Annotated in this window: 201 protein-coding genes, 14 pseudogenes, 1 riboswitch and 2 other annotated features; of the genes and pseudogenes, 83 read left to right on the top strand and 132 right to left on the bottom strand. The window is 38.7% G+C overall.

Annotated features, from left to right (window positions below):
• Nucleotides 1-249: pseudogene (locus F927_RS17310) on the top strand (IS4-like element ISAba33 family transposase); the annotation flags it as partial.
• A 15-nt stretch (nt 250-264) separates the two neighbouring features.
• On the opposite strand, the pseudogene F927_RS01090 reads toward F927_RS17310, so the two are convergent.
• The 3 genes and pseudogenes from F927_RS01090 to F927_RS01080 all read right to left on the bottom strand — a co-directional run.
• Nucleotides 265-438: pseudogene (locus F927_RS01090) on the bottom strand (TetR/AcrR family transcriptional regulator); the annotation flags it as partial.
• 208 nt (nt 439-646) lie between these two features.
• The gene (locus tag F927_RS01085) at nt 647-952 is read right to left on the bottom strand and encodes a helix-turn-helix domain-containing protein (protein WP_005080719.1); all 306 of its coding nucleotides are present in this window, start codon (nt 950-952) and stop codon (nt 647-649) included.
• Nucleotides 949-2280: a type II toxin-antitoxin system HipA family toxin gene (locus F927_RS01080; RefSeq protein ID WP_005080718.1), complete on the bottom strand. Its 1332-nt coding sequence runs from the start codon at nt 2278-2280 to the stop codon at nt 949-951. The genes F927_RS01085 and F927_RS01080 overlap by 4 nt, the downstream gene beginning before the upstream one ends.
• Before the next feature lie 236 nt (nt 2281-2516).
• Here F927_RS01080 and F927_RS01075 point away from each other — a divergent pair.
• A pseudogene (locus F927_RS01075) lies at nt 2517-2816 on the top strand (DUF1826 domain-containing protein); the annotation flags it as partial.
• A 54-nt stretch (nt 2817-2870) separates the two neighbouring features.
• Nucleotides 2871-3803 carry an IS5-like element IS17 family transposase gene (locus F927_RS01070; protein ID WP_020846310.1) on the top strand — a complete coding sequence of 311 codons (933 nt, stop codon included), beginning with the start codon at nt 2871-2873 and terminating at the stop codon, nt 3801-3803.
• 29 nt (nt 3804-3832) lie between these two features.
• Here F927_RS01070 and F927_RS17150 read toward each other — a convergent pair whose 3' ends face one another.
• Both F927_RS17150 and F927_RS01065 read right to left on the bottom strand, forming a co-directional pair.
• Nucleotides 3833-4000: a hypothetical protein gene (locus F927_RS17150; protein ID WP_005080713.1), complete on the bottom strand. Its 168-nt coding sequence runs from the start codon at nt 3998-4000 to the stop codon at nt 3833-3835.
• A gap of 46 nt (nt 4001-4046) precedes the next feature.
• Nucleotides 4047-6239 (bottom strand): TonB-dependent siderophore receptor, encoded by a 2193-nt coding sequence (locus F927_RS01065; protein WP_005080711.1) that lies wholly within the window; start codon nt 6237-6239, stop codon nt 4047-4049.
• A gap of 215 nt (nt 6240-6454) precedes the next feature.
• Between F927_RS01065 and F927_RS01060 the strand changes: the two genes are divergently transcribed.
• From F927_RS01060 to F927_RS01030, 6 genes are all read left to right on the top strand, one after another.
• On the top strand, nt 6455-6886 hold the full coding sequence (locus F927_RS01060) for an SRPBCC family protein (protein ID WP_005080709.1): 432 nt from the start codon (nt 6455-6457) through the stop codon (nt 6884-6886).
• Between the two features lie 158 nt (nt 6887-7044).
• Nucleotides 7045-7926, top strand: a complete 882-nt coding sequence (locus F927_RS01055; protein WP_004639155.1) for a LysR family transcriptional regulator — start codon at nt 7045-7047, stop codon at nt 7924-7926.
• A 230-nt stretch (nt 7927-8156) separates the two neighbouring features.
• Nucleotides 8157-8861 (top strand): CoA transferase subunit A, encoded by a 705-nt coding sequence (locus F927_RS01050; RefSeq protein ID WP_005080707.1) that lies wholly within the window; start codon nt 8157-8159, stop codon nt 8859-8861.
• A gap of 1 nt (nt 8862) precedes the next feature.
• Entirely contained in the window at nt 8863-9495 is a 633-nt protein-coding gene (locus tag F927_RS01045; RefSeq protein WP_005080705.1) for a CoA transferase subunit B, read from the top strand.
• A gap of 47 nt (nt 9496-9542) precedes the next feature.
• A protein-coding gene (locus F927_RS01035; protein ID WP_111841927.1) for an IS3 family transposase occupies nt 9543-10762 on the top strand; the annotation gives its coding sequence in 2 pieces (ribosomal slippage) (nt 9543-9819 and nt 9819-10762; 1221 coding nt in all).
• Nucleotides 9818-9934: a sequence feature (AL1L pseudoknot), on the top strand. (Overlaps the previous gene by 117 nt.)
• Nucleotides 10763-10898: 136 nt before the next feature.
• Nucleotides 10899-12071, top strand: a complete 1173-nt coding sequence (locus tag F927_RS01030) for a thiolase family protein (RefSeq protein ID WP_005080701.1) — start codon at nt 10899-10901, stop codon at nt 12069-12071.
• A 240-nt stretch (nt 12072-12311) separates the two neighbouring features.
• On the opposite strand, the gene F927_RS01025 is transcribed toward F927_RS01030, so the two are convergent.
• The 5 genes from F927_RS01025 to F927_RS01005 all read right to left on the bottom strand — a co-directional run bounded on the left by F927_RS01025 (nt 12312) and on the right by F927_RS01005 (nt 18539).
• Entirely contained in the window at nt 12312-13676 is a 1365-nt protein-coding gene (locus F927_RS01025; protein WP_005080698.1) for an MFS transporter, read from the bottom strand.
• A gap of 94 nt (nt 13677-13770) precedes the next feature.
• The gene (locus tag F927_RS01020) at nt 13771-15045 is read right to left on the bottom strand and encodes a DcaP family trimeric outer membrane transporter (RefSeq protein ID WP_005080697.1); all 1275 of its coding nucleotides are present in this window, start codon (nt 15043-15045) and stop codon (nt 13771-13773) included.
• A 301-nt stretch (nt 15046-15346) separates the two neighbouring features.
• Nucleotides 15347-16051, bottom strand: coding sequence for a class I SAM-dependent methyltransferase (locus F927_RS01015; RefSeq protein WP_005080694.1), 705 nt, complete (start codon nt 16049-16051; stop codon nt 15347-15349).
• A gap of 65 nt (nt 16052-16116) precedes the next feature.
• A complete protein-coding gene (locus tag F927_RS01010) occupies nt 16117-17811 on the bottom strand; it encodes an AMP-binding protein (RefSeq protein WP_005080691.1) in 1695 nt (564 codons plus the stop codon).
• Nucleotides 17812-17921: 110 nt separating this feature from the next.
• Nucleotides 17922-18539 (bottom strand): TetR/AcrR family transcriptional regulator, encoded by a 618-nt coding sequence (locus F927_RS01005; protein ID WP_005080687.1) that lies wholly within the window; start codon nt 18537-18539, stop codon nt 17922-17924.
• 145 nt (nt 18540-18684) lie between these two features.
• Here F927_RS01005 and F927_RS01000 point away from each other — a divergent pair, with 145 nt between their 5' ends.
• From F927_RS01000 to F927_RS00980, 5 genes are read left to right on the top strand one after another with little or no spacing between them, the layout of a single operon-like run.
• The gene (locus tag F927_RS01000) at nt 18685-19857 is read left to right on the top strand and encodes an isovaleryl-CoA dehydrogenase (RefSeq protein ID WP_005080685.1); all 1173 of its coding nucleotides are present in this window, start codon (nt 18685-18687) and stop codon (nt 19855-19857) included.
• Nucleotides 19858-19881: 24 nt separating this feature from the next.
• Nucleotides 19882-21483, top strand: coding sequence for a carboxyl transferase domain-containing protein (locus tag F927_RS00995; RefSeq protein ID WP_005080684.1), 1602 nt, complete (start codon nt 19882-19884; stop codon nt 21481-21483).
• A gap of 9 nt (nt 21484-21492) precedes the next feature.
• On the top strand, nt 21493-22296 hold the full coding sequence (locus F927_RS00990) for an enoyl-CoA hydratase/isomerase family protein (protein WP_005080683.1): 804 nt from the start codon (nt 21493-21495) through the stop codon (nt 22294-22296).
• 12 nt (nt 22297-22308) lie between these two features.
• Complete coding sequence (locus F927_RS00985) at nt 22309-24300, top strand: acetyl/propionyl/methylcrotonyl-CoA carboxylase subunit alpha (protein ID WP_005080681.1); 1992 nt, start codon at nt 22309-22311, stop codon at nt 24298-24300.
• On the top strand, nt 24297-25199 hold the full coding sequence (locus F927_RS00980; protein WP_005080679.1) for a hydroxymethylglutaryl-CoA lyase: 903 nt from the start codon (nt 24297-24299) through the stop codon (nt 25197-25199). The genes F927_RS00985 and F927_RS00980 overlap by 4 nt, the downstream gene beginning before the upstream one ends.
• A gap of 102 nt (nt 25200-25301) precedes the next feature.
• Here F927_RS00980 and F927_RS00975 read toward each other — a convergent pair whose 3' ends face one another.
• The gene (locus tag F927_RS00975; RefSeq protein WP_026057247.1) at nt 25302-26258 is read right to left on the bottom strand and encodes a LysR family transcriptional regulator; all 957 of its coding nucleotides are present in this window, start codon (nt 26256-26258) and stop codon (nt 25302-25304) included.
• Between the two features lie 203 nt (nt 26259-26461).
• On the opposite strand from F927_RS00975, the gene F927_RS00970 reads away from it, so the two are divergent.
• A complete protein-coding gene (locus tag F927_RS00970) occupies nt 26462-29932 on the top strand; it encodes an indolepyruvate ferredoxin oxidoreductase family protein (RefSeq protein WP_005080675.1) in 3471 nt (1156 codons plus the stop codon).
• Between the two features lie 101 nt (nt 29933-30033).
• Here F927_RS00970 and F927_RS00965 read toward each other — a convergent pair whose 3' ends face one another.
• From F927_RS00965 to F927_RS00955, 3 genes are read right to left on the bottom strand one after another with little or no spacing between them, the layout of a single operon-like run.
• On the bottom strand, nt 30034-30369 hold the full coding sequence (locus F927_RS00965) for a DUF3325 domain-containing protein (RefSeq protein ID WP_005080672.1): 336 nt from the start codon (nt 30367-30369) through the stop codon (nt 30034-30036).
• Nucleotides 30366-32060 (bottom strand): PepSY-associated TM helix domain-containing protein, encoded by a 1695-nt coding sequence (locus F927_RS00960; RefSeq protein ID WP_005080670.1) that lies wholly within the window; start codon nt 32058-32060, stop codon nt 30366-30368. Before F927_RS00960 ends, F927_RS00965 begins: the two co-directional genes overlap by 4 nt.
• A 4-nt stretch (nt 32061-32064) precedes the next feature.
• The gene (locus F927_RS00955) at nt 32065-32412 is read right to left on the bottom strand and encodes a hypothetical protein (protein ID WP_004639183.1); all 348 of its coding nucleotides are present in this window, start codon (nt 32410-32412) and stop codon (nt 32065-32067) included.
• 238 nt (nt 32413-32650) lie between these two features.
• Between F927_RS00955 and F927_RS00950 the strand changes: the two genes are divergently transcribed.
• The gene (locus F927_RS00950) at nt 32651-33595 is read left to right on the top strand and encodes an ABC transporter permease (protein ID WP_004639184.1); all 945 of its coding nucleotides are present in this window, start codon (nt 32651-32653) and stop codon (nt 33593-33595) included.
• Nucleotides 33596-33634: 39 nt separating this feature from the next.
• Here the strand turns inward: F927_RS00950 and F927_RS00945 are convergent.
• Nucleotides 33635-34800, bottom strand: a protein-coding gene (locus F927_RS00945) for an IS3 family transposase (protein WP_100223926.1) whose coding sequence is annotated in 2 segments (ribosomal slippage) — nt 33635-34542 and nt 34542-34800 — 1167 coding nt in all. Because the reading frame shifts where the segments join, the coding sequence is not laid out codon by codon here.
• A gap of 71 nt (nt 34801-34871) precedes the next feature.
• Between F927_RS00945 and F927_RS00935 the strand changes: the two genes are divergently transcribed.
• On the top strand, nt 34872-35750 hold the full coding sequence (locus tag F927_RS00935) for an ABC transporter ATP-binding protein (RefSeq protein ID WP_005080667.1): 879 nt from the start codon (nt 34872-34874) through the stop codon (nt 35748-35750).
• A 171-nt stretch (nt 35751-35921) separates the two neighbouring features.
• On the opposite strand, the gene F927_RS00930 is transcribed toward F927_RS00935, so the two are convergent.
• From F927_RS00930 to F927_RS00905, 7 genes and pseudogenes are all read right to left on the bottom strand, one after another.
• Complete coding sequence (locus tag F927_RS00930; RefSeq protein WP_005080664.1) at nt 35922-36944, bottom strand: ABC transporter substrate-binding protein; 1023 nt, start codon at nt 36942-36944, stop codon at nt 35922-35924.
• A gap of 64 nt (nt 36945-37008) precedes the next feature.
• Entirely contained in the window at nt 37009-37443 is a 435-nt protein-coding gene (locus F927_RS00925) for a CopG family ribbon-helix-helix protein (protein WP_005080661.1), read from the bottom strand.
• A gap of 4 nt (nt 37444-37447) precedes the next feature.
• On the bottom strand, nt 37448-37573 hold the full coding sequence (locus F927_RS17390; protein ID WP_004639188.1) for a hypothetical protein: 126 nt from the start codon (nt 37571-37573) through the stop codon (nt 37448-37450).
• A gap of 526 nt (nt 37574-38099) precedes the next feature.
• Nucleotides 38100-41705 (bottom strand): urea carboxylase, encoded by a 3606-nt coding sequence (gene uca / locus F927_RS00920; protein ID WP_005080660.1) that lies wholly within the window; start codon nt 41703-41705, stop codon nt 38100-38102.
• A gap of 3 nt (nt 41706-41708) precedes the next feature.
• Nucleotides 41709-42362 carry an urea amidolyase associated protein UAAP2 gene (locus F927_RS00915; RefSeq protein ID WP_005080657.1) on the bottom strand — a complete coding sequence of 218 codons (654 nt, stop codon included), beginning with the start codon at nt 42360-42362 and terminating at the stop codon, nt 41709-41711.
• A gap of 17 nt (nt 42363-42379) precedes the next feature.
• Nucleotides 42380-43122, bottom strand: a pseudogene (locus F927_RS00910) (urea amidolyase associated protein UAAP1).
• A gap of 24 nt (nt 43123-43146) precedes the next feature.
• Nucleotides 43147-43255: riboswitch (guanidine-I (ykkC/yxkD leader) on the bottom strand.
• Nucleotides 43256-43386: 131 nt separating this feature from the next.
• Nucleotides 43387-43866, bottom strand: coding sequence for an Lrp/AsnC family transcriptional regulator (locus F927_RS00905; RefSeq protein WP_005080650.1), 480 nt, complete (start codon nt 43864-43866; stop codon nt 43387-43389).
• A gap of 130 nt (nt 43867-43996) precedes the next feature.
• Between F927_RS00905 and F927_RS00900 the strand changes: the two genes are divergently transcribed.
• Nucleotides 43997-44635 (top strand): LysE family translocator, encoded by a 639-nt coding sequence (locus tag F927_RS00900; RefSeq protein WP_004639194.1) that lies wholly within the window; start codon nt 43997-43999, stop codon nt 44633-44635.
• Nucleotides 44636-44710: 75 nt separating this feature from the next.
• Here F927_RS00900 and F927_RS00895 read toward each other — a convergent pair whose 3' ends face one another.
• From F927_RS00895 to F927_RS00865, 7 genes and pseudogenes are all read right to left on the bottom strand, one after another.
• Nucleotides 44711-45541, bottom strand: coding sequence for an SDR family NAD(P)-dependent oxidoreductase (locus F927_RS00895; protein WP_005080649.1), 831 nt, complete (start codon nt 45539-45541; stop codon nt 44711-44713).
• 15 nt (nt 45542-45556) lie between these two features.
• The gene (locus tag F927_RS00890; RefSeq protein WP_005080647.1) at nt 45557-46630 is read right to left on the bottom strand and encodes an amidohydrolase family protein; all 1074 of its coding nucleotides are present in this window, start codon (nt 46628-46630) and stop codon (nt 45557-45559) included.
• Nucleotides 46631-46965: 335 nt separating this feature from the next.
• Nucleotides 46966-49170, bottom strand: a complete 2205-nt coding sequence (locus F927_RS00885; RefSeq protein WP_005080645.1) for an OsmC domain/YcaO domain-containing protein — start codon at nt 49168-49170, stop codon at nt 46966-46968.
• 303 nt (nt 49171-49473) lie between these two features.
• Nucleotides 49474-50643, bottom strand: a complete 1170-nt coding sequence (locus F927_RS00880) for a hypothetical protein (protein ID WP_005080643.1) — start codon at nt 50641-50643, stop codon at nt 49474-49476.
• A gap of 11 nt (nt 50644-50654) precedes the next feature.
• Entirely contained in the window at nt 50655-51962 is a 1308-nt protein-coding gene (locus F927_RS00875) for a TolC family protein (protein WP_005080641.1), read from the bottom strand.
• Nucleotides 51963-51979: 17 nt separating this feature from the next.
• Complete coding sequence (locus F927_RS00870; protein ID WP_005080638.1) at nt 51980-53566, bottom strand: GH3 family acyl-acid amido synthetase; 1587 nt, start codon at nt 53564-53566, stop codon at nt 51980-51982.
• Nucleotides 53563-54006: pseudogene (locus tag F927_RS00865) on the bottom strand (hypothetical protein); the annotation flags it as partial. The gene F927_RS00870 and the pseudogene F927_RS00865, both read right to left, overlap by 4 nt.
• A gap of 55 nt (nt 54007-54061) precedes the next feature.
• Between F927_RS00865 and F927_RS00860 the strand changes: the two are divergent.
• Nucleotides 54062-55087 (top strand): IS30-like element ISAba125 family transposase, encoded by a 1026-nt coding sequence (locus F927_RS00860; protein WP_080631714.1) that lies wholly within the window; start codon nt 54062-54064, stop codon nt 55085-55087.
• Here F927_RS00860 and F927_RS00855 read toward each other — a convergent pair.
• The 3 genes and pseudogenes from F927_RS00855 to F927_RS00845 all read right to left on the bottom strand — a co-directional run.
• Nucleotides 55088-55474: pseudogene (locus F927_RS00855) on the bottom strand (hypothetical protein); the annotation flags it as partial.
• Between the two features lie 125 nt (nt 55475-55599).
• Entirely contained in the window at nt 55600-57147 is a 1548-nt protein-coding gene (locus tag F927_RS00850) for a DHA2 family efflux MFS transporter permease subunit (protein ID WP_005080630.1), read from the bottom strand.
• A gap of 25 nt (nt 57148-57172) precedes the next feature.
• Entirely contained in the window at nt 57173-58240 is a 1068-nt protein-coding gene (locus F927_RS00845) for an HlyD family secretion protein (RefSeq protein WP_005080628.1), read from the bottom strand.
• Nucleotides 58241-58921: 681 nt separating this feature from the next.
• Between F927_RS00845 and F927_RS00840 the strand changes: the two genes are divergently transcribed.
• A complete protein-coding gene (locus F927_RS00840) occupies nt 58922-59797 on the top strand; it encodes a bile acid:sodium symporter family protein (RefSeq protein ID WP_005080626.1) in 876 nt (291 codons plus the stop codon).
• Between the two features lie 62 nt (nt 59798-59859).
• Here F927_RS00840 and F927_RS00835 read toward each other — a convergent pair whose 3' ends face one another.
• The 12 genes and pseudogenes from F927_RS00835 to F927_RS00775 all read right to left on the bottom strand — a co-directional run bounded on the left by F927_RS00835 (nt 59860) and on the right by F927_RS00775 (nt 73487).
• Nucleotides 59860-60861, bottom strand: coding sequence for a 2-dehydropantoate 2-reductase (locus F927_RS00835; RefSeq protein ID WP_005080623.1), 1002 nt, complete (start codon nt 60859-60861; stop codon nt 59860-59862).
• A gap of 147 nt (nt 60862-61008) precedes the next feature.
• Nucleotides 61009-61587 (bottom strand): annotated as a pseudogene (locus F927_RS00830) (DJ-1/PfpI family protein); the annotation flags it as partial.
• 41 nt (nt 61588-61628) lie between these two features.
• A protein-coding gene (locus tag F927_RS00825; protein WP_100223926.1) for an IS3 family transposase occupies nt 61629-62794 on the bottom strand; the annotation gives its coding sequence in 2 pieces (ribosomal slippage) (nt 61629-62536 and nt 62536-62794; 1167 coding nt in all).
• Between the two features lie 67 nt (nt 62795-62861).
• Nucleotides 62862-63164, bottom strand: a pseudogene (locus F927_RS00815) (glyoxalase III HchA); the annotation flags it as partial.
• 106 nt (nt 63165-63270) lie between these two features.
• Entirely contained in the window at nt 63271-64275 is a 1005-nt protein-coding gene (locus F927_RS00810; RefSeq protein ID WP_005080612.1) for an NAD(P)H-quinone oxidoreductase, read from the bottom strand.
• A 7-nt stretch (nt 64276-64282) separates the two neighbouring features.
• Nucleotides 64283-65158, bottom strand: coding sequence for an AraC family transcriptional regulator (locus F927_RS00805; RefSeq protein ID WP_005080609.1), 876 nt, complete (start codon nt 65156-65158; stop codon nt 64283-64285).
• Nucleotides 65159-65329: 171 nt separating this feature from the next.
• Nucleotides 65330-65634 (bottom strand): annotated as a pseudogene (locus F927_RS00800) (hypothetical protein).
• Nucleotides 65635-65666: 32 nt separating this feature from the next.
• Nucleotides 65667-66362 carry a GntR family transcriptional regulator gene (locus F927_RS00795; RefSeq protein WP_004639207.1) on the bottom strand — a complete coding sequence of 232 codons (696 nt, stop codon included), beginning with the start codon at nt 66360-66362 and terminating at the stop codon, nt 65667-65669.
• 11 nt (nt 66363-66373) lie between these two features.
• Complete coding sequence (gene uca, locus F927_RS00790; protein WP_005080605.1) at nt 66374-69979, bottom strand: urea carboxylase; 3606 nt, start codon at nt 69977-69979, stop codon at nt 66374-66376.
• 16 nt (nt 69980-69995) lie between these two features.
• The gene (gene atzF / locus F927_RS00785; RefSeq protein ID WP_005080602.1) at nt 69996-71822 is read right to left on the bottom strand and encodes an allophanate hydrolase; all 1827 of its coding nucleotides are present in this window, start codon (nt 71820-71822) and stop codon (nt 69996-69998) included.
• 259 nt (nt 71823-72081) lie between these two features.
• The gene (locus F927_RS00780; RefSeq protein WP_026057276.1) at nt 72082-73191 is read right to left on the bottom strand and encodes an S-(hydroxymethyl)glutathione dehydrogenase/class III alcohol dehydrogenase; all 1110 of its coding nucleotides are present in this window, start codon (nt 73189-73191) and stop codon (nt 72082-72084) included.
• A gap of 20 nt (nt 73192-73211) precedes the next feature.
• A complete protein-coding gene (locus F927_RS00775) occupies nt 73212-73487 on the bottom strand; it encodes a metal/formaldehyde-sensitive transcriptional repressor (protein WP_004639211.1) in 276 nt (91 codons plus the stop codon).
• Nucleotides 73488-73702: 215 nt separating this feature from the next.
• Between F927_RS00775 and F927_RS00770 the strand changes: the two genes are divergently transcribed.
• On the top strand, nt 73703-75229 hold the full coding sequence (locus tag F927_RS00770; RefSeq protein ID WP_026057275.1) for a phospholipase D family protein: 1527 nt from the start codon (nt 73703-73705) through the stop codon (nt 75227-75229).
• A 14-nt stretch (nt 75230-75243) separates the two neighbouring features.
• Here F927_RS00770 and F927_RS00765 read toward each other — a convergent pair whose 3' ends face one another.
• The 6 genes from F927_RS00765 to F927_RS00740 all read right to left on the bottom strand — a co-directional run bounded on the left by F927_RS00765 (nt 75244) and on the right by F927_RS00740 (nt 78940).
• A complete protein-coding gene (locus F927_RS00765; RefSeq protein WP_005080594.1) occupies nt 75244-75828 on the bottom strand; it encodes a uracil-DNA glycosylase family protein in 585 nt (194 codons plus the stop codon).
• A gap of 127 nt (nt 75829-75955) precedes the next feature.
• Nucleotides 75956-76216 carry a hypothetical protein gene (locus F927_RS00760; RefSeq protein ID WP_005080592.1) on the bottom strand — a complete coding sequence of 87 codons (261 nt, stop codon included), beginning with the start codon at nt 76214-76216 and terminating at the stop codon, nt 75956-75958.
• Nucleotides 76217-76357: 141 nt separating this feature from the next.
• Nucleotides 76358-77056, bottom strand: a complete 699-nt coding sequence (locus F927_RS00755) for a histidine phosphatase family protein (RefSeq protein WP_005080590.1) — start codon at nt 77054-77056, stop codon at nt 76358-76360.
• A gap of 168 nt (nt 77057-77224) precedes the next feature.
• On the bottom strand, nt 77225-78097 hold the full coding sequence (locus F927_RS00750; RefSeq protein WP_005080588.1) for an MBL fold metallo-hydrolase: 873 nt from the start codon (nt 78095-78097) through the stop codon (nt 77225-77227).
• 14 nt (nt 78098-78111) lie between these two features.
• The gene (locus F927_RS00745; protein ID WP_004639217.1) at nt 78112-78525 is read right to left on the bottom strand and encodes a DUF6691 family protein; all 414 of its coding nucleotides are present in this window, start codon (nt 78523-78525) and stop codon (nt 78112-78114) included.
• A gap of 1 nt (nt 78526) precedes the next feature.
• Nucleotides 78527-78940: a YeeE/YedE family protein gene (locus F927_RS00740; RefSeq protein ID WP_005080585.1), complete on the bottom strand. Its 414-nt coding sequence runs from the start codon at nt 78938-78940 to the stop codon at nt 78527-78529.
• A gap of 215 nt (nt 78941-79155) precedes the next feature.
• Here F927_RS00740 and F927_RS00735 point away from each other — a divergent pair, with 215 nt between their 5' ends.
• The 5 genes from F927_RS00735 (at nt 79156) to F927_RS00715 (ending at nt 82705) form a co-directional block, all read left to right on the top strand.
• Complete coding sequence (locus F927_RS00735; RefSeq protein ID WP_004639219.1) at nt 79156-79527, top strand: MbcA/ParS/Xre antitoxin family protein; 372 nt, start codon at nt 79156-79158, stop codon at nt 79525-79527.
• Nucleotides 79524-80249, top strand: a complete 726-nt coding sequence (locus F927_RS00730; RefSeq protein WP_005080582.1) for an RES family NAD+ phosphorylase — start codon at nt 79524-79526, stop codon at nt 80247-80249. The genes F927_RS00735 and F927_RS00730 overlap by 4 nt, the downstream gene beginning before the upstream one ends.
• 82 nt (nt 80250-80331) lie before the next feature.
• The gene (locus F927_RS00725; RefSeq protein WP_001055585.1) at nt 80332-80715 is read left to right on the top strand and encodes a transposase; all 384 of its coding nucleotides are present in this window, start codon (nt 80332-80334) and stop codon (nt 80713-80715) included.
• Complete coding sequence (gene tnpB / locus F927_RS00720) at nt 80712-81047, top strand: IS66 family insertion sequence element accessory protein TnpB (protein ID WP_000618091.1); 336 nt, start codon at nt 80712-80714, stop codon at nt 81045-81047. Before F927_RS00725 ends, tnpB begins: the two co-directional genes overlap by 4 nt.
• A 74-nt stretch (nt 81048-81121) precedes the next feature.
• Nucleotides 81122-82705, top strand: a complete 1584-nt coding sequence (locus F927_RS00715) for an IS66-like element ISAba25 family transposase (RefSeq protein WP_005080579.1) — start codon at nt 81122-81124, stop codon at nt 82703-82705.
• A gap of 140 nt (nt 82706-82845) precedes the next feature.
• Here F927_RS00715 and F927_RS00710 read toward each other — a convergent pair whose 3' ends face one another.
• The 6 genes from F927_RS00710 to F927_RS00685 form a co-directional block, all read right to left on the bottom strand.
• Nucleotides 82846-83322, bottom strand: a complete 477-nt coding sequence (locus F927_RS00710; protein WP_005080577.1) for a DUF6438 domain-containing protein — start codon at nt 83320-83322, stop codon at nt 82846-82848.
• A gap of 126 nt (nt 83323-83448) precedes the next feature.
• Nucleotides 83449-84156 (bottom strand): 2-C-methyl-D-erythritol 4-phosphate cytidylyltransferase, encoded by a 708-nt coding sequence (ispD, locus tag F927_RS00705; RefSeq protein WP_005080575.1) that lies wholly within the window; start codon nt 84154-84156, stop codon nt 83449-83451.
• The gene (gene ftsB / locus F927_RS00700; RefSeq protein WP_004639223.1) at nt 84146-84511 is read right to left on the bottom strand and encodes a cell division protein FtsB; all 366 of its coding nucleotides are present in this window, start codon (nt 84509-84511) and stop codon (nt 84146-84148) included. The genes ispD and ftsB overlap by 11 nt, the downstream gene beginning before the upstream one ends.
• Before the next feature lie 129 nt (nt 84512-84640).
• The gene (gene eno, locus F927_RS00695) at nt 84641-85930 is read right to left on the bottom strand and encodes a phosphopyruvate hydratase (RefSeq protein WP_004639224.1); all 1290 of its coding nucleotides are present in this window, start codon (nt 85928-85930) and stop codon (nt 84641-84643) included.
• 91 nt (nt 85931-86021) lie between these two features.
• Complete coding sequence (gene kdsA / locus F927_RS00690; RefSeq protein WP_004639225.1) at nt 86022-86879, bottom strand: 3-deoxy-8-phosphooctulonate synthase; 858 nt, start codon at nt 86877-86879, stop codon at nt 86022-86024.
• Nucleotides 86880-86909: 30 nt separating this feature from the next.
• On the bottom strand, nt 86910-88547 hold the full coding sequence (locus tag F927_RS00685) for a CTP synthase (RefSeq protein WP_004639226.1): 1638 nt from the start codon (nt 88545-88547) through the stop codon (nt 86910-86912).
• Nucleotides 88548-88915: 368 nt separating this feature from the next.
• On the opposite strand from F927_RS00685, the gene F927_RS00680 reads away from it, so the two are divergent.
• Entirely contained in the window at nt 88916-89380 is a 465-nt protein-coding gene (locus F927_RS00680; protein ID WP_005080572.1) for a hypothetical protein, read from the top strand.
• A gap of 71 nt (nt 89381-89451) precedes the next feature.
• Here the strand turns inward: F927_RS00680 and F927_RS00675 are convergent, their stop codons facing one another.
• From F927_RS00675 to F927_RS00660, 4 genes are all read right to left on the bottom strand, one after another.
• Nucleotides 89452-90540, bottom strand: coding sequence for a YheT family hydrolase (locus F927_RS00675; protein WP_005080570.1), 1089 nt, complete (start codon nt 90538-90540; stop codon nt 89452-89454).
• A 21-nt stretch (nt 90541-90561) separates the two neighbouring features.
• A complete protein-coding gene (locus tag F927_RS00670) occupies nt 90562-91278 on the bottom strand; it encodes an SGNH/GDSL hydrolase family protein (RefSeq protein WP_005080569.1) in 717 nt (238 codons plus the stop codon).
• A 30-nt stretch (nt 91279-91308) separates the two neighbouring features.
• The gene (locus F927_RS00665) at nt 91309-91725 is read right to left on the bottom strand and encodes a nuclear transport factor 2 family protein (protein ID WP_005080566.1); all 417 of its coding nucleotides are present in this window, start codon (nt 91723-91725) and stop codon (nt 91309-91311) included.
• A gap of 72 nt (nt 91726-91797) precedes the next feature.
• A complete protein-coding gene (locus tag F927_RS00660; RefSeq protein WP_005080564.1) occupies nt 91798-93822 on the bottom strand; it encodes an NADPH-dependent 2,4-dienoyl-CoA reductase in 2025 nt (674 codons plus the stop codon).
• Nucleotides 93823-93945: 123 nt separating this feature from the next.
• Here F927_RS00660 and F927_RS00655 point away from each other — a divergent pair, with 123 nt between their 5' ends.
• Nucleotides 93946-94506: a PadR family transcriptional regulator gene (locus tag F927_RS00655; protein ID WP_004639232.1), complete on the top strand. Its 561-nt coding sequence runs from the start codon at nt 93946-93948 to the stop codon at nt 94504-94506.
• Complete coding sequence (locus F927_RS00650) at nt 94506-95426, top strand: alpha/beta fold hydrolase (protein WP_005080562.1); 921 nt, start codon at nt 94506-94508, stop codon at nt 95424-95426. Before F927_RS00655 ends, F927_RS00650 begins: the two co-directional genes overlap by 1 nt.
• Nucleotides 95427-95484: 58 nt before the next feature.
• Here F927_RS00650 and F927_RS00645 read toward each other — a convergent pair whose 3' ends face one another.
• From F927_RS00645 to argC, 7 genes and pseudogenes are all read right to left on the bottom strand, one after another.
• Nucleotides 95485-96528 carry a 3-deoxy-7-phosphoheptulonate synthase gene (locus F927_RS00645; protein WP_005080559.1) on the bottom strand — a complete coding sequence of 348 codons (1044 nt, stop codon included), beginning with the start codon at nt 96526-96528 and terminating at the stop codon, nt 95485-95487.
• A 391-nt stretch (nt 96529-96919) separates the two neighbouring features.
• Nucleotides 96920-97282, bottom strand: a complete 363-nt coding sequence (locus F927_RS00640) for a YnfA family protein (protein WP_005080557.1) — start codon at nt 97280-97282, stop codon at nt 96920-96922.
• Complete coding sequence (gene clpA, locus F927_RS00635) at nt 97282-99567, bottom strand: ATP-dependent Clp protease ATP-binding subunit ClpA (RefSeq protein ID WP_005080555.1); 2286 nt, start codon at nt 99565-99567, stop codon at nt 97282-97284. The genes F927_RS00640 and clpA overlap by 1 nt, the downstream gene beginning before the upstream one ends.
• Before the next feature lie 99 nt (nt 99568-99666).
• A pseudogene (locus tag F927_RS17305) lies at nt 99667-99771 on the bottom strand (ATP-dependent Clp protease adapter ClpS); the annotation flags it as partial.
• A gap of 214 nt (nt 99772-99985) precedes the next feature.
• The gene (clpS, locus tag F927_RS00630; protein WP_005080553.1) at nt 99986-100399 is read right to left on the bottom strand and encodes an ATP-dependent Clp protease adapter ClpS; all 414 of its coding nucleotides are present in this window, start codon (nt 100397-100399) and stop codon (nt 99986-99988) included.
• A gap of 22 nt (nt 100400-100421) precedes the next feature.
• On the bottom strand, nt 100422-101171 hold the full coding sequence (locus F927_RS00625) for a DUF6776 family protein (protein WP_005080551.1): 750 nt from the start codon (nt 101169-101171) through the stop codon (nt 100422-100424).
• An 81-nt stretch (nt 101172-101252) separates the two neighbouring features.
• Nucleotides 101253-102302 (bottom strand): N-acetyl-gamma-glutamyl-phosphate reductase, encoded by a 1050-nt coding sequence (gene argC / locus F927_RS00620; protein WP_005080549.1) that lies wholly within the window; start codon nt 102300-102302, stop codon nt 101253-101255.
• Nucleotides 102303-102597: 295 nt separating this feature from the next.
• Here argC and F927_RS00615 point away from each other — a divergent pair.
• From F927_RS00615 to F927_RS00590, 5 genes and pseudogenes are all read left to right on the top strand, one after another.
• Nucleotides 102598-102984 (top strand): annotated as a pseudogene (locus F927_RS00615) (hypothetical protein); the annotation flags it as partial.
• Between the two features lie 39 nt (nt 102985-103023).
• Nucleotides 103024-104243, top strand: a protein-coding gene (locus tag F927_RS00605; protein WP_111841931.1) for an IS3 family transposase whose coding sequence is annotated in 2 segments (ribosomal slippage) — nt 103024-103300 and nt 103300-104243 — 1221 coding nt in all. Because the reading frame shifts where the segments join, the coding sequence is not laid out codon by codon here.
• Nucleotides 103299-103415 (top strand) — a sequence feature (AL1L pseudoknot). Its footprint overlaps the gene before it by 117 nt.
• A gap of 37 nt (nt 104244-104280) precedes the next feature.
• Nucleotides 104281-105438, top strand: a pseudogene (locus F927_RS00600) (hypothetical protein); the annotation flags it as partial.
• A 182-nt stretch (nt 105439-105620) separates the two neighbouring features.
• Complete coding sequence (phoA, locus tag F927_RS00595; RefSeq protein WP_005080543.1) at nt 105621-107111, top strand: alkaline phosphatase; 1491 nt, start codon at nt 105621-105623, stop codon at nt 107109-107111.
• Between the two features lie 86 nt (nt 107112-107197).
• Complete coding sequence (locus F927_RS00590; RefSeq protein WP_005080541.1) at nt 107198-107851, top strand: CDP-alcohol phosphatidyltransferase family protein; 654 nt, start codon at nt 107198-107200, stop codon at nt 107849-107851.
• A gap of 19 nt (nt 107852-107870) precedes the next feature.
• Here F927_RS00590 and F927_RS00585 read toward each other — a convergent pair whose 3' ends face one another.
• A complete protein-coding gene (locus tag F927_RS00585) occupies nt 107871-108563 on the bottom strand; it encodes a YgjP family zinc-dependent metalloprotease (protein ID WP_005080539.1) in 693 nt (230 codons plus the stop codon).
• On the bottom strand, nt 108563-109234 hold the full coding sequence (gene rpiA / locus F927_RS00580) for a ribose-5-phosphate isomerase RpiA (protein ID WP_005080537.1): 672 nt from the start codon (nt 109232-109234) through the stop codon (nt 108563-108565). The genes F927_RS00585 and rpiA overlap by 1 nt, the downstream gene beginning before the upstream one ends.
• A 98-nt stretch (nt 109235-109332) precedes the next feature.
• On the opposite strand from rpiA, the gene ilvA reads away from it, so the two are divergent.
• The 3 genes from ilvA (at nt 109333) to F927_RS00565 (ending at nt 113018) form a co-directional block, all read left to right on the top strand.
• On the top strand, nt 109333-110877 hold the full coding sequence (ilvA, locus tag F927_RS00575; protein ID WP_008942527.1) for a threonine ammonia-lyase, biosynthetic: 1545 nt from the start codon (nt 109333-109335) through the stop codon (nt 110875-110877).
• Between the two features lie 151 nt (nt 110878-111028).
• The gene (locus F927_RS00570; RefSeq protein WP_004639247.1) at nt 111029-111679 is read left to right on the top strand and encodes a potassium channel family protein; all 651 of its coding nucleotides are present in this window, start codon (nt 111029-111031) and stop codon (nt 111677-111679) included.
• Nucleotide 111680: 1 nt separating this feature from the next.
• Nucleotides 111681-113018 carry a TrkH family potassium uptake protein gene (locus tag F927_RS00565; protein WP_005080534.1) on the top strand — a complete coding sequence of 446 codons (1338 nt, stop codon included), beginning with the start codon at nt 111681-111683 and terminating at the stop codon, nt 113016-113018.
• A 13-nt stretch (nt 113019-113031) separates the two neighbouring features.
• Here the strand turns inward: F927_RS00565 and F927_RS00560 are convergent, their stop codons facing one another.
• From F927_RS00560 to F927_RS00550, 3 genes are read right to left on the bottom strand one after another with little or no spacing between them, the layout of a single operon-like run.
• Nucleotides 113032-113541, bottom strand: a complete 510-nt coding sequence (locus tag F927_RS00560) for a cysteine peptidase family C39 domain-containing protein (protein ID WP_005080533.1) — start codon at nt 113539-113541, stop codon at nt 113032-113034.
• On the bottom strand, nt 113542-114711 hold the full coding sequence (locus F927_RS00555) for a phospholipase A (RefSeq protein ID WP_005080530.1): 1170 nt from the start codon (nt 114709-114711) through the stop codon (nt 113542-113544). It lies immediately after the preceding gene.
• Between the two features lie 20 nt (nt 114712-114731).
• A complete protein-coding gene (locus tag F927_RS00550) occupies nt 114732-117671 on the bottom strand; it encodes an insulinase family protein (RefSeq protein ID WP_005080528.1) in 2940 nt (979 codons plus the stop codon).
• A gap of 226 nt (nt 117672-117897) precedes the next feature.
• Here F927_RS00550 and F927_RS00545 point away from each other — a divergent pair, with 226 nt between their 5' ends.
• The 8 genes from F927_RS00545 (at nt 117898) to F927_RS00510 (ending at nt 123720) form a co-directional block, all read left to right on the top strand.
• On the top strand, nt 117898-118911 hold the full coding sequence (locus F927_RS00545) for an adenosine kinase (protein ID WP_004639253.1): 1014 nt from the start codon (nt 117898-117900) through the stop codon (nt 118909-118911).
• Between the two features lie 16 nt (nt 118912-118927).
• Entirely contained in the window at nt 118928-119236 is a 309-nt protein-coding gene (locus F927_RS00540) for a Rieske (2Fe-2S) protein (protein WP_005080525.1), read from the top strand.
• A 21-nt stretch (nt 119237-119257) separates the two neighbouring features.
• Complete coding sequence (locus tag F927_RS00535) at nt 119258-119869, top strand: OB-fold-containig protein (RefSeq protein ID WP_005080523.1); 612 nt, start codon at nt 119258-119260, stop codon at nt 119867-119869.
• Between the two features lie 522 nt (nt 119870-120391).
• Complete coding sequence (gene cydP / locus F927_RS00530) at nt 120392-120583, top strand: cytochrome oxidase putative small subunit CydP (RefSeq protein ID WP_008942550.1); 192 nt, start codon at nt 120392-120394, stop codon at nt 120581-120583.
• A complete protein-coding gene (locus F927_RS00525; RefSeq protein WP_005080519.1) occupies nt 120583-122160 on the top strand; it encodes a cytochrome ubiquinol oxidase subunit I in 1578 nt (525 codons plus the stop codon). The genes cydP and F927_RS00525 overlap by 1 nt, the downstream gene beginning before the upstream one ends.
• Nucleotides 122157-123302: a cytochrome d ubiquinol oxidase subunit II gene (cydB, locus tag F927_RS00520; protein WP_005080517.1), complete on the top strand. Its 1146-nt coding sequence runs from the start codon at nt 122157-122159 to the stop codon at nt 123300-123302. The genes F927_RS00525 and cydB overlap by 4 nt, the downstream gene beginning before the upstream one ends.
• Before the next feature lie 15 nt (nt 123303-123317).
• Nucleotides 123318-123422, top strand: coding sequence for a cytochrome bd-I oxidase subunit CydX (gene cydX, locus F927_RS16715; protein ID WP_005080515.1), 105 nt, complete (start codon nt 123318-123320; stop codon nt 123420-123422).
• A 1-nt stretch (nt 123423) separates the two neighbouring features.
• Nucleotides 123424-123720: a cyd operon YbgE family protein gene (locus F927_RS00510; RefSeq protein WP_005080513.1), complete on the top strand. Its 297-nt coding sequence runs from the start codon at nt 123424-123426 to the stop codon at nt 123718-123720.
• Between the two features lie 94 nt (nt 123721-123814).
• Here the strand turns inward: F927_RS00510 and F927_RS00505 are convergent, their stop codons facing one another.
• The 6 genes from F927_RS00505 to F927_RS00480 all read right to left on the bottom strand — a co-directional run bounded on the left by F927_RS00505 (nt 123815) and on the right by F927_RS00480 (nt 128149).
• On the bottom strand, nt 123815-124390 hold the full coding sequence (locus F927_RS00505; protein WP_005080511.1) for a GNAT family N-acetyltransferase: 576 nt from the start codon (nt 124388-124390) through the stop codon (nt 123815-123817).
• Between the two features lie 24 nt (nt 124391-124414).
• Entirely contained in the window at nt 124415-125092 is a 678-nt protein-coding gene (locus F927_RS00500) for a YccT family protein (RefSeq protein ID WP_005080508.1), read from the bottom strand.
• Between the two features lie 224 nt (nt 125093-125316).
• Nucleotides 125317-125913, bottom strand: a complete 597-nt coding sequence (locus F927_RS00495; protein ID WP_004639262.1) for a nitroreductase family protein — start codon at nt 125911-125913, stop codon at nt 125317-125319.
• A gap of 174 nt (nt 125914-126087) precedes the next feature.
• A complete protein-coding gene (gene ftsY, locus F927_RS00490; RefSeq protein WP_005080505.1) occupies nt 126088-127203 on the bottom strand; it encodes a signal recognition particle-docking protein FtsY in 1116 nt (371 codons plus the stop codon).
• 117 nt (nt 127204-127320) lie between these two features.
• A complete protein-coding gene (locus tag F927_RS00485; RefSeq protein WP_005080502.1) occupies nt 127321-127650 on the bottom strand; it encodes a hypothetical protein in 330 nt (109 codons plus the stop codon).
• A gap of 139 nt (nt 127651-127789) precedes the next feature.
• On the bottom strand, nt 127790-128149 hold the full coding sequence (locus tag F927_RS00480; protein WP_005080500.1) for a hypothetical protein: 360 nt from the start codon (nt 128147-128149) through the stop codon (nt 127790-127792).
• A 241-nt stretch (nt 128150-128390) separates the two neighbouring features.
• Between F927_RS00480 and F927_RS00475 the strand changes: the two genes are divergently transcribed.
• From F927_RS00475 to F927_RS00455, 4 genes are all read left to right on the top strand, one after another.
• The gene (locus F927_RS00475; RefSeq protein ID WP_004639266.1) at nt 128391-128624 is read left to right on the top strand and encodes an SEL1-like repeat protein; all 234 of its coding nucleotides are present in this window, start codon (nt 128391-128393) and stop codon (nt 128622-128624) included.
• Between the two features lie 399 nt (nt 128625-129023).
• On the top strand, nt 129024-129401 hold the full coding sequence (locus F927_RS00470; protein WP_004639267.1) for a DUF2750 domain-containing protein: 378 nt from the start codon (nt 129024-129026) through the stop codon (nt 129399-129401).
• 141 nt (nt 129402-129542) lie between these two features.
• On the top strand, nt 129543-129974 hold the full coding sequence (locus tag F927_RS00465; RefSeq protein ID WP_004639268.1) for a CBS domain-containing protein: 432 nt from the start codon (nt 129543-129545) through the stop codon (nt 129972-129974).
• A 102-nt stretch (nt 129975-130076) separates the two neighbouring features.
• Nucleotides 130077-131299 (top strand): IS3 family transposase gene (locus F927_RS00455; protein ID WP_100222745.1). Its coding sequence is split into 2 segments (ribosomal slippage): nt 130077-130428 and nt 130428-131299, totalling 1224 coding nucleotides; the frame shifts between segments, so codons are not numbered across the junction.
• Between the two features lie 44 nt (nt 131300-131343).
• On the opposite strand, the gene F927_RS00450 is transcribed toward F927_RS00455, so the two are convergent.
• Nucleotides 131344-132558 (bottom strand): aspartate aminotransferase family protein, encoded by a 1215-nt coding sequence (locus F927_RS00450; RefSeq protein ID WP_005080494.1) that lies wholly within the window; start codon nt 132556-132558, stop codon nt 131344-131346.
• A 167-nt stretch (nt 132559-132725) separates the two neighbouring features.
• Here F927_RS00450 and grxD point away from each other — a divergent pair, with 167 nt between their 5' ends.
• On the top strand, nt 132726-133067 hold the full coding sequence (grxD, locus tag F927_RS00445; protein WP_004639270.1) for a Grx4 family monothiol glutaredoxin: 342 nt from the start codon (nt 132726-132728) through the stop codon (nt 133065-133067).
• Nucleotides 133068-133130: 63 nt separating this feature from the next.
• On the opposite strand, the gene F927_RS00440 is transcribed toward grxD, so the two are convergent.
• Entirely contained in the window at nt 133131-133454 is a 324-nt protein-coding gene (locus tag F927_RS00440; RefSeq protein WP_005080492.1) for a hypothetical protein, read from the bottom strand.
• A gap of 128 nt (nt 133455-133582) precedes the next feature.
• On the opposite strand from F927_RS00440, the gene F927_RS00435 reads away from it, so the two are divergent.
• On the top strand, nt 133583-134503 hold the full coding sequence (locus F927_RS00435; protein WP_004639272.1) for a LysR family transcriptional regulator: 921 nt from the start codon (nt 133583-133585) through the stop codon (nt 134501-134503).
• A 41-nt stretch (nt 134504-134544) separates the two neighbouring features.
• Here the strand turns inward: F927_RS00435 and map are convergent, their stop codons facing one another.
• Complete coding sequence (gene map / locus F927_RS00430) at nt 134545-135339, bottom strand: type I methionyl aminopeptidase (protein WP_005080490.1); 795 nt, start codon at nt 135337-135339, stop codon at nt 134545-134547.
• Nucleotides 135340-135694: 355 nt separating this feature from the next.
• On the opposite strand from map, the gene brnQ reads away from it, so the two are divergent.
• The gene (gene brnQ, locus F927_RS00425; RefSeq protein WP_005080489.1) at nt 135695-136996 is read left to right on the top strand and encodes a branched-chain amino acid transport system II carrier protein; all 1302 of its coding nucleotides are present in this window, start codon (nt 135695-135697) and stop codon (nt 136994-136996) included.
• Between the two features lie 396 nt (nt 136997-137392).
• Entirely contained in the window at nt 137393-137653 is a 261-nt protein-coding gene (locus F927_RS00420) for a hypothetical protein (protein ID WP_005080487.1), read from the top strand.
• A gap of 11 nt (nt 137654-137664) precedes the next feature.
• Here F927_RS00420 and F927_RS00415 read toward each other — a convergent pair whose 3' ends face one another.
• Nucleotides 137665-138120: a hypothetical protein gene (locus F927_RS00415; RefSeq protein ID WP_004639279.1), complete on the bottom strand. Its 456-nt coding sequence runs from the start codon at nt 138118-138120 to the stop codon at nt 137665-137667.
• Between the two features lie 140 nt (nt 138121-138260).
• Here F927_RS00415 and F927_RS00410 point away from each other — a divergent pair, with 140 nt between their 5' ends.
• Both F927_RS00410 and F927_RS00405 read left to right on the top strand, forming a co-directional pair.
• Nucleotides 138261-139121 (top strand): alpha/beta hydrolase family protein, encoded by an 861-nt coding sequence (locus F927_RS00410; protein WP_005080485.1) that lies wholly within the window; start codon nt 138261-138263, stop codon nt 139119-139121.
• Between the two features lie 684 nt (nt 139122-139805).
• Nucleotides 139806-140270, top strand: a complete 465-nt coding sequence (locus F927_RS00405) for a MarR family winged helix-turn-helix transcriptional regulator (protein ID WP_004639282.1) — start codon at nt 139806-139808, stop codon at nt 140268-140270.
• A 73-nt stretch (nt 140271-140343) separates the two neighbouring features.
• Here F927_RS00405 and F927_RS00400 read toward each other — a convergent pair whose 3' ends face one another.
• The 5 genes from F927_RS00400 to F927_RS00380 form a co-directional block, all read right to left on the bottom strand.
• Entirely contained in the window at nt 140344-141006 is a 663-nt protein-coding gene (locus tag F927_RS00400) for an SOS response-associated peptidase family protein (RefSeq protein WP_005080482.1), read from the bottom strand.
• A gap of 80 nt (nt 141007-141086) precedes the next feature.
• Nucleotides 141087-141707 carry a 2OG-Fe(II) oxygenase gene (locus F927_RS00395; protein WP_004639284.1) on the bottom strand — a complete coding sequence of 207 codons (621 nt, stop codon included), beginning with the start codon at nt 141705-141707 and terminating at the stop codon, nt 141087-141089.
• 135 nt (nt 141708-141842) lie between these two features.
• Nucleotides 141843-144005, bottom strand: a complete 2163-nt coding sequence (locus F927_RS00390; RefSeq protein ID WP_005080480.1) for a malate synthase G — start codon at nt 144003-144005, stop codon at nt 141843-141845.
• A gap of 294 nt (nt 144006-144299) precedes the next feature.
• The gene (gene zapE, locus F927_RS00385) at nt 144300-145445 is read right to left on the bottom strand and encodes a cell division protein ZapE (protein ID WP_004639286.1); all 1146 of its coding nucleotides are present in this window, start codon (nt 145443-145445) and stop codon (nt 144300-144302) included.
• Nucleotides 145446-145563: 118 nt separating this feature from the next.
• Nucleotides 145564-146583 carry an AraC family transcriptional regulator gene (locus F927_RS00380; protein ID WP_005080478.1) on the bottom strand — a complete coding sequence of 340 codons (1020 nt, stop codon included), beginning with the start codon at nt 146581-146583 and terminating at the stop codon, nt 145564-145566.
• 155 nt (nt 146584-146738) lie between these two features.
• Between F927_RS00380 and F927_RS00375 the strand changes: the two genes are divergently transcribed.
• Both F927_RS00375 and F927_RS00370 read left to right on the top strand, forming a co-directional pair.
• Entirely contained in the window at nt 146739-148253 is a 1515-nt protein-coding gene (locus F927_RS00375; RefSeq protein ID WP_005080477.1) for a flavin-containing monooxygenase, read from the top strand.
• Nucleotides 148254-148300: 47 nt separating this feature from the next.
• Nucleotides 148301-149218, top strand: coding sequence for a LysO family transporter (locus F927_RS00370; protein ID WP_004639289.1), 918 nt, complete (start codon nt 148301-148303; stop codon nt 149216-149218).
• On the opposite strand, the gene pyrF is transcribed toward F927_RS00370, so the two are convergent.
• The 29 genes from pyrF to F927_RS00225 all read right to left on the bottom strand — a co-directional run bounded on the left by pyrF (nt 149215) and on the right by F927_RS00225 (nt 172015).
• Entirely contained in the window at nt 149215-149895 is a 681-nt protein-coding gene (gene pyrF, locus F927_RS00365; protein WP_004639290.1) for an orotidine-5'-phosphate decarboxylase, read from the bottom strand. The two genes, F927_RS00370 and pyrF, sit on opposite strands and share 4 nt — an antisense overlap.
• 33 nt (nt 149896-149928) lie before the next feature.
• Nucleotides 149929-150288, bottom strand: coding sequence for a lipopolysaccharide assembly protein LapA domain-containing protein (locus tag F927_RS00360; protein WP_004639291.1), 360 nt, complete (start codon nt 150286-150288; stop codon nt 149929-149931).
• Between the two features lie 15 nt (nt 150289-150303).
• Nucleotides 150304-150606, bottom strand: a complete 303-nt coding sequence (locus F927_RS00355; protein WP_005080475.1) for an integration host factor subunit beta — start codon at nt 150604-150606, stop codon at nt 150304-150306.
• Between the two features lie 157 nt (nt 150607-150763).
• Nucleotides 150764-152446, bottom strand: coding sequence for a 30S ribosomal protein S1 (gene rpsA, locus F927_RS00350; RefSeq protein WP_004639293.1), 1683 nt, complete (start codon nt 152444-152446; stop codon nt 150764-150766).
• Nucleotides 152447-152561: 115 nt separating this feature from the next.
• On the bottom strand, nt 152562-153242 hold the full coding sequence (gene cmk, locus F927_RS00345; RefSeq protein ID WP_005080473.1) for a (d)CMP kinase: 681 nt from the start codon (nt 153240-153242) through the stop codon (nt 152562-152564).
• A 9-nt stretch (nt 153243-153251) separates the two neighbouring features.
• Nucleotides 153252-153692 (bottom strand): SRPBCC family protein, encoded by a 441-nt coding sequence (locus F927_RS00340; protein WP_004639295.1) that lies wholly within the window; start codon nt 153690-153692, stop codon nt 153252-153254.
• A 67-nt stretch (nt 153693-153759) separates the two neighbouring features.
• Complete coding sequence (gene tadA, locus F927_RS00335) at nt 153760-154272, bottom strand: tRNA adenosine(34) deaminase TadA (RefSeq protein WP_005080470.1); 513 nt, start codon at nt 154270-154272, stop codon at nt 153760-153762.
• Nucleotides 154273-154276: 4 nt separating this feature from the next.
• A complete protein-coding gene (locus tag F927_RS00330) occupies nt 154277-155401 on the bottom strand; it encodes an enoyl-CoA hydratase/isomerase family protein (protein ID WP_171055793.1) in 1125 nt (374 codons plus the stop codon).
• Nucleotides 155398-156111 (bottom strand): uracil-DNA glycosylase, encoded by a 714-nt coding sequence (ung, locus tag F927_RS00325; protein WP_005080468.1) that lies wholly within the window; start codon nt 156109-156111, stop codon nt 155398-155400. The genes F927_RS00330 and ung overlap by 4 nt, the downstream gene beginning before the upstream one ends.
• A 46-nt stretch (nt 156112-156157) precedes the next feature.
• Nucleotides 156158-156754, bottom strand: a complete 597-nt coding sequence (locus tag F927_RS00320; RefSeq protein ID WP_017394547.1) for a 6-pyruvoyl trahydropterin synthase family protein — start codon at nt 156752-156754, stop codon at nt 156158-156160.
• Nucleotides 156755-156839: 85 nt separating this feature from the next.
• The gene (gene gspK / locus F927_RS00315) at nt 156840-157817 is read right to left on the bottom strand and encodes a type II secretion system minor pseudopilin GspK (RefSeq protein WP_005080465.1); all 978 of its coding nucleotides are present in this window, start codon (nt 157815-157817) and stop codon (nt 156840-156842) included.
• A gap of 1 nt (nt 157818) precedes the next feature.
• Nucleotides 157819-158538 (bottom strand): type II secretion system minor pseudopilin GspJ, encoded by a 720-nt coding sequence (gene gspJ / locus F927_RS00310; protein WP_005080462.1) that lies wholly within the window; start codon nt 158536-158538, stop codon nt 157819-157821.
• A gap of 5 nt (nt 158539-158543) precedes the next feature.
• A complete protein-coding gene (gspI, locus tag F927_RS00305; protein WP_228127575.1) occupies nt 158544-158963 on the bottom strand; it encodes a type II secretion system minor pseudopilin GspI in 420 nt (139 codons plus the stop codon).
• Between the two features lie 67 nt (nt 158964-159030).
• On the bottom strand, nt 159031-159642 hold the full coding sequence (locus F927_RS00300; RefSeq protein ID WP_005080458.1) for a type II secretion system protein: 612 nt from the start codon (nt 159640-159642) through the stop codon (nt 159031-159033).
• 14 nt (nt 159643-159656) lie between these two features.
• Nucleotides 159657-160262, bottom strand: a complete 606-nt coding sequence (locus F927_RS00295; protein ID WP_017394545.1) for a TetR/AcrR family transcriptional regulator — start codon at nt 160260-160262, stop codon at nt 159657-159659.
• A gap of 41 nt (nt 160263-160303) precedes the next feature.
• Nucleotides 160304-161077: a TatD family hydrolase gene (locus tag F927_RS00290; protein ID WP_005080456.1), complete on the bottom strand. Its 774-nt coding sequence runs from the start codon at nt 161075-161077 to the stop codon at nt 160304-160306.
• A gap of 20 nt (nt 161078-161097) precedes the next feature.
• A complete protein-coding gene (locus F927_RS00285; RefSeq protein ID WP_004639306.1) occupies nt 161098-161442 on the bottom strand; it encodes a PilZ domain-containing protein in 345 nt (114 codons plus the stop codon).
• A gap of 322 nt (nt 161443-161764) precedes the next feature.
• Nucleotides 161765-162073: a hypothetical protein gene (locus tag F927_RS00280; protein WP_004639308.1), complete on the bottom strand. Its 309-nt coding sequence runs from the start codon at nt 162071-162073 to the stop codon at nt 161765-161767.
• Between the two features lie 143 nt (nt 162074-162216).
• Nucleotides 162217-163200, bottom strand: a complete 984-nt coding sequence (locus tag F927_RS00275; protein ID WP_005080455.1) for a DNA polymerase III, delta' subunit — start codon at nt 163198-163200, stop codon at nt 162217-162219.
• 1 nt (nt 163201) lies between these two features.
• On the bottom strand, nt 163202-163963 hold the full coding sequence (gene kdsB / locus F927_RS00270; RefSeq protein ID WP_005080453.1) for a 3-deoxy-manno-octulosonate cytidylyltransferase: 762 nt from the start codon (nt 163961-163963) through the stop codon (nt 163202-163204).
• A gap of 9 nt (nt 163964-163972) precedes the next feature.
• Complete coding sequence (gene lpxK / locus F927_RS00265; RefSeq protein ID WP_005080451.1) at nt 163973-164980, bottom strand: tetraacyldisaccharide 4'-kinase; 1008 nt, start codon at nt 164978-164980, stop codon at nt 163973-163975.
• Nucleotides 164981-164982: 2 nt separating this feature from the next.
• Entirely contained in the window at nt 164983-166710 is a 1728-nt protein-coding gene (msbA, locus tag F927_RS00260; protein ID WP_004639312.1) for a lipid A export permease/ATP-binding protein MsbA, read from the bottom strand.
• Nucleotides 166707-167135 (bottom strand): ExbD/TolR family protein, encoded by a 429-nt coding sequence (locus tag F927_RS00255; protein WP_005080448.1) that lies wholly within the window; start codon nt 167133-167135, stop codon nt 166707-166709. Before F927_RS00255 ends, msbA begins: the two co-directional genes overlap by 4 nt.
• A 14-nt stretch (nt 167136-167149) precedes the next feature.
• Complete coding sequence (locus F927_RS00250; RefSeq protein ID WP_005080446.1) at nt 167150-167779, bottom strand: MotA/TolQ/ExbB proton channel family protein; 630 nt, start codon at nt 167777-167779, stop codon at nt 167150-167152.
• Between the two features lie 58 nt (nt 167780-167837).
• The gene (locus tag F927_RS00245; protein ID WP_005080444.1) at nt 167838-168725 is read right to left on the bottom strand and encodes a ParB/RepB/Spo0J family partition protein; all 888 of its coding nucleotides are present in this window, start codon (nt 168723-168725) and stop codon (nt 167838-167840) included.
• Nucleotides 168722-169504 carry a ParA family protein gene (locus F927_RS00240; RefSeq protein WP_004639316.1) on the bottom strand — a complete coding sequence of 261 codons (783 nt, stop codon included), beginning with the start codon at nt 169502-169504 and terminating at the stop codon, nt 168722-168724. Before F927_RS00240 ends, F927_RS00245 begins: the two co-directional genes overlap by 4 nt.
• An 18-nt stretch (nt 169505-169522) precedes the next feature.
• Complete coding sequence (gene rsmG, locus F927_RS00235; RefSeq protein ID WP_005080442.1) at nt 169523-170158, bottom strand: 16S rRNA (guanine(527)-N(7))-methyltransferase RsmG; 636 nt, start codon at nt 170156-170158, stop codon at nt 169523-169525.
• Nucleotides 170159-170312: 154 nt separating this feature from the next.
• Complete coding sequence (murU, locus tag F927_RS00230) at nt 170313-171002, bottom strand: N-acetylmuramate alpha-1-phosphate uridylyltransferase MurU (protein WP_005080441.1); 690 nt, start codon at nt 171000-171002, stop codon at nt 170313-170315.
• Nucleotides 171002-172015, bottom strand: a complete 1014-nt coding sequence (locus F927_RS00225) for an aminoglycoside phosphotransferase family protein (protein WP_005080440.1) — start codon at nt 172013-172015, stop codon at nt 171002-171004. The genes murU and F927_RS00225 overlap by 1 nt, the downstream gene beginning before the upstream one ends.
• A gap of 118 nt (nt 172016-172133) precedes the next feature.
• Between F927_RS00225 and F927_RS00220 the strand changes: the two genes are divergently transcribed.
• Both F927_RS00220 and F927_RS00215 read left to right on the top strand, forming a co-directional pair.
• Nucleotides 172134-174605: an LPS-assembly protein LptD gene (locus tag F927_RS00220; RefSeq protein ID WP_005080437.1), complete on the top strand. Its 2472-nt coding sequence runs from the start codon at nt 172134-172136 to the stop codon at nt 174603-174605.
• Nucleotides 174605-175918, top strand: coding sequence for a peptidylprolyl isomerase (locus F927_RS00215; RefSeq protein WP_005080435.1), 1314 nt, complete (start codon nt 174605-174607; stop codon nt 175916-175918). Before F927_RS00220 ends, F927_RS00215 begins: the two co-directional genes overlap by 1 nt.
• A gap of 49 nt (nt 175919-175967) precedes the next feature.
• Here F927_RS00215 and fba read toward each other — a convergent pair whose 3' ends face one another.
• The 3 genes from fba to F927_RS00200 form a co-directional block, all read right to left on the bottom strand.
• A complete protein-coding gene (gene fba, locus F927_RS00210) occupies nt 175968-177005 on the bottom strand; it encodes a class II fructose-bisphosphate aldolase (RefSeq protein ID WP_005080433.1) in 1038 nt (345 codons plus the stop codon).
• 210 nt (nt 177006-177215) lie between these two features.
• Nucleotides 177216-178367: an ATP-dependent RNA helicase RhlB gene (gene rhlB, locus F927_RS00205; RefSeq protein ID WP_005080430.1), complete on the bottom strand. Its 1152-nt coding sequence runs from the start codon at nt 178365-178367 to the stop codon at nt 177216-177218.
• Between the two features lie 101 nt (nt 178368-178468).
• On the bottom strand, nt 178469-178681 hold the full coding sequence (locus F927_RS00200) for a cold-shock protein (protein WP_000126912.1): 213 nt from the start codon (nt 178679-178681) through the stop codon (nt 178469-178471).
• A 377-nt stretch (nt 178682-179058) separates the two neighbouring features.
• On the opposite strand from F927_RS00200, the gene F927_RS00195 reads away from it, so the two are divergent.
• The 5 genes from F927_RS00195 (at nt 179059) to F927_RS00175 (ending at nt 181806) form a co-directional block, all read left to right on the top strand.
• A complete protein-coding gene (locus F927_RS00195) occupies nt 179059-179301 on the top strand; it encodes a sulfurtransferase TusA family protein (RefSeq protein ID WP_004639324.1) in 243 nt (80 codons plus the stop codon).
• A gap of 146 nt (nt 179302-179447) precedes the next feature.
• Nucleotides 179448-180317, top strand: a complete 870-nt coding sequence (gene rpoH, locus F927_RS00190; protein WP_004639325.1) for an RNA polymerase sigma factor RpoH — start codon at nt 179448-179450, stop codon at nt 180315-180317.
• A 107-nt stretch (nt 180318-180424) separates the two neighbouring features.
• Entirely contained in the window at nt 180425-180790 is a 366-nt protein-coding gene (locus F927_RS00185) for a DUF423 domain-containing protein (protein WP_005080428.1), read from the top strand.
• 9 nt (nt 180791-180799) lie between these two features.
• The gene (gene thiS, locus F927_RS00180) at nt 180800-180997 is read left to right on the top strand and encodes a sulfur carrier protein ThiS (RefSeq protein ID WP_005080426.1); all 198 of its coding nucleotides are present in this window, start codon (nt 180800-180802) and stop codon (nt 180995-180997) included.
• Between the two features lie 23 nt (nt 180998-181020).
• Nucleotides 181021-181806, top strand: coding sequence for a thiazole synthase (locus tag F927_RS00175; protein WP_004639328.1), 786 nt, complete (start codon nt 181021-181023; stop codon nt 181804-181806).
• A 58-nt stretch (nt 181807-181864) separates the two neighbouring features.
• Here F927_RS00175 and F927_RS00170 read toward each other — a convergent pair whose 3' ends face one another.
• The 4 genes from F927_RS00170 to yaaA are packed head-to-tail and all read right to left on the bottom strand — an operon-like array spanning nt 181865 to nt 184268.
• The gene (locus F927_RS00170) at nt 181865-182557 is read right to left on the bottom strand and encodes a hypothetical protein (RefSeq protein WP_005080423.1); all 693 of its coding nucleotides are present in this window, start codon (nt 182555-182557) and stop codon (nt 181865-181867) included.
• A gap of 13 nt (nt 182558-182570) precedes the next feature.
• Complete coding sequence (locus tag F927_RS00165) at nt 182571-183191, bottom strand: HD domain-containing protein (RefSeq protein ID WP_005080419.1); 621 nt, start codon at nt 183189-183191, stop codon at nt 182571-182573.
• Nucleotides 183192-183200: 9 nt separating this feature from the next.
• The gene (locus F927_RS00160) at nt 183201-183464 is read right to left on the bottom strand and encodes a hypothetical protein (RefSeq protein WP_004639332.1); all 264 of its coding nucleotides are present in this window, start codon (nt 183462-183464) and stop codon (nt 183201-183203) included.
• 21 nt (nt 183465-183485) lie between these two features.
• Nucleotides 183486-184268 (bottom strand): peroxide stress protein YaaA, encoded by a 783-nt coding sequence (yaaA, locus tag F927_RS00155; RefSeq protein ID WP_005080417.1) that lies wholly within the window; start codon nt 184266-184268, stop codon nt 183486-183488.
• A gap of 125 nt (nt 184269-184393) precedes the next feature.
• On the opposite strand from yaaA, the gene F927_RS00150 reads away from it, so the two are divergent.
• Both F927_RS00150 and F927_RS00145 read left to right on the top strand, forming a co-directional pair.
• Entirely contained in the window at nt 184394-185023 is a 630-nt protein-coding gene (locus F927_RS00150; protein WP_005080415.1) for an alpha/beta hydrolase, read from the top strand.
• A gap of 93 nt (nt 185024-185116) precedes the next feature.
• Entirely contained in the window at nt 185117-186190 is a 1074-nt protein-coding gene (locus F927_RS00145; RefSeq protein ID WP_005080412.1) for a hypothetical protein, read from the top strand.
• A gap of 3 nt (nt 186191-186193) precedes the next feature.
• On the opposite strand, the gene F927_RS00140 is transcribed toward F927_RS00145, so the two are convergent.
• The 5 genes from F927_RS00140 to F927_RS00120 all read right to left on the bottom strand — a co-directional run bounded on the left by F927_RS00140 (nt 186194) and on the right by F927_RS00120 (nt 191147).
• The gene (locus tag F927_RS00140; RefSeq protein ID WP_005080411.1) at nt 186194-187423 is read right to left on the bottom strand and encodes a type II toxin-antitoxin system HipA family toxin; all 1230 of its coding nucleotides are present in this window, start codon (nt 187421-187423) and stop codon (nt 186194-186196) included.
• Entirely contained in the window at nt 187423-187743 is a 321-nt protein-coding gene (locus tag F927_RS00135; RefSeq protein ID WP_005080409.1) for a helix-turn-helix domain-containing protein, read from the bottom strand. The genes F927_RS00140 and F927_RS00135 overlap by 1 nt, the downstream gene beginning before the upstream one ends.
• 450 nt (nt 187744-188193) lie before the next feature.
• Nucleotides 188194-189654 (bottom strand): aminoacyl-histidine dipeptidase, encoded by a 1461-nt coding sequence (locus F927_RS00130; RefSeq protein WP_005080408.1) that lies wholly within the window; start codon nt 189652-189654, stop codon nt 188194-188196.
• A 103-nt stretch (nt 189655-189757) separates the two neighbouring features.
• Nucleotides 189758-190141 (bottom strand): hypothetical protein, encoded by a 384-nt coding sequence (locus F927_RS00125; RefSeq protein WP_005080406.1) that lies wholly within the window; start codon nt 190139-190141, stop codon nt 189758-189760.
• Nucleotides 190142-190376: 235 nt separating this feature from the next.
• Nucleotides 190377-191147, bottom strand: coding sequence for a glutathione S-transferase family protein (locus F927_RS00120; RefSeq protein WP_004639345.1), 771 nt, complete (start codon nt 191145-191147; stop codon nt 190377-190379).
• 358 nt (nt 191148-191505) lie between these two features.
• On the opposite strand from F927_RS00120, the gene F927_RS00115 reads away from it, so the two are divergent.
• The 7 genes from F927_RS00115 to ychF all read left to right on the top strand — a co-directional run bounded on the left by F927_RS00115 (nt 191506) and on the right by ychF (nt 199134).
• Nucleotides 191506-192717: an SfnB family sulfur acquisition oxidoreductase gene (locus F927_RS00115; RefSeq protein WP_005080405.1), complete on the top strand. Its 1212-nt coding sequence runs from the start codon at nt 191506-191508 to the stop codon at nt 192715-192717.
• A 13-nt stretch (nt 192718-192730) separates the two neighbouring features.
• The gene (locus tag F927_RS00110) at nt 192731-193954 is read left to right on the top strand and encodes an SfnB family sulfur acquisition oxidoreductase (RefSeq protein WP_005080403.1); all 1224 of its coding nucleotides are present in this window, start codon (nt 192731-192733) and stop codon (nt 193952-193954) included.
• Nucleotides 193954-195366 carry an LLM class flavin-dependent oxidoreductase gene (locus F927_RS00105; RefSeq protein WP_005080401.1) on the top strand — a complete coding sequence of 471 codons (1413 nt, stop codon included), beginning with the start codon at nt 193954-193956 and terminating at the stop codon, nt 195364-195366. Before F927_RS00110 ends, F927_RS00105 begins: the two co-directional genes overlap by 1 nt.
• A gap of 24 nt (nt 195367-195390) precedes the next feature.
• Complete coding sequence (locus F927_RS00100) at nt 195391-196221, top strand: MetQ/NlpA family ABC transporter substrate-binding protein (protein WP_005080399.1); 831 nt, start codon at nt 195391-195393, stop codon at nt 196219-196221.
• An 11-nt stretch (nt 196222-196232) separates the two neighbouring features.
• Nucleotides 196233-197303, top strand: coding sequence for a methionine ABC transporter ATP-binding protein (locus F927_RS00095; RefSeq protein ID WP_005080397.1), 1071 nt, complete (start codon nt 196233-196235; stop codon nt 197301-197303).
• Nucleotides 197284-197943 carry a methionine ABC transporter permease gene (locus F927_RS00090; protein ID WP_004639351.1) on the top strand — a complete coding sequence of 220 codons (660 nt, stop codon included), beginning with the start codon at nt 197284-197286 and terminating at the stop codon, nt 197941-197943. Before F927_RS00095 ends, F927_RS00090 begins: the two co-directional genes overlap by 20 nt.
• A gap of 99 nt (nt 197944-198042) precedes the next feature.
• Entirely contained in the window at nt 198043-199134 is a 1092-nt protein-coding gene (ychF, locus tag F927_RS00085) for a redox-regulated ATPase YchF (protein ID WP_004639352.1), read from the top strand.
• 69 nt (nt 199135-199203) lie between these two features.
• Here ychF and F927_RS00080 read toward each other — a convergent pair whose 3' ends face one another.
• Nucleotides 199204-199737, bottom strand: a complete 534-nt coding sequence (locus tag F927_RS00080; RefSeq protein ID WP_005080396.1) for an Mpo1 family 2-hydroxy fatty acid dioxygenase — start codon at nt 199735-199737, stop codon at nt 199204-199206.
• A 77-nt stretch (nt 199738-199814) separates the two neighbouring features.
• On the opposite strand from F927_RS00080, the pseudogene F927_RS00075 reads away from it, so the two are divergent.
• The 3 genes and pseudogenes from F927_RS00075 to F927_RS00065 form a co-directional block, all read left to right on the top strand.
• Nucleotides 199815-200330: pseudogene (locus F927_RS00075) on the top strand (Crp/Fnr family transcriptional regulator); the annotation flags it as partial.
• Nucleotides 200331-200385: 55 nt separating this feature from the next.
• Nucleotides 200386-201318, top strand: a complete 933-nt coding sequence (locus F927_RS00070; RefSeq protein ID WP_020846310.1) for an IS5-like element IS17 family transposase — start codon at nt 200386-200388, stop codon at nt 201316-201318.
• Between the two features lie 42 nt (nt 201319-201360).
• A pseudogene (locus F927_RS00065) lies at nt 201361-201597 on the top strand (helix-turn-helix domain-containing protein); the annotation flags it as partial.
• A 95-nt stretch (nt 201598-201692) separates the two neighbouring features.
• Here the strand turns inward: F927_RS00065 and F927_RS00060 are convergent.
• Together F927_RS00060 and F927_RS00055 are read right to left on the bottom strand one after the other, a co-directional pair.
• Nucleotides 201693-202823: a CNNM domain-containing protein gene (locus F927_RS00060; protein ID WP_005080387.1), complete on the bottom strand. Its 1131-nt coding sequence runs from the start codon at nt 202821-202823 to the stop codon at nt 201693-201695.
• Nucleotides 202824-202961: 138 nt separating this feature from the next.
• The gene (locus F927_RS00055; protein WP_004639355.1) at nt 202962-203426 is read right to left on the bottom strand and encodes a hypothetical protein; all 465 of its coding nucleotides are present in this window, start codon (nt 203424-203426) and stop codon (nt 202962-202964) included.
• Nucleotides 203427-203697: 271 nt separating this feature from the next.
• Between F927_RS00055 and F927_RS00050 the strand changes: the two genes are divergently transcribed.
• From F927_RS00050 to dapC, 4 genes are all read left to right on the top strand, one after another.
• Nucleotides 203698-204087: a tautomerase family protein gene (locus F927_RS00050; RefSeq protein ID WP_005080383.1), complete on the top strand. Its 390-nt coding sequence runs from the start codon at nt 203698-203700 to the stop codon at nt 204085-204087.
• A gap of 120 nt (nt 204088-204207) precedes the next feature.
• Nucleotides 204208-205425: a formate-dependent phosphoribosylglycinamide formyltransferase gene (purT, locus tag F927_RS00045; protein ID WP_171055795.1), complete on the top strand. Its 1218-nt coding sequence runs from the start codon at nt 204208-204210 to the stop codon at nt 205423-205425.
• 54 nt (nt 205426-205479) lie between these two features.
• Nucleotides 205480-208146, top strand: coding sequence for a [protein-PII] uridylyltransferase (glnD, locus tag F927_RS00040; protein ID WP_005080380.1), 2667 nt, complete (start codon nt 205480-205482; stop codon nt 208144-208146).
• Nucleotides 208147-208226: 80 nt separating this feature from the next.
• Nucleotides 208227-209396, top strand: coding sequence for a succinyldiaminopimelate transaminase (gene dapC, locus F927_RS00035; protein ID WP_004639359.1), 1170 nt, complete (start codon nt 208227-208229; stop codon nt 209394-209396).
• 54 nt (nt 209397-209450) lie between these two features.
• On the opposite strand, the gene F927_RS00030 is transcribed toward dapC, so the two are convergent.
• Nucleotides 209451-210068, bottom strand: coding sequence for a LysE family translocator (locus tag F927_RS00030; protein ID WP_004639360.1), 618 nt, complete (start codon nt 210066-210068; stop codon nt 209451-209453).
• 151 nt (nt 210069-210219) lie between these two features.
• On the opposite strand from F927_RS00030, the gene F927_RS00025 reads away from it, so the two are divergent.
• The 3 genes from F927_RS00025 (at nt 210220) to F927_RS16710 (ending at nt 211710) form a co-directional block, all read left to right on the top strand.
• The gene (locus tag F927_RS00025; RefSeq protein WP_005080377.1) at nt 210220-210672 is read left to right on the top strand and encodes an Lrp/AsnC family transcriptional regulator; all 453 of its coding nucleotides are present in this window, start codon (nt 210220-210222) and stop codon (nt 210670-210672) included.
• Between the two features lie 321 nt (nt 210673-210993).
• A complete protein-coding gene (locus tag F927_RS00020) occupies nt 210994-211317 on the top strand; it encodes a hypothetical protein (protein WP_004639362.1) in 324 nt (107 codons plus the stop codon).
• Nucleotides 211318-211389: 72 nt separating this feature from the next.
• A complete protein-coding gene (locus tag F927_RS16710) occupies nt 211390-211710 on the top strand; it encodes a DUF3011 domain-containing protein (RefSeq protein ID WP_005080375.1) in 321 nt (106 codons plus the stop codon).
• Nucleotides 211711-211762: the final 52 nt, after the last annotated feature.

Below are 211762 nucleotides of genomic sequence, written 5' to 3'. Positions count from 1 at the left end.
AAGAAATTGATAGCAGTGCTAGCTATCGGTTTCTGTTGGTGCTATTTAACAGGTGAATGGCAACATGATCGGAAAAAAGCGATAAAAATAAAGAAGCATGGACGACTTTCAGTAAGTTTATTTCGCTACGGTTTGGACTATGTTCAAATGGCTATTCTACGTTTGATTGGTTTTGGAAAAAAAGAAGAATTTAAGAAAGTGCTAGCAATTTTAAGAAAGAAAAAGCCTGATAGGACAAGGATCCTATGAAATTTGTCGTGTACAGAGAGAAAATTCATAAAGTCCATATTTGCTTCCAAAAGTGTTATAAAGACTGCCTCTACCAAGACCAGTCCCTTCAACTAGATCCTGAATACTCGTACCAGCATATCCTTTCTGCCAAAATACTTTCATAGCAGCTTCTGCTATTACATCTTGCTCAAACTCCTTTGGTCTCATTTGAAACTACCATTATGGAATGATCATTCAAGAATGATATCTTTTATTAGAATGGAAGGTCAATAAGAAATTTTTATTGATTTTCCATTCTTGAAAATTAGAAGCGTTAGTTCATGAACTTAATTAACTGTTTTTTGAAAAAATATCTGTATAAATTATTAAATTTAATAAATATATTTTTATTTATAATAATGATTCATCAAAATCTCTATCCTTCTTTAATAATCTTCCTCACAATATGCTCATGCGTCGGTACAAGACCTGCTTGTAATCCGAGTGGCTTAAATACTTTATCTAGGACAGATTGTGTGAGTTTTCCTTTGTCTTGTTCTATGTCCGTTAATGTCCGACGGCTTACACCGACCAAATTCGCATATTGTTCCTGAGACATGCCAAGTATATTTTTTCGCAAATACGCCAATAATTGCCCCAAGGTAATTTCATTCAATAAGTACTGCATATATAGATCAATAAGAACTTGCTGGCGATCTTGAGGCTGATTTTTTATATTCATAATAGTTCCCATCTTTCTAATTTAGCTTCAACATAATCGAATGAAAGTGCTGGCATCTCCATAATCTGTTTTGAGACACCTTTATCAATTAACCGTTGTTTTAGCCCAACAAGATTGTTTGCTAATGATTTTAATGTCTTCATAGACAAATTTGGATCGCATAAATGTGCAAGTTTTTGGGTAGTTTGCTCCCAACGATACTCTCCTCCTTCTTCATAAGGACTTCCCCATGTCGTTGATCTTGTCACGACTTCTGGATCAGCTTTCATTGGTGCAAAATCATAAATTGGAGCAAGCGAAATTTTTCCAGATTTTTTTAGAAATGAGGTATTTCGCCCGTGATTATCAGAATTGCCAAAAATAATATTGAGCAAGTCTCTTTGTAACCATTCACAAATGAATTGTGCGGAATCAAAATTGGAATCAATCACAGTCAGCAAATCACATAGGTTTTCTATTACTTCAAAATGATTAAGATGACTTCCTGAAGCCTTATTTAATACTGAATAAACAGATTCTAGACCATGACGTTGCCAACATTGATTGCGCCATTCCACATCAAATCTTGGCAACCATAATGATGGATATTTTTCACCTTCGATCAGCTTCATTTCTGTTGTTTCAATGGTATTGAAGCCTAACTCTTTTAGTTCTTGATAGTAATAGTATTCCGCTCTGAGAATATTGCAGTCGATCTCACTACGATTATTTCGAGGAAATTTAACTAAATAGTGTTGATCAGGTTGATCAAAGTTTTGTTGATAGGTGTCAATCCAAATATTTTGATCTTTTGTCGCGCGAATCAGTAACTTGGGAGCTTCACCACCCGCTCCTGTTGCGCCACCACTAATGGCGCCCATTTGTTGAGCATATTCAAGAAAATCAACATTTCGATCGGCAACATCATTTTGACTAAAATAGCGTAAATGTAAAGTAGAGTCAGGATTTATGGGCGGAACTGCTTCTTTAATTCTCAAGTTTCCTACGGGCGCAATTCCACCCTTTTCCAATAAAATACTATCTTGCTCAGCATAAGTGAGTCGTTGTAAGCCTAAAAAATTGACCCAATAACGGCGTGCTGCACCTGAAGGAACAATATCATCCAAAAAACCAAACCATGAGCTAGATTCATGGTTTATAAGTATTTGTACAGGAAGTGAGAGACTACATGCATGTTCATCTCGCTTGTCCAGATTTTGGATTGCGTATTCTAACTCGTAGACCAATTCACTGGCGCTTGCCGAGCCAAGTTTAGGTTCTAATAGTTTAAGTTCAGCGATATCTAACCAATTCTGGTCGAGTAAAGCCTGTATTGTTAATTTTTTCATTGATGTAAATGAGCAATTATTTTCTCAAAAATACTATAAAAATTGTTTTTTGTGAATATATTTGCTCAAAAATATTTGTTACATGATTTCATGAGCATAATTTTGCTCAATTCTATTTGTTAAATATGCATATATTTGATTCAAAATTACTTTATTCGATCTCATCTAAGAGCACTCAAGCAATTAAAGAAAAGTGTATGATTAGCCTCCTATTTACTTATGAATTTATCACTTAAATGAAGAATAGTTTTTCTGGTCACAAGCAAATTAGTGTGGTTTCTACTTTTTCTGAGCTTATTGATTCTAATTTTCAAGGAGAAAGTAATGCAATTTGTTGGTATAGAAACTTAGTTGGTGATTTTCAAGAGATCATAGGAAAACTTGAGATAAAAGAGAATATTACAGAGGTTTCTGTTGACGAGCTTTTAGCATTGCAACTTTCAGAAAATGGTAATTTAGCAAGAGAAATTATTATTGCGGATATTCAACAATTAACAGCTCTCGGTGCATCACCAGTGCTTAACTTGATCCAAAACGGCTTTGTTGCACAAACCTATCTGTAAAAGCTTTTTCAGCGATATAATTTTCAAATGAAGAAGCCTACACACAAAATCTACCGCACAACCAATTGGCCCGCATATAACCGAGCACTCATGAGTCGCGGAAATATTGCCATTTGGTTTGATCCTGCTACGCAATGGTATGCTCCATCAAAAGGCAAACAAGGGCGAAATCAAACCTACTCCGACGCAGCTATCCAATGCTGCTTAATGATTAAATCCTTATTCCGTCTATCTTTACGTATGGTCACTGGCTTTGTGCAAAGTCTGATTAAACTTTGTGGATTAAATTGGACCGCACCAGATTACAGTACGCTTTGTAGAAGACAAAAGCATATTGATATTGCAATCAGCTACCAAAAAAGTAGCGATGGGCTGCATCTACTCATAGACTCTACAGGCATGAAGTTTCTAGGTGAGGGCGAATGGAAACGCAAGAAACATGGACCTGAATATCGTCGCCAATGGCGTAAACTACATATTGGTATAGATGCTGAAACCCTTCAAATACGCGCTATTCAACTCACTACAAATAATGTCAGTGATTCACAAGTGCTTGGTGATTTACTCGATCAGATTCCACAAGATGAGCAGATTGACTCTGTTTATACCGATGGAGCTTATGACACCAAGCAATGCCGTCAGGTCATTGCAGATCGGCAAGCGCATGCGGTGATTCCACCTAGAAAAAATGCGAAACCATGGAAAGATACAAAGATCAGCTCGCTAGAACGAAATGAATTACTTCGAACAGTTAAACGTTTAGGCAGGAGACTATGGAAAAAATGGTCAGGCTATCATCGACGAAGTTTGGTGGAAACCAAGATGCATTGCATTAAATTATTAGGCGATAAATTAATGGCAAGAAGCTTTCCTAGTCAGGTGAATGAAATTCATGCACGTGTAGCAGTCCTCAACAGGTTTACGGAATTAGGTCGACCACTTACCCAAGTTACGCCTTAAATTTGGCTCAATTAGGGGCGCTTTGCATTTCAAATCTTTGTGCAACAAAACCGCTTAACGACAATATCACCTGTGTAATTTACAAAACCTAGTAAATTTTTCTTTTCAATTGGATAAATTGGTTCGTTAGATAATACGTCCATAGAAAATAATGCTGATATAAATAACATAGAAATTTTTTGTGGGGATTGTTTCATAAACGTCGATCCTAAGCATAAATGGGATATGCCAAGCCATTTTAAATTAAAAATTTACATTCCAAGACAACTGTGCGGTTCGTGGAGCGCCTAGGAACAAATAATCATCCCCAAAGAAGCTTCCTGCATCTCTCCAATATTTTTTATTGAATAGATTATCAACATTGAATCTCAACGTATTTTCATAGCCATTAGCTTTGAAATTGTAGGCAGTACCAGCATTAAAAACTGTGTAGCTTGGAACTTTTACGCTGCCTATTTTATTAGCATATTTACTTGAACTGTATTGCATACCAGCCAGTAGTCTTAAGCCTTCCACTTGTGGCAATTGATACGATAAATAACTTGCAAAACGTACTTCCGGAACATTTTGGGTTTGATGACCTTGATATTCAGAGACACTGATCTCTTTTAAGCGTGAACGCGTCAGTGCCAAAGTTGAGGTTATATCGAAATTTTCAGTTATCTTACCTTGCAGGCCTAGTTCTAAGCCTATGTTATGTTGTTTGCCATCAGTTAAGTAATAATTATCAGCATTGGTATATTGATGGTCTTGCTCTAGATTAAATATTGCTGCTGTAAGCAACATAGATGGTAATTGATGTTTGATGCCCACTTCATATTGGGTGGATTTGATTGGGGCAAGTGTTTCAAATGCATTCCCGACAATTCCTTTTTCTTCATTACCGAATGCATACCACGGCGCTTGTCCACCATCACTTAGACCTTTGCTAAATGATGTATAAACTTGCGTATTTTCCCAAGGTTGATACATCACTGCAAATTGTGGCAAGAATCGATTTAAATCTGTATCACGAATCTTATTCGCCGCTGCATCATAAGCCTTTTCATCTAAAGAAAGGATTTTTCCTCCCATGAGTACAGACCATGAGTCATTAAAACGGATTTGGTCTAGTAGATTTAATGCGGTTTGCTGACTATCTAGAGATTTATATCGATTGCCTAAGGCTACATCTGTAGGCGCATAGTTCACTGTATTGTTATAGATGTTGCCTGTGCCGACGAGTTCATTGATTGCATCATATTGTGCACGTCGTTTATAGGTATGAGATAACTCGATATTTAAGCTATGTTGCCATGTCCCTGTTGCGAACTTGCCGTTTAACCCTGTTTTAAACTGATTTGTTAAATAACTATCATCTGGGCTGCGGAAATCATAAATATCGTAGTTACCATTCTTATCAAAGGTATTGCCTAAACCTGTAAATTCACAAATCTCACTATAACAACCCCATGGAAATGCTGAATAGTCATCAACGGCCACACGGCTTTCCGAAGCAGATAAGTTTGCTGTCCAATCATCATTGAGACGATGCGTATATTTTAAACTCGTATTCAGGCTCTCATTAGTAACGGGTTTACTCCAGCTTTGATAACCCAGTAAACGATCCCATTCCACATTAGTCGGTACAGTTTTCCCATCTAATAATTGATAGCCTGGTACCGAGCGCTGACGTTGGCGTTGTGATTCAATATCGAACTCAAGCTTTGAATCATCAGAAATCTGCCAATCCAGAGCAACTGAACCAAATAAACGCTTTCCATTGGTATGTTCAACATATGGATGAATCTCTTCATGCGCTAAATTGATTCGATAGCCAAATTGTTGATTTTCACCCAGCATATCACCGATATCTGTTGCGACACGATAACCACCCTGACTATCTGTTTCTAGCGTAACTGAACGAATGTCTTTTGGTCGTTTAGTCACATAGTTAACAACTCCGCCGGGTGTAGACATACCACTTTGAATCGCGCTAATACCTTTTAAGATTTCTACTTGTTCTTTATTTTCTAGCGCTACGTTTTGTTCGCCTCTCAACACGTTACCATTGAGTAGATAACTTGATCCTAGATTGAGCGCAAAACCACGCATCACAAAGTTGGAATAATAGCCAATAGGTGCGTAGCCCTCGCCGACCGCTGCATCATTTTTTACAATATCTTTTAGCGTTTTTGCGTGTTGATCTGCAATAAGGTCGGCATTAATAATATTGATTGATGCAGGGATTTTGGCAATGGTTTGCTCAGCAAAACCAGATAAATTTACGCTGTTCTGGTGATTGGCATTTTGCTCAGCTGTAACTGTAATTGTTGGGAGACGTTGTATCTCATTTTCTTGTTCCGCATATGCTGTTGTTGAACTAAATCCGAGGTAAGAAAATGAACCTACGGCTAATAATGCGCTTTGTAAACGAGAAAATGGAAAAGTTTTCACAGTATTGCTTAACCCCAAAAAAGATAATTTTATAGCTTCAACTTTGTGGCATGAGTATTCACAATTTTATTGGATTGAACAAGCATATTCGCTTACATATCTCTGATTTTTTAATGTGCTCGATATTCCGACAAAGAAAATGCCAGATTGAATGAAAACATGCTAATATTTCGAAAATGACAATATGCTATGTCAAATAAAAAAAAGGAATTGATATGCTAAAAATGCAACAAGTCAATATCACTCAAGAGTTCAATGCACCTGTCGAGAAGGTATTTGCGATTCTCAGTGAACATGAAAATTTGAATAAACTTTTCGCTCCAGCAAAAGTGACTCGTTTGAGCGATGGTCAAGATACACGTAATGGGGTTGGCTCAGCACGTAAGCTATCTATTCCACTGACGCCTTCATTTGTCGAAACAAATTTGGTGTATAAAGAAAATGAACTCATTGAATACGCAATTACCAGTGGTATCGCGCCAATCAAAGCGCATCGCGGCGTGATGAAGTTTACTGATCTGGGCAATAATCGCAGTCGTTTGGACTATACGATTAGCTTTAAAGGGCGTGTGCCATTTATTGGTCTGATCGTTAAATTCGCATTACAAAATGGTGTGAGCCGTGGGCTTAAAAAACTAAAAGTATAATTCTCTAATCTTTGAACTAAACTCCCCTATTTTTTAATGGTGGGAGTTTTTATTTACTGTATAGATCAACTTTTCTTTGAAAAATAATGTCTAAAATAACATTTAGCTGATTTTTACGATAAATTAGAGCTATTCAACAACTTCACTCAGGGAAAGAGATGACACTTAAGCAGTTAAAGGCATTTTTGGCACTTGCACGTACTTTAAATTACGCCAATGCTTCACTAGAGCTTCATTTGAGCCAATCTGCTTTAAGTTTGAGTATCAAAAGTTTAGAGGAAGAACTCGGCGGTAAACTCTTTAATCGCAACACGCGCCGTGTTGAATTGACTCAAGAAGGTAAATCTCTTATTCCCTACGCAAAAAAACTACTGGCGAATTGGGATGAAATGGAAAATGACGTTAAACAGCGATTTAAGTTAAATCGCGGTACGCTGAGTATCGCCTCGATGCCCTTCTTTACCCATGCGATCTTGCCCGATGTGATTCATTCTTTTTTATCTGAGCATCCAAATCTTAATTTCTCGATCCACGATATTCCAAATGAAACCATTATCGAAAAAGTTCAAGATGGTATCTTTGAGTTAGGCATTTGTTTTGAACCAGAACTGACCGAAGGCTTAGAGTTTGTTCCTTTGTTTGATGAAGACTTTCTCGCCTTACTTCCTAAAAATCATCCCTTAGCAGACAAAGCGCGTATTACGTGGCAACAATTGTTTGCTAATCCTTTTATTACCTTACAAAAGCCATCAATTGTTCGTCACCTAGTTGAGCAAAATTGTTTACGCAACAATATGACTTTGGATTTGAAAATCGAATGCCATCAGATTTCTTCATTATCCAGTTTTGTTGCGCACGGTATTGGGGTAAGCGCGATTCCACGTCATTTTGCTAAACATATTGATTTAACCGAGAATGTATTGCTTGAACTGGAAGATGGGACAATCCACAAAACGGTTGGTATCGTCTATAAAAAGAATTTTGAAATATCACATATTTCGGCACAATTTATTCAGTCATTGAAAAGGTATAAATTTTAAATAACTCATTATTGAAATTGGTTTTATATTTCCCACTCTCAAATAAATATTTTTATTGCAAATATTTTCAAATGTTTAGCTTTATTAATTATTCTTTGTTTGCGAATAAAATTTATCCAAAAAAATCAATTTATTAATTTAACTCATTAATCCTTGAGAAAAATCAACTTCTATACGCTTAGTCCTAATGCTAAAACTAAATCACTAAGGGACAATAGGACAATAATAGAATGAATAAGGTATATGCCAGCGCTGAAGCTGCAATCAAAGATGTGGTTACTGATCACCAAACCCTTGCCGTGGGCGGTTTTGGGTTATGTGGAATTCCTGAACAGCTCATTGTGGCGGTTAAAGAAAGCGGTGTAACAGGTCTGACGTGTATTTCGAACAATGCAGGTGTGGATGATTTTGGTCTAGGTATTTTATTACAAACTAAACAGATCAAAAAAATGATCTCATCTTATGTGGGTGAAAATAAAGAATTTGAACGTCAATATCTAAATGGTGAACTTGAGGTAGAACTTACCCCACAAGGGACATTGGCTGAGAAGTTACGTGCTGGTGGTGCTGGCATTCCTGCATTTTATACTCAAACAGGTGTTGGTACTCTAATTGCTGAAGGCAAAGAACAGCGTAATTTCAAAGGAAAAAACTATATTTTAGAAGAATCGCTTACTGCTGATGTTTCTCTTATTAAAGCCTATAAAGCAGATAAAGCAGGAAATTTAATATTCCGTAAGACGGCGCAGAACTTTAATCCTGAATGTGCAATGGCTGGGAAAATTACCATCGCTGAGGTGGAGCAAATCGTTGAGATTGGTGAATTAGATCCAGATGAAATCCATTTACCAGGGATTTATGTGAATCGCATTATTTTGAATGCTTCACCTGAAAAACGTATCGAACAAAAAACTTTAAGCATGGAGGCAGTTTAAAATGGCTTGGTCACGTAATGAAATGGCACAACGTGCTGCACAAGAACTCGAAGATGGTTTCTATGTCAACTTAGGTATTGGTCTACCTACCCTTGTTGCCAATTACATTCCAGAAAATATGAATGTATGGTTGCAGTCTGAAAATGGTTTACTCGGTATTGATGCATTCCCAACTGAAGATACGCTTGATGCCGATCTGATCAATGCTGGAAAGCAAACCATTACTGCTCGTGCGGGGGCTGCTTTCTTCTCTAGTTCAGAATCTTTCGCCATGATCCGTGGCGGTCATGTCAATATTGCGATTTTAGGCGCTATGGAAGTTTCTGAACATGGTGACTTAGCCAATTGGATGATTCCAGGTAAGAAAGTCAAAGGCATGGGCGGTGCGATGGACTTGGTTGCAGGTGTTCAAAAAGTTGTGGTTCTGATGGAACACTGTGCGAAAGATGGTACGCCTAAAATTGTGAAAAACTGTAGCTTACCACTGACAGGTCAAGCCGTTGTTCATCGTGTAATAACGGATTTAGGTGTCATGGATATTACGTCTGGAGGTGTTGAGCTGATTGAACTCGCAAAAGATGTAACGCTCGAACAAATTCGTGCGGTAACAGGTGTGCCATTAATTTTTGATTGAACCGTACCGGGTTTGTCGGAGGGTCAATATTCTGAGAGACTATTCCGATGAAAAAACCAAACTATACCCCCGAAATTAGAGAAAGAGCGGTTCAATTACTAATTGAATCTGAAAAAGATTATCCTTCTACTTGGGCAGCAATCACAGCTATTGCACCTAAGATTGGTTGTACTCCTGAAACATTGCGTGTTTGGTATTTAAAGCATATGGATCAACTAAATCCTGCCAAAGTACAACAGATATCTGACCAAGAAAAAATGAAGCAAATGGAACGTGAAATTAAAGAATTAAAACGTGCCAATGAAATTCTACGTAAAGCAGCCGCTTTTTTCGCCCAGGCGGAGCTCGACCGCCCACACAAATAATGGTGGATTTTATCCATAACAATAAAGATCGATATGGTGTTGAAGCGATTTGTAGAATTTTACCGATTGCAGCTTCGACCTATTATCGGGCTTTAGATCTCGTTGATAACCCAGAACATCGAGCGAAACGTGCTCAGCATGATTTACATCATGCAGAACAAATCAAACGTATTTGGAAAGAAAGTTCAGGTCGATATGGTGTACGTAAAGTCTGGCAAAAATTGAAACGTGAAGGCTATGTTATTGCACGTTGTACAGTTGCTCGATTGATGCAGAAGCTAGATATACAAGGTGTTTGGCGTGGTAAGAACAAACAAACTACCCGCAGCCGAGATGATCAAAAACGAGCAGATGATTTAGTGAAACGGAATTTTAGTGCTGATCGACCTGACCAATTATGGGTCAGTGACTTTACGTATATTCAAACTCATTCAGGCTGGGTATATACCGCATTTGTTATTGATGTGTTCTCACGAGCAATTGTTGGATGGAAAGTATCTACACGGATGAATACAGATATGGTGCTCGATGCACTTGAGCAAGCATTGCACGATCGAGGCATGCCAAAGAATGTGATTCATCATTCCGATAGAGGTGTTCAATATCTTTCTATTCGCTATACCAATCGTTTAGAAGCTGCAAATTTACGAGCATCAGTCGGTACAACTGGTGATTCATACGATAATGCTCTGGCTGAAACGGTGAATGGCTTATACAAAACAGAGGTGATTGAATATTTAAAAGCAGATTGGCAAGGTTTAGCAGATGTACAACTTGCGACACTAAACTGGGTATATTGGTTCAATAAAAAGCGTGTACACAGTGCACTGGGTTATGTATCGCCTTTTGAGTTTGAAGCAATGTACTATGATAAGATTAACCCGTTAGGTCAGGTGGCCTAACTTAAATAAAAAAGTCTCCGACAAACCCGGTACGGTTCAGATAAATCTTTAGTGGCTTAAATGAGATGAGATATTCTGCTCTAGTCTATTGAACTGGAGCAGTTTTATAACGACATACATTTAAAGAGATATAAAAATGAGTTCAATTGTTATTGTGTCAGGTAGTCGCACTGTGATGGGCGGCTTTCAAGGTAGCCTTTCTAGTTTAACCGCTCCAGAATTAGGCGCTGCTGTAATCCGTGAATCTATCCAACGTGCTGGTATTGCACCAGAGCAAGTCAATGAAGTGATTTTTGGCTGTGTATTGAGTGCAGGCATTGGTCAAGGTCCTGCGCGTCAAGCAATGCGTAAAGCGGGTGTTCCAGATCATGTTGGCGCTGTGACCATCAATAAACTATGTGGTTCTGCGATGAAAGCAGTATTGATGGCATCAGATGCTTTGAAAGCTGGTAGTTCAAATATTGTGGTTGCGGGTGGTATGGAATCTATGACCAATGCACCATATATCTTACCTAAAGCACGTGGTGGCTACCGTATGGGACATGGTGAAATCAAAGATCATATGTTCTTGGATGGTTTAGAAGATGCTGAAACAGGGCGTTTAATGGGTTCATTTGCTCAGGATATGGCAAATACCAAAGGCTTCACCCGTGAACAAATGGATAACTTTGCGATTTCTTCATTGAAAAAAGCTCAAACAGCAATCACAGAAGGATATTTCAAAGACGAAATCGTCCCTGTTGAAATTAAAACACGTAAAGGTGTTGAAGTGATTGATCAAGATGAGCAACCACTCAAAGCAAATCTCGATAAAGTCCCAACGCTACGTCCTGCTTTTAGCAAAGACGGTACGATTACAGCAGCCAACTCGAGTTCGATCTCAGATGGTGCTGCTGCTTTAGTACTTTCTACGGAAGACTACGCTCAGGCAAATAATTTAAATGTTTTGGCTAAAATTGTTGCCACTTCAAGTCATTCGCAACATCCAAGTGAGTTTACGATTGCTCCAATTAGCGCGATTCAAAAAGTGCTTGATCGTGCTGGCTGGTCAGTTGATGAGGTCGATGCATGGGAAATTAACGAAGCTTTCGCGATGGTGGCTATGGCACCGATTGATGAGTTAGGTATCGATGAAGCTAAAGTCAATATCCACGGTGGTGCATGTGCTTTAGGTCATCCGATTGGTGCCACAGGTTCACGTATTATCCTTTCATTGATCTATGCATTAAAACGTTTAGGTAAGAAGAAAGGTGTTGCTGCATTATGTATTGGTGGCGGTGAAGCAACGGCTGTAGCGATTGAAATTTAAGTTTTAAAAAATCAAAAATGCATCTCAGATAAGAGGTGCATTTTTTTATCTGTTTAAAATTGAAATCTTTTAATATATTTATCTTTAAAACCTCTAAGATTTTTGATCGTCTCTGTGACAAATCAAATACTCAAGAATGAATTATGATTTAGTGGGAAATAATGTGCACTTAAAGAAAAAAGCACATCCAATTAATAGATGTGCCTTTAATGATTGAAAGATAATCAACAAGAAACTAAATTAAGCATTACCAGATTCAGTTAAATTGGTTTTAACCTCTTCCAATTGCTGTTCTTCATCAAATTTATGTCGTTTCAAACTTAAAATCGCGCAGATTGCAACGATAGCTGGAATAGAAATCATCACAAAATTCATGGTATGCGGTAAGTTTAAGGTCAATAACATACCTGTCAAAATCGGTCCCACAATGGCACCAATTCGTCCAACACCAGAAGCACAGCCGATCCCTGTAGAGCGCACGCTTAATGGATAGTATTGCGCAACATAGCTATAAAGAAGGATTGAAGTACCAATGGTCGCCGCGCCTGCAACAGTTACTAAACCATATAACACATAAGCTGGAGAGTTAAATCCTAAGCCGATCAGTGCCACTACACCAGCCATGAGCATTCCCATGATGACTGGTTTTAAATGGAATTTATCCGAGAGAATACCGCCACCGATTGAACCGATCATTGCACCAAAATTCAAAGCGAACAAGAATAAGATACTCTTACCAAGTGAATACCCTGCTGCAAGCATGAGTTTTGGTAACCAACTACTTAATGCGTAGACCATTAATAAACACATAAAGAACAATACCCAAAACATCAGTGTGTTGAATGCACGTCCTTGTTGGAATAATCCTTTCACTGAGCTACCAGTTGGAATATTTTCCTCATTTAGCGTTAAACGAGTATTGCTGCTGATGGCTTGTTGAGGTGAGATTTTTTGTACAATGCTTTGTGCTTGCTCAGTTTTACCCGTTTTGACCAAAAAGGTTAAAGATTCAGGCAAAAATTTCCACATTACAGGTAATAAAAGCAAAGGAATACCTGCAATCAAAAACATGATTTGCCATCCTTGACTTTCAACCAAATAGCTTCCTATTAATGCTGACAAGATTCCGCCGATCGCATAACCACTAAACATCGTGCCGACTAAGGTACTGCGAATACGTTTAGGGGCATATTCTGAGGTGAGTGCGACGAGGTTTGGCATTACCCCGCCGATCCCTAAGCCAGCTAAGAATCGTAAAATACCGAACTCAAAAGGATTAGATGCAAACGCACCTAAAAAAGTAAACCCACTAAAAAAAGTCACACAAATTAAAATTACATTTTTGCGTCCGATTTTATCTGCCAATGCACCGAATAGCATGGCGCCGAACATCATACCGCACAATGCGGTACTGGCAAGCATGCCTGCTTGCACAGAAGTAAGTGACCACTCCTGCATCAGTAAGGGTAAAACCACACCGTAAATGACCAGATCGTAACCATCAAAAATAATAATCAATAAACACCAAAGTAAAATACTCCAGTGAAAAGGCGTAAACTTTGCTTCGTCAATTACTGCATTTACATTAACTGTAGATGTTGTCATTCTGCATCTCCTCAATGAGATAAATTCCTAATCATTATTAAAACGACATAATGCACCTTAAAGAAAAAACATATAATTCAAGGTCTTATTTATATTAAAAATCATAACTCGCCATCATGTTGATACGGTTATCTGCACCTGTACTGCCATCAAAGGTTTCACGTTCACCGTAGACATATTCCATACCCAGCGTGATCGGTTTGTACGGGTTGTACATGCCATTAATCCAGCCTTGCCATAATTCTTTATTTTGATTTGAGCTGTCTCTATTTAGGCGAGCGAAGGTATTGTCACTTTTGGCTTTCATATAGCCGTAGCCCAAGGTTGAGCGGAACTGCGAGGTGAATTGATGTGTGATCCCTGTAGAGATGGAATCAAACTCATTGCTATGTATATTGTTTTGATCATCAATGGCATAACTGCTATTGCTCCACATCAGGAAGCGTCCATCGCCTTTGATATGGTTATAATCTGCTTTTAGAAAGGTGGTTGGCGTTAACTGATATTTTCCACCGATACCCACACCCCATGCCCATTCATCATCATTGCTAGTTTTTTTCTCTGCCACAAAACTACGCCCAGACAGCATCGAACCATTGTCGAATTTATGATTTACACGCCCAACAAAGGCAGGTAAACGCATTTTATTTTCAGGATCAGAGCTTGCTGTGTATTTAGGATCTTCAACGGATAATGCAAAGCTGGTATTGGCCGTAATATTGTCACTATAACGAACCAATGGTGAGCGTTGTAATGCTCCACCCACATAGGTCGCCGCATCAATCGTTTCTGGATAATATTCAGGTGCAATGAAAGTAGACCATGTTTGACCCAGTAGCCATTTGTCAAAGGTTAAATAGGCATGACGGATACGGAATTGATCGCGTGAAGCGCCACCAAAGAAATCCATTTCTAGTTTCCCACCTACATCGCCTGCTGCTGTTGGTGTGGTGAAATTGAGTCCTATGCGTGAGACATTGGCAGTTGAATGTAAACGATCTTTTTGTTGTGCTGCTTCCGCTGTATCCTTGAGTGGTACACCACTGATATTGTTGTACATCGTGGATGCGCCTTTCGCTTGATAAGACGCATCGGCACGGATATAACCATATAGACTCACTTCTGCACCAGATTTTAGTTTCAACTGTGATGCTTGTGGGCTTGATGAAATTGTTGCCTTGGCTTGTGTTGTGGATTGGGTTGATGCAGGTTGCTGAACATAATGTTGTAGCATTGCTCTTAATTCTTGTACTTCTTGCCGTAATTGTGCAACTTCATCACGTTCGGAAGCCGCATATACAGAAGGCATAGCGGCAACAACAGACAGCGCCAATATGCTTTTTTGTACCGTCAATTTTAACTTTTTCATTAAAATAAGTTTCCTTCTTTTTTGACCCTAAATATCCTTTAAGATCACTATTTGTTTGCGTTATATCCTTTGCAGTTAGTTGCACTGCATCGCATTTCTTGTTTTAAAGCTTTAACTGTTGGTTTTATTTAAATTCCACCTCCTATGGATATGCTGATATTTTGAAATTCCTACTTTTTAAAAGACAAAGGGAGCTCGCAGTGGTGAGATAAACCACTGTTAATTAACCATTTGGTAAAAATTAGATGCTAGGTTTAAGTTTGCGTACTCATCTTTATTCCTTCATAGATTTAGTCCATGCTTAGGATGCTTGTGCAGAAAACGCATGACGTTTCTTTTTCTGCGCGATCAATCCTTGATACATTAAAATTTGGCTATATGAAGACACATTCATAAAACCTGTGCGGTGAAGTAATTCCTGATATTCATCAAATGAAACAGTGAAAAAATCGCTTTCCATTCGTTCTAACATTTTCTGACATTGTGCTTCAGTCAAACCTTGTGCCAAGCAGACATAACGTAAAGCTTGAAATTGCTGAGGGTCTGTACAGGTCATCAAATCATAGGTCAGTAAGATTCCATTTTCTTTTAAATGATCATGGATCTCTGTAAAAAAAGTAGGCTTGTTTTCATCAGCAATAAAATGCGCCACTAAAATTGTCAGTGCTGCATCAAAACAAATTTGATCAGGTAAATGTGAAGTGTCACCATGCACAAATTCAACTTGTGCGCACTTATTCAATTGATTGACTCTCGCCTGTGCTTTCTCAAGCATGGCTAAGGAAGGATCAAGCGCTGTAAATTTCCAGCCTGGATGTCTGTTTAGTAGATATTCCAGCTCATAGCCCGTCCCACATCCCACAATCAGGATATGAGCATCTGGTTTTAAGGTAGACTGTAAAATCGCATCTACTTGTTGATGAATGATTTCATATCCTGGTATTAATTTACGGATATGCTGATCGTATTCTTCAACCACTTTTGGACTGCTGAAATCTTTTGCCATGCGTCCTGATCCTTTGCCTTTGCAACTTTAAAATGCTGCTTTTTCTACTTGATGTAAAACATCATTTAGTCGAATACAGTCCCCGTTAGATTCAGTTCAGCGCGCATAATTTCCTGTAACTTAAACTTCTGGGCCTTACCTGATGCGGTCATAGGAAATTCATTAAAGAATTTGACATAACGAGGCACTTTATTATGTGAGATATGCTCTTTACAGAAATTACGGATACTTTCTTCATTGGTCTGGTGGTGTTCATGCAAAATAATGCAGGCGCATAGCTCCTCACCATAACGTGTATCAGGTAGACCAATCACTTGTACATCACAGATCGCAGGATGGGTGTACAAGAAGTCTTCTATTTCTTTTGGAAATAGATTTTCACCACCGCGAATCACCACATCTTTGATACGACCTTTGATTTTGACGAAGCCCTCTGCATCCATCTCCGCAATATCACCAGTATGCATCCAGCCAGCGTTATCAATCACTTCACGAGTTTTTTCTTCTTCGCCCCAATATCCAGCCATCACAGAGTAACCTCGAACACATAGTTCACCTAATGTGCCTTGAGGAACAATTTGCCCTTCGAGATCAACAATTTTAATTTCTACATGAGGATGAACATGTCCAACCGTACTGACGCGTTTATCAATGGTGTCACTCACTGAGCTTTGTACACTTACAGGTGAAGTCTCAGTCATGCCATAACAAATCGTAATTTCTGACATATGCATGCGATCAATCACACGCTGCATAATTTCACGTGGGCATGGGCTTCCCGCCATGATCCCTGTGCGTAAACTGGAGAGATCAAACTCGTTAAACTGTTCATGCTCTAAGATGGCGATGAACATGGTTGGTACGCCGTATGCTGCTGTACAACGTTCGTTGTGAATTGTCTTTAGTGTTTCAAGTGGATTAAACACTGCTGATGGATACACCATCGTAGAACCATGTGTGATACAGGCTAGATTTCCCATGACCATACCGAAACAGTGGAATAAAGGTACTGATATACACACTTTATCTTGTGGCGTTAAACGAATACCCTCTCCTACAAAATAACCATTATTCAAAATGTTATGATGGGTGAGCATCGTGCCTTTAGGATTGCCTGTTGTACCTGATGTAAATTGGATATTAATGGTTTCATCAAACTGCAACTGTTGCGTTGCTAACTGTAATTGATCGAGTTGTTGTTGTGTTGGGGGGACGACCAGATCACTGAAACGATGAATACCTGTATGCTGTTTTTCATCAATTTTGATCACAAACTTTAAGAAAGGCAGACGTTCTGAATGGATTTGTTTATTGGTACAGAAATCAATTTCAGGTGCTATGCGTGTCAGAAGCTCTTGATAATCTGTGGTTTTAAACTGCGATGCGATAATCAATCCTTTGCAAGAAACTTTATTTAACACATATTCGAGTTCATGGCTTTTATAGGCGGGATTTAGATTGACTAAAATGATCCCTGCTTTAAATGCTGCAAACTGAGTGATTGTCCATTCGACACAGTTCGGTGACCAAATACCGAGTCGATCGCCTTTTTTCACCCCAAGCTGAAGCAAGCTACAAGCAAAAGCATTTACTTCATCTTGCAACTCTTTGTAGCTTAATCGTCTATTCTGATGTGAACTTACGATTGCTTCTCGCTCAGCGTATTGCTGGCATGCTTGGTCGAATTTTTCTCCAATCGTCATCCCAATTAAAGGCTGCGAACTTGGTCCAGAGGCGTAGCTTAACCGTACGTGTTGCATTGAATCATTCTCCTTGATTCTTTCTAATTCTCATCTTAACTGGTCTAATTGTTGTTACTGCAACTACTCTTCAAACCGCCTATTCCATGATGTTAATCGCCGTACACGTGCTATTTTTTCCGTACTGCATCCACACAAAAATCAGCTATCTGTTTTGAAAAATAGTCTTTGTGTTGCTGGTCGAACTTCGTATTTTGAGCAGGGTCTAAAGGCTCAACTACAACGTAAGTCATTGCACCAACTACACAGAGTGCTGTGGTATTTAGATCTTCCAGATCGAACTCACCACTTGCCTTTCCATCTGCGAGTATTTTAATCACACTCTGTTTAATCAATTGCTTCACACGAAAACGCTCATGTTCTACCAATGAATCAACTGGCTCAAACATGAGTGAATATGCAAGCTGAGGACTGTTTAACGCCCGTTTTACAAATGTTGCTACTGCTTTGTGCAACTTATGTTCTGCTGGCAAATCACTGTCTGTAATCGCATCAATCACCAAAAGCTCGGTATTGATTGCTTCTGATAAGACTTCGATCAGCACCTGACTCTTATTGTCAAAGTAGCGATAAACCAATCCACTCGAAACGCCTGCTTGCTCCGCAATCGTTTGAATTTGTGCGTCTTTAAACCCTCCTTCCGAGATTAACTTTCTGGCAGAACTTAAAATCGATTTACGATTTTGTTCCATCCGTTCTTGCATTAAAGATGATCGTTTGTAGCTCATAAATTTTATTCTCTAACAAATAAAGTGAATTGTAAATCATTTTATGAATCTCTATTCACTTTTTTAAAAAATCATTGTATGGTAATTCACAAGCACCTACAACAATGCTTATGGAACAACAAATATAACCAATGGGATGTATACAATGAACCTACGTAGCTTGAATTTTGGTCTGGATGAAACACTCGTTGCACTTCAAGACTCAGTTGCCGCATTTTGTGCAAAGGAAATTGCACCAATTGCTCAGCAAGTTGATCAAGACAATAAATTCCCTGCTCATCTTTGGAAAAAGTTTGGCGATATGGGCTTACTAGGCTTAACAGTCTCAGAAGAATACGGTGGCACTAGTCTCGGCTATCTTGCTCATATCATTGCGATGCAAGAAATTTCGCGTGCTTCAGCGGCGATCGCTCTTTCTTACGGCGCACATTCTAACTTATGTATCAACCAAATTAACCGTAATGGAAATGAGCAACAAAAGCAGAAATATCTGCCGAAATTAATCTCTGGTGAATACGTCGGTGCCCTTGCGATGTCTGAACCGAATGCGGGTTCTGATGTGGTCAGTATGAAATTACGTGCTGAGCAGAAAGGCGATCATTTTGTTTTAAATGGTTCAAAAATGTGGATTACCAATGGTGGTGATGCGGATGTCTTAGTGGTATACGCAAAAACTGATCCACAAGCAGGTGCAAAAGGCATGACTGCTTTTTTAATTGAAAAAGACATGAAAGGTTTTAGTCATGGTCATCACCTAGACAAACTTGGTATGCGCGGCTCAAATACTTATCCATTGTTTTTTGACAATGTAGAAGTACCTGTTGAAAACGTGTTGGGTGGTGTCGGTAATGGCGCTAAAGTCCTGATGAGTGGTTTGGACTATGAGCGTGCAGTTTTAAGCGCAGGTCCACTCGGGATTATGGATGCCTGTATGGACGTCGTGATTCCGTATTTACATCAACGTGAACAGTTTGGACAGGCTTTGGGTGAGTTTCAGCTAATGCAAGGCAAACTTGCAGACATGTACTCAACTTGGTTGGCATGTAAGGCGCTTGTATATGCTGTCGGTGCGGCGTGTGACAAAGCAGATCACGATCGTAGCTTACGTAAAGATGCTGCCAGTGCCATTTTATATGCAGCTGAAAAAGCGACATGGATGGCAGGTGAAGCGATTCAAACTTTAGGTGGCAATGGTTATATCAATGAGTTCCCTGCAGGTCGTTTATGGCGTGATGCAAAACTTTATGAAATTGGTGCAGGCACATCTGAAATTCGTCGTATGTTGATCGGACGTGAACTGTTTAATGAAACCAAATAATAACGATAAACCAGGATGCATCATATGAATCAATTACAAAGCAAAATTAATGTGCGAAGTGAAGACTTCAAAACAAACCAACAAGCTATGCAGACTTTGGTCAATGATTTAACACAAGTTGCCAAAAATATTGCATTAGGTGGCGGAGAAAACGCACGTCAAAAGCATTTAGCGCGTGGAAAATTGCTTCCACGTGAACGTATAGATCAACTGATTGACGTTGGCACAGCTTTTTTAGAAATCGGACAACTTGCTGCGTATAAAGTTTATGAAGATGATATTCCTGCTGCGGGTGTGATTGCGGGTATTGGACAGGTTAATGGTGTGACATGCATGATCGTTGCCAATGATGCAACGGTTAAAGGTGGTACTTATTATCCACTTACGGTTAAAAAGCATTTACGTGCTCAAGAAATTGCTGAACAAAATCACTTACCTTGTATTTATCTTGTAGATTCAGGTGGTGCGTATTTACCTATGCAGGATCAGGTCTTCCCTGATCGTGATCACTTCGGACGTATCTTCTACAATCAAGCACGTATGTCGAGCCAAGGTATTGCCCAAATTGCGGTCGTCATGGGTAGCTGTACCGCTGGTGGTGCTTATGTTCCTGCGATGTCAGATGAAACCATCATCGTGCGTAATCAAGGGACTATTTTCTTAGGTGGTCCTCCTTTGGTTAAAGCAGCAACAGGTGAAGTTGTGAGTAGTGAAGATTTGGGTGGTGGTGATGTGCATACCCGTCTTTCAGGTGTTGCGGATCATTTGGCAGAAAATGATGAACATGCGATTGCGATTGCACGCAATATTGTTGCCAATTTAAATAAAAAACCAAACGAACTCAATAAGCAGATTGATGAACCATTGTTTGATGCGAAAGAGTTGTATGGTGTAGTCCCAACCGATGCACGTAAGCCATTTGATGTGCGTGAAGTGATTGCACGTATCGTTGATGGTTCTCGTTTTGATGAGTTTAAAGCTCGTTTTGGCTCAACCTTGATCACAGGGTTTGCATCACTTTATGGGATGCCTGTCGGAATTATTGCCAATAATGGCATTCTATTTTCAGAGTCAGCTCAAAAAGGTGCACACTTTATTGAGCTATGTACCCAACGCAATATTCCCTTGTTATTTATTCAAAATATCACAGGCTTTATGGTGGGTCGCCAATACGAAAATGAAGGTATTGCCAAGCACGGTGCAAAACTGGTGATGGCGGTTGCAACAGCAAATGTTCCAAAACTTACACTCATCATTGGGGGGTCTTTTGGTGCAGGCAACTACGGTATGTGTGGACGTGCTTATTCTCCACGTTTCTTATGGACTTGGCCAAACTCACGTATTTCAGTCATGGGTGGTGAGCAAGCAGCCAGCGTACTTTCGACTTTGAAGCGTGATCAGATCGAGCAAAAAGGTGCAGAATGGTCAGCACAAGAAGAAGATGAATTTAAACAACCGATTCGTGATCAGTATGAACGTCAAGGTCATCCTTACTATGCTTCTGCCCGTTTGTGGGATGACGGTGTGATTGATCCAGCGCAAACGCGTCAAGTACTTGGTTTAAGTCTAGCCGCTGCAATGAATGCTCCAATTCAACCGACTAAATTTGGCGTGTTCCGCATGTAAGAGGTGTTTATGAGCTATCAATTTTTACAACTGGAACAGCATGATCAGGTGGCATATGTGTGGCTAAATCGCCCTGAGCTACACAATGCTTTCAATACAACGGTGATTGAGGAATTACATACTTGCTTTAAGCAACTTGCTACCCGTGACGATATTCGAGTGGTGGTTTTAGCAGGTCGCGGTAAAAGCTTTTCAGCAGGTGCAGATCTAAATTGGATGAAACAAGCGGGTCAAGCTTCCTCAGCAGAAAATGAAGCCGATGCTTTAAAACTCGCACAGATGCTTGAAGCACTCGCAACCCTAAAACAGCCAACCATTGCACGTGTTCATGGCATTGCTTTTGGTGGTGGTATGGGTTTGGCATCTGCATGTGATATTTGCATCGCCAGTACCGATGCAAAGTTTGCAACCTCTGAAGTTCGATTAGGTCTTGCTCCTTCTACGATTAGCCCATATGTAATTCGTGCGATTGGCGCTAGACAAGCTTCACGCTATTTTTTAACTGCTGAACGTATCTCTGCGCATGAAGCGAAACAAATCGGTTTGGCACATGAAATCGCGGATGCAGAAGATTTAGATAAAAAAGTTCAAGAGATTATTGATGCTTTACTGCTGGGTGGACCACATGCTCAAGCAGAATCTAAGCAGCTGATTCAAATGGTCAGTAATCAAAGTATGAACGATGAATTACTTCGACAAACTGCTCAACATATTGCACAAGTCCGCCAAGGCAGTGAGGCAAAAGAAGGCTTAACTGCTTTCTTAAGTAAGCAAGCCCCTGCGTGGACTTCAAATTCTAATAACAACAATTAAGGATGATCAAAAATGTTTGAAAAGATTTTAATTGCGAACCGTGGTGAGATTGCTTGCCGTGTGATTCGTACTGCCAAAAAATTAGGTATTGCAACGGTTGCCGTTTATTCAGATGCAGACGCTCATGCCCAACACGTTAAACTTGCTGATGAAGCGATTTATATTGGTCAATCTCCTGCAACACAAAGTTATTTACAAGCTGATCGTATTATTCAAGCGGCGATTGATACGGGAAGCCAAGCGATTCATCCTGGTTATGGTTTTCTTTCGGAAAACGATCAATTTGCCTTAGCTTGCCAGCAGCACAATATTTGCTTCATTGGCCCTCCAGTCGATGCCATCTTAGCCATGGGCTTAAAAGCAACCTCTAAAGCTTTGATGGAAAAAGCAGGTGTACCTCTAACACCGGGCTATCACGGAACAAATCAAGATGCTGAATTTTTAAAACAGCAAGCTGATCGTATTGGCTATCCAGTACTCATCAAAGCCAGTGCTGGCGGTGGTGGTAAAGGCATGAGTCTGGTGGAACGTAGTGAAGATTTCCTACATTCTCTTGCATCTTGTAAACGTGAAGCCAAATCGAGTTTTGGTAATGATGATGTACTGATTGAACGTTATGTGATTCAACCACGTCATATCGAAGTACAGGTATTTGGCGACACACATGGCAACTATGTACATTTATTTGAACGGGATTGTTCTGTTCAACGTCGTCATCAAAAAGTATTAGAGGAAGCCCCTGCTCCACAAATGCCTAGCGAAAAGCTCGATGCGATGCGTCAAGCTGCAATCGATGCTGCGCGTGCGGTAAATTATGTTGGTGCAGGTACGGTTGAGTTTATCGTTGAACAAGATGGTACAGCGTATTTCATGGAAATGAATACACGCTTACAAGTCGAACATCCTGTGACTGAAATGATTACTGGAGAGGACTTAGTAGAATGGCAATTGCGAGTTGCGTATGGTGAGCCATTACCAAAGCTCCAACATGAATTAAAGATTCACGGGCATGCACTCGAAGCACGTATTTATGCCGAAGAACCAGAAAAAGGCTTTTTACCTGCAATCGGTAAAATTGACTATCTACGCTACCCAACGCAAAACCAATATGTGCGTGTAGACAGTGGCATTGTTGAAGGTGATGAAATTACCACTTTCTATGACCCAATGATTGCCAAATTGATCGTATGGGGTAAAAACCGTGAAGCTGCTTTGATTCAAATGCAACACGCGCTGAGTCAATTCCATGTCGATGGTTTAGGCAATAACATTGCCTTTTTGGAAAAGATCGTACGTTGTGATTCGTTCAAACAAGCAAAATTGGATACGAATCTAATCCAACGTGAAGAACAATTTTTGTTTAGTCCAGCGAATATAAAACCTGAGTTTGTTGTTGCGACTGCATTTATTGAATTTCTAAGCCAAATGCAAAATAACCAATCAACTCAAAAGCAACTGTGGTTGGCACAACCCTTATGGCGTAGTAATGTCACATATCAACACAGCATTAAATTGAATTATTTAAACCAAAATATTCAGATTAAGTTTTCTGCTGCTGAACAAGGGTTTAACGCAGAATTTAATGGTCAGCAGTATCACATCATAGGTCAATTGACTGATCAGCATAGTGCTAATATTCAAATTGGTGGAATTCAGCAAAAACTCGCCTTTAACCGAGGTTTGCAAGGCATTACCCTGTTCAACGCTGGACAAAGTTATAAGTTTAGCTACTTACGTCAGGATTATAATCAAACTGATGGTCAATCTGAGCAAGGACATCTCAAAGCACCGATGCCAGGCGTGGTGACACAATTACTTGTGGGCGCAAATCACACCGTGAAGAAAGATGATGTGCTTTTGACGCTTGAAGCGATGAAAATGGAATATACCATTCGTGCTCCAAAAGATGGTGTGATTTTAGATGCTTATTTCCAAGTGGGTGATCAAGTTAAAGCGGGTGATGAGCTTGTCGACTTCCAAGCTGCTGAGGAGGAAGTTGCATGAGTGACTATGTAAAGATTGTAGAAGTTGGGCCTCGTGATGGTTTGCAAAATGAGAAACAAGCTTTAAGCATTGAACAACGATTGAGCTTCATCAATGATTTAATTGATGCAGGTTTGAAGTCAATTGAAGTGGGTTCATGTGTATCAGCCAAATGGGTACCACAAATGGCGCAGAGCGATGAGTTATTTAAATTGTTGCCACAACGCGATGAGTTAAATTTGAGCTTGCTCACGCCTAATCTTAAAGGCTTCGAAGCTGCCCTAGCAGTAGGATGTAAAGAGGTTGCGGTCTTTACCGCAGCTTCTGAGAGTTTTACTCGAAAGAATATCAACTGCTCGATCGATGAAAGCTTAGAACGATTCTCTGAAATTTTCCAAGCCGCGCAAGCAAATAATGTTCGCGTACGTGGTTATGTCTCTTGTATGGTGGACTGTCCTTACGAAGGTGCAATTGATCCCAAACAAGTCGTGAATGTCGTCAAACGGCTGCATGACATGGGATGTTATGAAATTTCATTGGGTGAAACCATTGGGACAGCAACACCAGATCGAGTGCAGAAAGTTTGGCAAGCATGCTTAGCAGAACTGGATAGCAAGATTTTGGCAGGACATTTTCATAATACCTATGGCATGGCAATCGCCAATATCTATCAATCCTTACAGCAAGGCATACGGGTTTTTGACTCTTCTCTTGCTGGACTAGGTGGTTGTCCTTATGCCAAAGGTTCATCAGGGAATGTTGCAACTGAGGACTTGTATTATTTACTGTCTCATATTGGATATGAAACAGGCATTCATCTCGAAAAATTGATGTTGGCTAGCCAAAATATCAATCAGACATTGAACCGAAAAAACTTATCAAATTATGCAAATACTTATCTTCAGCAGTCATGTGCATAAATAAATTCACTGATCCCAAATGCTCCGCAAATTTAGTTTGAAGGAGCATTTAAAATTATTATTGTGGATGATTTATTACAGTTATTTTGTTTTTTAAAAGTCCTATTCACGATGGGTTAATTGATAAAAATAAGAAGTATCCTGTTCTATTTTTGGTGCGATATATTGCTCTACCCAATTTAACCATGCACGTGTTTTCGCATCGATAAAGTGCCGTGAAGGCAATAAGGTATAAACACCAATATCTGGAGAGCGCCAAGCTGGCAAAATGTGACATAAGTGTCCAGCCCGAACCGCATCAATTACAGCAAACATAGGCAATAGTGCAATTCCCATATCTTGTTGCACCATATCTAACAAGAGTTCAGGTGTATCTGCGATTAACTGTCCTGAAATATCAATTTGATAGGAACAGCTATTTTCACCGACGAGGTGCCATTGTGGTGTGATAGATGGATTCACCAAACGTAAACACGCATGATCATGTAGCTCATCTGGTGACTGAGGAATACCATGTTTTTGTAAGTAAGTAGGTGAAGCGCATAAAACAGAAAAAATGCTACCGATTCGACGAGAAACAAATCTTGAATCAGTCAAAGACTCTGTTAAATACAAACTAACATCAATCCCTTTGGCTAAAAGATCTGGGGCATTTTGCGATGTGCGATATTCAACCGTGAGATCTGGATAAGTTTGGCAGAATTCCGCCATTACAGGTGCAACATAATAATGTCCAAAACTGGCCATACTCTGGATACGTAATCGACCTTTGGGTTTTGCAGCAGTCCCTGTTGCCTCTGCTTCTGCCTCTTCTATGATTGAAAGTACTTGACGACAGCGTTCCGCATAGGTTGCACCAATATCGGTCAATGCATGCTGTCGAGTTGAACGTTGCAACAACTTTACACCCAAACGCGTTTCTAATTCGCTAATCAGACGTGACACCTGTGCTGTGGTCAAATCCATTTGTTCTGCTGCTGCCGTAAAACTTCCACTGTCAATCACTTTCAGGAAAGCATGCATGGCATGTAACAGTCCACCCTCGTGATTTTTGCGCATAACGTAAATATCTTTTCCTAAATTACGCATTGTTGCACCAGTTTAGATCATCCACAATGGTAAATATGTACATACATTGAGCCAGCCCTCTGTTTTAGACGCTAAGCCCATTTTAATTTTTTGTATGTCAATTGCTCCAAACTTCAACTCGGATGTTGAGAAAAGAAAGTCGCACGAACGACCACAATACTAAGGAGACATAAATGAATATAGCGACAAAATTTACTCCAAGAATGATCGCTACAAAGGATGTATCACTTGACGATAAATATATAAGTGATGACGGTACTGCATATATGACGGGAATACAGGCATTGGTTCGTTTACCACTCGCCCAAACTCGTCGGGATACTTTACAAGGTTATCAAACTGCAGGTTTTATTTCAGGTTATCGCGGTTCACCTGTAGGTAATTACGATAGTTTCCTTTGGCAAATCGATGGATTGCTTAAAGACCATCATGTAGTCTTTCAACCCGGAGTAAATGAAGATCTAGCTGCAACCGCAATTTGGGGTACACAACAGGCTAACCTTGCTGGACAAGGTAAATATGATGGTGTGACCTCTTGGTGGTATGGCAAAGGTCCTGGTGTCGATCGTTCTGGTGATGTACTTCGCCATGCCAATCTTGCAGGTACAGCCGAGCATGGCGGTGTTGTTGCCTTATTTGGTGATGATCATTCATGTAAATCTTCGACAGTTCCACATCAATCAGAACATGTCATGATTGGCTGCGGGATTCCAATTTTCTATCCAACATCGGTGCAACATATTTTAGATCTTGGCGTACATGCCGTTGCCATGTCTCGTTTTGCAGGTGTTTGGACCTCAATGAAATTGGTCAGTGAAATTGTTGAAACATCTGCGTCAGTCAAGGTAGGTTTAGACCGCGTAACCCCCATTATCCCTGAAGATGTCGAATTTCCTGAGGGTGGTGTCAATATCCGTTGGCCAGATCATGGTATCCAACAAGAAGAACGACTGTATAAATATCGCCTACCTGCTGTTTTGGCCTATGCACGCGCCAATAAATTGAACCGTGTGACTTTGCCATGTGAAAATGCTCGGATTGGTATCGCTGCTAGTGGCAAAGCCTATTTAGATACCATTGAGGCATTACGTATATTAGGAATTGAAGGTGAAACAGCTGAACAACTCGGATTACGTGTTTATCAAGTTGAATTGATTTGGCCCTTAGAACCTCAAGGTATCCGCGAATTTGCACAAGGCTTACAAGAGCTGATCGTGGTCGAAGAAAAACGACCGATTCTTGAAGCACAGATCAAAGATGAACTCTATTCCCTCCCAGATGGTCAACGTCCTCGAGTCATTGGTAAAGCCTGTGATGGCAAAGGTGAATGGAGTACCTCAGTTGAAGAAGCGCCACTCATTGGACATTATGAATTCCAGCCTGAACCGATTGCTAAAATGCTTGCAACTCGATTCTTAGGCCTTGATTTACCAGAAGCGTTAAGAACACAAATTCAAAATAAAGCAGACTTATTACTTAAAGCAGAACACGAGTCTCGCGGTGTAACCGATCTCGCAGAGCGCAAACCTTATTTCTGTAGTGGTTGCCCACACAACACCTCAACTGTCCTTCCTGAAGGAAGTCGTGCGCTTGGTGGTATTGGTTGTCACTATATTGCGGTTTCACTTGATCGCGGCACAGAAACCTTCTCTCAGATGGGCGGTGAAGGTGTGAGTTGGGTTGGTGCATCCCCTTTCACCAATGAAAAACATATCTTTGCAAATCTTGGTGATGGGACCTATTTCCATTCAGGTTATCTTGCCATTCGCCAAGCGATCGCCGCTAAAGTGAATATTACTTACAAAATCCTTTATAACGATGCGGTTGCCATGACAGGTGGACAACATGTCGATGGTCACTTGAGTGTCGCTCAATTAACCCGCCAGTTAGCAGCGGAAGGGATAAAAAAACAAGTCATTGTGACAGATGAACCTGAACTGATTCATGCAGAAGAAGGAATTGCATCAAATGTAGAAATTCATCATCGAAATGAATTGGATGCGATTCAACGTCAATTGCGCGAAACGTCAGGTGTTACTGCTTTAATTTACGTACAAACTTGTGCCAGCGAAAAACGCCGTCGTCGTAAACGTGATGCCTATCCTGATCCAGCAGAACGTATCTATATCAATACCGATATATGTGAAAGCTGTGGTGATTGTTCTAAAAAATCGAATTGTTTATCCATTGAAACTGTAGAAACTGCATTAGGACCAAAACGCCAAATCAATCAAAGCACGTGTAATAAAGATTTTTCTTGCGTGGAAGGATTCTGTCCAAGTTTTGTCACGGTACATACCCGCGACATGAAACGTCCTGAAAAATTTGAAGGTATTGCTGCAGGTTGGCCTGAAACACCAATCATTCCCGTACTTGATGATGTGCCAAATCGTATTATGGTAGGTGGTGTTGGTGGTACAGGTGTAGTGACGATTGGTGCCCTACTCGGTATGGCAGCACATCTTGAAGGTAAAGCAACTCGTGTGATGGATATGGCTGGACTGGCTCAAAAAGGCGGTACGGTTTATTCCTATATCCAAGTCGCAAATTCAGATGAGCATATTTCTTCAACCAAGATTCCAGCGGGTCAATGTGATCTTTTAATCGGTGCAGATGCCGTGGTGGCTGGTAGTGGTGCTGCACTTTCTCGCTTAAAAGAAAATGCGGTGGTGATTGTGAATGAAGATGCTTCACCGACATCAGACTTTATTGACTCTCGTGACTGGTATGCGCCTATCAGTGACTTAGTTGATCGTCTACGTGGTCGTACCCGCAAAGGCACCCTAGTATCACTATCTGCGACACGTATCGCAACTTTAGTACTGGGCGATGCAATCTTTACCAATCAACTATTACTTGGTATGGCATGGCAATCAGGTCGTATACCGCTATTACGTCAAAGCATTGAAAAAGCGATTCAACTCAATGGCACTGCCGTAGAAAAGAATCTCGAAGCTTTCCGAATTGGGTGCCATCTTGCGAGTGATCCAAGTTTAGCGCCACGATTGCTTGCAGCCATGCAAAAAACTAAAAAACCTGAAACATTGGCTGAATTAATCGAGGATCGTTCAGCACGTTTGGTTGACTATTGGAATGAAGCCTATGCGATGAAGTATCGTCGTTTAATTGAACAAGCATCGAAAACATTACCAGAGGAATTGACCGCGACGATTGCGACACAACTGTATCGTGTGATGGCTTATAAAGATGAATATGAAGTCGCTCGTCTTTTAACCGGTAAAAAATTCAAAGAGTCGATTGAAACCCATTTTGGTAAAGGCTTACGCTTAACTTACCATCTTGCTCCACCGACTTTAGGTGCTGATCAAAATATTCGTAAGCGTGCTTTCGGATATTGGATTCGTTTTCCAATGATGTTTCTAGCTCGTTTGCAGTTGCTTCGGGAAACCTTCCTCGATCCATTTGCACGTCATGAAGAACGCAGACGTGAACAAGCTTGGCGTGATCGTTATATCGCATTTGTTGAAGCACTGATTGCTTCACCTGAACAGTATGACTTAACTATTGCTGAGGAGATTGCTCAGTTACCTGTAGAAGTACGTGGCTTTGGTCATATCAAAGCACAAGCCATGCAAACAGCGATGCAACGTTGGGATGAGTTGTCTTTAGTACTCAAAAAATAAGGAAATAGCAATAAAGTTGATATGACGACTTTATAAAAGAAAATTCAAAGCGTTAAAAGCTAAGCTCTTAACGCTTTGTTTATGACATACATATATCAATGCTATAGCAAGTGTATAACCAATAAAATCAGAAATAGCACTGCGACTACAGCATTCACTTTCAATATCTTTTTAGGCGAATAGGTCAATAACAATCCGACCGCTAAAGCTGCAAAGCTAATGCACCCTAACCATTCTGAAAGTCCAATTGAAATGCCTTTAAAGTATGCAGTGAATCCCGCAGATACAATCAGCAAGCCCCAACCTACAATTTGAAATAAACGACAATTTTGTTGACTGACTGGACTTGAGAAAATCTCACGTTGGTGCTTCGCCATCGTACAGGCCAGACTCGACAATCCAACCACACAAACACACCACAATAACAAAGCAGTCATTCTATAGACTCCTGTGCATTCTTGTTTTTAGGCTGCGCTTTTTTCTTGATCGGTAAGCCTTGATAACGTTTTAGCTTGTAGTAAGCGTAAATAAAGATCAGTCCTAAAGTGATCGATACCAGATCAAAACTTGCAATCATCCATTGACCAAGATAGATACTTTTCCAGAGTGGCATACCTCCAGTTAAGACATTGAGTATTGGAATCAATAAAAACATGACCGCAGCCAAAGCGAGTTGATCCAACCATGCAGGACGATGTTGACGAATTGCAGCATGGACTAAACACAACAACCAAGTGATAAAAAATACCTTAATTTCAATGGGTGAACGTTCAATAATTTGAGCTGGAATCAGTCGATTGGCAAAGAAATATGAAGCACAAGCAATTGGTAATCCTGTAATCGCTGCAATATTTAATACTTCAACTACACGATGCCCGACAGGTTTGTAGCCCAACTTTTGGACATCTGGTGCGCGTTTAACCACCCATAGAATAAGTCTAGATGCGATCATCATCGTACCTAACACACCTGATAAAAATAACAACCAACGTAAAACTGAATCTACGCCATGTGCCATATGAAGCCATGTCACTAAGGTATAAATCGCTTTTGGAGTTGAATTGACAGGTTTCGCCTCGTCTATTTCTCGACCAGTTACCGCATTGAATTTTAATGACGGGATACTTTCTCGATCCATTAACGTTGTGGTACGCATAGCGTTATATTGTATTTCGGCTTCTACAGTATTGGGTTTATTGACCCTGATCGAAGAGATGGGATTGTTTAACCAACTGTGTTGAACAGTCTTCGTCAACGCAGTTAAATTAACCATTTCTGCCGCCTCGACAGGCTTATTTTCTTGCACTGATTCAACACGACCACCGCCACGATTTCCTCGTCCTGTCAGCAACCCTTTTTGTTTTTGTTCTTCCAGTAAACGGGCTTGTTCAGGTGTTTGAGCAACAGGTTGATTGAGAATCTGATAGAAACTGCGCACATCGCCATAATGTGTATTCATCGCCCAAGGCATAAACAAATGCATCAGCAGCAATAAACCACTAAAAGTAATCATGATGTGAAAAGGTAAAGCAAAAACCGCCGTCGCATTATGCGCATCCAGCCATGAACGTTGCCCTTTGGCAGGTCGGAAAGTAAAAAAATCTTTGAAAATCTTTTTATGCGTGATAATCCCGCTAATGATAGCGACAAACATCAGTAGTGTTGCGATACCGACAATCCAGCGTCCCCAAATACGCGGCATGCCATATAGCTCAAAATGGAAACGATAGAGAAAAGCACCACCTCTAGTTTCTCTCGCCTTAATCTCTTGGCCTGTTTGCGTATCTAAGTAAATCTCTCCACCACGTCGTCGCTCCTCACCCGCTTGGCGGATAATTAGCATAATGGCAGGTTGTCTTTCATTGGCAAAACGAATATTCCAACTCTCAGCATTTTGACCTTTCTGATTCAAATATGCCAAGGCATGACTCAGTTGTTGTTGCTGTGAAACTGTATTTACAGATTGGTGTAGCTCTGGTTTCATCCAAACAGTAATTTCATTTTGGAAGAAGCTCAACGTTCCTGTTAAAAATACTGCATATAACAACCAACCTAGCAGTAAACTCGCCCAAGTATGCAGCCAAGACATCGATTGGCGTGGTCCCTCATTTTTACCATCAGTACGCATGATGTCACCCTTGTAACGATAAATAGATCAGTGTCATCAATACACTCGGTAATACTACAGAGAGCCAGACTTTAAGCGTTGAATTGACCATAAAGACCCAAATGAACAAAGCACAATGAATGATAAAAGCCAGCATGGTGACGCTTAAAACTGCATTTGCTTTTAAAGGTTCAGTCGGAAATAAATATACAATCAGCATTGCTGCGATCGCTGAAAAGTAGTAGCCACCAAAAATTGCCAATACAAAGCGAGATAAGACCATCAAACGATATTTAATCAAAGCTGATCGTTGAATAGCCTTTTTGGAGGTAGTTTTAGTGGCAACGAAGGGAGCTGATGCTTCAATAGTCATAACAATACCAACAGTGGTGACGACTATTCAGGATCATCCCCACCTTAATCTATGATTAAAAAATTGCTTGGAGCATACACAAAACTAATAAAAATAACAATAATGATAATTATTATCATAAATTAATTTAAAAATAGCGATTTAATAAAAGCTCAACTTGAATTTGATCTCCTTGGCACTTATTTTGCTTAATTAGTATTACGTTTTATAAAAAATGTAATATTAAGAGGCAAACAATATGAGTTACGTTGCACGCGAACTCAGCCAAACCAACAAAGTGTTATTTGGTCTCGGGTCATTTTTAATACCAATTTTGTTGTGGTGTGCTGTGAGTTATTTGCCATTTTTATGGCACCCACAAGTCAAAATTACGGATACAGGCAGCGTGGCATATCTACAGATTGATAGTCGTATTGCCAAAGAAGTGTTTTATTCTGAAGCACAAAGTGCTGTAGATCATGGTTTAAAACCACCTCAAGGAATCTTAGTCAACCCCATTTATTTGCCTGCTCCTCACGAAGTTGCCAAAGCGCTTGTCACTGCGTTTACGACGCCACCTGTTCAAGCCAATGCGCCGTGGTTTCATGAAAGTCTTTGGCACAGTATTAAACTGGTCTTCACTGCATTTTTTATCTCATCGCTCATCGGTATACCTTTGGGGATTTTATGCGGTTTTTCTAAGACAATTTCACAACTTACAGAGCCGTTTGTTGAATTTTTCCGTTATTTGCCTGCCCCTGCCTTTGGTGCTTTGGCTGTTGCTATATTAGGTATCAATGATGCACCAAAAATAGCCATCATTATCATCGGTACGCTATTTCAACAGATACTTATTATTGCCAATACCACTCGATTGGTCGATCGTAGTTTGATTGAAGCAGGTTTTACCCTTGGCACGAACAAAACTAAGAGCTTATTTCATGTGGTGATTCCTGCTGCCTTGCCAGAGATTTATCGAGATTTGAGAGTTTTACTGGGCTGGGCATGGACTTACTTGATCGTTGCTGAGTTGATTGGGAGTACATCAGGTATTACATGGTTTATCACCCAGCAAGCACGTTACCAAAATTTTGACAATGTTTATGCAGCCATTCTCATCATTGGTGTGATTGGTCTGATCTGTGATGTCATTTTAATGAAACTTGGACAGCAGCTTTTTAAATGGAAATCAGGAGCACACTGATGTGTGCTGAATTAGCAGGAGACTTTCACTTGGGAGATTCTAGGCAGCTAACCGATAAAAGTCTTCTGCCATTTGATTTGGTGTCTTAAAATCCAAGCCTTTTTGAATTCTTCGCTGATTATAAAATAACTCTATATATTTTGTAATATCCGCTTTGGCTTCTTCCCTTGTTTTGTAGTTGCGATGATGGACTAGTTCATTTTTGAGTATGCCCCAGAAACTCTCTATCGGTGCATTATCGAAGCAGTCGCCTTTTTTGCTCATTGAACCCTGAAAATCAAATTTCTCAAGTAAGTTTCGATATTCATTACTGCAATATTGGCTGCCTCTGTCTGAATGTACAATGAGATCTTTAGCAGGTTTCTGATTGCGAATAGCCATATTCAATGCATCACAAACAAGCTTGGCTGTCATGCGCTCATTTAAGCTATAGCCAACAACCTGTTTCGTGTAAAGATCTTTGACAGCTGCCAAGTACAACCAGCCCTCAGCCGTCCAAATGTAGGTAATGTCACTCGACCACGCAAGATTAGGCTTCGTCATTGAAAACTGTTGCTTGAGTAAATTGTCATAAATAGAACGGTTGTGATCACTGTCCGTGGTTCTTTTGAAACGCTTATGGCGCTTACAATACAACTGATTTGATTTTTTTATTTGGCGCACAGCATACATACTTATTTTGATACTTTGCGCTTGTAAATGCTTGGTTAATCGAACATAGCCATAGCTTTGTTTGGTTTCTTCATGGGCTATTTTGACCAAAATTGTCTGCTGATTTCGCTGAATTGATCTTTTACTCATGCCTCGCTTTAGCCAATCATAAAAGCGAGAAACGGATACACGAAGTAATCGAGCCATTAAAATAATCGGAAATAAGTGGCTTTGCGATTTCATATAGGCGTACCTCACTGACTTTCTTTGGCAAAGTACGCTGCTGCCTTTTTTAAAAATTCACGTTCCATTTCAGCTGTTTTGAGCTGTTGTTTAAGCTTCTTATTTTCTTCGAGTAAGGCGTTTAGATCGGGCGAATACTGTTTTGTGCCTGCTAAAGTTCCAGCCTTTGCTTTGTTATTCCAGTTCGAAAGGGTTTGCATTGAAATGCCAAGTTGTCTAGCGGATTCCGATACATTACCTTGGTTCTCTTCAATGGCTTTTATGGCTTCAGCTTTAAATTCTGCGGTGTAAGTCTTCTGTTTCTTGCTCATGGTAAACTCCTAATGAGTATGTATAGTTTACCAAGTTAAACCCTCCTGTTTTTTAAGCACACATCACACTAATGACAAATACCCATTTCAATGCTCGTGAATATTTTGATCATATTTATGAACGTGCTGTCATCTTAGAAGCGAAACAACTCACGCAAAGCTTCAAACACGGTAAAACTGAACGAACTGTTTTAAATCAAATTGATTTAAAGATTCATAAACGTGAGTTTATTTGTGTGATCGGTCCTTCTGGCTGTGGAAAGTCAACGTTCAGTCGGATTGTTGCTGGGCTTGATTCTTATTCAGGTGGAGAGATTTTGATTGATGGGCAACCGATCATGGGGCCTAGTCCTGAGCGTGGTATGGTGTTTCAAGGATATACATTGTTTCCGTGGAAAACCGTCAAAGAAAACGTGATGTTCGGCCCAAAAATGAAGGGACAAAGTGATAGTACGGCCGAGGCGCAAGCACGAGAATGGATTAATATTATCGGCTTAGAAAAATATGAAAATCAGTATCCTCATCAACTCTCTGGTGGAATGAAACAGCGTGTTGCGATTGCCAGAGCATTGGTGAATGAACCCAAAATTCTATTGATGGATGAACCCTTTGGCGCACTTGATCCTCATACCCGTCAGAAGATGCAACGGCACTTGATGGATTTATGGCAAAATATTGATATCACCATTATTTTTGTCACTCATGATATGGATGAAGCGATCTTACTCGCTGACCGTATCGTCGCACTGAAAGCCAATCCTGGTGAAATCAAAGAAATTATCGAAGTAGATTTACCTCGCCCACGTCATCCAGATCAAATGCTTTGCCCTGAATTTAAAGCATTGCGTCAACGTGTGGATCAACTGGTTCATACCGATGAAGATCAACTCGATCCAGCACTCGAGGATTTGCCGTTAATTCCTCGTATGACTAAAGTAAGCGAAGATTGAAACGCTGATAGATCAATAAAGTAAAAAAATTCAAAGCCCACTTACAAGAGTGGTTTTTTTATATAGAAGTATTCATTGATATATTTGATAGATAAAAAATCTCCCTCATGAAAGGGAGATTTTTAAGAGCTAATGATTAAATTTAAAAGTATTATTACTCAATATATAAAACTATTTCACCTCTTCAACAAGCGTTGGGAATATAACGCCATCAACATCCACTTTAGTGGTGTAGACTCCATTTTTAAAATTAAATTCGTTGACGTGATAACTTGAGCCATAGATAGAATCAAAGCTGTTGGACTTGGTAAATACCTTCTTATTTGCTTGCAGATCAAGTAAATGGGTTCCGTCAATAAATTGAGCATATTGATCAGCATCTAAACCAACTCGTTTTGCCATGATTGCCACAGCATCGTCTCGTGTTGCTGGATCATTGATATATTTAACAGTTTTATCCCATACCTGAATGATTTTTTTCCAATCTTCCTTATTTGCAGCAAGATGCGTCATATTGACGGTCAAAGTATCATAAATCAGTCCGGGCTTATCTTTGGATGAATAGATGATTTTAGAGCCTGCAACTGCTTTTAAAGCTTGATTAGCTACAGGTTGCCAAACTGCAATTGCTGACACATCAGGACTTGCAAACACTTGAGGTAATTCATTGGTTACCGCATTCACTAATGTCACTTCAGAGTTTGCTACTTTGGCATCATCTAAAGCTGTATTGAGTAAGTGGTGATCAACCAATCCTTTCTCAACCGCAATTTTTTTACCTTTCAAATCAGCAATATTATTAATTCCATTTTTGGCAATAATGACATCATTTCCTGCGGAATAATCAGTTGCCAAAATCATGATGCCTTTGGTGCCTCCTGACGCGATCACCAAGTTATCACCATTGGATACAGAAACAGCATCGAGTTGATTGGCAGAAAATGCATTGATTGATGCAGAATAATCGAACCATTTGAATTCGACATTTAAACCCGCTTCTTTAAACCAACCTTTTTCAATTGCCACCTGCCATGCCACCCAACCCGGCCAATCACTGTATCCAATCGTGATTGGTTTAGCGTTGGTAGTACCTTCAGTTTTTGCTTTAGACTCTGGAATTTTTGCTGTGTTGTCACAGCCCCCTAAAAAAATCGCTGTCAGCACAGATGCTGAAATCAGTGTTTTTTTGATCATCTTATGCTTGCTCCTATTGTGCTCTGATATTGAGAACTTTTCGTCTTTACAAATGTTTATGTGCTTAAGTATTTTGTGCGATTGGTGGCATGACGGCATCCATCAATTCCAAATGCCCTTTAATCACCCCTTTTAATGCAATGAACTGTTGACTGATGGCTTTCAAATCACTACTCACACCTTGCATCAACATGACTTGTAGAACCTTGTTATCATCCAATTGAATATGTAATGAACTGATCACCTGAGCTAAGTATTGTTGCTGCAAATCAACAAGTTGCGTTCGCAGTGGTTTTAAGCTCACGTCATATAACAATGTTAATGTCCCAACCATCACTTCATCGTTTTTAGCTAGATCATCGATTAAATGCCGATTAATCATGTCCAAGATCGCTTGTGAACGACTTTCGTAGTGTTGATCAACGATTTTTTGATCAAGTGCACTCAATGTAGTTTCAGGTACGGTAATACTGATTCGAGCTAACTTTTGCTTGGCCACAGTCTTATCCCTTTACCTTGCTGACTTGGTGATTTTGTTTGAAATACAGACCTGCTCTTGCACTGAATAAATCGACTAAAAATTTTTTAATAGGGTGTTTTTCTACAGTGTTGGTTTTGGCTTCACTCATCTCGCAGCTCCTACAAGGGTATTACTAAAATTAGTTTTTGTATTACTTATTTAGAATGCAGAATATGTGCCAATTTATAGTGATTGAGATTTGTTGAATAAACTTAAATTAAATAATAAAAAAGCCCCACTACGTTGAGATGGGGCTTGCTTGAAAGCAGAGTATTTCATCAGTTTATTCCATTGTTACTGCTCATGTACTGGTTATTCTTTTTATACATGTTGGAATGAACCGATGTGTGTGATTTAGTGATCAAGTTTATTGTTCTCCTCTATTTATGTTGTATATAAATAAAAGCATAAAGCATGCCAAAATATCAGATAGTATGGATTCGGTCAGAATAAAAGATAAATAAGACACTTAGCTAAAGGAAGCACGAATGAGGATAATTTTCCCATTTTAAAATGCCTAAAAAATGTACCAAATCGCACCATTTAGGTACGCTAAATGCATCAATGTGTAGCTGTGCATATAAAAATTTTTAAGAGACCTATTAATAATAGATCTCTTAAAATCACTACTTTCATCAAATCACTGGCGCTAGCGTAAATAACACTTGCCCTGTTTTAACAGTTTGTCCTTTTTCGATCGTAATGCTTTCAACTTTCATGCGTTCGGGCGCAATAATCGGAATTTCGATTTTCATAGCCTCGATGACCGCTAGCGTTGCTCCTTCCTCAACGATATCACCAGATTGACATTCAATTTTCCAAATCGAACCCGGCATATGTGATTCAACGGCACAACCACCATCAGGAATGATGACAGTTTCACCTTCATCAACAGCATCCAAACTCTCTGAGACATATTCTGCTAGCCCAGCCTCATGCCAACGGCGACGTTCAGCATCAAAGTTAGCTTGTTGAGTTGCTTTAAAACTTGAAATAGTTTCAGCATTGTCTGATAAGAATTGATTATATTCTTTGAGGTTTAAAACACCTTCCTCAATTCTGAGTTTGAGTCGTCCTGCTTTAAAATCCTCACGCATTTGCATGAGTTCTGTTTCAGAAACTTCATAGAATTTAATCTGATCAAAGAAGCGCAATAACCACGGTTTACCTTGCTCAAAGTCTGCATTTCTACGATAGCGAGACCACATTTGCGTTGTTCTACCCACAAACTGATAGCCACCCGGTCCTTCCATTCCATAGACACACATATAAGCACCGCCGATTCCAACAGCATTTTCAGGTGTCCAAGTTCGTGCAGGATTATATTTAGTCGTTACGAGTCGTTGCCGTGGATCAAGCGGTGTCGCAACTGGTGCACCGAGATATACATCACCTAAGCCCATCACCAAATAATTTGCGTTATACACCACGTCTTTTACGGCTTGCTTATCTTTTAGACCATTAATGCGACGAATAAATTCGATATTGTCTGGACACCACGGTGCATCAGGACGCACCGTTTGCATATAACGATCAGTTGCCAACTGCGTTTGTGAATCTTCCCAAGCCAAAGGTAAATACACGGTACGTGAAGGAACTTGCATTTCAGTCACATCAGGTAATTCGGTTTCGGCTTGTTTAAGGAGGTTCAATAAATTCTGTTGATCCAGTTTGAGTGAGTCATAATGAATTTGAAGTGAACGTATTCCCGGTGTTAGATCAATGATACCTATGATGTTTTGATCTTTAACCCACTGCATTAATGCGTGTATGCGGAATCGCAAATTCAGGTCCAAAACCAATTCGCCATACTCAACCAACATGTAGTTATTACCAGCGGGGCGATAAACAACATTTGGCGTATGATCTTGACCATCTAAACGATCTAATACGGCATCATTTAAGCTATCAAACTCAGCATAAAAGCTTTGACCAAATTGCACATCATTAAGATGCTCTGTACTGAGCATATGATGATATGTTTGATTTAATTCGGTTGCTTGTTCATATCGAATAGGAACAAATTTAACTTTGTCTCCTGCTTTTAGTTGACCTAATTTCCAAAGTTCAGAATGCACAACGACCGCTGGGCAAACAAAACCACCAAGACTTGGACCATCGGGACCTAAAATGATCGGCATGTCTCCAGTAAAGTCGATTGCTCCAATAGCATAGGCATTGTCATGAATATTAGAAGGATGTAAACCTGCTTCACCGCCATCTTCACGCGCCCATTCTGGCTTTGGACCGATCAATCGAATCCCTGTACGACTTGAATTGAAATGTACTTCGAAGGAATGTTCAAAGAAGGCATCAATATCTTGTTTGGTGAAAAAATCAGGCGCGCCATGCGGACCATACATCACCGCAATTTCCCAACTGTTTGAGAATGTCGGGACTTGTTCTGCATTTAAACTTGTTTGTTGGTCTGAACTAAACGAAGTGATTGGCAACATATCACCAATTAACAAATTACGTCCTGCATGACCACCAAATTGACCTAAGGTAAATGTCGCTTGTGAACCCAAATATTCAGGAACATTCAAACCACCTTTGATGCCAATATACGTTCTACATCCTGTGATGATTTTACCGCATTTAAGGATTTGCCCTTTCTTGACATTCACCGTTTGCCACATTGAAATGTGCACACCATCTAAGGTTGACGGCATGTCACCACCTGCAAGCACGATTTGGCTATCACAGTGAAACTTTAAAGTAGGTCCATGCAATGTACATTCTAAACCTGCACTATTAGATGCATTGCCAAGTAGTTGGTTTGCCACATTTAAAGATAAAGGGTCAATCGCTCCAGACGGTGGTACACCCACATCCCAGTAACCTAAACGCCCAGTAACATCTTGTATGGAGGTTTGAATACCAGCTTGAAATACCTCGATTTTTTGAGTTTTCCACTCAAAAGTATTGAGGAAACGAGTGGTTTGAGTACCCGCTTTAAACACTTCACAATCAATAATATTCTGTAAATACTCAAGATTGGTTTCGATACCTGCCACCTGAGTTTTGGCTAAGCTATGATTCATTGCTTGAATAGCCGCATCTCGATCATTTGCCGTGACGATAATTTTAGCAATCATCGGATCGTAAAATGAGGAAACAGTCGAGCCAGTTTCTACCCATGTTTCATTACGTGCTTGATCATCAAATTCAACAAAGGTCAGTAAACCTGCACTCGGTTGGAAGTTTTTGATCGGGTCTTCAGCATACAAACGAACTTGGATCGAATGTCCTACTGATTTCAAAGATTGCGTAGGTGCTGTCCAGTCGCCACTCGCAAGTGTGACCATCCATTCAACCAAATCCACGCCGTATACTTGTTCTGTGACACCATGTTCAACTTGAAGGCGGGTATTTACTTCCAAAAAGTAAAAGTCTTGCGTGTCCGTATCCATCACAAATTCAACAGTACCCGCTGAGCGATAATTCACGGATTGCATGAGTTGAATTGCAACTTTCTGAATATATGAACGTTGTTGATCATTTAGATGTGGTGCTGGCGTTTCCTCAATAACTTTTTGATTGCGACGTTGAACAGAACAATCTCGTTCACCTAACGCTAAAACTTGTCCTTGACCATCACCAAATATTTGCACCTCGATGTGGCGAGCATTCTGTACAAATTTCTCTAAATACAGTCCTGCATCTTTAAAGTTTGCCTGCGCAAGATAAGAAACTGTTGCGAAAGCATCTTTAAGTTCTTCAGCATTCCATACCAAGCGCATGCCGATACCACCACCGCCTGCGGTACTTTTTAGCATCACAGGATAACCAATGCGCTTTGCTTCAACCAATGCCTCTGCTTCGTCAGCCAAAAGTTGGCTACCTGGCAATAGTGGCACATTTGCTTCGATTGCAAGCTCTCTAGCGGTATGTTTCAAGCCAAATGCACGCATTTGAGCTGAGTTTGGGCCGATAAATGCAATTCCTTGTGATTCACACAGATCACAAAATTCAGCATTTTCAGATAGAAAACCGTAACCTGGATGGATGGCATTCGCACCTGTTTGTTTGGCGACTTCTAAAATTTTGTCAACATTGAGATAACTTTGACTCGCGGGTGCATCACCGATATAAATCGCTTCATCTGCTAAGGTCACATGCAATGAATCTCGGTCTGCCTCAGAGTACACAGCAACGGATTGAATACCTAGTTTTTTTAGTGTTCGAATAACACGACAAGCAATCGCTCCACGATTGGCGATTAAAACTTTATTAAACATAGACTAAGCCTCCTCTCCATCACGAATCACTAATTGGATCGGTGTCGGGTTATAGGCATTACATGGATTATTCAGTTGCGGGCAATTAGAGATCAGCACGATTAAATCCATTTCTGCTTTGATCTCGACAAAATTACCAGGTGCAGAAATACCATCATCAAATTTCAAATGTCCATCAGATGTAACAGGAACATTCATAAAGAAATTGATATTTGGACCAATGTGACGCACATTCAAATTGTGCTTTTTCGCGATGGGATGTTTGGCTAAGGCATACATGAAGTTGTTACGGCAACTATGCATAGGATAAGTTTCATTTGCATAGCGCACAGTATTACTTTCGCAAGAACATGCACCACCCAACGTGTCATGACGACCACAGTTATCATCATGAATGACTGCAATTAACCGTCCAAAGTTACTGTATAAAGATGTGCCTTTTTCTAAATAGATATATTGATTCATGGCAAGCGTATCTGTAGCGCTATAACGCTCTTCAGGATTTTCTGCTGAGATAAACAAAGTATCAACAGCTTGATTGCCCTCTAAATCAATAATCCGAAAGTATTGCCCTTTTTTGACTTCGCACATCCACGCTTCACCCGCAGGACAAACTTCACTTAATGTTGCTTTTTCAAAAGTATGTAAACTCGTCATGATGCTTCTCCTATAGCTTAATATGCTGAACTCAATGTGTAGTAACGTGCGTTGTTTTGAAAAGCACGTTGATTTTGTGGACAGGCATCACGACAAATATCGTGGTCGGCTAAAGAGTTGGCTTTATACAAAGACAATTGAATATCGCTTGGTTGATAGAGCGAACTGTTATCTAAACCATGTGGGGCAGCAGAAAGGAAAACCAAACAATCCATTTCAAAACGTAATTCAATGATTTGGCTGGTATTGTCTGATTGGGTATAGCTTAGAGCACCTTGATCATTGGGACTCACTTTTGAGAAAAGGTTTACGGTTGCACTTAAATCAGTTTGTGACAGTGAAAATTTCGCCATCTCTACTAATAAGCCATCTACACCGTTTTGTACATTTCATTTCGTGCATCTTGAAAACGACGTTGACCAAACTGTTTACTGATTTGCTCAGGACGACTCGCCCCACAGAACGTATCATTCCAACCATGGTCATCTTTAACGATCGATGCCATGACACGCCCTAAATCTGAATACAAAACATTGCCCGTCGTTAAAAATGCAGTATGTTGCCCTTTTAAGGTGTCTGGCATGTTGTAACGTTCAAGTTTATCTTCAGCATTCACACAAAACAGTGAAACATTGGCGTTTGAAGCTAACGCTTTGAATTGTAAAACTGTCCCTTTCTGAACTCGTCCAGACCAATGATGACCACCCGGTAGTTTTTCAGTCCAAAGGATCTGGTTGTTATGATATTCGCTCATTCGCATGACCTCTTTTAAGGTTTAAGTCCAACCTCCCGGGCTTTTATCCCTCCGTGTAGTTCTTGCGAACCGTGAACTCTCGGTCTCAGTCATAGCCAACTTTGAGGAGTTGTCTATCGGAACCCTAGATCACTTTATGATGGGATTAATGAAGCAAATGGCGTGCCAGTTTAGTAATACGATTTTTGTATTTCGTCATACTTTTTTGGCTTAAAACAAGGCATTTTTATTTTTATGCACTGTGATCAGTCAAAATCAGTGCACTAGTGTTTATTTCTGAGGCTTTACTGGAAAACATAAAAAGGGCTTTATTTCCTTCAGCACAAACATACTTTGCATTTCTTTGATTCCGGGCAATCTTCGAATGGTCGTCATTGAAAATTCAGCATAGGTATCGAGATCTGGTGATACGACTTGCAACAAAAAGTCTGCATCGCCTCCAATGCTATAACATGCAACGACATAATCTAAGGCAGTGACTTCTTCTTCAAATTTCTTTGCCTCTCTTTCGCTATGACTATCAATCGATACACGGACAAACACCATCACACCTAAGCCAAGTTTTTTGCGATCAAGTAAAACGCCGTATCCTTTGATGACTTTGGTGTCTTCTAAATGTTTGACTCTTCGCCAACAGGGCGAGGTTGAAAGACCTAACTGTTCTGATAAGTCAGCATTTGTGGTTCTTGAGTCTTTTTGCAACAACTCTAAAATTCTTGCATCAGTTTTATCAATTTTTAAATTAGGCATAAAATTTCTATTAAATTTAAATATAGGGTTATTTATACCCTAATTTTTATATTTACTAGAACATATAGATCAAATTTACCTATGTATTTATTAAAAAATAGAGATCCGATTTCATTTGGTTTTAATTGACATGGAACATCTCACACAAACAATGACCTATGTTTTAACTTTAGGATTAGCAGCAATCCTCCCTGGACCAGGCATGACTGGTCTTATGTTTAAGACTTTAGTTCAGGGATATAAAAATGGACTGATGATGCTGTGTGGTCTCATCACGGGAGATATCACTTTTTTATTGATTTCAATTTTTCTTTTTTCTTCTCTTCATCATTTCAGTCCACATTTGGTTTTTTATTTGATACTACTATCAAGTTCGTACCTGCTTTACTTAGCTTATAAGTTTTGGTTTTTTAACGGTAATCTTTTGGAAAATGAAGCACCTGAAAATCTCAAAAACACGCTTTTTTCCTATAAAGATGGACTGTTAATTACTTTGAGTAATCCTAAAACTATTTCATTTTATCTTGCGATTGTACCTGCTATCTTCGGCGCGCAGTCATTGCAAAAGCAAAGCTGGTTTTTAGTGTCTATTACCATCTTCACGCTTGCCATCATTGGCGGACTTTATGTCTTTTTTTCGTGGAATCTAAAGAAAGTACTCAGTGATATAAAAGTACAAACCATTTTATTAAGAACGCTCTCTGTCATGATGGGTATATTGGCTTTGGGAATGTTTTATAGAGAGTTTAACATTCAATATTTAGCATAAGCTATTGATTCACAAAGCCCTAAATTACATTTTACTTTAGAGCTTTGTGAATTAAATAGAGGATGAACTCAAATCTTACTTTTTCTTTTTGGTGAACAAATTCAATGCTTGCGCATAATGTGATGGTGCTACACGCTGAATTAGATCTAAAATTTTGGCATCATTGCCAATTAAAACTCGGCGCTGATCTTTTTTAACCGCATTTAAAATTACTTTTGCAGCTTCTTCAGGTGGGGTTTTAAGTACCTTGTTAAAAGCTTTACTGGCCTTTGCAGGATTCAATCCTAAAGCACGAATACTATCACTCATGCGTGCGCTATTCGCAATGTTGGTGCGAATCCCCCCTGGATGGACACAAGTTGCACTTACACCGTTGGCTTGTAAGTCAAGCTCTTGACGAAGTGATTCTGTAAAACCACGTACTGCAAATTTAGTCGCATTGTATGCACTTTGCGTAGGTTGTGCTGTTAAGCCAAATAGACTGGAAATATTGATAATATGCCCTTCACCACTTTGTTTTAAATAGGGTAAAAATGCTTTGGTACCATGTACAACACCCCAAAAATTAATATCAAATACCCATTCTATTTCCTCATAACTCATTCCTTCAACCGTGCTTGCCAATGCCACGCCTGCATTATTAAAAATGAGGTTAATTTTTCCATGTTCTTGGGCGGTATTCGTAGCCCATTCCTCTACAGCAGTGCGATCAACCACATTTAAGGTGCTAAGCGTGACTTTAACTGGATAGGATCTAACAAGTTCCAATGTTTCAGCTAAGCCTTGCTCGTTGACATCACTCAGGGCTAAATGTGCACCTTGTTGTGCCAATAAGATAGCGAGTTGTTGACCGATTCCAGAACCTGCACCTGTAATCGCGGCAACTTTTTGATTAAAATTTTTCATAGCATGGCTCTTTGTTTAGTTGATGTCTAATTGATAAAAATGGATTGCGTTTTGTCTAAAAATCGCTTGCAAAGCTTCAGAACCATAAGGCTCAATCATTTGCATATAAGCCTGTATTAAGTCGGTTAAACGCGCATTAGGTTTATCCATTGGATAATTCGAAGCGAACATGATACGTCCTGTACCAAAGACATGGATCGCATGCTGTATCAATGGGGTCAATAATTGAACCATTTCAGCAACAGTTGCCGTCCGATTTTCTTTATAAAATGTATGTCCCAATACTGGCATCATAAGCCCTGATATTTTTGCATGCACATTCGGCTGCTCCGCTAAAGCACTTAGGCCGTTTTGCCATTGCTGAAATATTGCATCACGTTGCGCAGTAGTTTTCCCTGTCTTCTTCCCTACTGCACCAAATAAACCTACAGGTGTTGCAAGATGATCTACCACGATCCTTGTTTCTGGAAACTGCTTAGCCAAGGCAGTGATCTCATTTAATTGAGTTGAATATCCCCAAGCATCAAAAGACAGATTCATTTGGGCGAGTTGCTCAAATCCCTTTAAGAATTTTTTAGACTGATATAAATGAGGTGTTTTAGACCAGCGATAGATGCCGTCATCTTCATGCCAAGAAGACATCTTTCGAATTCCTCTAAACAAAGGACTTGCATCTCGATGAGCTTTTAAAATATCGACGAATTTGCGGTGACTTGGATCCGCCGTGGCAACAATTGCAGCAAGCTTTAAATCATATTTTGAAAAATCTAACTGGCTTAGCCATCTCGTTTCTTCAACAACGCCAAACCCTTTATGATGATGCCAATTGGCTTCGACATGAACAACGCTTTCAACCTGTATCCCATCTAAATCTTGATGATAATGCATCGGCAAATAAGGGCTTAATACATGTTGAGTATGCCCTAGAGTGTCCAATAACGCTTTTGGTTTTACTAAGCGAAGAATCTTATCCATAAGCGCTGGATATTTCCCCAATGCCTTAACCAATACCGCTGCGGAATGTGGAGTATGGTAAGGATCCCACTGATGTATATGTGGATCAATAATAGAAAAATCGAGCTGTTTCATTGTTCTACTCTTTAGCGTTGTAATATCTTTTTTTGAAAATTAATTTTTCATAACAGTTCAGAAATTCTGTTGAAATCTTATAAAACCGATAAGCTATTTATATGTTTCATTGGTTACTCCATACCAAAACATGTTTTATTGTGTTTTCTAGCTTACAGAGAATCTAAATATGCATGAAATGATTTTTTATAATCATAAATTATGAATACCATTCATAATAAAATATAATTTTAATTTATTTAACTGATTTTAATAAAAAAATACACTTGACCTCCGCGATATAAGCGCTTTTAGTCAAGTGTATTCAGCATGAATTTAAAAACTCATGCTGTTAATTATTTATTTAAACCGACTGCTTTTGCACGAGCAGCGTGCAACTTCTTGTAGCTCTCAATCAAACGTAAATGACGATCCAAACCTTCGAGTTTCATACTGGTTGGTGTTAGACCATAAAAACGAACTGTGCCTTCGACAGAGCCCACGACAGCATCCATACGTTCATCACCAAACATACGACGGAAGTTTTTGTCGTAATCTTCTAATTCCATCTCATCATCGAGAATGACTTCTAGCACAACATTCATACATTGATAGAACAAACCACGTTCTACAGTGTTGGTGTTGTATTGCAGGAATTGCTCAACTAAATCTTTTGCTTCTTCAAATTGCTTCAAAGCAACATAAATAAGGAGTTTTAATTCAAGCAGTGTCAATTGTCCCCAAACAGTATTGTCATCAAATTCAATGCCGATTAAGGTCGTGATTTCTGTGTAATCGTCAAGTTCACATTCTTCTAAACGCTCAACCAGTGCTTCAAGACGCTCGTCATCTAAACGATGAATATTTAGAATATCTTCACGGAATGCCAATGCTTTATTGGTATTGTCCCAAATCAAATCTTCAACTAAATAAATTTCTGAATAATCGGGTACGAGGATACGACAAGCTGTCGCACCTAAATGTTCATAGACAGCCATGTAGACTTCTTTGCCCATTTCTTCAAGAATGCCGAATAATTCAGCAGCCTCATCCGCATTCGAGTTTTCACCGTCATTGGTGAAATCCCATTCTACAAAATCATAATCAGATTTTGCGCTGAAGAAACGCCAAGAGACTAAGCCACTTGAATCAATAAAGTGTTCCACAAAATTATTCGGTTCAGTCACTGCTTCACTTTGGAAGGTTGGCTGAGGTAAGTCATTGAGACCTTCAAAACTACGGCCTTGCAATAACTCAGTCAAACTACGTTCTAAAGCCACTTCAAAACTTGGATGCGCACCAAATGAAGCAAACACACCACCTGTGCGTGGGTTCATCAAAGTGACACACATCACAGGAAATTGACCGCCCAAAGAGGCGTCTTTAACCAATACTGGAAAACCTTGTTCTTCTAAGCCTTGGATACCTGCAACAATACTTGGATACTTAGCCAAAACTTCTTCAGGAACATCAGGTAGTGCAATTTCACCTTCGATAATTTCACGTTTTACAGCACGTTCGAAAATTTCAGATAAGCACTGAACTTGGGCTTCTTCTAATGTATTCCCTGCACTCATACCATTACTGAGGTACAAGTTTTCGATCAAGTTTGATGGGAAGTAAACTGTTTCGCCATCAGATTGGCGTACAAAAGGAAGTGAACAAATCCCACGTTCAATATTCCCAGAGTTAGTATCGTATAAATGCGTACCTAGTAACTCTTTTTCAGGGTCGTAAATCTCAAGACAGTATTCATCCAAGATTTCTTTTGGTAGTTCGCCATTTGGCCCTGGTTTAAACCATTTCTCGTCTGGGTAATGCACAAATTCTGCGTTGGCAATTTCTTCACCCCAAAATTGATCGTTATAGAAGAAATTACAATTAAGACGTTCAATAAACTCGCCTAATGCAGATGCTAGTGCGCTTTCTTTGGTTGAGCCTTTACCATTGGTAAAACACATCGGTGACTGTGCATCACGGATATGCAGTGACCAAACATTCGGTACAATATTACGCCATGACGCAATTTCAATCTTCATACCTAAGCCTGCCAAAATGCTCGACATATTGGCAATGGTTTCTTCTAACGGTAAATCTTTACCTTGGATATAAGTGGTACTTTCAGATGCAAGATTCGGCATCAATAAAGCTTGAGCATCTGCATCTATACTTTCCACTTCTTCGATGACAAATTCAGGACCCGTTTGAATGACTTTTTTTACCGTACAACGGTCAATAGAACGTAAAATCCCCTGACGATCTTTTTCAGAAATATCAGCTGGAAGTTCAACCTGAATTTTAAAAATCTGTTTATAGCGGTTTTCTGGATCAACAATATTGTTTTGGGATAATCGAATGTTATCGGTTGGAATATCACGTGCCGCGCAATATACTTTGACAAAATAAGCTGCACAGAGTGCCGACGATGCCAAGAAGTAGTCAAATGGCCCCGGTGCAGATCCGTCCCCTTTATAACGAATCGGTTGATCTGCGATTACCGTAAAGTCATCGAATTTGGCTTCTTGTCGAAGGTTGTCGAGGTAATTAACCTTGATTTCCATGCTGGCACCTAAGTTAGTCTGATGTGTTATTTGACACAAAAGATTGAAAATATTGATAAATAAGCCGAATTGTAGTGTTAAATTGACTTAATAATGCGTAGTCGCAAGAGATTGTCGAGATGACATGCACTCTGCAACTCGTAATGATGGGCGTTATTATAGAAGTATTTTATAAAATTGATAACTTTTGTCTGTATTTCGAAGTGATTTAACTAGAATCTGTCCAGAAATACAGCACCTTCAAACATTCATTTCTGAAAAGACTGCTCAATACTCAATATTTTGCAGTCCGTTCAATTCATGCTAGATCCGTCCCACCTCAAGATATGGGATTAAGTTTTTGTCAAAATTGGGACGAGGATCACCTTTAAAGCTAATAAAGCCATGCATTCCAGTTAAACGCTCTCCCTTATAAAATTGATTGAGCTGATAACGGGGATCTTTATGTGATAAGGTAAAACTTACAGCACCGATTCCCAATTGCTTGGAACGCTGATAAGCATCGGTGAGCATACGATGATGCAAAGACAAAGCGTTTGGATGACACAATAAACTATGTAATACATGGTATTTCACTGAGTCACCACGTTTTGGCAAAATTAAACTTTTGCTAAAAACCGTACATAAATTATAAATCGGACGAAACAATCCAATCATGCGACTGTAATTCAATATTTTGGTTTGCTTAAGACCATGTTGATCCCAAAGCCCAAACATTCCTACGATTTTATCATTATGAAAATAAAGCAAAAAATCCGAAAGATTTAAACCAGAAAAATAACAATTCCCTTCAGCCAATTCTTCAAAATTATATGCAGGAATAAAATTATAATAATCTGACATTTCCGTCACAAAAGCATTCATTGCAGCAATATATTCAATCCCAGCAGTACATGACCAAATCTCATCAGCAGTTTCATTATTTAACGTTTGAGCCTTTATATATTTTTTTAGTTTACTCAATCTGCCTAAACTCGTTAATGTTAAAGTCTCAATCAGTCCTTCATCATAATAATCAGGCATTCCAGTTTTAGGTGTCTGAATAGCCGCACGCGCAGCATGATTATCATCAAAAATAATCATTTGACTAAAATTAGGATCATGCATATTTTTTTCGACATGAGCGCCTAGCATTTTCACTAGAGATTTTCCGCGATATTGATGATCCACCCGCAAATCACTCGCATATCGAAAGTTTTGTACCTCACGATTGACATAACATGGGCGATAACCATTGCTATAACAAGCCACTTTGTTCCGATTTTCTTTATCCTCGATCAGTACATGCAATTTGTGCTTATACAAAATATCAGAAGCTTTGAAATAACTTGGTTCACGTTGAAAACTAATCTGGATACCGCGTGTTGTCATCGGTACAGCGATCAAGGCTCTTAAGGCCTGATCATCTTCCTGTGTTGCTTCCCTTGTAACAAGTTGTCCTTCAAAATACTGACTGGCTGGGCTTGTATTCATTGTTATTTCCCCTATTTATGATGTTGCGTTGTGATCAATTGATTTAACTCACCCATTTGATCTAATAACTGATAAACAAAAACGATCTCATCTTGCTCATTCACTGTTTTTTGTGTTTTCACATCCAGTAGTTTTTGTTCGGTATTAAGTAAATCAAAAGTCGTTTTTGTGCCCAATTCAAATTCCTTCCGGGTATATAACAATGCGATTTCTGCTGCATCGATAGCATTTTGAAGTGCATTTTTATTTTGCCGAACACTTAAAAGCTGGGCATAGGTGGTTTGTACACGTTGGTTTAAATCCAGCTCTAAACTTCTAATCTTCTGATGACTCAAATCCACATCCGTCTGGGCTTTGCGTACATTCGCACGATTTACTCCATCATCAAATAAAGGGACATTTAACTGTACTCCAACCATATAGTTATTACTTTCAGAGCCGATATAACTGGCCTCTTCTTGCTTACCTGCACGACTGGTTAACATCACAGTCGGCCATAACTCCCTTTTGCTAAGCGCAAATTGTTGTTCAGCTGCTTGCTTCTCATATTTAGCTTGGATCAGTGCAGGGTGATTTTTTGTTTTAGCTAAGATCTCATCTAAACTCAACGTAATCATGGGTAGCTGATCAACTTTAGCCAAATGTTCTGGGTAAATACCCGTAATCTGATAAAATTGCGCCTCACTGATACTGAGATTTGATTGTGCCTGAGTCACATCGGCTTGTCCTTGCGCAACTTGTGCCAAGACTTGAGCCAAATCTGCACGTGTGATCATACCAACATCAAACCTACGTTGTGATTCGAATAGCGAACGCTGCAAGTTTGTGAGTGTTTTCTTTCTCAAATCTAGAATGGCTTTTTTCTTCAATACATCGGTATAAACCATCACTGTATTTAAGATCGTTTCTGATCGACGGTCTGAAAAAGCCTGATGCTGAGCAGCGACTTGACTTTTAGCGACGTCTACACCTAAACGATGCCGACCTGAAGTATAAATCGGGTAATCTAATTGAAGTTGTAGGCTACGCCCTCGCCGATTACCTTCAGTGGGAAATAACACTGTTTCAGGTGTTTCGATTCTTTCATAGTCCAACTGACCAACTAAATTGATTTTTAGACCATCTCGTTGCTTCGCTTGCTCTAACATAGCGGTGGAACGATTTACATCTAAACGACTTAGTTCTAGACGACTTTCATATTTTAAACTGGCACTCAATGCCTGATCTAAAGTCATGGCATTGAGAGGACTACTCATCACTAAAAAACTGGAAAGTATTAAATACTGATATCGAGCAATTCGATGCCCCAATTGCATCATCCTATTCATCCTTTGTTTCATAGCTGCGCTAAACTATTCAAGCTAATCTTTTTCAAAGGTTCAGGCTTAATATTGCCTTCAATAATACCGTCATACATCACAAGTTTTTTGTAAGCATCCCAACCATTTTCTGCTTTTCGAATTTGCGGTTGATCCAGCTGCCCTAGATTACGAGCAAGTTCATAATGGAAATTCTGACGTAAGATCTGGTCAATATATTCATGATCAATCTGATGATGAATATCACCTTCAAATAAGACACAATAAAAAGGTTTTGTTTGTTGTTGTGTATCAATCGCCAGTAAAGAGATTGCTTTCGATTGCGTTTGATTAAGATGAGATAAAAGTTGTTGGGCAGTTTCAGGTGCTAGTTTCTCACCCACGAGATCAACACCAAAACGACGACCCAAAAACTCAAAACACGGTACTTGTTCTAAAAAGCCTGTGACACGAATGCAATCATCGAGACAATATCTTAATAAGCCATTACCAGAACTTATGATTGGGCTAACAATATCACCTTGTTTGAGCTTCCATGAAGGTACAATTTGACCACGTTGCTCTCCCTCTAAATATTCAAACTCATAAAAATGACTTTGATAAGCAAGTGGGTATTGATCCTGATAGGGTATCGTTACAACGCCTTCGGTTGCCCATAAACCTTTACCTTCAAATTGTACAAAAGGTAATCTTGCTTTTAAGGCGTCCGCCCATGCTTTTGAACCTGCTGTATCCCAGCTAGACACTAAACTTAAGCGTGGCCATAATTTTTTAAAGTCAATCTGTCCATCAACCATACTCATGCTCAGACACTCAGCACTATATCGACAGTAGGGTGCTTTTACTTGTTGTAAAGATACAGCTCGACCTCCCCAAGACCCCGTAGCTAATACAGCCATCACCTCCTTATGCATATTTTGCAAACGATCAAGAAGTTGCAATGCAAATGTTGGGCTCCATACAGAGATCATTGCGAGATTACGATTTGCGACGAGATAACAAATCGTGGCAAATAAAGCATCATCTGCATTTGAGGCAAATGCAACATTACTGGGAACTGCCTGCGTAAATTTAGATAAAATCCGTTTCCCAAATCCTAGCAATGCGCTGTCATCATTTAAGTTTTTATCTTTTAAAATCTCTCTTTGGCTTTCAGGTAACCACGAAACGGACCAATAATGTGTTCCTAGTTGGAGTTGTGGACATTTTCGATATAAGCTCGCCAACCACGTTGCAACCGCTTGATCCAACTCATCCAAAAATTGTTGAGTGTATGGAATAAATTTTATCTGTTCACTAGAGCCACTCGTCGGTTGAAAACGAATTAATTTACTATTTGAAAGTACACGTTTTTCTTCTCGATATAGGTGGATATCTTCTCGCCATGCGCTATAACGAGTTGGCATAAAGGCATTTACGAACTGCTCATAATTCACAACTCGATTTTCAATAGCTAAAGTTGAAGATTGTAAAATAGCGCTGAGAATTTTACGTTGGGTAACCTCTAGTTGATTGGCGTTTTTTTTAAACTTTCTATCGGTCGTATTACACCACTGCTTCAAAATAAAATGTGATCCTGAGCTTAGCCATTGTTCGTATCTCATTTTGAAACTCCAGTTTGGATATTTTGTTTTGTAATAATTGCCTCGCAACGTCCTTTACTTATCGGCTTGGATATTAACTTTACTGGGAAGCGAGCTAAATCTTTCCAACCTAACCTTCCTATACAGGGTAATTCAGTCCCTGCTGTCCATGTGGGATTAAGCTGCTCAAAAAATTCAATTTTGGGATTTTTTGTTCTCATCTCATCGGTAATTGGTGCAACTTCACCTTTTAAAGGCTGATAATCCTCACCAAAGTTTAATAATCCAATATCTTTATCATAATACTCACTAAAGAAATTCTCACAATAATGATCGACAACTGCTGCAAGGTGCTGATTATCATCTTGCATATTTGGATAATATACATAATAGTTATTGGCTAATAATAAGTAAGTTTTATAACCTTTTGATATCAATAACCAATACAACTCATTAAATGGGGGCAGAGTAAAACTTGAAGTGCGACATAAACCACCTAATTAATTTAAAGGGTTTATGGAGTATATAAAATTGTCATACCATCATCTTAACTTTGAAGATCGTACTGCATTAATGCTTGAGTCAAGAAAAGAAGGCTTTTCAGCCAGAAAATTTGCTGAACTCATTAAAAGACATCCTAGTACGATCTATCGTGAGCTTAAAAGAAATAGCATCAATGACGTTTATCAAGCTCAATATGCTTCTGATAACACCTTCGCTAGACGTAGACGTGGTCACAGAAAACTCAAAATCGTTTCAATCCTCTGGAAATTTATTGTTGAAGCGATCCGTTGTTTATGGTCTCCTCAGCAAATAGCAAAGCGTTTAAAGACATTTCCTGATTTGGATCAAACAATGAATGTAAGCCATACAACGATTTATTCAACGATACGAGCATTACCCAAGGGTGAGTTGAAAAAAGACTTATTATCCTGTCTACGTCATGAAAATAAAAAGCGAAAAGCTAACGGTGAACCTAAAAAAGATTCTATATTACAGGATATTAAAACTATTCATGAGCGCCCAGCCGAAGTTCAAGAAAGAAAAATACCGGGTCATTGGGAAGCTGATTTAATTAAAGGTAAAGACAATAAAAGTTCGATAGCAACACTTATTGAACGAAATACACGGCTCTGTATCTTGGCAACATTACCTGATGCAAAGGCAGAATCAGTGCGCAAGGCTTTAACTGAAGCTCTGAAATATTTACCTGCAGAACTGCGTAAAACGTTGACCTATGACCGTGGACGCGAGATGGCAGAACATAAAATACTTGAAGAAGATTTAGGCATAGATGTATATTTCTGTGACCCACATTCACCCTGGCAAAAAGGCACATGCGAAAATATGAATGGTTTAATTAGGCAATATTTACCTAAAGGGATTGATTTAAATCAGGCAGATCAGCATTATTTAAATCAAGTTGCCATGTCACTGAATACTCGTCCTAGAAAAGCGTTAGATTGGCTTACACCATTAGAGAAATTTGCTCAGCTTGTTGATTATCATAAGGCTTTTGAAACTGTCGCACCTCATGTTTGAATTCGCCGGGTATTTAACCCTAAGTTTCATCATAAACTTCAACATTGCACTTTGTAGTGTTCTCGTTCCCCAATACTTCTTTTGAATAACCGTATCTCCACTGAATAAAACGGTATAATCTTTCCCTTCAAAATAAAAATGTTGAACTGCAACTGTAGAAAAACCAACGATCTCATGTGTTATCGAGCTAAATATTACAATCGCACCACTTTTCTTCTTAAAGTCATCAACAAAGATAGAAAATTTTGTATTTTCATAATATTGTTCATAAATTGAATACATCACTTTTAGTTGAACAATATCGATTTTCTCTTTTTCAACATATTTTCCATAGGTTGATTCTTTGTTGTTTAATTTAGAAATAAGTTTATATGTTGTCTTAATCATAAGATATAACCTTTAAAACTTATATAAGTATTTTCGTCCCCAAGACAACCTAATACTTATATAAATATTATTTTTATTTAAAATTTATTTTCCATCTTATGGAAATTTACCCTCTAATATATTTTTTAGACTTTCATTTTCTTCCCCCTATTCATGAAAAATGTGAGAAAGGCTGCAACAAATATAATAATTGCAAGCATACGCAGTAAATCATTAAAACTTGATGTCAATGCTTGATAATGAATGTCACGATAAATAATACTGAGTGCAATTTGTTGAGCATTTGCACCCACTTCTTGATATTGCGCGGTGAGTTGTTCTAAACGCTCTACAAAAACCCAATTCTGTGGCGTCATATATTGATTTAATTCCGTGACATGTAATGCTGTTAGCCAATCTAGGGATGAGTTGATTAATGCAAGCCCCACGGCCCCACCAATATTCCGCATCAGGTTATAAATCCCACTGGCATCAGCAATTTTATTCAATGGCAATGTACTCATCGCGAGATGTGAAACCACAATCAAACAAATCATCAGGCCGATACCACGATATATTTGCGGCCAAAACATAAAGTCATAATCACTGTGAATACTTAAATGTGAGTTTAGCCATACACCAAATCCCGCCATAATCATCCCAACGAAAACAGTTTTTCTGGTATCGAAATTTGGAATCAACCATGCTAAAAACGGAGCAAAACAGAACATCACCACACCTGTGACCATCATGATATGTCCAATTTGGCTGCTATTCATTTCTCGTACTTGTCCGAGAAAAACGGGGATCATGTATCCCAAACCGTATAACGCCATACCGATCACAAAAGTGATAATGGCACTTAGGGTAAAATTCTTATTTTTAAAAACACTCAAGTCCAACAATGGCTTAGGTTGTGTGAAGCTTCGATAGAAAAATATCAATCCCCCTGCAATACAAATCAAAAATGCAGTGCGGACACCTGTATCAACTAACCATTCGTGTCTGGCGCCTTCGTCGAGGAAATATTCCAAACCGCCCAAAAACATTGCCATAGCAATAAGGCTGATCCAGTCCATTTTTTTCAGTAAGCTATGATCTGCGCGATCAATGTCTGGTCCTGAAAAAATAATCGTTGCAATGATGATTCCAGGAATAATATTGATCAGGAACATCCAGTGCCATGAAAAACTATTTGTTAACCAACCACCAACAGTGGGCCCAATCGCAGGTCCTAAGGTGCTAATCATGCCAAACAAAACCAAAGGCAATGCACGTCTAGCTTCAGGAAATAGTAAATAAAGCGCTGTCATTGAGGTTGGAATCATACCGCCCCCCATAAACCCTTGTATGGCACGAAATACAAGTAAACTTTCAAGATTCCATGCCATTGCACAAAGTAGAGAACTAATCGTGAATCCAACTGCACAAATCGTGTAATAAATCCTTGTCGATAAAACTCTCGAGATAATGCTAGACATCGGAATCGCAATAATTTCAGCAATCAAATACACCGTTTGAACCCAAGTGACTTCATAACGGCTTGCGCTCATTCCTGCTTGAACTTCATTTAAAGAACTCGCAACAATTTGAATGTCTAAAATCGCCATAAAATTGCCAAAAATCATGGCTATAAAAATGACCCACGCGACTTTAGTCGGGAATTTCCATTCCTCATTTAGACGCTTATCCATGTTTAAGTCCCTAAAATCGCAATGCTTAAGTTTTTAAATTGACCTTGGCTTTAACAGACATACCGGGCTTGATAAGCTCAATATGGGGACTTGGATCAATTGCAATTCGAACAGGAATTCGTTGAACAACTTTATTAAAGTTCCCTGTTGCATTGTCGGGGGGCATAAGCGAAAAGGTTGCTCCTGATGCAGGAGAAAAGCTTTCAATTTTTCCTGTATAAGTTAGGCTTGGATAAGCATCTAACTTTAAGGAAACCGTTTGCCCGATATGCATTTTTTGGATTTGTGTTTCTTTAAAGTTTGCTTGTACATATAAACTATTATCAGGAATAATCGCCATTAAGCGAGTTTGTGGACTTACACGAGAGCCCTTTTGTATTGCCAAACTACCTACTTTGCCAGTTACAGGACTTATAATCCTTGCTGATGCTAAATCTATTTGATAAAGGTCTAAACTCGCCTTTGCATTTTGAATATCAGCCAGTAATTGTGCGCGACTCGCTTTTAAACTACCAAACTGAGCTTCTGCTGCATTTACACCTGCTGATGCACGACTAAGTTGAGCCTGTGCCGATAAATATTGGGATTGAATATTTTCAAAATTTTGTCGCGTAATCACGCCATCCTTTAATAAATCTTGATAACGTAGAAAATCTTTTTTTAGACGTGATAAATCTGCTTGAGCAGCAAGCACACCACTATTTGCTTCGTGAATTGAAGATTGTGCTGATTTTTCATTTTGTTCTTGAACGGCCAGTGCCGCTTCTTTTAATGTAACTAATGATTTTGCTTGATTAAGTCTCGCTTGATAATCACGTTGATCTAGTACTGCTAACGTCTCACCTTTTTTGACAAATTGGTTGTCATTAATAACCAACTCAACCACTTCACCTGTGACTTTTGGCATTACCCAAGTGAGATCAGCTTGAACATAGGCATTATCTGTAGATTGATAGAATCGAAATATAAAAAAGTAGTACATCACCCCAATCAATAGAAATAGCGAAAGTAGCGAAAATACGATCCAAGTGATTTTTTGTTTCTTATGGACTTTAACTTCTGGCTCTACTTCTACACGCGCTATAGTATCCATATTTTATTCCGCATTTTGTAATATAAATTCTTTTATTTCGTTCTAAAGATTTCTACAACTTTCACTTATTCAAGCTGAGTAAATGGTTATAGGCATCAAATTGGCGGGAATTATCAATCTCGATGTAATTTGCTGTCATTGACCATAATTTCAATACACTTGTGCATTTAAGCCAATTACTTTTGATGAATTTATATGAAAACGATAATTATTTACCAAATTAAATCCATGTAAATTTTCCCGCTTAAAACTAATATATCTATATGTTATAAAACAATATTTTTTATTATTTTTTATTAGGATACTTGGGGGCTACCACTCTTTCAGAAAGCACAAGCACTCATAATCACATACAGAACTGTACGCATTATTTATGGTTGTAGAAATGTAACCAAACCTCTTAAATGAACGCCAAGTCTAAATGTAGTGGATTAAATTTTTATAAATTTGTCGTAAAGTAGACAAAGTCCGATAGAAAAATGCGTAGTATTAATAAGTGAAAAGATTTAGTAAAAATAACTAAATTCACATGCATATCGTATTGGTTTTTGAGATATGTTGTTTTCGTCGTGTCTGCTTTCCCAAGAGCCATAAGAAATCAAAGGATTCGATTTCTTATCTGACACGATGAAACAACATTTACTCATACAAAATAATATTTATTAAACGGAAGAAACAGATATGGATTCAGGGTTGATTACACTTTTTTTACCGATTGCCTTAGCAATAGTTATGGCGGGGCTTGGTTTAGAATTAACATTAAAAGATTTTGCTAGGATTAGTAAGCATCCAAAAGTTGTCTTTATCGCTTTATTCTGTCAGTTGTTTCTATTGGTTGGGATTGCTTTTTTAATCTGTAAAATTTTAGCCTTACCACCATTGTTAGCTGTTGGTTTAATGCTACTCGCAGCCTCCCCTGGAGGAACAACTGCAAACTTATTTAGCTATTTATATAAGGGTGACATTGCGCTCAATATTAGTTTAACAGCGATTAATGCTGTGCTAGCAGCCGTATTCCTTCCTTTTATTGTCAATTTTTCTATTCTTCATTTTATGAATGAAGGTCAGCAAGTTGGTTTGCAGTTTTCAAAAGTGATGCAGGTGTTTTTAATTATTTTGGTGCCTGTTGGTATCGGGATGTTAATTCGTCATTATGCACCTCATTTTGCTGAAAAGCTTAACCGTCCAGTACGTATTTTTGCTGTGATCTTTCTCGTAATCATTATTCTAGGTGCAATTATTACTGAGCGCGAGAACCTAATGAATTACATTGGGCAAATTGGCTTGGCTACCGCACTTTTCTGTGCAATTAGTTTAATGGTTGGTTATTTCGTACCACGAATGTTTGGTATCAGTTCATATCAAGCACGTGCATGTGCATTTGAAATCGGTATCCATAATAGTACGCTGGCAATGACTATTGCACTAACAGTTATGGCAAGTACCACCATCGCAATGCCTGCTGCTGTATATTCGATCTTCATGTATATTTTTGCGACGATTTTTGGAATTTGGGTAACAAGATTCGGACCACAAGAGACAACAAAAGCAGTCTAATCTAAATTTCTTATCGAAAAGCGTATAGCGATGCTATACGCTTTTTTTTATGGAGAATCGAATCAGAATTGCATTAGCTGTACTTTAAGTTTTGATCCAGACCATGCTTTCGGCTCTGATTCTGCTTGTTTTACCAGCTCAATTAGTTTCTGGTTAATTGGTGCTGTCAAATTCAATTGGCTCGCTAAATTAACAACTTCACCATTGATCCAATCGATTTCAGTTTTTCTTCCAGCCATAAGATCATCAGCCATCGAAGAACGTGCAAGTGGATCAATCGCGAGCATTTTCTTACTTATAATCTTAAATATAGGATTGGGTAGTTTTAAAATTTTAGGAATAAATTGTGCTGGAATTGGGGTCAGTTTTGCTGGTTTAATTTTGGCTATTTTTAATAAATTTAAGGTTTCTAATTGGGCAAGTGCTAAACATTGACGATATTCTCGAATAGATAATTCTTGCTTCAGTGGAAGCTGTGAGAGTGCATTAATTGAATTATTTAAGTTCAACAATAATTTTGCCCATTGCACAGCTTGCATATCCTGTTCTAACTGAATTTCTAGCTTTGCTTTTTTAAATGCATGCACGAGTTCAGCTAATTGCTCATGGCTTTTTACATACAAAGCACCATCTGTTCCTTGGTGGAATCGACCACTCCCCAAAGCTGCGACATTAAAAGGTACCATTCCTTCGAGTATAGTGTGGTCTGTTAAAATTCGTTTTAGAATTCCCACATTACTTAAGCCATTTTGAAAACTAATAATAATGGTCTTTTTCTTTAAAATATCTTTTAATTCACGGGCTACTTGTTCAGTAGATGCTGATTTTACGCAAACCAAGACAATATCTGCATGAGCTGCTGTATTGGGATCAATGCTGATTTGTAATTGATTTGCAGAAATGGTTTGCTTGAATCCTGTGTAATCTGAAACAGTTAAACCGTAAGTTTGAAGTTCTTGCTGAACTCTAGGACGAACAATAAAATCTATGTCATAGCCAGCAGCAACCAGCCTACCACCAAGATAGCATCCAATACTACCTGCACCATAAATACATATTTTCATTGATGATCTCTAAATATCTGATTGTCTCTTGCTACTTTTCTAACATAATCAATATTGCGGAGACGATTTGTCAGCTAGCTTACAGATTTTAAATTTTGCTCAAGAAAAAGCCCAATATTGAATTGGGCTTTGAACTTATAAAATAACTTATGCGTTAAGGCTTGGATCAGCTAATAAAGTTTCAGCAGCAAGTTTACCCAAATTATTAGAGGCTAAGGGACTATCACCCGTTAACAGTTTTCGATCTTGATGAACTTGCCCAGTAATTCCTTTATTTAAGATTTCTACACCAAGTTTTTCTAAATTTTCACCGACGAGCCACGGCAATTGTCCTGGCATATATCCAATATCAATATTGGCACCTTTATCTAATGAATCTGGGAAAACACAAACTTGATAACCTTTAAAAATGTAGTCATTTGGATTTTCATCTACAGCGGCTGCCAATAAAGAAGCTGGACCATGACATAAGGTAATCACATATTTGTCATTATCCACTGCCCATTTTAATAAAGCCTTAACTTCTTTACTCTCAGGAATTTTAGCCAAAACCCCATGCCCACCTGGAATGAAAATACCAGCATATGGTGAATCAGAACTTAAAGCTTGATCTAAAATATCAGCTAATTTAAGTGGAGATTTAAGTTGTTTTTCGTACTTATGATAGGTATCCAAAACCACTTGCTCTTCTTTTGGCATCGCCCACATTTCAAGTTTGACTGGATTGATGTGTGCTGAATTAGCAGGAGACTTTCACTTGGGAGATTCTAGGCAGCTAACCGATAAAAGTCTTCTGCCATTTGATTTGGTGTCTTAAAATCCAAGCCTTTTTGAATTCTTCGCTGATTATAAAATAACTCTATATATTTTGTAATATCCGCTTTGGCTTCTTCCCTTGTTTTGTAGTTGCGATGATGGACTAGTTCATTTTTGAGTATGCCCCAGAAACTCTCTATCGGTGCATTATCGAAGCAGTCGCCTTTTTTGCTCATTGAACCCTGAAAATCAAATTTCTCAAGTAAGTTTCGATATTCATTACTGCAATATTGGCTGCCTCTGTCTGAATGTACAATGAGATCTTTAGCAGGTTTCTGATTGCGAATAGCCATATTCAATGCATCACAAACAAGCTTGGCTGTCATGCGCTCATTTAAGCTATAGCCAACAACCTGTTTCGTGTAAAGATCTTTGACAGCTGCCAAGTACAACCAGCCCTCAGCCGTCCAAATGTAGGTAATGTCACTCGACCACGCAAGATTAGGCTTCGTCATTGAAAACTGTTGCTTGAGTAAATTGTCATAAATAGAACGGTTGTGATCACTGTCCGTGGTTCTTTTGAAACGCTTATGGCGCTTACAATACAACTGATTTGATTTTTTTATTTGGCGCACAGCATACATACTTATTTTGATACTTTGCGCTTGTAAATGCTTGGTTAATCGAACATAGCCATAGCTTTGTTTGGTTTCTTCATGGGCTATTTTGACCAAAATTGTCTGCTGATTTCGCTGAATTGATCTTTTACTCATGCCTCGCTTTAGCCAATCATAAAAGCGAGAAACGGATACACGAAGTAATCGAGCCATTAAAATAATCGGAAATAAGTGGCTTTGCGATTTCATATAGGCGTACCTCACTGACTTTCTTTGGCAAAGTACGCTGCTGCCTTTTTTAAAAATTCACGTTCCATTTCAGCTGTTTTGAGCTGTTGTTTAAGCTTCTTATTTTCTTCGAGTAAGGCGTTTAGATCGGGCGAATACTGTTTTGTGCCTGCTAAAGTTCCAGCCTTTGCTTTGTTATTCCAGTTCGAAAGGGTTTGCATTGAAATGCCAAGTTGTCTAGCGGATTCCGATACATTACCTTGGTTCTCTTCAATGGCTTTTATGGCTTCAGCTTTAAATTCTGCGGTGTAAGTCTTCTGTTTCTTGCTCATGGTAAACTCCTAATGAGTATGTATAGTTTACCAAGTTAAACCCTCCTGTTTTTTAAGCACACATCAGATTGCCTGACAAGGTTGCAACATCAAAGGCAAAACCAGCATTGTCCAAATGGAACATTGGTAACAACATTTCTATTGGATGATTTCCTGTAGAAAAGAATTTCTCATTTTGCATCAAGATATAGCGCTCATCCGTAGCAATCATAAGAATCTTTTTATCGCCTTGATATGGATTTGGGTATGTAGTTCCGTAATAGTCAGTTTTAGGAGCCGTATACTGACTTAGAGAATAAGGTGATGGAAAAAATGCGTTATCTTCAGCTAAATCTGGGGTTGGGTTACGATCATCTATATTAGTTGTCATGTTCTAATTCCTCGTAGGATATGTTTGATTTACATATTGCTTTTCCAAGTGATCATTCTCAAGCTTGATGTATAAATAGGCATAGAATGGATACGATTAGGCACAATTACGATTTAATTTCGAGTACCACTTTTCCAATATGTTCACTGCTTTCCAGACATTGGTGTGCTGCAGCAACCTCTTCAAAAGCAAAAGTCTTATAAATAATCGGTTTACATTGACCTGTTTCGATTAGTGGCCAAACCAACTGCTCCAATTCTTGGGTAATTTTTGCTTTTTCATCATTGGTTCGAGCACGCATCGTTGAGCCAGTCACCACAGCGCGTTTGAGCATGAGTTCTTGAATATCAAAGCCATCTACTTTGCGACCACCCATAAATCCGATAATTACCAGTCGCCCATCTCTTTTTAGCAATCTCAGATTCTGATTAAAGTAAGCAGCACCAATAATATCCAAGATCACATCAACACCATGCTGATCTGTGCGTGACAAAATTTCTTGTTCAAAATCTTGCTTTTTATAATTAATAACCGTCGAAATTGAGCTTAATTTTTCTGCTTTTTCGTCGCTTCCCACTGTGGAAAAAGTTTGAATACCCATCGCATGACATAAGCTCAGCGCTGTAGAACCAATTCCACTTGCTCCTCCGTGAATCAGAACTGTTTCATTCTTTTTTAATTGTCCGATCTGAAATAGATTTGCCCATACTGTGAAATAAGTTTCTGGAATGGCTGCCGCTTCAACAAAACTAAGATTTTTTGGAATTTTTAAAGTTTGATTTGCTGGAACAGCACAGTATTCTGCATAACCTCCGCCGTTGGTCAGCGCACAGACTTTATCACCGACTTTAAATTTTTCTACTTTTGAACCGATTTGTGAAATGATGCCAGCAACTTCTAATCCTGGAATCTGCGTTACGCCTTTCGGCATCGGATACAACCCTTGTCGTTGCAAAATATCAGGGCGATTGATGCCTGTGGCATAGACTTCAATTAGTATTTCATCTTCTTTAATCTCAGGTTTTTCACCTTGTGTAACTTTTAAAACTTCAGGACCGCCAGCTTGAGTAATTTCGATATATTTCATTTGTTCGCTACTATTTTGATTCATGACTTACTCATTCCTTATCTATATTTACTTCAGTCTGATTAGGAGAAAAACCAAACTGCTTTTTAAATTCTCGACTAAATTGAGATGAGCTTTGATAACCAACAGCATAAGCTGCTTGAGCAACGCTTTGGTTTTCGTTTTGCAACATTTGTTTTGCCTTGTGCAACCGCGTAACTTTGAGATACTGCAAAGGTGAATGTAATGTGACTTGTTTGAATGCTTTATGAAATGCAGAAATACTCATATTGGCTTGCTCAGCAAGCATTTCCACTGTTAATTTCTCTGTAAAATGATGTTGAATATATTCACAAATCTTATAAATCGGTCGTAAATTTCCTTGAACCACTAATCCTTTTAAAGCATCTGCACCCGAATGTTGAATCACTCGATACAATAACTCTCGTTTAATTTGTTCACCTAAAATCAAGCTGTCTTGTTCTGAACCTAAAGTTTTTAATAGTCGTATCAACACATTAGAAATTGTTTGATCATATTGAATGACACTCATGCCTGTAGTGAGTGGTTTAAATTTATCATTTTCAAAATATGTTTTTGCTAATAACTCATTTACCGTATCCACCTCTAGTTTCATGCTCACCGCAATCATAGGTGACTCAGGGCTTGCAATCGTGTCACAATCAAATGGCATAGACACAGAGACGATAAGGCATTCACCTTGCTGAAATGCATAGGTTTCAGCTCCGATATAGCCACGTTTACTTCCTTGTAAAACAAAAACTAAGGTCGGTTCTTGCAGTACGGCTAGTGGTGGAGTGTTGTGATCTACACGCATCAAAGTGATGCCATCTATCGTGGTCGCAAAGAAGCCTTCTTTGGCAATAAGCTTTAGAAAAAGTGAGATTAGTATTTGGTCATTCATCATGTGTCATCTGATGATTTGAAATATGATTTTTATTATTAAATAGCAAAGAGATAAAAGATGTTAGTTTTATGCAGGATTAGGCATAGAAAAAAGAGTTTTGTGAAGTTTATGTTTCACTTCTCACGATATGACTAAATCATCCAAACTATTATCCATGACTCACTGAAATAATTATTTCTTATTATTGGAAAAGATTATTGAAAATAAGAATAGTAATGTTACAAATGCCCCTACACCTAAACTTACTAGAATAATTTCTAGGTTTATAAGTTCCCTAAACAAGCCATGCGCTCCCCAAGGACCCCTCTATTATCAGAACGACGCCCGACTAAAACAAGAATATAAAAAAACACACCTGAGATCAAAAAAATACTTACAGAAACCTTCCATAATTTAAATCTTGAAAGTAAAGCTATTAGAGCCATACCCACTATTGTAACAACAGATGCTATCAAAGCATATTTCCAGTTATCCATGAAAATCCCAAAGGTTCCACCATAACTTCATTCTAATAAAACTGACTCGAATCCAACATCTGTAAAGTAATTTTTTTTACTTCATCACGACTTTGCATGATATGTGCTTCAATCGCCTGAATAGCTTCATCTACTTTACGATTAAAAATATAACCCAGTATTTTCTGATGCTCCTGATAAGTCGCTTCAACGCGATAATCTTTAGAGAAGTCTAAGCGACGGATAATACGGATTCGCTCACTCAAATCACGATGAATTCTCGCCATTTCATTATTCCCAGAGGCACGAACTAAAGCGCAATGGAAATCCTCATCTTGTTGTGACAGTTGTTTAATATCTTTTAGATATTGATGAGGTTCAATCAACCATAAATCTTTTAATACAGATAATTCAACCGAGTTTTGATGATCCATCTGACAAAGTTTACGAATCGAATCTTTTTCTAATACGATCCGGACATCATAAAGTTCTTCATAATATCGAAAATTGAGCGGTCGGATTTGCCAACCGCTACGAAAACTCACATCAACATAACCCTCTTGTTGCAAACGATATAATGCTTGTCGGATTGGGGTGCGACTTACATCATAAGCTTTTGCAACTTCAGATTCAGTGAAACGTTCACCTGGCATCAGTTTGAAATCAAAGATATCATTCTTGATGCGTTGGTAAACCAGCTCAGACAAATTGTCTGAGCTTTTTGTTGTTTTTATTTTGGTTTCTTTCATGCAACCTTGCCTTATTCCATATAAACCAGTGGTTCACCACTATGTACGGTTTGCCCTGCTCTACAAATAATGGCTTTTACAATGCCATCTTCTTCTGCATAAACAGGAAGTTCCATTTTCATTGCTTCAATAATAGCAACAGTTTCGCCTTTTTTAACCTCTTGACCATGTTCAACAAAAATTTTCCAGATATTACCTGTCATCGATGCATTCAATGATGCTAAATGACTGTAATCAGCATGGTTATTTTCTTGAATCTGTTCTTCAGGTTGAGCTGCAAACTCCTCTTTCCAGCGATCAACTTCATAAGTAAATGCTTGTTGTTGCTTAGCTCTAAACTCAGCAATACTTTCAGCTTCATCATCTAAGAATTGTACATAATCCGCATAATCGAATTCAGTTTCTTCAATCTTGATCTCAGCACGACCATTTTCAAAGTCAGCACGCCATTGATTCAATTCCTCTTCCGTCACTTCAAAATATTTGATTTGATCAAAGAATTGTAAGAACCATTGCTTATCACCAAATTGTTTGTTTTTCTTAAACTTGTTCCAAATTGGTAAAGTACGCCCTATCAATTGATAACCGCCCGGTGAATCCATGCCGTAGATACACATGTACATACCACCAATCCCAACCGTTCCCTCTGCGGTAAAAGTACGAGCTGGATTATATTTAGAACTGAGTAAACGATGGCGTGGGTCAATTGGTACGGCACAAGGTGCTGTTAAATACACATCACCCAAGCCAAGAATTAAGTAGTTTGCATCAAAAATAATATCTTTGACTTCATTCCGATCTGCCAAGCCATTAATGCGTTGGATAAAATCAACGTTATTTGGCAACCACGGTGCTTTAGAGCAAACACTTTCTTGATAGCGTTCTACAGCTCCTAAAGTTGCACTATCTTCAAATGCCATCGGCAAATGTACGATACGAGATGGGATTTTTAATTGACTTAAATCTCCCATTTCTTCTTCAAGTTGAAGTAAGTGAGCAATCAACTGTGATTGTGGAGTCACTAAACCATCGTATTTAATCTGTAGTGAACGAACACCCGGTGACAACTCCAATACGCCTACAATTTTTGCATTACGGATCATTTGAATAAGTTGATGCACCCGTAAACGCAAAGCCAAATCTAAAACATTTTCGCCGTATTCTAAGAGAATATAACTATCACCTGCTTGGCGATACACTGTTTTTGGTGACAATTCAGTTGGTTCTCGTTGTGCCAAGATCGTACTGACAACCTCGTGAATTGGCTCAATCGTTTCTACAACCTTTCTTGCTTCCTCAAAGTTTTGGATATTTTCAATTTGCTGACGTTCAAGTTCATTGGCTTGTTCAACACTAATCGGATAAAAGCGAATTTTATCATCGGCTTTAAGTTGTCCCACTTTCCAAAGTTCTGCTTTGGCAATCGTTACAGGACAAACGAAACCGCCTAAACTTGGACCATCTTTTGCCAGAATCACAGGGAAATCGCCTGTGAAGTTAATTGCACCGATCGCATATTCACAGTCATGGACATTTGATGGATGTAAACCTGCTTCACCACCATTTTCTCTTGCCCAGCTTGGTGTTGGTCCTGATAAACGCACACCTAAACGATTTGAGTTAAAGTGAACTGTCCACTCTGATGCAAAAAATTCTTCTACATACTCAGGTTTAAAGAAATCTGGTGCGCCGTGCGGGCCATATAACACCGCAATTTCCCATACATTACTATATTCAGGAATCAATTCAGCCGATAACGCTTGAGGTTCATCATGTGCAAGTGGCAATTCTGCACTCGCAAATGCTGGATCAACCATTTTAATCATGTCACCGACACGTAAGGTACGACCTGCATGACCACCAAAATTACCAAGCGCAAAGGTAGAGCGACTGCCTAAATAAACAGGAACATCCAAACCATTTCGTACCGCTAAATAAGTACGGCAACCTGATTCAACTTGACCGATTTTTAGAATTTGTCCTGCTTTAACTTCTACAGGCGTCCAAAAATCAATTTCCTGATCATCTAACAACGCAATACAGCTCGCTCCCGCCAAAGCAATAATCGTATCTGTATGGAACTTTAATGTTGGTCCAACTAAGGTAAACTCAAAACCTGCGGCTTTAGCATCATTCCCAACAATACGATTGGCGAGCTGAAATGCATAGTCATCCATTGGGCCAGATGGCGGTACACCAATATCCCAGTAACCTGTACGACCCGGATAATCTTGAATTGAACTCAACGTCCCTGCTTGAACCACTTCAATCACGTTTGGCGTGTAGTTGAAATCATCCAACATTCTTGTCCAAATTTGCATAGATTCAAAACGCTGATCTGAAACGATGGCACGTGCATAATCCAAGTTTGTACTGATGCCATTTAGGCGTGTTTCAGCCAATACATTCTTTAATTTTTCAATAGCACTCGCACGATCATCAGCATGCACAATAATCTTGGCAATCATTGGGTCGAAGTATTGAGAAATCTCTGTGCCAGTTTTCACCCAAGTATCAACCCGAATCCCCTCTGGAAATGCGACCTCTGTCAGTACACCCGGACTTGGTTGGAAATTTTTCACAGGATCTTCGGCATAAACACGAACCTCAATCGCAGCACCTTTAGGCTGAATATTGCTGAGAAATGCCCAATCGAGTTCGTCACCCGCAGCCACTTTAAGCATGCATTCAATCAAGTCTAAACCCGTCACCATTTCAGTGACTGGATGCTCAACCTGTAAGCGTGTATTCACTTCAAGAAAATAAAACTCATCTCGATTGGCATCGTAGATAAACTCCACTGTTCCTGCACTACGATAATTAACGGATTTACCTAATTCCACTGCTGCTAGGTGCAATTTTTTTCGTGTCGCTTCAGGTAAATTTGCCGCTGGAGTTTCCTCTACCACTTTCTGGTTACGACGTTGCAAAGAGCAATCACGCTCACCAAAGGCAACGACTTGCCCTTTTCCATCACCAAAAATTTGCACTTCAACATGACGAGCTTTATCAATAAAACACTCGATAAATACGCCTGCATCCTTGAAAAACTGCTCGCCCAAACGTTTTACACTTTCGTAAGCATCAGTCAAGGCTTGTGGTGTATCACAACGAGTTAAACCAATACCACCACCGCCGGCAGTACTTTTCAGCATAATTGGATAGCCAATACGATCCGCCGCAGTAAGAGCTTCTTCTAAGCTGTTCAGCAATCCTGTTCCCGGAGTCATCGGTACATTAGCATCCGCAGCCAATTCACGAGCACGGTGTTTTAAACCAAATTCTAAAATTTGCTCGGCTGTAGGCCCCATAAAGGCAATGTTATTTTCCTCACAGGCACGGGAAAAATCAGCACTTTCAGAAAGAAAGCCATACCCCGGGAAGATTGCCTCAGCGCCAGTTTGTTTAGCTGCCTGAATCAATTTTTCGATACTCAAATAAGTATCGGCTGGTTTTAAACCATCTAATGCAATTGCTATATCAGCATCTTCAACATGTTGCGCATAACGATCACTATCCGAATACACAGCAACACTGGTTACACCTAATTTTTTAAGTGTGCGAATCGCTCGAACAGCAATTTCACCACGGTTTGCAATAAGTACAGTTTTAAACATGATGATTTCCCCCCAATTAATTCGCTGTGTTTGCTGCTTGGCTGTTACGATGCTGGATATAGGCTCTCCATCCACCAAAATGACTAATATTCTCTGCATCATCTATGCCATAAGGTTCACAGATAAAACCTTTCACCCAACGTCCATCTTCTAACTCGACATTACCCATCCCTAAAGGCGTTGGAATTTCTGCCACAAATTCACCAAATCGAGCAGTAGGAACATCCCACAATTCAACAATGATGCTTTGTCCATTTTGCTGACGTGCTAAGCCGGGTTTCGGCGGAACTGTTCCATTCAAAGCATAAAGCGCATAGTTTTTAGAAGTTGTTGTGGTTTCGATGTGCACGGCATCACGTGTGGTGAGCTGAAAATTCAGCGGCATACCTGTCAAATGAGCACCGACGACTGCAACGCGAATATGATGTTGCGAAATAGGTGTAGCAGAACTTAAAGGCAGAGCTTTATCCAATGCTCCTAATTTCAGTGCAAGATAGTTTTGCCAAGCTTTACCGAAATGAACCAATGCCGCATCATGCCAAGCTGGTGCAATTAGAGTGATCCCAAATGGTAAATGATCAGCTCTAAATCCTGCTGGCAAAGCAAGCGCACTGAGATCAGCTAAATTGGTAAAATTGGTATATGTTCCCAAATGAGCGTTATATTCAATCGGATTTTGTTGAAGCTGCTCAATCGTGTAGATTGTAGGTGCAGTTGGAACAATTAAGGTGTCAAAATCAGCCAATCTTTGTTGGATTTTTCGAGCTAAATCTTGTTTTAAATATTCTGCATTGTAGGCATCCACCGCTGAATATTTTTCGCCGTTTTTAATAATTTCTAATACCGTTGGATCAAATGCATCAGGATTGGTTTGGATTAAATCTTCAACGGCTGCGGTACGTTCCGCCACCCAAGACCCTTGATAAAGTTGCGCTGCCAGTTGCTCAAAATCTGAAAAATCAATTTTAGTGATCTCAGCATTTAATGACTCAAGTAATTGGATTGTTTGCTGAAATGCTTTTTCAGCCTGTTCATCTCCAAAGAAATTTAGTTTTTCTGGAATGGCAAATTTTAATTTGCTAGAGAAATGCGCTGGCACATTCTTTGGATGCTTACGTGAATAACTATCTAATAGATCATAGGCTTCTAAAATATTTGCAACCAAGTCTGCATCTACAACAGTTAAAGCAAAGATCGAAATACAATCTAGACTTTTACATGCAGGCAATAAACCACGATTTGAAAACCGCCCTTTGGTTGGTTTTAACCCAACAATATTGTTAAACGCTGCGGGTACACGCCCTGAACCTGCGGTGTCTGTACCTAATGCAAATGGAACAAAACCACGAGCAACCACACTTGCTGAACCAGAACTTGATCCGCCACTGACATATTCAGGTTTAAAACTGTTTGTTACTGCACCAAAAGGTGAACGCGTTCCCACTAAACCCGTTGCAAACTGATCAAGGTTGGTTTTACCAACTACGATTGCTCCCGCTTGTTTTAACAAACGTACTGTTTCAGCATCTTCTGCTGCAACAGTAGTTAAAGCTTTACAAGCTGCGGTAGTTACAAACCCAGCAACATCAATATTATCTTTAACTGCAAATGGAACACCGTAGAGTGGAAATTGTTTTGCTAAACTTTCAGCTTCTTTAGTTAATTCATTGAGAACTTGAATTTGCTGTTCAATCTGTTCCACCGTCGCAATTGAAATCCACGCATTGTCTTGAGGATCAATTGATGCAACCAAATCTTTTAAAGTATCAAGTTGGATCTCATTTTTCGAATAAGCTATTTGCCACTCTGAAATTGTCCAACCTAAAGTTTTTATCTCATGCATTTTATGAATCCCATCTTGTATACAAGTTTGGATAAATAAATGCAGAAAGTGTGCCAATTAATTTTTTATGTAAAATTCAGTATATTGTCTTACATATTAGTATTATTAAAATTTAGAGATAAACTAATGGTGCTAAAAAAGCTTTGTTTTAATGCAGATGCTCCATAATTCAGCACAGTCTGATAGTAATGATATACATCAATTCACATTGAATGATTTGATGATGTAGCTTATACACCATCAAATCTAAACTTAAAAATTAAAAATGAATCACCGTACGGATCGATTTGCCTTCATGCATGAGATCAAACGCATCATTGATATCTTCAAGTGGCATAGTATGGGTTACAAATGGTTCAAGCTGAATCTCACCTTTCATCGCATCTTCTACCATTTTAGGTAATTGAGTACGACCTTTTACTCCACCAAAGGCAGTACCCATCCACTTACGACCTGTTACTAATTGGAATGGACGAGTTGAAATTTCCTGCCCCGCACCTGCTACACCAATAATGATGGATTGCCCCCAACCACGATGAGCACATTCCAGTGCAGAGCGCATCACATTGGTATTACCAATGCATTCAAAAGAATGATCGACACCCCAACCCGTCATTTCAACAATCACTTGTTGGATGGGTTGATCATAATCTTTAGGGTTTAAGAAATCAGTTGCACCAAACTGTTTTGCAAGTTCAAATTTATCTGGGTTAGTATCGACTACAATAATACGCCCAGCTTTAGCTTGGCGTGCGCCTTGCACAACAGCAAGACCAATTCCGCCCAAACCGAACACAGCAACACTATCGCCTTCTTGAACCTTAGCTGTATTGTGTACTGCACCAATCCCTGTCGTCACACCACAGCCCAACAAACAGACTTGTTCATGATTTGCTTCTGGATTGATTTTTGCTAACGATACTTCAGCCACAACCGTATATTCACTGAAAGTTGAACATCCCATATAGTGATAAATCGGTTGACCATTATAGGAGAAGCGAGTGGTTCCATCAGGCATCACACCTTTACCTTGGGTTGCACGGACGGCAACACAGAGATTGGTTTTACCTGATTTACAGAACAAACATTCTTTACACTCTGCTGTATATAAAGGGATGACGTGATCACCCACTTCAACACTTGTAACACCTTCACCAACTTGAACTACTACGCCTGCACCTTCATGTCCCAATACTGCTGGAAAAACCCCCTCAGGATCATCACCTGATAAAGTAAAGGCATCGGTATGACATACACCAGTATGGGTAATTTTAATAAGCACTTCACCTGCTTTTGGCGGTTCAACATCTAACTCTACAATTTGTAGTGGTTGACCAGCGGCAAAAGCCACAGCTGCACGAGATTTAATCACAATATTGCTCCTTAATTTTACTTTAAATAAGATTTAAGAATTTTACTGACTTGAATAAGCTCTTGACTGCGTTGCAACTCAGAAGAGTCACCAACAACCAATGTATCTTTTAAATGGATTTCGAGGAGTTCAGTCATCAAACCGTTTAATGCACCACGGACTGCACAGATTTGTTGCAAAATATCAGCACACTCTGTGTCATTTTCCAAAGCACGTTCCACACTCTGAACTTGACCTTGAATTCGTTTTACACGTGTGAGAATCTTTTTTTTATCCTCTAATTGTTTAGGCATAATGTCGACCACATTAAATCTAAAAAATATACTATACACCAGTATAGTACATTGGTTCAATATTGATACTTTTATATAGAATAAGATTAAATCGTTACATTAAGACCTTAGAAATAAAAAGGTTTTAGAGATATATAAAATCAACAACATATAAATTACAGATGGATTCAATCTTGACAAATAAAATGATATAAAATTCATACCATTTTAAAGTCATAACACTTGCCATTGTCTTAGGACTGAGTGGTTGTACTTTACCAACCAATCAAAATAATGAGTGGAGTAATCATCCCTTGCAGACTAAAACAAAATGGGTAAACGACCCACAATCTGAGCACAACATTGAACAAGGCCTAACAGCGGTTTTAGCTTTAGATGACGCATTTCTAAGCATTGCCTCTCGTATGCACTTAATTCGAAATGCAAAACATCAACTGGACCTCCAATATTATATTTGGAATGACGATATTATCGGCAACTTGATGTTATATGAGTTACTCAAAGCAGCAGACCGAGGGGTGAAAATCCGCTTATTAATCGACGATCAAAATGGAACAAAACTTGATAAAACACTTGAAGCACTTTCTCAACATCCGAATTTAGAAATTCGTATTTTTAATCCATATAAATTCAGACATCTTCGTTTTATTGACTATATCTTTAGGCTCAATCAGATCAACCATCGTATGCACAATAAACTTACTATTGCGGATTCATCGATTGCTGTTACTGGCGGTCGAAACATTAGTAGTGAGTATTTTGAAGCAAGTGATCAATTTCAGTTTAGTGATATGGATATCTTATTCTATGGATCTTCTGTAGATCATGCCGTGGAAATATTTAATGAATTTTGGAATAGTGATTTGAGTTATTCGACCGAACAACTCATTGGTAAAGGAACAAACCAACAACTCGAACAAATCAAACAGCACTATCAGGCATTGGATGAAAAAAATACATTAACAGAGAGTAAATTAGAGTCTGCTCAAGATTATCTGAAAATTCTACTTCAAAATTATCCTATTCAATGGGCCAAAGCACATTTCGTTGCGGATCACCCAAATAAAGCATCAGGAAAAGCAAAGGAACAAGATCTTTTGTATTCTCAAGTCTTAAAAATAATGGGGAAACCAGAACAACATATGGAGTTAGTCTCTGCGTATTTTGTACCTACCAAACGTGGGACAGAATACTTAAATCAACTCTCAAATAACGGCATCAAGGTTCGTGTATTAACCAATAGTTTAGTTGCTAATGATGTCGCCGTGGTTCATTCCTTTTATAGTCAATATCGAAAATCACTGTTGCAAAATGGTGTGCAACTTTATGAGTTCAAACCAAATATTGAACGTAAGAAAAGGACTTGGTATGAAGTCGCTACAGGTAGTGTCATTCCAGTCAAAGGTAAAAACCGATCAAGCTTACATGCAAAATTTTTTGATGTAGATGGTAAAGTTTTTATTGGCTCCTTTAACTTTGATCCACGATCGGCTCACTTAAATACTGAAGTAGGATTAGTTGTTGAATCTGATCATTTACAAAATCAAATCACCACACTTCTTGATGAACATATGCTACAAGTTGCCTATCAGCTCAAACTTGATACGGATGGCAATATTATCTGGTATGAACATAAAGAAAATGGCGAGATAATAAAGCATCACCATGATCCTGAAAGCACTAAGTTTCAGCGTTTTACTATGAACTTTGTGTCATATTTTCCAGTGGAATGGATGATGTAAATCAATATTGATAACTAGACTAATCCTATTTCCGTGAAGAACTGACGATAAGCATTTGCTTTTTTCTCTAGTGCTAGCGGATATGCCCGTGATGATGAAGGCAAACGATATAAACTTAATTCCCGATCCATATAATTGACTTGTACAGATTGCCCAATCATCGGTTTAGCTACTTGTTCAGGGAAATGTTGCATTAGCGTGTCAGTTGCCTTATCACCTGTCGTCATGATGGTGTGACACAGTGGAATTTGCTCTAGCAATTTTGATAAATCTGTGGGCGTGACGATTTCTAAAAATTTATCTGATGCATTACCTTGCAAGCGTTTCACTTGATAAGCAGTGTCAAATATTCCTACACCAATTTGGGTTAAAAAGTCTCGAATGATTTGTTCTTTAAAGTTTTTATTGGGCAAATCTAAAAAGTAATCTTTATCCTCAAAGAAAATCAAACCAAAGATACGCCACATATCATTCTGATAATTTGGATAATAAAAATCCATCTTCCAGCGACTTTGTGGCGGTGGAAAACTTCCAAGCATCAAAAGTTTTGCATTTGATGGTAAAAAAGGTGCTAGAGGATGTGTTTCGATTTCGATCATGAATGCAAAAACCAAGATTTAAATGAGACAACTTTGTCTTCGCTAGTGACTCTGATTTGATCTAATTATTAGCGTTCAGCTAAAAAAGAAAGCCCACTTATAGGGCTTTCTCATCTGTTATTTGAGCTTAAGTATTGAACTCTTGCATCGTCATTTCACCCAAATAACCAATTGATATAGCAAATAAGTTTTCAGGCTCAGAAGAAGGATCATTTTTCTTTAACCATTCAAGACCAATAACACCCAACTCATTCAATTTTGACTTAGAAACTGGTGGCAGAAGCTTCTCTAAAGGTAATTGGATACTAAAATTCCGTGTGTTGCTACCACTGCTTTTATCATTAAATGTATAGCCAATTAAATACCAATGATATTTTTGTTCAGACATTTCTTATTCTCAAGTTTAAATAGTTGAGATATTTTTATACCATAAAAAAAACAAATTCCTAGCCGAAAAACTTCTCATCTGTATATTTTTTGTCATATAAATGAAGGACACACAATTTTTTGCCCTTCATATAAAACATCCCTATAACCATGTTAACAAAGCTGGGTTCTTGGATTTGATAAATTGGTGCTCATTTACACTTAATAGTAGAGGTTCACCATTTACGAGTTTTAATGTAGTCACACTTGTATTTGCAATAGACCAACTCAAAGCGAAAGTTCGCTGTACGCTTAACTCAAGTAATTTACCAATAATGACAGAAATAACCCCTCCAGAAGTGAATACAACAGCCTCTTGAGCTGGATTATTTGTGAGTTCTATACACAGATTTTTAAGTGCTGCTTCCACTCGAGTTTTAAATGTTGGCCAAGATTCATCATATTCATGATGAAATGCTTCATTTGTCCATCGAGCAATTGCCTCATCAAAGATCTGTGCTAAGTACGCCCTTGGATCTACTTCTTTAAAAACGTCTTGCTTTAACAATTCTGGTTTTGCAAATCTTGGTTCATATAAAGAAAATACTTGTTGATGATTGAACTCGTTCCACAAACCATCAACTTCATAACTGGCCTGAGGAAAACATTCTTTTAAAGAAATTTGTGTTGTTTGTTGATGACGCTTCATACTGCCCGAAATAATATAGGGTTGTTCAGTAAAAATATTTTTGAAATATTGACCTAAAAGTTGGGCCTGAGCTTCTCCATTCTTTGAAAGCTCATCGTAATTACTTTTACCAAATGAAGCTTGACCATGTCTGACTAAATAGATGGTGGTCATCAAACTACCCTAGTTTCTATACAGATTAAAAGAAATGTATTTTTATCATAGTCATTGAATTAATTTCAAAATTAAATCTTTTTAAATTGGTAAAACCTAAGTAAATTTTATAATTTACTTAGGCTATTTCAAATCAAAAAAATAACTAAATCGACTGAAGCATCGAAATTAATGACTAAAATAATTAAATGGTAATTTTAAGTAACGGACACCATTTGCTTCTGGTGCAGGAAATCGACCAGCATCCATATTGATTTGTATAGAAGGTAATATAAGTTTTGGCATAGACAAAGTTGCATCACGCGCCTGCCTCATTTGGACAAAATCCTGCTTCGCTGTGAGTTTGTTTATATGAATATTTGTCTCTCTCTGCGTATGAATACTTGTTTCACAAATATAGTCATTTCTTCCTTTAGGTTTATAATCATGACACAGAAAAACTCTCGTTTTATCTGGCAATTCATATAGCTTTTGGACCGAATCAAACAAAATATCTGCACTACCTTTCGGAAAATCACAACGAGCCGATCCATAATCTGGCATGAACAATGTATCACCAACAAAGACAGAATCACCAATCACGTAACTCAAACAAGCTGGGGTATGTCCTGGCGTAGGGATATTGTAAGCATCCAATTTGCCAATCATAAAATGTTCATGATCTTTAAAAAGATAATCAAAAGTTTGGTGTGAATTAAATGTCTTTACATCAAGATTGTATATAGAGCTAAAGGTCTCTTGCACAATACTAATTTTTTCACTCATCGCAATCTTGCCACCTAAACGCTCTTTGAGATACTGAGATGCGGTCAAATGATCTGCATGGACATGTGTTTCTAGTATCCACTCTACTCGGAAATGATTTTTTTGAATATACTCAATAATTTCATCAGCATGTGTCGTTTTTGTTGAGGCAGAAGCTGGATCATAATCCAATACACTATCAATCACAGCACACACATTGGTCTCTGCATCACTAACCACATAGCTAAACGTATTTGTGTTTTCATCAAAAAAAGCTTTAACTTGAGGATGTTGCATTTAATCACTCCTATTTATTGTCGTTTAGCCCAAACATAATGCAAATATATGCCCAACAACATTGCTCCGATAAAATACCAAGCTTCTGAATAACCTAAACCTATTAATGTAATTGCTGGCGCTGGACATACTCCTGCAATGCCCCACCCCATACCAAACAACAATGCACCGATAATTAAATTTTTATCAATCTGGGAGTTTGTTGGTAGATTAATTTTTTCACCAAATAATGTTCTAGGATTTCGAATCGCCTTTTGAAATGGAATGATTGCAACCAGAATAGCACCAACCATTACAAACATTAAGCTAATATCCCAGTCACCCAAAATATCCAGAAATCCCAATACTTTTTCAGGATTAGACATTCCAGAAATCATTAAGCCAATAGCAAATAAGCTGCCAAATATAAAAGCAAACAAATTTTTCATATTACAGCCCCATTAAATGACGAATGATATATACGGTTGCTATACCTGCGGACATAAATGTAACTGTTGCAACAATTGACCTTATTGATAATCGACTGATCCCACAAATACCATGACCACTCGTACAACCAGAACCTAAACGTGTACCAAAACCAACCAAAAGCCCTGCTACAATTAACCCCAATGGTGATGATTTGATGATAATTTCAGGCTGAAGAAATAGTTGATAAACAAATGGAGTGATCAATAATCCCAATAGAAACCATAATGCTGGACTATAAAAAAAAGCTTTAGGGTGCAGTAGCTGTGCCAGTAATCCACTGATTCCAGCAATCCGCCCATTGACATACAAATAGCCAATAACAGAAATTCCAAGTATTCCGCCACCGATCAAAGCCATCAAGATGCTATGCATATTTCGCCCCAAATAATATATGTTTTTATAATATATTATTACCAATAATAATATAAGGTGTTTTTCTATATTTCATGTAATTCTTATTTTAGATTACATCAATTTCATTTAAAAATTGATTTGGAAGCATCAAAAAGGAATTACTTCAAGTAGCACGTTGTGCATTTTGCACAATTATATTAAAATAAGTGCATATACAACATGAGGGTTTGATCATGAGTGCATTATTAAAACAACCCGCAGATAAAAAAGTAGTTCTTGCAAAAGCAGTACTCAGTGCCGCTGAGCAACTTGATTTAAAGCAAGTACAACTTGCCGCCATTTTAGGTGTACATCGCACAGCGATTAGTCGATTGAAAAATAATCCTGAATTAGATCCCGCATCTAAACAAGGTGAGTTAGCATTGCTTCTTATTCGTTTATCACGCGCATTGTATGCACTAACTGGCGGAGACACGGATTGGATGCGTCATTTTTTGAACACACCAAATCGTGTTACAGGTGGTATTCCTGTTGAACAAATTGAAAGTATAAGTGGACTGGTTTCAGTTCTTCAATTTGTCGATGCGATTCGAGGTAAAGTATGACCGCCATTGAGCAAAATTTATGGCAAAGTTGTGAAGGAAACAAACAAGTCTCACCTTTATCAGGTACTTTATATCGTCTAGTTGAAAGCCAAGAACAAATTGCAACTAGGCAGTTGGTTGATACTTTAGAAGAACAAGCATTGCTCGAGGATATGTTAGAGTTAGTTAAACCACCATATCCTCCAAAGTCAGAGCATTTACATTACCTACTCAAAACACCATTTCGTTATCCACCGTTAAAATGGGGATCACGTTTCGGTCGTACTTTTGAACCCAGTATTTTTTATGGTGGGTGTAGTGTCAATGTGACATTGGCTGAATCAGCTTATTATCGCTTTGTATTCTGGCACTCAATGGATGGTGCGCCAAAGAAAAAAACGATACGCACTGAGCATACTCTATTTTCAGTAGGCTATCACTGCCATAAGGGTATTCGTTTACAATCCCCTCCTTTTGACCAATATCTGGATCTAATTGCTCATCCTACAAATTATAGTTATGCACAACTATTAGGCACAGCAATGCGGAATGAAGGAATTGAGATCTTTGAATATCCGTCAGCTCGAGCAAGTGATCATGCTACCTGTGTCGGATTATTCACCGCAGAGCATTTCAGCCAAAATAGCCCTTTAGATCGAGAACAATGGTTCTGTGACATAGGTGCTGAAGAAGTTATATTTAAAGCAGTAGAAGGATCTGATATCGTTCGCTTTGAATTGTAAGCATCCGGCTAACACAGCCTTACCAAGCGATCCTATAAGCCTTAATTTAGTTCCCACCTAAAAACAAGTGGGGACTTAATCCATGAACATGGATATATATTCAGCAACACCTCCTGTTGCTAAAAAACGCCGAAAATACAGCAAAGAATTCAAACTCAGTATTGTCAATGCCTGCAAAAATCCTAATACCTCGATCGCTTCGGTCGCACTGCAACATAGTATTAATGCCAACCTTGTCAGTCGTTGGATCAGGATCTTCAGCCATCATGAGGGTGCCGTGCAGGATCCTACTCATGTGAATCCAGCATTTATTGCTTTGCCTTACACTGCTGCAATCAGCCAACCTATTGATGAGAGGATCACGTTGTGTATCACCGTGCCTCATACGAATAATGATATTCAGCTAAAATGGCAGACATCAGAAATACCTGCCTTGGCAGAATTACTCAAGGCACTTGCAACATGATCCGCATTGATGAAATCTGGTTGTCTACTCAGCCCATGGACATGCGTGCAGGTATGGATACGACCATGGCTCAGGTGGTGAGAGCCTTTGGCTACATCAAACCGCATTGTGCTTACCTGTTCTGTAATAAACGTGGCCATCGCATGAAAGTGCTGGTACATGATGGATTGGGCATCTGGCTGTGTGCCCGGCGGCTGGAACAGGGCAAATTTCACTGGGCTCAAGTTCACCAAGGTGAAACCGTGGCCCTCAGCCCGGAACAGTTACAGGCACTGATCCAAGGTTTGCCCTGGCAGCGCATTGGACGACAGCAGGTGGTGACGATGCTTTAAACCAGGCTCGACCATTCTGCTATTCTCCAAACGTTCTATTTCATTCTTCTCATGACCTCAGGCATACTGCGGTCATGAATACGCTGCCTGACTTAAGCCAACTGACCCATGAACAACTGCTGGAATTCACCAGGCAGTTGGCGCTGCAGCATCAGTCTCTAGCACAATCAAACCAACAATTGGATGCCAAAGTTCAACATCTTTCTATTCTCAATCAAAAATACGAGCATGAACTGGCGCTGTTTAAAAAGCACAAATTCGCCCAAAAGAATGAACACTTAACGGCAAAACAAATCCATCTGTGGGATGAAGCGGTTGAAGAAGATATTGCCGCGGTTGATCTAGAACTGGAACGGCTAAATGCAGATAAAACCAATGCAGCGACACAGAAAGCCAAAACCAATAAACCTAAACGTCGACCACTGCCAGATCATCTACACACCATCCGTATTGAGCATGAACCTGCATCAACCCAATGTGCTTGTGGCTGCCAACTCCGTCGTATCGGCGAAGATGTCAGTGAAAAACTGCATTTCAGACCGGCACAGTTCTATAAGGAACAGCATGTGCGTGGTAAATGGGTCTGTGATCAGTGTGACACTCTAACTCAGCAAGCGATGCCCGCCTATGTGATTGATAAAGGCATTGCTTCACCTGAATTGCTCAGCCATGTGCTGGTATCGAAGTATGCCGATCATTTGCCGCTGTACCGTCAACGCCTGATCTATCAGCGGGCGGGCATTGAACTTTCTAGATCAACTTTATCTGACTGGATAGGTCGCTGCGGTGTAGAACTGGAACCTCTGGCCAATGCCTTAAAAGAGGTGGTGCTGCAACAGCGGGTGCTGCATGCAGATGAAACACCGGTCACCATCATGCGGATGGGTGAGAATAATAAAAAACCGAAGAAAGGTTATGTCTGGGCCTATGCCACCACACAGTATAATCCAGTTCAGGCGGTGATCTATGACTTTCAGGATAGTCGTTCAGGCCAGCATGCTGAAGAGTTCTTGAAAGGCTGGCAGGGCTATCTAGTCTGTGATGATTACAGTGGTTATAAAGCACGTTTTAAATCAGGCCAGGTGATTGAGGTGGGGTGCATGGCCCATGCACGTCGTAAATTCCATGAACTGCATGTAACTGGGAAAAGTCAGGTTGCTGAACAGGCCTTAGTGCTGATTCAGAAACTGTATGCGATAGAAGCAGAACTCAGGAAAAAGACCGATGGTACAGCGGAAGACCGCCGCGAATACCGACAACAGCATAGTCAACCAGTGATGCAACAACTATATGAATGGCTCAACCAACATCATCTGACAGTGCCATCGAGTTCTCCCACCGCCAAGGCTATCAATTACACTCTGAAGCGTTGGCCAGCCTTAAGCCGCTATCTGGATGATGGCAATCTACCGATATGCAACAATTGGGTAGAGAATCAGATGCGTCCCTGGGCGTTGGGACGCAAGAACTGGCTGTTTGCAGGTTCGCTGCGCAGTGGTCAGCGAGCGGCAAACATCATGACTTTAATCCAGTCAGCAAAGCTGAATGGCTTGGATCCGTATGCCTATTTAAGTGATGTGCTGAAAAGGTTACCGACACACAAAGTGACCCAAATTGAAGAATTGCTGCCGCACTGCTGGAAACCTAAATCGAATTAAAAAATAGGTATGGGATTCAGCGGACGCTTACTTTGAATTATCGCAGTTTTTACAACAAGGTATTTTTCCAATGCCTGCATAAAAGCACATAATAGAAAAAGGCCCCGAAATATCGGGGCACATATAAAGCTTAGCGTTGATTAACTTACTAAATCTTCAATTCCAATCAATTTAGGTAATTTCTCAATCAGTTTATTTAACTCAGCATTTGCTGGTGAAATGCACCCCATATAGTGACTTAAGTTCGTCACTGTACCATCTGGACTTTTCCAAGAAAAATATGCATTCGGCTGGTCTGTTTCAGTTTCTTCACATCCCGTAGTTTTAACATTCGCACCTGTTTCAGGACGGTAAGTTTTTAACTCTTGTTGTAATTTTTTATAAACAGAAGGATCAACTGTAAGATCTTGAGTTCCTGTTACTTTGGTATATTGCTTACCATCAAAGTGGACTGAACCATTAGGAGAAACTTCAACAGAATAAATAGGACAAGTACCGAAACATGGACTAGATGAATAGCGAATAGTTTCTTGTGCTGTTGTCTGTGGCTGTTGAGAAGTAGATGCACAACCAACCAGTGAGAAGGTAAAAAGTCCAGCAATTAATAATTTTTTCATTTATTGACCCATTATCAAGAATGTTGTTCAAATTTAACAAATTGTGAATTAATTGTCATTTATCTGTGTAGATAAATAATAAAATTCACATATTCTACTTAGGCTATTTCCAGTTCAAGAAAGCACCTAAATATTTGAGTTCTCTGCTTGAGATTTTAGAATAAGACGCGCAAGCTCTAAATCATCTTTATAAGTAATCTTAATGTTATCTGATCGCCCTTGTACAACATGTACAGGCTGATTGATATATTCTAAAGCACTTGCTTCATCGGTAATAATCACTTGATTTGCCAAAGCTACTTCAATTGCATATTGTAAATCTTTGAGTTTTGTCATTTGTGGTGTTTGTGCTTGCCATAAGAACTCACGATTTACTGATTTTTCTATTTGATTCTTAGTTTGAACTTGCTTTAAGGTGTCTCGAACAGGAATGGCTAAAATCGAGTTTGTATCAGTTTCAATTGCTGAACGTACAAGCTCTTGTAAACATATAGATGTGACGCATGGTCGCGCAGCATCATGTACAAGCACCCAATCATCTTCATCAGCAATATCGGATAAATATATGAGAGCATTCAATACTGAATGAACACGCTCTGAACCGCCCAAGCAAAAATGCATTTTGTCTTGACGTTGAAAGGATAATGTCTTGGCAAAAGTATCTTGCTCACCGATAGCGAGAACACAACCTGCTAAATCTAATGTATGAAGCCGGTTTACCGTGTGTTGAAGCACCGTTTGATTTTCGATAAATTGATATTGTTTTAATTCAGTTTTTGAAAAACGACTGCCAGAACCTGCTGCTGGTACAACCGCCCATAGCTTAGTTCTCATTGGTTGCTGTATCTACTTTCGCATTTGGATCGATATATATTGGTTTATATTGGGTACTAATCGTACTCATTTGCACAAATGTTTCGTTAGGTTTGATCAAACCCAAATCTAAACGTGCATGTTCTTCAATCGCTTCACTTCCATTTTTTAAATCAAAAACTTCAGCCGCTAGAATACGATTGCGCTCTTTTAACTCAGTATTAATCTCTGCTTGTTGTTGGATCTGTTGAGTTAATGCTTGATGAGGGACATAGCCTCCCTCACCTAGCCAAAAGCGATACTGTAAACTTGCGATCAAAACAACCGCCAGTAATAAAATCAACTTACTTGAAGTAGATTGAAAAACATCTAACATTGAAAACTCCCTACATCCTTCTTTTTAAAGGAAGATCTGTCACGAATTTTATCGGATTATTAATTCGTGAAGTTTCTCTCTTTTGTAAAGAAAGTTCATCAGGAGAATTCAACATAGATACACGTTACCTTAGTTTAGACCTTTAAATTCAGCCTTACCACGGTAAGCCGCTTTGGTTAATTCTTCAATACGAAGCAATTGGTTATATTTTGCTACACGGTCAGAACGACAAAGTGAACCCGTCTTGATTTGACCAGCTGCAGTACCCACTGCCAAGTCAGCAATTGTTGAATCTTCAGTTTCACCAGAACGGTGAGAAATTACTGTCGAGTAACCATTTGCTTTTGCAAGATAGATTGCATCTAAAGTTTCAGTCAACGTACCGATTTGGTTGTATTTGATCAAAATAGAGTTACCTACTTTCTCATCAATACCACGTTGTAAAATCTTAGGGTTTGTAACGAATAAATCATCACCAACCAATTGGATCTTATCACCAAGGATTGATGTTAAGTAGCTCCAACCTTCCCAGTCAGATTCATCTAAACCGTCTTCAATAGAGATAATTGGATACTGGTTTACAAGACCTGCAAGATAATCCGCAAACTGGTTGCTTGTAAATGCACGATTGCCTTCGCCTTCTAAAACGTATTGACCGTTTTTGTAGAATTCTGAAGATGCACAGTCCAATGCAAGCATCATGTCTGAACCAGCTTTGTAACCTGTTTGTTCAATTGCTTGAAGGATTACAGTAATTGCTTCTTCATTAGAACGTAAGTTAGGCGCAAAACCACCTTCATCACCAACTGCTGTATTTAAACCTTGTTTCTTTAAAACTGATTTTAAAGAATGGAATACTTCAGCACCAGCACGTAACGCTTCAGAGAATGAAGTGAAGCCAACAGGCTCAATCATAAACTCTTGAATATCAACAGTGTTGTCCGCATGTTCGCCACCGTTGAGGATGTTCATCATCGGTACAGGCATGGTTAAAATTGTTTGACCACGAAGATCCGCGATGTATTGGAAAAGAGGAAGTTTCTTTTCTTCAGCAGCAGCACGTGCAGCGGCCAATGAAACAGCCAAAGTTGCGTTAGCACCTAATTTTTCTTTGTTTTCAGTACCATCAAGCGCGATCATTGTGTTATCAATGTCTTTTTGCTCAAAAACTGACTTACCCAACAAAGCATCACGAATCAATGTGTTAACGTTGTTAACTGCTGTACGTACACCTTTACCTAAGTAACGTGATTTATCACCGTCACGAAGTTCTAAAGCTTCACGAGAACCAGTTGAAGCACCAGATGGTGCACATGCACGACCAACAACCCCAGATTCTAAAATTACGTCTGCTTCGATGGTTGGGTTACCACGAGAGTCCAAAATTTCGCGTGCACGAATATCAACGATTTGGCTCATGAACAATTCCTCTGTTGAATGAATATTAAATTAAACCTTGATTTACATTGAGAACCCCCTTGTTAGAGGAACTCAAAGGGGAAAAACCGGCTTAATGTGTATCTAACTTTTTGAATCCTTTAACCAAAGTATCCAATTCTTTTAATTGCGCCAAGAATGGCTCAAGTTGTGATAAACGCAAAGCACATGGGCCATCACATTTCGCTTTTTCAGGATCAGGATGTGCTTCTAAAAACAAACCTGCTAAACCTGTTGCCATACCTGCACGTGCTAAAGTCGTAATTTGAGCACGGCGACCACCTGCAGAATCAGCTCGACCACCAGGTGTCTGCAATGCATGTGTTACATCGAAGAATACTGGAACATTCATTTCTTTCATGATGTCAAAGCCAAGCATATCTACAACTAAATTGTTATAACCAAATGCCGAACCACGTTCACAAAGAATGAGTTTGTCATTTCCAGCTTCTAAGCACTTATGCAAAATATGACGCATTTCATGAGGTGCAAGGAACTGTGCTTTCTTGATATTGATAATGGCTTGAGTTTTTGCCATTGCTTCAACAAGATCAGTCTGACGACTTAAAAATGCGGGTAGCTGAATAATATCTGCAACTTCAGCGACAGGTGCTGCCTGATATGGCTCGTGAACATCCGTGATAATCGGAACATTAAATTGTTTTTTAATGTCAGCAAGCCACTCAATGCCTTTTTCTAAACCAGGTCCACGAAAAGAGTTCAAGCTCGAACGATTTGCTTTATCAAAACTCGCTTTGAACACATATGGAATATCTAGGCGTTTGCAAATATCAATATAAGTTTCAGCAATTTCAAATGCTAAATCTTTGGACTCTAGTACGTTCATTCCGCCAAATAATACAAATGGCAAATGATTTGCCATTTGTATATCGCCTAAACGTACAACTTCTTGTGCTTTTAATTGTGACATTTAAACTTTCCCAGTTTATTTAAGCCTACATTACTTACTATTTTGATGCTGTTTTTTCGCAGCATCGATAAAGCTAGCAAATAATGGATGTCCATCACGTGGTGAACTTGTAAATTCTGGATGGAATTGTACAGCAATAAACCAAGGATGTTCAGGAATTTCTACAGTTTCAACTAAATGTTGCGCTGAAGAGTAACCAGAAATCTTCATGCCTGCTTCTTCAATCGCATCAATGAAACGGTTATTCATTTCATAGCGATGGCGATGGCGCTCAGTAATTTCTGCTTTACCATATACTTCACGAGTCTTAGTGCCTTCAACCAATTCAGATTTTTGTGCACCTAGACGCATGGTGCCGCCTAAATCAGATTCAAGACTACGTTGCTGTAATTCGCCACGCTCATCTAACCATTCAGTAATTAAACCGATAAGAGGATACTTAGTTGAACGATTAAACTCTGTTGAACTTGCCTCTGGCATAGCAGCAACATGTCGAGCGAACTCGATAACTGCCAACTGCATTCCTAAACAAATACCCAAGAAAGGAATATTGTTCTCACGTGCATATTGAATCGCTTTCATTTTGCCTTCAGTACCACGCTCACCAAAGCCGCCTGGAACCAGAATCGCATCAGCAGCATTTAAAACACTGATGTCTTGCTGCTCAAGATCTTCAGCATTGACATAATCAATCTGAACTTTAACGCGATTTTGAATACCTGCATGTAAAAGCGCTTCGTTTACAGATTTATATGCATCTGGTAACTCAACATACTTACCGACCATTGCAACACGGACTGTGTATTCAGGATTGAGTAATGCTTCTACTACATTGTCCCAATCTTCTAGATTTGCTTCAGGAAGATCATTAAAGCCGAAACGTTCGCAGATCAAATCATCCACGTTTTGCTCATAGAAAGTACGTGGAATTTGGTAAATTGTTTTTGCATCTTTACATACAACAACTGCACGTGCCTCTACATTCGTAAACAATGCAATTTTACGCTTTGTATCAACATCAACATCGTATTCAGTACGACAGATCAAGATATCTGGTTGAATACCGATTGAAAGAAGTTCTTTAACTGAGTGCTGAGTTGGCTTAGTTTTAAGCTCAGCAGCAGATTTAATATATGGCAATAAGGTCAAGTGCATAAGCATGGTACGCTTATGACCAAGCTCAACCATTAACTGACGTACTGATTCCATAAATGGAAGTGATTCGATATCACCTACAGTACCGCCAATTTCTACAATGGCAACATCATAACCTTCGCCAGCACGCAATACGCGTTCTTTGATGTTGTCTGTGATATGTGGAATAACTTGAACCGTACCACCTAAATAATCACCACGACGCTCTTTATTCAAAACATCCTGATAAACACGACCACTTGTAAAGTTATTCAACTTGGTCATTTTTGCACGACGTAGGAAACGTTCGTAATATCCCAAATCTAAGTCAGTTTCAGCACCATCCTCTGTGACAAAAACTTCACCATGCTGAAATGGGCTCATGGTGCCTGGATCGACATTGATATATGGATCCATTTTTACCATAGTGACTTTCAAGCCACGAGCTTCCAAAAGTGCAGCAACAGAAGCAGCAGAAATACCTTTACCTAGTGATGAAACCACACCACCAGTGACAAAAATAAAATGGGTCATTGAGTTTCTCGTACAATCGAGCCGAAATCGGCCTACAATGTTGGGCAATTTTACTGTACTCTGCCCCTATAAAGCAAAGTCAAACCGCATCAATTCAAAGAACTATAAACAACTGACTATTCTATCAGCATTTTCGATAAAAATTTACGGGATTTGTGGAGATTTAATACATAAATTGCTTTGGTTATTCCTAAATTTGGTTTCTGTCTCCAAAAATTATGCATATACGTGGTTCGAACCCAGCAACTAATAAGCTTATCAGTGCAAGCATTTATAAAATATCAACAAACTCAGCTAGTATCAGTGATATTTTCAGATAATTTTGCTGTTATAATCGCAACGTCTTTATTTAATATGTTGTTTTAGCAATGGCAAATAAAAAACTTTTAATTTGTGCAGCAATCGCCACAGGTCTTTTATTGACAGCTTGTGTGAAAAAAGAAGAACCTAAAAATGAAGAGCAACAGTCTGAGCAATCGACTGAAACACAAATCACTGAACAGCAACCTGAGTCAGTAGAAACCAATCAACAGTTTGAAACGCTAGAAAGTGTGGACACTGAAGAAGCTCCTGCACCTTCAGTTGAGACGATGCGAGAGGAAACAGAGAATACAACGACCGAAATTCGTCGTGAAACTCGTCCAGCCCAATCTCAAAGCAATAGCACACCGACTGAAACCTCACGTACTGAATCAGCTAGACCTGCTCAAACTGAACCAAGTGCCCCTAGAACTGAGCAGCCTAAAGCGCCAAAACCTAGCGGTCCTAGCCAGTCTGAAGAAGATGCTGTTGCTGCTGCAATTGCTGCTGCGACCCCGGCTCTTAACAACTAATATGTTGTATAGCGTTAAAACCAAATGTTATGCGCCGCTTTAATTGCGGCGCATATTTTTTGTGGAGCTGATTATGAATAGTTTTTGAAAAAATCAGCCATTAAACGTGAAGCCCAAGATTTAACACTTAGACTTTCATAAAAGCCACAGTGACTTCCCTTCTTCGTCGTAATAACAACAATATTTTCCATTTGTTTAATTGTATCTTTATACGGCTCCAAATTTTTAATGGAACATACGGGATCATCTTCAGCATTCAAAATCATTAATGGAATTTTGATATTCTGAAATACATAAATCGGATTAATGGCCTTGCAATAACTCTGATAATCCTGATACCCAGCCATTTCAAAATATGCTTTCTCAAACTCTTCTAGACTTGTTGTCGCCAACACTTTCTCTAGTGATGGAACTCGACTCCAAATATTCTTATATGGCTCAATAAAGTGTTTGAATAATTTTTTTGTCATTACCTTACTATAAAAAGGATGGACATTTTTAAATCCTATTTCAGTGTCATAGCCTGGGCACATCGCAAAAGCAGCTTTAAAAGGCGTATTTTCTGCTTGCTCGCCAAGATGACGTACTAACAAGCCAGTACCAGCAGAGGAACCAACCGCATACAAATCTGACTTTGGAAATAGTTTTTGGATATGATCCAACTGCTCTTTAAGATCACTGGTTGAACCAAACAAAGAAATCTGTGGAACTGGCATTGGTAAACCTGCATGACCTCGACGCAGACACAACGCGATTCGCCAACCCGTATATTCGTGTAAATCCTTAACCAATTCACGCATACTCTCAGGTGTACCTGTAATCGTATGCATCATAACAACTGTTGGCGTGTCTTTAGGAAGATTAAAACCATACCATGCAATTGCAGTAATACCACCATCATGCATAGTGAGTTGATCAATTCGATCATATTCAAGCTTGACTGTTTTCTTTCTAATCACGTCAAAATATAAAAGGTGAACATGTGTATTGCTCAACCAAGGTGTTGGGCGATATTTTCGTTTTAATTGAGGTAATTTTTCTAAAACATCTTTAATTTTCCCTTGCGGGTGATAGTACATTTTTGGAAGTTCTGTACCTAATGCAAAATCAAATAATTCCGAACCTAGAACTTTAAGTTTATTTAGAGTGGATATGCCCATAATTTCATTCCTCCCTCTATGTTAGGGGTTAAACGATTGCCGCACTATATCTGCGACTTGTTTCCCCCAAATTGCATAAATTTCACGACTTGGATGAAAACCATCTGCTGCCATTGATATGTTTAATGCCTGAAAAACCTCGATGTCATATGAAATAAATCTAAATTGTTGTTGTGAAGCTAACCATTGTTGTAAGGTGTTATTCATCTGTTCTGCGTATCTTCCAAACAACCATGCTAAAGGTTGAGGTAATGCTGGAAAATGCTGCATCGGTGGTACTCCTGATACAATAACCAATTTTGGCCGAAAACGGTTTTGTATTTGAGTAAATAATTGTTTTTGTTGTTTTATCCATGTACCTAGAGATGTCAATTTAGTGATATCATTAACACCTATTGACGTTACAATTACATCATAATCACGCTCATCTATCTCAACTATTGCTTCACACACTTGTTGGGTTGTAAGCCCCGTTCTAGCATGCAATCTCCATTTCAATGTATAGTCATTTTTGAGCTCAGAAATAATCGCACCTGATAATGCTTCTTCCTGCCTCTCTACGCCAACACCTGCTGCCGCTGAATCACCCAATATAAGTAAAGACAGTGGTTTTCCCTCGCCCACAAGCCCATCTCTATCACCCTGTGGTTCAGGTAATAATGGCGTTCGTTTACGTACGATCATGCCTTGAGTAATCAAAACAGGTAATAAAACAATAGTTGATAAGTTTAGCCACATTTTAATAGTCTCAATATTACTTAGGCTATTTTATTTTGATGAATTTGATTGATACTGAGCAAATCTTGCACCCATCTGTTCAGCCAATACAGCTAAACCACTCATTGGTCGAATCATTACTTCAAAGTCAATGATTTTACCTTGTGCGTTAAACCGAATCATATCAATACCTTTAAGCGATTTCCCACTTACATCGGCACTAAATTCCAACACTACATTTGCACCATCTTCCGTATAAAATTCACGGTGATAAGTAAAGTTTTCAAAAACCTGTATCACATTGGTCAAAATAAAGAAAACCACTTGTTTCCCCTCATAAGGCTTATAAGCAACAGGAGAACGAAACACGACATCTTCAGCCAATAAATCATTTAAATTTGCGAGGTCACCAGTGTTAATCATCTGATGCCATTTTTCTAAAGCTCGCTTGGTTGTATCAATTGTCATTGTTTTTTCCTTATCATTAGACTCATAAAATTAGAGACATTCCTAACAAAAGAGAATGTCTCATTGTTTTATTTATAGCACTGCCGCGAGTTCAGCACCTTGGCGAATTGCACGTTTGGCATCCAACTCACCTGCTTCTTTTGCCCCACCAATCAAATGCACATTTTTACCATCAGCTTTGAGTTGATCGTACATCGCTGTATACGATTCCTGACCAGCACAAATCACGACATTATCGACTTCAAGTACGATTTGATGATCATTCACAGTTATATGCAAACCTTGATCATCCACTTTGTCATAGCTTGCCCCTGCTACCATTTTGACGTCACGATGTTTTAGACCTGTTCTATGAATCCAACCTGTGGTTTTACCCAATCCTGAACCAACAGCAGCTGTTTTACGCTGCAATAGATAAATCTCACGTTCAGATTTCTCTAATTCAGGTTGCTTTAAACCACCAACATTTTCATATGAGGTATCAATTCCCCACTCTGCATAGAATTTTTCTGGATTTAAGCTTCCACTTTCACCTTCATGACTTAAATATTCAGCCGTATCAAATCCAATACCGCCTGCGCCAATGATTGCTACACGCTTACCCACAGGTACACGCTCTTTCAATACTTGCAAATAACTTAAGACTTTGGGATGGTTGATCCCTTCAAACTGTAGTTGACGAGGCGTGACACCCGTAGCCACGACGATCTCATCATAATCAGCTTGACTCAACTCCTCATAGGTCACGGTGTGATTGAGGACTAGTTCGATATTTGGCTGCAACTCGATTTGGCGTTTAAAATAACGCAAGGTTTCATAAAACTCTTCTTTCCCAGGAATGGTTTTGGCTATATTAAATTGTCCACCAATTTGATCACCTGAATCAAAAACCTTTACTTTATGACCACGACTCGCAGCATAAACTGCAAAACTCAATCCAGCTGGTCCAGCACCAATTACTGCGATATTTTTTTCAACATTCACTTCTTTAAATATAAGCTCTGTTTCATAACATGCGCGTGGATTAACCAGACAAGTAGCCACTGTCATAGAAAAAATATGATCTAAACACGCTTGGTTACACCCAATACAAGTATTAATCTCATCACTACGACCCTGACTCGCTTTAAGAACAAACTCTGCATCTGCCAACATCGGACGTGCCATAGAAATCATATCTGCATGACCAGAAGCCAATACGTATTCTGCCATTTCAGGCGTATTAATCCGATTCGATGTAATTAATGGAATAGAAACAGAACCTTTTAATTTTTCTGTGACCCATGTAAATGCTGCGCGTGGCACTTTAGTTGCGATCGTTGGAATACGAGCTTCATGCCAGCCTATGCCTGTATTAATAATTGTTGCACCAGCTTGTTCTATTGCTTTCGCAAGCTGTATCACTTCTTCTAGACTTGAACCGCCCTCAACTAAATCCAACATTGAAAGACGATAAATGATAATAAAATTTTCCCCGACCAAATCTCGCGTACGCTTCACAATCTCAATTGGAAAACGAATACGATTTTCGTAGCTACCACCCCATTCATCATCACGATGATTGGTACGTGCTGCAATAAACTCATTGATCAAGTAACCTTCTGAGCCCATAATTTCAACACCATCGTACCCAGCATATTGGGCCAGTTTTGCACAATTAGCAAAATCATCAATAGTCTGCTGGACTTCAGCAGAACTTAACGCTTTTGGCTTAACTGGATTGATAGGCGCTTGAATTGCTGATGGTGCAACATTATTTGCTTGATACGAATAACGACCCGTATGAAGAATCTGCATTGCAATCTTACTACCAGCATCATGCACTGCTTGAGTAACCACTTTATGCTTTTCTGCCTCTTCGATACTATCCAATTTAGTGCCATGTGCAAAAACAACACCATCATCATTAGGAGAAACACCTCCAGTAACGATTAAACCAACGTCACCTCTAGCACGCTCTGCATAAAAAGCCGCCATGCGCTCGTAACCTTGTGGTGCTTCTTCTAAACCAATGTGCATAGACCCCATAAGCACACGGTTTTTTAAAGTGGTAAAACCTAAATCTAATGGCTCTAATAAATGTGGATAAGCCGACATGTGTTCTCCTCTTGCGAGCAATCTGCTAGCTAATGCAACTTGTTGCATAGATTTATAAACAAGATTTGATTTTTATGCAACATATTGCATAATTCTGATGAGTCATTTTTATATTGGATCAACATGTCACTCGCCCACGTTTTATTGACGAGCCTACTAGAAAAGCCAAGTACAGGTTTCGAGCTAGCTCGTCGTTTTGATCGCTCAATGGGCTTCTTTTGGAATGCGACGCATCAGCAAATCTATAGAGAACTCAATGGTATGCTGAAAAAAGGATGGATATCGACAATAGAAGAACAAGCGGCAAATAGCCGAAAAAAAACCTATCAAATCGAACAGTCTGGACGGATACAACTTGCCTCGTGGATAGAAGAGCAAAGTGAACCAGCCCAGCTTCGTGATGACCTTATGGTCAGATTAAGAGCCGAAGCTCAACTCGGTGGTAATAAAATTTTGCCAGAATTGGAACGACATTTAATATTACATAAGGAAAAATTAAGCCTTTATCAAGCAATTCATGATAAAGATTTTAAAAACAATGAACCTACTAATCGTGTTCTGTTTATTCATAAAATGATCCTAGAACTCGGTATCATTAAAGAAAATGAATGGATAAAATGGTTAGAACAAATGATTCCTCAACTGAAAAAGTTTGAAGAACAAAACGAAATTGGAGAAAAATAATGCCGTTTTATACCATGCCTGATCAAGAAAAATTATTTGTTCGACGTGTAGGTGAAGGTGAACCCGTACTCGTCTTATCGGGACTCGGTATGCAAAGTTGGCAGTGGCTTCCTTTTTTATTTGCTAGTCGTAAACAATATGAATTTATTATCCCTGATTGGCGTGGTTTTGGCGGCTCTAAGGATTGTGCAATTCCTCACTTAGATGCCATTTCAAGTCATTGGAGTGATATTGATACGCTGATTAAACTATTAAAATTGGATCAATTCATTTTGATGGGCTATTCAATGGGTGCAACAACTGCAATGCACGGAATGAAACATGGCCAATTATCGCAAAAACTTAAAGCCTATCTTCATATTGATCAAACACCTAAAATTTCTGTAGATGAATCTTGGCAATACGGTTTATTTGGAGAAAAACAACCTCAATTTAAAAAGCTTCTTAAGCAAATTCAGACGCTATTATTAGACTATAGACACGCCTTAAAACTCGAAGATTTGCCTAATGATATTCGATTTAAACTAGTGAGTTTATGGGGGGCATTTATTGAGCTCCAAAGTAACAACAAATACAGCCCAAAGGTGTTTAAGCTCGCACTACACCGTCCTTTTTTACAAAAGTATTTACTACCTATACAGCGTCTAGACTATTTACTTTGGTATGTTGAAAACTATTTAAATCATAACGAAGATTACAGAGATGCGATTAGCCAAATAGACTGCCCAACTACTTTTTTTATAGGTCGCGAATCGACACTCTATCCTGAAACTGGACAAACTTTAATTGCTGAAAGTCTAATGAATGCAAATACTGTATATTTTGAACGTTCAGGACATACACCTTTGATTACAGAACCAAGAAAATTCACTCAAGAGATAGGTCTATTTCTTTCAGCACATTCAAGTCATGCGGCATAATGAATGATAAATAAAATTACTAGCCAATATCTTTGAATTGGCTAGTAAGATTTCAACATCACTTTTTTGATCTCATTTGTTCTGCAACATCTAATAAAGCTTGTTCAGTTTTATCCCAACCTAAACAACCATCAGTCACCGATTGTCCATATGTCATATCGCAAGAAATCTTTTGATTCCCATCAACCAAGTGACTTTCAATCATCACACCACGAACTTTGGACTCAGCACGTTCTGCAATGATTTGCTTTAATACATTCGGTTGTTGTAATGGATCCTTACCACTATTTCCATGACTACAATCAATCACCAATGCTGGTAAATGCTTATGCTTAAAATGCATTGCTTGAATTGATGCTAAGTCATAATTTGTGCCTTGGTTAGAACCGCGTAAAATTAAATGCGGTAATGGATTACCATTGCTATGAAGAATTGCAGGTAATCCCTGTTGTGTCATTCCTAAAAATTGATGACCATTTAAAGCAGATTGAATTGCATCTAAAGCAATCTGAATCGAACCATCCGTACCATTTTTGAAGCCAATGCTATACGGCATATGACTCGCAATTTCACGGTGGATTTGTGATTCGCTAGTACGTGCGCCAATTGCGCCCCAGGCCAATAAATCATCGAAGTAACCTGTAGCCATAGGGCTTAATATTTCGCTTGCAATAGGTAATCCTTTTTCAATGAGCTGTAAATAAAGCTCACGAGATTTTTCTAAACCTAATTGTAAATCTGATGATCCATCTAAATTTGGGTCATATAAGAAACCTTTCCAACCTACTGTTGTGCGAGGCTTCTCAATGTATGCTCGCATCACGAGAAATATCTGATCTTTCACTTGTTCTTGTAGTTGTTGTAAGCGATCAGCGTACTCTAATACAGCAATAGGATCATGAATCGAACAAGGCCCTGTAATTACCATTAAACGAGGATCATGACCTGATAAAATATTTTGAATCGTTTGACGATGTTTTGAAATCTGCTGCGCCAAAGTAGCGGACAAGGGATACTGCGCTTTGAGCTGTGTAGGTAAGCTGAGCATTGATTCTTTTGTATGCGTTTGTGGTTGTGTCAAAGCAGTATTTAAAGCATTCATTTTCATTTCCTTTGGACTGCTAAACAGTCCGAATATTTATTTGAGCAAGTGTGATCTAAGCGACGTTGATTTCTTCGCAAAGTAAAACCAAGAAGTCTTGCTAAAATATGAAACGTTAAATGTATACATGATGATTCTCCTAAGGTAATGATTGTTAAAGCATAAAAAAACCTGATCGGTGTTGCCGATCAGGTATTAACTGGTTGGGCAACCCTTTTTGCTGCCCGAAACGCATCAGGCAACTATCAATAGTGCCAAAAGTAAAAGTATGCGTTTGTGTTCAAAGTATGCTTTAACATATTTATTTCAAATATCAAAAAATATCTCTTAAATCTAAATTACGCACTATTTCACCATTTGACAAGTGTTTTTAGCAAATATTTTGTAGTTTCTAGCGTACAAGACCATCTGGTTGCAAGATAATAAGTGATGCTCCACATAAAACCACAACTACCCCCAAGAGATCCCAACGGGTCAGCATGACTTGATCGACATAGCGCAACCACATTAACGCTGTAAATATATAAATACCGCCATAGGCTGCATAAATACGACCAGATGCTACTGGATGCAGTGTCAGTAACCAGACAAAAAGAGCTAGACTCAATGCTGTAGGTATCCACAACCAATGAGATTTGCCCTGATTCAAAATTAAATAAGGGAAATAGCAACCTAAAATTTCAGCAATTGCTGTAATGAAAAATAACCCAAATACCTTAAGTACTTGGGTTATTGAGTAAGAGACTTCAAACATTAAGCAGGTTCAGCACTCGGGTTGATATGATCTTCAAATACTTCCAACTTCAAGCCAACCTCTTTGCCATCTTCCATTTTCACAGAAACCGCAACGTTGCCACCATGCTCGGCTAGCTCACCAAACAGAATCATTTCAGCAAGCGGTTTTTTCAAGTGTTCCTGAATCAAACGTTGCATAGGACGAGCACCCATGAGACGGTCATAGCCATTGGTTGACAACCAGTCACGTGCACTTTGATCTACCTCTAATACGACTTGTTTTTCATCTAACTGGGCTTGCAACTCAGTTAAGAATTTATCTACAACTGATTCGATAACAGTGGTTGGAAGAGATTTGAACTGAATCACACCATCCAAACGATTACGGAATTCAGGCGAGAATGCACGTTTCATTGCATCCTGATTGTCAGCACTATGATTTTGCTCAGTAAAGCCAATACTTGCACGAGAAATACTTTCTGCACCGATATTAGTTGTAAGCACAATAATCACATTTCTAAAATCAGATTTACGGCCATTATTGTCCGTTAATGCACCATGATCCATCACTTGTAATAACAAGTTGAAGACATCAGGATGTGCTTTTTCAATCTCATCAAGTAACAATACACAATGTGGATTCTTATGGATCGCGTCAGTGAGCAAGCCACCTTGATCATAACCAACATAACCTGGAGGTGCACCAATCAAACGAGAAACTGCATGACGCTCCATGTATTCAGACATATCAAAACGCACAAACTCGACACCTAACAATTTAGCTAACTGTTTGGTCACTTCAGTCTTACCGACACCTGTAGGACCTGCAAACACAAAACTGCCTACCGGTTTGTCTGGCGCTTTTAAACCTGCACGGGATAGCTTAATCGCTGATGCTAGTGCTGTAATTGCTTCATCTTGACCAAATACAACACGCTTTAAATCACGCTCTAAGTTTTCAAGTACAGTCTTATCATCTTTAGATACAGTTTTCGGTGGAATACGTGCAATTTTTGACACAATATCTTCAATGTTTTCAACAGAAATCATTGAACCATCCACTTCTGCTTTTAAGCGACGTTGAGCACCCGCTTCATCAATCACATCAATTGCCTTATCTGGCAAAAAGCGATCATTAATGAATTTAGCAGAAAGCTCTACCGCTGCAACAAGCGCCTTATCTTCATACTCAACATGATGGAAATCTTCAAACTTTCCTTTTAAACCACGCAAAATTTCAATCGTTTCATTAATGCTTGGTTCATTTACATCAACCTTTTGAAAACGACGTGATAAAGCATGATCTTTTTCGAATACTTGACGATACTCTTGGAATGTGGTTGATCCAATACAACGTAAACTACCATTTGCCAAAGCAGGTTTAATTAAATTCGATGCATCCATGGTACTGCCCATACTAGAGCCTGCACCAATAATCATATGAATTTCATCAATGAATAAAATGGCATTTGGATTTTTTTTCAAGGCATTCAACAGTTGTTTTAAACGCTTTTCAAAATCACCACGATATTTAGTACCAGCAACTAACGCACCAATATCCAAACTATACACTTCAGCATTTGCAAGTGGTTTCGGCGCCTTACCATTGACAATCAACCAAGCTAGACCTTCGGCAATCGATGTTTTACCAACACCAGGATCACCGACTAAAAGCGGATTATTCTTACGGCGGCGACATAGGATTTGTGCCGCACGCTCAATCTCTTTCTCGCGTCCAATTAAAGGATCTGTTTTACCTTTTTGCGCTTCGACATTTAAGTTAAGCGTATATTGCTCCAATGGCCCAGCACTCGCTGAAGCACCATTTTCACCTTCAATGTCTTCTACTTCTTCTTCAACCTGAATCTCATCTTTACGTGTACCATGAGACAAGTATTGAGTTAGCGTCAAACGGTTAATTTGATGACGTTTAAGCAAATAAACAGCAAAAGAATCTCTTTCTGAATACATTGCTACGAGAACATCTGCACCTTCAACTGTTCGATCTCCACCACTCGATTGAACATGGAAGATCGCACGTTGTAAAATTCGATCAAAACTCTCTGTTGGATGAGGCGCTTGTTCACTATTGTCACCAAGCTTTGGGGTATGTTGCTCTACATATTCCTCTAGTTCTTTACGTAGCGTAACGATATCAGCACCACATGCTTTTAGAGCATTCACGGCTGAATCGTTATCAAGTAATGCAAGCAACAAATGTTCTACTGTCAGAAACTCATGTCTCTTTTGACGAGCCATGCTAACAGCCAAACGTAGCGATACTTCTAATTGACGACTGAGCATGTAACCCCCTTATATTTTGGGCCTATCAAAAAAAGACGAATCTTAAACTGAAAAGCCGATTATGGACTGATCTACTTGAGTATCAATAACCGTTATCTAATACACGTTTATGAATCTCTTCGCTTCATAACCTACTGTTAGCATTAGTTGAGCATATTGGTCAAGATTCAAAACAAAGTATTGTTGTAAAATTTCAATTACAAAGAGAATATAAACCATCTAATTGTTCAAAAATAAGACAAAATATGCCCACCTCATTAGAAGACATACATTTTTAAAGTATTCTTCTTAACGTGCCATTTGAACGTAGCCCTCGCCTTTAACATGAGGAATATATTCCGCAAGAGCGTTGCTTTTTTTAACGCTTTTACTCACAGCATAGCTGTTCGTCTTGCGCAGCTAAAAAGCGTTGCTTTTTTTAACGCTGCTCAGGTTCGATTTGGCACAGTAATGGATGACCTTGTGATCGTGCATAATTATTCACCTGATTTGCCTTGGTTTCGGCAATATCACGAGGATAGATCCCTGCCGTACCCTTACCTTCATAGTGAACCGTCAGCATCACCTGACTTGCCTGATCAAAGTCCATGCCGAAATAACTTTGCAGTACTTCTATCACAAAGTCCATTGGTGTGTAGTCATCATTCATTAGAACAACCGCATATAACGGCGGTCGTTTTAATTCTGGTGGTGCAGTTTGTACAACCACCTCACCCTCATGCTCCTCGTGCGAATCACTTAAACGAGGATTTAAGTGCCAATCAACATAACCCGATTGTTGAAACGAGTTTTTTACTTCACTTAAATTCATTTGACGTTTATATCTTCGCATATTGAACACTTAATCTTTAAATTTACTGAGCATTTGCTTCAGCTTGAGGAATTTCTGATACAAAAGCAGAATTTAATTCTACAGGTTGACCACGTTGCCAGCTAAACCGTTTAATCACTGGTGTTCCAGATCCACTTAAACGAACTTCAATAAATTGAGGTGTAAATCCTTTTGGCATCGTCCAGCGTCCAGTCAAACGTTCAAAGTCTTCAAAGTTAAAACTTTTATCTTCTAAAGGTACATCTAGAATTTCAGTATTTCGGATCAAACGTAATTCAACAGTACCACTAGCACGGCGTTTATTCGGACTCACTTGCACTAAATCAATTTGATATTCAAAAGCATTTTCAGGTAACGATTTAATAGCAAGATTCTGTATCGTTAAGCTGACACCACCTCGTTGTTTCAAGATTTCACGATAAATCGCATTCATCCCTTGAAACTGGGTTTTCTCCGCATTGGCTTGATTGATCGCTTTAAACAAGTCATCAGCATTACTTACAGCCATATCTCGCTCTTGAATAGCTGTATTCAAACTTCTATTCATCGAGTCCAAGGCCGTCTTTTGCTTTTGGACAACTTCAACGAGCTGCTCAGCATCTGCATCATAACCAACAACGGTTAATCCTTGACGATGGCCAACAGTATAGCCAACCATGAAACTACCACCAATTAAAATTGCAGCAGCAATTAACAAAGGTAAATTTGATTTTAAGAATTTGTTTTTCTCAACGGAACTGTCTGGTGAATTCGTCGGTTCAACGTTTTCCATCTTCATCTCTATCGTTATGATCTACATCAAAGCACACATTTAAATCCAAATTTAAATGTGTGTGAAGTAAAAAAGCGTTTTTTATGGTAATAAACCAATACCTTCTAAACCAGTTGCTTCATCAAAGCCAAACATTAAGTTCATATTTTGAACAGCTTGACCAGCAGCACCTTTCACTAGATTATCTTGTGCAACCAAGATAATGAGTTTACTTGGTTGAGGACGGTATAATGCAATTCTAAGCTCATTTGCGCCACGGACGCTACGAGTCTCTGGAGAACTATTTGCTGGCATAACATCAACAAATCTTTCGTCCTTATAAAAATCTTCATACAACGCTTGTAGATCTTTTTGCTGGCCTTGCTCAGTTAAATCAACATAAATCGTGCTTAACATGCCACGAATCATAGGTACTAAATGAGGCACAAACACCAGTTGATCAAACTGACTTTTTTGTCCCGATATATTTTCCAATGCCTCAACAATTTCTGGATGATGACGATGTCCTGCAACACCATAAGCTTTGAAATTATCAGCATTTTCAGTATAAATCATACCAAGACTAGCTTTACGTCCTGCACCTGACACACCTGATTTAGCATCGACAATAATACTTTGTGTGTTAATCAAACCCGACTGATCTTTTATCAGTGGTGCGAGTCCAAGTTGTACAGTTGTTGGATAACACCCAGGATTACCAATCACTTCAGCTTGTTTAATTTTCTCACGATTGAGTTCAGTTAAACCATACGCTGAAGACTGAAGAACCTCTGGGCAAGTATGTTGCATACCATACCATTTCTCGAACTGCTCAAGATTTTGCAAACGAAAATCAGCCGCGAGATCAATTACTTTAGTACCTGCTGCAATTAGCTCTTCAGCATGTTGCATAGCGACACCATGCGGTGTAGCAAAGAAAATCACATCACATTTTTTTAACTGATCTAAGTCAAGATCTGAAAACTCTAAATCAGTATGTCCACGTAAACTTGGGAACATATCTGCAACACGCTTTCCGGCTTCTGTACGTGAAGTAAGAATACTGACTTGAACTTGTGAATGTCTTAATAATAGACGTAATAGCTCAACCCCTGTGTATCCAGTCCCACCAACAATACCAACAGAAATCACGTGTCACACCTTTAGCTTTAATTGAGGTAAGCAAATAGTATGGCAGTTTGCCTTGTTTTACACAATCTACAAGCCACTAACTTATAAGAAATTAATGATCAATTATAGAATTAACAGCAATCTATTCGCATATCACCCCAAAATCATATATAAGAATTAAAAGTTTTTTTATTTTATTCGAATAGATTTTACCATTGGTCAAGAAATACTATTGAATCAAGGACAGATTCGCATAGAATAAAACCGCGTAGAAATAATAATTTTCATGGATGCAAATTTTTTTTGGAGAGCTGGAATGCCTTCTTTGATGTTAGAACAAAGATTACATCATCATATTTGTTTAGGCTTGAGTGTCATTTTACTCGGCACCACTTTAGTTGGTTGTGGTAGCGGTGAAAGTAAAGCGAATAAAGAATCTCAACCAGAAGAGGTTATTGTTCCTAAGCCAAAAGATTTCAACATTAAAGTGCCGATTGAGATGCGTAATGTCGTGCTAAAGGTGTTTGATAATTCTGATAACAAATTAGTGCTTGAGCAAAGTGTCGTTACCACTACAAATTTAAAAGTGACTCTACCTTATATTCTAGACAGAAACCGCTTATATCGTGTTGAGATCTCTACAACTCCTAGTTCTATTGTATATAACTTCCTCACGAGTAAATACGAAAGCATGAACCGTACCGGGTTTGTCGGAGACCAAGCTTTCTGAGAGAATGTCCCGATGAAAAAAGTAAAATATACCCCTGAAATCAGAGAAAGAGCGGTTCAATTATTGATTGAATCCGAGAAAGATTATCCATCGAATTGGGCTGCGATCACCGCTATTGCTCCCAAGATAGGTTGTACTCCTGAAACTCTACGTGTTTGGTATCAAAAATATTTAGATAAACAAAACCCAATTAAAGTACAGCAACTTTCAGATCAAGAACGTATTAAACAACTCGAACGTGAAAATAAAGAACTGCAACGTGCTAACGAAATTCTACGTAAAGCAGCCGCTTTTTTCGCCCAGGCGGAGCTCGACCGCCCACACAAATAATGGTAGATTTCATCCATAACAATAAGGCGTTATATGGTGTTGAGGCGATTTGCAGGATTTTACCGATCGCGGCTTCTACCTATTATCGAACACTAGATTTCGTTGAAAACCCAGAACATCGAGCAAAGCGAGATCTACATGACTTGCATCATGCTGAACAAATTAAACGAATTTGGAAGGAAAGTTCAGGTCGATATGGTGTGCGTAAAGTTTGGCAAAAATTGAAACGTGAAGGCTATGTTATTGCTCGCTGTACAGTTGCTCGATTGATGCAAAAACTAGGTATACAAGGTGTTTGGCGTGGTAAGAATAAACAAACTACCCGTAGCCGAGAGGATCAAAAACGAGCAGATGACTTGGTGAAACGCAATTTTAGTGCTGATCATCCTGACCAGCTATGGGTCGCTGACTTCACGTATATTCAAACAAATTCAGGCTGGGTTTATACTGCATTTATTATTGATGTCTTCTCACGAGCAATTGTTGGATGGAAAGTATCGACACGGATGAATACAGATATGGTGCTCGATGCACTTGAGCAAGCGTTACATGCTCGAGACATGCCAAAGAATGTGATTCACCATAGTGACAGAGGGGTTCAATATCTTTCCATTCGCTATACCAATCGTTTAGAAGCAGCAAATTTACGAGCATCAGTCGGTACGACCGGTGATTCATACGATAATGCTTTGGCTGAAACAGTGAATGGCTTATACAAAACAGAGGTGATTGAATATTTAAAAGCAGATTGGCAAGGTTTAGCGGATGTACAACTTGCGACATTAAATTGGGTAGATTGGTTCAATAAAGAGCGTGTACATAGTGCACTAGGTTATGTGCCACCTTTTGATTTTGAAGCAATGTACTATGATAAAATTAATCCGTTAGGTCAGGTGGCCTAACTTAAATAAAAAGTCTCCGACAAACCCGGTACGGTTCAGCATGAACTTTACTTGGCGAGCTTTGGTAAAGGTTGATGTAAGCAATCTAACTCAAGCAATTTTTATCAATCCAAGTTCTGAAGCGATATATCAAAGAGCATTGGTACGTTCAGGACAATTACCTACTGATGAAAACCAATATCCTATGCTCATCACAGCAAATCAACTTGATCTTGCGACAGGTGATGTAGATGCCGCACTATTAAGTGCCTTTAAAAATCTTGATATCCCAAATGTAGAAGCAACTACTCTTTTTCACGTATTTTCACCTCAAGATGCTCATTTAAAAACTGCTTTATACGCAAACACCTATCTGAGTTTTGGTTATTTACGTCAGTGGGCCAACACATACCCGGACAATAGCTTTGTCGAATTTGCTCATAATCTAGCTATTGATTTAAGAGATGGTTACCTGGATGGAAAAACGCTTCGTGGTGATCCAGCACCTTTAACTTCACTGGTCGCAACCACACCTGAAAACATTGATCCCGCCAAAAACACAATTATTGGTATTGGAACCACTCAAAAAAATGCGCGTGAGCAATATGCAGCTTCATTAAAGCAGGCAGTTCTTGAGCTTGCTGACTCTTTTAACCAAAGCAGCACTAATCCCAAAAACTACAGCAACTTACAACAACGCACTTATGCTGGTGTCATGCCAATTGCTGATCCATCCACACCCTCAAGTGTTCGCTTGAATGGTGCTGGTGATTATCGTCGTGCTGTCGGTTTTGCAGATACCAGTGCAACATGTAATGGCTCAATCTACCCTTGTAAACAAGGTTTAATCGGCATCAATCTGATTAATCACTCTTTACCAACGATTGAATATCTCATTGGTCATTACCTAGACAGTACCCAAAATTGTCAGCTTAATGTTCGAGCCGATGGCTGGATTGAACTTATAAAAGATAATCAAAAGTTTCGATCCAAGTTAGATGGTGACAGCACAGATAATTTATTAAGAGTGAATAAAGCTGATCACGAGTATCTACTAAATAGCAGCTCCCCTGAGCCTAAGCAAGGCGAACTTCAATATGAATTTGTGCAATTACACCTTAAAGAAAATCAAGTATTAAGTGCCAGTGCAGGTTTGGATAGTCGAAAAGCACCAGACCAATTACAAAGTACACAGTTACAATGTAATTTCAGCTAATCATAATTAAATCAGGCAATTGAAACATCATTTTTGATTGCCTGATTTAGATTAAGAAATCAAATTTTCATTCATTGTTAGAAATATTAATTTTTATTGTCATTAAACCGTCATCAAATGTTAACCAAAACTTCATATCTATTAATTAGTTTACTTATTAACTAATTTTTAGAGAAAAAACTTTGAAACTAAAACCATTACTTTTACCTATATTAATCACCTCCCTATTATTTACCGCATGTGGCGGAGATGACAATAATTACTCATCATCAAATCAACCTTTAGAAAAACCAAAGCCACCCGTAACAACACCTCAATTTGATGGTGAACTTCTTGAAGTTGGTGCAAATGGTAATGTTAGTGAGTTTGGCGGAGCAACTCGCTTAAAAAAAGAACGTACTCAAGCAATGAGAGAGTCTCTGAGTGACAAAACCGTCAAGCATGTAATTCTATTTATTGGTGATGGTACGAGCGATTCTGAAATCACCGCAGCACGAAACTATGCAGAAGGCGCGGCTGGTTATTTTAAAGGCTTAGACGTCTTACCTTTCACTGGAAGCTATACGACTTATTCATTAAATAAAGATGGCGAAGTTGATTACGTGACCGACTCCGCAGCATCCGCAACTGCATGGGCTTCTGGAATTAAAACTTATAACAATGCCTTAGGCCTAGATATTCGCGGAAACCATCATGCAACACTATTAGAGCTAGCAAAAAAAGCTGGATTTGCAACAGGTAATGTAACCACCACAGAACTTCAAGATGCAACCCCTGCCGCTTTAGTCTCGCATATCAGCGCACGTAAGTGTTATGGACCAAATGAAACCACTAAACGCTGTCCTGAAAGTGCATTGGAAAATGGTGGATTAGGTTCGATCACAGAACAGCTTTTAACAACACGTGCTGACGTTACTTTAGGTGGCGGCAAGAAAACATTCTATGAAGTTGCAAAAGCTGGTCCTTTTAAAGATAAGACCTTACTTGAACGCGCAAAATTAGAAAATTATCGTATTGTTGAAGACCTAAACTCGTTAAAAGCAGTTGATAGTGCCAATCAAAACCAGCCTTTACTCGGCTTATTCGCCGATGGTAACCTTCCCGTGATCTGGAGTGGTCCAGTAACACAATTAAATGGACATAAAAAAGGTGCTGAAAGCTGCCGAGATAATAGTGCCTTTTCTATTCAAACACCACGCTTGGCACAAATGACAGAAAAAGCGATCGAGCTATTAAGCAACAATGAAAAGGGCTTCTTTTTACAGGTTGAAAGCGGTTCTATTGATAAACGAAATCATGCAGCCGATCCATGTGGACAAATTGGTGAAACTGTACAGCTTGATGAAGCCATTCAAGTTGCTCTTAAATTTGCAAAAGAACACGGCGAGACATTGATTGTTGTAACAGGTGATCATGCACATACAAGCCAAATTATACCAATAAATGGAGATAGCCCAGGACAAACTGCAGCTCTGAAAACCAAAGATGGGGTTGCAATGGCAATCAACTATGGCACCGCTCCAGAGGGTTCAAGTCAACATCATACTGGTGCACAAGTCCGTATTGCGGCTTATGGACCACGTGCTGCGAACGTATCTGGCTTACTAGATCAAACAGATTTATTCTTTATTATCCGTGATGCGTTAGGCATTCAACAAAACGCCTCAAGATAAACAGTACCAATTAAGGCGACCACAATATTTGTGGTCGTTTTTATCTATGGAAATTGAGTCATGCGCATAAATAACCATTAATGTGAATGCTATACTCTTTCCAACATGATGATTCAAGCTTAAATTTGATGCCAATCGCAAAGAAAATTCCTAAACTCCTTATTTATTTAAGACTCATCCTTGGCATACTCATTGTTATTATTACCCTAACGCAAATCAAATTTTATCCCATTTACACTGTAATCTTCCTAACATTAGGACTTCTCAGTGACATTTTTGATGGCATCATCGCTCGACATTTGGGTGTCTCGGATCTGAATCTACGTAGATTAGACTCAAATATTGACCAAATTTTCTTTATCTGTGCGATCAGTGCAATTTATTTGCAGCAACCAGAGTTCTTTAAACAACATATTTTTCCAATCATTATTTTAATTATCTTTGAAGCATTCACTTATATCATCAGCTACTTTAAATTTAAGAAAGAAATTGCAACTCATACGATTGGGGCAAAAATATGGACTTTATTTTTATTTGCATTGCTGGTTCAAATCACACTTACAGGACAATCACAACTTTTATTTAACGCAGTTATTTGGCTAGGAATCCTGACACGCATTGAAATTATCGCAATCATTCTCACACTCAAGCAGTGGCAGAATGATGTGCCTAGTCTCAAACAAGCTCTTCGTTTAAGACGAGGATTAGAAATTCAACGCAATCGTTTTTTTAATGGTTAAATAAACCAATCAGACGTTATTATTTTTGATAGTACCAACTCGGTAATTGAACCTGCTTCAACTGTTTACGATGTTCGATGTAATTTCTATCATGTTTCGCAACTTCAGCCCAAAAAGCTTCACTATGATCAAAATGTTTGGTATGTGCCAATTCATGCACACAAACAGAGCGAACAATCGACTCAGGCATCAAAACCAAAGCTGCATTTAACATGATGTCATGTTTAGAGGTACAACTTCCCCACCTTGTCTTTGGTTTTCGGACTGTACACGCTTGGTAAGGCAAGCCGATTTCTCGGCTGATTTGATTTAAATATTCAGGTAAAAATTGTTTTGCATAAGCCAATACCGCTGCTTGTAGTGCTTTTTCAGACTCTATCTCTCGGATAAATAACGTCTGTAATTCCCAATTAAATATAAAGATGTGGCGTTGTTTTTGTTTCACAATGGAGAATGGTTGAGTATGGGCGAATAATACCAATTGCTCAGGAAAAGTGGATGTTTGAAGCAGTTGCTGTTGTTGCTTCGCCCATGTAGCCAAAAGCCAGGGTTCGGATTGATTTAAAAATTGTTGAATCTGACGTTTAGTACAAAACAGCGGTACCGTCAAACGAATGCCAGTTGGCTCGACACGCAAACGCAAATTTCTCGCCCTTGCATGTCGAACTACTTTGACTTCTGGTAATGGTGTTTCTACAGAAACAGATACCATTACTGCGCTACACGCTCTTCAATTCCATTATTGGTTGCAACAATTGCGATCGTTGCTGCATTGAGTGCGAAAATACCATTGGTTACAACACCTGGGATGTTATTTAATGTTTTCTCTAACTCAATTGGATTGAGGATATTTAAATTATAAACATCCAAAATCACATTCCCATTATCAGTCACAACACCTTCACGATATACAGGATCACCGCCTAAAGCGACAATTTTACGTGCGACAGCTGAACGTGCCATCGGGATCACTTCAACAGGTAACGGAAAATCACGTCCTAATTGCTCAACCCATTTCGAATCATCAACTATACAAATAAATTTTTTGGCAATAGAAGCAACAATTTTCTCACGTGTCAACGCGGCACCACCACCTTTGATCATATGCATATGACGATCTATCTCATCAGCTCCATCTACATAAGCATCTAGGCCGCCTACAGAGTTCATATCAACAACTTCGATACCCAATTCCTTAAGGCGTTCTGCTGTTGCATTTGAACTCGCAACTGCTGCTTCTAATTGCAATTCAGGTAACAAATCAATTAAAAAGTTAACCGTACTTCCAGTTCCTACGCCCAAAATGCCGCCTTTAGGCAAATGTTTTAAAGCTGCTTTAGCCGCAGCTTGTTTTTTTTCATCTTGGGTTGCATATAGACTCATGACTTCACTCAACTATTTTGACATTTGCTGTAAGAAAACAGCGCAAATGCACAGGGGTTTGCTACAATGATCCCCTATTTTAAACTGTTATAGGGAAGATGAACATGCTGTCTCGTGTGGTACGACAAATTTTACAAGCAACGGTTTATGATGTTGCGATTGAAACACCGCTAGAAGCAGCTCCACGAATTAGTCAAAAAATTAATAATAATATTCGATTTAAACGTGAAGATTTACAGCCTGTTTTCTCCTTCAAACTTCGCGGTGCTTATAACCGTATTAGCCAGCTTCCAAAAGACCAACTTGAGCGTGGGGTAATCTGTGCTTCAGCAGGAAATCATGCTCAAGGTGTTGCTTTATCAGGAAAAAAATTAGGTATCCATGCCATCATTGTCATGCCAAGCACCACACCTGACATTAAAGTACAAGCTGTTAAAAATCTTGGTGGTCAGGTGGTTTTACATGGCGACAGCTTTGATATCGCGAATAAATATGCCAAACAACGTGCTGAAGCAGAAGGTTTAGTTTTTATTCCGCCCTACGATGATGAACTGGTCATTGCTGGACAAGGCACCATTGCCAATGAAATCTTACGTCAGTGGCGTGATGTCGAATATGTTTTTGTTGCTGTCGGCGGTGGTGGTTTAATTGCAGGTGTAGCTGCCTATCTAGGTGAAGTTGCACCACACGTCAAAGTGATCGGTGTTGAGTATGAAGAGTCAGCTTGTTTAAAAGCTGCACTCGCGGCCAATGAACGTGTGATTTTACCGCATGTTGGATTATTTGCAGATGGCACAGCAGTTGCACAAATTGGTGAACTTCCTTTTGAAATGGTACAACTGCGTAAATCAGACAATTCAGGTCCGATTGTTGATCCAACAATTGTTACGGTAAATACCGATGAAATCTGTGCTGCAATCAAAGATACCTATGATGAAAATCGTAGTATCGTTGAACCTTCTGGTGCAATGGCTTTGGCTGGTATAAAAAAATACGTTGCCGAACATCAAATCAGCGATAAGAACATGGTCTCAATTGTTTGTGGTGCAAACATGAACTTTGATCGCCTCCGTTATATTGCTGAACGTACTGAATTAGGTGAACGTAAAGAAGCAATCTATGCTGTCACCATCCCTGAACAAAAAGGTGCATTCCTTAATTTCTGCCGTTCATTACAGGGTCGCAATATTACTGAATTTAATTATCGTGCAAGTGATAGTAATCAAGCACAGGTGTTTGTTGGTATTAGCCTAAAAGGCGGCGAAACTGAGCGTCACGAAATTCATGAGATGTTAAAGCAGCAATATGAAGTAGATGATCTTTCAGATGATGAAGTTGCTAAACTACATATTCGATATCTAATTGGCGGTCATGCCAATATTGAAAACGAACGTTTATTCCGTGTGGAATTTCCTGAACGACCAGGTGCACTATTAACCTTCCTTGAGCGATTAGGACCAACGCATAACATTACGTTATTCCACTACCGTAATCACGGCGCTGCCGAAGGTCGAGTACTGGTTGGTTTACAAGCCACTGATGCGAAGCAAAATCCGGATGGGCTTATTGAGACGCTTGAACAAATCACTTATCCATATGCTGAAATTAGCGACAATATTGGATATAAGCGTTTCTTAAAGTAAAAATCACAGTCAAGAAAACCGACAGTTGTCGGTTTTCTTTTTATGTGTACTAGACAAATGTTTTCGAGCAACACAAAATCATTACAAAGAGAATTTTTATCCATTTTAAAATAGATAAAAAGACATTCTAATCATTTAGTTAAGGACCGTTATGGCACAATTTGCAGTCATTGGTTTAGGCAGTTTTGGTGCAACTGTTGCACTTGAACTTACTAAGCTAAATCATGATGTTATCGGCATAGACACCCAAAAACGTAATGTCGAAAACCTTGCAGACAAAATTACTCATGCGGTTATCGCAGATGCTACTGATGAACATGTACTAGATGAGTTGAATGTACAAAACTGTGATGCTGTTGTTGTTGCAATCGGTGAAGACATCGAAGCCAGCATTTTATGCGTGCTCAGTTTAAAAAATCTAGGAATAGATAAAATTTGGGTCAAAGCAAAAACCAAAGCACACCATACTATTTTATCTCATCTCAATATTAATAAAATTATTCATCCTGAAGAAGATATGGGTGTTCGCGTTGCACAGGCACTCAACTATCCAATGGTAAGTCGATATATGGCATTGGATGATGATCACTTTATTATTAAAGTTCCAATCAAAGAAAAATTACATGGTATTAATTTATCCGGCTTGATGCAGCTAGCACCTCACGTCAAACTTCTATTGGTTAAACGCAATAAAGATATCTTCTATGAAACAGACACCACCTTTACATTAAATAAAGGAGATGTACTTATCTTAGAAGGATTACTTGTAAATCTTAAAAAACTCTCTGAGTGTTTCCAATAAAATGACAACGAAAACACAGACACAAAAGATTTTTAATCTAAGTCCCCCGTCTCTTCTTGCCATCGGATTTCTTAGCTTTATCGTAATTGGAACTTTGTTACTTAAGCTTCCTATTTCGCATACTGGACAAATTTCTTGGATGGATGCCATTTTCACTGCGACCTCTGCCGTGACGATTACAGGCTTGTCTGTGGTTAATATTGGAGAGTCTTATACACATTTTGGACAATTTATTATTCTGCTGATGATCCAGTCGGGTGGATTGGGTTTTATGACCTTTGCGATATTAGCAGCACTCAGTTTGTCTCCAAAAGTGGGCTTAAAGCAACAGATGATGGCACAAGAAAGCTTGGGACAAACAAGCTTATCGAAAGTCACTTTTATTGCTAAAGGTGTTGTGGCTTATACCATTTTCTTTGAGTTGATTGGCGCTATCATATTATCAACCAGCTTTATTCCTCTTTATGGGATACCAAAAGGACTCTACTACTCTGTTTTTTATAGTATCTCCGCTTTTAACAATGCTGGATTTTCTCTATTTGACAATGGACTGAGCAATTTTTATGGCAATTACTTTATTTGTCTCACCATTAGTCTTTTGTACATCTTAGGTGGAATCGGTTTTTTAGTTTTAATGGATATTAAACAGAATAAAAAATGGAGAAAACTTAGTCCAAACACCAAACTTGTTGTAAGTACCATCGTTATTATCAATATATTTGCCTTCATCATGATTTGGCTCTTAGAATCGCGTAATCCGATGACATTAGGGTCAATGAGTTTTGGTGAACAAGCCGTCAATTCATGGTTTCAAGCCACGGTACCTCGTTCCTCGGGTTTCAATACAATTGACACAGGTTCAATGAATAACAGTACAACACTTCTCACCATGTTACTCATGTTTATTGGAGGTGGCTCTCTGAGTACTGCAGGCGGAATCAAAGTTGGAACCTTTGTCATTTTGGTGCTGTGTGTGGTTGCATTTCTACGACGTAATGACGAAATCCGCATTTTTAATCACGCCATTTCGCAAGAAACGACCTATAAAGCCCTCGCTGTTGCGGCCATAACTGGAATGCTCATATTTCTTGGTGGCTTTATTATATTGATATTAGAACCTGAACTTGATGTACTGGACTTGATGTTCGAAGTGTTATCAGCCGCCTGTACCGTAGGACTGTCGAGAGGTGCGACTGGAGAATTACATGATGGCAGCCTACTTGTCCTGTGCCTATTGATGTTTACGGGTCGGCTAGGACCACTCACACTAGCTTATTTAATCGCTACTCCAAAAAAGAGTCGTTTAAAACACCCTACTGCAAATATTCAGATTGGGTGATGAGGATTGTCATTTAAGCGTGTTCAACAACAACGACTTGCCTACAAATACCATCAGCTTGGCGTTGTTGTTCAAATTCGTTTTTGGTCATTACATCAAAATGATCACAGAAACTAATTTGTTGTTCATCAATAGAATAAATTAAGGACTGATTACCAACGCCTTGAAAAGTATCATAGAACACGATGATAAATTTCCCATGATCAAAGGCTTGCTGAATATCGAAGTAAGACAAAGCAGCTTGAACAGGAATGTTTAAACGCTCAGCATCAAGGTAACTTTGTCTTTCATTATCATCAATATTTGGATCAGGGTCGGTATAAAATGAGACCTTAAAACCTATTTTTTTTAATGCTACAGCTAAGGCAATGGTAAATGTACCTTCTTGCTGATCATGGCGACACAAACGAATTAGATCAGCAATATCAATATGGGTATCATATTGTTTTACAATCAACCAAACTGCAAATACACCACAATTTGCCTCTAGCTCCAGCAAAGGTTTAGGAATATTTAAGCCCATTTAATACCAATTCATCAGCGACACACCCAAACCGACATAAGTTGCTTTGTGATTATAGTCAATCAAACTTTCACCATAACCATCAAACAATTGGAAGTGTCCACGCAACTTGCCTGTAATAGGAAATGCCCAATCAAACTGAACCGCGCCATTCGAGCGATCGCCGCCTTTTAATGAATGTCGTAACATTAAAGAAAATTCATTATCACCCTTACGGTAAAATGCGGTTAAATCGCCACGACCAATATAATCCTTAATATCAGGATTATTATCATCTTTGGCATCTTCTTCTACCCGATACCAAGGACGCAGCATAAGTGCGAAATTATCTTTTTCAAAACCAAGATTAAAAATCACACGGTTCCAACTACGAGATAACGGATCTGAACGACCATTTGATTGGTGGTTCAACGTGACACCAAGCAAACGCGCATTCAAACCTAAGATTTCATAATTGGTCCTAAACATCAAACTCGCTTCAGGTTCATAATTGGTCTCACGAAATGGTCGTGATTCTTCTGAATTATAAACTTGCCAGCGTGAAGATTGCGTATAGCCCAACCATAGATCACCATTATTCCCAAAGATATTTTCCCAAGCTTTGGTCTTTAATGAAAGCTGAAACTTGGCTTCAGATGACGTTAGATTTTGCTTCTCATCTACCGTATTTACAGGATTTGGACTGCTTGGAAATTCATTTTTATTACTGGTCCAAAATACAGGTAACAAATAGACTGGTTGATAGGCACGGATATTCCAAGCACCTAATTTACTTTCTTCTGAAAGCTCCCAGCGGCGGTCTAATAACGACACGTTTGGATCAAACTTTGGCGCTGGTCCTAATATGTGAAAATCACTGACTTTCTGTACAACTTTGTCTTTTAGTGACTCTGCTTGCGGACTTTCTTTACGCTCTACCACAGGCGCAGATGCAGCCAAAACAGGTTCTGGTGTTGGTTGCTCCACTGACTCGATAATGGTGGGTGCTTTAAAAAGACGGTCATAACATGCTAAACGGTCTGCATTGGATGCTAAAGCGACACAGGCTTCCGCAGTGGCTGGGCTTGCAGGTGCTGTCGCTTGTGCATTTGCCAATGACGTAGTGAGTGAACTGAGTATCGTAATAACACTCAGCCCAAGATGACTACGTTCAAATGATTTGAACGTCATAGATGTCTCCAACTTTTCTTTTAATTAACCTGTTGAATATTAAAACCAAGTTGTTGTAAAGCCTCACGCTTTGCAAATGGAGCAACAACAGCTTTAACTGGTTTCTGTTCGAGTAAATATTGTTTCGCAACACGTTGCAAATCAGCCAAGGTTACATTTAACAAGCGTTCACGTAGTAATTTTCGGAATTTTGGTGTGCGTGCATGCAAATAAGCATAACAAGCAGTAATCGCCTCACCAGCTGGCGAACCTGGCTTATCCATGCTTGCAACAAGACCTAAAATCGCTTCCTCTAGTTGATACGGATATTGTTCGCTGTTTAGTAACCATTGAATACTCGCTTCAAAATCTTTAAAAGTTTCTTCTAAGCGAGGATCTCTATAGCTGTAAAAACGGAATGAACACGCATTTCCATCATAGCTTGCTCCACCACCATATGCGCCACCTTTTTCACGAATCGCACTATGTAAGAAACCGTTACGTAGATAAGCTGCTAGCACCATTAATGGTGCAGCATCAGGATGTGAAACATCCACAGCTTGATAGGCAGATGCACAAAACTGTACATTTGCTTGGATTAACCACGCCTCATCAACATTGCTATCTACTCGTTCGATCTGAGTCAGTGTTGCAGGTGTAGGATCAAGCTCTAACTTATCCCAGACGTTTTGGATTTCTTCAACTAACCGATCAGACTGATGTTCTTCACAAACCAATAAGAATTGTTTCGGTGCTTGCAATAACATACGGTGTATTGCCTGTAACTCAACAATGAGTGCCTGATAAGCCTCATCATCTTTGTCAATCTTGCTCACAAGCTCACTGAGCCAATTTAAAGCACCTAGACCAGTATTATGATAATCACGGCGAGCCAATGCACTCATTTGACGTGAAGCTGTTTGCATCGCATAGCTATGTCCAGAACCCGATAAACGCGACTGCCAACGAGTTTTACGTTGCTGTAATAACTCGATAATCCGATCTTTCTCATCAAAGCGAAGCTTTTCAAAAGCCAATTTCAATAACTGAATTGCATCAAGTTTTTGTGTAAGTGATTTAGTTGTAAGCGTCAACCAAGCACTAATACGATCCTTATCATCAACCTTGCTTCGTAAAGATGCACCCATGCCCAAGCCACCGCTTACAGCTGTTTGGATCTGTTGTAACTCAAGATAATTGTATTCACCTGCACCAACCTCACCCATCAAGATAGACAGTAAATTGAAGTATGGAGATTGAACAATTTCATCAGGGATTTGAATCAAAACTTGTTGATAATAAATACCATTGGTTCCCGCATGATAAAGATTCAATGGCGTGTCTAAACGATTACAAATGATCTCACGCAATTGACCTTGTACGATCTGAAGATCAGCAGGAATGTCCTCCAAGCCAACTTTTGGCAATAACTCAAGGTCATCAGGCGTATCTTGACGCTTTTTTAAAGCATCCGTTTTTTGCTGAATCTCGATCCTTTGTTCTTCAGTTAGGTTCGCAGTAATTTCAGCCAAACGCGCTTGTTCATCTTGTTGTTCTTTTGCTGACTTAGTTGCATCTGGCACCAAAGTCATTTGTACGCGATGTGGATTATCCAACAAGTGTGTCTGTATTAGATTAGACAACCACATCGGATCTTTTAGCTCTTCTTTGACTTGCTCAATTGCTGAGTCTACATCCCAAACATGAATTGGATCGTTGTGGTGAATTGCACTACTCAAACCATTCAGAATCAAACTTAAACCATAAGGTGTACCATCACCATTGATTTCACGCTGATGTAATTCGATTTGATGAAGAATTGCATCCACGAGATCCTGATCAACAGGTTTTGATGCAACCTCTTTTAAAATATTTAAAACACCATTTTTGAATGTTTCAGCATGCTCAGCATTTGAACCTTGCACGCCGCAGTAGAAAGTCATTTCAAAGTTACTGTCATCAACACCCATAATTGGTCCTGTAGATTGAGCGTAACCACAGGTTTCTAAATAATGGCGCAATGGCGAGGCAGAGTTTTCTAATAAGATCCCTTCGACTAAACGCATGCCTAAGCGTAACTTAATATCACTTGTTTCTGGCAATAACCATGACAATACGTGATAAGTCTTATCGTTTAAATCTTCACTATCAACTGCATAAGATTCTGTTACTGTAATCGGTGCTGCTAAACGCTTCTCTGGTTTTGAATATAAAGTAGTCCCTTGAGAAAACTTATGTAACGCCAACTTTTCAAATTGCTCTTGTAGATCATAAGCACTTTGATTGCCAAAAGTCATAAATACGGCATTACTTGGGTGATAATGGGTTTTATAAAAATCCACCAACTGTTCATAGCTCAAATCTGGTATGTCTTTAGGATCACCGCCAGAGTTATAGTGATAGGTGGTTTCAGGGAATAAATGATGTGCAAGCTGATGATAAAGCTGATCTGTAGGGGCACTCATAGCGCCTTTCATTTCATTAAAAACAACACCTTTATAAACGGCTTGATCATTCTCAAGTTCAATTCGAATCCCTTCTTGAGCAAAGTCCAAAGGATTCAAATTCGCAGAGAAAGCTGCATCTAAATAAACAGATAATAAATTTTGAAAATCTTTTTTATTCTGTGTTGCAAATGGATAAGCGGTCCAATCTGCTGCCGTGAAAGCATTCATAAACGTATTGAGTGAACGGCGAATCATTAAAAAGAAAGGGTCACGAACAGGAAATTTTTCAGAACCACATAATGCGGTATGTTCTAGGATATGCGCAGTCCCTTTCGAATCCATAGGTTGGGTTCTAAATGCAACCAAAAATACATTTTCGTCATGATTGGTTGCTAAGTGATAATGAACCGCACCAGTAACTTTGTGCTTATATTCTAAAACGTGAATATCGAGTGCTTCTACATGGTGTTGGCGTAATAACTGAAACGCTGGATGAGTCGTTTTAGCAATACTTTCAGAAACATCGACAGTCATATGATCTCCAATTTATCTATTTAAATAGTTACTCTTGAGAGTCTACCGAAGAATCGTAATCGATATCCATGTAAATTAGTCTATTTTTGTAGAAAAATTCATCGACTGAGCAATATCCAAGATGAATATCTAAAATCATTCTAAACTTGATTTTTTCTCAACAACCTACAGTAATCCTGAGCATTAGTGTAAACTTTATGTTTTGATTTTTAATGTGATGACAAACATGGCAACTGTTGATCTTTTTGCAATTGGGAATGCGCTCATTGACCAAGAATTTAAAGTCTCAAATGAGTTTTTAACAGAACATGCTTTGCAAAAAGGCACAATGCAGTTGGCTGATGGTGAAACTCAATCTGCGTTATATCAAAAACTACAAGATACCCAGACTTATAAAGGGCAAGCAAGTGGCGGTTCAGCAGCAAATACAACGGTTGCTTTTAGTTCATTAGGTGGAACAGCATTTTATGGATGCCGTGTCGGGAACGATGAACTTGGTTCGATTTATTTAAATGGCTTAAATGACGCTGGTATTAAAACCACAGCTCAATCAATCAGTGAAGGTGTCACTGGTACATGCATGGTCCTGATTAGTCCTGATTCAGAACGTACTATGCAAACTTATCTTGGTATTACTGCTGAGCTTTCTGATGAACAAATTGATTTTGAACCATTAAAAACAGCGAAATGGCTTTATATCGAAGGATATCTATCAACCAGTGAATCAGCTCGTGAAGCTGTGAAACAAGCACGCCAAATCGCTAGAGAACATGGTGTTAAGATCGCTCTTTCGCTTTCAGATCCAGCAATGGTGCAATATGCACGCACTGGGCTTGAAGAACTATTGGGTGATGGCGTAGATTTATTGTTTTGTAATGAACAAGAAGCGTTGATGTTTAGCGAGACTGATAATCTCAATGATGCTATTGAGGTTTTGAAAATCAAAAATCAACATATTGTGATTACACAAGGTGCAAATGGCGCAATGATCATTGATCCAGCTCAACAATTTCATGTTGCGGGCCGACATGTTGAAGCGGTAGATGCTAACGGTGCTGGTGATGCTTTTTCTGGAGCATTTTTGTATGCAATTAATGCCGGATTAAGCCTACAAGCAGCTGCACAACTTTCAATTTTGATATCAAGCGAAGTTGTTGCCCAATTTGGTCCACGTTTATCAGTCGATCATTACGCTAAACTCTTTGAGCAGTTTAAAACCACACAACAGGAATGTGCTTAACATGGAAAAGATTTGCATGACTGAAGAAGTCCCTGAACGTGAATCGCGTGCGTTTGACACAATGAAAGGGACAACTATTTTTATTACTCAAAAGGATGGTGGTTTTTACGCTTATCAAAACGTATGCCCACATTTGCAAACCGAACTTGAGTATTTAGAAAATCAGTTCTTAGATCAAGATCGTGAATACATACAATGTTCTACTCATGGTGCACTGTTCTCAGTTGAAACTGGTGAATGTATTTCTGGACCATGTCTTGGTGACTTCCTTGAAAAAGTTAATTTGGAAGTCCACTCTGATGGTGGTATTTATATTGTTGATTAATTCTTAAATTAGTATTCTGCTATGACTGAGTTTTTTCTAAACTACTATCTGATGCCTTTTCACATGAGTGTAGTCGCTTTGATTGTGCTCAGCATCGCAGAAACAATTGGTATTCTGATTGGGTTACGGCCAAGTCATCTGGTCAAAAAACTGACTCCTGAGTGGATTTTAAACTCACCTCTTTTAGACGTTAAATTTTCGAAATATCTAATCGTTGTTTTCCTGCTGATTAATTTTAGTTTTGCAGGCTATTTTTTAGAACTTTCTTTTTTTGCAATTCAACATTACTTTATCTCCCCTTACTATTTATTTATTCCAGCATTAATTATCGACATATTTTTTACGGTCTTTATGATTCACTGTCTAGATCAAGTGATTAAACCTAAAGTGACTCATACTCACGCTAACTTGGTGGGTCGTTTGGCAACAATTTCCACTGGGAATGCTCGTCCTGGGTTTTCAGCTCAAGCACGTGTTCGTGATGAATTTGGACAACTGTATTATGTACAAGTTGAGCCAGAATATGGTGAGTTAGAGCTACAATCTCAAGTACTATTAATAAGTCAAAGATCAAATGCACACTACCTTGCAAAAAAAATATCTACCTCAAACAAGCTCTTTACTGCTGATTAAAGTGTTAAAAGCACGTTTTGCAGTGCAATGTTACAAAAAATAACAATAAAGTATCCAAAAACATCTTCTTTGTCACTTTTTTAAATCAGAACAAATCAATAGAAAAAAGCTAGAGCAATTTCCTCATTTATTCTCCCCCAGAAAACATAGTATTTTACTTGGTTTAATTCATTTTAAATCTTTACGCTGTATATTTTTAAGGCACAGATATACAACCTCATGTAAACATTAAAATTTATTTAATACCCACCATTTTAATCAACTTTTTATTTTGATAAAAAATAAATAACCAACAATTTAAGTTGGAATTTAATATTTAATTATAAGTATTTTAGTCGGATTTAAAATAAATAACCAACCATTTTAATAAGGAATCAATATACAAAAGAATATAATAAATATATCACACTGATTATTATAATAATTTATGAAAAAATATATTCAAAATACATCTAAATTTTATTTTTATTTATATTTAGTAAATAATACAAATATCTTCACTTTAATATGAACTCCAGTTTTATGAACACAAGTTCTCAAAACTCAAATCGGCGATTAATTCGAGAAATCACGATTATCCTTATTATTAAAGTAATCCTTCTCATGGTAATTAAACACGTCTGGTTTGATGCACCAACAATTCCAAAAGATTTTAACAATCAAGTTGCCGAGCGTATTGCTGGTGACTTATCTAACACTCAGGAGACACGTTGATGATTTCTGAAAGCGTGGTCGATCTTTCGCGGTTCCAGTTTGCAATGACTGCGATGTATCACTTCATTTTTGTCCCTTTAACTTTAGGTCTTGCTTTTATTCTTGCCATTATGGAAACCACTTATGTGATTTCTGGTAAGGAAATTTATAAGGACATGACCAAGTTTTGGGGAAAACTTTTTGGGATTAACTTTGCTTTAGGTGTCACCACTGGACTAACAATGGAATTCCAGTTCGGAACGAACTGGGCATATTATTCTCACTATGTCGGTGATATTTTCGGAGCACCGCTTGCAATTGAAGGCTTAATGGCTTTCTTCTTAGAGTCTACCTTTATTGGGTTATTCTTTTTTGGCTGGGATCGTCTCTCAAAATTTCAGCATTTAGGAGTAACTTGGTTAGTCGCAATCGGTTCAAATATGTCCGCATTATGGATTTTGATTGCAAATGGTTGGATGCAAAACCCAGTCGGTGCTGCATTCAATTATGAAACCATGCGAATGGAGCTCGTAGACTTTGCAGCCTTGATTTTCAACCCAGTGGCTCAGGTTAAATTCGTCCATACTGTATCTGCTGGTTATGTGACAGGTGCCATCTTTGTTTTAGCGATCTCTAGCTACTACTTATTGAAAAAACAGGATTTACCTTTTGCACGTCGTTCTTTCGCGATTGCAGCTATCTTTGGTTTAGCATCTACTTTATCTGTCATTTTACTCGGTGATGAATCTGGTTATGAATTAGGTGATGTTCAGAAAACTAAACTTGCGGCTATTGAAGCTGAATGGCATACAGAACCAGCACCTGCTGCATTCACCTTATTTGGTATTCCAAATCAAGAAAAAATGCGGACTGACTACGCCATTAAAATCCCTTATGTCATGGGTATTATTGCAACGCGCTCCACTGACAAAGAAGTAACGGGTATTCACGATCTCATGAAACAACACGAGGTACGTATTCGTAATGGTATGGTGGCATATAGTGAGTTAGAAAAACTACGTGCGGGTGATCGCTCACCAGAGTTACTTGCATCATTTGAGCAAAATCAGAAAGACCTTGGTTATGGCCTTTTATTAAAGAAATATGCGCCAAATGTTGTTGATGCAACTGAAGCTCACATTCAGGCAGCAACCAAAGATACCATTCCAAATGTTGCAGCGTTGTTCTTTTCATTCCGTGCAATGGTTGCTTCTGGCTTTTTGATGCTTCTACTCTTTATCTTGGCAACTTGGGCAGTGGCTAAACGCAATGCTGAAGATAAACCATGGTTACTCAAATTTGCACTATTCTCTCTCCCACTCCCATGGATTGCGGCTCAAACAGGTTGGTATGTTGCTGAAGGTGGGCGTCAACCGTGGTCAATTGGTGAAATTTTGCCAACACACTTATCTGCATCTAGTATCAGTGCAGGCGATGTATGGGGTTCGATTATCGCTCTCGCTGCTTTCTATACAGTTCTTCTCATCATCGAAATGTATTTGATGATCAAGTTTGCACGTCTAGGTCCAAGTTCTTTACACACTGGTAAGTATCACTTTGAAAAACTTGAAGCAAAATCAGTGGAGGCTCAACCATGATCGAATATGAATTACTCAAAATTATTTGGTGGGTATTGGTTGGTGTATTGCTTATCGGCTTTGCACTCACCGATGGCTTCGACATGGGAGCAATGGCCCTAATGCCATTTGTCGGTAAAACAGACAATGAACGCCGAGCTGCAATCAATACCATTGCACCACACTGGGATGGTAACCAAGTTTGGTTTATTACAGCCGGTGGTGCGTTATTTGCAGCATGGCCTATGGTGTATGCAGTTGCCTTTTCGGGTATGTATTGGGCACTACTACTGGTCCTGTTTGCACTATTCTTACGACCCGTTGGCTTTGACTATCGGTCTAAATTAGAAAACATGCAATGGCGTACGTCATGGGATTGGGGGTTGTGTATAGGCGGTGCTGTTCCTGCGCTAGTCTTTGGTGTGGCTTTTGGTAATTTGTTCTTAGGTGTTCCATTTGGCTTAGACGAAACTCTACGTTCCCAATATACAGGTAGCTTCTTCGCTCTCTTAAATCCGTTTGCATTGGTTTGCGGTATTGTGAGCTTATCCATGCTCTGCGCTCATGGTGGTTCATGGTTGATGTTACGTACAGATGGAGATTTATTTCATCGTTCTGCCAAAGCAACACAACTGATGGCAGCTATTTTTCTTGCCTGCTTCCTTGTAGCAGGTGCATGGCTATACTTCGGCGGTATTGAAGGTTATAGCTATGCCACTGCTATCGACACCAATGCCGCACTCAACCCTCTTGCAAAAGAAGTTGTGACGAATGCAAACCATGGCTGGATGAATAATTACTTAACCTACCCAATCACGGTAGCCGCACCTGTTGCAGCCATTTTAGGTGCAATACTTGCACTGATCAGTGCAGGCAAACAAAAAGCTGCTATTACCTTTACAGGCACAAGCTTAATGATTGTTGGTGCGATTCTTACAGCTGGATTTGCACTATTCCCATTCCTGTTACCATCCAATATTGATCCAACCTCTAGTTTAACAATGTGGGATGCTGTATCTAGCCATAAAACGCTCGGAGTGATGACGGTTGCGGCTTGTATTTTTGTTCCACTCATTTTGATCTACACCTCTTGGTCTTATTACAAAATGTGGGGCGTAATTACCAGCAAACACATTGAAGAAAATTCACATAGTTTGTACTGATTGAGGAGCAATGATATGTGGTACTTTGCATGGATTCTAGGCATTTTAATGGCATGTTTTGCAGGTGTTCTGAGTGCACTATATATCGAACATCATCAAAATCTAGATGAGGAATCCTGAAATGGCAAAAGCAATGACAACACCGAAAAATAGTAAAGCGCATGTATTTGCAATGACCATTTCGTTTCTGTTGGCATTGCCACTCGCAGCTATTTTACTGGTACATCCTGCCTTAATGTTAGATGCTCAGGGAAATTACAACCATAGCTTACTGATGTTGGTTATGATTGGAATTTCTGGTGGCTTTATTCATGGTGTAGGATTTATTCCCAAGTTTTGGTTATGGAAATGGTTATTCAGTCCATATGTTGCATGGCCACTCATGGTTTTGGGCTATTATATTTGGGTCGGTAATTAAAGCTTATACAACGATCAAGTAAAGAGGCATTTTAGGTTAAACTCGAAATGCCTCTTTTTTAACACCAAACACATACAATGTAATTTAAATGCAATTACAAAATGCATTTTATCTTCTTTTTTAATTCAACAAGTTGGATGAATGTCAGAGGTAAGCCAACTTCCGCATCTAAGGGATAAGGCAACATCTTTCCTGTTTTTTGATAACCACGACGTTGATAATAAGCGATTAATTCTTGTCTTAGATCTAAAACACTCATGAAAATATCAGAAACTTGAGGATGATTAACCATAATATATTGCTCAACGAAATTAAGCATTTTACGACCACAGCCTAGATTTTGGATCATAGGGTGAACTGCAAATGTACCTATCTCTACACTGCTACCATCAAATGTTAAACCCACACACGCAATAATTTTGTTCTGCTCGTCTTCACCCACAAATAATTCAAATTGTTCTTTTTCTAGCTCATCATTTAATTGCTTTTCCGTTATCCGACTGCCTTCTACTAAATCTTTTTCCGTGGTCCAACTGCGACCAGACCGCGTTCTGTATGCTATGTTCAATAATTCTATAAGTTGATCTACATCATGCCTTATTGCTTTTCTAATTTTTAAGCTCATCATTTCTTCGTTATATCTTTTTAATAAAAAAGCCGATGATAACATCGGCTTCACTAAACTATAAATACGTTAGTTACTCTGACCAGCTAACCAAGCCATAAACTTTTGACGTTCAGCTTTAGAGGCTTTTTGCCACAACTCAACCAATTGCTGATCAGTGGTTCTGTTAGCATTATTAGATGTTGTTGCAACTGTAGCAACAGGCTCAGCTATTGTTGGTTTTGCACCTGCGTATACGGCTGCAGGTTGATTAGCGGTATTATTTTTATTCTTTTGAGTTAGATCAAGTGTTCGGCTTAATAAACCACTACCAGTGAACCAAGGTTTTGCCTCATTATTAGCACCAGTTTGTTGTACGATCAATTTCTTATTTTGGTCATAAAGTGCAACTGTAGGCTGTTCGGCATATTTTTTTGCGGCTTCAAAATCTTTTGGAGCATTAACCAAACCCAAACGATAGCTTTGGTTATCTTTTAAATTTGGAGCTTGAATGGTGACAACGCCCGATCTCACGATGTCATGCTCACCACTTAAATGCTCAAAATACTCACGGTATCGAACATTCAGAGTTATGTCACCAGCATCAACTTGATAGTTATTTTTACTTGAAGGTAATAAACCAGAGTTTACCTCTTGGCCATTCACCGCAACAATAACGATTTCTTCAGGCGCAGTAATTGTAACCGCTGAAAAAACAGAACCACTGAATAACAACCCGAAAGCAGCAATACCAACTCTTAAAGACATTAGACTTTTCTCGATATAAACTATTTATGAAACCGTATGCACTATGCTACGAGATTATGACTATTTTATGACAATAAGGCGAATGACCTATCTTAAGCCTTCTCCCATCAAGTGATATATACCTCATATTTGCCGTTAAAGACCATACCACTTTTGCCCAATCTTACTGTTTTTTCTTATTACAAAAAAGAGCGCACAAGCGCCCTTTTTATTTCACGACAATTTTAGTTAAAAGTTTTAAAACGTGCTGCATCATCCATATAGGTTTTTTCACCAGCTGGTGCTTCAACTGAACCAAATACTAGCTGAGCACGTAGTTTCCAATTAGCAGGAATCGCAAAAGTTTCCGCAACTTCTTCATCGATGATTGGATTGTAATGCTGTAATGAAGCACCGATACCAATTTCAGCTAACGCAGTCCAAGTCGCAAATTGCGCAATGGCACTTGAATGTTCTGACCATACTGGGAAGTTATCTGCATACAATGCAAATTGTTCTTGTAAACCTTTTACAACATCTTGATCTTCATAAAATAGCGCTGTACCAAAGCCAGCAGCAAAACTATCAATTTTTGCATTGGTGCTTTCAAATGCTTCAGCTGGTACGATTTTGCGTAATGTTTCGCGCACAATATTCCAGAAATTTGTATGTGACGCACCATATAAAGTGACAACACGTGATGTTTGTGAGTTAAAAGATGATGGGCTTTGCTTTACAGCCTCACGAATGGTTTCTTCAATCGTTGCTTGATCAACTGAAACATTTTTACCAATGGCATAGATTGTACGGCGTGCTTTAATGCTATTTAAAAAGTTACTCATGTTGTTATTCCTACCTGTACCCGATGGGAGTTATCTTGGATTGAATGTAGTGTATAACGACTCATTTTCCTGTAATAGCCTAAAAAATATAACAGATCGTTTCGTTTTTGAAACAACACTATTCTCAGACTATAAAAAAGACCCCTTATATGGGGCCTTTTTAGCAGAATTTCATTATTTATCTGTTTCAAACAATGCTGCTACAAATGATTTAGCTGAAAATGGACGTAAATCGTCAATCTTTTCACCTACACCAATATATCGGATTGGAACATGGGTACGGCTTGCAATATTGAAAAGCACGCCACCTTTTGCTGTGCCATCTAACTTGGTAATCGTGATACCCGTTAGTCCAACTGCTTCATCAAACAATTGCACTTGATTAATTGCATTTTGACCTGTACCAGCATCAACAATCAACATAATTTCATGTGGCGCAGTTGCATCAATCTTCTGCATAACACGTTTAACTTTTTTGAGTTCTTCCATCAAATGAGATTTATTTTGCAAACGTCCAGCCGTATCTGCGATTAATACATCAATCCCTTTAGCACGAGCACTTTCAAAAGCATCAAAAATCACTGATGCACTATCAGCACCATGACCCTGAGCAACAACGGGGATGTCATTACGCTCTCCCCAAATCTGTAATTGCTCTGTGGCAGCTGCACGGAAAGTATCACCCGCAGCCAACATCACTTTCTTGCCCTCACCCTGTAAACGTTTTGCTAGTTTACCAATAGTTGTCGTTTTACCAACACCATTTACACCGACCATAAGAATCACATAAGGAGACTTATTTGGGTCAATATGTAAGGGCTTAACACGCGGAGCAAGCAATGCAACTAACTCTTCTTGTAGTGCTTTGTACAATGCATGTGAATAAATCAAATCACCGCGTGCTGTCCGTTCTGTCAAGTTTGCAATAATCGTTTTGGTAGCATCGACACCAATATCAGCAACCAATAATTGCTCTTCAACTTCTTCTAATAATTCATCATCGATTTCTTTACCACCAATCAAGATATTCACCATACCATCCGTAAAACTACGGCGTGTTTTGGTTAAACCATCTTTCATGCGACCAAAGAAACCACCTGATTTTTCTTCTTCGACAACAGGTGTAGTTGACTCCACAGAAACAACAGTAGGCGTTTGTTCTACTGTTGTTGGTGTTGCAGGTTCAATAATCGGAACATCGACAGCAGGTAAACTTGGCAGGGTAACATCATCATCACCGATGTCAGCATCTATCAAGAATTTATTTTGAATGTTCGATTGCTGTTGCATGTCGATTCCTTGAGAATAAAGCAGCTTTTAAAAAAGATTGTCAGTCTAGCACAAATTGATTTCTTTTTCCCGACTGACATAAACCATTCATTTATCATTAAAAATTTTGATTTAAAACTACTCATCCTCTCGTGCCATTGCTGGATATTGTTTAATCAGATTTGATTCAAATTGATAGGCATGCATGAGACGTAAATAGCTGAATTTTTGAATTCTAGGATACTTTAAAATCTCTTTAGCCATCGACTGCGTCCTAGGGTGGCTTGCTTGCAGAGATAATTGAATTACATGATCAAGTTGCTGGTCATTCACTGGGCGTAGTAAAGCTTTATAACCCACTATAAAAATAGACAAAATAACAATAATGACCAAAATATTAAAAAATCGGTCTAGTTTCAGTCGATACTTAGACTGCAAAATTTTATGTTTAGAAATGATAGACAACATAACCAACCTCAGTGTTATGAAGCAGTGTATGTATCTACCTCACTTAGAGCAAGTATCAACATTCATCAATGTCTAGCAAAGTATGCGTTAAAGATTGTTTTTCAACCAATAACGCAACACCTACCGGATATCCAACTATTTAACTTGTTAGCGTACGCACGAAAGCAAAATATAAAATAAATGCAATAATGAGCAAGGTTATAAATATCGCAAACATCCCAACTCCACTTTCAGCATCTGCTGGATGCAAATCATCTTCATCTGCAATTCTAAGTAGCTCACCATTGTAAATTTCGTAAAAACGATCTTTTTCTTGAGGACTAAGATTTATCGCAAAATCATAAACACGTTTACGTTGCGCTAAACAATAATCACCAAGGTGGATCTCTTGATGAAAAACAGCCTCATCAAGCAATTTGCGATGATGATGTGCTAAAGCAATAATTTGATTCTCAGTTGGCGGCATATCAAAGCTTAAACCATCAATTGTATGTGACATATTTTTCTCCTTTTCTATTCTTCTCACTTTGATTTTACTTAAAATAATTTGCACAGAGTGTTTCATCGTGTAAGCTTTTATTTAATGTAAATAAAAATCTGCTCAGTCACTTTGGTTATTTGACAATTCAATTAATTTTGTCATAATAACTTCACAAACAAGTGATAAATTAGCTTAAATTCGGAGCAATGTAGCTTCGAATAGAATATGCGGTAATCATAATTAAAATAAGGAGTTATATATGATTCAACATTTTACACAACATGAACTAGAGCATGTTTATGCGAATGCGGTAAATACAATCCAATCGCAGAAAAACTTTCAAGACGCAGTAAAAGATCTTGAACAAGTTGCACAAGCAGGACATGGTAAAGCAGCGTTATTTCTAGCAGAATTGTACTATCAAGGTTTCCGAGTCGAACGAGACTCTTTGAAAGCCCAATACTGGCAAAAGATGGCAACCCTAAAAGCATAAAGAGACGTCACTTAGGTGGCGTTTTTTTATGCCTGATTATTTATAATACTTTTTTAAATAGAGACTACGCGCACTTCGTTTGTCTTGCGCTACATCAAAGCTACAATCGCTTTGCCTTGCTCAGGTGGCGTTTTTTTATGCCTGATCATTTATAATACATTTTTCAAGTAGAGACTACGCACTTCGTTTGTCTTGCGCTACATCAAAGCTTTAGTCGCTCAATTGTTTTTAAAATTAGCATGAAATCTCTCCTATGTTATCCCCTACATGAATCGTAGTTATAGGCATGTTTTCATCACCTAGAATATTTGCTTACGATTTATATGAATAGTTTAAACATAAATGCCATCTAGATTTCTTATAATAAAACATAAGTTTAAATAAGATCAGTTTAACGACATGTATCGGTTCAATCATTTCAAACCAGTATCAAGTGAGTTGATGATTAAAATATCAATTCTAAAAACAATGATGTATTGCGGAGTTCTTTGGGGTCTTTATCATGATGGTTGGGCAATTAAGTCTGATCAAAATGGACATGTATTTCCTTTTTGGCTCAACGGTGTTCAAGCACATCGCTATGCTCAGTCAAATTGGAAACACTACAAACCGCGTAAAATCACATCAAAAGATTTTCATGAATCCTTACTTCCATTGCTGACGCGTTTGCAAGTAGAACCAGCTCTCTTTAACTCATCTCATTGCAAATTTAAACTCTCTACACAACAGATGCAGCACTTTTTCTTTATGCATCATCAAACTGCTATAGCTGTTTAGGAGAAATTAGACACATGAACGGATATTTTTATTCAGAATATGTATAAAAAGTCATCATTAAGCTGCAATTAGGGCTTTGCAATTAAAAAAAATACCGTTAAGTTAAATGAAAACGACAATACAATACAGGTGGAATAAACAATGACAATCGTTGCTCAAGTCATCAAAAATAAAGCTGAACAATCTATTTTTACAATCTCGCCAAATTCGACTGTACTTGAAGCAATTAAAATTATGGCCGACAAAGGCGTTGGGGCTTTAGTCGTTGCAGAAGATGAAAAAGTCATTGGAATTTTTTCTGAACGTGACTATACCCGTAAGATTGCTTTGATGGAGCGTTCATCAAATAGTACGTTGGTTGCGGATATTATGACCTCTAAAGTCATCACCGTAAGTTTAAACAACACAGTTGAAGAGTGTTTACAGCTGATGACTGATCGTCATTTACGCCATTTACCAGTATTAGAAAATGACAAGCTAGTTGGTTTTATTTCCATTGGCGATTTAGTTAAAGCCGCAATGGAAGATCAACGTATTTTAATTGAACAGCTACAACAGTATATTTCAGGCTAAATTCCTGAATAAAAAAAGGGCAATATAAAATTGCCCTTTTTTATAGAAATGACCCGTCCTAAATAAGGTTGACACTTTTCTATCAAAGAAAAGGAGAGTGTCATGAAAACAATCGTTAAGCGAACCCAAAAAGATTATTCTCTCGCTTTTAAATTAGCTGTTGTAGATCAAGTCGAAAAAGGCGAAATGACCTATAAGCAAGCACAAGATAGATATGGCATCCAAGGTTGTTCTACTGTTCTAGTTTGGCTTCGCAAGCATGGTCTCTTAGACTGGAGTAAAGGTCGGCCACTGCCCCATGCTAGAGGTATATCCATGTCAGAATCATCGATACCACTCACCCCAGAGCAAAGAATTAAAGAACTCGAACAACAATTGGCTGCAACGCAACAAAAGGCAGAGCTTTTTGAGGAAATTGTGAATATCTTAGAGCGAGACTATGGAGTCAGTATCGTAAAAAAGCCACGAGGCAAGCTATCCAAAGCAAGAAAGCGACAGGGCTAAGTATCAGACAAAGCTGTCATTATTTAGGTATAAGCCGACAAGCCTATTACAAACAATGTCAGCATGAGGTGCATAAAAACGAGCAAAACCATATAGTTTTAAAACAAGTGCAGTTGGAACGGATGTGGCATCCTCGCTTAGGGACGAGGAAATTGCAGCATTTGTTACTCACCTTAAATTCGATTCGTATTGGTAGGGATAGATTATTTGATTTACTCAGAGTCCACCGCCTATTGGTTCGACCTAAACGAGCTTATCACAAGACGACAAATAGTCACCATCGGTTTCGGTGTCATCCAAATCTGTTGAAGCAGGGTACTCTGAATCAAGTCATTCCAACACGCCCTGAGCAGTTATGGGTTGCTGATATTACTTATTTGCCAACTAAAACAGGAGAAGCGTATTTAAGTCTGGTGACGGATGCATGGTCAAGAAAGATCATTGGTTATTATGTTGATGACAATCTGAAAACTGATTTGGTATTAAAGGCTTATCAGCAGGCATTAAGACAACGGAAATCTAAAGATACTCAATTGGTTCATCACTCGGATCGAAGCATACAATACTGTTCTGTCAAATATCAACAGATGCACCAGCGGCACGGTGTCCGCTGCTCAATGACGGATGGCTATGATTGCTACCAAAATGCATTAGCAGAACGCGTGAATGGCATACTGAAGAATGAGTACCTGTTAGAGAAACCTAACAATTTGGAAGAGGCAGCTCAAATGGTTGCAGAGTCCGTGAAGATTTACAATACACGTAGACCGCACTTAGCATTAAAATACAAAACGCCCGATGCGGTGCATCGGGCGTTTTAATGAAAATAGGTGTCAACCTATTTCAGGACGAGACAAAATAAAACTTATGCTGTCAGGAAATTACGAATAGCAGGAACCAAACGTTGTAATAATTCATCTGCTTGTGCTTGAGTCATATTCAATGGTGGTAATAAACGAACCACGGATCCCGCAGTTACATTAATAATCAATTTATATTGATCTCGTGCAATTGCAACTAATTCAGCACAATCCTTAGGTAGTTGAATGCCAATCATCATACCAAAACCACGCACTTGAACATTATTTTCAGCGAGTTGAGCTCTTAATTGATCAACGATATACGCCCCAACCGTTGCTGCATTCTCTACCGCATTTTCTTGTTGAATCGTATCAATTACGGTATAAACCACACGTGAACCCAATACAGTTCCACCATAAGTAGAACCGTGACTTCCCGCACCGAGTATTCCAACAGCTTTCCCTTGCGTCATCACTGCACCGACTGGAAATCCATTACCTAAGCCTTTAGCAGTTGTCATCACGTCAGGAATAATATTGGTGTGTTGATAAGCAAAATACTTACCAGTACGACCATTCCCAGTTTGAATCTCATCAAGCATCATGAGCCAATTATGTTGATTACATAACGCACGTACTTCTTCAAGATAACTGAAGCCTTGTGGTGCAGTATTAACACCACCCTCACCTTGAATTGGTTCAATCAAGATTGCAACAATATCAGGATGATGAATCGCAGCTTCTTGAATCGCCTCAACATCCCCAAACGGCACACGAACAAAACCATCGACTAATGGTGCAAAACCTTCCTGAACTTTCTTATTCCCTGTTGCAGACAAAGTTGCCAATGTACGTCCATGGAAAGACTGCTCAGCTACGATAATTTTAGGATTTGAAATACCTTGTTGCGCCCCAAACTTACGTGCAATTTTGATTGCTCCTTCATTTGATTCAGCGCCACTGTTCGAAAAGAAAATTTCTTCCATGCCAGAGACTTCAGCAAGTTTCTGTGCAGCTGCCGTTTGCCAAGGGATTTCAAATAAATTACTGGTATGCACTAATGTTGCAGCTTGTTCTGCTATAGCAGATGCAATGACTGGATGTGCATGCCCCAAACCACATACTGCGATTCCTGTCAAAGCATCGAGATATTCGGTACCATCTGCTGTATATAAATACGCCCCTCGTCCTCGCACAAAACTGATCGCTTGGCGACCATAGGTTGCCATAAGATGAGACGGTTGATCAGGTTGCACAGGAGCAAGAGTAATATTTGTCATAACAAACTCAATCTATCAGTAGTTGTGTGGAAAAAAGTTATATAAGCAAAAACTTGCCTAGATTGAAAGCATAAACTCACATTTATACAAGAAAAATCTTGGGCAATGCTCGGCGAAGCGATTTTTTTAGGTATATAATGTCCGAAGTTTAGTTGAGGATCTATCTAATGACGGAACAAGCGCGTGATACAGTAGCGTTAATTCGTGATCAAATTGCGAAACACCCTGTTTTACTTTACATGAAAGGCACTCCACAATTCCCGCAATGTGGTTTTTCTGCTCGCGCAGTAGAAGCACTTAGCCAAATTGGTCGTCCATTTGCCTATGTAAATATTTTGGAAAATCAAGATATTCGTGCAACTTTACCACAAATTGCGAACTGGCCAACTTTCCCACAATTATGGATCAATGGCGAGTTAATTGGTGGTAGCGATATCATGCTTGAAATGTTCCAAAATGGCGAATTAAAGCCATTAGTTGAACAGTATAGCCCAGCGCCTGAAGCATAAGCTATCAAGCAAAAAGCCAATCATATGATTGGCTTTTTTATTGGAAATTGAGAATAGAAAGTCTTAGTCTTTACTAAACCCGATATAACGAAACATCCCTTCCACGCCCAAATCTGCTTTAAAAATCTGTATATTTAAGTATTTTGCCTGAGTCACTGTTGCATAGATGTTCATATTGGGATCATCGTGAATTTCATCCACTGATTGAGACAAAGCTGCTTCAAAACGATCAGCAATGAACTCAAACCCTAAATCCATTGCCATAAACAAAGTATGTTCACATGGTTGTATATATTGCTCTTGCGTCCAATCTAAAACTGCTTGGTCACAATAAGGACAGCTAATATTCGCACTAGCATCAGATACTTCAAAGAGTTGATAAGTCATATTTATCGATCATAAAAATTTTCTGAATTATAAAGGACTTTTTACTTCACAAAAAATATCGAATACGCTCTTATTTTTGCAACGACAAATCTATAAAATATCGAATGTTGCAGAAATGGAATTGAATAATGCTAACCGATTTAGATGATTTTTACTGTTTTGCGCTAGTCGTTGAACATGGTGGGTTTAGTGCGGCTGAACGCGCAACTGATATTCCAAAATCAAAACTCAGTCGGCGCGTTTACAACCTCGAAGAGCAACTCGGTGTACGTCTAATTCAGCGTAGTTCTCGACATTTTGCAGTTACAGATATTGGTATGGATGTCTATCGTCATGCACAGGTCATGATGAATGCTGCACAAGCTGCACATGATGTAGTCAACCATTTAAGCAGCGAACCTAGAGGTGTAATTAAAGTCAGCGTACCTGTAGATATAGCTCAAAACCAAATGGCTAAAATTCTACCCACTTTTCTAAAAAAATATCCTGAAGTACGAGTGCAAATGCTGGTTAGTAACCGTCGGGTTGATGTGATTAACGAAGGAATTGATCTCGCACTACGCGTCCGCTCAAATCTTGATGAAGACCCTAACTTGGTTTTAAGACAGTTTGAAACAATCGAACAACGACTTTTCGCAAGTCAGGCCTATTTAAACGAGTTTGGTCATGTCACCACACCGGAACAACTCACTGATCATCGCATCATCAGTATGTCTGAAGATCATCTTGATCAACAGTTTTTACTATCTGGACCGAATAATATTCAAAAGAAGATTAAGGTTAATCCCGTGATTATGGGCTCAAATTTATTGATGTTAACTGAGCTAGCCAGTCAAAACTGTGGAATTGCATTATTACCTGATAGTATTGCCCAAAACTTTGTAGAATCAGGGCAACTGGTCAGAGTATTACCAGAATGGACGGCACCTCATGGTATTTTCCATGCTGTTTATCCTTCACGACGAGGACTACTGCCTGCGGTGCGCGTTTTTATTGATTATCTAGTGGAAGAGTTAGCTCAGTGCACAACAAAAAAGGTTCGATCTTAAATCGAACCTTTCGCTTTATTCATCTAACAGTCTAAGAAATATTAAACTGGTGGATAATTTCCTGTTCCATTTGGCCATGGTGTGAGTAACTCAAAACCATTATCAGTCACAGCAACCATATGCTCCCATTGCGCAGACAAAGATTTATCTTGTGTGATGACAGTCCAACCATCGCTTAACTCTTTTACAAAAGGTTTCCCTGCATTCACCATAGGCTCAATGGTAAATACCATACCTTTCTTTAACACCATGCCTTGACCTTTTTGACCATAGTGCAGAATATTTGGCTGCTCATGGTAAACACGCCCAATACCATGCCCGCAATACTCACGAACAATGCTATAGCCCTCGCGATGAGCCACAGATTGAATTGCGTAACCAATATCCCCTAAAGTCGCACCAGGTTTAACTGTATGAATACCAGCTAACATTGCTTCATAAGTGGTTTCAACCAGTTTTTTAGCTGCTGGACTTGGCTCACCCACAAAATACATACGACTTGTATCACCAAAATAACCATCTTTGATCACGGCCACATCAATGTTTAGGATATCACCATCCTGTAAAATCTTTTTAGCAGAAGGAATCGCGTGACAGACCTCTTCATTAACAGAAATACAAGTGGTCTTGGTAAAACCATGGTAACCCACATTTGCAGGAATAACCTGCAATGTATTCACGATGTAGTCATTGCAAATATTATCTAAATACTCTGTTGAAACGCCGGGTTTAATATAAGGTCCGATCATTTCTAATACTTGTGCCGCTAAACGCCCAGAGATACGTAGCTTCTCAATATCTTGTTCAGACTTAATGGTCACAGTAGAAGCTCTCATTCGAGATATTCCTTATAAAAAACAATTTCAATTCAAAAATGCAGCTAAAAAGATCAGCTACAATAAGTATGCGGAATAGTTTTACGCTTCAAAAGAAAAATCTTCAATCATTTTATGACTAAAATAACACTTTTATTTTACATTTAATTTCAATGCTGATTATAGAAAAAAACAATAAACTATTAAATCAGCTGAACTTTTAAACACTTACCTATAACTCAAATGAATCAAAATCATATTTTGATTTATACATGTTCTTTTTAGTCAAAAATAAACCAGTTTTCACATAAAATTGGTTCCAATTGATCATCTTTCTGTTCTAAAATCCGCACTTTTATTTAATCATCCCGCTTTTATGAACCAACTCCGTACAGGAGATATTATTGCCTTAGGTTTTATGACCTTCGCACTGTTTATCGGTGCTGGTAATATTATTTTCCCACCAATTGTTGCTCAACAAGCTGGTGAACATGTATGGCTAGCTGCTTTTGGATTTCTAATCACCGCAGTAGGTCTACCTGTTATCACAATTATGGCTTTGTCTCGTATGCAAGGCTCAATTGAAATCATCAGCTCTCCCTTAGGACGTTTTTCGAGTTTACTTCTCACGATCGTCTGTTACCTAACAGTAGGACCATTATTTGCTACGCCACGCACGGCGACCGTTTCTTATGAGATTGGCTTTGCACCTTATTTTGGAACATCAAGCAGTAGTCTTTTCATCTACAGTATCATTTATTTTGTTTTTGTCATGGCTGTGTCTTTGTACCCAAACAAACTCTTAGATACTGTCGGCCATGTACTTGCACCCCTAAAAATCATTGCATTGGCAATCTTAGGTATCGCAGCATTTGCGATCCCAACAGGAATGATCTCTCCCCCGATCAACAACTATATTGCAAGCCCAGTATCAGAAGGTTTTGTAAGTGGTTACCTAACCATGGATACCTTAGGTGCACTTGTATTTGGTATCGTGATCATTCAAGCGATTCACTCACGTGGGGTCACAGATTCTAAACTTATTACCAAATACGCCATCATTGCAAGTTTAATTGCTGGTCTAGGCTTAACTCTGGTTTATATCAGCCTGTTTAAACTTGGCTTGGGCAGTCATGAAGTAGCAGCCAATGCTGACAATGGTGCAATCATTCTTCATGCATATGTTCAGCATGCATTTGGTGACTATGGCTCTTATTTCCTTACGGGTTTAATTTTCCTCGCTTGTATGGTCACTGCAATCGGCTTGACCTGTGCGTGCGCCGAATATTTCACCGAGCTAACTGGTTTATCCTATAAATTACTAGTCTTCATTCTCACAGGTTTGTCTTTATTAATTTCAAATCTTGGTTTAACTAAACTAATTGCTTTCTCAGTTCCAGTGTTGAGTGCAATTTACCCACCTGCGATTGTGGTCATCATGCTGAGTTTTTTCTGGAAATATTGGAAAAAACCATCCCTTGTTGTTGGTTCAGTAACAGCTATTGCTTTCTTTTTTGGAATTATTGAAGCCATAAAAGCTGCAGGTTTTGAAACATACTTGCCTGCTTTTATCGAGCAATTACCCTTAAATGAACAAAATCTTGCATGGTTACTCCCATCCTTGATCGTTCTTGTTTGCGCAATTACTGTAGATCGAATCTGTACCAGTAAAGATTAAAATGATTTGTCGTTAAAATGATGTTTTACCCAAACATGATTTTAGCTATACAAAGAATGTTCTTTTATCCAATGTTCATTTTTTGTTTACGACAGATCATTTTTCTATTTATCGCTAAATTATCAGTGATCAGAATTCAAATTGAAGTGAATTATGGAACACACGCTGCTTGATATAAAATGATACTTAAAAGATAAAAAATAACCTATATTTAACAAATAAATAGATTTAACTCACATCAGAAATACAAAAAAACTATATAAATCAACCCTACAAATAATTCCACTAAAAAAGAAGTCATTTAGCTATTGAAAAAATTGAAAATTCCAAGTACAACTTTAATAACAATTCCGACAAAAACACATGGTTTTGTCATCGCAACAAGGAGGGATGGAGATGTTATCAACACATTTCAACAAGCAAGTCTTCATTAACACTCTGAAGACCAATGACTCAATTATTTATGCCATCACTACACTTGCTCTAATGGCAACGTTATTGTTTCAAGGCGCTATTAAAGGCAACCTAAAACCCGAATATTTTGCTTATGCATTAATTGTTTCACTAGCATTTTGTGTATGGGCTGTTGTAGATCAGAAGTTTCGACAATTAAGTCTGGCACGCAAGAAAACTTCTTTAGGAAAAATGGATGAGTGATCATCCATTTTTTAACCCCAAAAACTTAACATCGTTCCTAATAATAAAATGCCTGTTGCACCAAGCTCTACTATAATCAAAGCTAACATCATGATCGTCATAGACCAAGTAGGAAGCGTCAAACGTCCCAGCTGATGAGGACGTTTAAACTGATTGGTCGTATCTTTTAATAAACCATGAATGATATAAGTCAAAATTGACATTGCGAAAAAGAATAAATTGGCTAGAACACAAAATAAAACAACGGACTCAGCCAGAATCGTAAAATGACTGAGTACAGCCAAGATTAAGCTCGCTGCGGCATACAACAAGCTACTTCGATGAGCAATGTCTACATAGTAATGCGCCCTTGCCTGTTCTGTTTGTCTAATTTGATAATATTTCCAAACACCTGTTAGCATTCCAATCCATAAAAACACCCCACTAAATACAATAGCAATTTGTGTTGCATCTTTTAACTCATACATCCAAGTATCCCCATTATCAATTTCATTCCGTTTTGTTGCTATATTACAGAAAAATTGACTTAGGAGTCACACTTTAGACAAGTTTCTTTTTGGAACTTGTGTAAAGTAGAACAATGAATCAAAAATAGAGTATGTTTTAGATGAAAACATTTGAACCATTTTGGATAAGTTGTAAAGATGGCTATCAACTTGCTGCTCAATTCTATCCTGCTCAACAAAAGGACATCAACGCACTACCTATCTTAATTTGCCCTGCAACTGGTATTACCAAAACCTTTTATCATGCCTTTGCAGAATGGTTAAGCCAACAAGGTTATAACGTCCTCAGTTTTGATTTTAGGGGGATCGGTGAATCCTTACATGGTGCACTAAAGGATTCAACAGCCAGCATTAATGATTGGGGAATGCTAGATATTCCTGCTGCCATTGAAACATTATTAAAGCGCACAAATGCAAAAAAAGTGATTATTGTTGGACACAGCGCTGGAGGGCAATTACTGGGCATTACGCCGAACTACCATAAAGTAGCAAAAGTTTTGGCTATCGCTGGTTCTACTGGACACATTAAAGGTCTGAAAGGTAAAACTAAATTACTCGCACCAGTAATGTTTAATGTAATTTTCCCTATTTCAAGTCTATTTAAAGGATATGGAGCAACTCAATTTATTGGTATGGGCGAAAATCTACCAAAAAATGTTGCTAAGCAATGGGCTGAGTTTTGCAGTAAACCTGGCTATGTTATGAATGCAGTTGGAAAAAGTATTTTCGAAGATTATCACCAAGAAATTCAGTGCCCTATCACTTCTTTTTGGGCCAGTGATGATGAAATTGCAACCCATACCAATGTCAAAGATTTACTTCGCTTATACCCAAATGCTAAAACCAAGCTTGTTGAGCTTAACCCACAAAAGCACGGCTATAAGCAAATTGGTCATATGTTGATGTTTAAAAAATCACATCAAAAACTATGGTCATTAATTGAAAACGAATTACATATATAGGTTCAATTCTACAAACTATTTTCCTGTTTACGCATCTAAATCTGTAATCCTGTTTAGATGCGTTTTTTTTGAGTCTCTAGCTTATAAAGTAATCCTAATAACTTAACTCATAAGTTAGAAATATTTATAAAAAGATAGTTTTAATTAGAAATACTTAACAAAAATTCACTCTAGAAAACTTTATTAAGCCACCAAAAGTGGAAGTGTGATAAAGAATGTCCTTATTCAACTGTTTCACAATATTTCTGGATTATATTTTTCAACCAGTTGTTTAATACAAAGTTCTGTATTTTTTAGTTTTTTAATGATTATTTATTTATTAAATATATTGATTTTGTATTTTTATGACATTTTAGACAGAATTTTTTATAAAAAAGTCACGTCAAAATGCGTATTTTTTTTCTACAATACGTTTATTCTACAAATGAGCAGAAATGCGAAGTCGTTGGAATATCGTTGAATTAAATTACTTTGGTGAATTCATCATTCATTACAAATTTATGTGAATTTTGTGATAATTCCCTTTGTTATTGATTAAGATGATTACATCATTATCTTTAAAGAGATTGGCTATCAACGACCTGCTATGAAACTTGTGTTTTTAGCAATGAAATTGTAGACATTTCATGGAATCTAAGCGTTACGCTATATCGCTCTTCATAAAAGCATGGGGGAAAGAGGGAAATGACAAAGAAATATGCGCGTTTTTTACCTACAGCCGATTCATTTAAGCTAGAAGATTTTCCTTACTATTGGATTTCTCAAGTAAATGCACAGTACGTACAAAACATCGATAACGTACTTAAGAAATATGGCTTAGACAACTCACGTCGTCGTATTCTCATCGCATTAGATGTTAAACCTCATGCAAGCGTATCTGAACTATCAGATATGGTCATCTCAAAAATGTCGACAACAACCAAAATTGTTTATCGCTTAAAAGATGAAGGTTACATCGAGACCTACTCTTGTAATGAAGATGGTCGTATTACTCGTGTCTATCTCACCGACAAGGGTAAAGAGATGATCATCAAAATTAATGATTTAACTTCAGTCATTCTAGAGCAATCATTTGATGGTTTGACACCACTGCAAATTGAAAAAACCATGGAAATTTTGAGACACATGTTTAAAAATCTTGCTCGTTAAAAGTTTTTCTTTATGAATAAACAAAGGCTTCAATCATGAAGCCTTTGTCATTTATATTACTGGTTCGTTTTCTTCAATCAAACATATTCAACTGAGGTGTCACCTTTTCTATTTTTATTTTTGGTACATGTGAGCACTCAAACTCCTCAACTGGAAATCCGCACATAAAACGACTAAGTTGATTAGGTTGTTTTAAACTAAGCCACTCATTCAAGCGATCATGTGGAATGACAACGACGGATCGTTTAACGTCACCGGGTTCATGAAACTCTTTCATCATAGGATGATCAATCGCATTCATAGTCAACATCGTTGCAGAACGCACAATTTGATCATTTAATTTGCGTATTTCGTAAAGTGCTGCAATATAAAATGCTTGACCATCTTTTCGACGTACTCCCCAACGCTGTGGTTTACCGTCGATATATTTGCTTTCATAAAATTCAGCAACAGGAATAACACCAAATTTGCATTTTGATGCTGCTTCAAGAAAACTAGGTTTCTGAAAAATGGTTTCATGCCGTGCATTATAAGTATGTTTGGCAATATTGGTGTCTTCAGACCATTTAGGTACAAGCCCAAACAGTACATCTCGCCATTCTAAGCTCTGTTCTGATTGAAATAGCAAAGGTGTTTTATAACTTGGATAAACTTCATCCACATATTCAAATGGGATCAATGGCAATTCAATTTGCTTCGCTTGTTCGAGTGTTAAAGGCTTATAGTTGGCACACATACTATGATGATTAAATAAATCTAAATAAAAATATGGTTTAAAAAGGAGGTATCTTTACCTCCTTTAATTTTCTTAACAGGTTATTTAAATAACTTTTTCAATTTCGCACTTAAACCATGTACAAAACGATGCTTAGCGTTGGCTTTATCACTTGTTAAAAAGTTAATTTGAATCGACTGACGCTGCCCTTCATAAGGAACATATCCGTGCCAGCCATTATCAGTTACTTTAAATGCAACCAGAGTACCCGGGCCAGCATTAATCTCCTCAACATAGTCATCCATATTTTTTTCATCATTTAAAATGCGAAGACGGCCAGTTGGTGCATCCCAAGACTCATTTAAGTAAATCAAAATAGTGAGCAGCTTAGTCTTAGAATCAGAATGAATACGACCATCTTTTTGACGTGAATAACCACGTAATGTGATCATCATTGGATGTTCCATAACATCCACATCAAATTTTTCAGTTAGGATTTGACGAAACTCTTTGGTGTCAAGAGACTTTAAGAAACGATCAAAATTAGGTTTGATTTCAACATCTTCAATATTATAGCTTCCACCTTGATCAATTTTTGGGAAGTCTTGAATTACAGCCATTACCTCACTATCCACAATAGAGTTTTCTACTACAAAATATGGATACGGAGAGGTTGAAACTTGTGCTTGTTGTAAAGCATCTAATTTTAAAATTTGTGACATCGTTAAGTTTCGACTAAATGATCAAATTAAGAGAATTATAGCAAAAATTTGGTTTGCTTTTATATGTTGAAGCTATAAAAACAAAGACCCTTCAAAATTGAAGAGTCTTTGTAGATTCACAGAAACTAATCGAAATTAGTCACCTGTATAACCTTTAAGTTTTAAACGAGCAGCGTGTAACAATGGCTCTGTATAACCAGATGGTTGCTCAGCACCCTTGAAGATCAAGTCAGAAGCAGCTTGGAATGCAATCCCATCAAAGTTTGGCGCCATTGGTGTATAAAGTGGATCATTCGCATTTTGCTGATCAACAATTACAGCCATACGCTTAAGTACTTCTTCAACTTGCGCACGCGTTACGATACCGTGACGTAACCAGTTAGCAACATGTTGAGAAGAAATACGTAATGTTGCGCGATCTTCCATCAAACCAACGTTGTTGATATCTGGAACTTTCGAACAACCCACACCCAAATCTACCCAACGAACAACATAACCTAAAATACCTTGGCAGTTATTCTCAAGCTCATTATTTAACTCTTCTGCAGTCCAATTTGTTTCAGGTGCAAATGGTGGAGTTAATAAGTCATCAAGTGTCAACATATCTTCCGCAGCCAATTCATCTTGGCGGGCTTTTACATTGATTTGATGGTAATGCAACGCATGAAGTACTGCACCCGTTGGAGATGGAACCCATGCACAAGTTGCACCAGCATTTGGATGTGCAGTCTTAGTCGCCAACATATCTTTCATGCTATCTGGTTTTGGCCACATGCCTTTACCAATCTGAGCTTTACCTTGTAAACCACATGCTAAACCAATCGCAACGTTACGGTTTTCATAAGCAGCAATCCATTTCTGGGTCTTAACGGCTTCTTTACGTACAACTGGTGCAGCTTCCATAGAAGTATGGATTTCATCACCCGTACGGTCCATGAAACCTGTGTTAATGAAGATTGTACGATCTTTAGCCGCAGCGATACAGTTCTTCAAATTCACTGAGGTACGACGTTCTTCGTCCATGATACCGATTTTGAGTGTTTTAGCTGGTAAGCCAAGCGCTTGTTCAGCACGCTCAAACAATTCAACTGCGAAAGCAACTTCTTCAGGACCATGCATTTTTGGTTTTACGATGTACATAGAACCTTTACGAGAGTTGTGATTCTCGTTTTGGCCACGGATATCAGCAATTGTAAGTAATGGCGTAACTAAAGCATCCATGATCCCTTCAAATACTTCCTCACCATCTACAAGGATCGCTGGGTTTGTCATCAAGTGACCCACATTACGAAGAAGCATTAATGAACGACCATGTAAAGTAGTCGTACCACCAATTAAGTTTTGAACTGTGCGGTCTTTATTCAAAGCACGAGTAATGGTTTTACCATTTTTCTCGATTGACTCTTGTAAGTCACCTTTCATCAAGCCTAACCAGTTACGATAACCTTCGACTTTCTCTTCTGCATCAACTGCTGCAACAGAATCTTCTAAATCTTGAATAGTGGTGATCGCAGCCTCAAGCGTTAAATCTTTGACACCAGCTGCATCAGTTTTACCTACAGGGCTATTCGCATCGATATCAATAATAACGTGCAAGCCATTATTTAATAAAACAATTTCTGTTGGGTTGGCAGCTTCACCATTAAAACCAACAAATTGTGCTTCATGTTCTAAGCTCGTAGTTGAGCCATCTTTTAAACTTACAACTAAACGATTATGGTCAACTGCATATTTTGTTGCATCTGCATGCGAACCTTGCGCCAACGGGAAGGTTTGGTTTAAGAAATCTTTTGCAAAAGCAATAACTTTGTCGCCACGAACTGGGTTATAGCCTTTGCCTTTTTCCGCACCATTTTCTTCAGAAATTACATCCGTACCATAAAGCGCGTCGTACAATGAACCCCAACGAGCGTTTGCAGCATTCAAGCAGTAACGTGCATTACGTACAGGTACCACTAACTGAGGCCCTGCTAATAAAGCAATTTCTTCGTCAACATTTTCAGTTGTAACTTTGAAATCTTCTACTTCTGGCACTAAATAACCAATTTCAGTTAAGAATGCTTTATATGCATTGAGTTCAAATTTATTATTGCGATGCCACTCATCAATTTTAGCTTGAAGCTCTTCACGCTTAGCCAATAACGCTTTGTTCTTTGGACTAAGATCAACAACGACTTGCTCGAAGTTTTTCCAGTAAGTTTCACTATCTAAACCAGAACCTGGTAAAGCTTCATTTTCGATTAAATCGTAAAGTTCTTTAGCAATCGCTAGCTTGCCTTGTTGAATACGTACAGTCATTGTCTTTCCTGATGGTGCTAACTTTTTATAACAAGAAACCTAGTATACCGATTTATACTAGCCTGAATAGTAATATCACATTCCTAAATAGTAAGCATTTTCCCAACATGTAGTATTGACAAAAATTAAATTTCTTGTTCTGGGAAAAGCTTATGTCTTATGTCCTTACTGTTTAGTGTTATCACCCTTATTCAAGGTTCAAACCTATGTAGTTATAACAAAATTCAAGCAAGAATAAAGTGCTCTCTACTTAAATTCATAAAAAAAGACATTCCGAAGAATGCCTTTTTTAAATCATGAAGTTTTTGCAATTTGTATTTGTCGATGCTCAGAATTTAAATAATCATCTGACTGCATTTCAAGTAATCTTGAACGTGTCCGTTCAATTTCAAATGCTAATTTATCGCCTTTATATAAATCAATAATCGAATCCTCTGAGGTTAATAACAACTTTACCCCACGGTCATAGAATTCATCGACCAAATAAATAAAGCGACGTGTCCCTTCAGATAAGAAATCCGTCAAATGTGGTACATTACTGACTAAAACAGTATTGTATATGTTTGCAATTTCGATGAAATCTGCTGGGCTACGCGGTTTAAAACATAGTTCAGAAAACTCACACCACAATACGTCTTCAGTATGCCCCAAAGTCTCAACAACACGATTGTTAATCATAATCGGAGAGTTTGATTGTACTTGTGTTTGGGTTAAAGCGCTAAAACGCTCAGCCATCCATGCCTGCACATCATTACCAAGCGGATGCTTAAACAACTGTGCTTGCTTTAATACCCGTAAACGGTAATCGATACCAGCATCAACATTCAAAACGGTACAATTTTTCTGAACCAATGCAATTGTCGGCAAGAAACGATCTCGATGAATCCCGTTTTTATACAAACCTTCAGGAGCAATATTTGAGGTAGCAACTAAAGTAATACCCCGCTCAAACAACTTCTGGAATAAATCACTAATGATCATTGCATCTGTAACATTCGATACAAAGAATTCATCAAAACAGATCACCACTGCATTTTTGTAGATTTGATCTGCGACCAAATCCAAAGGATTACGCTGACCTGAAAGTTTGTTTAACTCTTTATGTACATGTTGCATAAAGTGATGGAAATGCATACGTGTTTTTCGACGGAATGGTACTGACTCATAAAATTGATCCATTAACCATGTCTTACCACGTCCTACACCACCCCACATATAAACACCTTTCGGATAGGTTTGACGACGGAATCGTCTAAAAGCTTTCTTCGATGCTTTATAACGAGTGAGCAACTCTTTCCACACGCGATCTAGCTCTTGAACTGCCTGAGCTTGTGCTTCATCAGGCATGAACTGTCCTGACTCAAGTGCTTGAGCATAACGCTCAGCAGGTGATGTTGGAATGTATGCAGTGCTATGCGAGTCTGGCTTAGAATTTAACATAAGGTGTTATTACAATTTTAATTGAGAAAAATTATATCGAACATTGAGTTCAAAGACATTAGATTTTAGGCTTAATTATCATGTAGTTTAAACATCATAATGTTCCATTTTTAATCATTTAATGATTTCGGTTATACTGTCGAGGACTCTGTCCAAACCATCGTTTAAATGCATGATTAAAGGCAGCAGGTTCAGAATAACCCAACATTTCTGCAATCTGTTCAACTGAATATGTACTTGCTTCAATAAATTTTATTGCCTTTTTCTTGATAAGCCTTTCACGGATTTCTTTATAGCTGGTCTGCATTTGCTGCAATTGATGCCTTAGCGTTCGCTCAGGAATTTTGAGTGCGCATGCTGTCTCACACATGGTCGGTATGACCCCATTTTGCAATTCGAGATAACCTTCCACATAATCAACTATTGTCACATCTAAATGCGCGACCTTCTCTAACAGCTCCAAATCGGATAGGCATTTTTCTTCATAAATTCGATAGGTCAGGATATCCGCAGATGGAATTTTAGTTTCTAAAAGTTGTGTATTCTCCATCATAAATGCAGCTTGCTCGCAACCAAACTTCACATCCACACCATAATAATCTTGGTAGGAAGCGATCAAGTGTAAATCTTTTGGCCTTTTAAAGGGTAATTCAATCTTTATTTTAGGAATCTCTAATCCCATCATTTTAAAAATATCTTGTAGGAATTTATAGGTTCCCGAGATTTCACACTGCGCTCTCAAATGCCCCAAATGTGTTTCGAGATCAATCGGTTGATATGCCAAATGAATAAAATCTTCTTGAATATCTAATTTTAAAGAACCAAATAGATGTGTGAGCTGTTGAAATCGGATTCCATTTAGCAAAGCTTTTTCTAAAGTATTACTGGTCACCAAAAGCATAAGAAATGGACCATAACCTGCTAATGCATAATGCTGACCAATAAACAAACCTTGTTCAGGTGAAACATCTTGACTAATATGCTGCAGAATATCCCACTCAATCTCATCCGCAATGATTGAACTTGGATCTAAAGCGTCAGCATGTATTCCCATTTGGGCTAAACGTGTATCCACATCTATTCCAACATGACGCATGCCTTGAATCAAATACATCAATCCGAGGATAGATCTTTTCATAATTCTAAATCTAATTCTCAAAACTTTAATGTTGTACTATAAAAAAATAGCTAAATGAATTGCCGAAATGATCAAGTTTTACGTCTATACAATCATATTTAATCTTGGTAAAACCGTTAAACTTGCACAAAATTTAGCTGTGTAGGACGTAGACTATGCGTGATGTAACCAAAAATGCTATTCAAAAAACAAAAGTTGCGATTATTGGTGCAGGTTTTGGTGGTTTAGCTATGGCGATTCGCTTGTTGCAAAGTCAAATCAATGATTTTGTTATCTTAGAAAAAACCAACGATGTTGGTGGAACATGGCGAGAAAACCAATATCCTGGTGCTGCATGTGACGTCCAATCACATATGTATTCTCTTTCCTTTGCGCCAAAGACAGATTGGTCCAAGCGATATGCCGAAGCAGATGAAATTTTTGGTTATATTCAGGATATTACAGAGCAATACAAATTAAAGGATTATTGCAAGTTTAATCATGAAGTAACACATGCTGAATTTGATGAAAACCGTAATGTTTGGACTCTAGATTTTAAAGACCAACCAACACTAGAAGCACAATTCGTAATTTTTGCTTCTGGTCCATTGCATGTTCCACAAATTCCACATATCAAAGGCATTGAGAAATTTAAAGGTAAAGTATTTCATTCATCTAAATGGGAACACGATTACGATTTAAATGGAAAATCAGTTGCATCGATTGGTACAGGTGGTAGTGCTATTCAATATATTCCAGAGATTGCACCTGAGGTTAAGCAACTCTATGTTTTCCAACGTACAGCAGCCTGGGTAATTCCACGTGATGAACGTAAATATTCAAAAATAAGTAAATCGTTATTTAAAGCTTCAAATATTTATCGCCAAATTCATCGTAGTCGTTTGTATTGGAGCAACGAGTCGCGTGTTGTACCAATTGTGCAACCACAAATTATGAAATATGGTCAAAAACTTGCCGAAGCCTTTATTCGTTTCCAAGTCAAAGACAAAGCCTTAGCGAAGAAGCTTACCCCAGATTTTGTTATGGGTTGTAAACGTATTTTGATTTCAAACAAATACTTCCCTACGTTTAACCGTAAAAATGTTGAACTAGTAACTGATGGTATTCAAGAAATCACAGCAAATGGCATTATCACCAAAGATGGTAAAGAGCGTCAGATTGACTGTTTGATCTATGGTACAGGTTTTATTACGGATCCACGTATCTACTTAAAACATTTTGACTGTGTGGGTCGAAATGGCATTGAGCTTAAACAAGCTTGGAAAGATGGCGCTGAGAGTTATTATGGTATTGCAACTAAAAACTTCCCTAACCTTTTCCAGCTTTTAGGTCCAAACACAATTCTTGGCCATAACTCTGTGATTTTTATGATTGAATCACAAGTAAACTACATTCTACAATTGATTCAAACAGTTGATAAAACAGGCACTCAAGCAATTGAAGTCAAACAAGAAGTTCAAGACCAATTCAACGAACGTGTACAAGAACAACTCAAAGGCACAGTATGGCAAGCCGGTGGATGTAGCAGTTGGTATCAAGCTGCGGATGGTAAAAACTTTTCTTTGTGGCCAACGTATACTTGGAAATATTGGTTAGAAACCCGCAAGGTGAATGTTGCGGATTACAATTTTATCAGTACAGCAATTGATACAAAAGTCGATGCAGCTTAAGCAATAATTCTTCATAATAAGCAGGTTATTCGTGACCTGCTTTTTTTATGCAATCTCTTATTCTGATTCTCCAAATATTTATCGTAATTTCATTAGGCTACTTTATTGCCCCTCACTTATCTTTCCAGATAAAACAACTTGTTTTTAAAATTCTTCCTTATTTTTCTTATATTTTATTGATCAGTGTAGCTTTTGAGTTAACTCAAGCCCTCAATCATATTGAAAATCCTGTCGCTATTCTTCCTCCAGCTTTACTGATTGCATTTACAACATCTATTGGTGCTTTCTTTATTTGTTTATTCACTTATAAACTGATTGATCGCCAAAGTGTTCAAGGCAAAATATCATTACGCTTGTTTTTAAATGCATTGAAAAATATCGCTAAAGCATTTTTGGCACTTGCAATAGGTGTTGCAATAGGCTTATTGATCAAAAATTTTGATGTACATATACCATTCAACAGTTGGTATCTATTACTTATTTTTATCTTCTTAATCGGTATCGAACTCGCCTTTACCCAATTTGATCGCAGTTGGTTAAGTTGGAAAATTTTGCTTGTTCCTGTTGCTGCTATTATTGGTTCTTGTCTTGCTTCTATCTTTAACTATTTTATTCTATCAGATCACTATAAATTAAACGAAGTTCTCGCATTAGCACAGGGCTACGGTTGGTATTCAATGTCAGGAATTGTGTTTACTGAATTACACTCAGCTAAACTTGGTGGTATTGCACTGCTTACTGATTTATTTAGAGAGATTTTTGCAATTCTATTGATGTATTGTTTAGGCTGGCGTTTTCCACGATCAGCAATTTCTAGTGCAGGCGCAACGTCGATGGATGTAACTTTAGCAATGGTTAAACAATCATGTGGCACGCATTACGTACCACACGCCATGATGAGCGGATTAATTTTATCCTTGCTCGCGCCACTGTTAATCAGTCTATTTTTAAACTTAAAATTTTAAATTGAAGCTAAAATCGATTTTAGCATCGCTGTCGGATTCTCTGCTTTAGTGATTGGGCGACCAATTACCAAATGAGTAGAACCATCTTGTATCGCTTGTTTCGGTGTCACAATACGCTTTTGATCATCAGCACTTGATCCTGCTGGACGAATTCCTGGAGTAACCAATGCGAAGTCTTGGCCGAGCATTTGACGAAGAATTTTTGCTTCTTGCGCTGAACAAACCACACCATCCAAACCACTTTCCTGAGTGAGTTTAGCTAAACGCTGCACTTGCTCAACAGGCTCAATATCTAAACCTATATCACGCAAGTCTTCACGACCCATCGAAGTTAAAACAGTAACTGCAATCAATTGGGTTTGATAATTTCCTGCTTTAAGACGCTCCACACAAGTTTCCATCATCTTACGACCGCCAGATGCGTGAACGTTCACCATCCACACCCCTAAATCAGCAGCCGCGCATACAGCTTGTGCTGTAGTATTTGGAATATCATGAAACTTTAAATCAAGAAAAACTTCAAAACCCTTATCATGCAAACTTTTAACAACAGCAGGTCCTTCGTGAGTAAAAAGCTCCTTGCCTACTTTAACTCGACATAAAGTAGGATCAAGTTGTTCCACAATCGTCAGAGCGTCGTATTGGCTTTTTGCGTCTAGGGCAACAATAATACTCAAGAGCTTTTCTTCCCGATAAAAATAAAGCCCATATTATAATGGGCTTTTATTTTCATTGGTAATATCCAATACAGTTTTTTCGTGCCTTACACTTGCAGCAGCATCAGCAGCCGCTTGTTGTGCAAGTTGAATTTGTTCTTTGCGAAGATGATCAATATCCTTACGCAATCTTTTAATTTCCCAATTCGTTTGGAAAACGCGGAAAACCTGAACACCTAAAAGCAGTCCAACCACAATGCCTAATGCTAACGTCAATAGAAGCAATAAACCTAAACGCATTGCTGGAACTTGAGTAAACAATAAATCAACTGGTAGCTCAGTTGGGTTTTGAAGCACCAAGGCAAGTGAATAACCAAAGATGACAACGAGTAATGCAATTAATACATAACGCATAAACACCTCAAATTCTTATTGACCAGATTCGTTTACTGCATCACGAAGGGCTTTACCTGGTTTAAAATGTGGTACAGCTTTCGCTGCGACATCAACAGCTTTACCTGTTTTTGGGTTACGACCTAAACGTGGCTCACGATGGTGTAAAACAAAGCTCCCAAAACCACGTATTTCAATACGATCACCATTTGAAAGAGCTTCGATCATTTGGTCAATCATAATTTTAACAGCATCTTCAACTAAAGGTTCTGCTAAGTGTGGGTTTTTAAGTGCAATCCGTTCAATTAAATCAGATTTATTAAGTGCTTCAGTAGTCATTGATGACCTCTTTAATTATTGCTACTTCTCAGTGTTTTTAATAATAACCTGTTTAAATACAAAACGGTAGCGCAGTACATGATTACTACGCTACCGTTTACAGTATTTTTGTATAAAAAAGTACATCTCTGTTACAAGAAACGTACTTTTTAACAAATTACTTCATTTGAGCTTTAATTAAGTCACCAATAGTCTTAGGACCATTGCTTTCTGCAGCTTGAGTCGCAGCAGCTTGGCGAGCATTGTTCACAGCTTCTTTCTCTTCAGCTTCGTCTTTCGCTTTGATAGACAAGTTGATAGAGCGAGATTTGCGATCAACGTTGATGATCTTAGCTTCAACTTCTTGACCAACTTCTAGGAATTTAGTTGCGTCTTCAACACGGTCACGGTTGATTTCAGAAGCTTTAAGTGTTGCTTCGATGTCATCAGCTAATTTAACTGTAGCACCTTTAGCATCAACAGCAGTTACAGTACCTTTAACTAAAGCACCGCGCTCATTCGCAGCCAAGAAGTCATTGAATGGATCGCTGTTTAATTGCTTGATACCAAGGCTGATACGGTTACCTTCAGCGTCTACAGACAAGATAACTGCTTCAACTGTGTCGCCTTTCTTGTAACGACGAATCGCTTCTTCGCCTTGTTCGTTCCAAGAAATATCAGACAAGTGAACTAAACCGTCGATACCACCGTTTAAGCCGATGAAGATACCGAAGTCAGTGATTGACTTGATTGTACCAGAAACTTTTTCGCCTTTTTCATGTGCTTTAGCAAACTCTTCCCATGGGTTAGCACGAGTTTGTTTGATACCCAATGAAATACGACGACGTTCTTCGTCAACTTCAAGAACCATAACATCAACTTCGTCACCGATCTGAACAACTTTAGATGGGTGGATGTTTTTGTTCGTGTGGTCCATTTCTGAAACGTGTACTAAGCCTTCAACGCCTTCAGCGATTTCAGCGAAGCAACCGTAATCAGTTAAGTTTGTTACACGTGCTTTAACGATAGAACCTTTAGGGTAACGGCTCATGATCGCTAACCATGGATCTTCGCCTAATTGCTTAAGACCTAAAGATACGCGGTTACGCTCGCGGTCAAACTTAAGTACTTTAACTGTAACTTCTTGACCAACTTCAACAACTTCTGATGGGTGCTTGATACGCTTCCAAGCCATATCTGTGATATGTAGAAGACCATCAATACCGCCAAGATCAACGAACGCGCCGTAATCAGTAAGGTTCTTGATTGTACCTGTAACTGTTTGACCTTCTTCAAGTTGAGCAAGTAATGCTTCACGGTCAGCTGAAGATTCAGCTTCCATAACTGCACGACGAGATACAACAACGTTGTTACGTTTAGCATCAAGTTTGATTACTTTGAACTCTAACTCTTTACCTTCAAGGTGAGTTGTGTCACGAATAGGACGAGTGTCAACTAAAGAACCTGGTAAGAATGCACGTACAGGACCGATGTCAACAGTGAAACCACCTTTAACCTTACCAGAGATAACACCAGTAACGATTTCGCCGTCTTCAAAGATTTTCTCAAGTTTAGTCCAAGTTTCAGCACGTTTTGCTTTTTCACGTGATAAAACTGTTTGACCCATACCGTTGTCAAGCGCTTCAACAACTACGTCAACAGTATCGCCAACTTGAACTTCAAGTTCACGTTGTTCATTTAAAAATTCAGCACGGTCAACAACGCCTTCAGATTTAAGGCCAGTGTCAACAGTAACCCAGTCAGAGTCGATACTAACAACAGTACCTTGGATGACTGCACCCTTTTCAACGTTGAGGTTTAATTCACTTTCTTCAAAGAGGGCTGCAAAAGATTCGGTCATGATATACCTGATAAAGTCCGCGGTCTTGGATCAGACAAGGCCGGTTTAGTTAAGTTGTTACATTGTCCAAAAAATCTGATCAAGCAATGCTTCAACTGAAAATAAAATGGTTTATCTATTGAATACGGCTATCGATATAGTCAACCATTAATTGGAAGACTTCATTGATGCCAATATTAGAACTATCAATGATATATGCGTCGTCTGCTGGCTTTAATGGCGCAACAGCACGTTCCATATCTCGTTTATCTCTAGCCTGTATATTAGATAAAATGTCGTTTATTTTAGCATCAAGACCCATACCCTGCAACTGTTTTACCCGACGTTCGGCACGGGACTCAGCAGATGCAGTTAGATAGATTTTAGCTTGCGCTTCAGGAAATATTGATGTCGCCATGTCACGACCATCGGCCACTAAACCCGGTGCTTGGATAAAAGCACGTTGACGTTCAAATAATGCTTTTCTCAACTCTGGTACAGTCGCAACCTTTGATGCGTATTCACCAACTTGTTCTGTTCTGATTATATTGGTCACATCTACACCATCTAAATAGATAAGTGTTACAGAGGCTGATGATTTAAACTCAATGTCGAGATGAGTTGCACATTCAATACATTGCTCCAATTCAGAATCAATTTGATCTAATAATCCGCGTTGAAACAATGACAGTCCAAGTAAACGATATAACGCACCAGAATCTAACAAATTGAAACCGTAATGCGCTGCTATTTTTGCTGCCAATGTTCCTTTACCTGAACCGCTTGGACCATCTATCGTAATAATATGAACTGTCATTCCCATCTCTTATGAAGCAACCGACTTCGCTAACTTTGAAAAACCTAGTGTAATCGCTGCTTTGAGTTGTGCAAGAATTAATTTACTTACAAGCGGTGCTTTTGCTGTAAATTCAATCTTATAAGTTACTAAAGTGATATAAGGCGTAATCTCTCTAAAATCAATTTGTCCCAAATGGTGCTTAACTAAAGGATTATTAATTAGCTTATATTCGATACGCTTATTCTCTTCCAACAAAGTTATTTCTTCTTGAAGTGGCTTAATCGGCCCAAATCCCATACGTCGAATAGACCCCACTCCATCTGGGCGCTGCGGATCAGTAGAGTCCTTAACTCGTACAACTTGCAAAGGTGCAAATGCCTTATTGTATGTTGCATGTTTTGACAACAGATCAAAAACTTCGGAGATCGGTGCATTGAATTCTTTTTTTATGGTGATCGCATTACGCATAGTTTCGCCTTTTTGATTAAACCAAAATCATAGGAGCGGCTAGTCTGCCATAACTCATCGCAGATTTTTAATCATTTGAGGACGTTTTAGATAAACGGATCTGTTTCTTTTGATTACGCCTTTGTTTAAAGAAATCACTGAGTTGAGCGGAACATTTTGCTTGCATACACCCATGTTCAAAGACAAATTTGTGATTGTAATAACCACTATCAAGTAACTGACGAGCACTCACCAGCGAACCTGCTTTAGGTTCAGGCGTTGCAAATACAACACGTTGAATACGCGCATGAATCAAAGCACCTACACACATAGTACAAGGTTCAAGCGTTACATAAAGCGTTGCATCTTCGGGCAAACGATAGTTTTGAATGCTCTGACAAGCCATGCGCAATGCTTGAATTTCAGCATGTGCACTTGGGTCTGAAAGCAAGATTGGCGCGTTGTAACCTGCCCCAATAATTTTCGATTGACTCACAATAACAGCGCCAACAGGTATTTCACCTTGTTCTGCAGCTAATGCAGCTTGCTCGTAAGCAAACTGCATCCAATATTCGTCATCAAAAGTATCTGGATTACTCATCGCCTTATGCAATGATACCGTATTGTCTTAACAATACATTCCAACTATCAATCGTAGTTATAGGTGGACAATCCGACAAAATATCTTTTAATGTAATTTTTTCAGTTGCTTTCCATTCAGGCGATAGATCTTTATCCACTAAACGCGCACGCACACCTTCAACAAAATCTGGATGGCGAATTTTCCAATCAGAAATTTGGGCCTCTAATGCAAATACTTCATCCCAAGCATGTCCTTGTTTGCCCCACTGCCAAAGTAACCAAGTAATAGCCGCCGTGCTTGGAGAACCTTTTTGCAAATTCTCACTCGCCTGACGCAACCAATCACTGCTCGCTTCACTCAATCCAATAATGGCCTGATAATCAAACTCAAAGTTTTGGCCACGACAAACGCTGTGTATAACATCAATAGAGTTTTGCAATGGACCTGCCGCAACTGGACGATGCAGACTATTTAACGTGTCATCAATGGCACGAAAAGCACCCGCAGGATAGTGGTTCCAATCGACATTTAAAACTTTCTGCAAGACATTATCTCGCTGAGCTTCACAAATATGAGTTGCCCAACCAATACTAAATGCACCTGCAGCTGTCATAATCGACCCTGTCAGTCCCGTGAATAAACCAATTTGACCACGATCTGCCAAGAAACGACTTCCACCCACATCTGGGTATAATCCAATATTGATTTCTGGCATCGCAAGGCGAGAATAAGGTGTAACTAAGCGAAATGGCGCAGCCATAAATAAACCGAGTCCACCACCCATCACATAACCCTCACCCCAAACCACGATTGGTTTAGCATAGTTATGTAACAGTAAATCCAAGGCATACTCTTGTTCAAAGAAACGATTTGCGGCATCAACCTCATTGTTAATGACAAGCTGACGGAGCTTACGTACATCGCCGCCTGCACAAAATGCTTTAGGCGTTGTTGAATCTAACCAAATTGCTTTAACACTTTCATCTTCATGAAAATGCTCAAAAACCTTAAGTAGTGCACTAACAATAGATTCATCTAATGCATGCAATGATTTTGGGCGGTTTAAACGAATTACTCGCCAACCATTCTTTTCTTGCTCAATAACCAAATCAGGATGATAGCTATTCAAATCGGGAGAAGTCATTATGCGTCCAATTGCCAGTCTATAGGCTCAATGCCATGTTGTTTCAAATAATGATTACTTTTAGAAAATACTTTGCAGCCAAAAAAACCACCACGGTTTGCTGCTAATGGTGATGGATGAGCTGCACTCAAAACAAGATGCCTATTACGATCAATACGTTGCCCTTTGCGTTGTGCATAAGCCCCCCACAAAATGAAAACAACATGTTCTCGTTGTTCGTTTAACACATCAATCACTGCATCGGTAAATTCTTCCCAACCTTGCTTTTGATGTGATGTGGGCTGCCCAGCCTCAACAGTGAGTACACTGTTTAAAAGCAAAACACCTTGCTCTGCCCATTTACTCAAATCACCATGACGAGAAATGGGTATTGCCAAATCAGTAGATAATTCATGAAAAATATTACGCAAAGATGGTGGTAATGCAACCCCTCTCTGCACCGAAAAGCTTAAACCATTTGCTTGATTTGGACCGTGATAAGGATCTTGACCCAAAATTACAACTTTAACCGCATTTAAAGGTGTTGTATTCAATGCATTAAAAATCTGCTTACTCGGAGGATAAATTATTTTTTCAGCATTTTTTTGCTGCTGCAAAAACTCACGCAAATTATCCATTTTCTGACTAAGAAGAAAGTCAGATAAAGAAATTTTCCACGACTCATCCAACTGAACTTTACTTAACTTGTCCTGCTGTTGTTCAGTAAATTGCATCAACATTCCTTGAAATTACTCCACTCTCACGAATGAAATGTACAGATTAAATATTAACTTGTAATTCTACATTTGGGTTTTGAAATTTTAACCCTTGTTTCAAGTTTTTATACAGATTTGGATCACTCCATTCAGCTTGAACTTGCTCGGAAAAAATAATTTGCTCCAAGCTCAATGCACCCATTTGCTCATTATCAATATCTTCTTGAAAACTTTGTGCATAACCCGTATCTGTTTCGTGAACAATGACCGAGTAAACTTCAACATCACCCTCACCATTTTGAGTAATTGTTGAATTCAACACTTGTTGAGCGAGATAGAAGAAAATACGAGAAAACTGCTCTGCTGAAGGCGAAACAGGCAATGCGATCCATCGTGCACTAAACGTTTTACATGCATCAATATAAGCTGGATCATCTTTTTGCCAATAGCAAATTGCATGATCAAAGCTATCAAACAGCTCTTTAATCACGCCTTTCAACAAGCCAAAATCATAAACCATTTGCCCATGATCCAGCTTCGATGCTTTTAGCAGCAACTCAACTTTATAGCTATGACCATGAATAGAACGCTTACAGCGATCTGATGTACAGTTCCGTACAATATGAGCGTTTTCAAACTTAAATAATTTACGAATTAACATGCACCAAGCGAATCTTTTCTGCAAACGAAGTTTATTATAAAACAAAAAAACAAGCATTGGGATCGAATTTAAAATTTGTGACTATTCAATTATTCAATCCATGGCCCGTACGAAAAGGTGCTAAACTTCGAGCGTAAACCGTAACCTGCTTATCTTTCCTATATATAGCACTGGTAAATTGACGTTTTCGCTCACTCAAAACAACCTCAATCAACGCTGTAAAGTAATCTGATTTAGTATCCAACCACGCCGCTGCATCCGTTTTATTCTGTTCTTCTATCCCAGAAAATGCATTTATTTTCCATAAATCATCAAGACTAGAAAAATACGTTAAATTTGCCTGTTTTGCTTTTAATTCTTGATCAACCGTATTTACATCAACTCTAGGATCAATACTCGCAAGCAACAATGCTGGTGCTGTATTGATATTCACTTTTGTTGGTTCAGGTAAGGCAGAAATATAGTTTTTGATTAAGTCATAATTCTTTCCTTCAAAGCCGCGGACTAATTTTAACTCTTCAATACTATGAAATTTGGTATTTGGTGTTAAATAAGCTGGCTCTAAACCTTGATAATAATTACTTTCAGCCCCCATAGCACCTGTTGGCTCATCATCACTATCCTGCCAGTCAATTACCGCTTGACTTAATTCTGCTGGCAATCCAACGCGTTGCAGCAATCTCTCAAACCATCGGCGAGCAGAATCATCAACACTACCGTCACTTTTAAGTAAATTATTGAGATTAAACTTTCCAGACTCATCAACTAAACGACCCGAAACATATCCATCCTCTACAGGGAATGCAGGCATTGGTTTCGCCCAACTTTCTTGTAAATGATCAATATTTTTGCCACTTTCATTATCCTGAATCAATAACTCAGCAAAAAATGCCTCTGCACTTTTCGCATAGAGCAAAGATTGGTTCTGTCGCATTAAATAGCCTGTATTTTCAGCACTATTACTTTGGCGTTTTGCAATTGTTGCGGCGAGAATTGTTGCTAAAGCAACCATAACAAGGATAGTCAATAAAGCAACGCCATGTTGTGATCTTATATTTCTCATATCATTGACTATCCTGACTACGATCGATCAGACGATAGATCCACTCATAATCTGTACCAGCAACAGTCAATTGAATTTTCAATCCTAATGGTAACTTTCTTAATTCAGCCGTGTTTTCTGGATCTACATTATTTTCAGGCCACTGCATTAACTCTTGTGGATTGAAAACAGATACTTTAAAGCGCTCAACATTATCCAACAATACACTTGACATCGGCTGCACACGATTTGGAATATTTAGATTTGTGTATTTCAATCGATATAGTCTTTTTTGAGACTCATCAAAACGATATTCGATGCGCTCGTATGGCGACAGCCCTTGCTTGAGCGGATCAGAAACACCAGCTTTACTGAACATAAAAACCTGATCATTAAGTACCAATGCAGCTTGCAATTGCCTTCCATCATTTGCTGTTAAAGGGATGATCTGCAAACTATCTCGCAAGATCTGCTGATAAGCGTCTTGTAATGCAAACAAACTCACTTCATGTTCAGCATTTCGATCTTTCACTTTTAACAAATAATCAAATACTTTCCAACCTAACATAGAAAGAACTGCAAAAATTGCAATTGCAACCAGCAACTCAACCAACGTAAATCCTGAGGAGCGATTAAGTCGAGCACTGCTCGACCGCTCCGCAAGACGAAAAGCTAGGCTTTGAGTGCGAGGATTAACAAAGTGAAACTTTGAGATTTGCATATTATTGTTTTTATTATTCATATGATTTAACTTTCAGTCTGATGATTGAAAAACACTAGATGACCAACACCCGCTTCAACTTTATCTTGATCAACGTTAAATAGACTCACTTGTAATTCGATCCGCTGAACTTTGGGGCTAATCGTTGCTTGTGCTTTTTTATCAATTTGCCATGTTTCACCTTGTGAAGTGATTTGTTTGGATTGGGTTCCATCCAACCACTCTTTGTTAATCTCCATCATTGCAACCTCATTCATTGCAACAAATTGAGCCTTAGTACGTAAAATTGCATTTGAGGTTGCTTGCGTATATTGCATGGCTATTTTTGTTAGCGCGATTGCAGCCACTGCAAAAATTGCCAAAGCCACCATCACTTCAAGCAGGGTAAATCCTGAGACACGATTAAATCGAGCAACGCTCGGCCCTGCTGCAAGATCGAAAGCTATGCTTGAGATGCGAGGTTTCTGTTCTTTCACAAGACAAGAAGCATTTTCTGGAAGACCTGATAAAGACTTAATTTTCATTAACCTTCCCCAAGTGATCCAATTCTAATTCATGTCCAATCGGCTGTTGAGCATAGTAAAATTGGATTCGAACAGGTCTCACTTCACCATTTCCAAACCAAATTAACTGTGGTGCTTGCCCCCCCAACAAATCATCATTCTGCGCACGAGGGTAATTTTCATTATTTAAACTTTGAACACTAAATGAGACATTATTTGGTAATTGACGAGGTTTAAATTCTGTATATGGTTGCCATATACGATCTGCTTGTCGCACTCGCTCAAAGCTCTGATCATGATATTCAAACAAACTATAACTTAAGGGAGCGACATCTGTAGCATTTTGTATATTCAGAGCAAATACCTTGGCTTGATCTGTTGACTCTTTATTGATTTTCTTTAAATCAAGAATAAACATTTCTCTTGCTTGCATTGCTCGACGTTGGTCAACTCCACCAATATTCAGTACAACCAATGATGTCATAATCGTCATAATAACGATGACAACCATAATCTCAATCAACGTAAATCCTGAGGAGCGATTAAGTCGAGCACTGCTCGGCCGCTCCGCAATACAAGAAGCTTTAGCACTTTTTTTTCGACTAAAAGATTGATAGCTCATCGTTGCTGATCAACTTATGCACTGTATTCAGGAAGTTTCGGCATCGCTAATGCCTGTTCGATATAAGCAACTCGCAATGTATCTCTTGATCCAAGATAACGTTGATAGAAACTCGAATTTAGTATCACGGCAGCTCCATAAGTTAAAGACCAAATAGAAGCAAGATAGTCACGTGTGGTCATTGTGCTATTTATATCAGCTAAATAACTTTCCGTCATACGAATAATAATCCGCAAACGCTGACGTCGAATTTTATAAAGCTCGCTAAATAACAGTTGAATACCTTGAGCCGTTGTCGATAGGCGCTCTTCAATTTGATGAAATAAAGCGGTACGTTCAGGGTGATGTAAATGATGTAACATGAAAAAAGCTAAATGCTCAGGAAATCCCTTCTCCGTATCTTGAATCATCTCAAGCAACATTCTTTCGTTGCGAATAATCAGCAACATATATAATTCATCTTTACTTTGAAAGTGCTTATATAAAGTACCTTTTGCTAGATCCAATTCTGCCGCTAAGGCATCAAGGGTCATGCCCGCTTCACCATTTTCTAATAGGAGTTGCTCAGCGATTTGAAAAATTAATACTTCTCTTGCCCTAAATTGAGCTTGACGATCCATTTTCACGTGATAACTCTCTTTCCTAATACAACATAAACCGTTTATTTAAATTTCAAAAGATTTTCAAAATTTTGAGTCGTAATCAGACCCATTTCTTCAACTGATTTATGATATACATCTGCCAGAGCTTTGGCTACATAAGGAACGTATTTAGGTTCGTTGGTTTTACCACGATAAGGTACAGGAGCCAAATAAGGACTGTCTGTTTCGATAAGCACTCGATCAATCGGTACTTGCTTTGCAACGTCACGAAGATCTTGAGCATTTTTAAAAGAAATAATGCCTGAGAAAGAAATATAGTATCCACAATCTAGAACAGCTTTTGCAGTTTCCCAATCTTCAGTAAAACAATGCAAAATCCCATGGGTTGATTGTTCCGCACGAATAATATCGACGGTATCATATTTGGCCGAACGTGTATGGACAACTACAGGTTTTTTTACTATTTTTGATGCTTGAATATGGCGTGCAAAACACCGCTTTTGCTCTGCGATGAAATCTTGGCTGTGATAGTAATCTAAGCCCGTTTCACCCAATGCCCAAACCTTATCAGACTGCGCCAATTCAACTAAATAATCCGTTGTAGCGCGCGCCATGATATGTTCATCCTCACAAGGATGTACACCTACTGTATATCCAACATCATCATGACGAGCAGCTATTTCAGCCAATTTCACATGATCATCAAGATCAACTGAAATTCCCATAAACTTTGAAACACCAGCAAGTCGAGCTTGTGCTAAGGCTTGATCTAAATCTCCATCATAAGGACTGAGATCCAACATGGTTAAATGACAATGTGTATCAACGAACACGCTTTCTTCCTACTCTTTATTTACATCGTATAACTTGGTCGTTCTAAAGCTTTTGAGCCTGCCAATATTCTTTCTGCTTCGTTCTTGTAATACACGCCTTTTTCTCCAACCAACTGTATCGCAAAGCCTTGTGGCTTAAAATGTGTTTGCTTATGTGAAATCCAAATCACTTTACCTGTAAGCGGAATCTTCTGCGCCTGCTCTGGTAAGGTTGCTAAAATAAATACTTCTTGTCCCATAGAAACTGCTTGTTTAGTCGGAACAAATAGTCCACCGCCCACCACAAAAGGCATATAACTTGATTGTAAAGTCGCTTTATCTGGAATATTGACCTGTATAATCCCACCCATCATTTGCTGCTGCATAACATTCCCCTGTTAAATCGCTAAATCACCAAAGTTTATGATCTTGATAACGCCTAGACATATAGAAAACACTATATATTTCTGTCGTCGTTTCTTTGGTTTACCGTCAAATTTAAAAATCTAAAGTTAATTTATCAATTGATTATAGAAAACAATATTCAAAACAACAAACTCTGTTTCAACGAAATGACAAGAAAAACTAAAAGATGATCCATTTATAGATAGCTTTAGTGCAAATAAGCTAAAATTTTCATAGATCAGAAAATAAAAAAACCATTCTTCTATTTTCAAAAAGAATGGTTTTTATGAGATGGATTTAAATTTACTTTTGTGTGCATTTATAATCAAAGTTGAGTTTGATCACAGCCTGATTCGTATGTCGTGTTACAACAGCGACTTGTTTTGCGCCAGCTTCAATCTGTAGTTTTCCACTGAACTGATATGCACCCTCGTTTTGTTTAGGATGGTTATATGAATAGCTATAAACACACTCATAAGATTGTGCCCCAAGATTCGAAGCATTGATCAAAATCGAAGAACCATCAATATTTGATTCAAACTTCGGCTCTGCCATAGCAATTACAGGCAGAGTGTAAAGTGATAACAGAACAGCAAATAGTCTTATTTTCATCACTATATTCCTTATTTTTTAATATTATTGTGAAGTAACTCACATTTTATATATTTTTAATTAGGATGACAGAACAAGAAACAATTTAAATACAATCTTTACATAAAACGCCTAAAGCAATTTAAAGCAGGATGGTTTTAAAACTAAATATTCATAAGTTGCATAAAAAGCTCATCCATAACTAATTGCGTTTGTACGTTCTGCGCAACCATCAACTTTTTTTGCTGTAAATCACTATAGATACTGAACAAAGCATCAAGCTCATAATGTTTTTCTAGTTCTTGAAAATCTAAATCAATATTTCTTAAAGGTTGTTTCAACTTGAAAGCAATCAAATCCCCTAATAAATACTCAAACATAGTCATGAATTCTGAAAAATTTAACTCTTTAGACCACTTATTGACATAATTTAAAGGCATATTTTTTTCAGCAACCAATTTCAGCCAATCAGCGACAAAAAAAGATCTTTTTTGTAGCCAATCACTTTTTTCAATTTCAATTGCTGTCAACGGCATATCATTCGCCAGATTAAGTAGCAATGAAATCTGATTTGGCATAACTTGTGGTATTTGTTGTTGTATATATTTCTCAGCCTCTTGTTGACTCAATCGATCCAAAGTGAAATGCTGTAACCGACTACGAATTGTTGCTGGCAATTTCAAATAATGATCAGCAAGCAGAATCAAAACAACTTTTTCACCTGGTTCTTCTAAAGTCTTTAGTAATGCATTTGCAGAAGCAATATTTAGTGCTTCTGCTGGTTCAATCACAACAACACGCCAGCCCTCACCCGTTTGTTGAACAAATGGCAATAAATCACGTATTTTTTCTATTTTAATCTTTGCATTTTGCTTTTTATTATCTTCATCCGTTGTGATATGTACATAGTTTGGATGAGTATCAGATTTTAACCATTGGCAACTCGAACACTCACCGCAAGCAGCTTGAGCTTGTTTATTCAAACATAATATCCAAGCAACGAAACGCGCTGTGAACTCATTTTTGGCACACCCTTTTTTGCCATAAAACAATAAGCCATGTCCAACTTCAGGAAACCTAGAACTGAGTAACTCCCATGTTTGCTGATGCCATGGATAGATCATCGTTGCTTGCGTATCTTCAATCATATTACTCAAACGCGCTTATTGGCATTGCATTAAGTCGATCCAAATCTACTTGTGTATCAACACCTGGTGGAAGATTAGCTTGAGCTACAGCAATCGCAATGCGATGACCATTCTCTAAAACACGCAACTGTTCTAAGCTCTCCAGAACTTCCAATTTACCTTGTGGCCATGTTACATACTCTTGTAATAATTTAACTCGATATGCATACAGACCTAGATGGCGATAGGCTTGACTATGTAGCTTAACCTCATCTTGTTTAGCACCATCACGATCATAAGGAATCGTTGCTCGGCTAAAATAAAGCGCTTCATTTCGATTCGACATCACAACTTTAACAATACTATCGCGTTGGAACTCATCTAAATGAATAATTGGCTCACACAAAGTTGACATTGAACATTGAGGATTATCCACAAGCAATTGTGCCACTTGTTTAACAAGTAGCGCCGGAAGTAAAGGTTCATCGCCTTGAACATTCACAATAATATCGTCTTCCGCCCATCCTTTGATACGTGCAACCTCACTTAAACGATCTGTACCAGATGGATGATCAGCGCTCGTCAAAACCACATCCACGTCCTCAGCACGACATACCTCAGCAATACGAGGATCGTCAGTTGCTACACATAGATCATCAAAACCACCGACCTTTCTAGCCTGATCGACTACTCGTAGAATCATTGGACGACCATGAATCAACAAAAGTGGTTTCGCAGGTAAACGTGAGCTGGCAAAACGCGCAGGTATAACAATATGTTTCATGGTCTTTCTCTAAGAAAACTGAATACCAACTTGTTGCAATTGTTGCTTTAACAAGTCGTAGCAATCTGATGATAAAACAGCCTTGACGGGTACAACCCAAATAGCTGTATTAAACTCTGGATGCTGTTCCAATAGTTGTTTAAATTTTACCGCATCTTTTTCAGTGGTAATAATGGCATCATCTGAATCAAACATTAAGTCTAAGATTTCGTAATCATGATGATCAGGAAACTCATGCGCTTGAAAATGATGAACACCCAAACCTTTCAACGTTTGATAAAAGCGCTGTGGAAAACCAATCCCCACAACCGCATTAAAATATTGATTTGGATCAAACCAATCCGCCTGGAGATCCGAGTTCAGTAAATATGGGTCACCAAGACCTAAATGCATATTTAGCTTAGAATCAGCATTTTTAGTATGTTGAATCACAGTACTGTTTTGCAATCTCGATTTGGGTTCGCGCAAATAGCCCTCTGGCAATAATTTTTCATTACCTAAACCACGATTTTGATCTAAAACGATCCATTCAATTTGACGTGCTAAAGCCCAATGCTGCAAACCATCATCACTGATAACCAAATCCAACTGAGCTGTTTTTAATAGCAACTCAATAGAAGCTTGACGATTAGGGCCAACAGCCATAGGTACCTGAGTTGATTGAACAATTAAACAAGGTTCATCACCCACTTTTGAAGGTGTAGCGTGTTGTTCAACAATTGCTGGAAAAGGTCCCTGACCACCATACCCTCGACTAATCACACCAACTCGTACACCATGTCGCTGTAAATACTTTACCAACTCAATCAAGAGTGGTGTTTTACCACTACCACCCACGGTAATATTACCAATCACCATCACTGGTATAGGGGCCTTGTATACTTTCTTCAAACCTAAAGTATACAAAGCTTGATTTAAGCAAAAGCCGAATCGATAGAGCCATGACAATGGACGCAAAACAATTAACCATGAGGCTTGTTGGTTCCAAGCATCTTGTATGCGTTGCGCCATCGACATACTTATTCTTCCTCAAAGTTACGTTGATGAAGTTGATAGTACATCCCGTGTTTTGCTAACAACTCAGCATGAGTACCTTGCTCTATGATTTGTCCTTTGTCCATGACAACGATCAAATCAGCATTCTCAACAGTTGAAAGTCGGTGTGCGATTACAATTGTTGTTCTACCTTGCATCGCCTCATCAAACGCACGCTGAATAAAATATTCAGACTCATTATCCAAAGCACTGGTCGCTTCATCTAAAATTAAAATTGGTGAGTCCTTTAGTATCGCACGTGCAATCGCGATACGTTGACGCTGGCCACCTGAAAGGCTTAAACCTTGCGCCCCTAGAACCGTGTCATAACCTTGCGGTAATGCCATAATAAATTCATGTGCATAAGCTGCTTTCGCGGCAGCAATCACCTGTTCATCACTCGCATTTTGTAATTGACCGTAAGCAATATTATCGCGTACCGAACGGTTAAACAGCACTACCTGTTGATTAACCATTGCGATTTGAGATCGTAGTGATAAAAGCTCTATTTGATCAATTGCTATATTATCCAAATAGATTTCACCACTACTCAACTCCTGGAATCGCGGCAACATATTCACTAACGACGTTTTACCTGCACCCGAACGACCCACTAATGCAATCGTTTGCCCTGCTTTTATATCCAATGAGAAATCTTTAATCGCATGAGTACCATCAGAGTACTGAAGATTAGCGCGTTCAAAGCGAATACTGCCTTTGAGTGCAGGTTTTAATTGCCCCTTATTTTCTTCTTCTGGTAAATCTAGTAACTCAAAAACTGAATGTGCAGCTGCTAAACCACGTTGTAATTTCTCATTGATATCAGTCAAGTTTTTGATTGGCTTTGAAATCAAACCTGCTGCCGTGATATAAGCAACAAATTCACCTGCAGATGTGTCACCTAACACCTGTGGGCGTAATGCTAACCAAAGAATGACTGCCATCGCACAGGATAAAATCAACTGTACCACTGGGCTATTAATATTCTGAACAATTACCATTTTCAAACCGCGACGTAAATTTTCTTCAGACGATTTATAAAAACGTTGTTGTTCAAAAGCTTCACCAGTGAAACTTTTCACTACAGAATTACCATTAATAGTTTCTTGAACCACATGGTTAACATCACCCATGGTGTTTTGTACTTGAACTGAGAGCTTGCGCATACGTTTTGCTGCAACTCTCACCAAAACCCCAATCACAGGCATAAATACGATGATACAAAGCGTTAATCGCCAATTGGTATAGAAGAGATAGCTCAACAAACCAATAACGATTAAGCCATCTTTAACCAAGGTTTGTAGTGAATCTGATGAAGCTGCGGTTAACTGCTGAACGTTATACATCAATTTTGAACTAATGTGGCCAGATGTATTATCAAGGTAATATTGAGAAGGCAATCTAAGCAATTTTGCATACACTTCTTGACGGATACTAAACACAAGCCGACGGGAAATCACAGCTGTGAAGTACCCCCCCAGAAACAGGCCAATACCACGAAAGAACATGAGCAGTACGATTAAGGCTGGAAACCAATTTAAATTTTCTCTACTACCCTCTTGAATGGCATCAATAATAAATTTAAGTAATTTAGCAACAGAAACTTCTGTAGCCGCATTAATACTAAAGCCAATCAACACCAATAAGGCAACGCCCCAATAAGATTTTAAATAAGCTAAAAGACGTAAATAGATCTTAAAATCTTGATTCACTCAGTAAAACCTCTTGTTGGAACTTTAGTGCTAATGTTGACATTGACAAAACCGAGCTGACCAGCCACATCCATCACACGAATAACATCTTGATGTGCAGCATTGGCATCAGCAGCAATCACGAACATAAAATCACGACGATCTTGTGCAATCTGTTTGATCGCTGTGCTTAGATCAGCAACTTCCTTACTTGCCATCGCTTGACCGTTCACAGAATAATGCCCTTTTGAGTCTACCATTATTTCAATTTTGTGATCGAATTGTTTCGGTGGTACACCCTGAGCATCAGGCAACGTCAAGTTTATGCGACTTTGCTGACTAAAGGTGGTAGAAAGTAGTAGAAACACCAAAATAAACAACATACAGTCGATCATAGGTGTCAAATTTATATGAATATCATCAACTTGAGCGCGTTTAAATTTCATCATCACACCTACGTTCAACTGGCGCGACGATGTTCTTGAACATGTGGGATCTTTTTATGGAAAAGCGCCGCATGAAACAATGTTGACTGCTGTTCTAACTCAGCCACGTACTCATGAACGACTCGCTGAAAATAACGGTAAGCAATCATTGCTGGAATTGCAATCAACATCCCCACAGCCGTAGTAATCAGAGCCGTAGAAATTCCTGGCATCATCATACTTGCATTACCAGCCGACCCAACATCAACCACCAAGAACGCCTCAATAATCCCAAGAACAGTACCCAGCAGTCCAAGTAGTGGTGCAATTGCTCCTAAAGTACCTAAAAAATTTATGTTTTTTTCAAGATGGGTTATTTCTTCTGAAGCAGTAGCTTCCATTTGAGCACGAGCAAACTGCTCCCCCTGATCCTGATGATCATATCCAGCCTTTAGAATTCGTCCCAAAGCACTATGATTTATTTCAGGCTGTTCAAGAGTCGAGATAACATTCTCTACATCGGCACCTTTAACCAACAATGCTTGCGGTAAAACTTGTGAGCGTTTAAGACGAATATAACGCTCGATAATAATTGCAACCGTAAAAATTGATGAGAGAATAAGCGGCAGCATCAACCAGCCGCCTGCTTTCACAAGTTCCCACATATCATTCCCCAATAATATTTAAAAAATTATAAAAGGATGGTTTCTCAATGTTATAAGTTCAGTTAGGTAAACAAATATTTAAAATCCCATCCAACTCATCCAATGAGTGATAATGAATGACCATTTTCCCTTTACCTTTTTGATTATGATCAATTTTCACATTTGCACCAAAACGCTCTGACAGCTTTTGGGTCAATTGTTCAATATCTGGAGAAATTTGTACTTTCTCCTTTTCAGGCTTTGGTTCATTCCACTCACGTACTAACTGTTCAGTTTGACGTACCGATAAACTCTTTTCAATAACGATCTTTGCCACGTCCATTTGATCTTTTGCTTTTAAGCTCAAAATTGCACGTGCATGCCCCATATCGATTTGACCTTGCTGCATGAAATCTTTAATTGGATCAGCCAAACTTAATAGACGTAACAAATTACTTACTGTTGTTCGAGCTTTACCAACTGTCTCTGCAATTTCTTGATGACTCAATCCAAATTCATCGTGAAAACGTTGTAATGCAAGTGCCTGATCAATCGGATTTAAATCTTGGCGTTGAATATTCTCAATTAATGCTAATGCAATCGCTACCTGATCATTGAGTTCACGAACAATTGCAGGAATTTCAGTTAGTCCTGCTAACTGTGCAGCACGCCAACGACGTTCACCCGCAATAATTTCATATGGAAACTGTTCATCATCTACAGGACGAATAACGATGGGTTGCATCACGCCATGCTTTTCAATTGATGATGCAAGCTCTTGTAAATCTTGTTCTTGAATAAAACGACGAGGCTGATATTCACCACGTTTTAATAAGTTCACATCAATTTGCTTGAGTTGACCATGATCCAAGGCTTGTGCTTCAAGTTGCAATTTCTCTTTCTGAATTGAACCTAATAGCGCATCTAAACCACGACCTTTAGCCAATCCGCGTTTTTTGATGCTCATACAGCACTTCCTTTTTTGACTTTACTTTTCTTCAACATTTCCGCGGCCAAATTCAAATAGGCAACCGCACCTTTTGAGCTCTTCTCAAAATAAATGACAGGCAAACCATGTGCAGGTGCTTCAGCCAATCGAATATTCCGGGGGATAACAGTTTCGTATAACTTCTTGCCAAAATATTGGTCTAATTCAGCAGATACATCACGTGTCAACGCATTACGAGCATCATACATGGTACGTAATACACCAACAATTTCCAAGTTTGGATTCAATGCTTTTTGTATACGATCAATTGTTTGGGTTAAGTCAGCCAATCCTTCCAAAGCATAATATTCACATTGCATTGGAATGATCACACCATTTACGGCAGCCAAAGCATTCACAGTGATCAGACTTAAACTCGGAGCACAATCCACAATAATATAGTCAAATGATGCATCAATTTCTTGCAGCGCGTTTTTTAGAATAAACTCACGACCATCCTGTTCAGCGATGGTAAGCTCAACGCCAGCAAGTTCACGGTTTGCTCCCAAGACCTTGTAACCAACTTCAGCTTTTTGTATTGCAGTCTCGATTGGTACCTCACCTAAAAGTACGTCTGCCACTGTATAAAGTAAATCATTTTTTTGAATGCCAGACCCCATCGTCGCATTCCCTTGAGAGTCCATATCGACTAACAAGACACGTTTTTTCAAGATCGCCAAAGAAGCAGCAAGATTTACCGCTGTCGTGGTTTTCCCTACACCACCTTTTTGGTTTGCAATTGCTATAATCTGAGCCATAACTACCCTTAATATTTTTTATTGAATACGTTGAAGTAACAGTAAATGACGTTGCTCATCTAATCTTGGCACACGAAGTTCAATGATTTTACAAGAATACTCATCCTTCATCTGCTCCACCTCATCCTCAGGAATGAGACCTTTCATCGCTGCAATAATGCTTTGATCATGCATATAAGGCTGTGCAGCATTCACAAAATCTGTCAGAGATGCAAAAGCACGACTTGTAATGACATCGAAATGACCGAGCTCAGATATACTATCTTCGCTTTCTACTCGTGTTTGCACTGCAATTACATTTCTGAGCTTTAAATCTGCAATAAATTGCTTCAAAAACCGAATTTTTTTCCCATTTGAATCTAGCAGTACACAGTCACGTTCTGGTTGACATAATGCAATGATCATGCCTGGCATGCCACCACCTGTGCCAACATCAAGTAAACGCCCAGCAGGTAAATCATTTAAGATACTTAAACTATCTAATAAATGTTTAACCAACATTTCTTTGGGTTCACGAATGGCTGTTAAATTATATGCCTTATTCCACAACACCAAAGCATCTTGATATTTCAACAAAAGTGTTAAGGCTTCTTCGCTTAGACTTAAACCTAAGGCTTGACTTCCTTGCTTTAATTCTTGAAAAAAAGGATGCATAACAGTGCGACATCTCGATAAATTTGCTGTGCAGTATACCTATTTCTGTCACAAGACACAGTAGGACTTGTTGAACGATTATGCAGTTAAACATGAACAAACACGATAAACTGCACAAACTATTAAGTTTTTTTAATAGGGTTTGCTATTAACGCTAAGCAAACGCACCTTGTTGTATCTGTTGATCTAACTGCTGCAAACGCTCAGGAGTACCGACATCCACCCAAATTCCTTGCATTTTTTCAGCTGAAACCTGCTGTTCTAACATCGCTTCTTTCAATAATGGAGCCAATGGACGCTTACCACTCTCTAAGCCGATAAACATCTGAGGTGCCAACACCGCAACGCCACTATATGTTAGCGCTTCACCACATTTCTCTTGATCAAAAGTATAGGCCATATTGTTTGACAGAATAAAATCACCCTTTAAATGCTGTGGTGGATTATCAACCAAAACCAAATGTGCCTGTTTAGTCCCTAATTTAACATCCAGCAATGATGCGAAGTCCATTGTTGTCCAAACATCACCATTTACAAGAATGAATGGTTGATCACCAAGCAAAGGTAAAGCATTAATAATACCACCTGCTGTCTCTAAGCCTTCCCCCTCGTGCGACCACAAAATATTTACGCCGAATTGAGTTCCATCACCTAAAGCAGCTACAAGCTTTTCACCCAGCCAAGCGGTATTGATTACAATCTCTTTTACACCGACTTTCTGCAATTTTTCAATATGCCAAACAATGAGCGGTTTCCCTCCCACTTCAAGCAAGGGCTTTGGTGTATGTAATGTAAGTGGTCGCATACGATTACCTAGACCAGCCGCCAGAATCATCGCTTTCATTAAGCAGCAACCTCGTATTCGCCATATTTCAATATGAACCTTGGCATAACCGTTTCACGTATAAAATGCATAAAGTCATTTAACTCATCATAACCTTGGCTTTCTTCAAGCAAATACCACATTACCCGTGGCAAATCCTTTAGATAGCCCGATTTACCATCACGCTCATATAAACGCACAAAGATGCCCAATATTTTTAAATGACGTTGAATCGCCATCAAATCAGCATCACGCTTGAATTGTTCAAAACTGCGATTTACTTTCGCTGCATCTGGCAACAACTTATAAAATACATTAAACCATTCGTGTACGCGCGCCGCATTCCATTGAACATAGGCATCACGTGTAATTGAAATTAGATCATAAGTATCTGCACCAATTACAGCATCTTGAAAATCAATGACACCCAGCTCTTGTTCATTATCAATCTTCATCAAATTACGACTATGAAAATCACGATGAACAATCACTTGCGGCTGACTTAAAGCTTCAATTGCAAGAAAATCGAATGCTTGTTCTATGGTTTCAAGCTGTTGCTCTGTTGGTTGAATTTTTAACGAAGGTAACATCCAATCGGTTAACAACCGCATTTCTGTCATTAATTTTTCATAAGAATAAACTGGCAACAACTCATGACCATTAATCTTTTGCAATTCGATTAGTTGTTTAAAACTCTGCGCATAATATTGATCCACTGTTGCATCATTGAGCAACGTCGATAGAACTACATCACCAAAATCCTCTAACAATAAAAAGCCATTTTCCAAATCTTTGGCAATAATATGCGGCACGCGCACACCATGCTGATCGAAAAACTCATCAATTGTCACGAATGGCGTACAATCTTCTTTTTCAGGAGGTGCATCCATAAGCATATATGTTTTGTTTTGTAAATTTATTCGCGCATAGCGACGAAAGCTTGCATCCCCTGCTAAAAAGCTGATCTCAAATTGATCAGATTGTAGAGTGGCTTGCAACCAAGTTTGTATCAATTGTTCACGTTGTGTATTCATTTGCAATAAAATCTAAAACTAGCTGAGATTTTGAGAGCTTAAGTGTAGCCACTTATCAACTTTTTCTCTATGATGCGACAATAATTAATTGTGAATTAGCATACTGGTTAATGAGACAATGAAACATCAGTTTAAATTTAATCCTTTAGCAACAGCTATTTTGACACTCTTGTGTGGCGGCACGATTCAAACAGGTTTCGCGGCTTCCACCACGTCTCATGTCTCTACACTAGACAATGCTAAACTCAAGGCTATCGCCGAAAAAAATCAAGTAAAACCAGATCAGGAAAGTTATGCTGGTGAACATTTTTTTCAACAATATTATGTAGATAAAACCGCGCCAGAAGCTCAACTGCGTAATAATCAGCATTTGAGTTCGTCCTTCTGTCAAGGTACATGGGTTACTCCAATTAATCCTGCAACCAAGCCAGCTGATGCAAACAGCACCACGTCTGTTATCACAGCAGATTATGGTCACTACAACCCGAACGGTGATTCAATTTTACAAGGCAATGTAGTAATTGACCAAGAAGGCCGCACCATTCGCGCTGACCAAGTCACGATTGACTCCACACAAACTCATGCAAATGCTCAAGGTCGAGTTCAACTTGCTCAATCTGGGTTACTCACCCAAAGTGACCAAATTAACTATAATCTAAAGACCCAAACAGGCGATTTAAATAACAGCTTCTATATTGCTGAGCAACAACATGCGCACGGGCAAGCCAATCAAATATTGCGGAAAAACGAAAATCTACTCGTTTTAAAGGATGCAAGCTATACAGCATGCCCTCCAGAGCAAAAACCGGCTTGGAAAATTCAAGCCAAAGAAATTGAACTCAATCAAGATACTGGTCGCGGCGTTACTCGCGGCACCAAGCTGTATGTCAAAAATGTACCCGTGATTGCCGTTCCTTATTTCAACTTCCCAATCGATGATCGCCGCACCACAGGGATGCTCAGTCCAAATTTTGGCTATAGTAGTGATGGTGGCGCACAACTGTCAGTACCCATTTATCTCAATCTAGCCCCTAATTATGATCTTACGCTTACACCTAGCTTTATGAGTAACCGTGGTGCCAAGCTAGATGCTGAATATCGCTACATGACTGAAAACTTTGGTTCAGGTCAAATCTGGGGTGGATATATACAGAATGATAAAGAGTACGAAAATAGAAAAAATCGTTCCGATCTACATTTTATCCACAACTGGAGAATTGATGATCAGTGGTCTACCAATCTAGAATACAATTACGCATCAGATAAAGAATATTTTTCCGACTTTAATAACAACCCAAACACAAGAACCGATTTAAACTTGCGCCGAGCATGGGAGCTTAATTATCGAAATGGCATCCCTGGTCTAAGAGCACAATTAAAAGTTGAAGATTTCCAAACACTTGATAAAGAAATCGATGACAAAGACAAACCTTATGCACGATTACCTCAATTCTTATTAAATTATGTCGCAGGTAACCCACAAGGATTACAGTATGAATTTAATAATGATACTGCGTATTTCAAAAAATCCATCAATGATGGATCTGCCTTAGAATCAAGTGGTACACGCATCTACAATCAATTTGCTGTACGATACAATCATATTACTCCATCATGGTTCTATGTTATTCCAGAGGCTTCTGTACGTAGTATCAATACATTCTACGATCAAGACTCTCAACAAGATCGTAGTTCTAATGATTTAGAAAAATCAGTTGTGGTACCTCAATTTACATTGGCTACAGGTTTAACTTTTGAAAAAGATGGTAAGTACTTACAAAGTATTTCTCCACGTGCTTTTTATGCTTATTCACCATATCGAAAACAGGATGATCATCCAAACTTTGATTCCACAACAGCATCGATCAATTACGATCAATTATTTAATCCATATCGCTTTTATGGACACGACCGTTTAGATGACAATAACTTCCTATCACTAGGTGTAACTTATAGCCTCTTAGATACTGAAGGCGTAGAGCGAATCAAAGCCAGCGTCGGACAAAGTTATTATTTTAATGATCGTCGAGTCAGCCTCAACGAACAACTTGATGAATTTGATACACAGCGACGTACTGGGCCTGTAGTCAATTTGACTAGCCAACTTAATCAAAACTTTACCATTAGTGCCAACTCTGCATGGATGTCGAATGGCGACAATGCGCAACGTGATTTTCAAGCATATTATACTGGCGATAAAGGCAATCTTTATAATGTTGGTTATTTTTACCGCAAAGATATCAAAGACCGACAAAATGCCTACGATCAAGTTGTTGCATCCTTTATACAACCCGTAAAAGATAATTGGCGTATTATGGGTCATGCTCAGTATGACCTTGACAATAACCTCATGCGTGAGTATTTATTGGGCGTAAATTACGAATCTTGCTGCTGGGCTGTTTCAGTATACGGTCGCTCTTACTATAACGATCTGGATGATCCAAACTCTCCTGATGTACGTAAGAAGAATGCCGTTATGGCCGAAGTTACGCTAAAAGGTTTAGGCGCTTTAAATACCAAACTATCTTCTCTGCTTGAGAATAGAGTTTTAGGTTTCAACAAAACTAATCAATCTTGGACACAACGTTAATGAAGATAAAACATTTTCAACATATCTTTAGAGCCACTGTTCTAGCAGCCCTAATTTCTTCATCAATGCATAGCTTTGCTCAACCTGCGGATGAGGTTGTCGCAATTGTAGATAGTAGTGTCATTCTTAAAAGCGACTTAGTACAAGGAATTGCTGAGGCTGAACACCAACTCAAGGCTCAAAATCAAACTGTCCCTCCAAAGCAATACTTACAAATGCAGGTTTTGGATCAACTGATTATTCGCCAAGCTCAATTAGAACAAGTAAAACGTTATGGCATCAAACCTGATGAAAATAGCTTAAATGCGGCGGTATTAAGAGTCGCCAATCAATCAGGTAGTAATTCATTATCCGCATTTCAACAAAAGTTAGATGCTATTGCACCAGGCACTTATGAAAATCTAAGAAACCGAATTGCAGAAGACCTTGCAATAGGTCGTCTTCGTCAACAACAAGTGATGTCACGTATTAAAATCAGTGATCACGATGTTGAAAACTTCCTAAAATCACCTGAAGGTCAAGCAGCATTGGGAACACAAGTTCATGTTCTTCATATGCGTATTTCTGGTACGGACAATAATGAAGTACAAAAAGTTGCAGAAGAAGTCAGACGATCTCTTGCTACAAGTAACGATCCTAAGGCAATCAGCAGTAAATTATCGACAGGAACAGTAACAGTTGATGGCGCAGATATGGGCTTCCGTGCTTTATCTGAAATCCCAACCGAACTTGCTGCTCGCGTCACTCCACTACAAGTAGGACAAACCACTGGCTTAGTCAATGTTCGTGATGGAACACATGTATTAAAATTACTTGAACGTAAACAGAATGATCAACGTGCACTTGTTCCACAATATAAAACACGTCACATTTTGATCCAAACATCCGAAGTTGTAAGCTCTGATCGCGCTAAACAAATGATTGATAGCTTATACAACCGAATTAAAGCAGGTGAAGACTTCGCAACTTTAGCAGCTACCTTCTCGAATGATCCAGGTTCTGCTCGTGATGGCGGCAACTTAGGCTGGGTCAATGCTGGCGTAATGGTGCCTGAGTTTGAAAAAGTAATGAAGGAAATACCTGTTGGCCAGCTCAGCGAACCATTCCAAAGTCAATTTGGTTGGCATATTTTAGAAGTAACAGATACACGCCAACAAGATATGACCAAAGAAGCGCAAGAACGTATGGCACGCCAAATCCTAGGTGAGCGTCAATTTGAAACGGAAGTAGATAGTTGGACTCGCGAACTACGCGCTAATGCCTACGTTGAAATCAAAGATGTAAATATGGACTCAAAAGCAGCGCAAAAATAATTTAACCAAAAAAAATAGCGGCAAATGCCGCTATTTTTATGCACCAAAATTATTTGTAACGATCAACCATTTTCTCTAGAGAGATCGGGCGAATCTTATCTGCATTACCTGCTGTACCAAAGGCTTCATAACGAGCAACACAGATATCTTTCATTGCCTCAACGGTTTCACCGAAGAATTTGCGTGGATCAAATTCACTTGGTTTTTCAGCCATCATACGACGCATCGCACCAGTAGAAGCTAAACGCAAATCGGTATCAATGTTAATCTTACGTACGCCATGTTTAATCGCTTCTACAAGCTGATCTACAGGCACACCATAAGTTTCTTTAATATCACCACCATATTGGTTAATTACAGCCAACCACTCTTGTGGTACTGAGCTTGAACCATGCATTACAAGATGTGTATTTGGTAATGCAGCATGGATTTCTTTAATACGATCAATCGCCAAGATATCGCCTGTAGGTGGACGAGTAAACTTGTACGCTCCGTGAGAAGTACCAACTGCAATCGCTAAAGCATCAACGTTAGTATCCGCAACAAATTGGGTCGCTTCTTCTACCGAAGTAAGCAATTGAGAATGATCAAGCACACCCTCTGCACCCACGCCATCTTCTTCGCCAGCCAAACCAGTTTCAAGGCTACCTAAGCAACCAATTTCACCTTCAACTGAAACGCCACATGCATGCGCCATAGCAACAACACGACGAGTTACATCAACATTATAATCATATGATGTAGGTGTCTTACCATCAGCACCCAATGAACCGTCCATCATCACAGAGCTAAAACCCAATTGAATTGAACGCTGACAAACATCAGGGCTAGTACCATGATCTTGATGCATTACCACTGGAATATGTGGCCATTCTTCAATTGCAGCTAAAATAAGATGACGTAAAAAAGGTGCACCTGCATATTTACGCGCACCCGCCGAAGCTTGTACGATTACAGGTGAATTCGTCGCATCTGCAGCTAGCATAATTGCGCGCATTTGTTCTAAGTTGTTTACGTTAAACGCTGGTACGCCGTAGTTGTGTTCTGCAGCGTGATCCAAGAGCTGGCGCATCGAGATTAGAGCCATAATATCCTCCCAGGTAATGCGCCATATTCTACATGTTGATTTATTTCAATTCAGCAACTAATCACAGGATTTGAAAAAAAAACCTGAATCTTTTGTGTAATTTGCGTATCACAACACATTTAACAATAAAAAAGGCTAAATCCAATAATGATTTAGCCTCTAATTATTTCATGCTTAGACATCAAATACTAAAAAGAACCAATTCAATCCTTAACAGTATCCTTCAAGGCGTGTAAGCGGTAATTTTTTACCAATTGCTTTTTCAATTTCAGGTAAGTAAAACGCATCGTCTTCAGACAGGAAACTAATGCTCACCCCTTGAGCTCCTGCACGACCTGTACGTCCAATACGATGCACATAATCATCAGATTGTTCTGGCAGCGTAAAATTCACAACATGTGAGACACCATCAACATGAATACCACGTCCAGCTACATCTGTTGCAATCATGATGTTGTGTTTGCCTTGCTTAAATTGATCCAGCATTTTCAAACGCTTATCTTGTGCAATTTCACCAGATAACATTCCAACTTTGTAACCATCACGTTTCAAATGATCATATAAACGACGAACCTGATCTCGACGATTCGCAAAAATCATGACTTTATCAATCGGCTCATCGCGTAGAATATCCTGCAACAATTTATACTTGTCTTCTTTTGCAACAACATATACACGCTGTTCAACGTCAACATTCGTTTTTTGCTCAGGTTCAATTTCAACAGTAACAGGCTCAAACAACCATTGACGAGCTAAATTCAGCACATCATAGCTAAATGTTGCAGAAAAAATTAAAGTTTGACGTTGCTCTTTGGATGGAGAATAACGGACAATACGCTTGACCGAAGGAATAAAGCCCATATCCAATAATCGATCAGCTTCATCAATAACTAAAAACTCGATGCGATCCAGCCACACTTCTTTCTGCTCAACAAAATCAATTAAGCGTCCAGGGGTCGCAACAATAATATCAACAAAGTTTCGATCTAACATTTTCTTCTGTTTATCGAAGTCAACCCCACCCAACAACGTTACAAGGTGCAAGTTAGAAAACTTTGTCAGCGACTTTGCATCACTTTCAATTTGTAAAGCCAACTCACGAGTAGGCGCCAAGATTAGAGCACGTGGCTCACCACGAAAGCGTTGTTCTTGAATCGGATTATTTAACAAATCATTGATCACACTAATCAGAAAAGCAGCCGTTTTACCAGTCCCTGTTTGTGCGCGACCAATCGCATCATGCCCTGCTAGCGTATATTTTAAAACCTTTTGCTGAATTGGAGTCATTTGAGTAAAACCCAAAGCATCAATCGCCTTTTTCAACTGCGGATGTAATTTTAAGGTTTCAAAACCAGACGTCATATATGCTCTCAAACCATCAATGACCAAAATAAAGTCGTTATTATAAACAAAAACGCCCCAAATAACATTGGAGCGTTTTTATATCGCGTTAAAGCAACAAATTAGTCTAACGGCTGAACGTTTTCAGCTTGGAAACCTTTTTGTCCTTGAACTACGCTGAATTCTACACGTTGGCCGTCACGTAAAGAACGGTGACCATCACCAACAATTGCACGGAAATGAACGAAAACGTCATCACCGCCATTGCGTTGAATAAAACCAAAGCCTTTAGTGTCATTAAACCACTTTACTACGCCTTGTTCACGAGCTGTCATAAGTCAATCCTCAGATATTGAAAGATAAGGACCTTCCGGTGTTGCAAACAGCAGAGCCAACAAGGTTTTAAAATCTTATAATTTTAAAGCTTGTAATCATTCTGTAAAACTATCAACAATTTCCGGTTACATCCATTTGTTATAGGGTTTTTTACGATAAAACGAAATGAAACACTTCCTAAAACGCATCGAGCTTAACATGGGTTTATGACAATTAATAGACTTATTTTAAGTTATTTCCCATGCTTCTATCTGTTTATACTCATCATTTAGTTTATTTTACAGAAACACGGTTCTCCAAAAATAACTTGTTGAACTTCCTTTACGTATATAAAATCAAATGAGATAAATTCTGATATAAGCTATATCCAACCTTTATGACTATCTCACCTACTCATTCAGCTGAAGTTATCGACGCCTTAGGGCAACCTTGCCCGATGCCATTACTTATGTTGAAACGAGCACTAAAAAAAGCAACAGGTAAAAAAACCTACCTGTTAAAGTCTTCTGATCCACATAGTGAAATTGATGTAACACGATATTGCCAAATTCAGAATCTGCAATGCCAGACAAAAAAAATCTCAGAAAATGAGTTTCACTATCTGATTGAATCCATCTAGGTCTTGTGGAACTGCTATTCTTTGTTAAACTCTTGGTTACTCGTAAAGATAAATTTACATTTCTATACTCAAATTTCCTTAGTGATGAAGAACATTCGCATTAAGATGAAATTGTTGACTCAAATATCATCCTATAAGGAGACTCCATGACTACTGACAGCAGCAATCAATTGATGCCCCTGTCATTGTCTGCGCCTGGTGTAAACCTCGGTGCATATATCAGCACTGTCAATCAAATTCCAATTTTAACGGCCGAGCAAGAAAAAGAACTTGCTGAACGTTATTATTATGACCAAGATCTTGATGCCGCCAAATTATTGGTGATGTCTCATCTACGCTTTGTTGTACATATTGCAAGAAGTTATGCAGGTTATGGATTACCACAAGGTGATCTCATTCAAGAAGGCAACCTAGGCCTCATGAAGGCAGTTAAGCGCTTCGATCCCAATATGGGCGTGCGCCTTGTTTCATTTGCTGTACATTGGATTAAAGCCGAAATTCACGAATATGTCATTCGTAACTGGCGTATTGTCAAAATTGCGACGACCAAAGCACAACGTAAATTGTTCTTTAATTTACGTAGTTTGAAGAAATCAAGTAAACGCCTGACTTTAGAAGAAGCGCAAGCAATCGCGAATGATTTAAACGTCACGGCAGAACAAGTACTTGAAATGGAAGGTCGATTGACCGCCTATGATGCTGCTTTCGAAGCACAAGGCGATGATGACGATGACACACCTCATACTGCGCCAGCCCTTTACTTAGAAGATAATCGTTACGATCCAGCACGCCTAGCTGAAGAAGAAGATTATGAAGCACAAAGTACGGCCGCATTACATCAAGCGATGGACCAATTAGATGATCGCTCTCGTAATATTTTACAGCGTCGCTGGTTAGACGATGATAAATCTACATTGCATGAACTTGCTGCTGAATATAATGTTTCTGCTGAACGTATTCGCCAACTTGAAAAAAATGCAATGGAAAAAATCAAAACCGCCATGTCTGCGAGTTAAGATTAAATCAAACACAAGGGCTTTCATGCCCTTTTGTTGTATCTGGCTTTGTTTAAACACCCGAATATGTTAACGTTGCTTATCAAATTTCTAGTTCCATTTTCATTATGTGGATAGCGATCTCTGCAATCAATCTTGCCCTTGCAGTTATGCTCGGAGCGTTTGGCGCACACGGACTCAAATCTTTTGCATCACCTGAGCAACTCGTTTGGTGGGGTACAGCAACCCAATATTTTTTCTATCACGCCCTCGGCTTATTAATTCTGAGTGTACTAAATAAAACTACACCAAGTTTTCCTATAAAAATTCCGTTTATTTTGATGCAAATTGGCATCCTCTTTTTCTGTGGTTCGTTGTACATTATGGCGCTCGGCTTACCTAGAATATTAGGTGCGATTACGCCGATTGGGGGTGCCTTTATGATTGCAAGCTGGCTGTTAATTGCGTGGCAAGCAATCAAGCATACGAAATAAGGATTTATCATGCACATCTATCTAAATGGCGAGTCCACAGACACGTCATGTGAAAATTTACAGCAACTCATTCAAGACCTAGCCCTAGAAGGCAAGCGTTTTGCTGTAGAAAAGAACCAACAGATTATTCCGAAAAGTAGACTTGAGCAAACTGCAATTGCTCCTGAAGATCGTATTGAAATTATTCAAGCTGTTGGTGGCGGCTAATCGGCTAAAAATGGAGTAAGCCCATGCAAGATTCCCCTTTAATTATTGGTTCACGTACCTTCCAATCTCGTTTATTGGTCGGAACTGGTAAATATAAAGATTTAAATGAAACCGATTTAGCCATTCAAGCAAGTGGTGCAGAAATTGTTACCGTAGCGATTCGTCGAGTGAATATCGGGCAACATGCCGATCAGCCGAATCTGCTTTCAGTGATTCCACCTGAGAAATATACGATTTTGCCAAATACAGCTGGCTGTTTTGATGCAGATAGCGCGATTCGTACCTGTATGCTGGCTCGTGAACTGCTTGATGGTCACAATCTAGTGAAGTTAGAAGTCCTTGGTGATGAAAAAACCCTATATCCGAATGTGACCGCAACACTTAAAGCAGCGCAAACCTTGATCGATGATGGTTTTGAAATCATGGTTTACACCTCGGATGATCCGATTGTCGCGCAAGAGCTTGAAAGCATGGGCTGTGTTGCGATCATGCCTTTGGGTAGCTTAATTGGTTCTGGTCTCGGTATTCTCAATCCACACACCATTTCCATCATCAAAGAAAATGCCAAAGTCCCTGTTTTAGTGGATGCAGGTGTTGGTACTGCGAGTGATGCTGCGATTGCCATGGAACTAGGTTGCGACGGCGTATTAATGAATACAGCGATTGCGGCTGCGCAAAATCCAATTTTAATGGCTTCAGCGATGAAGAAAGCCGTTGAAGCAGGTCGTGAAGCATTTTTAGCGGGTCGTATGCCGCGTAAACGTATGGCCAATGCGAGCTCACCTGAGACTGGGTATTTCTTTAAGTAAAAAATACTAAAGGGAGCTTTTTAGCTCCCTTTTTTCTACCTAAAAAACCAATATTTCTCTAACATTCCAATGAAATAGATAATGAGCGTTTTATATCTTCTACAATATATTCTGGTGCAAGAATAAATAAAAGCATTTCAGCCCAATATGGCTCACTCTTAGCATAAACTTCTATCGATAATTTTTTCATTAATTGACAATAATCATGATAGGCAATCCGATGTGATTTATAAACCACATTACCATCTACTAAATTAAAAATTGTATTGAGTTCATACTGATTTATATCAGCATTTCTTCCGATCGGCTGGGGATAAAACTCTCTTAGCTCTGTATGTTTAAATAGCAACCAATTCAAAGAATAAATGACTCTAGAATCATAAATGGCATATGTTTGATGATCTACGAAAGAAGCTACTTTCGATAAAGATGAGATAACCGAAAAAGTTGATCTAGTTAAAGCACCCTTTTTAAGCTCGCTTTCAAATTTATGTAATAAGAGATCATTTTTATCATTTTTCTTAAAGGAGCGAATACCACCCCACTCTTGAATCAACCAATATCGACCAGCTAAATCACCTGAACTCAACAAATCATAGAAGTTATGTTTTAGATAAATATTTCGCTCAAATATAGAGGCCAGATCCAACGGAACTGGTAATGGATTACTTTCTGGCAACTCCCATCGAAAACATTTTTCTAACGGATGCTGTTTCGCTAGCTGTTTCAATGTTTGAATTAGCTGATCCATGATTCTCTCAATTCTAAATGTTTAATATTCGCTTTAAATTTTGCTTCGCCCTTTGCTCAAAATTCTGTTGAAAATATTCAGTTTGATACAGCGGTTCTGTCTGATAGAAATGTGCTAGGACTTGTTTTCTTTTAATAGAATAGATATCTGGATCTACCCAAGCAAATTCTTGCTGAATCTGCTGTTCGTATTCATCAAAACGCTCTGGTGAAGCAGCTAGAATCGCCAAATCAATATCCAGTAAAAATTGCAAATCTAGCTCATCCGTTGCTTCATGCTTTTGCGTCGCAATAATCCATCGTTTTATCTTTTGAACAATATCAACTGATAAATCTTGAGCCAAATAATATTCAAGCAGCTCAGCACTTTTCAATTCATTATCCTTTGCTTGCGGATCATAGACCACATCATGAAACCAGAGTGCTAACTCAACTGCATTCTCATCATTTAAATCTGGTCGAATCGATTCAAACAAAACCAAACATTCATACAAATGCTGAACAGTATGATAAGCCCGCTGCTTTTCACTATAGGCAGCAATTAACTTATTAAAAACTTTCTGTGGTTCAGAAAAATGATAATACTGATGCAGTTCAAACCATGATTTTTCTAATAAGGTTAAATATTGCTGCATTGCTCATCCTCATTGGATTTCTTTATTCAGCCATTTTGCCAATGATTCAGCATCTTTACGTTCTAGAAAAAGCTGATATAAGGTACAGGAACCAAACTCGTGTTTCAGTTCCTGTTGGCGCATAGGATGATTACCAAATCTGAATCGTCGAGTACCATCGCGATCTAAAGGCAATGCATATACTCCATAGCTACGAGGTTCTGTCAGGTGTCCTTTGACACAAACTTGATCAGACGATATCGCATGTTTTAATAAATATTCTTTGGTTAACATCCCACCCTGCCCAAGGCAAAACTAAGCTGCGTGCTGTTCATCTCGCTTAAAGACCAACTCTTTATTCGATGAACTTTCAGCATCAAAGTAATACCCTTCACTATCAAATGCTTTTAATTGTCCTACTTGGTTTAATTTATTTTCAATCAAGTACCTTGCCATTAGACCACGCGCTTTTTTCGCATAGAAACTAATGACTTTATATTTCCCATTCTTCTGATCCAAGAATACAGGCTTAACAATTTCTGCCTTAATTTTCTTTTCATTCACAGATTTATAATATTCGTCAGAAGCTAAATTTACCAATACTTTTGCATCAATTTCAGCTAAATCTTGGTTAATTTGATCGGTGATAATATTGCCCCAGAATTCATATAGATTATGACCACGGCTATTCTTTAATTTAGTGCCCATTTCCAAACGGTACGGCATCATCAAATCCAATGGACGTAATAAACCATAAAGACCAGACAACATACGCAAATGCTGTTGGGCGAAGTTGATATCTTGGTCTTTTAGGTGATAAGCATCTAAACCGGTGTACACATCACCTTTAAATGCAAACAAGGCTTGACGCGCATTGGAAAAATCAAAATCTGCATTCCAGTCGCGAAAACGCTCTACATTTAAATTGGCAATTTTCTCACTAACCGTCATCAAAGATGCGATTTCACTTGCAGAAAGCTTGCGACATACATCAATCAGTTGCTGTGATTGTTCTAATAAACGTGGCTGTGTATATGTATCTGTAGGCAGAGCTGTTGTGTAATCAAGTGTTTTCGCTGGAGAAATTAAAGCAAGCATAATCAATCAAAAATAAATTTAACTTGGTGAAACTATAACAGTTGATAATTTTTAATGCCAATTCGTGTTTTCATTCTTCATTATCGGTAAAATAGCGGATTCTTCCATTATCCATTGCGTATCTTATGTCTGAGCAAGTATTCATCCAAGGTCCTGTTGGTCAAATTGAAATGTTTGTAGATCAACCCCAAGGTGAAATCACAGGTTTTGCTGTTGTTTGCCACCCACATCCTTTACAAGGTGGAACACCTCATCATAAAGTCCCTGTCCTATTGGCTCAGATTTTTAATGAAATGGGATGTGTGGTTTATCGTCCTAGCTTCCGTGGTTTACAGGGTAGCGAAGGTACACATGATCAAGGTCACGGCGAAACTGATGATATTATGGCTGTGATTGAATATGCCCGTGCAAAACATGCTGGTTTAACTTTTTATGCCGGTGGCTTTAGTTTCGGTTCTCATGTATTGGCCAAATGCCAAGCACAACTCAGTGAAGACTTACGTCCAAAACAATTAGTGCTCTGCGGCTTACCAACAGGTTCTGTGGTGGGTTTACGTCATTACCAAACCCCTGCAATTGATGGTGATATTTTATTTGTTCACGGCGAGCAAGATGATATTACCCTCCTTTCAGACATGATCGCTTGGGCAAAACCGCAAAAACATCCCATCACGATTCTGCCGGGTGCCAATCATTTCTTTACAGGTTATCTAAAACAGTTGCGTCAAGTCATTAGTCGTTTTTTAAAACTGTAGACTTAACAACAAATTACTAAGAAAAATATACGTGTTTTGAACCCAATGTCTGTTATATCAGTATAGATGTACAGGCATTTAGGTTCTTTAATAATGAAATTAAATAAAAAACAGGGACTTTTTTTAAAGCAAACTATTGAGCACTGGCAACAACAAGGCACGATTACGCCTGATGTGGCCAATAAATTAAATCAGAGTTTTTCGATTCGGTCTTTTGACTGGGAACGACTCGCAAAATATTCGTTCTGGATTTCAATGATTTGCACAGTGATTGCAATAGCTGCCATCACACTTGATGATTACTTAATGAAGTTAATTGAAAAAATCTTTATCGATTCCAAAATCATTCCTTGTCTGATTTTTGCTACAGTTGCGGCGGCCTTTTATAGCTTTGCCTATCTTCGACGTAAAACCAAACCCTTACATCAATTTAGCAATGAAGCGATTATTTTCGCAGGCGTGCTTTCTACCGCAGCGTCTGTCGCCTATTTCGGTCAAGCGATTGATACTGGTAGTGGGCATTTCTCTTTGTTATTCCTACTCTCTACCATTATTTATGCCGCACTTGCCTTCTGGTTTCCTTCTAAACTGATCTGGGTGTTCTCTCTACTTTCACTCGGCTCATGGTTTGGGACAGAAACAGGCTATATGTCGGGTTGGGGTGCCTATTACCTAGGCATGAACTTTCCTTTACGCTTTGTCTTTTTTGGCGGTGCCTTGATTGGCTTAAGCCTGATATTTAAACGTTATGCGCATTTTAGAGATTTCGCCCATTCAACTTATGTCATGGGACTACTTTATCTGTTTATTGCTTTATGGATTCTCTCGATCTTTGGCAATTATGGTGACTTGGGTAGCTGGTATAACGTTAAACAATATGAGCTGTTGCATTGGGGTATTCTCTTCGCATTTATTGCCATCATAGCAATTGTCTATGGCTTAAAACATGATGATGCCACCTCACGTGGTTTTGGTATCACCTTCTTATTTATTAACCTCTACACCAAGTATTTTGAGTTCTTTTGGGTTGGTATGCATAAAGCAATCTTCTTTATCATATTGGCGGCTTCATTTTGGTGGATTGGTCGACATGCTGAAAAACTTTGGAACTTGGAGTTTTTATCTAGCCAATCGCAGCGTAAAAAAGATGATCCACAATCGAAATAACATCTAAGTTTTTAAATAACTCACGCCCATAGCAGAAATGACAATTTCTGCATCATGGGGTGCGAGTTGAGCGCGATAATACTGAATCAACTCAGCTTCCCACCCAATCATCTCATCTAAAATCATTTGTGCTTGATCGGGACTCAATAAGAACTGATTTGCCATACTTAATACATTTTCTCGCCCCATTTGAGTACCATAAATACCGATCTGCATACTCAATCCTTGGGGTTTATATTCCTGATTTGGCACAATATCGAACAATGGAGCAATTCGCCAACGACCATTTAGATACATAAAAGCATGGTTCTTAGGATGATCATCATCGTTTCCAATCAAAATATTAAAAATCATCCGCCGAAATAATTCATGTATATCCTGTTGTGACATCCCTTTTCGATACATTTCATTTGCCATAAGTGGATATGACCAGCGTTGATGATTAGTGCTATTCCATTCTGCATCCAGTAACGTTAAACCACTTAACATCGGTAAGCGTTTAAATTTTTGACTTTGTAAATCATAAATACGGTCAAAACGTTCTAACAGTAATACATCTTTCTGTTCACTCTGTTGAGAAACTTGAATAAGTTGATGTTTAGCAACAACCAATCCCTTTTTTTCAGCAAAGCTTAAACAGGCAAATTCAACTTGCGGCACATTAATCAAATCATCCCGATCTTTTGGTTTAGCGAGATACAACTTATCTTGATCAACCAAAGTAATTTTAGGTCTAGCCCCTCCTAATGAAGTCGTTTGCGCCATGGCCAACTGGATTCGTGTAATCGCCTCGCCTTTTCGCATGGCAACACTAAAATCAAGAAAATCTGATAATTTAACTAAGTGCTGGAAATTTTCTAAAGTTGCTTTTTGAGTGACTGTTTTAATCTCACCCACACACAAATTCCCAAAACGGTCTGCATTTTTTGCTTTGATCAAAAAATCTAAGTCCGACCAAGGTGTATCTTTTTCTCTTGCATAAATTCGTTTGAGAATTACTTTCCCCCACGCATCAGGCATAATATCCATGACAAAATTTGGGATACCATTATTGGTAGTGATCGTATAAGGTTCTTTTCGCCAAGGATAATGAACCTCATCTAGCACCCAAGTTGTCGGATAACTCGGCGCATAAACAAATTGCCCAACACCATTTTCAACGGTTAAACGCCCAAGGGTCACAAAGTCAGTTTGATCAGGAAGCTGAATATATAAATAGATCGTTTGTTTCATTAAAAATCATCCTCATCTATTCGTTCCAAACGAACTCGGCTTTTTTGGCTTTCTTTATTTTGTATTGCTGGAAGATTTTTTTGTAAATCAGTTAAAATATTCAAATACCATAGTGCTTTTACAACTACACCAAATTCGACTGAAAGGTCGCCTTTTTCAATACGCTTAACTGTTGATAGTGAAGTAGAAATTGCTTTAGCTAAATCACTTTGACGTAGCCGTTTCTCAAGTCTTTTTTGCTTGATCAATGTAGCCAACTGCTGGGTAAATAATTGCCCATCAAGTGGATAAAACTTATTTTTATGGTTTATTTCTGACACTTTACGTAGCTTAAAAGTTCATATATGAACTTAAATATAGCACAAAATATTTAAATTCCGCAGAATGATTATTAAAAATCACCCCAACTCAAGCCAAACCGGGCCAAATACTTTTTGACCCGGTCGCTGTCATTGGTGGTATTTCGTTGCTGGCGTGAAGCAGCAAAAGCCTTTCGCATTCAATTTATCTTACACTAGAATAGGTTTTTATTTTTAGGGGGATTACCGTGCAATTCTATTACTTCAACTAGTTTTCAAAAGTTAGATTTTCTTTTCAACAAAACTTTGGAAGTATACAAAATAGGTAACTTCGAAATAAATAGTATAGAACTAACAAAGGAGGGCGTGATATTTTCAATGCTTACGGAATCATCACAACACCTATAAATTAAATGATAAATGCCGAGCAGATGAAAGAAGCTCAATCATGAGCTTCTTTACTATGAAAATTTATTTTACAGATTCCAGAGCCGTCACCAACAACTTCCAGCATTTCTCTACAGTATCGACTTTAACCCGCTCACCCGGCGCATGTGCCCCTTGAATATCTGGGCCAAAAGACACCATCTGCAAATCTGGATAATGTTCCGCAATAATGCCGCACTCTAAGCCCGCATGAATCACTTTTAAGTTCGGTTCAATTTCAAATGCGCTCTGATAAGCCTGTTGTAAGCATTTCAATGCAGCTGAATCTGGATTTGGTGTCCAACCCGACACCAACGGCGTTAACTCAGACTGAATTTCAAAATTGGCAAAGTGCTGTTGGATATTCTGGGCAAATGTTAGTGCTTCTTGGTTCACCATAGAACGAACCATAATTAAAGTCTTCGCCTCATCTTTAGTCAATTTGACCACACCGATATTATTTGAGGTTTCAACCACATCAGTTAAAGCACTACTCCATTGCGAAATGCCGTATGGACACGTTGCCAATGCTTGTAACCATGCTTTTTGCTGTTGCAAGATAATAACTTCATTTATCTGATTAACATTTTCTTGTACGGTGATTTGTAACTGATCATCAATGCCCTGTAATTTTATTTGCCATTCTTTTTGTACAGCTGCAACGGCATTTTCTAACTCAGTTAATTGCTCTGTTTTAATTGCAATGGTTGCTACCGCTTCACGTGGGATGGCATTGCGCGCTGTTCCACCGACAAATTCAACCAGTCTGCCATTTGACTGCGATAAATATTCATTGAGGAAATTGGCTAAAATCACGTTGGCATTACCACGACCAAGATGAATATCAACACCTGAGTGACCGCCTTTTAAGCCTGACACCAACAAATCTACATAAATTAAATCACTAGGTGCTGTTTGATATTGGATAGGCTGTTGTACTTCAATATCAATACTCCCAGCACAACCAAGATAGAGTTCGCCCCATTCTTCGGTATCAATATTAAATAACCATTGCCCTGTTAAAACACCCGACTTAAGTAAACGAGCACCGCTCATTCCTGCTTCTTCATCAATAGTAAGTAATACTTCAATTGGGCCATGTGCGATATCATTTGATTCTAATACAGCAAGTGCAAGTGCTACTCCGATACCATTATCGGCACCCAACGTGGTATTTTCAGCAATCAACCAGCCATCTTTTAATACAGGTCGAATCGGATCTTTAAAAAAGTCATGTTGCGTACCACGATTTGCCTGAGTCACCATATCCAGATGCCCTTGCAAAATCACACCTGCAACTTGTTCTTTACCAGCTGTGGCAGCTTTTCGAATAATCAGATTACCAATATCATCGACATAGGTTTCTAGGTTGCGCTGTTCCGCCCAATCTTTGAGATGCTGTCGTAATTGTTGTTCATGTTTTGATGGTCGAGGAATCGTGCACAAAGTCTCAAAATGTCGCCAAACCATTTGGGGAGATAATTTAGAAAAATCGACCTGTATCATGCACCTATACTCTCAAATAAAGTGTTTAAACAAATATACACCATACACCGAAACGGTCATGATGTTAAATCACTTCATTTAAGATGGCATGTTGAAAACTAACTTAGCTTTTCCATACAAATTTAGAAAAACTATGTTCAGCTTTTAAACTATTTTCAACAGCTTGGGCCAATTGACGGATAATGCTTTGTGTTTCGATCTTTTCAAACCAAGCTAACTCTTGCTGAGGATTTGCCGTGATCTCACACAAAATATGTCCTTCCGAATCTTGTTGCGAACACAGAATAGAAAGTGGCAGCTGATGATTGTCGATACGAACTTCGATTTTTTCATGTTCATGGCGCATATGTTGGGCATCAAAACCGTATTGTTCTAATTGTTTATATAACAATGCAGCCACATATTCTTGCGTGATATAGCATTCATTAGGCGGATGATCAATTAACCCATGTTTAGGGCAATCTGCTATAAATTGCAATGTTTTCATGGTATTCCCTCTATTTTTATGTTTTTAGCTGGATCACAGCTTAAAACCGACTCGTACGGTATGAATTATTATATATACAATTGTGTTTTATTGATTAGCCGATTGTCTTACTTCTTTTATTAATTTGATAAATTTCGACCTGATTAGATATGTACATCCTCTGATCATTAATCTAATGAATTAAACCGAACATTTAATATCCAGCCTAATCATTAGATTTGAATTGTAAAATAAGTTAAAGACCGCGCCAATCCACACGGGCATTACGTTCAGTTGAGTAAATGCGTTGTACATATTGTCCAATCGGAAGATCTAACAAATAGTCATAATATTCTTTTAACTCTCCACTAAATTGATCAACGCCATCATTTTCCAACTCCCAAGGTGTTCCCTTAATCACCAACAATGGCGCAAGCATGGAACAAACGGAAATATCTGCCAATCCTAAACGATCACCCACAAGATAACGCCCTTGATTGTCAATCAAACGCTGATTTAAGTCCGTAATTAACTCTGTCATACGTACTTTGGAATGGGCGACTTTTTCTGGATTTAATTGATAATTTGAAGCCACCAAACTTTTAAGAATTGGCTTTGAAAATTTCTCAAATTGACGCAAATAACCTTGCTCTCCCATCATAATTTCAAGTGGATGGTCACTAGTGGAAAGTGCTTGTGCCAATGACCATCGACGTACATGAATACCCAATTCATTTGCAAGCGCATCTATTTCAATAGCTTGTTCACGTAATTGTTCATCACGCCGTAGTAAGGCATGCTCAGGATATGTACTGTCAAGGTACAGAGCGATTTGCGTTGAATCTGCAATCCACTGCTTATCGTCCTTCAACATCGGCAAATAGTTTTGCCCAGACTTCAAATAAGTAAACGCACGATGAAAACCCGGAATTAAATTATGTGCCACATAATCCAATTCTTTATGATCTAGCAACCAGCGAGCTTTTTCACAATAATGAGATAAAGGAAATTGGTATAAAACCCGCATAAACACTCCAAATTTATTTTTCTATTCGATCAAACATAAGCTTTTTGATACTTTAGAAGTAAAAGTGAATGATTACAATGTCGTTTTTGCTCTATCTTTTTTAAATTTTGGCTAAAAATATTTATATGTTTTTAAGGTAAAAATATTCATTTACTTCATAAAAGTATAGACATTAAGAATTAAGAAAAAGTCTTAAAGAGTTAAATATTTGCTTTACCATTAAATTCCATATTACTTTTTATGTGCTTTTTCTCAAAAAAAATGCTTAATAATTATTATGATATCTAAGTCAAAACTTCTAATTTAGTTGAAAAGTAATTTTTATGTAAAGTCCCTCTTATCTATTAGAGGTGTTTACATGTCCAGTAATCCATCAGTGATCCAAACTCCAGTACAACTGATTTTAAATGATCAGCAGACCATTAATGCTGCCTATCAAGTTGCTGACTTTGCATTAGAAGAACGAAATAAACGAGACCAAAATCGTATTTTGCCAACGGAACAAATCAATCAGTTTAGTCAAAAGGGTTTAGGCGGTATTCGTATTCCAAAACAATATGGTGGTGCTTTTGTCTCCAACAAGAGTTTGGCCCATGTGTTTCGTATTTTGAGTAAAGCCGATGCCAATGTAGGTCAAATTCCACAAAACCAATTCGGACTACTCAATTTTATAAATATCACCGGTTCAGAGACTCAAAAGCAGTTTATCTACTCTGAAATTCTGGCAGGCAAACGCATTGCCAATGGTGGGCCTGAAAAAAACTCCAAAGATACCAAAGCCATTCAAACCACGTTAACGTTGGAAAATGGACAATACTTTTTAAACGGGGAAAAATTTTACTCTACAGGAACCAGTTTTGCAGATTGGTTAGCGATTCGCGCATTACATCCAGATGACTATACCGTATTGGCGATCGTTGATCGACATGCTTCGGGCGTTGAAGTGATTAATGACTGGAATGGCTTTGGTCAACGTACTACAGCCAGTGGAACAGTAAAACTACGCAATGTTGTCGTTGATCCGGCCCTATTTTTTGATGAACGCATTATTGCCGACACCCCAAATGTACGCGGTGCTTATTCACAACTTTTACAGGTTGCAATTGATGTTGGCATCGCCGAAGCAGCTTTTGATGACACTTTATCCAGCATTCGTAAAGCACGTCCCATTATTGATGCAGGTGTAGAAAAAGCCAGTGAAGAACATTACACCTTACAAGAAGTTGGTAAGCTCAATATCCTGCTCGATGCAGCCATTTTATTGCTGGATGATGCTGCCGAATATCTAGATGAACTTGATCAAATCGCTGAGATTTCTGACGAGCAAGCCGCGCGCGCTTCTATTTTAGTAGCAGAAGCAAAGATCTATGCCAATGATGCTGCCCTGCATATCTCAGAAAAATTACTCGAACTTGGTGGAAGTCGTGCCAGCCTGAGCCAACATAATCTTGATCAGCACTGGCGCAATGCCCGTGTGCATACCCTACACGATCCTGTGCGTTGGAAATTCCATGCGATTGGTGACTATTACCTGAATGGTACCCATCCTGCCCGCCATGCCTGGATTTAAGGAGCAAATCATCATGACCTCATATCAAGAACTACAAGGTTTTGCCAAGCCCCATTTAAAAGCGGCTCATATTATCCAAAGCGATGCCGAAGCCCTAGAAATTGCGACTCAACTCAGTCAACAGTTTAAACAAGCGGCGGTTGAACGTGATACCAACCGGAACTTGCCCTTTACAGAAATCGAAAGCTATAGTCAGTCAGGTTTATGGGCGATTACTGTACCCAAACAATACGGCGGTGCAGAAGTTTCCAGCCTAACCGTAGCTAAAGTGATTGCGCTGTTTAGTGGTGCGGATGGTTCAATCGGTCAGATTCCACAAAACCATTTTTATGCATTGGAAGTATTACGCAATACTGGTACGGAAGCGCAAAAGAAACGCCTCTATCAAGAAGTATTACAAGGTGCACGTTTCGGTAATGCGCTGGCGGAATTTAAAACCCGCACTTCTGCACATAAGCAAACCACCTTAATTCCAAGCGAAAACGGTTATCTGATTCAAGGAGAAAAGTTTTATTGCACCGGTAGTCTGTTTGCACATCGTATTCCAACCTTAGTGGTGGATGAAACGGGTAATGAGTTTCTGGCTTTTGTGCAACGTGATAGTGAAGGCTTAGAACTGATTGATGACTGGTCTGGCTTTGGGCAACGTACCACAGGCAGTGGTACAGTCAAATTTAATCAGGTCTTTGTTGCCAAAGAGGATGTGATTGCTTTTGATACTGCGTTTAAGCAACTGTCTTTGGTTGGCCCATTTGCTCAAATCATGCATGCAGCGATTGAAGTCGGGATTGCTCGTGCTGCTTTTGAAGAAACACTGGAACGTGTGCGTGTCGCCCGCCCTTGGATTGACGCAAATATTGATTCCGCTACTCAAGACCCCTTAACCCTATCTGAGTTAGGTCGTGTGGCAACCGATGTCAAAGCCAGCGAACTTTTACTTAAACAAGCAGCTCGCTCTGTAGATATTGCCAAACAGGATCTCAATGCAGAGACCTTGGCCAAAGCCTCAATTGATGTCGCCAAAATACGTGCGCATAGTACTGAAACTGCATTAAAAGCCTCATCGAAATTGATTGAATTAGCCGGTAGTCGTGGCAGTCAAAGTGCTGATGGTCTTGATCGTCATTGGCGTAATGCACGTGTACATACCTTACATGATGCTGCACGCTGGAAATATTACTTCATTGGCAATTATGTGTTGAATGGCATTCTGCCTCCACGTCGGGGGACTTTGTAATGAGCCAAACGACTGCTAAAAAAATCTTGTTAAATGCCTTTGATATGAACTGTGTCGGTCATATCAATCATGGCTTATGGACGCATCCGCGTGATCAATCACATCGCTTTAATGAACTGAGTTATTGGACTGAATTGGCACAAACTTTAGAACAAGGTTTGTTTGATGGTTTATTCTTAGCGGATATTACGGGCGTTTACGATGTCTATCAAAATGGGATTGAGCTGACTTTAAAAGAATCGATTCAACTACCAAGCCATGACCCTTCCACCCTGATTTCAGCAATGGCTTTGGTCACGCAGAATTTGGGTTTTGGTGTCACGGTCAATCTCAGCTATGAACAGCCTTATCAATTTGCACGGCGATTTGCCAGTCTTGATCATTTAACCCAAGGTCGTTTGGGCTGGAATATTGTCACTGGCTATTTGGATAGTGCCGAACGCCTAATTGGGCAAAAAGGCTTAAAAGATCATGATGCACGTTATGATCAAGCCGAGGAGTTTTTACAACTTTGCTATCAATATTGGGAAGGTTCTTGGGAAAATGATGCCTTAAAGAAAGATAAACAACAGCGCGTTTTTACTGATCCGAACAAGGTCCACTCGATCAATCATCAAGGACAATATTATCAAAGCCAAGGTGTATTTCAAGTTGCGCCGTCGGTACAGCGTACCCCAACCTTATTCCAAGCAGGTGCTTCACCGAAAGGACTACAGTTTGCTACACGTCATGCGGAATGTATTTTTATTGGTGGCGATCAACCTGAAAAGATTCGTCAGCAAGTCAATAAAATAAGACTACAAGCACAGCAACAAGGTCGAGATGCAAGTGCGATTAAAATATTTGTCGGCATTACCGTCGTTGTCGCTGAAACACATGAACTTGCCCAGCAAAAACTGGCTGAATATCGTCAATATGCTAGTCCTGAAGCAGGTCTAGCGCATTATGCAAGTTCAGTCGGGATTGATCTTTCACAGTTTGCAGATGATGAAGCGATTCCTTATCAAAAGAGCAATAGCATTGCTTCCGTCAATGAGAAGTTTAAAGAACAGCGCATCAGCAAAAATGATCTGAAAGCACAGCATGTTTTGGGTGGACGTTATCCGCTCATTGTCGGCAGTGCTGCTGAAGTTGCGGAATATCTGATTGAGCTGCTCGATCAAACTGGCATTGATGGTTTTAACCTGACTCGTACGGTTGCGCCTGAGTCACATCATGACTTCATTCGACTGGTGATCCCTGAGTTACAGCAACGTGGACGTTATAAAACTGAATATGGCACAGGTTCATTACGCAATAAGCTTTTTGCCCAAGGGGACCATTTAGCTGCCAGCCATCCTGCTGATCAGTTCCGATGTAGCAAATATAAACATAGCAACGAATTGAAAATAATTGAAAACCTAAGTGCTTAACTAAATAAAGAATTGGAGAAATATATGGCTCAAACAGCCTCTAAAAAATGGCTTGGTATTGGCCTTGTCGTCGTTGTTGCGATTATTGCCTTATTGATTTGGAATAAGCAAAGACAGAACCATAGCAGTGAACTGGTGATTGGGATTAGTCCTTCTTTTGCTCATCCACTGCAAGTTGCAGCAGATGAAGCCAAACAGCAAGGTTTGAATGTCAAATTGGTCGAGTTTTCCGACTGGAATACGCCTAACATCACTTTGAATCATGGTGATATCGATGCAAACTTTTTCCAGCATCAGCCTTTTTTGGATAATGCCATTAAAGAAACTGGCTTTAAATTAAAGTCATTTGCTGCGGGTGCGGCTTCGCATGTTGGACTGTATTCAAAAAAATATAAAAGCTTTGATGAACTGCCAAATGGTGCAACTGTTGCGATTCCGAATGATCCTGTTAATCAAGGGCGTGCTTTATTGCTATTGCAACAAGCCAAGTTGATTGAACTGAAAGACAGTAACAATCACCTTTCTGCACTGAAAGACATTATCGAAAATCCGAAGAACCTGAAATTTACTGAAGTGGAAGGTCCGCAAACAGCACGTGCAATTGATGATGTTGATCTTGCTTTTGGCTATCCGCATTACTTACGTTTGGCCAAAACCGCAGATCCTGAAAGTGCCTTATTGTTTGATGACAACACCAATAAACGTTATGCGATTTTATTTGTGGTGCGTGATGATTATCAGGACAAGGACAACAAACTACAGAAATTTGTCGAGATTTATCAAAACTCAGCAAAAGTGAAAGCGGCCTTGGATAGCGATTTTGGTCCAACGCTATGGTTCTCTGGCTGGAAATAAGGAGAACGATGATGGTGAGTTTTGGTTCACAAGTCGATTTTTCAGTTCCACACCTGAAAATACGCGGTTTAAACAAGTTTTATGATGTACAGGGCAAACGCTTACATGCCTTAAAAGACATTCATCTCGATATTCCCAAAGCACAGATTGTTGGGATTATCGGAAAAAGTGGTGCAGGTAAATCCTCCCTACTGCGTACATTAAATGGCTTAGAGTCAATTGATACAGGCAGTATTTTGATTCATCAACAAAATATTGCTGAGCTGAGTCATGCCGAGTTGATCAAAACACGACAGAAAATCGGCATGATTTTTCAACATTTTAATTTAATGTCTGCCAAAACCGTGTGGGAAAACGTGGCTTTACCACTCCGTATTGCAGGTTATGAAAAAGCTGAGATAGAACAACGCGTCAGTGATGTACTGACGCTGGTAGGTTTAGAAGCAAAGAGAAATGATTACCCAGCTCAACTGTCTGGTGGACAGAAACAGCGTGTGGGTATTGCTCGGGCCTTGGTTTCTCAGCCTGAAATCCTGCTCTGTGATGAAGCCACTTCCGCACTGGATCCTGAAAGTACTGCCAATATTCTGGCTTTATTAAAACAAATTAACCAAGACTTCGGTTTAACCATTGTCTTGATCACGCATGAAATGCAGGTCATCCAAGAGATTTGCGATCAGGTCATCGTGATTGATCAAGGTGAAATTGTTGAAGCTGGGCAAGTCTGGTCAGTATTTTCCAATCCACAACAACAGATCACGCAGGAATTACTCAACTTTGAACAGGTGAATTTACCCTTTGAGTTGAGCCAAACCATTTTGCCTGAGAGTACGCATCAGATTTTAAAATTGAAATATGTCAGTGAATCGAAATCGGTGCCTGATTTATATGAACTATTGGATGGCTTTAATAGCCCCGTTAAGGTCTATCACAGTCAGGTAGATAGCATTCAGCAGCGTACCATCGGCTCATTGATCATCGGGATTCGCAATCTCGACTTTAATCTGAACAGCGCCCAATTTGCAAAACATCCTGCAATAACACAACTTGAGGTGATCGGTTATGTACAATCAACTCATTGATCTGTTACTCACAGGCACTACCGATACTTTAATTATGGTCGGTGTTTCTGCGATTCTCGCCTTTTTGATTGGTCTGCCAATTGCTTTGATTTTGGTGAGTACTGCTGATTTTGGGATTTATCCTTCAAAGAAAATCAATCAGTCTTTAGGCTGGGTGATTAATATTACCCGTTCTGTACCCTTTCTGATTTTAATGGTGGCTTTGATTCCATTTACCCGCTGGATAGTCGGCACCAGTTATGGGGTCTTGGCTGCGATTGTACCGTTGACCATCGCCGCTATTCCGTTCTTCGCCCGTATTGCGGAGGTCAGCCTACGTGAAGTCGATCAAGGGTTGATTGAAGCAGCACAAGCAATGGGCTGTAACCGCAAGCAGATTCTTTGGCATGTATTGCTTCCTGAAGCTTTGCCGGGGATTGTTGCAGGCTTTACCGTGACCATCGTCACCATGATCAGCTCTTCTGCCATTGCAGGTGCGATAGGTGCAGGCGGTTTGGGCGATATTGCCTATCGTTACGGCTATCAACGTTTTGATATGCAAGTCATGCTGGCGGTGATTTTAGTGCTGATTGTTTTGGTCATGTTAGTACAAACGACAGGCGATAATATTGCTAAACAACTCGATAAACGCAAAGTTTAAGCTCGAAATAAAAAACCGCACTCGCCATGACCTGACTTTGTCATGGCTTTCATGTAAAATCAGCAGCAATTTTTAAATAACACATTTGTGAGTGGTTTCATGGGTTTTAATTGCGGTATTGTTGGTCTGCCAAACGTAGGTAAATCTACATTATTTAATGCATTAACAAAGGCAGCGATTGCTGCTGAAAACTTTCCGTTCTGTACCATTGAACCAAACACAGGCATTGTCCCTGTTCCAGATCCACGTTTAGACAAACTTACAGCAATTGTTAAACCACAACGTGTTATTCCTACTACCATGGAATTCGTTGATATCGCAGGTTTGGTTGCTGGTGCTTCAAAAGGTGAAGGTTTGGGTAACCAATTCCTTGCAAACATTCGTGAAACTGATGCAATCGCACACGTAGTACGTTGTTTTGAAGATGAAAACGTGATTCACGTAAATGGTAAAATTGACCCATTAGATGACATCGCAACCATCAATACTGAACTTGCACTTGCTGACCTTGATACTGTTGCAAAAGCATTACTACGTTTAACTAAAGCAGCAAAAGGTGGCGATAAAGAAGCAATCGCAACCAAAGCAGCTTTAGAAAAAATCCAACCTTTACTTGACGAAGGTAAACCAGCTCGCGCCGCTGACCTTTCTGATGATGAACGTAAAGCTGTTCGTGGTTTTGGTTTAATGACACTTAAACCAACTATGTATATTGCAAACGTTGCAGAAGATGGTTTTGAAAATAACCCTCATCTTGACGCAGTAAAAAAACTTGCTGCTGAAGAAAATGCGATTGTTGTACCACTTTGCAATCAGATCGAAGCTGAAATTTCATTACTTGAAGATGAAGACCGTGCTGAATTCTTAGAAGCAATGGGTATGGAAGAGCCAGGTCTAAACGTGGTGATTCGTGCGGGCTATAGCTTACTTGGCTTACAAACTTATTTCACTGCGGGTGTACAAGAAGTTCGTGCTTGGACAGTTAAAGTGGGTGCGACTGCGCCACAAGCTGCTGGTGTGATCCACACTGATTTTGAAAAAGGTTTTATTCGTGCTGAATGTATTTCTTACGATGACTTTATTCAATACAACGGTGAAAACGGCGCTAAAGAAGCAGGAAAATGGCGTCTAGAAGGTAAAACTTATGTCGTTCAAGACGGTGATGTTCTTCACTTCCGCTTCAACGTATAAATCAAAGTTTTGATTTCCAAACCGCCAATTTGACCTGATTGGCGGTTTTTTTATTCATTCAACACAATATTAAGAGATAGTTTGCGTTTTCATATCCATTGTCGCACGCTTCATTTGTGCTTCTTTTAAAATACGCTGATGTAATGGTTTGCGGAAACCCAGCATAAAAATAAATTCAGCTAAAACAAACAATGGTCCGATGGCTAAACCAATCAAATCATCAACAAATGCAGGTTTTTTCTTCTCAAAATAATGCCCAATGAATTGAAATACCCAACCCACTACGAAAATACCAATACTTGCTCCTAACCAACTCCACATCGGTAATGCTGCTATTTTTATGGCAAGTGGATATACTGCAATAAATATAATCAGCATTAAAATCCCGAATAGCTTATCCAGTGAAATATAGTAAATCGTACTTAATAGGATCAGTATCGATGCCAAAGTCACTGAAACGCTAGAAATTTCCACGCCAGCGCGAGCAGTTAAGCATAAAATTGAAAAAACAATTAAAGGAATCCCTATAAAATGGGTCAAAATATTATTTCGATCTAAGTGATAAGCCGCGTATTGACTTAGTAGACGTTCCAAATTTGTCATTTTTCATTTCTCCGATTACTTCTATATGTTATTAATCTATAAGAAAACAAAAGACAAAGTTGTCATGTAGCTGACAAATGGAACTAAATTTTGAGAAAGGAAACATCGTGTTAGATCCAATTTATATTCGCCATTTGCAGCAAAACGCTTGGTTTAGTCAGCTTACAGAACCTTTCAAGCAGTTCATTTTGGATCATGGTAAGAAACTCGTCATTGAAAAAAATGCCGCTGTATTCCATGCCCAAGATCAATTTGATGGCGTATATGGTGTGCTTGAAGGTTCAATTAGCTTGGGTTACATCGATGTAAATGGTAATGAGGCAATTGCTGCAATTGCTGAGCCAATCATGTGGTTTGGTGAAATCTCTTTAATCGATAACCAACCACGATCACATGATGCGATAGCACTTAAAAAAAGCGTTGTTCTGCAAATTCCCGGAGATCCTCTAAAAGAGTTCTTATTAAAAAATCCGTATTATTGGTACTACTTTGCCTTACTAACCAGTCAAAAACTTCGTTATGTTTTTTTAGAGCAAATTGCAATTCAAACTCAAACGATCAGCCAGCGTCTTGCTCAACGCTTATTATTTATATGGCTTTGTTGCACAAACCTATCTGTAAAGGCTTTTTCAGCGATATAATTTTCAAATGAAGAAGCCTACACACAAAATCTACCGCACAACCAATTGGCCCGCATATAACCGAGCACTCATGAGTCGCGGAAATATTGCCATTTGGTTTGATCCTGCTACGCAATGGTATGCTCCATCAAAAGGCAAACAAGGGCGAAATCAAACCTACTCCGACGCAGCTATCCAATGCTGCTTAATGATTAAATCCTTATTCCGTCTATCTTTACGTATGGTCACTGGCTTTGTGCAAAGTCTGATTAAACTTTGTGGATTAAATTGGACCGCACCAGATTACAGTACGCTTTGTAGAAGACAAAAGCATATTGATATTGCAATCAGCTACCAAAAAAGTAGCGATGGGCTGCATCTACTCATAGACTCTACAGGCATGAAGTTTCTAGGTGAGGGCGAATGGAAACGCAAGAAACATGGACCTGAATATCGTCGCCAATGGCGTAAACTACATATTGGTATAGATGCTGAAACCCTTCAAATACGCGCTATTCAACTCACTACAAATAATGTCAGTGATTCACAAGTGCTTGGTGATTTACTCGATCAGATTCCACAAGATGAGCAGATTGACTCTGTTTATACCGATGGAGCTTATGACACCAAGCAATGCCGTCAGGTCATTGCAGATCGGCAAGCGCATGCGGTGATTCCACCTAGAAAAAATGCGAAACCATGGAAAGATACAAAGATCAGCTCGCTAGAACGAAATGAATTACTTCGAACAGTTAAACGTTTAGGCAGGAGACTATGGAAAAAATGGTCAGGCTATCATCGACGAAGTTTGGTGGAAACCAAGATGCATTGCATTAAATTATTAGGCGATAAATTAATGGCAAGAAGCTTTCCTAGTCAGGTGAATGAAATTCATGCACGTGTAGCAGTCCTCAACAGGTTTACGGAATTAGGTCGACCACTTACCCAAGTTACGCCTTAAATTTGGCTCAATTAGGGGCGCTTTGCATTTCAAATCTTTGTGCAACAAAACCTATTTATATTAGAAGGTTATGGTAATCGGGCTGCTATTAACGATTTGAATATTCAAATATCACAAGATCAACTAGCCAATATGCTCACCGTATCGAGACAAACGGTGAATCAAGAACTTAACCAATTCGAAAAACAAGGCGTGATTCAATTGGGCTTCAAAAAAATACAGGTGATTGATTTAAATAAATTAAAATTATTATCTACAAAAGGTACTTTGATTGATTAAAAACCTGTGTAATGTAAGTATTGTTTAAAAACAATTACACAGGTTATAGATTCACAGTTCAATGCCAACAAGCGATCGACACAGATTTAAAAAATCTATTTAAATGGCGACTCTAAATGAATCCCCATCTTTCCAACACGCTTTTCCCAAAGCTGTCTTGCCAATTTTTGCATATCCTCGACTTTGTCACCTTCATCAAGAATTTCAATCCCTAAGAGCGTTTCAACAACATCCTCTAAGGTCACCACACCTTTGGTATCTCCATATTCGCCAACGACCAAAGCAATATGCTGTCGTTGTTCCAATAAGATTTCCATTAATCTAGATAAAGGGGTCTTTGCCATGACTGTGATCAATTCACGACGAAATTCATTAATTGAATGTTCGCCCTGTTCTTTGTTCTTTGCCACTAACAAATCTTCACGTAACACAAAACCCACTACGCTATCTAGATCATCTTCATAGATTGGTAAGCGTGAAAAATTTGAGACAGTTGGTATCGCAAGTGCTTCATCCACCGTTAGATCTTTTTGTAAGGCTGAAACAACAATTCTCGGTGTCATTACCGTACTGGCATCAAATGATTTGAATAAAAAGAGGTTTCTAATGATTTTAGACTCTCGATCATTCAACATCCCTTCTTCTTTACCAATACCCGCCATCGCTACGAACTCATCACGACTGAATTGTTGCGCTTTTTTATCGCCAGAAATGAGTTTGGTTAACTTTTCTGAAACAACAATTAATGGGTACATAGTTTTAATAAGGAAATTGACATAAATACCTGTAAAGGAAGCCAATTGGCGCCAATATACAGCACCAAGTGTTTTAGGAATGATTTCTGAAAGGAACAGAATCAATAAGGTCATGACTGCGGAGAAAACACCGAACCACACTTGACCAAATACTGAGATCGCCTTAGCACCAGCACCTATCGCACCGACAGTATGAGCTATGGTATTTACGGTTAGAATCGCAGCCAAGGATTGATCTATATTATCTTCTTTTAAACGTCTTAACTGTTCAGCTTTTTTAGGATCAGTTTCCTTTAAACCAGCAATATAACTTGGCGTAATACTGAGTAATGTTGCTTCAGCAATCGAACATAAAAAAGAAAAAAATAATGCTAAAACAACATATAGCAATAAGAGTAATGCGTCACCACTAAGGGCTGAAGCAAAAGAAAATTGTCCAAAAGTTTCTGAAATTAAACTGGGAGTATCCATATGAGAACTTGGCTTTTAACCACAGGTTCCTTATACAATTTAGGAAATTTATCCTACGTTCTCCATGGCTATGAGTCAATCATTTCAACAAAATTTCAGAACTATTTCTTTACAATTTATAACCTTAGGAATAGTAAACTATTTGGGCGAGGTATTCCCTAATGCTGGATTATCAATCGCACCTTTACACTGGTTTTTGTCTCTTTCATAGTCTGCTTGCTTTTGAGTTGCGCTGTTGGCATTGGCGAGCACATCTCTAGCCCAACTATCTAGACTAGTAAGCGCTTTTCGGCACAACGCGTATTTTCCTTCAGTAACCGAATCGGTCATTTTGACATTGATGCGCCAATCAGTACTCAATTGGCGCAGCGGCTTTCTTACTTCTTCTTCTATTTCATCGATTTTCTTGTCATAAACAAGTGAATCAATCTCATTGATTAATTGCCAAGCTGCATTTGCATATGCAGTTGCATCATTTGTCAGTTTCGGCGCAGGTTTGATCTCAACCTTTTTTTCAGGTTCATTATTCCCATTACCACATGCAATAAGTAATAAGGGGGTACATAACACCATTGCGCTGATACAGCTTTTTTTCTTTAACATCTGAAAACAGTCACCAAAACTTTTGCGACTAATGCTAGTCAATTTAGAAATAATTCTCAATCTTTGTTACTGATTTATCAATCATACCAGCGAACCAATGACTAGACTGATGTAGTATGTTGACTTATTCTCTTAAATTAGCTCCTCCCAATCATCATCTTTTAACAACAATTTCTTTTGTTACTTTCAATATGTGAAAAAGAATAAAGAAGGTATAAAGCATCATTTCAAATCTTACATAAACTTTTATAACTTATGGAGTAAATTACTTATGTCACAAATAAAAATTTATGCATTAAATCAAACGATCACGCAATTTAGACCGAGATTGTCTGAAGCCATTCATCAAGCATTAGTGACAAGTTTAGCTTATCCAATTGAAAAGAAGTTTCAGCGCTTTATTCCTATGGAACCAGAAAACTTTGTTTATCCAGATGATCGCAGCGATCATTACGTCATTATTGAAATTTCCATGTTTGAAGGCCGATCAATCGAGGCAAAACAAAAACTCATTCAAACCATATTTTCGAATATCCAAAACTTGTGTGATATATCACCACAAGATATTGAAATTACTATTTTTGAAACACCGAAAAATCATTGGGGGATTCGTGGAAAAAATGCTGATGAATTAGAACTGAATTATGATGTCAATGTCTAAGCAGATTGCGGGTATTTAGATCATTCTTTTTTGTCTAACAAAAACCATGTTTTTTGTCTAACACAAGCTTAATTCCATAAAAAGTTCTGCTATGCTTAAACACAAATTACTCAGGATAGGATTATTCGCATGAGCGTCACTCTAGGAACTCCACTTCAATCTTCTGCATTTAAGGTTTTACTGTTAGGTTCTGGAGAGCTAGGTAAAGAAGTTGTTATTTCTCTACAGCGCTTAGGTGTCGAAGTCCATGCTGCAGATCGTTATGATCATGCACCTGCAATGCAAGTAGCGCATTACGCTTATACGCTCAATATGGCTGATCCTGCTGAATTAAAAAAACTTATCGAAACAATTCAACCTAATTTAATTGTTCCTGAAATCGAAGCGATTGCAACTGAAGTACTCGTTGAGATTGAACAAAATGAAATAGCAACTGTAATTCCTTCTGCAAAAGCCGTTAACTTGACCATGAACCGAGAAGGTATTCGTCGTTTAGCAGCAGAGGAACTTGGTTTACCAACTTCCGCTTATCGTTTTGCCAACACCCTTGAAAGCTTCCGAGCTGCCTGTGATGATATTGGCTATCCAAACTTTGTAAAACCTGTAATGTCTTCATCTGGTAAAGGTCAGTCTCGCGTAAAAAGCTTCAATGAAGTTGATGCAGCATGGGAATATGCAATGCAAGGTGGACGTGTCAATCAAGGCACAGTTATTGTTGAATCGCAAATTGATTTCGATTTTGAGATTACCTTACTGACGGTACGCGCCAAAAATCCTGAAACAGGTGAAATCGAGACCCATTACTGTGATCCAATCGGTCACCGTCAAGATGCTGGTGACTATGTAGAAAGTTGGCAGCCTCAACCGATGACAGCAACTGCATTACAAGAGTCAAAACGCATTGCCAATAAAGTCACTACAGCATTGGGCGGCTGTGGTATTTTTGGTGTAGAGTTATTCATCAAAGGTGATCAAGTCTGGTTTAGTGAGGTATCTCCTCGTCCACATGATACTGGTCTTGTAACTTTAGCTTCTCAATTTCAAAGTGAATTTGAGTTACATGCGCGTGCAATCTTAGGTTTACCTGTGAATACAGCACGTCATAGTACCGCAGCGAGCGCAGTGATTTATGCAGGTGTGGATGCAAACAACTTAAGCTTCTCTGGCGTAAATCTTGCTTTAGCAAACCCGAACACGGACTTGCGTCTATTTGGTAAACCAGAAGGCTTTAAACGTCGTCGCATGGGCGTCGCGACTGCACGTGCTGAAACCACAGATTTGGCACGTGAGTTAGCACAACAAGCAGCTGACCAAGTGAGTGTAGAAACAAACGCTTAAACAATCCTAACCCCTCTTGCAATCAAGAGGGACTTTGATAGAAGACCCATTTTCATGATCAATACATCTCCATTGCTAAACTACGTGACCAGTCATCATGACATTCAAGCTATTAATCAATGGCGAACAGATGTAGAAAAGCAGTTACAAGAGAGCTATGAAAATGGTCAGTCGATTCGTGATGTCATCAAAGCAAGATCAAATTCTATCGATGAAGCACTTATATTCCTTTGGAATCATGCTGGATTAGATCAAACTGAATTGGGTTTATTTGCTGTTGGTGGTTATGGTCGCCATGAGATGCTTCCGTATTCCGATACGGATATCATGATTTTATCTGAAGATGAAATAAGTGAAGATCAAGAGAAACTTATTTCCACATTTATTTCATCACTTTGGGATGTTGGCAACTTCAAACCGGGCATTAGTGTCCGCACCATTCAAAACTGTGTTGAACAAGCGAGTAATGACTTAACCGTTGCAACAACATTGATTGAAGCTCGCTTAATTACCGGCAATGAACAACTTGCAAAATGGCCCCGTCGAATTGTTGCGCAAACATGGACGGATCAAACGTTCTATGACGCAAAAATGCAAGAACAAGCAAAACGCTATGCTCAACATAACAATACAGAAAGTAATTTAGAACCTGATATTAAAAATGCACCCGGTGGTATTCGAGATATTAATCAAATTGGTTGGATTGCAAAACGTCATTTCCGTGTAAACCGTATTTATGATCTTGTACATCTTGGTTTTATTACTGAGTTCGAACTAGCTGTATTAGAAGAAGCGGAAAGCTTTTTGTGGGAAATTCGCACCCATTTACATCGCCTCGCCAAACGTGATGAAAACCGCTTATTGTTTGAATATCAGAGAGATATTGCTGCAAAATTTGGTTATGTGCGAGAAGAAGGTCAACCTGTAAACTTTGCAGTTGAACAATTCATGAAGCGTTATTATCGCACAGCGCAACAGGTCTCAACCCTGAATGAAATGCTACTGGCGTATTTCAATGAATCCGTGATTACCCCTCGTCTACCAGACTATGAACGTCATATTATCGATATTAATGAACGTTTTAAAATCGTAGATGGCAAATTAGCAGTACAACATCACAAAGTGTTTTCAGAAGAACCGAGTGCTATTTTAGAATTATTCTATTTACTGGCAAATCGACCTGAAATTACCGGTATACGTGCACGTACCTTACGTTTATTAGTACTTGCGGCAAAACGTATTGATCAACGTTTCCGTGACAATCCTGCCCATCAAGCACTATTCATGTCTATTATTCGATCACCTCATCGTTTATATGAAACAATGGTTTCAATGAAACGTTATGGTGTATTGGGTAATTACATTCCAGCTTTTGGACAAATCACCGGATTAATGCAATACGATTTATTCCATATTTATACCGTCGATGCACATACTTTATTGCTACTACGTAATCTAAGTCGCTTTAAAGAACCTGAATTTGCCAAAGAATTCTCTGTTGTAAGCTCTGTTTTCCAACGAATTGCACGCCATGACATTGTTTATCTAGCTGCAATTTTCCATGATATTGCAAAAGGACGTGGTGGTGATCATAGTGAACTCGGTGCACTCGATGCTATCGAATTCTGCCGCACCCATGGTTTTACTGAACGCGAGTGTAAACTGGTTGCATGGTTGATCAATAATCACCTTCTCATGTCACTCACGGCGCAGAAAAAAGATATTTCTGATCCAGATGAAGTCAAAGAGTTTGCTGAAAAAATCGGTGATATGGAACATTTAGATTATCTCTACACTTTGACCGTAGCAGATATCAATGCAACCAATCCAAAACTATGGAACACTTGGCGCGCATCGCTCATGCGTCAGCTTTATACTTATTCACGCGATGTGATTCGGTCGGGTTTAGGTCGTCCTGTTGATTACCAAATGCTGATTGAAGACACCAAATTTGCTGCCAGTGAATTATTGGTCAATGATTTCTCCCTCGCCGAAGTTGAAAAAGTTTGGCAAGAGCTTGGTGATGAATACTTTGTTAAAGAGTCAGCCAATGAAATCGCATGGCACACTCAAGCAATATTGCAACATGGTGATAATCCAGAACCTTTGGTTCTACTCCGTGCGCACCGTAACGCTGCTGATGATGCGGTTCAGATCTTTATTTATACACGCGATCAACCGAACTTATTTGCAACAACGGTAGCTGTTCTTGATCGTATGAATCTCGATGTCCAAGATGCTAGAATTATTACAGCATCTACTGCTTTTAGCTTAGATACTTATTTGGTGCTTGATCGCTTTGGGACGTTATTGACCGACCCAGAGCGTGAGCGCAAAGTTAAAGCTGCTTTAGTTGAGGCATTGAGTCACCCTGATCAATATCCGGGTATCATGCAACGTCGTATTCCTCGTCATTTACGTCATTTTGATATACAAAACACGGTTGATATTGTACTCAACCCTGCTTTACAACAGCATATGGTTGAAATCTCAACACTAGATCAACCGGGCCTATTGGCTCGTATTGGTGGATTATTCATGTTGCAAGGCTTAGATATTCATTCTGCCAAAATTGCAACGCTTGGTGAGCGCGCAGAAGATATTTTCTTTGTCACCAAGAAAAATGGTGTATTGCTCACCGATGAAGAAGTAAAGACTTTTGCTGAAACATTAAAAGCAGCATTGGATGAGGCTTCTAATCAAATTTGTAATCCATCTTAAAAACACTTTGCGGAGTTGTAGCTCCGCATCCCCTTTTTCAAAAGGGGGAACTTTTCATTCTTACTTTTGGTAACGTTTAAATGAACTCAAGCTTGTCTCTATTGCATCCTTATCCTTTTGAAAAGTTAAATCAACTTTTTAAAGATGTGCAACCTGCCAACTTACCATTGATTCCACTCTCAATTGGTGAGCCAAAACATCCAGCACCCGAGTTCGTTAAACAAGCCATTATTGATAATTTCGCACATTTATCTACATACCCAAATAGTAAAGGCTTACCTGAGTTGCGCCAAAGTATTGCACAATGGCTGACAAACCGTTTTAAATTGAACACTATCAGTGCAGAAGATCATATTCTGCCTGTTTCTGGAACACGTGAAGGTATTTTTTCGTTTGTGCAATCACTCATCAAACGTGAAGATCAACCTTATATCGTGATGCCAAATCCGTTCTATCAAATATACGAAGGCGCTGCACTACTTGCAGGTGCTAAACCTTATTTCATCAATTGCACTGAAGAAAATGGCTATTTAGGCGATTTTGATGCCGTCCCAGCTGAAGTTTGGGAAAAAACAGCATTATTGTTTGTGTGTACACCGGGTAATCCAACGGGAACCGTACTGTCAAAAGACCAATTTAAAAAATTAATCACTTTGTCAGACCAATATAATTTTGTGATTGCATCTGATGAATGTTATTCGGAACTTTGGTTTGATCAAGCACCTGTTGGACTATTAGAAGTTTGCGCAGAAATGGGACGTGATGATTACAAGAATTGCATCGTATTTCACTCACTTTCTAAACGTTCCAACTTGCCTGGTATGCGTTCTGGTTTTGTGGCTGGAGATGCAGCTTTATTAAAACCTTATCTGCAATATCGCACCTATCATGGCGCTGCAATGCCAGTTCAGCATCAATTGGCATCCATTTCAGCTTGGAATGACGAAGCACACGTTGAAGAGAATCGTCAACAATACCGTGCTAAGTTTGATTTATTCCAATCTGAGCTTGGTCATCTGCTACCTTTACAAAAACCAGATGCTGGCTTCTATTATTGGTTAAAAGTAGATAATGATGAAACTTTTGCCAAAATGCTCATGGAAAAAGCCCACATTAAAGTTTTGCCCGGTCGTTATCTTTCTCGAGATACTGAACAAGGTAACCCAGGCGAAGGTCATGTTCGAATGGCGTTGGTTGCAGATTTGGCACAATGTGAAGAAGTGGTCAAACGACTAAAATCAATTCTTTAATTTAGATGACCAATGGAATCCATAATCTGTTTATGGATTCCTATTTTAATTTTCTCAAACTTGCCCGACCACTAAAATTAATGCAATCAGGACCATCAAGCCACCTGAAACACGACTCACAATTTTTACTGCTGCAGGCCGTGTTCTCAATAATTTTTTTGCTGCCACGCCTACTAACATATACACCACAGCACAACTCAGTAAATGAATCATCCCTAACATCATGATTTGTATTGTTGGAGAAAGTGCCATTTTGGGATGTATAAATGGTGGTAACAACGCAAAAAACAAAAGCAGTACTTTGGGATTTAAACCGCTAATCCCCACACCTTTAATCAACCATGCTTTAGCATTCATTAATGATTGATTTTGTCCATCAGTGTGTGAAATAGTTGCTGGCTGCAATAACAGATGAACTCCCATCCACAGTAAATATCCCGCACCTAACACTGTCATTGCCGTCAGTAGAATCGGAAAATGGTTTAAGAGTGAGCCTACACCTGCAGCAACACATAAAATTGCAATCAAATGCCCTAAAATCAATCCTGTAACGGCGGTACTAACAAACTTTCCCTCAATACCTGCTAAAATTGCATACGCCCAATCCGCACCGGGTGTAAGCACAAATAGAATTGAAACACTCCAAAAAGCCAATATCACACTTAATTCCATAAAGCAGCCCTATTCCTCAATAACATGTCATTTTTCAGCTTTGATATTTATACCAATTGATAAATATTGCTTTGAGATAGTAGGCTTTTATGATTAAAATGTTATTCTAATTACTTCTATACATTTAAAATTAAAAGGTAGTTTCTTCTAAATGGATCGCATTGATAAGAGAATTATTGCTGAACTACAAGCAAATGGACGATTATCTATCACTGAATTGGCAGAAAGAGTTGGACTCAGCCTATCTCCATGTCATCGTCGTGTGAAAGCACTGGAAGAATCAGGAATTATCAAAGGCTATCATGCGGATTTGGAAGCATCCAAAATTGGTTTGAACTTTTCAGCAATTATTTTCGTCACTTTAAAAGATGGGGACAAAAAGGCATTATCTAGTTTCGAAGAAAAAGTGAGTGAAATTGCAAATGTAACGCAAGCTCAACGTCTATTTGGCAATCCAGATTACCTCCTACATGTAGTCACCAAAGACTTAGCAAGTTTCCAAAAATTATATGATGATAGCTTGTCAGCCCTACCTAACGTACAACGCCTCACCTCCACAATTGTCATGAAAAATGTAGTATTTAATCGTTTATTGCCACTATAGTTTTCAAATCAAAACTAACATTTTATTCTTTACTTACAGGTACTTACATTAAATAAACAAATAAAAATTACACAATAAAGCTTCAATTTACTATAAAATTCAATGCTTAGTGTATACCTTATAATAAATTTCTATGATTCAAACACCATAAAATAAACGATCACAAAACAACCAATTGACATTTACAACAGAGTTCTCTTATTTTATAAATTAACTATTAATCTTTATATTTATGTTGATTATAAAACCGAATAAAAATATTTAATTACTTAAAACTTTTTTAAATTTTTAAGTAATTAATTCAAAAAATAAGGAAAAATTATGAAAATAATTAAGTTTTCTGAGTTAATAATTCTATCAGCAATATTGGCCACAGGATGTGCTGTTCAAAATGATAAAACCAAAGTTAGAGGAATGGGTTTAACCTATAATGCCGAAATCACTACTGATCAACATGGAAATTATATTTCTGCTGTTGAAGCTGCACCTTTAGCTGGTAGAAAAGGTGGCGCTGAAAGCTATGCAATGGAGAATGCTACTAAATATTGTAACAACAAGAATAAAACAGTAAAAATTATTAAAAATCAAACAAAGTCCCATTTATTAGTTAACGGAGTTGCCAAACTTACATTTACATGCATCTAGAATATATCAATTGTTATATCAAAATAGATTTTCACATATGTGATTTTCATTATACAAAAAAGGGAGATATTCGTGAAAATAAAAAACTATTTTTATACATCGCTAACACTTATTTTAATTAGCTTAAGTATTAGTAATCACACTTTTGCTGAAACAACAGTTAAGTGTGAATCTAAAAACTTTGAATATAATGAGTGTTATGCAAAATCATTAAAAAAGCCTCAATTAATCCATCAGAGTTCTCACGCATCTTGTATTTTAAATAGAACTTGGGGATTTAACCCCAAGTCAGGCTATCTTTGGGTATCTCAAGGATGTTCTGGTGTTTTCGCAGATCCAACAGGATATCATGGCAGAGTAAAACTTGAAGTGCGACATAAACCACCTAATTAATTTAAAGGGTTTATGGAGTATATAAAATTGTCATACCATCATCTTAACTTTG

The organism is Acinetobacter haemolyticus CIP 64.3 = MTCC 9819, from assembly GCF_000369065.1.
GTDB classification, from domain to species: domain Bacteria; phylum Pseudomonadota; class Gammaproteobacteria; order Pseudomonadales; family Moraxellaceae; genus Acinetobacter; species Acinetobacter haemolyticus.
This window is presented reverse-complemented; position numbering and strand designations above follow the sequence as displayed.

Coding starts and splice junctions, on each gene's coding strand:
- F927_RS01010 (WP_005080691.1), bottom strand. CDS start 17,811: ATGCAACACGTACGGTTAAGCTACGCCTCTGGACCAAGTTCGCAGCCT.
- rhlB (WP_005080430.1), bottom strand. CDS start 178,367: ATGACGTCTGGTTTTGAAACCTTAAAATTACATCCGCAGTTGAAAAAG.
- F927_RS00150 (WP_005080415.1), top strand. CDS start 184,394: ATGTCTGAGCAAGTATTCATCCAAGGTCCTGTTGGTCAAATTGAAATG.
- F927_RS01085 (WP_005080719.1), bottom strand. CDS start 952: ATGAATATAAAAAATCAGCCTCAAGATCGCCAGCAAGTTCTTATTGAT.
- F927_RS00665 (WP_005080566.1), bottom strand. CDS start 91,725: ATGACAATTGATACAACCAAGCGAGCTTTAGAAAAATGGCATCAGATG.
- F927_RS00880 (WP_005080643.1), bottom strand. CDS start 50,643: ATGAATACAAGCCCAGCCAGTCAGTATTTTGAAGGACAACTTGTTACA.
- F927_RS00255 (WP_005080448.1), bottom strand. CDS start 167,135: ATGAAATTTAAACGCGCTCAAGTTGATGATATTCATATAAATTTGACA.
- F927_RS00055 (WP_004639355.1), bottom strand. CDS start 203,426: ATGTTAAAGAAAAAAAGCTGTATCAGCGCAATGGTGTTATGTACCCCC.
- F927_RS00725 (WP_001055585.1), top strand. CDS start 80,332: ATGAACATGGATATATATTCAGCAACACCTCCTGTTGCTAAAAAACGC.
- F927_RS00775 (WP_004639211.1), bottom strand. CDS start 73,487: ATGCCTAAACAATTAGAGGATAAAAAAAAGATTCTCACACGTGTAAAA.
- F927_RS00585 (WP_005080539.1), bottom strand. CDS start 108,563: ATGGTATCTGTTTCTGTAGAAACACCATTACCAGAAGTCAAAGTAGTT.
- F927_RS00410 (WP_005080485.1), top strand. CDS start 138,261: ATGAAAACATTTGAACCATTTTGGATAAGTTGTAAAGATGGCTATCAA.
- F927_RS00835 (WP_005080623.1), bottom strand. CDS start 60,861: ATGAAAATATGTATTTATGGTGCAGGTAGTATTGGATGCTATCTTGGT.
- uca (WP_005080660.1), bottom strand. CDS start 41,705: ATGTTTAATAAAGTTTTAATCGCCAATCGTGGAGCGATTGCTTGTCGT.
- F927_RS00555 (WP_005080530.1), bottom strand. CDS start 114,711: ATGACGTTCAAATCATTTGAACGTAGTCATCTTGGGCTGAGTGTTATT.
- brnQ (WP_005080489.1), top strand. CDS start 135,695: ATGAACCAACTCCGTACAGGAGATATTATTGCCTTAGGTTTTATGACC.
- ftsB (WP_004639223.1), bottom strand. CDS start 84,511: ATGTTAGATGTTTTTCAATCTACTTCAAGTAAGTTGATTTTATTACTG.
- F927_RS00935 (WP_005080667.1), top strand. CDS start 34,872: ATGACAAATACCCATTTCAATGCTCGTGAATATTTTGATCATATTTAT.
- gspJ (WP_005080462.1), bottom strand. CDS start 158,538: ATGAATAATAAAAACAATAATATGCAAATCTCAAAGTTTCACTTTGTT.
- F927_RS00195 (WP_004639324.1), top strand. CDS start 179,059: ATGACTATCTCACCTACTCATTCAGCTGAAGTTATCGACGCCTTAGGG.
- ispD (WP_005080575.1), bottom strand. CDS start 84,156: ATGAGAACTAAGCTATGGGCGGTTGTACCAGCAGCAGGTTCTGGCAGT.
- F927_RS00755 (WP_005080590.1), bottom strand. CDS start 77,056: ATGACCACCATCTATTTAGTCAGACATGGTCAAGCTTCATTTGGTAAA.
- F927_RS00535 (WP_005080523.1), top strand. CDS start 119,258: ATGACTGAGTTTTTTCTAAACTACTATCTGATGCCTTTTCACATGAGT.
- F927_RS01045 (WP_005080705.1), top strand. CDS start 8,863: ATGGCTTGGTCACGTAATGAAATGGCACAACGTGCTGCACAAGAACTC.
- F927_RS00090 (WP_004639351.1), top strand. CDS start 197,284: ATGTACAATCAACTCATTGATCTGTTACTCACAGGCACTACCGATACT.
- F927_RS01080 (WP_005080718.1), bottom strand. CDS start 2,280: ATGAAAAAATTAACAATACAGGCTTTACTCGACCAGAATTGGTTAGAT.
- kdsB (WP_005080453.1), bottom strand. CDS start 163,963: ATGAAACATATTGTTATACCTGCGCGTTTTGCCAGCTCACGTTTACCT.
- F927_RS00980 (WP_005080679.1), top strand. CDS start 24,297: ATGAGTGACTATGTAAAGATTGTAGAAGTTGGGCCTCGTGATGGTTTG.
- murU (WP_005080441.1), bottom strand. CDS start 171,002: ATGAAAGCGATGATTCTGGCGGCTGGTCTAGGTAATCGTATGCGACCA.
- F927_RS00360 (WP_004639291.1), bottom strand. CDS start 150,288: ATGCGTTATGTATTAATTGCATTACTCGTTGTCATCTTTGGTTATTCA.
- F927_RS00975 (WP_026057247.1), bottom strand. CDS start 26,258: ATGCGCAAAAATCACGAGGGTGGACTGTTACATGCCATGCATGCTTTC.
- F927_RS00850 (WP_005080630.1), bottom strand. CDS start 57,147: ATGGATAAGCGTCTAAATGAGGAATGGAAATTCCCGACTAAAGTCGCG.
- rpiA (WP_005080537.1), bottom strand. CDS start 109,234: ATGAGTCTATATGCAACCCAAGATGAAAAAAAACAAGCTGCGGCTAAA.
- F927_RS00250 (WP_005080446.1), bottom strand. CDS start 167,779: ATGTGGGAACTTGTGAAAGCAGGCGGCTGGTTGATGCTGCCGCTTATT.
- cydP (WP_008942550.1), top strand. CDS start 120,392: ATGAACACAAGTTCTCAAAACTCAAATCGGCGATTAATTCGAGAAATC.
- F927_RS01025 (WP_005080698.1), bottom strand. CDS start 13,676: ATGACAACATCTACAGTTAATGTAAATGCAGTAATTGACGAAGCAAAG.
- gspK (WP_005080465.1), bottom strand. CDS start 157,817: ATGAGAAATATAAGATCACAACATGGCGTTGCTTTATTGACTATCCTT.
- F927_RS00400 (WP_005080482.1), bottom strand. CDS start 141,006: ATGTGTGCCAACTATAAGCCTTTAACACTCGAACAAGCGAAGCAAATT.
- F927_RS00340 (WP_004639295.1), bottom strand. CDS start 153,692: ATGCGTAATGCGATCACCATAAAAAAAGAATTCAATGCACCGATCTCC.
- F927_RS00950 (WP_004639184.1), top strand. CDS start 32,651: ATGAGTTACGTTGCACGCGAACTCAGCCAAACCAACAAAGTGTTATTT.
- yaaA (WP_005080417.1), bottom strand. CDS start 184,268: ATGCTTGCTTTAATTTCTCCAGCGAAAACACTTGATTACACAACAGCT.
- F927_RS00570 (WP_004639247.1), top strand. CDS start 111,029: ATGGCACAATTTGCAGTCATTGGTTTAGGCAGTTTTGGTGCAACTGTT.
- F927_RS00395 (WP_004639284.1), bottom strand. CDS start 141,707: ATGTCACAAATTTTAAAATTAGATGCTTTACAACAAGCACAAGTTTCA.
- F927_RS00760 (WP_005080592.1), bottom strand. CDS start 76,216: ATGTCTGAACAAAAATATCATTGGTATTTAATTGGCTATACATTTAAT.
- F927_RS00640 (WP_005080557.1), bottom strand. CDS start 97,282: ATGTTTGAAGTCTCTTACTCAATAACCCAAGTACTTAAGGTATTTGGG.
- F927_RS00645 (WP_005080559.1), bottom strand. CDS start 96,528: ATGAATGCTTTAAATACTGCTTTGACACAACCACAAACGCATACAAAA.
- F927_RS00965 (WP_005080672.1), bottom strand. CDS start 30,369: ATGACTGCTTTGTTATTGTGGTGTGTTTGTGTGGTTGGATTGTCGAGT.
- F927_RS00285 (WP_004639306.1), bottom strand. CDS start 161,442: ATGCAGCAGCAAATGATGGGTGGGATTATACAGGTCAATATTCCAGAT.
- F927_RS01050 (WP_005080707.1), top strand. CDS start 8,157: ATGAATAAGGTATATGCCAGCGCTGAAGCTGCAATCAAAGATGTGGTT.
- F927_RS01005 (WP_005080687.1), bottom strand. CDS start 18,539: ATGAGCTACAAACGATCATCTTTAATGCAAGAACGGATGGAACAAAAT.
- F927_RS00560 (WP_005080533.1), bottom strand. CDS start 113,541: ATGGGCTTAAATATTCCTAAACCTTTGCTGGAGCTAGAGGCAAATTGT.
- F927_RS00435 (WP_004639272.1), top strand. CDS start 133,583: ATGCTAACCGATTTAGATGATTTTTACTGTTTTGCGCTAGTCGTTGAA.
- F927_RS00170 (WP_005080423.1), bottom strand. CDS start 182,557: ATGGATCAGCTAATTCAAACATTGAAACAGCTAGCGAAACAGCATCCG.
- F927_RS00735 (WP_004639219.1), top strand. CDS start 79,156: ATGAGTGCATTATTAAAACAACCCGCAGATAAAAAAGTAGTTCTTGCA.
- F927_RS00300 (WP_005080458.1), bottom strand. CDS start 159,642: ATGAGCTATCAATCTTTTAGTCGAAAAAAAAGTGCTAAAGCTTCTTGT.
- F927_RS00545 (WP_004639253.1), top strand. CDS start 117,898: ATGGCAACTGTTGATCTTTTTGCAATTGGGAATGCGCTCATTGACCAA.
- F927_RS00160 (WP_004639332.1), bottom strand. CDS start 183,464: ATGTTAACCAAAGAATATTTATTAAAACATGCGATATCGTCTGATCAA.
- F927_RS01055 (WP_004639155.1), top strand. CDS start 7,045: ATGACACTTAAGCAGTTAAAGGCATTTTTGGCACTTGCACGTACTTTA.
- F927_RS01030 (WP_005080701.1), top strand. CDS start 10,899: ATGAGTTCAATTGTTATTGTGTCAGGTAGTCGCACTGTGATGGGCGGC.
- thiS (WP_005080426.1), top strand. CDS start 180,800: ATGCACATCTATCTAAATGGCGAGTCCACAGACACGTCATGTGAAAAT.
- F927_RS00080 (WP_005080396.1), bottom strand. CDS start 199,737: ATGACAAATTTGGAACGTCTACTAAGTCAATACGCGGCTTATCACTTA.
- F927_RS17150 (WP_005080713.1), bottom strand. CDS start 4,000: ATGAAACAATCCCCACAAAAAATTTCTATGTTATTTATATCAGCATTA.
- ung (WP_005080468.1), bottom strand. CDS start 156,111: ATGCAATTTACTGAACAACAGCAGGACAAGTTAAGTAAAGTTCAGTTG.
- F927_RS00915 (WP_005080657.1), bottom strand. CDS start 42,362: ATGACGAGTTTACATACTTTTGAAAAAGCAACATTAAGTGAAGTTTGT.
- tnpB (WP_000618091.1), top strand. CDS start 80,712: ATGATCCGCATTGATGAAATCTGGTTGTCTACTCAGCCCATGGACATG.
- fba (WP_005080433.1), bottom strand. CDS start 177,005: ATGGCTCTAATCTCGATGCGCCAGCTCTTGGATCACGCTGCAGAACAC.
- clpA (WP_005080555.1), bottom strand. CDS start 99,567: ATGCTCAGTCGTCAATTAGAAGTATCGCTACGTTTGGCTGTTAGCATG.
- F927_RS01070 (WP_020846310.1), top strand. CDS start 2,871: ATGAAGAAGCCTACACACAAAATCTACCGCACAACCAATTGGCCCGCA.
- F927_RS00280 (WP_004639308.1), bottom strand. CDS start 162,073: ATGAAAATAAGACTATTTGCTGTTCTGTTATCACTTTACACTCTGCCT.
- F927_RS00215 (WP_005080435.1), top strand. CDS start 174,605: ATGAAGATAAAACATTTTCAACATATCTTTAGAGCCACTGTTCTAGCA.
- F927_RS00730 (WP_005080582.1), top strand. CDS start 79,524: ATGACCGCCATTGAGCAAAATTTATGGCAAAGTTGTGAAGGAAACAAA.
- F927_RS00060 (WP_005080387.1), bottom strand. CDS start 202,823: ATGGATACTCCCAGTTTAATTTCAGAAACTTTTGGACAATTTTCTTTT.
- F927_RS17390 (WP_004639188.1), bottom strand. CDS start 37,573: ATGAGTGAAGCCAAAACCAACACTGTAGAAAAACACCCTATTAAAAAA.
- F927_RS00930 (WP_005080664.1), bottom strand. CDS start 36,944: ATGATCAAAAAAACACTGATTTCAGCATCTGTGCTGACAGCGATTTTT.
- F927_RS00995 (WP_005080684.1), top strand. CDS start 19,882: ATGAATCAATTACAAAGCAAAATTAATGTGCGAAGTGAAGACTTCAAA.
- cydX (WP_005080515.1), top strand. CDS start 123,318: ATGTGGTACTTTGCATGGATTCTAGGCATTTTAATGGCATGTTTTGCA.
- zapE (WP_004639286.1), bottom strand. CDS start 145,445: ATGTTAAATTCTAAGCCAGACTCGCATAGCACTGCATACATTCCAACA.
- F927_RS00420 (WP_005080487.1), top strand. CDS start 137,393: ATGTTATCAACACATTTCAACAAGCAAGTCTTCATTAACACTCTGAAG.
- F927_RS00840 (WP_005080626.1), top strand. CDS start 58,922: ATGGATTCAGGGTTGATTACACTTTTTTTACCGATTGCCTTAGCAATA.
- F927_RS00370 (WP_004639289.1), top strand. CDS start 148,301: ATGCAATCTCTTATTCTGATTCTCCAAATATTTATCGTAATTTCATTA.
- F927_RS00650 (WP_005080562.1), top strand. CDS start 94,506: ATGCCGTTTTATACCATGCCTGATCAAGAAAAATTATTTGTTCGACGT.
- uca (WP_005080605.1), bottom strand. CDS start 69,979: ATGTTTAAAACTGTACTTATTGCAAACCGTGGTGAAATTGCTGTTCGA.
- atzF (WP_005080602.1), bottom strand. CDS start 71,822: ATGCATGAGATAAAAACTTTAGGTTGGACAATTTCAGAGTGGCAAATA.
- F927_RS00030 (WP_004639360.1), bottom strand. CDS start 210,068: ATGGAATTAAGTGTGATATTGGCTTTTTGGAGTGTTTCAATTCTATTT.
- F927_RS00480 (WP_005080500.1), bottom strand. CDS start 128,149: ATGTCACATACAATTGATGGTTTAAGCTTTGATATGCCGCCAACTGAG.
- F927_RS00095 (WP_005080397.1), top strand. CDS start 196,233: ATGGTGAGTTTTGGTTCACAAGTCGATTTTTCAGTTCCACACCTGAAA.
- F927_RS00675 (WP_005080570.1), bottom strand. CDS start 90,540: ATGGGCATATCCACTCTAAATAAACTTAAAGTTCTAGGTTCGGAATTA.
- F927_RS00745 (WP_004639217.1), bottom strand. CDS start 78,525: ATGAAAAATTTGTTTGCTTTTATATTTGGCAGCTTATTTGCTATTGGC.
- F927_RS00895 (WP_005080649.1), bottom strand. CDS start 45,541: ATGAAAAATTTTAATCAAAAAGTTGCCGCGATTACAGGTGCAGGTTCT.
- kdsA (WP_004639225.1), bottom strand. CDS start 86,879: ATGTCACAATTAAAAGCACAAGAAGTTGTACGTTTAGGCGATATACAA.
- F927_RS00990 (WP_005080683.1), top strand. CDS start 21,493: ATGAGCTATCAATTTTTACAACTGGAACAGCATGATCAGGTGGCATAT.
- F927_RS00245 (WP_005080444.1), bottom strand. CDS start 168,725: ATGAGCATCAAAAAACGCGGATTGGCTAAAGGTCGTGGTTTAGATGCG.
- F927_RS00875 (WP_005080641.1), bottom strand. CDS start 51,962: ATGATGCAATTGGGGCATCGAATTGCTCGATATCAGTATTTAATACTT.
- F927_RS00115 (WP_005080405.1), top strand. CDS start 191,506: ATGTCCAGTAATCCATCAGTGATCCAAACTCCAGTACAACTGATTTTA.
- F927_RS00125 (WP_005080406.1), bottom strand. CDS start 190,141: ATGAAAACATTGCAATTTATAGCAGATTGCCCTAAACATGGGTTAATT.
- F927_RS00025 (WP_005080377.1), top strand. CDS start 210,220: ATGGATCGCATTGATAAGAGAATTATTGCTGAACTACAAGCAAATGGA.
- F927_RS00985 (WP_005080681.1), top strand. CDS start 22,309: ATGTTTGAAAAGATTTTAATTGCGAACCGTGGTGAGATTGCTTGCCGT.
- F927_RS00375 (WP_005080477.1), top strand. CDS start 146,739: ATGCGTGATGTAACCAAAAATGCTATTCAAAAAACAAAAGTTGCGATT.
- F927_RS00220 (WP_005080437.1), top strand. CDS start 172,134: ATGAAACATCAGTTTAAATTTAATCCTTTAGCAACAGCTATTTTGACA.
- F927_RS00885 (WP_005080645.1), bottom strand. CDS start 49,170: ATGGAAATCAAGGTTAATTACCTCGACAACCTTCGACAAGAAGCCAAA.
- F927_RS00050 (WP_005080383.1), top strand. CDS start 203,698: ATGTCACAAATAAAAATTTATGCATTAAATCAAACGATCACGCAATTT.
- F927_RS00955 (WP_004639183.1), bottom strand. CDS start 32,412: ATGACTATTGAAGCATCAGCTCCCTTCGTTGCCACTAAAACTACCTCC.
- F927_RS00540 (WP_005080525.1), top strand. CDS start 118,928: ATGACTGAAGAAGTCCCTGAACGTGAATCGCGTGCGTTTGACACAATG.
- F927_RS00660 (WP_005080564.1), bottom strand. CDS start 93,822: ATGTCGGCTTATCCACATTTATTAGAGCCATTAGATTTAGGTTTTACC.
- F927_RS00715 (WP_005080579.1), top strand. CDS start 81,122: ATGAATACGCTGCCTGACTTAAGCCAACTGACCCATGAACAACTGCTG.
- F927_RS00655 (WP_004639232.1), top strand. CDS start 93,946: ATGTCACTCGCCCACGTTTTATTGACGAGCCTACTAGAAAAGCCAAGT.
- eno (WP_004639224.1), bottom strand. CDS start 85,930: ATGAGCCAAATCGTTGATATTCGTGCACGCGAAATTTTGGACTCTCGT.
- ychF (WP_004639352.1), top strand. CDS start 198,043: ATGGGTTTTAATTGCGGTATTGTTGGTCTGCCAAACGTAGGTAAATCT.
- F927_RS00140 (WP_005080411.1), bottom strand. CDS start 187,423: ATGAAACAAACGATCTATTTATATATTCAGCTTCCTGATCAAACTGAC.
- F927_RS00175 (WP_004639328.1), top strand. CDS start 181,021: ATGCAAGATTCCCCTTTAATTATTGGTTCACGTACCTTCCAATCTCGT.
- F927_RS00970 (WP_005080675.1), top strand. CDS start 26,462: ATGAATATAGCGACAAAATTTACTCCAAGAATGATCGCTACAAAGGAT.
- F927_RS00240 (WP_004639316.1), bottom strand. CDS start 169,504: ATGGCTCAGATTATAGCAATTGCAAACCAAAAAGGTGGTGTAGGGAAA.
- F927_RS00200 (WP_000126912.1), bottom strand. CDS start 178,681: ATGACAGCTCGTGAACAAGGCGTAGTAAAGTGGTTTAATGACACTAAA.
- F927_RS00625 (WP_005080551.1), bottom strand. CDS start 101,171: ATGGAAAACGTTGAACCGACGAATTCACCAGACAGTTCCGTTGAGAAA.
- F927_RS00905 (WP_005080650.1), bottom strand. CDS start 43,866: ATGCCTAATTTAAAAATTGATAAAACTGATGCAAGAATTTTAGAGTTG.
- ilvA (WP_008942527.1), top strand. CDS start 109,333: ATGAACATGCTGTCTCGTGTGGTACGACAAATTTTACAAGCAACGGTT.
- F927_RS00500 (WP_005080508.1), bottom strand. CDS start 125,092: ATGTCTTTAAGAGTTGGTATTGCTGCTTTCGGGTTGTTATTCAGTGGT.
- F927_RS00710 (WP_005080577.1), bottom strand. CDS start 83,322: ATGAAAAAATTATTAATTGCTGGACTTTTTACCTTCTCACTGGTTGGT.
- F927_RS00470 (WP_004639267.1), top strand. CDS start 129,024: ATGTATCGGTTCAATCATTTCAAACCAGTATCAAGTGAGTTGATGATT.
- F927_RS00295 (WP_017394545.1), bottom strand. CDS start 160,262: ATGGATCGTCAAGCTCAATTTAGGGCAAGAGAAGTATTAATTTTTCAA.
- tadA (WP_005080470.1), bottom strand. CDS start 154,272: ATGAGTAATCCAGATACTTTTGATGACGAATATTGGATGCAGTTTGCT.
- F927_RS00750 (WP_005080588.1), bottom strand. CDS start 78,097: ATGCAACATCCTCAAGTTAAAGCTTTTTTTGATGAAAACACAAATACG.
- grxD (WP_004639270.1), top strand. CDS start 132,726: ATGACGGAACAAGCGCGTGATACAGTAGCGTTAATTCGTGATCAAATT.
- F927_RS00450 (WP_005080494.1), bottom strand. CDS start 132,558: ATGACAAATATTACTCTTGCTCCTGTGCAACCTGATCAACCGTCTCAT.
- rpoH (WP_004639325.1), top strand. CDS start 179,448: ATGACTACTGACAGCAGCAATCAATTGATGCCCCTGTCATTGTCTGCG.
- F927_RS00105 (WP_005080401.1), top strand. CDS start 193,954: ATGAGCCAAACGACTGCTAAAAAAATCTTGTTAAATGCCTTTGATATG.
- rpsA (WP_004639293.1), bottom strand. CDS start 152,446: ATGACCGAATCTTTTGCAGCCCTCTTTGAAGAAAGTGAATTAAACCTC.
- F927_RS00795 (WP_004639207.1), bottom strand. CDS start 66,362: ATGAAAGAAACCAAAATAAAAACAACAAAAAGCTCAGACAATTTGTCT.
- F927_RS00680 (WP_005080572.1), top strand. CDS start 88,916: ATGGCAAATAAAAAACTTTTAATTTGTGCAGCAATCGCCACAGGTCTT.
- lpxK (WP_005080451.1), bottom strand. CDS start 164,980: ATGTCGATGGCGCAACGCATACAAGATGCTTGGAACCAACAAGCCTCA.
- F927_RS00110 (WP_005080403.1), top strand. CDS start 192,731: ATGACCTCATATCAAGAACTACAAGGTTTTGCCAAGCCCCATTTAAAA.
- cydB (WP_005080517.1), top strand. CDS start 122,157: ATGATCGAATATGAATTACTCAAAATTATTTGGTGGGTATTGGTTGGT.
- F927_RS00380 (WP_005080478.1), bottom strand. CDS start 146,583: ATGAAAAGATCTATCCTCGGATTGATGTATTTGATTCAAGGCATGCGT.
- F927_RS00510 (WP_005080513.1), top strand. CDS start 123,424: ATGGCAAAAGCAATGACAACACCGAAAAATAGTAAAGCGCATGTATTT.
- clpS (WP_005080553.1), bottom strand. CDS start 100,399: ATGCGAAGATATAAACGTCAAATGAATTTAAGTGAAGTAAAAAACTCG.
- F927_RS00275 (WP_005080455.1), bottom strand. CDS start 163,200: ATGATTGAAGATACGCAAGCAACGATGATCTATCCATGGCATCAGCAA.
- F927_RS00565 (WP_005080534.1), top strand. CDS start 111,681: ATGACAACGAAAACACAGACACAAAAGATTTTTAATCTAAGTCCCCCG.
- F927_RS00100 (WP_005080399.1), top strand. CDS start 195,391: ATGGCTCAAACAGCCTCTAAAAAATGGCTTGGTATTGGCCTTGTCGTC.
- F927_RS00485 (WP_005080502.1), bottom strand. CDS start 127,650: ATGTTGTCTATCATTTCTAAACATAAAATTTTGCAGTCTAAGTATCGA.
- F927_RS00070 (WP_020846310.1), top strand. CDS start 200,386: ATGAAGAAGCCTACACACAAAATCTACCGCACAACCAATTGGCCCGCA.
- F927_RS00845 (WP_005080628.1), bottom strand. CDS start 58,240: ATGGATACTATAGCGCGTGTAGAAGTAGAGCCAGAAGTTAAAGTCCAT.
- F927_RS00525 (WP_005080519.1), top strand. CDS start 120,583: ATGATTTCTGAAAGCGTGGTCGATCTTTCGCGGTTCCAGTTTGCAATG.
- F927_RS00440 (WP_005080492.1), bottom strand. CDS start 133,454: ATGACTTATCAACTCTTTGAAGTATCTGATGCTAGTGCGAATATTAGC.
- F927_RS00145 (WP_005080412.1), top strand. CDS start 185,117: ATGAAATTAAATAAAAAACAGGGACTTTTTTTAAAGCAAACTATTGAG.
- rsmG (WP_005080442.1), bottom strand. CDS start 170,158: ATGCATCCTTTTTTTCAAGAATTAAAGCAAGGAAGTCAAGCCTTAGGT.
- F927_RS00475 (WP_004639266.1), top strand. CDS start 128,391: ATGATTCAACATTTTACACAACATGAACTAGAGCATGTTTATGCGAAT.
- F927_RS00225 (WP_005080440.1), bottom strand. CDS start 172,015: ATGAATACACAACGTGAACAATTGATACAAACTTGGTTGCAAGCCACT.
- F927_RS00960 (WP_005080670.1), bottom strand. CDS start 32,060: ATGCGTACTGATGGTAAAAATGAGGGACCACGCCAATCGATGTCTTGG.
- F927_RS00020 (WP_004639362.1), top strand. CDS start 210,994: ATGAAAATAATTAAGTTTTCTGAGTTAATAATTCTATCAGCAATATTG.
- F927_RS01020 (WP_005080697.1), bottom strand. CDS start 15,045: ATGAAAAAGTTAAAATTGACGGTACAAAAAAGCATATTGGCGCTGTCT.
- F927_RS00890 (WP_005080647.1), bottom strand. CDS start 46,630: ATGAAACAGCTCGATTTTTCTATTATTGATCCACATATACATCAGTGG.
- F927_RS00685 (WP_004639226.1), bottom strand. CDS start 88,547: ATGACCCATTTTATTTTTGTCACTGGTGGTGTGGTTTCATCACTAGGT.
- F927_RS00805 (WP_005080609.1), bottom strand. CDS start 65,158: ATGATGAATGACCAAATACTAATCTCACTTTTTCTAAAGCTTATTGCC.
- F927_RS00415 (WP_004639279.1), bottom strand. CDS start 138,120: ATGTATGAGTTAAAAGATGCAACACAAATTGCTATTGTATTTAGTGGG.
- ftsY (WP_005080505.1), bottom strand. CDS start 127,203: ATGCAACAGCAATCGAACATTCAAAATAAATTCTTGATAGATGCTGAC.
- F927_RS00810 (WP_005080612.1), bottom strand. CDS start 64,275: ATGAATCAAAATAGTAGCGAACAAATGAAATATATCGAAATTACTCAA.
- F927_RS00130 (WP_005080408.1), bottom strand. CDS start 189,654: ATGATACAGGTCGATTTTTCTAAATTATCTCCCCAAATGGTTTGGCGA.
- dapC (WP_004639359.1), top strand. CDS start 208,227: ATGAACTCAAGCTTGTCTCTATTGCATCCTTATCCTTTTGAAAAGTTA.
- F927_RS00505 (WP_005080511.1), bottom strand. CDS start 124,390: ATGTTATCATCGGCTTTTTTATTAAAAAGATATAACGAAGAAATGATG.
- F927_RS00765 (WP_005080594.1), bottom strand. CDS start 75,828: ATGATCGAAATCGAAACACATCCTCTAGCACCTTTTTTACCATCAAAT.
- F927_RS00185 (WP_005080428.1), top strand. CDS start 180,425: ATGTGGATAGCGATCTCTGCAATCAATCTTGCCCTTGCAGTTATGCTC.
- F927_RS00550 (WP_005080528.1), bottom strand. CDS start 117,671: ATGACTGTCGATGTTTCTGAAAGTATTGCTAAAACGACTCATCCAGCG.
- F927_RS01060 (WP_005080709.1), top strand. CDS start 6,455: ATGCTAAAAATGCAACAAGTCAATATCACTCAAGAGTTCAATGCACCT.
- glnD (WP_005080380.1), top strand. CDS start 205,480: ATGATCAATACATCTCCATTGCTAAACTACGTGACCAGTCATCATGAC.
- F927_RS00860 (WP_080631714.1), top strand. CDS start 54,062: ATGGAGTATATAAAATTGTCATACCATCATCTTAACTTTGAAGATCGT.
- F927_RS01000 (WP_005080685.1), top strand. CDS start 18,685: ATGAACCTACGTAGCTTGAATTTTGGTCTGGATGAAACACTCGTTGCA.
- F927_RS00590 (WP_005080541.1), top strand. CDS start 107,198: ATGCTATACTCTTTCCAACATGATGATTCAAGCTTAAATTTGATGCCA.
- cmk (WP_005080473.1), bottom strand. CDS start 153,242: ATGACAGTTCATATTATTACGATAGATGGTCCAAGCGGTTCAGGTAAA.
- F927_RS00405 (WP_004639282.1), top strand. CDS start 139,806: ATGACAAAGAAATATGCGCGTTTTTTACCTACAGCCGATTCATTTAAG.
- F927_RS00870 (WP_005080638.1), bottom strand. CDS start 53,566: ATGAGATACGAACAATGGCTAAGCTCAGGATCACATTTTATTTTGAAG.
- F927_RS01015 (WP_005080694.1), bottom strand. CDS start 16,051: ATGGCAAAAGATTTCAGCAGTCCAAAAGTGGTTGAAGAATACGATCAG.
- F927_RS00320 (WP_017394547.1), bottom strand. CDS start 156,754: ATGTTAATTCGTAAATTATTTAAGTTTGAAAACGCTCATATTGTACGG.
- map (WP_005080490.1), bottom strand. CDS start 135,339: ATGAGAGCTTCTACTGTGACCATTAAGTCTGAACAAGATATTGAGAAG.
- F927_RS00740 (WP_005080585.1), bottom strand. CDS start 78,940: ATGCATAGCATCTTGATGGCTTTGATCGGTGGCGGAATACTTGGAATT.
- F927_RS00495 (WP_004639262.1), bottom strand. CDS start 125,913: ATGAGTAACTTTTTAAATAGCATTAAAGCACGCCGTACAATCTATGCC.
- F927_RS00165 (WP_005080419.1), bottom strand. CDS start 183,191: ATGCAGCAATATTTAACCTTATTAGAAAAATCATGGTTTGAACTGCAT.
- F927_RS00670 (WP_005080569.1), bottom strand. CDS start 91,278: ATGTGGCTAAACTTATCAACTATTGTTTTATTACCTGTTTTGATTACT.
- F927_RS00120 (WP_004639345.1), bottom strand. CDS start 191,147: ATGCGGGTTTTATACCAATTTCCTTTATCTCATTATTGTGAAAAAGCT.
- F927_RS00465 (WP_004639268.1), top strand. CDS start 129,543: ATGACAATCGTTGCTCAAGTCATCAAAAATAAAGCTGAACAATCTATT.
- F927_RS00390 (WP_005080480.1), bottom strand. CDS start 144,005: ATGACTGTACGTATTCAACAAGGCAAGCTAGCGATTGCTAAAGAACTT.
- F927_RS00900 (WP_004639194.1), top strand. CDS start 43,997: ATGGAACATCTCACACAAACAATGACCTATGTTTTAACTTTAGGATTA.
- F927_RS00355 (WP_005080475.1), bottom strand. CDS start 150,606: ATGACTACTGAAGCACTTAATAAATCTGATTTAATTGAACGGATTGCA.